This window comes from Mixta theicola (genome assembly GCF_002895925.1).
Lineage (GTDB): Bacteria > Pseudomonadota > Gammaproteobacteria > Enterobacterales > Enterobacteriaceae > Mixta > Mixta theicola.
On record NZ_NWUO01000002.1, the window covers coordinates 111,218 to 341,903 of the forward strand.

General features: G+C 54.1%; 204 protein-coding genes, 2 tRNA genes, 10 pseudogenes and 1 other annotated feature (2 of these 217 cut by a window edge). Of the genes and pseudogenes, 122 read left to right on the forward strand and 94 right to left on the reverse strand.

The annotated features are described in order from the left end of the window. A protein-coding gene (gene sppA, locus COO59_RS03110; RefSeq protein WP_103058390.1) for a signal peptide peptidase SppA crosses the window boundary here: on the reverse strand, positions 1-862 show its beginning. The gene continues 995 nt to the left of window position 1, outside the view; only the first 862 of its 1,857 coding nucleotides appear in the window; it begins with the start codon at positions 860-862; the stop codon falls past the left edge of the window. A 172-nt stretch (positions 863-1,034) separates the two neighbouring features. On the opposite strand from sppA, the gene COO59_RS03115 reads away from it, so the two are divergent. The 3 genes from COO59_RS03115 to COO59_RS03125 all read left to right on the forward strand — a co-directional run bounded on the left by COO59_RS03115 (position 1,035) and on the right by COO59_RS03125 (position 4,002). Then, complete coding sequence (locus COO59_RS03115; RefSeq protein WP_103058391.1) at positions 1,035-1,586, forward strand: NAD(P)H nitroreductase; 552 nt, start codon at positions 1,035-1,037, stop codon at positions 1,584-1,586. Positions 1,587-1,777: 191 nt separating this feature from the next. Continuing rightward, entirely contained in the window at positions 1,778-3,694 is a 1,917-nt protein-coding gene (locus tag COO59_RS03120; RefSeq protein WP_103058392.1) for a DNA topoisomerase III, read from the forward strand. Further along, on the forward strand, positions 3,694-4,002 hold the full coding sequence (locus COO59_RS03125) for a YnjH family protein (RefSeq protein WP_103058393.1): 309 nt from the start codon (positions 3,694-3,696) through the stop codon (positions 4,000-4,002). Before COO59_RS03120 ends, COO59_RS03125 begins: the two co-directional genes overlap by 1 nt. Positions 4,003-4,039: 37 nt before the next feature. Here the strand turns inward: COO59_RS03125 and xthA are convergent, their stop codons facing one another. The 5 genes from xthA to COO59_RS03150 form a co-directional block, all read right to left on the reverse strand. Continuing rightward, on the reverse strand, positions 4,040-4,843 hold the full coding sequence (gene xthA, locus COO59_RS03130; protein ID WP_103058394.1) for an exodeoxyribonuclease III: 804 nt from the start codon (positions 4,841-4,843) through the stop codon (positions 4,040-4,042). A 101-nt stretch (positions 4,844-4,944) separates the two neighbouring features. Further along, positions 4,945-5,029, reverse strand: a tRNA-Tyr gene (locus tag COO59_RS03135). 125 nt (positions 5,030-5,154) lie between these two features. Beyond that, positions 5,155-5,239, reverse strand: a tRNA-Tyr gene (locus tag COO59_RS03140). A gap of 149 nt (positions 5,240-5,388) precedes the next feature. Beyond that, positions 5,389-6,237 (reverse strand): formyltetrahydrofolate deformylase, encoded by an 849-nt coding sequence (gene purU / locus COO59_RS03145; RefSeq protein ID WP_103058395.1) that lies wholly within the window; start codon positions 6,235-6,237, stop codon positions 5,389-5,391. Positions 6,238-6,290: 53 nt separating this feature from the next. Next, entirely contained in the window at positions 6,291-6,749 is a 459-nt protein-coding gene (locus COO59_RS03150; RefSeq protein WP_103058396.1) for a YchJ family protein, read from the reverse strand. Between the two features lie 109 nt (positions 6,750-6,858). Here COO59_RS03150 and rssA point away from each other — a divergent pair, with 109 nt between their 5' ends. From rssA to COO59_RS03175, 5 genes are all read left to right on the forward strand, one after another. Beyond that, positions 6,859-7,758: a patatin-like phospholipase RssA gene (rssA, locus tag COO59_RS03155; RefSeq protein WP_103058397.1), complete on the forward strand. Its 900-nt coding sequence runs from the start codon at positions 6,859-6,861 to the stop codon at positions 7,756-7,758. A gap of 100 nt (positions 7,759-7,858) precedes the next feature. Continuing rightward, positions 7,859-8,872, forward strand: a complete 1,014-nt coding sequence (gene rssB, locus COO59_RS03160) for a two-component system response regulator RssB (protein ID WP_103058398.1) — start codon at positions 7,859-7,861, stop codon at positions 8,870-8,872. A 194-nt stretch (positions 8,873-9,066) separates the two neighbouring features. Next, positions 9,067-9,975, forward strand: a complete 909-nt coding sequence (gene galU, locus COO59_RS03165; protein ID WP_103058399.1) for a UTP--glucose-1-phosphate uridylyltransferase GalU — start codon at positions 9,067-9,069, stop codon at positions 9,973-9,975. A 24-nt stretch (positions 9,976-9,999) separates the two neighbouring features. Further along, positions 10,000-11,340 (forward strand): UDP-glucose dehydrogenase family protein, encoded by a 1,341-nt coding sequence (locus tag COO59_RS03170; protein WP_103058400.1) that lies wholly within the window; start codon positions 10,000-10,002, stop codon positions 11,338-11,340. Between the two features lie 14 nt (positions 11,341-11,354). Continuing rightward, positions 11,355-12,359 (forward strand): NAD-dependent epimerase, encoded by a 1,005-nt coding sequence (locus COO59_RS03175; RefSeq protein ID WP_103058401.1) that lies wholly within the window; start codon positions 11,355-11,357, stop codon positions 12,357-12,359. A 132-nt stretch (positions 12,360-12,491) separates the two neighbouring features. On the opposite strand, the gene hns is transcribed toward COO59_RS03175, so the two are convergent. Next, a complete protein-coding gene (gene hns, locus COO59_RS03180; protein ID WP_085071573.1) occupies positions 12,492-12,899 on the reverse strand; it encodes a histone-like nucleoid-structuring protein H-NS in 408 nt (135 codons plus the stop codon). A 512-nt stretch (positions 12,900-13,411) separates the two neighbouring features. On the opposite strand from hns, the gene tdk reads away from it, so the two are divergent. Beyond that, a complete protein-coding gene (tdk, locus tag COO59_RS03185) occupies positions 13,412-14,017 on the forward strand; it encodes a thymidine kinase (RefSeq protein ID WP_103058402.1) in 606 nt (201 codons plus the stop codon). 158 nt (positions 14,018-14,175) lie between these two features. Here the strand turns inward: tdk and adhE are convergent, their stop codons facing one another. Continuing rightward, on the reverse strand, positions 14,176-16,863 hold the full coding sequence (gene adhE, locus COO59_RS03190) for a bifunctional acetaldehyde-CoA/alcohol dehydrogenase (RefSeq protein ID WP_103058403.1): 2,688 nt from the start codon (positions 16,861-16,863) through the stop codon (positions 14,176-14,178). A gap of 475 nt (positions 16,864-17,338) precedes the next feature. Between adhE and COO59_RS03195 the strand changes: the two genes are divergently transcribed. From COO59_RS03195 to oppF, 7 genes are all read left to right on the forward strand, one after another. Beyond that, positions 17,339-17,986: a YchE family NAAT transporter gene (locus tag COO59_RS03195; protein WP_103058404.1), complete on the forward strand. Its 648-nt coding sequence runs from the start codon at positions 17,339-17,341 to the stop codon at positions 17,984-17,986. Positions 17,987-18,649: 663 nt separating this feature from the next. Beyond that, complete coding sequence (locus tag COO59_RS03200) at positions 18,650-20,236, forward strand: ABC transporter substrate-binding protein (protein WP_103058697.1); 1,587 nt, start codon at positions 18,650-18,652, stop codon at positions 20,234-20,236. 166 nt (positions 20,237-20,402) lie between these two features. Further along, positions 20,403-22,040, forward strand: a complete 1,638-nt coding sequence (oppA, locus tag COO59_RS03205; RefSeq protein WP_103058405.1) for an oligopeptide ABC transporter substrate-binding protein OppA — start codon at positions 20,403-20,405, stop codon at positions 22,038-22,040. An 88-nt stretch (positions 22,041-22,128) separates the two neighbouring features. Beyond that, positions 22,129-23,049 carry an oligopeptide ABC transporter permease OppB gene (gene oppB / locus COO59_RS03210; protein ID WP_103058406.1) on the forward strand — a complete coding sequence of 307 codons (921 nt, stop codon included), beginning with the start codon at positions 22,129-22,131 and terminating at the stop codon, positions 23,047-23,049. Between the two features lie 14 nt (positions 23,050-23,063). Continuing rightward, on the forward strand, positions 23,064-23,972 hold the full coding sequence (oppC, locus tag COO59_RS03215; RefSeq protein ID WP_103058407.1) for an oligopeptide ABC transporter permease OppC: 909 nt from the start codon (positions 23,064-23,066) through the stop codon (positions 23,970-23,972). 11 nt (positions 23,973-23,983) lie between these two features. Continuing rightward, positions 23,984-24,997, forward strand: a complete 1,014-nt coding sequence (oppD, locus tag COO59_RS03220) for an ABC transporter ATP-binding protein (protein WP_103058408.1) — start codon at positions 23,984-23,986, stop codon at positions 24,995-24,997. Continuing rightward, positions 24,994-25,995, forward strand: a complete 1,002-nt coding sequence (gene oppF, locus COO59_RS03225; protein WP_103058409.1) for a murein tripeptide/oligopeptide ABC transporter ATP binding protein OppF — start codon at positions 24,994-24,996, stop codon at positions 25,993-25,995. The genes oppD and oppF overlap by 4 nt, the downstream gene beginning before the upstream one ends. A 58-nt stretch (positions 25,996-26,053) precedes the next feature. Here oppF and COO59_RS03230 read toward each other — a convergent pair whose 3' ends face one another. Both COO59_RS03230 and cls read right to left on the reverse strand, forming a co-directional pair. Further along, positions 26,054-26,377, reverse strand: a complete 324-nt coding sequence (locus COO59_RS03230; protein ID WP_103058410.1) for an HI1450 family dsDNA-mimic protein — start codon at positions 26,375-26,377, stop codon at positions 26,054-26,056. Between the two features lie 46 nt (positions 26,378-26,423). Then, on the reverse strand, positions 26,424-27,884 hold the full coding sequence (gene cls, locus COO59_RS03235) for a cardiolipin synthase (protein ID WP_103058411.1): 1,461 nt from the start codon (positions 27,882-27,884) through the stop codon (positions 26,424-26,426). A gap of 155 nt (positions 27,885-28,039) precedes the next feature. On the opposite strand from cls, the gene COO59_RS20770 reads away from it, so the two are divergent. Then, positions 28,040-28,213, forward strand: a complete 174-nt coding sequence (locus COO59_RS20770) for a YciY family protein (RefSeq protein WP_133158584.1) — start codon at positions 28,040-28,042, stop codon at positions 28,211-28,213. 97 nt (positions 28,214-28,310) lie between these two features. On the opposite strand, the gene COO59_RS03240 is transcribed toward COO59_RS20770, so the two are convergent. Together COO59_RS03240 and COO59_RS03245 are read right to left on the reverse strand one after the other, a co-directional pair. Then, entirely contained in the window at positions 28,311-28,637 is a 327-nt protein-coding gene (locus COO59_RS03240; protein ID WP_103058412.1) for a four-helix bundle copper-binding protein, read from the reverse strand. A gap of 252 nt (positions 28,638-28,889) precedes the next feature. Continuing rightward, positions 28,890-29,186, reverse strand: coding sequence for a YciI family protein (locus COO59_RS03245; RefSeq protein ID WP_103058413.1), 297 nt, complete (start codon positions 29,184-29,186; stop codon positions 28,890-28,892). 207 nt (positions 29,187-29,393) lie between these two features. Here COO59_RS03245 and tonB point away from each other — a divergent pair, with 207 nt between their 5' ends. Continuing rightward, the gene (gene tonB / locus COO59_RS03250; RefSeq protein WP_103058414.1) at positions 29,394-30,140 is read left to right on the forward strand and encodes a TonB system transport protein TonB; all 747 of its coding nucleotides are present in this window, start codon (positions 29,394-29,396) and stop codon (positions 30,138-30,140) included. A 116-nt stretch (positions 30,141-30,256) separates the two neighbouring features. Here tonB and yciA read toward each other — a convergent pair whose 3' ends face one another. The 4 genes from yciA to COO59_RS03270 form a co-directional block, all read right to left on the reverse strand. Next, on the reverse strand, positions 30,257-30,685 hold the full coding sequence (gene yciA, locus COO59_RS03255) for an acyl-CoA thioester hydrolase YciA (protein ID WP_103058415.1): 429 nt from the start codon (positions 30,683-30,685) through the stop codon (positions 30,257-30,259). A 60-nt stretch (positions 30,686-30,745) separates the two neighbouring features. Next, positions 30,746-31,282 carry a septation protein A gene (locus COO59_RS03260; protein WP_103058698.1) on the reverse strand — a complete coding sequence of 179 codons (537 nt, stop codon included), beginning with the start codon at positions 31,280-31,282 and terminating at the stop codon, positions 30,746-30,748. Between the two features lie 62 nt (positions 31,283-31,344). Next, complete coding sequence (locus tag COO59_RS03265) at positions 31,345-32,082, reverse strand: YciC family protein (RefSeq protein WP_103058416.1); 738 nt, start codon at positions 32,080-32,082, stop codon at positions 31,345-31,347. A 25-nt stretch (positions 32,083-32,107) separates the two neighbouring features. Beyond that, positions 32,108-32,527, reverse strand: a complete 420-nt coding sequence (locus COO59_RS03270; RefSeq protein WP_103058417.1) for a YkgJ family cysteine cluster protein — start codon at positions 32,525-32,527, stop codon at positions 32,108-32,110. 244 nt (positions 32,528-32,771) lie between these two features. Here COO59_RS03270 and COO59_RS20775 point away from each other — a divergent pair, with 244 nt between their 5' ends. After that, positions 32,772-33,056, forward strand: a complete 285-nt coding sequence (locus COO59_RS20775; RefSeq protein WP_133158585.1) for a hypothetical protein — start codon at positions 32,772-32,774, stop codon at positions 33,054-33,056. A gap of 140 nt (positions 33,057-33,196) precedes the next feature. Here the strand turns inward: COO59_RS20775 and COO59_RS03275 are convergent, their stop codons facing one another. Genes COO59_RS03275 through COO59_RS21600 form a run of 3 tightly spaced genes read right to left on the reverse strand, consistent with a single transcriptional unit; the run spans position 33,197 to position 33,906 of the window. Further along, entirely contained in the window at positions 33,197-33,511 is a 315-nt protein-coding gene (locus COO59_RS03275; protein ID WP_103058418.1) for a hypothetical protein, read from the reverse strand. Beyond that, entirely contained in the window at positions 33,512-33,631 is a 120-nt protein-coding gene (locus tag COO59_RS21595; RefSeq protein ID WP_409371619.1) for a hypothetical protein, read from the reverse strand. It lies immediately after the preceding gene. Then, positions 33,628-33,906 carry an RNase A-like domain-containing protein gene (locus COO59_RS21600; RefSeq protein WP_409371615.1) on the reverse strand — a complete coding sequence of 93 codons (279 nt, stop codon included), beginning with the start codon at positions 33,904-33,906 and terminating at the stop codon, positions 33,628-33,630. The genes COO59_RS21595 and COO59_RS21600 overlap by 4 nt, the downstream gene beginning before the upstream one ends. A gap of 357 nt (positions 33,907-34,263) precedes the next feature. Here COO59_RS21600 and COO59_RS03280 point away from each other — a divergent pair, with 357 nt between their 5' ends. Further along, positions 34,264-35,142, forward strand: a complete 879-nt coding sequence (locus tag COO59_RS03280) for an MBL fold metallo-hydrolase (protein ID WP_103058419.1) — start codon at positions 34,264-34,266, stop codon at positions 35,140-35,142. A gap of 171 nt (positions 35,143-35,313) precedes the next feature. On the opposite strand, the gene COO59_RS03285 is transcribed toward COO59_RS03280, so the two are convergent. Together COO59_RS03285 and COO59_RS03290 are read right to left on the reverse strand one after the other, a co-directional pair. Further along, the gene (locus COO59_RS03285) at positions 35,314-37,272 is read right to left on the reverse strand and encodes a glycoside hydrolase family 127 protein (protein ID WP_103058420.1); all 1,959 of its coding nucleotides are present in this window, start codon (positions 37,270-37,272) and stop codon (positions 35,314-35,316) included. A gap of 10 nt (positions 37,273-37,282) precedes the next feature. Then, entirely contained in the window at positions 37,283-38,683 is a 1,401-nt protein-coding gene (locus tag COO59_RS03290; protein WP_103058421.1) for an MFS transporter, read from the reverse strand. A 224-nt stretch (positions 38,684-38,907) separates the two neighbouring features. Between COO59_RS03290 and COO59_RS03295 the strand changes: the two genes are divergently transcribed. After that, on the forward strand, positions 38,908-39,726 hold the full coding sequence (locus COO59_RS03295; RefSeq protein WP_103058422.1) for a helix-turn-helix domain-containing protein: 819 nt from the start codon (positions 38,908-38,910) through the stop codon (positions 39,724-39,726). Between the two features lie 201 nt (positions 39,727-39,927). On the opposite strand, the gene trpA is transcribed toward COO59_RS03295, so the two are convergent. The 6 genes from trpA to COO59_RS03325 are packed head-to-tail and all read right to left on the reverse strand — an operon-like array spanning position 39,928 to position 46,482. Continuing rightward, positions 39,928-40,731, reverse strand: a complete 804-nt coding sequence (trpA, locus tag COO59_RS03300; RefSeq protein WP_103058423.1) for a tryptophan synthase subunit alpha — start codon at positions 40,729-40,731, stop codon at positions 39,928-39,930. Next, positions 40,731-41,921 (reverse strand): tryptophan synthase subunit beta, encoded by a 1,191-nt coding sequence (gene trpB, locus COO59_RS03305; protein WP_103058424.1) that lies wholly within the window; start codon positions 41,919-41,921, stop codon positions 40,731-40,733. Before trpB ends, trpA begins: the two co-directional genes overlap by 1 nt. A 45-nt stretch (positions 41,922-41,966) precedes the next feature. Then, positions 41,967-43,325 carry a bifunctional indole-3-glycerol-phosphate synthase TrpC/phosphoribosylanthranilate isomerase TrpF gene (trpCF, locus tag COO59_RS03310; RefSeq protein ID WP_103058425.1) on the reverse strand — a complete coding sequence of 453 codons (1,359 nt, stop codon included), beginning with the start codon at positions 43,323-43,325 and terminating at the stop codon, positions 41,967-41,969. Between the two features lie 2 nt (positions 43,326-43,327). Continuing rightward, positions 43,328-44,326: an anthranilate phosphoribosyltransferase gene (trpD, locus tag COO59_RS03315; RefSeq protein ID WP_103058426.1), complete on the reverse strand. Its 999-nt coding sequence runs from the start codon at positions 44,324-44,326 to the stop codon at positions 43,328-43,330. A gap of 15 nt (positions 44,327-44,341) precedes the next feature. After that, positions 44,342-44,920, reverse strand: a complete 579-nt coding sequence (locus COO59_RS03320) for a glutamine amidotransferase-related protein (protein WP_103058427.1) — start codon at positions 44,918-44,920, stop codon at positions 44,342-44,344. Next, a complete protein-coding gene (locus COO59_RS03325) occupies positions 44,920-46,482 on the reverse strand; it encodes an anthranilate synthase component 1 (RefSeq protein WP_103058699.1) in 1,563 nt (520 codons plus the stop codon). Before COO59_RS03325 ends, COO59_RS03320 begins: the two co-directional genes overlap by 1 nt. Before the next feature lie 22 nt (positions 46,483-46,504). Next, positions 46,505-46,601, reverse strand: a sequence feature (Trp leader region). Between the two features lie 148 nt (positions 46,602-46,749). Between COO59_RS03325 and rnm the strand changes: the two genes are divergently transcribed. From rnm to rluB, 3 genes are all read left to right on the forward strand, one after another. Continuing rightward, positions 46,750-47,634 carry an RNase RNM gene (gene rnm, locus COO59_RS03330; protein WP_276308252.1) on the forward strand — a complete coding sequence of 295 codons (885 nt, stop codon included), beginning with the start codon at positions 46,750-46,752 and terminating at the stop codon, positions 47,632-47,634. 13 nt (positions 47,635-47,647) lie between these two features. Continuing rightward, positions 47,648-48,268 carry an L-threonylcarbamoyladenylate synthase gene (locus COO59_RS03335; RefSeq protein WP_103058429.1) on the forward strand — a complete coding sequence of 207 codons (621 nt, stop codon included), beginning with the start codon at positions 47,648-47,650 and terminating at the stop codon, positions 48,266-48,268. 205 nt (positions 48,269-48,473) lie between these two features. Next, complete coding sequence (gene rluB / locus COO59_RS03340) at positions 48,474-49,358, forward strand: 23S rRNA pseudouridine(2605) synthase RluB (RefSeq protein WP_103058430.1); 885 nt, start codon at positions 48,474-48,476, stop codon at positions 49,356-49,358. Positions 49,359-49,412: 54 nt separating this feature from the next. Here rluB and cobO read toward each other — a convergent pair whose 3' ends face one another. Next, on the reverse strand, positions 49,413-50,006 hold the full coding sequence (cobO, locus tag COO59_RS03345) for a cob(I)yrinic acid a,c-diamide adenosyltransferase (RefSeq protein ID WP_103058431.1): 594 nt from the start codon (positions 50,004-50,006) through the stop codon (positions 49,413-49,415). Then, entirely contained in the window at positions 50,006-50,767 is a 762-nt protein-coding gene (locus tag COO59_RS03350; protein WP_103058432.1) for a YciK family oxidoreductase, read from the reverse strand. The genes cobO and COO59_RS03350 overlap by 1 nt, the downstream gene beginning before the upstream one ends. A gap of 192 nt (positions 50,768-50,959) precedes the next feature. Here COO59_RS03350 and sohB point away from each other — a divergent pair, with 192 nt between their 5' ends. Beyond that, on the forward strand, positions 50,960-52,009 hold the full coding sequence (gene sohB, locus COO59_RS03355) for a protease SohB (RefSeq protein ID WP_103058433.1): 1,050 nt from the start codon (positions 50,960-50,962) through the stop codon (positions 52,007-52,009). 27 nt (positions 52,010-52,036) lie between these two features. On the opposite strand, the gene COO59_RS03360 is transcribed toward sohB, so the two are convergent. Next, positions 52,037-52,288, reverse strand: a complete 252-nt coding sequence (locus COO59_RS03360; RefSeq protein ID WP_103058434.1) for a DUF2498 family protein — start codon at positions 52,286-52,288, stop codon at positions 52,037-52,039. A 406-nt stretch (positions 52,289-52,694) separates the two neighbouring features. Here COO59_RS03360 and topA point away from each other — a divergent pair, with 406 nt between their 5' ends. The 5 genes from topA to acnA all read left to right on the forward strand — a co-directional run bounded on the left by topA (position 52,695) and on the right by acnA (position 60,513). Next, positions 52,695-55,283 (forward strand): type I DNA topoisomerase, encoded by a 2,589-nt coding sequence (topA, locus tag COO59_RS03365; protein ID WP_103058435.1) that lies wholly within the window; start codon positions 52,695-52,697, stop codon positions 55,281-55,283. Positions 55,284-55,558: 275 nt separating this feature from the next. Further along, positions 55,559-56,533, forward strand: a complete 975-nt coding sequence (gene cysB, locus COO59_RS03370) for an HTH-type transcriptional regulator CysB (RefSeq protein WP_103058436.1) — start codon at positions 55,559-55,561, stop codon at positions 56,531-56,533. Between the two features lie 504 nt (positions 56,534-57,037). Continuing rightward, a complete protein-coding gene (locus COO59_RS03375; protein ID WP_322791059.1) occupies positions 57,038-57,193 on the forward strand; it encodes a YmiA family putative membrane protein in 156 nt (51 codons plus the stop codon). Positions 57,194-57,195: 2 nt separating this feature from the next. Further along, positions 57,196-57,357, forward strand: a complete 162-nt coding sequence (locus COO59_RS20860) for a hypothetical protein (RefSeq protein ID WP_165786480.1) — start codon at positions 57,196-57,198, stop codon at positions 57,355-57,357. Between the two features lie 480 nt (positions 57,358-57,837). Continuing rightward, positions 57,838-60,513, forward strand: a complete 2,676-nt coding sequence (gene acnA / locus COO59_RS03380) for an aconitate hydratase AcnA (protein WP_103058438.1) — start codon at positions 57,838-57,840, stop codon at positions 60,511-60,513. A gap of 62 nt (positions 60,514-60,575) precedes the next feature. Here acnA and ribA read toward each other — a convergent pair whose 3' ends face one another. Next, entirely contained in the window at positions 60,576-61,169 is a 594-nt protein-coding gene (gene ribA / locus COO59_RS03385; RefSeq protein WP_103058439.1) for a GTP cyclohydrolase II, read from the reverse strand. Positions 61,170-61,409: 240 nt separating this feature from the next. Here ribA and pgpB point away from each other — a divergent pair, with 240 nt between their 5' ends. From pgpB to yciH, 5 genes and pseudogenes are all read left to right on the forward strand, one after another. Continuing rightward, positions 61,410-62,180 (forward strand): phosphatidylglycerophosphatase B, encoded by a 771-nt coding sequence (gene pgpB / locus COO59_RS03390; protein WP_103058440.1) that lies wholly within the window; start codon positions 61,410-61,412, stop codon positions 62,178-62,180. A gap of 143 nt (positions 62,181-62,323) precedes the next feature. After that, positions 62,324-62,629, forward strand: coding sequence for a LapA family protein (locus COO59_RS03395; protein WP_103058441.1), 306 nt, complete (start codon positions 62,324-62,326; stop codon positions 62,627-62,629). Positions 62,630-62,635: 6 nt separating this feature from the next. Beyond that, positions 62,636-63,804, forward strand: a pseudogene (gene lapB, locus COO59_RS03400) (lipopolysaccharide assembly protein LapB). Between the two features lie 234 nt (positions 63,805-64,038). Further along, entirely contained in the window at positions 64,039-64,761 is a 723-nt protein-coding gene (pyrF, locus tag COO59_RS03405) for an orotidine-5'-phosphate decarboxylase (RefSeq protein WP_103058442.1), read from the forward strand. Beyond that, positions 64,758-65,081, forward strand: a complete 324-nt coding sequence (yciH, locus tag COO59_RS03410; protein ID WP_103058443.1) for a stress response translation initiation inhibitor YciH — start codon at positions 64,758-64,760, stop codon at positions 65,079-65,081. Before pyrF ends, yciH begins: the two co-directional genes overlap by 4 nt. 80 nt (positions 65,082-65,161) lie before the next feature. Here yciH and osmB read toward each other — a convergent pair whose 3' ends face one another. Then, positions 65,162-65,377: an osmotically-inducible lipoprotein OsmB gene (gene osmB / locus COO59_RS03415; RefSeq protein WP_103058444.1), complete on the reverse strand. Its 216-nt coding sequence runs from the start codon at positions 65,375-65,377 to the stop codon at positions 65,162-65,164. 396 nt (positions 65,378-65,773) lie between these two features. Here osmB and araD point away from each other — a divergent pair, with 396 nt between their 5' ends. The 4 genes and pseudogenes from araD (at position 65,774) to COO59_RS03430 (ending at position 68,178) form a co-directional block, all read left to right on the forward strand. After that, positions 65,774-66,475 carry an L-ribulose-5-phosphate 4-epimerase gene (gene araD / locus COO59_RS03420; RefSeq protein WP_103058445.1) on the forward strand — a complete coding sequence of 234 codons (702 nt, stop codon included), beginning with the start codon at positions 65,774-65,776 and terminating at the stop codon, positions 66,473-66,475. Positions 66,476-66,643: 168 nt separating this feature from the next. Next, positions 66,644-66,991: pseudogene (locus COO59_RS03425) on the forward strand (2-keto-3-deoxygluconate permease); the annotation flags it as partial. Then, positions 66,986-67,171 (forward strand): 2-keto-3-deoxygluconate permease, encoded by a 186-nt coding sequence (locus COO59_RS21720; RefSeq protein ID WP_457920507.1) that lies wholly within the window; start codon positions 66,986-66,988, stop codon positions 67,169-67,171. The pseudogene COO59_RS03425 and the gene COO59_RS21720, both read left to right, overlap by 6 nt. Positions 67,172-67,311: 140 nt before the next feature. Then, a complete protein-coding gene (locus COO59_RS03430) occupies positions 67,312-68,178 on the forward strand; it encodes a crotonase/enoyl-CoA hydratase family protein (RefSeq protein ID WP_103058447.1) in 867 nt (288 codons plus the stop codon). A gap of 9 nt (positions 68,179-68,187) precedes the next feature. Here the strand turns inward: COO59_RS03430 and pdeR are convergent, their stop codons facing one another. The 5 genes and pseudogenes from pdeR to COO59_RS03455 all read right to left on the reverse strand — a co-directional run bounded on the left by pdeR (position 68,188) and on the right by COO59_RS03455 (position 77,311). Beyond that, a complete protein-coding gene (pdeR, locus tag COO59_RS03435; RefSeq protein ID WP_103058448.1) occupies positions 68,188-70,173 on the reverse strand; it encodes a cyclic di-GMP phosphodiesterase in 1,986 nt (661 codons plus the stop codon). A 223-nt stretch (positions 70,174-70,396) separates the two neighbouring features. After that, entirely contained in the window at positions 70,397-70,690 is a 294-nt protein-coding gene (locus COO59_RS03440; protein ID WP_103058449.1) for a YbdD/YjiX family protein, read from the reverse strand. Further along, the gene (locus COO59_RS03445) at positions 70,683-72,749 is read right to left on the reverse strand and encodes a carbon starvation CstA family protein (protein WP_103058450.1); all 2,067 of its coding nucleotides are present in this window, start codon (positions 72,747-72,749) and stop codon (positions 70,683-70,685) included. The genes COO59_RS03440 and COO59_RS03445 overlap by 8 nt, the downstream gene beginning before the upstream one ends. Before the next feature lie 200 nt (positions 72,750-72,949). Continuing rightward, positions 72,950-74,880, reverse strand: a pseudogene (locus COO59_RS03450) (exoribonuclease II). A 124-nt stretch (positions 74,881-75,004) separates the two neighbouring features. After that, on the reverse strand, positions 75,005-77,311 hold the full coding sequence (locus COO59_RS03455) for an FdhF/YdeP family oxidoreductase (RefSeq protein WP_103058451.1): 2,307 nt from the start codon (positions 77,309-77,311) through the stop codon (positions 75,005-75,007). A gap of 245 nt (positions 77,312-77,556) precedes the next feature. On the opposite strand from COO59_RS03455, the gene COO59_RS03460 reads away from it, so the two are divergent. The 5 genes from COO59_RS03460 (at position 77,557) to COO59_RS03480 (ending at position 83,364) form a co-directional block, all read left to right on the forward strand. Continuing rightward, positions 77,557-79,149 (forward strand): PTS transporter subunit EIIC, encoded by a 1,593-nt coding sequence (locus COO59_RS03460; protein WP_103058452.1) that lies wholly within the window; start codon positions 77,557-77,559, stop codon positions 79,147-79,149. A gap of 406 nt (positions 79,150-79,555) precedes the next feature. Next, positions 79,556-79,765, forward strand: coding sequence for a hypothetical protein (locus COO59_RS03465; protein ID WP_103058453.1), 210 nt, complete (start codon positions 79,556-79,558; stop codon positions 79,763-79,765). A 295-nt stretch (positions 79,766-80,060) separates the two neighbouring features. Next, the gene (locus tag COO59_RS03470) at positions 80,061-81,026 is read left to right on the forward strand and encodes a chemotaxis protein (protein ID WP_103058454.1); all 966 of its coding nucleotides are present in this window, start codon (positions 80,061-80,063) and stop codon (positions 81,024-81,026) included. A gap of 169 nt (positions 81,027-81,195) precedes the next feature. Next, positions 81,196-82,245, forward strand: coding sequence for an LD-carboxypeptidase (locus COO59_RS03475; RefSeq protein WP_103058455.1), 1,050 nt, complete (start codon positions 81,196-81,198; stop codon positions 82,243-82,245). Positions 82,246-82,464: 219 nt separating this feature from the next. Further along, positions 82,465-83,364 (forward strand): LysR family transcriptional regulator, encoded by a 900-nt coding sequence (locus COO59_RS03480; protein WP_103058456.1) that lies wholly within the window; start codon positions 82,465-82,467, stop codon positions 83,362-83,364. Here COO59_RS03480 and COO59_RS03485 read toward each other — a convergent pair. The 8 genes and pseudogenes from COO59_RS03485 to pspF all read right to left on the reverse strand — a co-directional run bounded on the left by COO59_RS03485 (position 83,361) and on the right by pspF (position 92,360). After that, entirely contained in the window at positions 83,361-84,497 is a 1,137-nt protein-coding gene (locus COO59_RS03485; RefSeq protein WP_103058457.1) for a CMD domain-containing protein, read from the reverse strand. The two genes, COO59_RS03480 and COO59_RS03485, sit on opposite strands and share 4 nt — an antisense overlap. A 203-nt stretch (positions 84,498-84,700) precedes the next feature. After that, positions 84,701-85,489, reverse strand: a complete 789-nt coding sequence (fabI, locus tag COO59_RS03490; protein WP_103058458.1) for an enoyl-ACP reductase FabI — start codon at positions 85,487-85,489, stop codon at positions 84,701-84,703. A 159-nt stretch (positions 85,490-85,648) separates the two neighbouring features. Next, the gene (gene sapF, locus COO59_RS03495) at positions 85,649-86,461 is read right to left on the reverse strand and encodes a putrescine export ABC transporter ATP-binding protein SapF (RefSeq protein ID WP_103058459.1); all 813 of its coding nucleotides are present in this window, start codon (positions 86,459-86,461) and stop codon (positions 85,649-85,651) included. Then, the gene (gene sapD / locus COO59_RS03500; protein ID WP_103058460.1) at positions 86,461-87,453 is read right to left on the reverse strand and encodes a putrescine export ABC transporter ATP-binding protein SapD; all 993 of its coding nucleotides are present in this window, start codon (positions 87,451-87,453) and stop codon (positions 86,461-86,463) included. Before sapD ends, sapF begins: the two co-directional genes overlap by 1 nt. After that, complete coding sequence (sapC, locus tag COO59_RS03505) at positions 87,453-88,343, reverse strand: putrescine export ABC transporter permease SapC (RefSeq protein WP_103058461.1); 891 nt, start codon at positions 88,341-88,343, stop codon at positions 87,453-87,455. The genes sapD and sapC overlap by 1 nt, the downstream gene beginning before the upstream one ends. Then, positions 88,330-89,295, reverse strand: coding sequence for a putrescine export ABC transporter permease SapB (sapB, locus tag COO59_RS03510; RefSeq protein ID WP_103058462.1), 966 nt, complete (start codon positions 89,293-89,295; stop codon positions 88,330-88,332). Before sapB ends, sapC begins: the two co-directional genes overlap by 14 nt. After that, the gene (sapA, locus tag COO59_RS03515) at positions 89,292-90,920 is read right to left on the reverse strand and encodes an ABC transporter substrate-binding protein SapA (protein WP_103058463.1); all 1,629 of its coding nucleotides are present in this window, start codon (positions 90,918-90,920) and stop codon (positions 89,292-89,294) included. The genes sapB and sapA overlap by 4 nt, the downstream gene beginning before the upstream one ends. 439 nt (positions 90,921-91,359) lie before the next feature. Next, a pseudogene (pspF, locus tag COO59_RS03525) lies at positions 91,360-92,360 on the reverse strand (phage shock protein operon transcriptional activator). A 163-nt stretch (positions 92,361-92,523) separates the two neighbouring features. Between pspF and pspA the strand changes: the two are divergent. The 7 genes from pspA (at position 92,524) to tyrR (ending at position 98,543) form a co-directional block, all read left to right on the forward strand. Then, the gene (gene pspA / locus COO59_RS03530; protein ID WP_103058465.1) at positions 92,524-93,189 is read left to right on the forward strand and encodes a phage shock protein PspA; all 666 of its coding nucleotides are present in this window, start codon (positions 92,524-92,526) and stop codon (positions 93,187-93,189) included. Between the two features lie 92 nt (positions 93,190-93,281). After that, complete coding sequence (gene pspB / locus COO59_RS03535) at positions 93,282-93,506, forward strand: envelope stress response membrane protein PspB (RefSeq protein WP_103058466.1); 225 nt, start codon at positions 93,282-93,284, stop codon at positions 93,504-93,506. Continuing rightward, positions 93,503-93,865: an envelope stress response membrane protein PspC gene (gene pspC, locus COO59_RS03540; RefSeq protein WP_103058467.1), complete on the forward strand. Its 363-nt coding sequence runs from the start codon at positions 93,503-93,505 to the stop codon at positions 93,863-93,865. The genes pspB and pspC overlap by 4 nt, the downstream gene beginning before the upstream one ends. A 55-nt stretch (positions 93,866-93,920) precedes the next feature. After that, entirely contained in the window at positions 93,921-94,136 is a 216-nt protein-coding gene (pspD, locus tag COO59_RS03545; protein ID WP_103058468.1) for a phage shock protein PspD, read from the forward strand. Positions 94,137-94,269: 133 nt separating this feature from the next. Next, the gene (locus COO59_RS03550; RefSeq protein ID WP_103058469.1) at positions 94,270-95,667 is read left to right on the forward strand and encodes a YcjX family GTP-binding protein; all 1,398 of its coding nucleotides are present in this window, start codon (positions 94,270-94,272) and stop codon (positions 95,665-95,667) included. After that, positions 95,664-96,695: a YcjF family protein gene (locus COO59_RS03555; protein WP_103058470.1), complete on the forward strand. Its 1,032-nt coding sequence runs from the start codon at positions 95,664-95,666 to the stop codon at positions 96,693-96,695. Before COO59_RS03550 ends, COO59_RS03555 begins: the two co-directional genes overlap by 4 nt. A gap of 282 nt (positions 96,696-96,977) precedes the next feature. After that, a complete protein-coding gene (gene tyrR, locus COO59_RS03560) occupies positions 96,978-98,543 on the forward strand; it encodes a transcriptional regulator TyrR (protein WP_103058471.1) in 1,566 nt (521 codons plus the stop codon). Between the two features lie 100 nt (positions 98,544-98,643). Here tyrR and COO59_RS03565 read toward each other — a convergent pair whose 3' ends face one another. The 3 genes and pseudogenes from COO59_RS03565 to tpx all read right to left on the reverse strand — a co-directional run bounded on the left by COO59_RS03565 (position 98,644) and on the right by tpx (position 100,314). Further along, a complete protein-coding gene (locus COO59_RS03565) occupies positions 98,644-99,099 on the reverse strand; it encodes a DUF943 family protein (RefSeq protein WP_165786481.1) in 456 nt (151 codons plus the stop codon). Then, positions 99,086-99,583: pseudogene (locus tag COO59_RS03570) on the reverse strand (YPO3983 family protein); the annotation flags it as partial. The gene COO59_RS03565 and the pseudogene COO59_RS03570, both read right to left, overlap by 14 nt. Before the next feature lie 227 nt (positions 99,584-99,810). After that, positions 99,811-100,314: a thiol peroxidase gene (tpx, locus tag COO59_RS03575; protein WP_103058474.1), complete on the reverse strand. Its 504-nt coding sequence runs from the start codon at positions 100,312-100,314 to the stop codon at positions 99,811-99,813. A gap of 174 nt (positions 100,315-100,488) precedes the next feature. Between tpx and ycjG the strand changes: the two genes are divergently transcribed. Next, entirely contained in the window at positions 100,489-101,466 is a 978-nt protein-coding gene (gene ycjG / locus COO59_RS03580; RefSeq protein ID WP_103058475.1) for an L-Ala-D/L-Glu epimerase, read from the forward strand. Positions 101,467-101,497: 31 nt separating this feature from the next. On the opposite strand, the gene mpaA is transcribed toward ycjG, so the two are convergent. Then, positions 101,498-102,205, reverse strand: coding sequence for a murein tripeptide amidase MpaA (gene mpaA, locus COO59_RS03585; RefSeq protein WP_103058476.1), 708 nt, complete (start codon positions 102,203-102,205; stop codon positions 101,498-101,500). A 155-nt stretch (positions 102,206-102,360) separates the two neighbouring features. Between mpaA and COO59_RS03590 the strand changes: the two genes are divergently transcribed. The 3 genes from COO59_RS03590 to ynaL all read left to right on the forward strand — a co-directional run bounded on the left by COO59_RS03590 (position 102,361) and on the right by ynaL (position 105,570). Beyond that, a complete protein-coding gene (locus tag COO59_RS03590) occupies positions 102,361-103,977 on the forward strand; it encodes a peptide ABC transporter substrate-binding protein (protein ID WP_103058477.1) in 1,617 nt (538 codons plus the stop codon). A 181-nt stretch (positions 103,978-104,158) separates the two neighbouring features. Continuing rightward, positions 104,159-105,142: a zinc transporter ZntB gene (zntB, locus tag COO59_RS03595; RefSeq protein WP_103058700.1), complete on the forward strand. Its 984-nt coding sequence runs from the start codon at positions 104,159-104,161 to the stop codon at positions 105,140-105,142. A gap of 272 nt (positions 105,143-105,414) precedes the next feature. Next, positions 105,415-105,570, forward strand: a complete 156-nt coding sequence (gene ynaL, locus COO59_RS20865) for a proline-rich small protein YnaL (RefSeq protein ID WP_165786475.1) — start codon at positions 105,415-105,417, stop codon at positions 105,568-105,570. A gap of 53 nt (positions 105,571-105,623) precedes the next feature. Here ynaL and ttcA read toward each other — a convergent pair whose 3' ends face one another. Then, entirely contained in the window at positions 105,624-106,559 is a 936-nt protein-coding gene (gene ttcA / locus COO59_RS03600) for a tRNA 2-thiocytidine(32) synthetase TtcA (protein WP_103058478.1), read from the reverse strand. Between the two features lie 405 nt (positions 106,560-106,964). Between ttcA and COO59_RS03610 the strand changes: the two genes are divergently transcribed. Further along, positions 106,965-107,237 carry a putative hemolysin gene (locus tag COO59_RS03610; protein WP_103058480.1) on the forward strand — a complete coding sequence of 91 codons (273 nt, stop codon included), beginning with the start codon at positions 106,965-106,967 and terminating at the stop codon, positions 107,235-107,237. Between the two features lie 33 nt (positions 107,238-107,270). On the opposite strand, the gene COO59_RS03615 is transcribed toward COO59_RS03610, so the two are convergent. Continuing rightward, positions 107,271-108,266, reverse strand: a complete 996-nt coding sequence (locus tag COO59_RS03615; RefSeq protein ID WP_103058481.1) for a 2-hydroxyacid dehydrogenase — start codon at positions 108,264-108,266, stop codon at positions 107,271-107,273. 187 nt (positions 108,267-108,453) lie between these two features. Between COO59_RS03615 and COO59_RS03620 the strand changes: the two genes are divergently transcribed. From COO59_RS03620 to COO59_RS03630, 3 genes are read left to right on the forward strand one after another with little or no spacing between them, the layout of a single operon-like run. Further along, positions 108,454-111,081, forward strand: coding sequence for a YdbH family protein (locus COO59_RS03620; RefSeq protein ID WP_103058701.1), 2,628 nt, complete (start codon positions 108,454-108,456; stop codon positions 111,079-111,081). Further along, entirely contained in the window at positions 111,071-111,256 is a 186-nt protein-coding gene (locus COO59_RS03625; protein WP_103058482.1) for a YnbE family lipoprotein, read from the forward strand. Before COO59_RS03620 ends, COO59_RS03625 begins: the two co-directional genes overlap by 11 nt. Before the next feature lie 11 nt (positions 111,257-111,267). Beyond that, positions 111,268-111,591 (forward strand): YdbL family probable chaperone protein, encoded by a 324-nt coding sequence (locus COO59_RS03630; protein WP_103058483.1) that lies wholly within the window; start codon positions 111,268-111,270, stop codon positions 111,589-111,591. Between the two features lie 79 nt (positions 111,592-111,670). On the opposite strand, the gene COO59_RS03635 is transcribed toward COO59_RS03630, so the two are convergent. Then, on the reverse strand, positions 111,671-112,270 hold the full coding sequence (locus COO59_RS03635) for an FMN-dependent NADH-azoreductase (RefSeq protein ID WP_103058484.1): 600 nt from the start codon (positions 112,268-112,270) through the stop codon (positions 111,671-111,673). A gap of 253 nt (positions 112,271-112,523) precedes the next feature. Here COO59_RS03635 and hrpA point away from each other — a divergent pair, with 253 nt between their 5' ends. Continuing rightward, positions 112,524-116,426, forward strand: coding sequence for an ATP-dependent RNA helicase HrpA (gene hrpA / locus COO59_RS03640; protein WP_103058485.1), 3,903 nt, complete (start codon positions 112,524-112,526; stop codon positions 116,424-116,426). An 18-nt stretch (positions 116,427-116,444) separates the two neighbouring features. On the opposite strand, the gene COO59_RS03645 is transcribed toward hrpA, so the two are convergent. The 7 genes from COO59_RS03645 to rstA all read right to left on the reverse strand — a co-directional run bounded on the left by COO59_RS03645 (position 116,445) and on the right by rstA (position 122,573). Continuing rightward, positions 116,445-117,260, reverse strand: a complete 816-nt coding sequence (locus COO59_RS03645) for a trypsin-like serine peptidase (protein WP_103058486.1) — start codon at positions 117,258-117,260, stop codon at positions 116,445-116,447. Positions 117,261-117,381: 121 nt separating this feature from the next. Beyond that, the gene (ydgU, locus tag COO59_RS21725) at positions 117,382-117,462 is read right to left on the reverse strand and encodes a small membrane protein YdgU (RefSeq protein WP_457920508.1); all 81 of its coding nucleotides are present in this window, start codon (positions 117,460-117,462) and stop codon (positions 117,382-117,384) included. Positions 117,463-117,615: 153 nt separating this feature from the next. Next, the gene (gene asr / locus COO59_RS03650; RefSeq protein ID WP_103058487.1) at positions 117,616-118,017 is read right to left on the reverse strand and encodes an acid resistance repetitive basic protein Asr; all 402 of its coding nucleotides are present in this window, start codon (positions 118,015-118,017) and stop codon (positions 117,616-117,618) included. Positions 118,018-118,485: 468 nt separating this feature from the next. Further along, positions 118,486-118,650 (reverse strand): hypothetical protein, encoded by a 165-nt coding sequence (locus COO59_RS20875; protein ID WP_165786482.1) that lies wholly within the window; start codon positions 118,648-118,650, stop codon positions 118,486-118,488. Positions 118,651-119,037: 387 nt separating this feature from the next. After that, positions 119,038-120,528: a carboxypeptidase M32 gene (locus COO59_RS03655; RefSeq protein WP_103058488.1), complete on the reverse strand. Its 1,491-nt coding sequence runs from the start codon at positions 120,526-120,528 to the stop codon at positions 119,038-119,040. An 18-nt stretch (positions 120,529-120,546) separates the two neighbouring features. Continuing rightward, a complete protein-coding gene (gene rstB, locus COO59_RS03660) occupies positions 120,547-121,851 on the reverse strand; it encodes a two-component system sensor histidine kinase RstB (protein WP_103058489.1) in 1,305 nt (434 codons plus the stop codon). Continuing rightward, positions 121,851-122,573, reverse strand: a complete 723-nt coding sequence (gene rstA / locus COO59_RS03665; RefSeq protein WP_103058490.1) for a two-component system response regulator RstA — start codon at positions 122,571-122,573, stop codon at positions 121,851-121,853. The genes rstB and rstA overlap by 1 nt, the downstream gene beginning before the upstream one ends. A gap of 178 nt (positions 122,574-122,751) precedes the next feature. On the opposite strand from rstA, the gene COO59_RS03670 reads away from it, so the two are divergent. After that, positions 122,752-123,165, forward strand: a complete 414-nt coding sequence (locus COO59_RS03670) for a hypothetical protein (protein ID WP_103058491.1) — start codon at positions 122,752-122,754, stop codon at positions 123,163-123,165. Here COO59_RS03670 and COO59_RS03675 read toward each other — a convergent pair whose 3' ends face one another. Together COO59_RS03675 and ydgH are read right to left on the reverse strand one after the other, a co-directional pair. Continuing rightward, positions 123,166-124,557, reverse strand: coding sequence for a basic amino acid/polyamine antiporter (locus COO59_RS03675; RefSeq protein WP_103058492.1), 1,392 nt, complete (start codon positions 124,555-124,557; stop codon positions 123,166-123,168). It lies immediately after the preceding gene. A 211-nt stretch (positions 124,558-124,768) separates the two neighbouring features. Next, a complete protein-coding gene (gene ydgH / locus COO59_RS03680; RefSeq protein ID WP_103058493.1) occupies positions 124,769-125,722 on the reverse strand; it encodes a DUF1471 family protein YdgH in 954 nt (317 codons plus the stop codon). A 512-nt stretch (positions 125,723-126,234) separates the two neighbouring features. On the opposite strand from ydgH, the gene pntA reads away from it, so the two are divergent. Together pntA and pntB are read left to right on the forward strand one after the other, a co-directional pair. Beyond that, positions 126,235-127,764, forward strand: coding sequence for a Re/Si-specific NAD(P)(+) transhydrogenase subunit alpha (gene pntA / locus COO59_RS03685; protein WP_103058494.1), 1,530 nt, complete (start codon positions 126,235-126,237; stop codon positions 127,762-127,764). 11 nt (positions 127,765-127,775) lie between these two features. Further along, positions 127,776-129,167 (forward strand): Re/Si-specific NAD(P)(+) transhydrogenase subunit beta, encoded by a 1,392-nt coding sequence (pntB, locus tag COO59_RS03690; RefSeq protein ID WP_103058495.1) that lies wholly within the window; start codon positions 127,776-127,778, stop codon positions 129,165-129,167. 68 nt (positions 129,168-129,235) lie between these two features. Here the strand turns inward: pntB and uspE are convergent, their stop codons facing one another. Together uspE and COO59_RS03700 are read right to left on the reverse strand one after the other, a co-directional pair. Then, positions 129,236-130,186, reverse strand: coding sequence for a universal stress protein UspE (gene uspE, locus COO59_RS03695; protein ID WP_103058496.1), 951 nt, complete (start codon positions 130,184-130,186; stop codon positions 129,236-129,238). A gap of 118 nt (positions 130,187-130,304) precedes the next feature. Continuing rightward, positions 130,305-131,057: an FNR family transcription factor gene (locus COO59_RS03700; protein WP_038626046.1), complete on the reverse strand. Its 753-nt coding sequence runs from the start codon at positions 131,055-131,057 to the stop codon at positions 130,305-130,307. 397 nt (positions 131,058-131,454) lie between these two features. On the opposite strand from COO59_RS03700, the gene smrA reads away from it, so the two are divergent. Then, positions 131,455-132,018 carry a DNA endonuclease SmrA gene (smrA, locus tag COO59_RS03705; RefSeq protein ID WP_103058498.1) on the forward strand — a complete coding sequence of 188 codons (564 nt, stop codon included), beginning with the start codon at positions 131,455-131,457 and terminating at the stop codon, positions 132,016-132,018. A 63-nt stretch (positions 132,019-132,081) separates the two neighbouring features. Here the strand turns inward: smrA and COO59_RS03710 are convergent, their stop codons facing one another. Beyond that, positions 132,082-133,005 (reverse strand): LysR substrate-binding domain-containing protein, encoded by a 924-nt coding sequence (locus COO59_RS03710; protein WP_103058499.1) that lies wholly within the window; start codon positions 133,003-133,005, stop codon positions 132,082-132,084. Positions 133,006-133,327: 322 nt separating this feature from the next. On the opposite strand from COO59_RS03710, the gene COO59_RS03715 reads away from it, so the two are divergent. The 3 genes from COO59_RS03715 to COO59_RS03725 all read left to right on the forward strand — a co-directional run bounded on the left by COO59_RS03715 (position 133,328) and on the right by COO59_RS03725 (position 137,925). Then, positions 133,328-134,638 carry an MFS transporter gene (locus tag COO59_RS03715; RefSeq protein ID WP_103058500.1) on the forward strand — a complete coding sequence of 437 codons (1,311 nt, stop codon included), beginning with the start codon at positions 133,328-133,330 and terminating at the stop codon, positions 134,636-134,638. A gap of 143 nt (positions 134,639-134,781) precedes the next feature. Next, positions 134,782-136,119 (forward strand): 2-oxoadipate dioxygenase/decarboxylase HglS, encoded by a 1,338-nt coding sequence (hglS, locus tag COO59_RS03720; protein WP_103058501.1) that lies wholly within the window; start codon positions 134,782-134,784, stop codon positions 136,117-136,119. A gap of 288 nt (positions 136,120-136,407) precedes the next feature. Beyond that, on the forward strand, positions 136,408-137,925 hold the full coding sequence (locus COO59_RS03725) for a carboxylesterase/lipase family protein (protein ID WP_103058502.1): 1,518 nt from the start codon (positions 136,408-136,410) through the stop codon (positions 137,923-137,925). A 15-nt stretch (positions 137,926-137,940) separates the two neighbouring features. Here COO59_RS03725 and COO59_RS03730 read toward each other — a convergent pair whose 3' ends face one another. Next, a complete protein-coding gene (locus COO59_RS03730) occupies positions 137,941-138,792 on the reverse strand; it encodes a LysR substrate-binding domain-containing protein (protein WP_103058503.1) in 852 nt (283 codons plus the stop codon). 124 nt (positions 138,793-138,916) lie between these two features. Here COO59_RS03730 and COO59_RS03735 point away from each other — a divergent pair, with 124 nt between their 5' ends. The 6 genes from COO59_RS03735 (at position 138,917) to COO59_RS03760 (ending at position 145,147) form a co-directional block, all read left to right on the forward strand. Beyond that, on the forward strand, positions 138,917-140,086 hold the full coding sequence (locus COO59_RS03735; RefSeq protein ID WP_103058702.1) for a methionine aminotransferase: 1,170 nt from the start codon (positions 138,917-138,919) through the stop codon (positions 140,084-140,086). Between the two features lie 18 nt (positions 140,087-140,104). Beyond that, on the forward strand, positions 140,105-140,887 hold the full coding sequence (locus COO59_RS03740) for a transporter substrate-binding domain-containing protein (protein WP_103058504.1): 783 nt from the start codon (positions 140,105-140,107) through the stop codon (positions 140,885-140,887). Between the two features lie 261 nt (positions 140,888-141,148). Beyond that, positions 141,149-141,469, forward strand: a complete 321-nt coding sequence (locus COO59_RS03745; RefSeq protein WP_103058505.1) for a PTS sugar transporter subunit IIB — start codon at positions 141,149-141,151, stop codon at positions 141,467-141,469. Beyond that, entirely contained in the window at positions 141,469-142,797 is a 1,329-nt protein-coding gene (locus COO59_RS03750) for a PTS sugar transporter subunit IIC (RefSeq protein WP_103058506.1), read from the forward strand. The genes COO59_RS03745 and COO59_RS03750 overlap by 1 nt, the downstream gene beginning before the upstream one ends. Before the next feature lie 11 nt (positions 142,798-142,808). After that, positions 142,809-144,203, forward strand: a complete 1,395-nt coding sequence (locus COO59_RS03755) for a glycoside hydrolase family 1 protein (protein ID WP_103058507.1) — start codon at positions 142,809-142,811, stop codon at positions 144,201-144,203. Between the two features lie 20 nt (positions 144,204-144,223). After that, entirely contained in the window at positions 144,224-145,147 is a 924-nt protein-coding gene (locus tag COO59_RS03760) for a LacI family DNA-binding transcriptional regulator (protein ID WP_103058508.1), read from the forward strand. A gap of 115 nt (positions 145,148-145,262) precedes the next feature. Here the strand turns inward: COO59_RS03760 and aldA are convergent, their stop codons facing one another. Beyond that, positions 145,263-146,699: an aldehyde dehydrogenase gene (aldA, locus tag COO59_RS03765; RefSeq protein ID WP_103058509.1), complete on the reverse strand. Its 1,437-nt coding sequence runs from the start codon at positions 146,697-146,699 to the stop codon at positions 145,263-145,265. A gap of 397 nt (positions 146,700-147,096) precedes the next feature. Between aldA and rhaT the strand changes: the two genes are divergently transcribed. After that, positions 147,097-148,131 (forward strand): L-rhamnose/proton symporter RhaT, encoded by a 1,035-nt coding sequence (rhaT, locus tag COO59_RS03770; protein WP_103058510.1) that lies wholly within the window; start codon positions 147,097-147,099, stop codon positions 148,129-148,131. Between the two features lie 128 nt (positions 148,132-148,259). Here rhaT and rhaR read toward each other — a convergent pair whose 3' ends face one another. After that, positions 148,260-149,129, reverse strand: a complete 870-nt coding sequence (gene rhaR, locus COO59_RS03775) for an HTH-type transcriptional activator RhaR (protein WP_103058511.1) — start codon at positions 149,127-149,129, stop codon at positions 148,260-148,262. A gap of 12 nt (positions 149,130-149,141) precedes the next feature. Then, entirely contained in the window at positions 149,142-149,966 is an 825-nt protein-coding gene (gene rhaS, locus COO59_RS03780) for an HTH-type transcriptional activator RhaS (RefSeq protein ID WP_103058512.1), read from the reverse strand. Positions 149,967-150,263: 297 nt separating this feature from the next. Here rhaS and rhaB point away from each other — a divergent pair, with 297 nt between their 5' ends. From rhaB to rhaM, 4 genes and pseudogenes are all read left to right on the forward strand, one after another. Continuing rightward, entirely contained in the window at positions 150,264-151,736 is a 1,473-nt protein-coding gene (rhaB, locus tag COO59_RS03785; RefSeq protein ID WP_103058703.1) for a rhamnulokinase, read from the forward strand. After that, positions 151,733-152,989 carry an L-rhamnose isomerase gene (locus COO59_RS03790; protein ID WP_103058513.1) on the forward strand — a complete coding sequence of 419 codons (1,257 nt, stop codon included), beginning with the start codon at positions 151,733-151,735 and terminating at the stop codon, positions 152,987-152,989. Before rhaB ends, COO59_RS03790 begins: the two co-directional genes overlap by 4 nt. Positions 152,990-153,000: 11 nt before the next feature. Continuing rightward, a pseudogene (gene rhaD / locus COO59_RS03795) lies at positions 153,001-153,842 on the forward strand (rhamnulose-1-phosphate aldolase). Beyond that, on the forward strand, positions 153,832-154,146 hold the full coding sequence (rhaM, locus tag COO59_RS03800; protein WP_103058514.1) for an L-rhamnose mutarotase: 315 nt from the start codon (positions 153,832-153,834) through the stop codon (positions 154,144-154,146). The pseudogene rhaD and the gene rhaM overlap by 11 nt, the downstream one beginning before the upstream one ends. A 79-nt stretch (positions 154,147-154,225) precedes the next feature. Here the strand turns inward: rhaM and COO59_RS03805 are convergent, their stop codons facing one another. Together COO59_RS03805 and COO59_RS03810 are read right to left on the reverse strand one after the other, a co-directional pair. Then, the gene (locus tag COO59_RS03805) at positions 154,226-155,407 is read right to left on the reverse strand and encodes a sugar transporter (RefSeq protein WP_103058515.1); all 1,182 of its coding nucleotides are present in this window, start codon (positions 155,405-155,407) and stop codon (positions 154,226-154,228) included. A 242-nt stretch (positions 155,408-155,649) separates the two neighbouring features. Then, the gene (locus COO59_RS03810) at positions 155,650-155,907 is read right to left on the reverse strand and encodes a hypothetical protein (RefSeq protein ID WP_103058516.1); all 258 of its coding nucleotides are present in this window, start codon (positions 155,905-155,907) and stop codon (positions 155,650-155,652) included. Positions 155,908-156,645: 738 nt separating this feature from the next. On the opposite strand from COO59_RS03810, the pseudogene COO59_RS03815 reads away from it, so the two are divergent. Both COO59_RS03815 and COO59_RS03820 read left to right on the forward strand, forming a co-directional pair. Continuing rightward, a pseudogene (locus COO59_RS03815) lies at positions 156,646-156,732 on the forward strand (serine hydrolase); the annotation flags it as partial. 365 nt (positions 156,733-157,097) lie between these two features. Next, positions 157,098-157,583 (forward strand): RrF2 family transcriptional regulator, encoded by a 486-nt coding sequence (locus tag COO59_RS03820; RefSeq protein WP_103058517.1) that lies wholly within the window; start codon positions 157,098-157,100, stop codon positions 157,581-157,583. A gap of 639 nt (positions 157,584-158,222) precedes the next feature. Here the strand turns inward: COO59_RS03820 and COO59_RS03825 are convergent. Continuing rightward, the gene (locus COO59_RS03825; protein WP_103058518.1) at positions 158,223-158,465 is read right to left on the reverse strand and encodes a hypothetical protein; all 243 of its coding nucleotides are present in this window, start codon (positions 158,463-158,465) and stop codon (positions 158,223-158,225) included. Between the two features lie 247 nt (positions 158,466-158,712). On the opposite strand from COO59_RS03825, the gene COO59_RS03830 reads away from it, so the two are divergent. The 3 genes from COO59_RS03830 to COO59_RS03840 all read left to right on the forward strand — a co-directional run bounded on the left by COO59_RS03830 (position 158,713) and on the right by COO59_RS03840 (position 160,921). Continuing rightward, positions 158,713-159,066, forward strand: a complete 354-nt coding sequence (locus COO59_RS03830) for a helix-turn-helix domain-containing protein (RefSeq protein ID WP_103058519.1) — start codon at positions 158,713-158,715, stop codon at positions 159,064-159,066. 136 nt (positions 159,067-159,202) lie between these two features. After that, complete coding sequence (locus COO59_RS03835) at positions 159,203-160,531, forward strand: glycoside hydrolase family 28 protein (protein WP_103058520.1); 1,329 nt, start codon at positions 159,203-159,205, stop codon at positions 160,529-160,531. 90 nt (positions 160,532-160,621) lie between these two features. Next, positions 160,622-160,921 carry a barstar family protein gene (locus tag COO59_RS03840; RefSeq protein ID WP_103058521.1) on the forward strand — a complete coding sequence of 100 codons (300 nt, stop codon included), beginning with the start codon at positions 160,622-160,624 and terminating at the stop codon, positions 160,919-160,921. Positions 160,922-160,953: 32 nt separating this feature from the next. Here the strand turns inward: COO59_RS03840 and COO59_RS03845 are convergent, their stop codons facing one another. The 4 genes from COO59_RS03845 to COO59_RS20880 all read right to left on the reverse strand — a co-directional run bounded on the left by COO59_RS03845 (position 160,954) and on the right by COO59_RS20880 (position 168,076). Continuing rightward, positions 160,954-163,362, reverse strand: coding sequence for a virulence factor SrfC family protein (locus COO59_RS03845; RefSeq protein WP_103058522.1), 2,409 nt, complete (start codon positions 163,360-163,362; stop codon positions 160,954-160,956). Next, a complete protein-coding gene (locus tag COO59_RS03850) occupies positions 163,359-166,334 on the reverse strand; it encodes a virulence factor SrfB (protein WP_103058523.1) in 2,976 nt (991 codons plus the stop codon). Before COO59_RS03850 ends, COO59_RS03845 begins: the two co-directional genes overlap by 4 nt. A 2-nt stretch (positions 166,335-166,336) precedes the next feature. Continuing rightward, positions 166,337-167,725, reverse strand: coding sequence for an SrfA family protein (locus COO59_RS03855; RefSeq protein ID WP_103058524.1), 1,389 nt, complete (start codon positions 167,723-167,725; stop codon positions 166,337-166,339). A 180-nt stretch (positions 167,726-167,905) separates the two neighbouring features. Further along, positions 167,906-168,076 (reverse strand): hypothetical protein, encoded by a 171-nt coding sequence (locus COO59_RS20880; protein WP_165786483.1) that lies wholly within the window; start codon positions 168,074-168,076, stop codon positions 167,906-167,908. Between the two features lie 320 nt (positions 168,077-168,396). Here COO59_RS20880 and COO59_RS03860 point away from each other — a divergent pair, with 320 nt between their 5' ends. Then, entirely contained in the window at positions 168,397-168,579 is a 183-nt protein-coding gene (locus tag COO59_RS03860; RefSeq protein WP_038626107.1) for a con-10 family general stress protein, read from the forward strand. Positions 168,580-168,876: 297 nt separating this feature from the next. Here COO59_RS03860 and pqqU read toward each other — a convergent pair whose 3' ends face one another. Further along, on the reverse strand, positions 168,877-171,009 hold the full coding sequence (pqqU, locus tag COO59_RS03865) for a TonB-dependent receptor PqqU (RefSeq protein WP_103058525.1): 2,133 nt from the start codon (positions 171,007-171,009) through the stop codon (positions 168,877-168,879). A 231-nt stretch (positions 171,010-171,240) separates the two neighbouring features. On the opposite strand from pqqU, the gene COO59_RS03870 reads away from it, so the two are divergent. Continuing rightward, the gene (locus COO59_RS03870; protein ID WP_103058526.1) at positions 171,241-172,110 is read left to right on the forward strand and encodes an NAD(P)-dependent oxidoreductase; all 870 of its coding nucleotides are present in this window, start codon (positions 171,241-171,243) and stop codon (positions 172,108-172,110) included. Positions 172,111-172,154: 44 nt separating this feature from the next. Here COO59_RS03870 and COO59_RS03875 read toward each other — a convergent pair whose 3' ends face one another. Further along, complete coding sequence (locus tag COO59_RS03875) at positions 172,155-172,502, reverse strand: hypothetical protein (RefSeq protein WP_103058527.1); 348 nt, start codon at positions 172,500-172,502, stop codon at positions 172,155-172,157. 298 nt (positions 172,503-172,800) lie between these two features. Here COO59_RS03875 and COO59_RS03880 point away from each other — a divergent pair, with 298 nt between their 5' ends. The 4 genes from COO59_RS03880 to COO59_RS03895 all read left to right on the forward strand — a co-directional run bounded on the left by COO59_RS03880 (position 172,801) and on the right by COO59_RS03895 (position 174,808). Continuing rightward, on the forward strand, positions 172,801-173,019 hold the full coding sequence (locus COO59_RS03880; protein ID WP_103058528.1) for a hypothetical protein: 219 nt from the start codon (positions 172,801-172,803) through the stop codon (positions 173,017-173,019). Between the two features lie 84 nt (positions 173,020-173,103). Then, on the forward strand, positions 173,104-173,934 hold the full coding sequence (locus COO59_RS03885) for an arylamine N-acetyltransferase family protein (RefSeq protein ID WP_103058529.1): 831 nt from the start codon (positions 173,104-173,106) through the stop codon (positions 173,932-173,934). 57 nt (positions 173,935-173,991) lie between these two features. Continuing rightward, on the forward strand, positions 173,992-174,381 hold the full coding sequence (locus COO59_RS03890; protein WP_240614072.1) for a hypothetical protein: 390 nt from the start codon (positions 173,992-173,994) through the stop codon (positions 174,379-174,381). Further along, a complete protein-coding gene (locus COO59_RS03895; RefSeq protein WP_103058530.1) occupies positions 174,374-174,808 on the forward strand; it encodes a thiol-disulfide oxidoreductase DCC family protein in 435 nt (144 codons plus the stop codon). The genes COO59_RS03890 and COO59_RS03895 overlap by 8 nt, the downstream gene beginning before the upstream one ends. A 233-nt stretch (positions 174,809-175,041) precedes the next feature. On the opposite strand, the gene ahpF is transcribed toward COO59_RS03895, so the two are convergent. Together ahpF and ahpC are read right to left on the reverse strand one after the other, a co-directional pair. After that, a complete protein-coding gene (gene ahpF / locus COO59_RS03900; RefSeq protein WP_103058531.1) occupies positions 175,042-176,610 on the reverse strand; it encodes an alkyl hydroperoxide reductase subunit F in 1,569 nt (522 codons plus the stop codon). A gap of 68 nt (positions 176,611-176,678) precedes the next feature. Then, entirely contained in the window at positions 176,679-177,242 is a 564-nt protein-coding gene (gene ahpC, locus COO59_RS03905; RefSeq protein ID WP_103058532.1) for an alkyl hydroperoxide reductase subunit C, read from the reverse strand. Between the two features lie 489 nt (positions 177,243-177,731). Between ahpC and COO59_RS03910 the strand changes: the two genes are divergently transcribed. The 9 genes from COO59_RS03910 to COO59_RS03950 all read left to right on the forward strand — a co-directional run bounded on the left by COO59_RS03910 (position 177,732) and on the right by COO59_RS03950 (position 191,172). Beyond that, positions 177,732-179,402 (forward strand): methyl-accepting chemotaxis protein, encoded by a 1,671-nt coding sequence (locus tag COO59_RS03910; RefSeq protein ID WP_103058704.1) that lies wholly within the window; start codon positions 177,732-177,734, stop codon positions 179,400-179,402. A gap of 217 nt (positions 179,403-179,619) precedes the next feature. Further along, positions 179,620-180,084 (forward strand): hypothetical protein, encoded by a 465-nt coding sequence (locus COO59_RS03915; protein WP_240614073.1) that lies wholly within the window; start codon positions 179,620-179,622, stop codon positions 180,082-180,084. A 352-nt stretch (positions 180,085-180,436) separates the two neighbouring features. Further along, positions 180,437-181,396 (forward strand): Rpn family recombination-promoting nuclease/putative transposase, encoded by a 960-nt coding sequence (locus COO59_RS03920; RefSeq protein WP_103058533.1) that lies wholly within the window; start codon positions 180,437-180,439, stop codon positions 181,394-181,396. Between the two features lie 635 nt (positions 181,397-182,031). Beyond that, positions 182,032-183,414: a NarK family nitrate/nitrite MFS transporter gene (locus COO59_RS03925; protein WP_103058534.1), complete on the forward strand. Its 1,383-nt coding sequence runs from the start codon at positions 182,032-182,034 to the stop codon at positions 183,412-183,414. A gap of 84 nt (positions 183,415-183,498) precedes the next feature. Further along, complete coding sequence (locus COO59_RS03930) at positions 183,499-187,239, forward strand: nitrate reductase subunit alpha (protein WP_103058535.1); 3,741 nt, start codon at positions 183,499-183,501, stop codon at positions 187,237-187,239. Next, positions 187,236-188,768, forward strand: a complete 1,533-nt coding sequence (narH, locus tag COO59_RS03935) for a nitrate reductase subunit beta (protein WP_103058536.1) — start codon at positions 187,236-187,238, stop codon at positions 188,766-188,768. Before COO59_RS03930 ends, narH begins: the two co-directional genes overlap by 4 nt. Then, positions 188,768-189,463 (forward strand): nitrate reductase molybdenum cofactor assembly chaperone, encoded by a 696-nt coding sequence (gene narJ, locus COO59_RS03940; protein WP_103058537.1) that lies wholly within the window; start codon positions 188,768-188,770, stop codon positions 189,461-189,463. Before narH ends, narJ begins: the two co-directional genes overlap by 1 nt. After that, entirely contained in the window at positions 189,460-190,140 is a 681-nt protein-coding gene (gene narI / locus COO59_RS03945) for a respiratory nitrate reductase subunit gamma (RefSeq protein ID WP_240614081.1), read from the forward strand. Before narJ ends, narI begins: the two co-directional genes overlap by 4 nt. 291 nt (positions 190,141-190,431) lie before the next feature. Next, on the forward strand, positions 190,432-191,172 hold the full coding sequence (locus COO59_RS03950) for a nitroreductase family protein (protein WP_103058539.1): 741 nt from the start codon (positions 190,432-190,434) through the stop codon (positions 191,170-191,172). Between the two features lie 108 nt (positions 191,173-191,280). Here the strand turns inward: COO59_RS03950 and tyrP are convergent, their stop codons facing one another. Then, positions 191,281-192,432 (reverse strand): tyrosine transporter TyrP, encoded by a 1,152-nt coding sequence (gene tyrP, locus COO59_RS03955; RefSeq protein ID WP_409371617.1) that lies wholly within the window; start codon positions 192,430-192,432, stop codon positions 191,281-191,283. Between the two features lie 407 nt (positions 192,433-192,839). Here tyrP and COO59_RS03960 point away from each other — a divergent pair, with 407 nt between their 5' ends. Beyond that, a complete protein-coding gene (locus COO59_RS03960) occupies positions 192,840-193,862 on the forward strand; it encodes an LLM class flavin-dependent oxidoreductase (protein WP_103058541.1) in 1,023 nt (340 codons plus the stop codon). Between the two features lie 78 nt (positions 193,863-193,940). On the opposite strand, the gene COO59_RS03965 is transcribed toward COO59_RS03960, so the two are convergent. After that, positions 193,941-196,352, reverse strand: coding sequence for a membrane-bound PQQ-dependent dehydrogenase, glucose/quinate/shikimate family (locus COO59_RS03965; protein ID WP_103058542.1), 2,412 nt, complete (start codon positions 196,350-196,352; stop codon positions 193,941-193,943). 225 nt (positions 196,353-196,577) lie between these two features. Between COO59_RS03965 and COO59_RS21605 the strand changes: the two are divergent. From COO59_RS21605 to COO59_RS03990, 6 genes and pseudogenes are all read left to right on the forward strand, one after another. Next, positions 196,578-196,764, forward strand: a pseudogene (locus COO59_RS21605) (STM2901 family protein); the annotation flags it as partial. Beyond that, positions 196,758-197,054 (forward strand): DUF1493 family protein, encoded by a 297-nt coding sequence (locus tag COO59_RS03970; protein WP_103058543.1) that lies wholly within the window; start codon positions 196,758-196,760, stop codon positions 197,052-197,054. The pseudogene COO59_RS21605 and the gene COO59_RS03970, both read left to right, overlap by 7 nt. Positions 197,055-197,732: 678 nt before the next feature. Further along, positions 197,733-198,065, forward strand: a complete 333-nt coding sequence (locus COO59_RS03975; protein WP_103058544.1) for a type II toxin-antitoxin system RelE/ParE family toxin — start codon at positions 197,733-197,735, stop codon at positions 198,063-198,065. Positions 198,066-198,077: 12 nt separating this feature from the next. Next, the gene (locus tag COO59_RS03980; RefSeq protein ID WP_103058545.1) at positions 198,078-198,404 is read left to right on the forward strand and encodes an addiction module antidote protein; all 327 of its coding nucleotides are present in this window, start codon (positions 198,078-198,080) and stop codon (positions 198,402-198,404) included. Between the two features lie 591 nt (positions 198,405-198,995). After that, positions 198,996-199,829 carry a helix-turn-helix domain-containing protein gene (locus tag COO59_RS03985; protein ID WP_103058546.1) on the forward strand — a complete coding sequence of 278 codons (834 nt, stop codon included), beginning with the start codon at positions 198,996-198,998 and terminating at the stop codon, positions 199,827-199,829. Positions 199,830-199,999: 170 nt separating this feature from the next. After that, the gene (locus COO59_RS03990; protein WP_103058547.1) at positions 200,000-201,385 is read left to right on the forward strand and encodes an APC family permease; all 1,386 of its coding nucleotides are present in this window, start codon (positions 200,000-200,002) and stop codon (positions 201,383-201,385) included. Positions 201,386-201,519: 134 nt separating this feature from the next. On the opposite strand, the gene COO59_RS03995 is transcribed toward COO59_RS03990, so the two are convergent. The 5 genes and pseudogenes from COO59_RS03995 to hpaR form a co-directional block, all read right to left on the reverse strand. Next, positions 201,520-203,007: an aldehyde dehydrogenase family protein gene (locus COO59_RS03995; protein ID WP_103058548.1), complete on the reverse strand. Its 1,488-nt coding sequence runs from the start codon at positions 203,005-203,007 to the stop codon at positions 201,520-201,522. 126 nt (positions 203,008-203,133) lie between these two features. Beyond that, on the reverse strand, positions 203,134-203,502 hold the full coding sequence (locus tag COO59_RS04000) for a cupin domain-containing protein (protein WP_103058549.1): 369 nt from the start codon (positions 203,500-203,502) through the stop codon (positions 203,134-203,136). Between the two features lie 41 nt (positions 203,503-203,543). Next, positions 203,544-204,845 carry an NAD(P)/FAD-dependent oxidoreductase gene (locus COO59_RS04005; protein ID WP_103058550.1) on the reverse strand — a complete coding sequence of 434 codons (1,302 nt, stop codon included), beginning with the start codon at positions 204,843-204,845 and terminating at the stop codon, positions 203,544-203,546. A 172-nt stretch (positions 204,846-205,017) separates the two neighbouring features. Then, positions 205,018-205,362, reverse strand: a pseudogene (locus COO59_RS04010) (Tn3 family transposase); the annotation flags it as partial. Between the two features lie 264 nt (positions 205,363-205,626). Next, on the reverse strand, positions 205,627-206,094 hold the full coding sequence (gene hpaR / locus COO59_RS04015; RefSeq protein WP_103058551.1) for a homoprotocatechuate degradation operon regulator HpaR: 468 nt from the start codon (positions 206,092-206,094) through the stop codon (positions 205,627-205,629). 337 nt (positions 206,095-206,431) lie between these two features. Between hpaR and COO59_RS04020 the strand changes: the two genes are divergently transcribed. The 11 genes from COO59_RS04020 (at position 206,432) to hpaC (ending at position 218,487) form a co-directional block, all read left to right on the forward strand. Then, positions 206,432-207,715 carry a fumarylacetoacetate hydrolase family protein gene (locus COO59_RS04020; protein ID WP_103058552.1) on the forward strand — a complete coding sequence of 428 codons (1,284 nt, stop codon included), beginning with the start codon at positions 206,432-206,434 and terminating at the stop codon, positions 207,713-207,715. Continuing rightward, positions 207,712-209,166: a 5-carboxymethyl-2-hydroxymuconate semialdehyde dehydrogenase gene (gene hpaE, locus COO59_RS04025; protein WP_103058553.1), complete on the forward strand. Its 1,455-nt coding sequence runs from the start codon at positions 207,712-207,714 to the stop codon at positions 209,164-209,166. The genes COO59_RS04020 and hpaE overlap by 4 nt, the downstream gene beginning before the upstream one ends. Before the next feature lie 73 nt (positions 209,167-209,239). Beyond that, a complete protein-coding gene (gene hpaD, locus COO59_RS04030; RefSeq protein WP_103058554.1) occupies positions 209,240-210,313 on the forward strand; it encodes a 3,4-dihydroxyphenylacetate 2,3-dioxygenase in 1,074 nt (357 codons plus the stop codon). Between the two features lie 115 nt (positions 210,314-210,428). Then, on the forward strand, positions 210,429-210,809 hold the full coding sequence (locus COO59_RS04035; RefSeq protein ID WP_103058555.1) for a 5-carboxymethyl-2-hydroxymuconate Delta-isomerase: 381 nt from the start codon (positions 210,429-210,431) through the stop codon (positions 210,807-210,809). 9 nt (positions 210,810-210,818) lie between these two features. Continuing rightward, a complete protein-coding gene (locus tag COO59_RS04040; RefSeq protein ID WP_103058556.1) occupies positions 210,819-212,285 on the forward strand; it encodes an NAD-dependent succinate-semialdehyde dehydrogenase in 1,467 nt (488 codons plus the stop codon). A 2-nt stretch (positions 212,286-212,287) separates the two neighbouring features. Continuing rightward, positions 212,288-213,091, forward strand: coding sequence for a 2-oxo-hept-4-ene-1,7-dioate hydratase (hpaH, locus tag COO59_RS04045; protein ID WP_103058557.1), 804 nt, complete (start codon positions 212,288-212,290; stop codon positions 213,089-213,091). Between the two features lie 10 nt (positions 213,092-213,101). Beyond that, a complete protein-coding gene (gene hpaI, locus COO59_RS04050; protein ID WP_103058558.1) occupies positions 213,102-213,902 on the forward strand; it encodes a 4-hydroxy-2-oxoheptanedioate aldolase in 801 nt (266 codons plus the stop codon). Positions 213,903-213,921: 19 nt separating this feature from the next. Then, the gene (gene hpaX, locus COO59_RS04055) at positions 213,922-215,280 is read left to right on the forward strand and encodes a 4-hydroxyphenylacetate permease (protein ID WP_103058559.1); all 1,359 of its coding nucleotides are present in this window, start codon (positions 213,922-213,924) and stop codon (positions 215,278-215,280) included. Between the two features lie 9 nt (positions 215,281-215,289). Continuing rightward, a complete protein-coding gene (gene hpaA, locus COO59_RS04060; protein WP_103058560.1) occupies positions 215,290-216,174 on the forward strand; it encodes a 4-hydroxyphenylacetate catabolism regulatory protein HpaA in 885 nt (294 codons plus the stop codon). Between the two features lie 219 nt (positions 216,175-216,393). Next, positions 216,394-217,956 carry a 4-hydroxyphenylacetate 3-monooxygenase, oxygenase component gene (gene hpaB / locus COO59_RS04065; protein WP_103058561.1) on the forward strand — a complete coding sequence of 521 codons (1,563 nt, stop codon included), beginning with the start codon at positions 216,394-216,396 and terminating at the stop codon, positions 217,954-217,956. Positions 217,957-217,968: 12 nt separating this feature from the next. Next, positions 217,969-218,487 carry a 4-hydroxyphenylacetate 3-monooxygenase, reductase component gene (hpaC, locus tag COO59_RS04070; RefSeq protein WP_103058562.1) on the forward strand — a complete coding sequence of 173 codons (519 nt, stop codon included), beginning with the start codon at positions 217,969-217,971 and terminating at the stop codon, positions 218,485-218,487. A 122-nt stretch (positions 218,488-218,609) separates the two neighbouring features. On the opposite strand, the gene COO59_RS04075 is transcribed toward hpaC, so the two are convergent. The 4 genes from COO59_RS04075 to COO59_RS04090 are packed head-to-tail and all read right to left on the reverse strand — an operon-like array spanning position 218,610 to position 221,886. Then, positions 218,610-219,278: a methionine ABC transporter permease gene (locus COO59_RS04075; protein ID WP_103058563.1), complete on the reverse strand. Its 669-nt coding sequence runs from the start codon at positions 219,276-219,278 to the stop codon at positions 218,610-218,612. Beyond that, positions 219,266-220,054 carry a methionine ABC transporter ATP-binding protein gene (locus tag COO59_RS04080; protein WP_103058564.1) on the reverse strand — a complete coding sequence of 263 codons (789 nt, stop codon included), beginning with the start codon at positions 220,052-220,054 and terminating at the stop codon, positions 219,266-219,268. Before COO59_RS04080 ends, COO59_RS04075 begins: the two co-directional genes overlap by 13 nt. Next, positions 220,047-220,850: a MetQ/NlpA family ABC transporter substrate-binding protein gene (locus COO59_RS04085; protein WP_103058706.1), complete on the reverse strand. Its 804-nt coding sequence runs from the start codon at positions 220,848-220,850 to the stop codon at positions 220,047-220,049. The genes COO59_RS04080 and COO59_RS04085 overlap by 8 nt, the downstream gene beginning before the upstream one ends. A 19-nt stretch (positions 220,851-220,869) precedes the next feature. Beyond that, a complete protein-coding gene (locus COO59_RS04090; protein WP_103058565.1) occupies positions 220,870-221,886 on the reverse strand; it encodes an isopenicillin N synthase family dioxygenase in 1,017 nt (338 codons plus the stop codon). Positions 221,887-222,283: 397 nt separating this feature from the next. Between COO59_RS04090 and COO59_RS04095 the strand changes: the two genes are divergently transcribed. Further along, the gene (locus tag COO59_RS04095) at positions 222,284-223,312 is read left to right on the forward strand and encodes a tyrosine-type recombinase/integrase (RefSeq protein WP_103058566.1); all 1,029 of its coding nucleotides are present in this window, start codon (positions 222,284-222,286) and stop codon (positions 223,310-223,312) included. A 126-nt stretch (positions 223,313-223,438) separates the two neighbouring features. Beyond that, positions 223,439-224,239: a MetQ/NlpA family ABC transporter substrate-binding protein gene (locus COO59_RS04100; protein ID WP_103058567.1), complete on the forward strand. Its 801-nt coding sequence runs from the start codon at positions 223,439-223,441 to the stop codon at positions 224,237-224,239. A gap of 99 nt (positions 224,240-224,338) precedes the next feature. Here COO59_RS04100 and arsC read toward each other — a convergent pair whose 3' ends face one another. From arsC to COO59_RS04115, 3 genes are read right to left on the reverse strand one after another with little or no spacing between them, the layout of a single operon-like run. Next, complete coding sequence (arsC, locus tag COO59_RS04105; protein WP_103058568.1) at positions 224,339-224,776, reverse strand: glutaredoxin-dependent arsenate reductase; 438 nt, start codon at positions 224,774-224,776, stop codon at positions 224,339-224,341. Positions 224,777-224,788: 12 nt separating this feature from the next. Beyond that, a complete protein-coding gene (locus tag COO59_RS04110) occupies positions 224,789-226,078 on the reverse strand; it encodes an arsenic transporter (RefSeq protein WP_103058569.1) in 1,290 nt (429 codons plus the stop codon). A 46-nt stretch (positions 226,079-226,124) separates the two neighbouring features. Further along, on the reverse strand, positions 226,125-226,445 hold the full coding sequence (locus tag COO59_RS04115) for a transcriptional regulator (RefSeq protein WP_103058707.1): 321 nt from the start codon (positions 226,443-226,445) through the stop codon (positions 226,125-226,127). 273 nt (positions 226,446-226,718) lie between these two features. Here COO59_RS04115 and COO59_RS21140 point away from each other — a divergent pair. From COO59_RS21140 to hpxO, 4 genes and pseudogenes are all read left to right on the forward strand, one after another. Beyond that, a pseudogene (locus tag COO59_RS21140) lies at positions 226,719-226,874 on the forward strand (MFS transporter); the annotation flags it as partial. Positions 226,875-226,944: 70 nt separating this feature from the next. After that, positions 226,945-227,982: a nickel/cobalt transporter gene (locus COO59_RS04130; RefSeq protein WP_103058570.1), complete on the forward strand. Its 1,038-nt coding sequence runs from the start codon at positions 226,945-226,947 to the stop codon at positions 227,980-227,982. A gap of 89 nt (positions 227,983-228,071) precedes the next feature. Continuing rightward, positions 228,072-229,139 carry an SDR family oxidoreductase gene (locus COO59_RS04135; RefSeq protein ID WP_103058571.1) on the forward strand — a complete coding sequence of 356 codons (1,068 nt, stop codon included), beginning with the start codon at positions 228,072-228,074 and terminating at the stop codon, positions 229,137-229,139. A gap of 223 nt (positions 229,140-229,362) precedes the next feature. Continuing rightward, positions 229,363-230,520 carry an FAD-dependent urate hydroxylase HpxO gene (gene hpxO / locus COO59_RS04140; RefSeq protein ID WP_103058572.1) on the forward strand — a complete coding sequence of 386 codons (1,158 nt, stop codon included), beginning with the start codon at positions 229,363-229,365 and terminating at the stop codon, positions 230,518-230,520. Between the two features lie 141 nt (positions 230,521-230,661). On the opposite strand, the gene dcp is transcribed toward hpxO, so the two are convergent. Next, positions 230,662-230,686: the final stretch of a peptidyl-dipeptidase Dcp gene (gene dcp / locus COO59_RS04145; protein ID WP_103058573.1), read on the reverse strand. The gene runs 2,129 nt beyond the window's last position; 25 of the gene's 2,154 nt are visible here — the last part of the coding sequence; the start codon falls outside the window, past its right edge — the gene reads right to left on this strand; the stop codon is at positions 230,662-230,664.

Consider the following 230,686-nt stretch of genomic DNA (forward strand, 5'->3'; position numbering starts at 1 on the left):
GGGTCGCCAGCTGATCCACCAGTTTATTCTCTTTCGCATACAGCGCCGTATCACCGCCGGTTTTTTGCAAGCCGCTCAGCAGCCCCTGCGCGCCTGGGAAAAGCTGCTGTACGCTAATCTGACGGTTGGCGGCCACGGTATTCAGGTAGTTTTGCCACAGTTCGCCTACCCAACGGCTGTCGGCTTCACGGGCCGCCGGCGACATATCATCGCGCAGGAAAGGTTCGACCGCAGATTTATAGGTGCCGACGCGGAAAACGTGTGAATTCACCTTCAGCTTGTCGAGCAGGCTTTTGTAATAAAGCGTATTGGTCGCGAATCCGTGTAGATCGACCGTGCCCTGCGGTGCGAGGTAAATTTTATTGGCGTAGCTGGCAAGATAGTATTGCGCCTGGCTATAGCTGTCGCCGCGGGCATAAATCGGCTTGCCGCTGTCGCGGAACTCACGCAGCGCTTTGCCGATATACTGCAGGGAAGGCTGGTCGGCCCCGGCAAAATTACGCAGGTCCAGCACGATACCGGTGATCTTCTCATCCTCTTTGGCCTGACGGATCGCCGCAACCACGTCAAAAAGCGAATTCTCTTTCAGACGATCGCTGCTGGCGCCCAACAGCTGACGGCCAATTTTGCTGAGCTTATTACTGACCGAAGGCTTATCAACCACCACGCCGGAAAGATCGACTTTCAGCGCGCCACGCGGTACTTCCGCCGGTGCGCTGGCGCTTTTAATCTGTAGCCAGATCCCTATGCCAACCAGCAGCAAAAAGATAAGAAATAAGTTGAGGATGCATTCACGAACAAAGTTCAGCACCCGCCATGTCCATTTAAAAAAGCCGGTTATGATTCGCCACAACGTGCGCATGTTTTCTCCCTAATCACCAGACAGAGCGCAGAAAAACAGCTTTTCTGCCAAAATTTCATCCACATCCTAAAGAGCCTCCGGGTAAATGTCAGCAGGAAATCGTACGTGGCTGTAACAAAACGTCAGTCTGTGCTAGTTTGCAGTGAATGCTAATCATTAGGTGGAGGCATCCATGGATGCACTGGATTTACTGGTTAATCGTCGTTCCGCATCGCGTTTAGCCGCGCCTGCGCCGCAGGGTGAAGCGCTGGATAATATTATACGCGCCGGTATGCGCGCGCCGGATCACGGTACGTTACAGCCCTGGCGCTTTCATATTATCGAAAAGCAGGGCCTTGAGCGTTTTAGCGCGCTGCTGGAGCAGGCTGCGCGTGATGGTGAGATGGATGATAAAGCCATTGAAAAGGCGAAGCAGTCTCCGTTTCGTGCGCCGATGATTATTACCGTGGTTGCGCACTGCGTTGAGCATCATAAAGTGCCGCGCCGGGAACAGCTGTTATCGGCGGGCTGTGCGGTAATGGCGATGCAGATGGCCGCCGCCGCGCAGGGTTTTAACGGTATCTGGCGCAGCGGAGCCTGGACGGAGAACGACGCGGTAAGAGCGGCGTTTAACTGCCGCGAGCAGGATGCGATTGTAGGCTTTCTCTATCTCGGCACGCCGCAGCTAAAATCTGCAACCACAGTTTTACCTCCTGATACCGCTCCCTTTGTCAGTTATTTCTGACAGACCGCGCGCCTTTATTTTGGCAGGATAGGTTGATTATCCTGCTTTTTATCCGCTCCGCTGCAGGGATGGCTTATCACGCCAGAGCGAACGCGCTAACATAGACGGCCGCTCTCTGTCAGCGCGAGCGGCCTGATGCTGGCTAAAGCCGGCGTTCTACTATCTTGTCTTAAGAGAGCTTTGCCCCATTAATGCGCCTGTTTATTGCTGAAAAGCCAAGCCTGGCCCGCGCCATTGCCGATGTGCTGCCGAAGCCGCATCGTCGTGGTGATGGTTATATCGCCTGTGGAAACGATCAGATGGTTACCTGGTGCGTGGGGCACCTGTTAGAACAGGCCCAGCCCGACAGCTATGACAGCCGCTATGCGCGCTGGTCATTGGCTGACCTGCCTATCGTGCCGGAGAAATGGCGTCTGCAGCCGCGTCCTTCCGTGGCGAAACAGCTAAACGTAATTAAAAAACTGCTGGAACAGGCTGATGAAGTGATCCACGCCGGCGACCCCGATCGCGAAGGGCAGCTGCTGGTGGATGAAGTGCTGGATTATCTGGCGCTGCCCGCCGCCAAACGAGAGAACGTTCAGCGCTGCCTGATTAACGATCTCAATCCCCAGGCCGTAGAGCGCGCCATTAACCGTCTCCGGCAAAATAAAGAGTTTATTCCGCTGTGCGTATCGGCGCTGGCGCGCGCGCGCGCTGACTGGCTATACGGCATCAATATGACCCGCGCCTGGACCCTGCTGGGCCGAAATGCGGGTTACGATGGCGTCCTGTCGGTAGGGCGCGTACAGACGCCGGTATTGGGGCTGGTTGTGCGGCGCGATGAAGATATCGAGAACTTTATACCGAAAGATTATTTTGAGGTAAAAGCGCATATCGTCACGCCAAAAGAAGAGCGATTTGTGGCGCTCTGGCAGCCCAGCGATGCCTGCGAACCCTGGCAGGATGAAGAGGGAAGGCTGCTGTATCGTCCGTTGGCGGAACATGTGCTGGCGCGCATCGGCGGCCAGCCCGCGCGGGTGACCGGCTATCAGGATAAGCGGGAAAACGATACCGCGCCGCTGCCGTTCTCACTCTCCAGCCTGCAGATTGAAGCGGCCAGACGTTTCGGCCTGAGCGCCCAGACGGTGCTGGATACCTGTCAGCGTCTGTACGAAACCCATAAGCTGATTACCTATCCGCGCTCCGACAGCCGTTATCTGCCGGATGAGCATTTCGCTGGACGCCATGCGGTATTAAACGCGATTAGCGTCCATCAGCCGGAGATGAAAACCCCGGCTGATTTTGATACCAACCGTAAAAATCGCTGCTGGGATGATAAAAAGGTGGATGCTCACCATGCCATCATTCCAACTGCTCGCAGCAGCGCCATACGTCTGACCGATAATGAAGCCAGTATTTACGGACTGATTGCACGTCAGTATCTGATGCAGTTTTGCCCGGATGCGGTTTACCGTAAATGCGTCATTGAGCTGGATATAGCTGGCGGCAAGTTTATCGCCAAAGCGCGTTTTCTCGCCGAGGCGGGCTGGCGTGCGCTGCTGGGCAGTAAAGAGCGGGATGAAGAGAATGACGGTACGCCGCTGCCGGTAGTGGCGAAGGGCGACGAGCTGCTGTGTGAAAAAGGGGAAATCGCGGCAAAACAAACGCAGCCGCCGCGTCCGTTTACCGATGCAACGCTGTTATCCGCCATGACCGGCATTGCCCGCTTTGTGCAGGATAAAGATTTAAAGAAAATCCTGCGTGCGACCGATGGTTTAGGAACGGAAGCGACACGGGCCGGCATTATTGAGCTGCTGTTCCGGCGCGCATTCCTGATCAAGAAGGGCCGTTATATTCACGCGACCGAAGCGGGCAGGGCGTTAATCCACTCTCTGCCGGAAATGGCCGCGCGTCCCGATATGACGGCTCAGTGGGAATCGACGCTGACGAAAATCAGTGAAAAAGCCTGTCGCTATCAGGATTTTATGCAGCCGCTGGTCGCGACGCTGCATGACCTGATTGCGCTGGCGCGTCAGCAAAGCTCGGCGCGCGCCTTTCGGGGCGTAGCGGCACCCGCCGGGAACCATAAACGTCGTACGAAAAAGGCGAAGGCAAAGGAGACTGAATAATGAAGCTGGTATGGGGAGTCATGCTGGCGTTGCTGTTAAGCACGGCAGCGCAGGCACAACGGCATGATTATAACAGCGGCAATAATCAGAGCGGTATGAACAGCGATGTGGTGGTCGATATGCCGCCGGAAGTCTGGACGCAGGGACAAAACCGCTCGCAGAATCCGCCCTGTTTGCGTTGCTGTATCTATGAAAATCGTAGCTATACCGAGGGCGCGGTGGTTAAGGCGGAAGGGGTGCTGCTTCAGTGCGTACGCGATGAAAAATCGCTGGGCACGAATAACCTGATCTGGCGTATCGTGAAATAAAAACGGGCGTTGCGATAATCGTCGCAACGCCTGCTGTTTAAAGCCTGAACTCAGCCCAAATCGGAGCGTGATCGGACGGCTTTTCCATACCACGGATCTGGTAGTCAATGCCGGTATCGATACAGCGCTCTGCCAGCGTTCGCGTGGCCAGCAGCAGATCGATACGCAGACCACGATTATCATCAAAACCTTTCGAGCGGTAATCAAACCAGGAAAAGCGATCGGCGCAGTCAGGGTTAGCGGCGCGCCAGGTATCGACCAGCCCCCAGTTAAGCAAACGATCCATCCATTCCCGCTCTTCCGGCAGGAAAGAACATTTACCGGTACGTAGCCAGCGCTTGCGGCTATCTTCACCGATACCAATATCCAGATCGCTGCTGCTGATATTCATATCGCCCATAATTAAAACGCGATCGTCCGCCGTCAGGCGGGTTTCCAGATAGCTTTGCAGATCGCGGTAAAATTTTTCCTTCGCCGGGAATTTTGTCGGATGGTCGCGGCTTTCGCCCTGCGGGAAGTAGCCGTTAATCACGGTAATATTTCCGGACGGCGCGGGGATTTGCGCGATAATCAGACGGCGCTGCGCCTCTTCATCATCAGGAAAACCACGCTGAACCATAAGCGGCATCTCACGCGTCAACAGGGCTACGCCGTAATGGCTTTTCTGTCCATGATAAAAGACGTGATAACCCAGCTTGCTGACATCTTCCAGCGGAAACATATCATCATGAACCTTGGTTTCCTGCAGACCGATGACGTCAGGATTATGCTGCTGAATAAGGGCTTCAAGCTGATGAGGGCGAGCACGTAGCCCATTGATATTAAATGAGATGAATTTCATATTGCCGTAACTGCGCTGTAAAAAGATGGCAGGATGTTAACAGAGATATATTGATGATGACAGCGTGCAAATGGGTTTTAAAAAGGAGAGACAGGTAAGGATGGTGGTGGGAGAAGGATTCGAACCTTCGAAGTCTGTGACGGCAGATTTACAGTCTGCTCCCTTTGGCCGCTCGGGAATCCCACCAGATAAAACAGGTCAATGATAATTGTCGCTTTCGGCATTCAGTCACGCACGGTGACGCCAGACTTGTTCATAAAACTTACCGGCAATGCCGGTTGGCTTTACGCCTCTGCTATAAAACAGAAGAGTGGTGGTGGGAGAAGGATTCGAACCTTCGAAGTCTGTGACGGCAGATTTACAGTCTGCTCCCTTTGGCCGCTCGGGAATCCCACCACGGGTCAGGACAATATTGCCTGAAAGCGGGGCGCATCATAACAAATGAAACGATGCTGTAAAGCGCCCCAGGAAAAAAAGCGGTTCGTTCGCCGTTTTTTTACCCACGCCGCCGGTTTGTTGAACAACCGGCGCCGTCAAAGCTTAACCTACAGAATAATCGTGCGATTGCCATAAACAAAAACGCGTTGTCCCAGCACTTTATACAGCGCCCGACTTAACACATTTTTTTCTACGTCGCGTCCCGCACGCATCATCTCTTCCGCCGTGTAGCTGTGATCAACGTTAATCACGTCCTGCATGATGATCGGGCCTTCATCCAGGTTGTCATTTACGTAGTGCGCGGTAGCGCCGATAATTTTCACCCCGCGTTCATACGCCTGGTGATAAGGACGCGCGCCAATAAATGCCGGCAGGAACGAGTGATGAATATTAATAATCTGATTCGGGTAACGTTGCACAAAGGCTGGCGTCAGTACGCGCATATATTTTGCCAGCACCACATAATCAGGTTGATAGCAATCGATCTGCTCCGCCATCTTATTATCATGCTCTTCACGCGTCAGGCCTTCGTGACTAACAAGAACGAAAGGTATATCGAAACGCTCAACCAGCGAACGCAGCGTATCGTGATTGCCAATAACCGCGGCAATTTCCATATCCAGCCCGCCGAAAGCGCTTTTCATCAGTAAGTCGCCAAGGCAGTGCGCCTCTTTGGTCACCAAAATGACCACGCGACGTCGTCCGGCGCATTGCAGCTCACGTACCGAACCCTGTGGGAGCGCGCTATCAAGATCCGCCAACAGCGTCGTATCGTTAAAAATCCCTTCCAGTTCGGTGCGCATAAAAAAGCGCCCGGTGCGATGATCGACAAACTCATTGTTTTGCACGATGTTGAGCTCGTGCTTGTAGCAAATATTAGTGATCTTAGCGATAAGGCCCTTGGCGTCAGGGCAAATAGTTCGTAGTACTTTACGTTGTAAATTCTGCGCTTGCATGAGTTATCAATCCTGTCGAAGCGGGATAGCAGTGAATCTGAACGGCACCAGCATTACTGGCCGCAACACTTTTTGTATTTTTTTTCGGAGCCACAGGGACAGCGGTCATTACGACCCACCTGTGGTGCGGTTCCGTCAATATAGTACCAGCGTTGATCCTCGCGGACAAAGCGCGAGCGTTCATAAACGGCCCCTGAACGATCGTTTTCGCTATAACGCGCAAAAAATGTCACATAAGCTTCATTAACATGGGTGCCAGCCTCGCAGGCGACAATTCTCAGACCTTGCCAGACGGTCTGAGAAAAACTTTCAGATAATGCCTGGCGCAGTTGGGGAGAGCGGTGCGTACTGTGCCAGCTCGCCAGTAAATAATCGACGTCATGCCGGGAGTACGCCGTATAGCGCGAGCGCATCAGGGCTTCCGGGCTGGGAGGGATTTGCTCGCCACTTAGATAGCGGCCGCAACATAGGCTATACTGCAATCCGCTGCAGCATGGGCAATTTTCAGACACGTAGACTCCAGGTTTTGCAACAACAGGGCGAAAGACGTTATTTTACGTTATGTTATCTGACCCTGGCGCTTAACGCCATTCAGTGAAAAGGGGTTAAAACAGGAATGCAATGAGACAGGTAAAGTTAGGACTGGCGTTAGGTTCAGGCGCTGCCAAAGGATGGGCGCATATCGGCGTGATTGATGCATTGTTGCGCGCGGGGATCCGTATTGATGTTATTGCCGGCTGCTCTGTTGGCGCGTTGGTTGGCGCCGCCTGTGCGACCGACCGTTTGCCGCTGTTGGAAAAGTGGGTAAGATCGTTTGGCTACTGGGATGTGATTCGGTTGATGGATTTTTCATGGCAGCGGGGTGGTTTACTGCGAGGCAATCGCGTATTTAACCACATTCGTCATTTAATGCCTGATGAGTCTATCGAACAGTGTCATATTCGTTTTGGCGCGGTAGCCACTAACCTGAGCACCGGACGAGAGCTGTGGTTAACCGAAGGCGATTTGCATCAGGCAGTACGCGCCTCCTGCAGTATGCCGGGCCTGCTGCCGCCGGTCAGGCATAACGGCTATTGGCTGGTGGATGGCGCGGTGATGAATCCCGTACCGGTATCCCTTACCAGAGCGCTGGGGGCGGATATTATTATCGCCGTGGATTTACAGCACGATGCGCATCTTATGCAGCAGGATCTGTTCTCTGCCACACCCACGCAAAACATGCTGGAGGAATCCATAACCTGGCGCAGCAGACTGCGTCAACGTTTGGCACAACATTTAACACAGCGTCGTACCTCTCTTTCGCCTGGCGCGCTGGAGATTATGACAACCTCAATTCAGGTACTTGAAAATCGCCTGAAGCGTCACCGCATGGCGGGGGACCCGCCGGATGTATTAATACAGCCTTATTGTCCCCAGATCAGTACGCTTGATTTTCATCGTGCAGAGGAAGCGATTGCAGCCGGAAGAGCTGCGGTTGAGAAAAAAATGGATGAATTATTACCGTTAGTACGAAGCCGGTAATGAAAATGGGTCAATCACACATGTTACTTCAGGCAATTCTGACAGGCACAAGTGCGTTTTTTGAACCACTATTGAGTTATCTGGCTTATGGGGGAAAACAATGGAAAAACCATTAAACGGAAAACAGATCCTGATCGTGGAGGATGAAGTTGTTTTCCGCTCCCTGCTGGAAAATTTCTTATATTCGCTTGGCGCTACACTCCTGGTCGCCAGCGATGGTCTTGATGCTATCGAAACGTTGCGCTTCCATCAGCCCGACTTGCTGATTTGCGATTTAGAAATGCCCCGTATGAATGGCATCAAGTTAGTGGAACATTTACGCACCCACGGCAATCAAGTTCCCATTTTGGTCATTTCTGCTACCGAGCAGATGTCCGATATTGCACATGTCCTGCGTCTTGGCGTACAGGATGTGCTGCTCAAACCGATCAAAGATATGGAGCGCCTGCGCGAGGCGGTCTATGAGTGTCTTTATCCCTCAATGTTTACTTCCCAGGTTGAAGAAGAAGAACAGCTGTTTCAGGACTGGGATGCGCTGGTCAGCGATCCGAATGCGGCCGCCAAGCTGCTCAAGCAGCTACAGCCGCCGGTGCAGCAGGTTATCGCCAACTGCCGGATGAACTATCGCCAGCTTACTATGGCGGAACAGCCTGGGCTGGTCCTGGACATCGCTGCTTTATCCGATAAAGATCTGGCGTTTTACTGCCTGGACGTCACGCGCGCCGGGGATAATGGCGTGCTGGCTGCGCTACTGTTACGCGCGTTATTCAACGGGCTGTTGCAGGAGCAGCTTTCCGGGCAAAAACAGCGCTTACCTGAATTAAGCAGCGTGCTTAAACAGGTTAATTTGTTATTGCGTCAGGCAAATCTTAAAGGGCAGTTTCCATTATTAGTCGGGTATTATCATCAAACGTATAAAAACCTGATTTTGGTTTCGGCCGGCTTAAACGCAACGCTGAACATTAGCGGACAAGAAATACAACTTAGAAACGGTGTGCCTTTAGGCACGATGGGGAGTACATATCTCAACCAAATTAACCAGCAGGGCGATGCCTGGCAATGTCAGGTATGGGGGAATGGAGGACGGCTGCGGCTGATGCTGTCGCCTGAATAATAAGCGAATGCTTTTTATTTTTGCGCTGCACCGACAGTGGTTAGTATAAGTTTTACCCTTGGGTAATAATCTTAATTTCGCCAGAAAGAAGTTATCCAGGATAAATCCGGCGCTCCTGAACTGATATACTCGTTTCGTTTTTTAAATCGACATATCAAGTATTAACTTGAACGGCCTATAAGAGAGGTATCTTAATGTCTGCCTATAAGTCAAAAGTAAAAAAAGCGGTAATCCCTGTTGCCGGTTTAGGGACGCGCATGCTGCCCGCAACCAAAGCCATTCCGAAGGAAATGTTGCCGCTGGTTGATAAGCCGTTAATTCAGTATGTCGTTAACGAATGTATCGCTGCCGGGATTAATGAGATTGTGCTGGTTACACACTCCTCAAAAAACTCGATTGAAAACCATTTTGATACCAGTTTTGAACTAGAGGCGATGCTGGAGAAACGCGTTAAGCGTCAGCTGCTGGATGAAATTCAGTCTATTTGTCCGCCGCACGTCACCATTATGCAGGTGCGTCAGGGCATCGCAAAAGGCCTGGGCCACGCGGTAATGTGCGCGCATCCGCTGATTGGCGATGAGCCGGTTGCGGTTATTCTGCCCGACGTCATTATCGATGAGTATGAATCTAACCCGACCAAAGATAACCTTGCAGACATGCTGAACCGTTTCGACGAAAGCGGCCGTAGCCAGATTATGGTTGAGCCGGTAGCGGACGTTACCGCTTACGGCGTGGTCGATTGCCAGGGTGCTGAACTGCAGCCGGGTGACAGCGCGCCGATGGTTGGCGTAGTAGAAAAACCGAAGGCGGACGAAGCGCCGTCCAATCTGGCCGTCGTCGGTCGTTATGTTCTTTCCGCCGATATTTGGCCGCTGCTGGCGAAAACCCCTCCGGGCGCAGGCGGTGAAGTTCAGCTGACCGATTCCATTGCCATGCTGATGGAAAAAGAAACGGTTGAAGCTTATCACCTGAAAGGCGTCAGCCATGACTGCGGCAACAAGCTGGGTTATATGCAGGCTTTCGTTGAGTATGGCCTGCGTCATCCGTCACTGGGCAGCGATTTTAAACAGTGGCTGAACGATACAGTTGAAAATAAAAAGTAATTCACACAGCAACAGGATAACGCAATGAAAGTCACCGTATTTGGTATCGGCTATGTGGGTCTGGTTCAGGCTGCGGTATTGGCCGAAGTCGGACATGACGTTCTTTGTATTGATGTCGACGCAAACAAAGTCGAAAATCTGAAGAAAGGGATCATTCCCATTTATGAGCCAGGCCTGACGCCGCTGGTTAAGCAAAACTATGAAGCGGGTCGGCTGAACTTTACTACCAATGCCGAAGAGGGCGTTAAGCATGGCGTAATGCAGTTTATCGCCGTGGGAACGCCGCCGGACGAGGATGGCTCTGCCGATCTGAAATATGTTACTGCGGTAGCGCGCACCATTGCTCAACATATGGATGAGCATAAAGTGGTGCTGGATAAATCTACCGTACCGGTTGGAACGGCCGATCGCGTTCGTAGCGTAATGCAGGAAACCCTGAGCGCACGTGGGCTGGATCTGACCTTTGATGTGGTCTCTAACCCAGAGTTCCTGAAGGAAGGGGCGGCGGTAAGCGACTGTATGCGTCCTGAGCGTATCGTAGTCGGAACGGATAACGAGGAAGTCGTTGAGCTGCTGCGCGAGCTGTATGAGCCGTTTAACCGCAATCACGATCGTCTGATCCTGATGGATATTCGTAGCGCTGAGTTGACCAAGTATGCGGCAAACTGCATGCTGGCGACCAAAATCAGCTTTATGAATGAAATATCGAACCTGGCGGAGCGCCTGGGCGCGGATATTGAGAAAGTGCGTCAGGGTATTGGTTCAGATCCCCGTATTGGCTATCACTTTATTTATCCCGGCTGCGGCTACGGCGGTTCCTGCTTCCCGAAAGATGTGCAGGCGCTGATCCGTACGGCGGAAACCATTGGCTATAAGCCACGTCTGCTGCAGGCGGTGGAAGCGGTCAATGACGATCAGAAAATGAAGCTGCCTGGCTTTATCAAACGCCATTTCGGTGAAGATCTTAAGGGGAAAACCTTTGCGCTGTGGGGGCTGTCATTTAAACCCAACACCGACGATATGCGTGAAGCTTCCAGCCGCGTGCTGATGGAAACGCTGTGGGCTGCAGGCGCAACGGTACAGGCTTTTGACCCGGAAGCGATGGATGAAGCTCAGCGCATCTATGGTCACCGTGCGGATCTGAAGCTGATGGGGACAAAAGAAGCTGCTCTGCAAGGTGCGGACGCGCTGGTTATTTGTACCGAATGGCAAAACTTCCGCGCGCCGGACTTCGATGTTATTAAAAATGCCTTAAAACAACCCGTGATTTTTGATGGTCGTAACCTGTATGATCCAGAAAGAATTAGCAAACGCGGTTTTGTTTATTATGCAATTGGCCGCGGAGCGTCTATTCAAATTGCATAATTAATGAGGTAAATATGAACTATCTGGTTACCGGCGCGGCAGGGTTTATTGGTTTTCACGTTACCCAACGCCTTCTGTCGGCCGGTCACCAGGTTGTCGGGCTCGACAACCTGAACGATTATTATGATGTAAACCTTAAACGTGCCCGCCTTAATCAAATCACTTCTTCTGATTTTACTTTTGTCGAAGGCGATTTATCCGATCGAGATGCAATAGCTTCACTGTTTGCACAGCAGCGTTTCCAGCGTGTTATTCATCTGGGCGCGCAGGCAGGGGTTCGTTATTCTATTGATAATCCGCACGCTTATGCAGATGCCAATCTGACGGGGCACCTTAATATTCTCGAAGGCTGTCGTCATCATAAAATTGAGCATTTGCTGTACGCTTCTTCCAGCTCTGTTTACGGCCTGAACCGTAAAATGCCATTTTCTACCGACGATAGCGTAGACCATCCGGTTTCGCTTTATGCGGCGACGAAAAAAGCGAATGAGCTGATGTCTCATACCTATTCGCATCTGTATGGCATCCCGACTACCGGTCTGCGCTTCTTTACCGTCTACGGACCGTGGGGACGCCCGGATATGGCCCTGTTTAAATTCACCCAAGCTATTATCGCGGGTGAAAGTATTGACGTTTATAACAATGGCGAAATGCGCAGAGACTTTACTTATATCGATGATATAACCGAGTCAATTTTTCGCCTGCAGGATGTGATACCGCAAAAGGATCCTGACTGGACGGTTGAGACGGGTTCGCCTGCCACCAGTTCTGCGCCTTACCGCGTCTATAATATTGGAAATAGCCAGCCGGTTACCTTAATGGCTTATATAGAGGCGCTGGAAAAAGCGTTGGGAACAGAAGCGCAGAAAAATATGCTGCCGATGCAGCCGGGCGATGTGCTGGAAACCAGCGCGGATACCCAGGCGCTGTTCGACGTGATCGGATTTAAACCGCAAACGGGCGTAGAAGAGGGCATCAAACGCTTTGTCGAGTGGTATCGGGCTTTTTATAAAGTCTGATGAGAGTGAATAAAAAAAGGAAGCCGGTGGCTTCCTTTTTTTTGGGTGTGGCCTGGCGTGACAAATACGACAAAAAGACCAATAAAAAACCCCATAATGAAATGGGGTTAAGAGAAGCACCCTGAACAGGAATTACAGCAGAAAATCATCCAGCTGCTTGCCTTCCTCTTCAATGGCTTTCTTGATTACCGCAGGAGTACGGCCCTGGCCAGTCCAGGTTTTGCTTTCGCCATTTTCATCAACGTATTTATATTTAGCCGGACGCGCAGCGCGCTTGGCTTTGCCGCTTGTTTTAGTTGCTGCCATAGTTTGCAGCAGTTCATTTGGGTCAATGCCATCGGCAATCAGCATTTCACGGTACTGTTGAAGTTTACGCGTGCGCTCTTCAATTTCAGCCTGCGCCTGACTTTCTTCTTCGCGGCGCTCATTAACAACGACTTCCAGCTTTTCCAGCATTTCTTCCAGAGTTTCCAGAGTACATTCTCTGGCCTGGGCGCGCAGTGTACGGATGTTGTTCAGAATTTTAAGTGCTTCGCTCATTGTCCTAATCTCAAAATATATTGGGTGGGAGAAATGTTCTGCCTGATAATAATAGAGGTGGAAAATAGGAACTGCAATAGTTAATTTTGTAAGAAATTCACAAAGTCTTATTAAAGTGAGATTTGCATAACGCAATTGACGGAAAGTTATAGTTGTCTCAGGCGAAAATAAGCAAGACGCATTAAAGTCTATACTTAAACAGCCTTAGGCTTACAGGGGATTATCTGTTCAGCTTAGCGCTTAAAATCATCGCATAACCTAAAGAGAAAGCTTCATTACGCTTAAAGCGCTAAGGTTCGGAGCGGGTAAAAAAGGGCCATAATAAGAACCTGGATTGAGGTTTTATCATTTAATGCCACGGTTCAACTTTATGCGTCAGCGGCAGATAAGGTTAAACAAGCGCCGCGGTTAAAGAAGATAAACATATTGCAGGTTATCCCGCCGGGGCTGCTGACGCTATGATACAATCGTCCCCGTTTTTTTGTTTAACCCTTTTGGCGGAGTTCAGCCCTATGGCTCAGCTTTATTTCTATTACTCGGCGATGAATGCCGGGAAAACCACCGCATTGTTGCAGTCTTCTTATAATTATCAGGAAAGGGGCATGCGGACTTTGGTCTGGACGGCAGAGATAGACGATCGCTTTGGCAGCGGTAAAGTAAGTTCACGCATCGGCCTTTCGTCACCGGCTAAATTGTTTAACAATCAGACTTTACTGATGCATGAAATTACTGAAGAACATGAAAAAAAGCCGGTGCACTGCATACTTGTTGATGAATGCCAATTTCTTACGCGTGATCAGGTTCGAGAACTTTCTGATGTAGTCGATTATCTGGATATACCCGTATTGTGTTATGGCTTGCGTACTGATTTCCGTGGTGAATTATTTAGCGGAAGCCAGTATTTATTAGCCTGGGCCGATAAGCTCATCGAATTAAAAACCATTTGCCATTGCGGCCGCAAGGCGGGCATGGTGCTGCGTCTGGATAGCGAAGGTAAACCTTATGCCGAAGGCGAGCAGGTAGTTATCGGCGGTAATGAGCGCTATGTGTCCGTGTGCCGTAAGCATTATAAGGAGACGCTTGCTAAAGGCTTTTTACAGCCCAATGAGCGCTGTTAACAGGGGATGACAGCGCGCGTGCAACTAAACGCGGCACGGCGGCTTACAGACCGATTTAGGTAGGGAGTGAAAAGGCATATTTCAGACAGGGCTGGAGAATTTCTGTTTACCGCAGAGATAAAAAAACCCGCCGCAGCGGGTTTTTTGTTGTCTGGCAATCAGACTTTTTTGGCTTTTTTCTCTACTTTAGCGGCTTTGACCGGCTGAGCGTCGAGCGCTTCAGAGACGGACTCAAAGGGTTCTGCATATTCGCGGCCGTAGAACGTATCAAGCATGATCTGTTTCAGTTCAGCAATCAGCGGATAACGTGGGTTAGCGCCGGTACACTGATCATCAAATGCATCATCAGCTAGCTTATCGACTTTCGCCAGGAAGTCAGCTTCCTGAACGCCCGCCTCGCGGATAGATTTCGGAATGCCCAGCTGCGCTTTCATATCTTCCAGCCACGCCAGCAGTTTTTCAATTTTCTGCGCGGTGCGGTCGCCAGCAGCGCTCAGACCGAGGTGGTCGGCGATTTCTGCATAACGGCGGCGAGCCTGCGGGCGATCGTACTGGCTGAACGCTGTCTGTTTGGTCGGATTGTCATTGGCGTTGTAGCGAATAACATTCGAGATCAGCAGGGCATTAGCCAGACCGTGCGGAATATGGAACTCTGAACCCAGTTTGTGAGCCATAGAGTGACATACGCCGAGGAAAGCATTCGCGAAAGCGATACCGGCAATGGTTGCGGCGTTATGAACGCGTTCACGCGCCACCGGATTTTTTGCGCCGTCGCGATAGCTGTCTGCCAGATTAGCTTTCAACAGCTTAAGCGCCTGCAGCGCCTGGCCATCTGAGTATTCATTGGCCAGCACGGAGACATAGGCTTCCAGCGCATGGGTTACCGCATCGAGACCACCGAAAGCGGCCAGCGATTTCGGCATATTCATGACGAGGTTAGCATCCACGATAGCCATATCCGGCGTCAGCGCATAATCAGCCAGCGGATATTTTTGGCCGGTAGCGTCATCGGTAACGACCGCAAACGGCGTTACTTCAGAACCGGTACCTGAGGTGGTGGTCACCGCAATCAGTTTCGCCTTCACGCCCATTTTCGGGAATTTATAGATACGTTTACGAATATCCATAAAGCGCAGAGCCAGCTCTTCGAAATGGGTTTCAGGATGTTCGTACATTACCCACATGATTTTGGCCGCATCCATCGGAGAACCGCCGCCAAGGGCAATAATGACATCCGGTTTGAAGGAGTGCATCTGTTCTGCCCCTTTGCGAACGATGCTCAGCGTAGGATCGGCTTCTACTTCAAAGAAAATCTCGGTTTCGACGCCGTGTGATTTCAGTACAGAAGTAATCTGATCGGCATAACCGTTATTGAACAGGAAGCGGTCAGTAACAATAAAGGCGCGTTTTGCCCCGTCGGTAGCCACCTCTTCCAGCGCAATAGGCAGGGAACCGCGGCGGAAATAAATAGATTTAGGAAGTTTGTGCCACAACATATTCTCAGCTCGCTTGGCCACGGTTTTCTTATTGATAAGATGTTTAGGACCGACGTTTTCAGAAATAGAGTTGCCGCCCCATGAACCGCAGCCCAGCGTCAGAGAAGGCGCCAGTTTAAAGTTATACAGGTCGCCAATGCCGCCCTGTGAAGCCGGAGTATTAATCAGGATGCGCGCGGTTTTCATTTTGTCGCCAAAGTAATTTACGCGCTCATGCTGATTATCCTGATCGGTATAAAGGCAAGAGGTATGACCGATACCGCCCATAGCGACCAGTTTCTCGGCTTTAGCGACTGCCTGCTCGAAATTTTCCGCGCGATACATCGCCAGCGTTGGCGAAAGTTTTTCATGGGCGAAAGGTTCAGATTCGTCCACCAGTTTTACTTCGCCAACCAAGATTTTGGTGCTTGCCGGTACGTTGATGCCTGCCATTTCGGCAATTTTCACTGCCGGCTGACCAACGATTGCAGCATTAAGCCCGCCGTTTTTCAGGATGATATCCTGCACCGCTTTCAGCTCTGCTCCCTGCAGCATGTAACCGCCGTGGCTGGCGAAACGCGCACGTACCGCATCATAAACCGCATCCACAACGATAACGGACTGCTCTGAAGCACAAATTACGCCATTATCGAAGGTTTTTGACATCAGAATAGAAGCAACGGCGCGCTTAATATCAGCGGTTTCGTCAATGACCACCGGGGTATTGCCCGCGCCAACGCCGATAGCGGGTTTACCAGAACTGTATGCTGCTTTCACCATGCCCGGTCCGCCGGTCGCCAGGATCAGGTTAATGTCCGGATGATGCATCAGTTGATTAGACAGTTCGACGGAAGGCTGATCGATCCAGCCGATAATATCTTTCGGCGCACCGGCGGCGATGGCAGCTTGCAACACAATATCCGCTGCTTTATTGGTTGCGTCTTTAGCGCGCGGATGCGGAGAGAAGATAATACCGTTACGGGTTTTAAGGCTGATCAGTGCCTTAAAGATAGCGGTTGAGGTTGGGTTAGTGGTAGGAACGATACCGCAAATCAGGCCGGTGGGTTCAGCGATAGTAATGGTGCCGAAAGTTTCGTCGGTTGCCAGAATGCCGCAGGTTTTTTCATCTTTATAGGCGTTGTAAATATATTCTGAAGCGAAGTGGTTTTTAATCACTTTATCTTCCACAATACCCATTCCAGATTCTGCTACCGCCATTTTTGCCAGCGGAATACGCGCGTCGGCAGCAGCCAGCGCGGCGGCGCGGAAAATTTTATCAACCTGCTCTTGAGTGAAATTGGCGTATTCGCGCTGTGCTTGTTTTACACGTTCAACAAGTGCGTTAAGTTCAGCGACATTGGTAACGGCCATAATGCTCTCCTGATGGAAGTTAAACTCTATTAGTAAACAAGCCTGGTTGGCAATGCGGCATTACGCTTTACGGAACGTGCAAATAACGCGTTTTGCGCTTTACTTACTCCATGCAGTTTACTGAAAGAGTTTCTATGGCGAAGGCGCTGATAAGCTACAGCGCGACTCGTTATCAATTCCTTTTGATGGGGGTCAGCTTACCTGGATCGAGGTAGATGCTTGTTGATTTAGATCAATATTCCTTAAAGCTGACACCTTTCAGCTTGTTTATTTTTTGACCGCAATCATGTTTTAGCTAATCTACTGTAACAGCGAAAGATTTTCGCATCACAGACTAAACAATTTGTTAACAATAGTTTTTGCGCCTGTTTTCAAACGCAAGTTAAGCTTTTTGTTCTGGTGTTATCCGCTGGAAAGCGGGTGATATTTACTTTAAATTAGGGCGGTTTTCATTGGCGCATTTGCGGAGTAGTTTGTGAATACCCTTGCACTGGATCTGTCTGGCTATATTAAATTTTTTGTTGGCCTGTTTGCGCTGGTGAACCCCATCGGCATTATTCCTGTTTTTATCAGCATGACCAGCTATCAGCCGGCGGCTGAAAGGAACAGAACGAACCTGACGGCGAACCTTGCCGTGGCGATCATCCTCTGGACCTCGCTGTTTCTGGGCGATGCCATTCTGCATATATTTGGCATCTCCATCGATTCTTTCCGTATCGCGGGCGGCATCCTGGTGGTGACCATCGCGATGTCGATGATTAGCGGCAAGCTGGGCGAAGATAAGCAGAATAAACAGGAAAAATCAGAAACGGCGGTGCGCGAAAGTATCGGCGTCGTGCCGCTGGCATTGCCCTTAATGGCCGGTCCGGGCGCTATCAGCTCGACCATCGTCTGGAGCACGCGCTATCACAGCTGGATAAACCTGTTGGCCTTTAGCGTCGCCATTGCGCTATTTGCCTTTTGCTGTTGGCTGCTGTTTCGCGCCGCTCCGGTTATGGTGCGGGTGCTGGGACAAACCGGCATTAACGTCATCACGCGTATCATGGGGTTATTACTGATGGCGCTGGGCATCGAATTTATTGTCACCGGTCTCAAAGCGAGCTTCCCTGGTCTGCTGAGTTAATCTCTCCACACCGATGTATTCGTTACATCGGTTATTACCTTTCATTCTTCTTCGCCGCGCGACTTAATTTTCTTGTCGAATCACTTTTTTGCCCTGATCTGGTGCATTTGCGCAGATTCTTGCACGGTTACGGTGCCTCTATTCATGTCGCTTAATGATGCCTGACAATTATTAGTTTATCTGCTGATTTTTCATCGTCTTTCCTTTTTTCGTACAAAAATGTGATTATTTTCACATCAGGTTGCTGCGTTATTTTTTTCTTTTAAAAGGCTTTTATCAGGCGTTTCGCTCAGGGTATAGATGATCACACTATGTGAAGCATTTGTTATGATTTTTTGCTTGTTTTCCAGGCGATTACCTTATTTAGCGGCGGTCTATGGCAAGCCATAAGATATTTTATTATTTAATATCAAAAAGATATATCATAATTCATCGGTAAAAATAACGCTTCCGTGTTATGAGCGATCATGATAAAAGAGAAATAGATAACATTTTTACTATTTGTTTTTGGCGCAAGAAAAATTCATCTGTTAACTTCCGGTTAAAGATTTTTCTGTCCCCAGCAAAGTGAGAACGGATTTTGCTTTACAGCCTGTGGGTTACTCTTTAAGAGCAAAAGGGTTTATGAATTCAGCAATCCATCAACGTTATGGCAAAGCCGCAATGACCGTTTTCCTGGCTTTGCTTTGTAATGCCCAGGCCGCCAGCGTGCCGCCCACAGTACAGTTAGCTCAGGATCAAACTATTACCATTAATAACGGTACTGAAGTCGCCTCGCTGGATCCGCATAAAACGGAAGGGGTGCCGGAAAGCGATGTGATTACCAATTTGCTGGAAGGGCTGATTTCAACTGATAACCTCGGCCATCTGGTGCCTGGTGTTGCGCAGCAGTGGCAGCAGCACAATAACGTCTGGACATTTACCCTGCGCCCGAATGCCCGCTGGAGCAATGGCGACCCGGTAACGGCAGCGGATTTTGTTTACAGCTGGCAACGGCTGGTGGATCCGAAAACGGCTTCGCCCTACGCCAGTTTTCTGCAGTATGCGCATATCCTCAACATCGATGAGATTATTACAGGCAAGAAACCGCCCTCAGCGTTGGGAGTGAAAGCGCTGGATGACCACCATCTGCAGGTTACGCTGAGTCAGCCGGTACCTTACTTTACGACGATGCTGGAGCATACCGCGCTGAAGCCGGTTCATCGTCAGAGCATCGAGCAGTGGGGAGACAAATGGACGCGCCCGGAACATTACGTCGGCAACGGCGCTTATACGCTGAACAGCTGGGTGGTTAATGAAAAAATTACGCTGCAGCGAAATCCGCAATATTGGGATAATGCGCATACGGTAATTGAAACGGCCACCTTTTTGCCGATAAGCTCGGAAACCAGCGATGTCAACCGCTATCGTAGCGGCGGAATTGATATTACCAACAGCGCTATTCCTCCCGAACTGTTTCCGATGTTAAAAAAAGCGTTGGGCGCGCAGGTTCATGTCAGTCCTTATCTTTGCACCTTTTATTATGAATTGAATAACCAGCGTCCGCCGTTTAACGATGCGCGCGTGCGTGCGGCGGTTAAATTAACGCTGGATCGCCAAATCATTGCTGAAAAAATCATGGGGCAAGGGCAAATTCCCGCCTTTGGCTTCACGCCGCCTTATATTAACGGTGCCAGGTTTACCGCGCCGGCCTGGTTTAATCAGACGCAGGCTGAACGCAACGCCACAGCAAAACAGCTGTTGGCAGCGGCGGGCTACAGTGCGCAAAAGCCGCTGTCGTTTACTTTGTTGTATAACACCTCCGATCAAAATAAAAAGCAGGCCATCGCCGCCGCGTCGATGTGGAAAAAAAACCTCGGCGCTAACGTCACGCTGCAGAATCAGGAATGGAAGACCATGCTGAATACGCGGCATGAAGGGAATTACGATGTGGCGCGCGCTACCTGGTGTTCTGACTATAACGAACCTTCGACGTTTCTTAATATGCTGCTGAGCGACTCTTCAACCAATACCGGTTTTTATCGCAGCCCGGCGTTTGATGCGTTGATGGCGAAGTCGCTCGTGGCCGACGATGCGCAGCGCGCCGGATTATATCAACAGGCGGAAGCGCAGCTGGATAACGATTCGGCTCTGGTGCCGGTCTATTACCGCGTCAGCGTGCGGCTGGTTAAACCCTGGGTTGGCGGCTACACCGGCAAAGATCCGCAGGATCGACAGAACATTAAGTATTACTACATAACCAAACATTAATTCGCTGCCCGATAGATCGGTGACGGGCGGTAGATGATGGCAGCCCCAAGAAACAGGGAGCAAACCCTGTCCGACTTCAGGTTCCGAGGTTCGCGACAGGTAACCCGTACAGCGGGGGAAAGCCGCAGGTTCACGCCTCGGCAATTATAAAAAAACTGGAGTAAACATGACCAACATCACAAAAAAAAGCCTGGCGGCGCTTGGCGTTATGGCGGCGCTGGGCGCTTTAGCAAACAGCGCGCTGGCGGCCAATGTTCCGGCTGGCGTTCAGCTGGCGGAAAAACAGGAGCTAATCAGAGGCAACGGCGCCGAGCTGCAGTCGCTCGATCCTCATAAAGTGGAAGGGGTGCCGGAAGCCTATGTGAGCCGCGATCTGTATGAAGGGCTGGCGATTACCGACGCCGATGGCAAAATTCAGCCGGGCGTGGCGGAAAGCTGGGAGAGTAAAGAGGGCGGTAAAGTCTGGATCTTCCATCTGCGTAAAAATGTGAAATGGTCAAACGGCGAGCCGTTAACCGCGAACGATTTTGTCTACAGCTGGCGTCGTCTGGCCGATCCTAAAACCGCATCGCCCTATGCCAGCTACCTGCAGTACGGCCACCTGCTAAACGTGGATGATATTATCGCGGGTAAAAAGTCGCCGGACACGCTTGGGATTAAAGCCATTGATGACCAGACGCTGGAAGTCACGCTGAGCGAAGCGGTGCCTTATTTTTCTAAGCTGATTATTCATCATTCTATGTCGCCAGTTTATAAGCCCGTCATTGAAAAATTTGGCGATAAGTGGACGCAGCCGGAAAACTTTGTCGGCAACGGCGCATTTAAAGTGAAAGAGTGGGTGATTAACGAACGCCTGGTTTTAGAGCGCAACCCGCAATACTGGGATAACGCCCATACCGTGCTGAATAAAGTCACCTTCCTGCCTATCTCTTCAGAAGTAACGGATACTAACCGCTATCGCAGCGGCGGCAGCGATATGACCTATAACTATTTGCCGATTGAGCTGTATCAGAAACTGAAAAAAGAGATCCCGCAGGAAATTCATGCCGATCCTTATCTCTGCACCTACTACTACGAAATTAATAACCAGAAGCCACCGTTTAACGATCCGCGCGTGCGTACCGCGCTGAAGCTGGGTATCGATCGCGACATTATCGTGAATAAGGTAAAAGCGCAGGGCGAAGATCCCGCCTGGAGCTATACGCCGCCGTTCACCGACGGTATTACCATGACCAAACCGGAGTGGATGAACTGGACCCAGCAGAAACGCAATGAAGAAGCGAAAAAACTGCTGGCCGAAGCGGGCTACACGGCGGATAAGCCGCTCTCATTCAGTCTGCTGTATAACACCTCCGATCTGCATAAAAAGCTGGCGATCGCCGCCGCTTCTATCTGGAAGAAAAATCTGGGTGTCGATGTGAAGCTGCAGAACCAGGAGTGGAAAACCTTCCTTGATACGCGTCACCAGGGCAACTTTGATGTCGCACGCGCCGGCTGGTGTGCCGACTACAACGAACCCACCAGCTTCCTGAATACCATGCTCTCTAACAGCAGCAACAATACCGCGCACTATAAGAGCCCGGAGTTCGATAAGCTGTTGGCGCAGGCGTTAAGCGCGAAAGATGAGGCGACGCGAGGCCAGCTCTATGGCGAAGCGGAGAAGGTGCTGGATAAAGATTCCGCTATCGTGCCGATCTACTACTACAAAAACCTGCGTCTGGTGAAACCTTACGTCGGCGGCTATACCGGCAAAGATCCGCTGGATAATTCGCACGATAAAGATCTGTATATCATCAAACATTAATGCAGGCTTCCGGGTGGCCTCAGGCCGCCCATGTTGAGCAATATGGCTTCAGCTATCCGGCTGAAGCCAGATTCATCAGGTACGAGCAATGTTAAAGTTCATCCTGCGTCGCTGCCTTGAAGCAATTCCGACGCTATTTATTCTGGTCACTATCTCTTTCTTTATGATGCGCCTGGCGCCCGGTAGTCCTTTTACCGGCGAACGCACCTTAACGCCGGAAGTGATGGCGAATATCGAAGCGAAATATCATTTAAACGATCCGATGTGGAAGCAGTATGCCGACTATTTAAAGCAGCTGGCGCACGGTGATTTTGGCCCCTCGTTTAAATATAAGGATTATACCGTTAATGATTTAGTGGCTGGTTCGTTCCCGGTTTCCGCTAAGCTCGGCGCGGCCGCCTTTATTTTTGCCGTGCTGCTGGGCGTAACGGCAGGCGTCATCGCCGCATTAAATCAAAACAGTAAATGGGATTACGTTGTTATGAGCGTAGCGATGACCGGCGTGGTGATACCGAGCTTTGTTGTCGCGCCGCTGCTGGTCTTAGTATTTTCCATTACGCTGAAATGGTTGCCCGGCGGCGGCTGGAACGGGGGCGAACTTAAATTTATGATCTTGCCGATGGTGGCGCTTTCATTGGCCTATATCGCCAGTATTGCGCGTATTACGCGTGGTTCGATGATTGAAGTTATGCATTCCAATTTTATCCGTACCGCCCGTGCGAAAGGGCTGTCGACGCGGCGTATTGTATTACGCCACGCCTTAAAGCCTGCGCTGCTGCCGGTGCTTTCTTATCTTGGCCCCGCCTTTGTTGGCATTATTACCGGCTCGATGGTTATCGAAACTATTTACGGGTTACCGGGAATTGGTCAGCTGTTTGTTAATGGCGCGCTTAACCGTGATTACTCACTGGTACTGAGCCTGACTATTTTAGTCGGCACGCTGACTATTGTGTTTAACGCCATCGTTGACGTGCTGTATGCCGTTATCGATCCGAAAATTCGTTATTAATACCGGGGCTCGCCATGATTTTGAGTAAGAAAAATAGCGAATCTCTTGATACGTTCAGTGAAAAACTGGAAGTGGAAGGGCGCAGTTTGTGGCAGGACGCGCGTCGTCGTTTTATACATAACCGTGCGGCGTTGCTCAGCCTGTTTATTTTACTGCTGATCGCGCTGTTTGTGATTATCGCGCCCTGGGTTTCCCCCTTTGCCTATGATGATACCGACTGGGCAATGATGTCCGCCGCGCCGGATATGGTGTCAGGTCATTATTTTGGCACCGACTCCTCCGGGCGCGATCTGTTAGTGCGCGTGGCGATTGGCGGGCGCATCTCGCTGATGGTCGGCATTGCGGCCGCGCTGGTGGCGGTGGTGGTCGGCACCCTGTATGGCACGCTGGCAGGCTATCTGGGCGGAAAAACAGATTCCGTCATGATGCGCCTGCTGGAAATCCTCAATTCCTTTCCGTTTATGTTTTTTGTGATCCTGCTGGTGACCTTTTTTGGTCAAAACATCCTGCTGATCTTTGTCGCCATCGGCATGGTTTCCTGGCTCGATATGGCGCGTATTGTGCGCGGGCAGACGTTAAGCCTGAAGCGTAAGGAATATATTGAGGCAGCTCAGGTTGGCGGCGTCTCTACCATCCAGATTGTTCTGCGCCATATCGTGCCTAACGTGCTGGGGGTGGTGGTGGTTTACGCCTCACTGCTGGTGCCGGGCATGATCCTGTTTGAATCTTTCCTCAGCTTCCTTGGACTTGGAACCCAGGAACCGCTCAGCAGCTGGGGCGCCTTGCTTAGCGACGGCGCCAACTCGATGGAGGTATCGCCCTGGCTGTTGCTTTTTCCGGCTGGTTTTTTGGTGATTACCCTGTTTTGTTTCAACTTTATCGGCGATGGCCTGCGTGATGCCCTCGACCCGAAAGATCGGTAAGGAATTTCCCGATGAGTACGATTGACGTTCAGCCAGCGATGGCGAAAAGCGCGGGAAGCGACTTACTGCTCGACGTAAAGGATTTACGCGTAACCTTTTCCACGCCGGATGGCGAGGTGACGGCGGTTAATGACCTGAACTTCAGCCTGCGGGCGGGAGAAACATTAGGCATTGTCGGTGAGTCCGGCTCCGGTAAATCGCAAACCGCTTTTGCCCTGATGGGCCTTTTGGCCAGCAACGGGCGCATTGAAGGCTCTGCGCGCTTTAACGGACGCGAAATCCTTAATCTGCCGGAGAAGCAGCTTAATGCGCTGCGGGCGGAACAGGTGGCGATGATTTTCCAGGATCCGATGACTTCGCTGAATCCCTATCTGCGCGTGGGCGATCAGCTGATGGAGGTGCTGCAGCTGCATAAAGGCATGAGCAAAGCGCAGGCGTTTGAAGAGTCGGTGCGGATGCTGGATGCGGTGAAAATGCCGGAAGCGCGTAAGCGCATGAAAATGTATCCGCATGAATTTTCAGGCGGCATGCGCCAGCGCGTGATGATTGCGATGGCGCTGCTCTGTCGGCCCAAACTGCTGATCGCCGATGAGCCAACCACCGCGCTTGACGTGACGGTACAGGCGCAAATCATGACGCTGTTAAACGAGCTGAAGCGCGAGTTTAACACCGCCATTATTATGATTACGCACGATCTGGGCGTAGTGGCGGGCATCTGTAATAAAGTGCTGGTGATGTATGCCGGACGCACGATGGAATACGGCAACGCGCGCGACGTCTTTTATCATCCGGCGCATCCTTACGCGCTGGGGCTGCTGAATGCGGTGCCGCGGCTGGATACGGAAGGGGAATCACTGCTGACCATACCGGGCAATCCGCCTAACCTGCTGCGCCTGCCGAAAGGCTGTCCGTTTCAGCCTCGCTGCCCTTATGCCATGGAAATCTGCGCCAGCGCGCCGCCGCTGGAAGCCTTTGGTGAGGGACGCCTGCGCGCCTGCTTTAAGCCGGTGGAGGAGTTAGTATGAACGCCGTAGCTGAGAAAAAAGTTCTGCTCGAAATCGCCGATCTTAAGGTTCATTTCGATATTAAAGATGGCAAGCAGTGGTTCTGGCAGCCGTCAAAAACGTTAAAGGCGGTAGATGGCGTTAGCCTGCGTCTGTATGAAGGCGAGACGCTGGGCGTGGTTGGCGAATCCGGCTGCGGCAAATCAACGCTGGCGCGCGCGATTATCGGCCTGGTAAAGGCGACCGATGGCCGCGTTGCCTGGCTGGGCCGCGATCTGCTTGGCCAAAGCGAAGAAGAATGGCGCAAGGCGCGCAGCGATATTCAGATGATTTTCCAGGATCCGCTGGCCTCGCTTAACCCACGCATGAATATCGGCGACATTATTGCCGAGCCGCTGCGCACTTATCATCCCGGCATGCCGCGTCAGGAGATAAAAGATCGCGTGAAGGCGATGATGATGAAAGTTGGGCTGCTGCCGAACCTGATTAACCGCTATCCACACGAGTTTTCCGGCGGTCAGTGTCAGCGTATCGGTATTGCACGCGCGCTGATCCTGGAGCCGAAACTGATCATTTGTGATGAGCCGGTATCGGCGCTGGACGTCTCTATTCAGGCGCAGGTGGTAAATCTGCTGCAGCAGCTGCAGCGTGAAATGGGACTTTCGCTGATTTTTATCGCCCACGATCTGGCGGTGGTGAAACATATTTCCGATCGCGTGCTGGTGATGTATCTGGGACATGCGGTAGAGCTGGGAACCTACAGCGAGGTATATAACAATCCGCAGCATCCTTATACCCGAGCGCTGATGTCAGCCGTACCGATCCCCGATCCGGACAGGGAGAAAAATAAGAGTATCCAGCTGCTGGAAGGCGAGCTGCCTTCGCCGATTAATCCACCGTCGGGCTGCGTATTCCGTACCCGCTGCCCGATTGCCGGGCCAGAATGCGCGCAAACCCGTCCACTGCTGGAGGGCAGTTTCCGTCATGCGGTCTCCTGCCTGAAGGTCGATCCGCTGTAACGTTCCGTCATAAAAAAAGGCTGCCTGACGCAGCCTTTTTTCGCGAAAGAGCGGGGAATTATTCACGCCACAAAATATGGCACAGCTTATGATCTTTTTCACGGCACAGCAGAACGCGGGCAAATACGTCGGTTACCGGTTCACCTTCCGCTTCGCCGAGGCCAATCACCACTTCTGCGAAAAAGTCGGGATTAAGATCGAAATCGACATGCTCGCGCCAGTCTTCGGAGGGATCAAACAGCTCCGCGCCGCCGCGTTCTTCAAACTGTAAATTAAACAGGATAATATCGGCCGGATCGAGGTTATCGCCCGCCAGCTCCAGAAAAATATCGTAAGCCTGTTCCAGCGTTTCATCTTCAGTAAGACGGTTATTTAAGTCCATGATTGATCCCGTATGCCCGCAGGCGTAATAGCATTTTCCGCACGTTTTACAGCAACGGACTAAAGAAGTAAAACAGTCGTTCAACGATCCGCTGCCACCAGGGACGATGCGCCCAGCGTTTGGCATCCACCAGCCGGGAACGGGCGATATAATCATCCTGTACGTGCGCCAAATCGCTGCCAAAACCGTCGTCGTCAATCACCAGCGTTATTTCAAAATTAAGCCACAGGCTGCGCATATCGAGGTTAACGGTGCCAATCAGGCTAAGCTGCCCATCCACCAGCACGCTTTTGGTATGCAACAGGCCGCCTTCGAACTGATAAATTTTTACGCCTGCTTCCAACAGCTCGGTAAAGAAAGCGCGACTGGCCCAGCCTACCAGCAGTGAGTCATTATGGCGCGGTACAATAATGCTGACGTCAACGCCGCGCAGCGCCGCCGTACAGATAGCATGTAGCAAATCGTCGCTGGGAACAAAGTAGGGCGTAGTCATAATGAGCTGCTCACGGGCAGAATAAACCGCCGTCAGCAGCGCCTGATGGATCATATCCTCCGGGAAGCCGGGACCAGAGGCAATGACCTGAATAATATGTCCGCTCTCCTGCTCGAAGGGCATCACGTTAGTATCCGGCGGCGGCGGCAAAATGCGTTTGCCCGTTTCGATTTCCCAGTCGCAGGAGTAGATGATCCCCATAGTGGTCGCCACCGGCCCCTCCATCCGCGCCATTAAATCGATCCACTGGCCCACGCCGGCATCCTGTTTAAAGTAGCGCGGATCGACCAGATTCATGCTGCCGGTATAGGCAATATAGTTATCGATCAGCACCACTTTACGGTGCTGGCGTAAATCCATACGGCGCAGGAAAACACGCAGCAGGCTGACCTGCAGCGCCTCGACAACGTCAATACCGGCATTGCGCATCATCGCTGGCCACTGGCTGCGGAAAAAGGTGACGCTGCCGGCTGAATCCAGCATTAGCCGACAGTGAACGCCGCGCCGCGCCGCCGCCATCAGAGATTCCGCCACGTCGTCCGCCATGCCGCCCGGATGCCAGATATAAAACACTATCTCAATATTATGGCGAGCCAGCTGAATATCCCGGATCAGGGCTTTCATCGTATCGTCAGTACTGGTCAGCAGCTGTAGCTGGTTGCCTTTTACGCCGGCAATGCCCTGGCGATTTTCACACAGCTGAAACAGCGAGCGCGCCACATCGCTGTGTTCGGTCGCGAAAATGGAATGACAGCTTTTTAAATCGTTGAGCCAGCGGGCGGTGGAAGGCCACATGGTGCGTGCGCGCTCTGCCCGCCGTTTACCCAGGTAGAGTTCGCCAAAAGAAAGATAAGCGATAATACCGACCAGCGGCAGAATATAGATAATCAGTAGCCAGGCCATCGCGGAGGTTACCGCGCGGCGTTTCATCAGGATACGCAGCGTTACGCTGGCAATCAGTAACCAGTATCCGAAAAACAATAGCCAGCTAATCAGAGTATAGAACGTGGTCATAAAGTGGAAATCCGGTTCGCGCTTTGATGCAGGAAGTGTACGTGGAGATAGCTACCGGCGAAACCTTTTGTCGTTAATCGGCAACAGAGAAGGATGTTGCCAGTGGGTGAAAAGGTCTATAATGCGCCGCGTTGTTTGGCAATCGGACAAAGGTTATGAAGCGAAGCAGGAATGAAGTTGCTCGCTGGCGTATGTTGCGTCAGGCCCAGCGTAAAAAGGCTCGCTGGCTGGAAGGGCAGTCACGGCGTTATCGACGTATCCACGCCATCCGCCATCAGCTGGCGCAGCAGCAGCGCCGTTCAGTGCTGTTTATCAACTATTTCTGGTAAGAAAAAAGGGAGCGTTCTGGCTCCCTTAATGTTCATCAGAGCCTTTCAGCCCTCACTCATTTACCCGCCGAAGCGGATTTGTTTATCTGTCGATTTATCAGGCTGCCATTTTCCGGCACTCTTCAGCACATCTGTGACAGGCTTTTGAACAATCCTGACAGTGATCGTGCTGGTGCTTGCCACATTCATCGCCACATTGCTGGCAAATTTCTGCACAAACTGCACACAGCTTTTTGGCTGATTCGCTATTCAGGGCCATGAACTGAGCCGCAAGCCGGCATATATTGGCGCACTGTATATCCAGGCGTATGCAGTCGCGCATCATTTCAAGATTCTCTTCCTGAAGACACGAGGCCGCGCAGTTATCACAGGCTGCCGCGCAAAGATAGCAGGCTTCGATACAGTTGCGATATTGTTCAATCATCATTTCTTCCTTAGTTTAAAAGCGTCTTTTAAGCCTGGAAGATTTTGACAATTATTCAACCGGTGCCGGGAAAGTTCTGGATTGCACATTATTGTATAAGGCGTTCAACGACGAGCGGTCGGCGTGCTGGAAACACGAAGAATACGGCTGCTGCAGAAAAAATAAGCGATGCGTATCAGAGGTTTAATAAAAAATCCCGGCAACATGCCGATCGCCGGGATTATAAGAAGATAAAAAAGAAATATTTTACGCTTAAAATACCCGCTTAAACGGCTTAACCGCGACCTGTTTATACACGCCTGCGGCGATATAAGGGTCATCCTCAGCCCAGGACTGCGCGGCTTCCAGCGACGGAAACTCAGCAATAACCGTCGAGCCGGTAAAACCCGCCGCACCCGGTTCGTTACTGTCAACGGCAGGCATTGGGCCCGCCACAATTAAACGACCTTCATCCCGCAGCAGCTGCAGACGAGCAAGGTGGGCCGGGCGAACGGCGCTACGCTTTTCCAGCGAATCGGCATTGTCTTCCGCATAAATGACATATAGCACGGTAGTTACTCCTGTAGGGATGGGTCAGTTTGGCAGTTACGTTAAGTTATCGTAAAGTTTTGTGCAAATGAAAAGATAATGCCTTGTTGACCTGCAGCAATGAACGCAGGTTTTATGCTTTTTTCTGTCTCCGGCGGTGGGGGAGTTGTTGAAACTGATTGCTATTTGCATCTAAAATTGCAGCCTCACTTGACCAGGCAAATAGTTATGACAACGCTGACGACTCCTTTACCGCGCCGCTTATCACTATCCATGTTGCTTTCAGTGGCGCTGCACGGCAGCGTGATTGCCGCTTTGTTGTATGCTTCGTTTAACCGGAACGTTGAAGCGCCTAAAATGTCGCAGCCCATTAGCGTCTCGCTGGTGGCACCGGAAGTTCAGCCGGAGGCACAGCCTACGCCGGAGCCTGCTCCAGCGCCAGAACCTGAACCACAGCCGGAACCGGAGCCGCAGCCTGCGCCTGAGCCACCGAAGCCGGAACCGGTGCCGATCCCCAAGCCAGTGCCGAAACCCAAACCTAAGCCGAAACCGGTTAAAAAAGAGGTGGTGAAGCCGCGCAAAGAGATCAAACCGCAGACGGAACCGCGTCAGGCATCGCCTTTCCAGGAGAATAGCGCCAGCACCACGGCGGCTAAACCCTCTACGGCTCCGAAAACGTCGCCAGCGCCGTCACGAACCGTTTCTGACGGGCCACGTGCGCTAAGCGTCGGTAAGCCCGGTTATCCCGCCCGTGCTTTTGCTCTGCGTATCGAAGGGCGCGTACGCGTGCAGTATGACGTAGACAGCAGCGGACGCGTTGATAACATCCGTATTCTGTCAGCGCAGCCGCGTAATATGTTTGAACGTGATGTGAAGCAGGCCATGAGAAAATGGCGCTATGAGAGCGGTAAGCCAGGCAACAACCTGACGATGACCATCGTGTTTCGCATCAACGGCGGCACCAGCATCGAATAGTGCGGTTATCACCGTGGCGATCAAGGTTATGGCAACGCTTTACCGCCAGAACGCTATTGGCATCAACGTGCCACGCTTGCGCGGCACGCCTGTCTTAAGCTGCAGACGCTGTCCTTTTATCCGGCGCTGGCCTGCGCCTGGTAATGACTTTTTCCCGCCGGTAACGGACGAGATTTTCCCTCTTCATCCACCGCGACATAGATAAATATTGCCTCAGTCGTACAGTAGAACTGTCCCAGCGGTTCAGAAGAAACTTTTTTTATCCATACTTCAATGTTAATGGTCATCGAACTGCTGCCGGTACGGATACAGCGGGCATAGCAGCTGACGACGTCTCCCACCGCAACCGGCTTAAGAAACGTCATCCCATCGACGCGTACCGTCACGACGCGTCCTTCGGCCATCTCTTTGGCCAGAATAGCGCCGCCAATATCCATCTGCGACATTAGCCAGCCGCCGAAAATATCACCGTTAGCGTTGGTATCTGCCGGCATCGCCAGCGTACGTAGCACCATTTCGCCTTGCGGCTTGCGATTATTATCCATTGCTCAGTTCTTTAGTTATCACAATAAAAACCCGGCGCAATTTGGCCGGGCGGAACAGAATTATTTTTGCTGCTGCGGCATCAGGCGGTAAATATAAACGCCGCTCAGCAAGGTAAACAGTAGCGTCAGGCCCGTCAGCCCGAATACTTTAAAATTAACCCAAAATGCCTGCGGCAGCCAAAAGGCAACGTAGATATTTGCCAGACCGCATGCCAGGAAGAACAGCGCCCAGGCAATATTCAGTTTACGCCATGCATGTCGCGGCAGTTCCAGCTCTTTTCCCAACATGCTCTGGATTAATGGTTTTTCCATAAAAAACTGGCTGAACAATAGCGCCAAAGCGAACAGCGTATAAATAACCGTGACCTTCCATTTAATAAACTCATCGTTATGGAAAACCAGCGTCAGGGTGCCAAATACCGCCACCAGCACAAAGGTGAAGATGGTCATCTTTTCCAGTTTTCGGTAGAGGATCCAGCCGGCAACCAGCGCCAGGCCGGTGGCGGCAATTAGCGCGCCGGAGGCCACATAAATATCGTACAGCTTGTAGAAAATGAAAAAGACCACCAGCGGAAGAAAGTCGAGTAGTTGCTTCATAATGAATTCCAGATCGTGCCCGGCAGCAAAGCATAACGGCATACAAAGTATGCCGTCAGGCCTTAACGCAGCAGCATATAAAGACGGAACAGATAAATAACCAATATCGCCGAAACCAGGTTGCTCAATGCATTAAGCAAGACGGAGGCGACATTGGCCGGCAAGACGGTAAAGGAAGAGGCCAGCAGCAGTAAGGCCATTTTGGCCAGCAGCCAGACAATGACCGCTGGTGCAATCAGACGGATATGTGACCAGGCGAGACGAGAGCTGGCGCGCATAGCGGCAAAAATACCGGTTTTCTCGATAGCCATAACGATCGGCGCCAGAGAAAGCAGGATACCCAGAATAACGCCGGGAATAACCAGTACCATAAAGCCAAGCTGCACCACCAGCGTAATCAGAAAGGTCAACAGCAGCAAACGCGGCAGCAGAGGAGCGGAGGCGCCAATCGCACGCAGCGCGCTGGTTCGTTGACCTGCCGACACCAGTGGAATCAAACAGAGCATAGCGCCGAGCAGCAGCGTATTGCCTACCAGAGAGGCGAACGTGCCGGCTGCAGAAGCGCGTAACAGAACCTGCTGCTGTTCCGGCGACAGGTTTTGGATCACCTCGATTAACGAACTGGCGCCGCCATTATCACCTTCGCTCAGTATCGAGAGCTGATCGGAACCTGGCGTCAACACATGGCCGATTATCACCGTAATTAATGATGTCAGTAATGCTATCAGCACAATGGTGACCAGCTGATGGCGCAAAAAATTTCCCGTGTCACGGTATAGCGAGCCCGCCGTGATGGACATGTACACTCCTTTGGTAATTACCGGTTTACAGATCCGGCGATTGTACATGGTCTGGCATGGGACTGGCATCCAGACTTACATAACTTTCAGTAAGCGGCGGAATTGACGAAGAAAACAGCGGCGGCAGACCATATTTCGCTCGGGCGCGGTCGCAGGCCTCATTCCAGACGCCGTTTTCACCAGACATAGCAAATTCACGACAGGGCGTCGGGCGGTTTTCGTAGATGCTGCAGGAGACGCACTGGCCAATCTCACCTTGTAAAGCCACACAGCGCGGCGCGCGGGCGTTGGTGCCACGCATATTGCGCTTCAGCAAATTAAGCGGCTCGGTAAGATCGGCGGGAACGCGTCCACCGGCATCATCAGCCTCAGCCCAGTAAAAGGAAACGCGGAAATGGGCGCAGCAGGCACCACAGGAAACACAGGGGTTAAAATTATCGCTCATTTGATCGCCCGCCCCTCCAGGGCATCGAACCAAAATCACACTGGAAGATCAGCAAAATAATTCTTCGGATAATTTCCTGCAACGGAAATTTCACAGGTGTTACGTCTTTGTTTTTTAATCTAAATAAAGGTTGGCATTTTTAAGAAGGCTGGAACGGTTATTCTACTGATTTTTCAGCTTTTTTTGTAAAAACCTTTCCGATATTTTTTTCTGAATTATGAATGGGCAGGGGCCATCCCTTTTAATGACCCAGGAAGCGGTTAAGAAACGGGCCGCATTAGCGTTGGTTTCCGGTTATTGCCGCCCATCAGGCGGGCGGCTTTTATATGCGTGCGGGTACGGACGCGGGTTTTCAGCAAAAAAGATGCGGCCTGTAGTGGCCACGCTTAAAACAGCCTGGCTTCGCGTGATTACAGATATAACGCGCCAGTCCAAGAAACCGCTCGTAAGCTGGACGTATCAAAAATCAGCGGTTATTGGCTGGAAACAGAGCGCAGAACCGGGGCACAGTAAAGGCGAGGCGCTCTGATTTCTGGCGGAGCGTTGTCCATGTTTCTTGTGAGCGGCTGCCTGATAATGTCGTATCACGAAGTTTTTTATGGCCGCAACCAGTTACAGCGCAGCCTAAATATATCGCTACCTGCCATAGCAGGGGGACTGATTGTAGCGCTACTGCTGCGCCAGCTCTTTCAGATACGAGGATAGCCAGGTGAGGAAAACGGTTAGCGTTGGTGGAAAACGTAATGAGAATCCGGGTAAGCTGAATAGCGCGTCAAATGCTACTGATGCTGAAGCGTTTTCAGGATGCTCTTTTAGAAATTTGTCTATATCCGCGATAATATAATCAAGATATTCATCCCGTCCCACTGAATTTATATACGTTGAAACCATTTCAGGGTAGGAAAAGCCAAAAGAATCTGAGGAAGTCGGTCCCCATATGATGTCGAAAAACTCCCTCATTGATGGATAATTTTCATTACTCATTTACGCCTCCGGGTATGCAGTCAGAATAAAATAAGGTTTTCCGCCATTGTACTGACGAATCAGTACAATTTTAATGCGGTTAGCGTTATGTACGATTGTTGATCCTGGCTTAACGGCTATTCCGACATTACATTAGCGGAATAAACAATCGTGAGGGCACGGGTCCTGGGACCTAATGACGCCTCTGACCAATGTTTGATCGCCAATCGATTGTTTTTTAACGCAGCCGTTATTACCGTTTCGGCAATGTCAAGAGAATAAAATGACCCTGCGGGGCCGGGGTTTAATGTCCCTGAACGGATGCTTTTCTCAATGCGCTGAAACAATTCTTTCGAGGTTTTCCCCACATGCTTTGCGATAGTGTCCACCTCTTGGGAGCCCCTTAATCGCCTCATGCTCAATCAGCCGGATACCACCCATACGCACCCGTGCGATCCGAGCAGCGCCGACGGCCATTGTCGGGGCAAAGGGCACCGCAACCTCAACGGTCAGCCCGATTTTCCATGCGGTAGCTGAAATCGGAACGGAATGTACAAAAAATACGCACCTTTATCCTCGTGCGCGTTTGGACGATCGGGAAAACCTGCTGTTCGTTATACGGCTTATTTTTGCGCGTTTTGGGTAAAATCAGCCTGTTTTTACTCGAACATCTAAGCGAGAATAGCTGGAATGATTTTTAGCGTAAGGAAAACGGGAGCATGCGGAGCTGACAGCCCGTATACGCTATTTTTGCTTACCGGCGACTGATAATTATGCTCTTAACCCGTTATGAGGTAATTCCATTGGACCCAACATTTTTTATCTCCCGTCGAATCGGCGATTTTCTGATTACAGCTGTGAGTGACGGAAATATGGCAGCCAGTATCGATTTATTGTCGGGAATTAGCACATCTGCAGCAGAGGCAATTCAGCATAATGCCGGAATTGAAGAACCCGGTAATATTCATATCAACTGTTACCTGATACGCGGCCGGGAACGCACCATTCTGGTAGATGCCGGAACCGGAGGCCTGAACAATGCAGGAGGGATGCTCAGGAAAAATCTGCATGAAACCGGCGTTTCTCCTGATGACGTCGATATTATTTTACTGACGCACTGTCACCCGGACCATATCGGTGGCCTGTTGGATGCAGATGGGCTCCCGGTGTATAAAAATGCTGAACTTTATCTGCATCCTCTTGAGGCCAAATACTGGCTGGATGATGAGAGACTAAATGAAGCCAGCGAAAGGGGGCAGCGTAATTTTTTATTGGCCCGCCGAACCTTTGAAGCATATGCACAAAATCTACGTCTTCTCGCCGGGAAAGAGATCGTTAGTGGTATTAGCCCGGTATGGCTGCCAGGTCATACGCCGGGTCATACCGGGTTTCGCATCAATTCGGGGGAAAGCGCCCTGCTAATATGGGGAGATATTGTCCATTTTCCACATATACAGTCAGCGCATCCGACGGCTTCCATTGTATTTGATTATGATCCTGGTTTGGCTGAGGATACCCGACAGAAAATCCTGGCACAGGCCGCCAGAGAAAAGCTTCTTATTGCCGGTATGCACCTTGGAATCCAGGGATTTGCTTACGTTCACTCTTCTGAGGAAGGTTATAATATTCAGTATATTGAAGGGGAGAGCTGAGCCTGAGGCTGAGAAGCGTTTTGTAGCGGGCATTGATAAATTTACAGCACTTGCAACATGCGATGACCCGCTGATAGCTAAATACTGAAAACTATCAGCGCGGTGCATGCAGAGCCCGGCGTGCATCATCAGTATGCAGTCAGGCAGCGCTTTCCGCGCTGCCTGCTGGTATTAGCGGGCTTCATCCACCCAGATACGCATTTCCCCTTCACCACGGTTTGCCCAGCTGAACCAGGGAATAAAAGTCAACCGCTTTGGCTGACGGACAACCGGGGCGCTGTCGTAATGCCACAGCGGTTTTTGCTCAGGCGTCTCCATGCTGCGTCGATAACCTTCCGCCTGGATCAGAACCTTATGCGCGAAGATGCCTGTGCCTGCGATGGTGGTGAATGTGCTGGCCACCGGCAGCGTCAGGTTATGCAGCGATTTGCCGTTATCCGCCTCCTCAAGGCAATAAACCAGCGGTCCGCGCTGGAGGGCCACTTTCCCGGCCTGCTGACGAACTAACGGATTGCCATACAGGCGGCGTACCGGCATCGGCAGGGTTAAAATTAGCGAGTCGCCTTCATGCCAGCTGCGTTTCAGATAGAAATAACCTTTATCGATACTGCCCGACACCGCTTCGCCGTTCAGCATCACCTGCGGATCATCGCACCAGTCAGGCAAACGCAGGGCGAGGGTATGTTCCACCGGTACGGGCGAGGTAATGTCAATTTTGACCTGTTCCTGCCACGGAAAATTACCGCTGATGCGTAGCTGCAATTGCTGTTCACCGACCGGAATCGCGGCGCTATTCCCGACATACAGATTAATGAACAGCGCGTCGGGGCGGACGGTGTAGATGTAATGTCCTAACGATGTCAGTAACCGCGCGATGTTCGGCGGGCAGCAGGCACAGCCGAACCAGCGCTGACGTACCGGTTTGACATGATCATAAATATGGTTGAATTTTAGCGATTCAGGATGGACTTCCAGTGGATTCACATAGAAGAAGTGTTTGCCATCCAGCGCCATGCCGCCCAGCACCGTGTTATAGAGCGCGCGTTCCATCACATCGGCATATTGACTGTCAGCCTCCATCTCCAGCATACGGCGCGCAAACATCATCAGACCAATCGAGGCGCAGCTTTCCGCATACACCGTGTCATTGGGCAGATCGTAATCGCTGCTGAATGCCTCGCCGCTACTCTGAGAGCCAATGCCGCCGGTGATATAAAGCTGACGCTGCGCCATGTTCTGCCACAGCCGCAGGCAATCCTGGCGTTTGCTTTCGTCGTTGCTCAGACGCGCCAGGTGCGCCATGCCGGTCATCAGATAGACGAAACGTACCGCATGGCCGATGGCGGTTTGCTGCGCGGCAAGCGGCTGATGTGCCTGGCTGTAAGCCTTATCTTTGATCATCCATGCCGGGCCAGCGCTATTCCAGTAAGACGTTCCGTGGCGTTTTTCATATTCGATGTCGTAAAAATGAGGTTGCGTGCCACGGGCTTCGATAAAGTACTTTACCAGCGTCAGGTAGCGTGGCTGCTGCGTCACTTCATACAGCCGCATTAACGCCAGTTCGATCTCCGGATGGCCCGGATAGCCGTGCAGCTGGCCTTCAGAAGGGCCAAAAACCGTATCGATATGGTCTGCCAGTTTGCATACCACATCTAATAGCTGACGTTTGCCGGTGCCCTGGAAGTAAGCCACACCCGCCTCAATTAAATGCCCGGCGCAGTAAAGCTCATGGCATTCCGCCAGGTTGGTCCAGCGTTCTTCGGGTGCTTTGACGGTGAAATAAGTGTTGAGGTAACCATCTTCATGCTGGGCGGCCGCAACCAGTGCAATCACCTCATCGGCGGTTTTTTCCAGTTCGGCATTGGGCTGCTGACATAATGACCAGGCGACGGCCTCCAGCCATTTCGCCACGTCGCTATCCTGAAATACCATGCCGTAAAACTCGCCTTCTTCCTGACCGGCCGCAATGCGGAAGTTGCTGATGGCATGGCTGGGTTCAGCCTCAGGGATGCGGTCATTCAGGGCTTCCCATTGATAGGGGATCACCACATCACGCACCAGTTGCTGATATTGCCCAAGAAAGGGATCGCTGATTTTCAGGTTATGCAGATCGGGTTCCATAATGGACATCATATTCTCCTCAGGACTGAACTTGACGCTGACGCAGGTCAGTCGCAATGCTCGCCATCATTGGGTTATTGAGTTTGCAGTAGCGAAGTGACACGGCCAGCAGCAGATGAAAAAGGGCAGGCAACAGGCTTTCCATGGCGCTGATCCCCTGTAATGAAGCCGCCGTCTGATGAGCGGTGCCGGGCTGATAGGCGACGAAAATAAACACCAGGCTGATGATGCCTGCGCTGGAGGCCCATGCCAGTTTGATAAAAAACAGGTTAAAGGCGAAGTTCATCCCGGATGAGCGCACCCCCGTCTTCCACTCGCCATAGTCATCGGCAAACGCCATCAGCGAGAAATGCAGCGGTAGGGTAAAACCGAGAATCACGCCATTGGTCAGGATCACCACCAGCCACAGAACCTGCCAGGTCGGGCCGCTGGGTAAAAACCACATCGCCACGGCCAACGCGGCCAGCACGATATTGGTGTGGAAGTATAATTTGACCGCGTCAAAACGGCGCGAAAGCAGATTTACCACTACTGCGCCGAGTATTGAGGCGAAAGTCACCATGGTAAAAAACAACGACATATAAACCGTGCTGCCGTGGAGAACGTAGGTGATGAAGTACATGTAGCCTCCACCACGGATATTGAAGACGTTGATCAGCAGAAAAGACATTACCAGCATCAACAGCAGCTGATCGTTGTTACGCAATCCAGCCAGATGCTCGCGCAGGGTAAATTTTCCCATCAAGGCGAGCGGCACACGTTCACGTACCCAGAAAAAGCAGCACAGGAACATGGCGACAGCGAGGGCGCAGAGCACGCCCACGCCCAGCTGATAGCCCCGCGCGGTATCGCCCTGGCCCAGGGTCGCTACCAGCCACGGCAGCCCAACCGAAACCAAAAAACCCGCACCCCCGCAGAGTACAAATCGCCATGACTGGCATGACATGACTTCGTGGTGCCGGGTGGTCATGGTGTTGATCAACGCGCAGTAGGGAACGTTGATGGCGGTATAGCTCACGGAAAGCAGCAGGTAGGTGCCAAACGCCCAGGCAATTTTAATCCCCAGCGTGGCTTGCGGAACGGTGAAGGTGAGTACACCAATGATGCCGATCGGCAATGCCACCCATAGCTGCCAGGGGCGAAATCGTCCCCAGCGGCTTTGAGTGCGGTCGGCAATCACTCCCATTATCGGATCGGAGACGGCGTCGAATACGCGCAGCGCGATAAATAACGTGCCCACTATCGCCGGAGTGAGGCCAAATACATCGGTATAAAAGAACGTCAGAAAATTCATGATCAGACAGGTAATAACCGTCCCGCCCGCATCACCCAGACCATAACCTATTTTTTCGCGTATTGATAAACGATCGTCCATTGCACGCTGAGCAATTTCTGTTTGGTGAATCGGTGTGGAGGTCATTGATTAACTCCTCATAAATCTGAATTTTTTATAATGTTTTGTAGAGTACATCTTTAATTCTGCCGCAAAACCTGGCCGCAACAAGAGGAGGGAAAGGTATAAAAAGGTAACGATTCCGACTATATGATTAAAGTGTGATGTTGATCTGGAAGAGGGATAAAAATATATGATAATCAAGAGGTAATATAAACAAAAAGCCTTATATGCGCGGGGAGTACATATAAATGCTCGAATTATCCATAGCGCTTCCGATCAGAGTTCAGAACGGCGGCCTGTTCATTTCCCGGGGCTGCGGGAGGCATAAGGAGCGTACCCTGAATTCATGGGAAATAATCTTTGTGGAAAAAGGGACGCTAAGCATCCAGGAAGAGGAGAGCGTATTTGAGGTGAACGCAGGGGAAAGTTTGTTGTTATGGCCTTTTCGTCGGCATGTCGGCATGCGGGATTTTCCTGCCGACCTGCGTTTTTACTGGCTGCATTTTGAGCTGCAGGATAATGTGTCCGCCAGTGAATGGGTAAAGCATCTCTCGTTGCCACAACACAGCAAATCCAACGATCCTCAGTACATTATTTCCCTGTTCCGGCAGTTTCTGAACGAGCAGGAACGGCTACAACGCAGCCCGGCGCTGGAAATTATTCTGTTGCTGATTTTGCAACAAATAGCATCCAGTGCATTGCCGGAAAGTGACAGAGAGAGTTCGGGCGTGGCGCTGGCGTATAAAGCGCAGCATCTGATCCATACGCAGTTTCATCTGCCATTATCAACCTCATCGCTGGCGAGAGAGCTTAACTGCAACGCGGATTATCTGGGAAGGATTTACCGCAGCGCATTCCATTTAACGGTGACTGAAGCCATCCACCGTCAGCGCATTCGGGCAGCAGAGAAAATGCTAGTTAACGAATCGCTGTCGCTGAAGGAGGTGGCTGAACGCTGTGGATTCAATGATGTGGGCTATTTTCGCCAGATATTTCGTAAACATACCTCAATCACACCCGTAGCCTGGAAACGACGTTATTGTAAGGAACATATCAATTCCGATTGAGGTTGTGGTTAAAATCATCAGGTTAGCCATCTCATCAAGCTTCCGCTGCGCCGGTTGCCTGTGCGGATAAAGGTCCAGAAATCGCTCTTGCGGAGCTGGCGAGGCAGATTTCTGGTTTTGTTAAGGCCGCCGCTCCCATCGGTTCCGGGCAGGGAAAAGGCGAGGAAAGGCGCCTTACCGAAGGCAAGGCGCCGGGAGGAATTAGCGAGTGGCCGCTTTAAGCCCGCTGATAAAACGTTTCAGCTCTGCGAGCATTACTTCCGGTTCGGCGTGATGTTTCTCGATGATTTTTACAATGGCCGAGCCGGAGATAGCGCCGTCCGCACCGGCCGCAATCGCTTCTTTTACCTGTGAGGGTTCTGAAATGCCGAAGCCCTGCAGCGTAGGCGCGGCATGATACTCACGCAGCTTATCGATCAAATGTTTTAACGGCAGGCTGGCGCGGTTTTCCGCTCCGGTGACGCCGGCACGCGACAGCAGATAAATATAACCACGACCATAAGAGGCGACCGCGCGTAGCAAATCGTCATCAGCATTGGGCGGACAGATAAATATCGGCGCGATATTGTGGCGCATCGCCGCCTGACGGAAAGGGCCTGACTCTTCCACCGGCACGTCGGCAACCAGCACTGAATCGACGCCAGCCTGCTCGCAGCGAGCATAAAACTCATCGACGCCGTTGGTAAACACCAGGTTAGCGTACATCAGCAGCCCAATCGGTAAATCAGGGTATTTCTGGCGAATGGTTGTCAGCATCTCAAAGCATTGCGCCGGCGTCGTTCCGGCGGCAAAGGCGCGCAGCGTGGCGTTCTGAATGGTTGGTCCATCCGCCAGCGGATCGGAAAAGGGAATGCCTAATTCGAGCGCGTCTGCTCCGGCGGCCACCAGCGTATCGATAATCTGCAGGGAAAGTTCCGGTGAGGGATCGCCCAGCGTGACAAAAGGAACAAAAGCGCCTTCTTTACTGGCCTGCAAACGCTTAAACAGTTGTTCGTAACGTTCCATTAGATCTCTCCCTGCGCTTTCAAAATATCGTGAACGGTAAAAATATCTTTGTCGCCGCGTCCGGAAAGATTGACCACCAGCAGCTGTTCTTTTTCTGGATCTTGCTGAATCATCTTCAGGGCGTACGCCAGCGCATGCGCCGATTCCAGCGCCGGGATAATACCTTCCGCCCGGCACAGCTGTTTAAACGCCGCCAGCGCTTCGTTATCGGTAATAGAAACATAGTCAGCGCGGCCAGTGCTGTTCAGATGCGCATGCTGCGGCCCAACCGACGGAAAATCCAGCCCGGCGGAAATGGAATAGGATTCTTCAATTTGCCCGTCCGCGGTCTGCATCATCGGCGCCTTCATACCGAAATAGATCCCAACCCGCCCATGCTTCAGCGGTGCGCCGTGCTCGCCGGTTTCAATACCGTGTCCTGCGGGCTCTACGCCAATCAGTCCTACCTCTTTTTCATCAATAAAGTCGGCGAACATACCGATAGCGTTTGAGCCGCCGCCCACGCAGGCAATCACCGCATCCGGCAGACGCCCTTCGGCCTGCAGGATCTGCGCTTTGGTCTCTTCGCCGATCATGCGCTGAAACTCACGCACAATGGTGGGATAAGGATGCGGACCCGCAGCGGTGCCGAGCATATAGTGCGCGGTCTCATAGCTGCCGGACCAGTCGCGCAGCGCCTCATTACAGGCATCCTTCAGCGTAGCGGAGCCACTGTGTACCGGGATCACCTCAGCGCCCATCAGACGCATACGGAAAACGTTGGGCGACTGACGCTCCACATCTTTCGCGCCCATATAAATGCGGCATTTCAGGCCAAGCAGGGCGCTGGCGAGAGCAGAGGCGACGCCGTGCTGACCGGCACCGGTTTCGGCGATGATTTCCTTTTTGCCCATGCGTTTCGCCAGCAGCGCCTGACCCAGCACCTGATTGGTTTTATGCGCGCCGCCATGTAGCAGATCTTCGCGCTTCAGGTAGAGACGGGTTTTGCTGCCTTTGGTCAGATTCTGGCAAAGCGTCAGTGCGGTAGGACGACCAGCGTAATTTTTCAGCAGATCGTTAAACTGCGCCTGAAACTCGGCGTCGCGCTGGGCGCTAACAAAGGCTTCTTCCAGCTGGCGCAGCGCAGGCATCAGAATCTGTGGAACATACATGCCGCCAAATTCGCCAAAGTAGGGGTTCAGTAATGTCATGTGCGTTATTTTCCTTATCGACGCCCGCGGTGCGGACGTTTGCTGTCAGTAGGCGCGCAGCGTTTGAAATACTGCGGCGATCTTTTCGGCATCCTTGATGCCCGGCGCGCTTTCGACGCCGGAGTTAAAATCAAGCCCGGCGCAGCCCAGCTGAGCGGCGGATACGCAATTATCCGCGCCCAGACCGCCCGCCAGCAGCACGTTATTTAACTGCTGGCCGGTGAGCAATGACCAGTCGAAGCGCTGGCCGCTGCCACCGGCACCGTTATCAAAAACATAGCGATCGACATGGGACAGATTGCGCGCCGGAAGGTGATTACTTACGCTGTGGGCCTTCCAGATAGCGATTTCTGGCGGCAGTTCGGTGCGCAGCGCATCGATGTAAGCCTGGTCTTCATCGCCGTGCAGCTGAACGGCGCTAAGCGACAAAGCGCGGCCTGCCGTGACAACGTCACTGATTGCCGCATTGCGAAACACGCCGACATAGCGTAAAGAGGCCGCCGCGATAATCTGCCGGGCCTGAGCGATATCAATTTTGCGCGGTGAGCCAGCAGCGAAAATCAATCCGCCATAAATAGCGCCCGCCTGCCAGGCGGCATAAGCATCTTCAGGCCGGGTCAGGCCACAAACTTTGTTGTCGCCAAACAGCACGCGCCGTACCGCCTGATGAAGATCGGCGGCGCCCATCAGAGCGGAGCCGATCAGAAAACCATTGGCAAAACGGCTTAGCTCACGTACCTGCGCATAACTGCTAATGCCGGATTCACTGATAACCGTTACGCCGTGGCTGAGCCGCGGCGCCAGCTGGCGGGTACGATCCAGATCGACAGACAGGTCGCGCAGGTCGCGGTTATTAATGCCCACCACTTTGGCACCCAGCGCCAGAGCGCGATCCAGCTCCGCTTCGTTACTGACTTCGGTCAGAATCCCCATCTCCAGGCTGTGCGCGACCGCTGCCAGCTGGCGATACTGCTCATCATCCAGCACGGAAAGCATCAGCAATACCGCATCGGCCTGATAAAAGCGCGCCAGGTAGATCTGCCAGGGATCGATAATAAAATCTTTGCACAACACCGGCTGGGTAACCGCCGCGCTGACCAGCGGCAGATAATCGAAGCTGCCCTGAAAATAGTGCTCGTCGGTTAGCACCGAAACCGCCGAGGCGTAATCTTTATAAACGTTGGCAATCGCCACCGGATCGAAATCCGCGCGGATAACCCCTCTGGAGGGTGACGCTTTTTTGCATTCAAGAATAAAAGCGGTGCGCGCGCCCTGTAGCGCATGATAAAAACTGCGGGTCGACGGCACCAGCTGCTGCTGAAAAGAAGCCAGCGGCTGCGTTTTTTTACGGTTTTCCACCCACCGGGCTTTATCCCGGATGATGTCATTCAGTACGGTTTGCATCTCTAGCCTCTTGCTGCCAGCGCGATAACGCGCTCATAAGCCTGACCGCTCGCTATCGCTTTCAGTGCCCGCTGGGCATTATCACGTAAATCTTCATTGCCGAAAATTTTCAACAGCATAGCAACGTTAACCGCCACGGCGTGCTGGTGCGCCTGCTCGCCTTTACCCTGGAGCAATTGCGTCAGAATATCACGGTTTTCTTCCGGCGATCCGCCCGCCAGCGACTCTTTAGTATGGTATGGCAGACCGAAATCGTCTGGCGTCAGCTGATAGCTGGTAATATCGCCGTCGCGCAGTTCCGCTACCTGCGTGGCGCTGTGGATGGCCACTTCATCCATGCCGCCGCCGTGGACGACCGCCGCACGCTGATAGCCCAGCACGCGCAGCGTTTCAGCAATCGGCAATACCAGCTCGGGGCTGTAAACGCCAATCACCGCCAGCGGCGGACGCGCCGGATTAATCAGCGGCCCCAGCACGTTAAACAGCGTCCGGGTTTTTAACTGCTGGCGTACCGGCATCGCGTGGCGAAAACCGGTGTGATACTGCGGAGCGAACAGGAAGCAGACGTTAAGGTCGTCCAGCGCCTGACGCGCCTGTTCAGCGGGCAAATCGAGGCTGATACCGAAGGCGGCCAGCAGATCGGAAGAGCCGGACTTGCTGGAAACGCTGCGGTTACCGTGTTTCGCCACCTTCAGACCGCAGGTGGCAGCGACAAAAGCGCTGGCGGTAGAAATATTAATGCTGTTGCTGCCGTCGCCGCCAGTGCCGACAATATCGGCAAAGGCGTAGTCAGGACGCGGAAAGGGACGCGCGTCTGCCAGCAGGGCCGAAGCGGCACCGGCAATCTCCTCCGGACGTTCACCGCGTACTTTCATGGCAATCAGCGCCGCCGCCAGCTGCGTTGGCTCCAGTTGACCAGTAATGATAGCGCTAAACAGCTGGTGGCTTTCTGTCCGGGTCAGGGTCTGCGCCTGATACAGTTTCTCCAGAATATGTTGCATCCTTTTCTCCTTTGCTTATGCCAGCGCCCAGGCCAGAGTTTGTTCCAGCAGGCGCGCGCCCTGCGTGGTCAGAATTGATTCCGGATGAAACTGAAAGCCGCATACCCGGTCGGCATCGTGGCGCACGGCCATCACCATGTCGTTAAAGGTGGCGTTGATCGCCAGTTCGTCAGGCGTATTGCTGCCCACCAGCGAGTGATAGCGCGCTACCGGCAGCGGATTACTCAGCCCGGCAAACATCGCCTGATTATCGTGGGTAACAGCGGATGCTTTGCCGTGCAGAATTTCTCCGGCCTGGCCCACGTGGCCGCCGTAAGCTTCGATAATCGCCTGATGTCCGAGACAGATGCCGATAATCGGCAGACGACCGCGCAGGCGCTGCAGCAGTTCCGGCATACAGCCCGCCCTGGCTGGCGCGCCAGGACCAGGCGACAACATCAGTACCGGGTTTTCCATCTGTTGCAGGCGCTCAATCAACGTATCGGCCGGAACGGTATTGCGATAAATCACCACGCGGTGACCAAAGGTGCGCAGCTGATCGACCAGGTTGTAGGTAAAGGAGTCGATATTATCGAGCAGCAGAATGTCAGCCATTAGAACGTCTCCTGGCAATGATGGGCAGTGGCGATGGCGCGCAGAACCGCGCGCGCTTTGTTGCGGCTCTCATCCGCTTCGGCCTGCGGCTGTGAATCCAGCACCACGCCAGCACCCGCCTGAACGGTGGCGACGCCATCTTCCACATAAGCAGAACGGATAACAATGCAGGTATCAAGGTCGCCGCTGGCGGTGAAGTAGCCGACGGCACCGCCGTAAACGCCGCGCCGCGTACCTTCAGCGCCGGCAATCAGCTGCATGGCGCGAACTTTCGGCGCGCCGCTCAGGGTACCCATATTCATACAGGCGCGGTAAGCGTGCAGCACATCCAGATCCTGACGCAGCGTGCCCACCACGCGCGAAACCAAATGCATAATAAAGGTATAGCGATCGACCTTGGTCAGATCGGCAACGTAGCGGCTGCCAGGCTCGCAGATGCGCGCCAGGTCGTTGCGCGCCAAATCGACCAGCATCAGATGTTCCGCCAGCTCTTTATGGTCGGTACGCATTTCCAGCTCAATGCGGCTGTCTGCATCGCGATCCAGCGAGCCATCGGCATGACGACCGCGCGGACGCGAACCGGCAATCGGGTAGATTTCAATCTGGCGCGAGGCGGCGTCATATTTCAGCGAGCTTTCGGGTGAGGCACCGAATAGCGTGAAGTCGCGATCCTGCATAAAAAACATATAGGGGCTGGGATTGTTGTTTTTCAGCGTCTCGTAAGCCGCCAGCGGCGACGGGCAGGGCAGAGAAAAACGGCGTGACGGCACGACCTGGAAAATTTCGCCGATACGAATGGCCTGCTGCATGTTGCGTACGACGTCGCAATACTCTTCATCGCTCTGGTTACAGCTCAGGGTCATTTGTTCTACGCGCTGTACCGGCAGCGGCTGGGCAGGCTGCAGCATCTGTTCATGCAATTGATGAATGCGGCGCTGTAAGCGCTGAAATTCATCGGTAGAAGGAACAAACAGGCTGGCCTGCAGCCGGGCGCTCTGATGCTGATGATCGAGCACCAGCAGCGTCTCGGCCAGATAGAAGCAGTAATCCGGACAGCGCTGCTCGTTACGTAAGGCAGGCAGCGGCTCGAAGCCCGCCACTAAATCGTAGGCGAACAGGCCGCCCAGCAGCATCGACTCACGTTCATCCTGCGGCGCATCAACCAGCTGTACAATCAGGCGCAGCGCATCAAAAACCGACAGTGATTTCAGTCGTGAATCTTCATCCTGGGTTCCGCCAGTCTGAGGAAACAGCAGCTCGCGTCCATCGGGACGGTGCTGATTGTTCACCTCAGCGGGCAGCGCGGCATCCAGCAGCGGCAGCAGCTGACGGCCGTTTTCCGATAGCGCCTGCACGGTCACGCTGTTATCCAGGGCGGTGATGCGCAGCGCGCTGTCAACAATCAGCAGGCTTTTCAGGTTACGCTTGCTGTCAATATCCGCAGATTCCAGCAGCAGCGTAGCCGGACGAGCGCCGCACAGCTGATGAAAAACCGCCGCAGGATCTTCACGGTAGGGGGCCGAGCCGGTAATCAGTTTCAATCCAGGTTTCGTATTCGACATAATCGGTTCTCTAAAATCACTCAAAAAAAAGCCCGCATCGGCGGGCTCAGGTATCAGCATGTGATCAATACAGATGCGTGACATCGTCGCCCTTCAGCAGAAGCGCGCCACCAGCCCATCATCGATTTATGCTTAAACATCATCATGGATACCCCTGCGTGAACTTGTGTACTAGTTAACGGGTTCAGGGGCGGATTGTCAATACTTTTTTATATCGCGGTTAATCCGTTATGATGCGCCGACGTTTTATGTTTTTCAGGAGTTATTTTGACCGCAACAACGCCGATAAGTGCCTTTCCCATTTACGATCTGCACAGCCATACCCGCGCGTCGGATGGCCTGTTAACCCCTCAGGAACTGGTGCTGCGCGCCGTTGCAATGCGCGTTGGCGTACTGGCGATTACCGATCACGATAGCGTGGCCGGTTTAGCCGCCGCCAGAGAAGCGATTAACAAACAAGCCCTGCCGCTGCATTTGATTGATGGCGTAGAGGCATCCACGCTGTGGGAGAATCATGAAATTCATATTGTGGGATTAGGCATCGATCCTGCGCATCCGGTTCTTACCGAATTTCTCGCCGGGCAAACGGAATGCCGCCTGGCGCGTGCCAGGCTGATGGCTGAGCGGCTGGAAAAGGCGCAGATCCCTGGCGCGCTGGAAGGCGCGCTGGCGTTGGCCGGGGACGGGGCGATCACCCGTGGTCATTTCGCCCGCTGGCTAATCGCCCAGGGTAAAGCCGACAATATGACCCAGGTATTCAAACATTATCTGGCGCGCGGCAAAACCGGCTACGTGCCGCCACAATGGTGTACAATTAAACAAGCCGTTGATGCTATTCATCATTCCGGCGGTTATGCGGTATTGGCGCATCCGGGACGTTACGGTTTATCGGCCAAATGGCTGAAACGCCTGATTGCCCATTTCGCCGAAATGGGGGGCGACGCGATGGAAGTGGCGCAGTGCCAGCAACCGCCAAACGAACGCAGCCAACTGGGACGCTACGCACAGGAATATCAGCTGGCGGCGTCGCAGGGCTCCGATTTTCATCAACCCTGTCCGTGGATTGAGCTGGGTAAAAAGCTGTGGCTGCCGGGCGGCGTGGAAGCCGTATGGTCCCGCTTTCCCACATTAATGCCCGCCGCGGAAAGGTGATAAGAGGTTAGCTATGAGTCAGATGTTTCATATTCATCCCGATAATCCCCAGCCACGCCTGATTAGCCAGGCGGTTGATGCGCTGAATAAAGGCGGTGTGATTGTTTATCCGACCGATTCTGGCTATGCGCTGGGCTGTCGGCTGGAAGATAAGAACGCGATGGAGCGTATCTGCCGTATTCGTCAGCTTGACGGCAGCCATAATTTTACGCTGGTTTGCCGCGATCTTTCTGAGCTGTCGACCTACGCGCATGTGGATAACAGCGCGTTTCGGCTGATTAAAAATAATACGCCGGGCAGCTATACCTTTATCCTGAAAGGGACCAAAGAGGTGCCGCGTCGTCTGATGAATGACAAGCGTAAAACCATTGGCCTGCGCGTACCTTCCAATCCGGTCGCGCTGGCGCTGCTGGAAGCGCTGAATGAGCCAATGATGTCTACCTCGCTGATGCTGCCCGGCAATGACTTTACCGAATCCGACCCGGAAGAAATTGCAGACCGTATCGGCAAGCTGGTGGATCTGATTATTGACGGCGGCACGCTGGGACAGCAGCCGACCACGGTTGTTGACTTAACCAGCGATACGCCAGAAGTGATTCGTGAAGGCGTCGGCGACACCCGACCTTTCCGCTAAAAGCTGACCGGCGTTAAGCGCCGGAAAACCCCGGCGCAGGAAACTCAGGCAAGTCAGTAAACTTCATGTATACTGTGCGGCCACATTGCACCGGGTCGCCGTAAAAACGGCGGGCTCAGGGCAATCCCTCCTTTCAGGTCATGGCTCGCCACGCCGTGACAGAAGCAATAAACGACGCCTGTGAAGGCGACAGTGAGGCAGCTCAATGAGCGAAAAGTTACAAAAAGTATTGGCGCGGGCCGGGCATGGCTCTCGTCGTGAAATAGAAACAATGATCTCCGCCGGACGTATTAGCGTGGATGGCAAACTGGCGACGTTAGGCGATCGTATTGAACCCAACGCCACGGTAAAAATCCGTATCGATGGTCATGTCGTCTCCATCAGTGAATCCAGTCAGCAGGTTTGTCGCGTACTGGCTTATTACAAGCCGGAAGGTGAGCTCTGTACCCGCAACGATCCGGAAGGTCGTCCGACGGTGTTTGATCGTCTGCCGCGTCTGCGCGGCGCGCGCTGGATCGCCGTAGGGCGTCTGGATGTGAATACCTGCGGTCTGCTGCTGTTTACCACCGATGGTGAACTGGCGAACCGTTTGATGCACCCCAGCCGCGAAGTGGAACGTGAATATGCCGTACGCGTGTTCGGGCAGGTTGATGATGCGAAAATTCGTCAGCTGAGCCTCGGCGTGCAACTGGAAGATGGCCCGGCCGCCTTCCGCACCATTAAGTTCACCGGCGGTGAAGGGATTAACCAATGGTATAACGTGACCCTGACCGAAGGGCGCAACCGTGAAGTCCGTCGCCTGTGGGAAGCCGTGGGCGTTCAGGTAAGCCGTCTGATTCGCGTACGTTACGGCGACATCAATTTACCGAAGGGGCTGCCGCGTGGCGGCTGGACCGAGCTGGATCTGGCGCCGGTTAACTATCTGCGTGAGCTGGTAGAACTGCCGCCGGAAAGCATCAGCAAAGTGCCGGTAGAAAAAGATCGCCGTCGTACTAAAGCGAACCAAATCCGTCGGGCCGTGAAACGCCATACGCAGGTGAGCGGCAATCGTCGTCCGGCCAAGCGTGGCGAAAGTCCTAAACGCGGTTAATCATCAGGGCGGTACGCGCATCAAAAGGCATCCCTCGGGATGCCTTTTCTTTTTCTACCAGTCAATTCCCTGCTGTGCCTGAATACCCGCATCAAAAGCGTGCTTAACCGGCCGCATTTCGCTTACCGTATCCGCCAGTTCCAGAATATCGCGATGGCAGCCGCGCCCGGTAATAACCACGCTTTGATGAGCGGGGCGCTGGCGTAGCGCAGCGATAACCTCTGCCAGCGGCAGATAACCGAAGCTGAGCATATAGGTTATTTCATCCAGGATAACCAGATCGAGCGTTGGATCCTGCAGCATACGCCGCGCATGTTGCCAGACGGCAAGGCAGGCCTCGGTATCCGCCGCGCGATCCTGGGTTTCCCAGGTAAAACCGGTCGCCATAACCTGGAACTCAACGCCGTGCGGTTCCAGCAGGTTACGCTCGCCGTTCGGCCACTCGCCTTTAATAAACTGAATCACGCCGACCTTTTTCTGATGCCCCACGGCCCGTGTCGCGGTGCCAAAGGCGGCGGTGGTTTTTCCTTTGCCGTTGCCGGTAAACACCAGCAAAATGCCACGCGTTTCGCTGGCGGCGACGATGCGGGCGTCAACCTGTTCTTTCAGGCGCTGTTGCCGCTGCTGGTGACGATCGTCCGCGGCCATTATTCTGCCGGCCCCGGCTTGCGTCCCGGCTGCGCATCAAAGCTGATACCGGTTTTGCGGCGGCTGTCATCGCCCATCAGATAAAGATAGATAGGCATAATTTCCGCTGGCGTTTTCAGCTTGCCCGCATCTTCTTCAGGAAAAGCGCTGGCGCGCATTTTGGTGCGGGTTCCGCCTGGATTGATGCAGTTAACCCGCAGATTACGATTTTTATACTCTTCAGCCAGCACCTGCATCATGCCTTCAGTGGCAAACTTTGATACGGCGTAAGCGCCCCAGCCGAAGCGGCCGACACGGCCTACGCTGGAACTGGTAAAAACCAGCGATCCCGCGTCTGAGTTCAGCAGCAGCGGCAGCAGCGCCTGGGTCAGGAAAAAGATGGCATCGACATTCACGCGCATCACCTGCTGCCATACCTCAGGCGAGAGATCGGCAAGCGGTACGATTTCACCCAGCAGACCGGCATTATGCAGCACGCCATCCAGACGCGGAACCTGCTGCGCCAGTTCACTGGCGAACTGATGACAGCTTTCCGGCGTCGCCGCAGCCAGATCGAGAATACGCACCAGCGGCGTCGCTTTGCCCAGCGCGCGGATTTCATCATCGACGCGCTGGAGCTTTTCCGCATTGCGACCCAGCAAAATAACCTGCGCGCCATAGCGAGCGTAGGTTAGCGCAGCTTCACGGCCAATACCGTCGCTGGCGCCGGTGACAAGAATAATTCGATGATTAAGCAGATCGCTTTTCGGTTGATAATGCAAAACGTCTTCCTCGGCGAGTAAGGGTTCAGCGCGGGGCTGAGAAGATCTAAGGGGGAGTTATGCCTGAAAAATATCTTCAGTTCAATGTCACAGCGCCCATTTCCCCGCGGCGAGCCGCTTTACAGGCGACGAGGTAGGCCGACTCGGCTACACTACCAGGTTTCAGAAAGGACATTAACAAAGGCGGATCGAATGGATTTACTGTTCTTCTATGCACTATTTTTAGCGAAAGTCGTCACCGTGGTGGTCGCTGTTGCGGCGATTGCCCTGATTCTGATTAACGTTACGCAACGCAAGCGCGGACAAAGCGGGCAGCTGCAGGTCACGCAGCTTAACGAGCGCTATCGTGAAATGAAACAAGCCATGCAGCTGGCGTTACTGCCGCCGCAGGAGCAAAAGCTGCGCCATAAGGCGGATAAGAAAAAGCAGAAACAGGAAGCGAAAGCCGCTAAGCAGCGGGCGAAACAGGGCCTTCCCGGCGTGGAGAAAAAGCCTGTGCTGTACGTTTTAGACTTCAGGGGCAGCATGGATGCCGGTGAGGTCACGTCGCTGCGGGAAGAAATTTCCGCGGTGATGGCGGTGGCGCATGAGCAGGATGAGGTTCTGCTGCGGCTGGAAAGTCCGGGCGGCGTGGTGCATGGCTACGGACTGGCGGCCTCGCAGCTGCAGCGTCTGCGGGAAAAGAATATTCGTTTAACGGTGGCGGTGGATAAAGTCGCCGCCAGCGGCGGCTATATGATGGCCTGCGTAGCCGATCAAATTATCGCCGCGCCTTTTGCCATTATTGGATCGATCGGCGTGGTAGCGCAGGTACCTAATTTCAATCGTCTGTTGAAGCGCAACAATATCGATGTGGAGCTGCACACTGCCGGTGAATATAAGCGTACGCTGACGCTGTTCGGCGAAAATACCGAGCAGGGACGTAATAAGTTTCGCGAAGATCTCAATGAAACGCATCTGCTGTTTAAACAGTTTGTTCAGCAAATGCGTCCGGTATTAGATATAGATCGGGTGGCGACCGGTGAGCACTGGTACGGTAGCCAGGCGCTGGAAAAACAGCTGATTGATGGGTTAGGAACCAGCGACGATATTATTATTGCCCGCATGGAACATTTCAGCGTCGTCAGCGTGCGTTACATGCGCCGTAAAAAGTTGATGGATCGCTTTACGCAAAGCGCCGCCGACAGCGCTGCTCGCCAGCTGTTGAAGCTGTGGCAGCGTGGCGACAAACCGCTGCTGTAAACCATTACCGCCCGGCGGGTCCGGGCGTTAATCGGCCAGATGATATTTCTCTGAGAGCGTCACCGTCAGCGCTTTAAATACGTTAAATACCGCCGTGCTTTTGGCCGTAGGCAGCCCGTTTTCATCGAGGAAATAGTTGCCGCGAAAAATCAGCAGCTGACCATTTTGTTCCACCTCGCTGGCGCTGATACCGGCAAAATAATCGTCATGCTCGTGGATGAGCGCGTTGGCTTTTTCAAGTATTTCCTCGCGAGAAAGCGCGATCGTTTTTGTGTTCATTATTTAATCCCATTTTGACAGATTATAATTCTCTTCTATATTACTGGTCTGTTGCCGCTAACCGCAAATTAAGTGCGGTTATTCGTACGGCGGAAAAAAGCGTCAAAGGTGGCGTAAAACCAGACGAGATGCTAATTAAGTTGCGTATCCGTTTTTATCAGGTACAGTGTGGGCGTTTCAGTGTCCGGGCGTAAAAATGGCTTTACGCAGGTAGCAAGAAGCGTCGGATTCCGGCTAAAAGCGCCTGCTAATCAGTAGCATAAACTGTCATGTATTGGATTGCCTGCTTTAAATCAGGCCAGGTTGAATTCTTTCTGATCCGCTGCAATATAGGTTGACACGCTGACTGGCAACGCTGGAAAACGCCATCATTACATTCGGACGTATTCATCAGGTAAAGGTAAATATGGGTAAAGCTCTCGTAATAGTCGAGTCCCCGGCAAAGGCCAAAACGATTAATAAATATCTCGGTAAAGACTACGTGGTTAAGTCCAGCGTGGGTCATATACGTGATTTGCCGACCAGTGGCTCGACGGTGAAAAAGAGCGCTGACGCTAAGCCAGCCAAAAAAGCGAAGAAAGATGAAAAAACGGCGCTGGTTAACCGTATGGGCGTCGATCCGTGGCACGGCTGGAAAGCTGACTATCAAATTTTGCCCGGTAAAGAGAAAGTCGTTGCCGAACTGAAAACGCTGGCGCAGGAAGCCGATCATATCTATCTCGCAACCGACCTTGACCGCGAAGGGGAAGCCATCGCCTGGCACCTGCGGGAAATCATCGGCGGCGACGATAAGCGCTTCAGCCGCGTAGTCTTTAACGAAATTACCAAAAATGCGATTCGCCAGGCCTTTGAAAAACCTGGCGAACTTAATATTGAGCGGGTTAACGCTCAGCAGGCCCGCCGCTTTATGGATCGCGTGGTGGGTTATATGGTTTCCCCGCTGCTGTGGAAAAAGATTGCCCGTGGGCTTTCCGCTGGACGCGTGCAGTCGGTTGCGGTGCGGCTGGTGGTGGAGCGCGAGCGTGAAATTAAAGCTTTCGTGCCGGAAGAGTATTGGGAACTGAGCGCCGATCTTACCACGCCGAAGGGCAGCGATTTACCGATGCAGGTAACGCATCGGGGTGAGAAGCCGTTCCGACCGGTTAATAAAGAACAGACGCAGGCGGCGGTTAGCCTGCTGGAAAACGCACGTTTTCGCGTAGAAGATCGTGAAGACCGGCCGACCAGCAGCAAGCCGGGCGCGCCTTTTATCACCTCTACGCTGCAGCAGGCGGCCAGTACCCGTCTCGGCTTTGGCGTTAAAAGAACCATGGCGCTGGCGCAGCGTTTGTACGAAGCGGGCCATATTACCTATATGCGTACCGATTCTACCAACCTGAGCCAGGATGCCGTAGCGATGGCGCGTGGCTATATTGAGTCTAATTTTGGCGATAAGTATCTGCCGAAAACGGCCAACGCCTACGCCAGCAAAGAGAATTCACAGGAGGCGCACGAAGCGATACGTCCATCCGATGTGACGATCCAGGCCGAACAGCTGAAAGATATGGAAGCGGATGCCCAGAAGCTTTATCAGCTTATCTGGCGCCAGTTCGTGGCCTGCCAGATGGTGCCGGCACAGTATGATTCCACCACGCTGACGGTAGCGGCCGACGATTTCAAACTGAAAGCGAAAGGTCGCATCCTGCGCTTTGACGGCTGGACTAAAGTGATGCCTGCGCTGCGTAAAGGCGATGAAGATCGTATTCTGCCAGCCATTGAGATCGGCGATGAACTGAGCCTGCAGCAGCTAAATCCGAGCCAGCACTTTACCAAGCCACCGGCGCGCTTCAGCGAGGCTTCGCTGGTGCGTGAGCTGGAAAAACGCGGGATTGGTCGTCCGTCCACCTACGCGTCGATTATTTCTACCATTCAGGATCGTGGCTATGTCCGCGTGGAAAGCCGCCGCTTTTATGCGGAAAAAATGGGTGAAATCGTAACGGACAGACTGGAAGAGAACTTCCGTGATTTGATGAGCTACGATTTTACCGCGCATATGGAAGATAACCTCGACCAGGTTGCCAATGACCAGGCCGAGTGGAAAGCGGTACTGGATAATTTCTTTGCCGATTTCAGCAAGCAGCTGGATCAGGCGGAAAAAGATCCGGAAGAGGGCGGCATGCAGCCGAACCCGATGGTGCTGACTACTATCGACTGCCCTACCTGTGGCCGTAAAATGGGCATTCGCACCGCCAGCACCGGCGTTTTCCTTGGTTGCTCCGGCTATGCCTTACCGCCGAAAGAGCGTTGTAAGCAAACCATTAACCTGATTCCGGAAAATGAAGTTCTGAATATTCTGGAAGGGGATGATGCGGAAACTAATGCGCTGCGCGCGCGTCGTCGCTGTCAGAAATGCGGTACGGCCATGGACAGCTACCTGATCGATAATCATCGTAAGCTGCACGTGTGTGGTAACAACCCCAGCTGCGACGGCTACGAGATTGAACAGGGCGAATTCCGCATTAAAGGCTATGACGGACCGATTGTTGAGTGCGAAAAATGCGGTTCCGAAATGCACCTGAAAATGGGACGCTTTGGCAAATACATGGCCTGTACTAACGACGATTGCAAAAACACCCGCAAAATTTTACGTAATGGTGAAGTTGCGCCGCCGAAGGAAGATCCGGTGCCTTTACCGGAGCTGCCCTGCGAGAAATCAGACGCTTATTTTGTCCTGCGTGACGGTGCGGCAGGCGTCTTCCTGGCAGCCAATACTTTCCCGAAATCACGTGAAACCCGTGCGCCGCTGGTGGAGGAGCTGCAACGCTTCCGCGATCGGTTACCGGAAAAGCTGCGTTATCTTGCTGATGCGCCAGCCACCGACGATCAAGGAAATAAAACGCTGGTGCGTTTTAGTCGTAAAACCAAACAGCAGTACGTCAGCTCCGAAAAAGAGGGCAAAGCCACCGGCTGGTCAGCTTTTTATGTTGATGGCGAATGGCGCGTGACGGAAAAATAAGCCTCTTTTTTTCTACTGTTGCTCAGCGCTTATGGGAATAAAACGCTAAACGCCAGGAAAATTTGTGCTATCGCCTTAAGGCCAGTCTCTGACTGGCCTTTTTCTGGCTCGCTTATAGCTAAAAGCTATACATCAGTCATAAAAATGTTATAGTTGTTATAGCATTAATTCTGAAATCTCCTATCGCTATAACTCGCCCGACAAGCGCCTTTTCCTGAGAGTTTTCCCGGGTCGCGCGCGGGTTTAGTGCGTGACTTTATCCGGGATGAATACCTATGAAATTGCAACAGCTGCGTTACATCGTGGAAGTGGTTAATCATAATCTGAATGTCTCATCAACCGCGGAAGGGCTTTATACTTCGCAGCCAGGCATCAGTAAGCAGGTGCGGATGCTGGAGGATGAGCTGGGCATTCAGATTTTTGCCCGCAGCGGTAAACATCTGACTCAGGTTACGCCTGCTGGCGAGGAAATTATCCGCATTGCGCGCGAAGTCCTTTCAAAAGTCGATGCCATTAAATCGGTAGCCGGTGAGCATACCTGGCCGGATAAGGGCTCACTGTACGTCGCCACTACCCATACGCAGGCACGCTATGCGCTTCCCGGCGTGATTAAAGGGTTTATTGAGCGTTATCCGCGCGTCTCGCTGCATATGCATCAGGGATCGCCGACACAAATTGCCGAAGCGGTATCAAAAGGAAACGCTGACTTTGCTATCGCCACCGAGGCGCTGCATCTGTATGACGATCTTATTATGCTGCCTTGCTACCACTGGAACCGCGCTATTGTCGTTACGCCCGATCATCCGCTGGCGGGAAAAAACGATGTGACCATCGAAGAGCTGGCGGAATATCCGCTGGTAACCTACACCTTTGGCTTTACCGGCCGTTCAGAACTGGATACGGCGTTTAACCGTGCAGGCTTAACGCCGCGTATCGTCTTTACCGCTACCGATGCCGATGTGATTAAAACCTATGTCCGGCTTGGGCTGGGCGTCGGCGTTATTGCCAGTATGGCGGTTGACCCGGTTGCCGATCCCGATCTGGTGCGTATTGAAGCGGCTGAAATTTTCACTAACAGCACGACAAAAATCGGTTTCCGCCGTAGCACTTTTTTACGTAGCTATATGTATGATTTTATTCAACGTTTTGCGCCACACCTGACGCGTGACGTGGTGGATACGGCGGTTGCGTTACGCTCAAATGAAGATATAGAAGCGATGTTTAAAGATATTCGCCTGCCGTTTAAATAAGATAACCCTAAAAATAGAAGGGAAATAAGGCCGCTGCAAGCGGCCTTTTGCCTTTAATACCAGCCAATTGCACAAATTTTGGAATCTTTAGGATCATTTTTCTGTAAATGAAACATTCATCACATGTTTTTTAATTGTTATTAATTAAATGAGAAACAGTACACATTTTTATACGGGGAATTTTGCGCACCGCCAGGACAATTCTCATACTCAAGTTAAACCGAACCCGTAACGGCAGCCAGTAAGGGATTCAGAAAATTTTTATCAGGAATTAACTGGATCGGTTAGTTATTTTCTAAAGCATATTTGACTTAAGGAGAGATTAAAAAATGGCAAGGAAGTTAAGGTTTGCTAATATGAAATTTAACGAACGATAAATTACTCTAATCGTTTAGCTCAACAAAAATAGCTGGATTTTTGGTCTTAAAATGTTTAGGATTTCTCCTAAAAGCTGATTGAAGTTAACAATCGTTTTACTGAGAGTGATTATCAAAAACTATGGCTATGAGAATTTCAATACAACCTGGCGTACAGGGCAATGCCACCAAGGTGGCAAAAAGTGGCAGCAGCACCCGTCGTAAAGCCTGGTTGGCAGTATTTGCCGCGTGTGGCCTGTTCTGGACAGTTGTTGCCTTAATGGTTTGGCAAATCTGGAGTTAATTATGTGGGAACAAGCATTGCCGCTTAAAACGCAGCCGGTCCGCAAATTAAAAACGGCCAGTTGCAAACCCAAAGTACAGGATAAGGTTACGATTCCGGAAGCGTGGAATCTTAATGATGCGCAACGCAGCTTTATTGAATTAATGCTCGATAATAATAAATAAAACATAATTATTCGCATTTATCTTATAACCTGAAATAAGTATTCATTTTTTCCTTTCTGTTGATCGGCAAACCGATCGGGGCACCGCACTTTGCCCGATAAAATTAACCAATTACAGCATTCGGTAGAATCTATTGCTGTCGTTAAATAGATTCGTTGTTCAGCGACTTATTGGTCGGAAATCAACCTGAGAGGGTGCCTGATGAATATTAATCTGTTTCCATTGTTTAGCGCTTCCGCCTATTCTTTATTAGTTTGGATAGCAGCAGCCTGGTTATTAATGCAATAAGAACCTTCTCTCACTCTCTTTCCTTCTTAGCGCCCCGTCTGTTTTCAGCGGGGCGTTTTGCTTTCTGCGCCTTGCTCCCTTTCAATGTGTCTATTTGTGTTGTTATCAAAACGTTAATCATAGTTTGTACTATGTTTAACACAGACCTTGTTAATCATCAGGTTATTAAGCGCATTATAAAAAGGAGGAGCTATGTCGTTATCCCTGCGAGATAAAAGTCAGGACACGCTGGACGTAGATGGGCAACGCTACCATTTTTATAGTCTTCCACGTGCCGCTCAGCAGTTGGGCGATCTCTCCCGTTTACCTAAATCCCTGAAGGTGCTACTGGAAAACCTGCTGCGCTGGCAGGATGAGAGTTCCGTTACGGCTGAGGATATTCAGGCGCTTGCCGACTGGCAAAAAAATGCCCATGCCGATCGTGAAATTGCTTATCGTCCCGCACGCGTGCTGATGCAGGATTTTACCGGCGTGCCGGCAGTGGTCGATTTAGCGGCCATGCGCGAAGCGGTAAAACGCCTGGGTGGCGATGTGGCGAAAGTGAATCCGCTTTCGCCGGTCGATCTGGTTATCGATCATTCCGTTACCGTTGACCACTTCGGGGATGATAATGCTTTTGAAGAAAACGTCCGGCTGGAAATGGAGCGTAACCATGAACGTTACGTCTTCCTGCGCTGGGGACAAAAGGCTTTCGATAAATTCCGCGTCGTGCCGCCCGGCACCGGGATTTGTCATCAGGTAAACCTGGAGTATTTAGGCAAGGCCGTCTGGCATGAAGAGCAGGAGGGCAGGCGTATTGCTTATCCGGATACGTTAGTCGGCACCGATTCCCATACCACCATGATTAACGGTCTTGGCGTGCTGGGGTGGGGCGTTGGCGGCATTGAAGCGGAAGCGGCGATGTTGGGGCAGCCGGTATCCATGCTGATTCCGGACGTGGTGGGTTTTAAGCTGACAGGAAAACTGCGCGCGGGTATCACCGCGACTGACCTGGTGCTGACCGTTACGCAAATGCTGCGTAAGCACGGGGTTGTCGGTAAGTTCGTTGAATTTTATGGCGACGGGCTGGATGATTTGCCGCTGGCGGATCGCGCCACCATTGCGAATATGGCGCCGGAGTATGGCGCAACCTGCGGTTTCTTTCCTGTCGATCACGTTACCATCGGCTATATGAAACTGACCGGCAGAAGCAGCGAACAGGCTGCGCTGGTGGAAGCCTATGCCAAAGCGCAGGGATTATGGCGCAATCCGGGCGAGGAGCCGATCTTTACCAGTACGTTAGTGCTGGATATGAATGAGGTTGAAGCCAGCCTTGCCGGTCCGAAACGTCCGCAGGATCGTGTCTCGCTGGGCGACGTGCCGCAGGCCTTTCAGCAAAGTAACGAGCTGGAAGTGAACCATGCGCAAAAAGAACATCGTGCGGTAACCTATCGCGACGGTGAGCAGGAACGTCAGTTAACCGACGGCGCGGTCGCTATCGCCGCGATTACCTCCTGTACCAACACCTCTAACCCAAGCGTGCTGATGGCCGCCGGCCTGCTGGCGAAAAAAGCGGTCACGCTCGGCCTGCAGCGCAAGCCCTGGGTCAAAGCTTCACTGGCGCCCGGCTCAAAAGTGGTATCCGATTATCTGGCTACCGCACGTCTTACGCCTTATCTCGATAAGCTGGGCTTTAACCTGGCGGGCTACGGCTGCACCACCTGTATCGGTAATTCAGGTCCGTTGCCGGAGAATATTGAGCGCGCGATTAAAGAGGGCGATCTGACGGTGGGGGCCGTACTGTCAGGCAACCGTAACTTTGAAGGTCGTATACATCCGCTGATCAAAACTAACTGGCTCGCTTCACCGCCGCTGGTTGTCGCCTATGCGCTGGCGGGCAATATGAATATCAACCTGCAAAACGAGCCTCTCGGAGAAGATAAAACCGGCAAGCCGGTTTATTTACGTGATATCTGGCCAACGCCTGATGAAATCACCGCCGCGGTACAGCAGGTCTCCAGTGATATGTTCCATAAGGAGTACGCCGAAGTCTTTGACGGAACGCCAGAATGGCAGCAGATTAAAGTCAGTGAGGCGGCCACCTACGACTGGGATGAAGGCTCAACCTATATTCGTCTGTCGCCTTTCTTTGACGATATGGAAAAAACGCCGCAACCGGTGAAAGATATTAAAGGCGCGCGCATTCTGGCGATGCTGGGCGACTCGGTGACAACCGATCATATTTCCCCGGCCGGCAGCATCAAAGCGGAAAGCCCCGCTGGCCGCTATTTGCTTAATCGTGGCGTAGAGCGCGGCGATTTTAACTCCTACGGTTCACGCCGCGGCAACCATGAGGTCATGATGCGCGGTACGTTCGCCAATATTCGTATTCGCAACGAAATGGTGCCGGGGGTCGAAGGCGGTTTTACCCGCGTGGTGCCGAACGGGGAGCCGATGTCGATTTATGACGCCGCGATGATTTATCAGCAGCAGGGCGTGCCGCTGGCGGTGATAGCCGGCAAGGAATATGGCTCCGGCTCCAGCCGTGACTGGGCAGCGAAAGGGCCGCGTCTGCTTGGCGTTCGGGTGGTTATCTGTGAATCCTTTGAGCGCATCCACCGTTCCAACCTGATTGGCATGGGTATTTTACCGCTGGAGTTCCCGCAGGGCGTTACGCGCAAGACGTTAAACCTGAGCGGCGATGAGCTGATTGATATTGAAAATCTGACCGATTTGCAGCCTGGCGGCACGGTAAAAGTAACGATTACGCGCCCGGACGGCGGCAGAGAAGTGCTGGAGACGCGCTGCCGTATCGATACCGGTAATGAACTCACCTATTATCAGAACGACGGCATCTTGCATTATGTCATTCGTAATATGCTGAACTGAATACGCGCCGGGCATTCAGGGGGATGCTAAGGTCTACTATCCCTGAATGCCCGGCGTTTTCATCAGGATTTAGGCAGCAGATGCCCCATTTTTTCCGCTTTAGTATCCAGATAGTGCGCATTCTTGGGATTACGACCCACGATCAGCGGTACGCGCTCAACGATATTAATCCCGGCCTCGCTCAGAATCTCTACCTTGCGCGGATTGTTGGTCAGCAACCGCACTTCATTGACGCCCAGTAGCTTAAACATATCGGCGCAGAGGGTAAAATCGCGCTCGTCTGCGGCAAATCCCAGATGGTGATTCGCCTCAACGGTATCGTAGCCTTTATCCTGCAGCGCGTAGGCGCGGATCTTATTCAGCAGGCCAATGTTACGGCCTTCCTGGCGATGATAAAGCAGAACGCCGCGACCTTCTTCGGCAATGGCGTTCAGCGCCGCTTCCAGCTGGAAGCCGCAATCGCAACGCAGGCTAAACAGCGCATCGCCGGTCAGGCATTCAGAATGCACGCGCGCCAGCACCGCCTCACTGTTATTAATATCACCAAATACCAGCGCCACGTGGTCGTGGCCGGTAGCCAATTCTTCGAATCCCACCATGAGGAAATCGCCCCAGGGCGTGGGCAGTTTAGCTTCTGCCACCCGTTTAAGCTGCATGTGACTCTCCAGAACCATCTTAGGTTGCGCTATCATCAAGGTAGCGCCTGTTGGCCAACTTGACCGAAATCATGACGTCTATTTTGCCATAACCCGTCTGCGTACGGGTAATACGTCACGGCGATTAATGCGATAACGCACGATTATCCACGGAATTATGGTTATGTGCTTAATTTATAAACTAATATTAGATGCTGTTCGCGTAAATGCTTACAGGCTTATTAATGACAAGGAAGCAACATGCTGGAAATAGCGAAACGCACCGCCTTCGGCGCTCTGTTGCTGTCGGTTATGCCGTTATTACTGTGGCTTTCCGGCTGGCAATGGCAACCAGGCGCCAGCGGTTTGGGGTTACGTTTGCTGTTCTGGATGACGGAGACCGTGACGCGCCCGTGGGGAATTCTGACCAGCGCCATACTGTGCGCCTGGTTTTTATGGTGCCTGCGCTTTCGTTTAAAACCTGCGCTGTTTCTGTTGGTGGTGATGATTGCCGCTATTCTGGCCGGGCAATACACGAAATCCGTTATTAAAGCGCGGGTGCAAGAGCCGCGTCCCTATGTGCTGTGGCTGGAAAAAAACCACGGCATTCCCGGCGATAAGTTTTATCAGCTGGATCGTCAGGCGCGCGGCCAGATGGTGGAGCGACTGGTGGCGGATGATAGCCATATCCCGCCGTGGCTGAAACGTCACTGGGCGTTTGAAACGGGCTTTGCCTTTCCGTCAGGACATACCCTATTTGCCGCCAGCTGGGCGCTGCTGGGCGTGGGCCTGCTGTGGCCGCGTCGCCATCGTAAAACCGTGGCGATCCTGATGATTTGGGCCGTTGCGGTTATGGGAAGCCGGGTGCTGTTAGGAATGCACTGGCCGCGTGATCTGCTGGTGGCCACGTGGATTAGCTGGCTGCTGGTGACGCTGGCTTGCTGGCTGGCGCAGCGCCTTTGTGGTCCGCTGACGATCCCGCCCGATGAGCATCAGGAAATCGCCCAGCGCGAGCAGGATAAAGAATCATGATTGCAAAGCTGCTTTTTGGCCCCATAACCTAAGCGAGAAAACAAATTTTTGCTGAGATAGCGACTTTATCCGGCATCTCAGCAAGCATCCTTATAACATTTTTGGCATAATCCTTTGGCTTACACCGAATTACAGGACGAAATGTGAAATATTTACTGATCTTTTTACTGGTTCTGGTGATATTCATTATCTCCGTTACGCTTGGCGCTCATAATGACCAGGTTGTCTCGTTTAATTTTCTGATTGCGCAGGGCGAATACCGAATTTCCACCTTACTGGCTTCGCTATTTGGCGCAGGGTTTGTGCTGGGCTGGGCAATCTGTGGTCTTTTCTGGCTGCGCGTCCGCGTATCACTGGCTAACGCGCAGCGTAAACTCAAGCGTCTGCAGCAGCAAACTGTTCAGACCGAAAGCGTGGCTTCGCCACAACCGACCGTCGTCAAGGAATAACTCCCGATGTTGGAACTGCTGTTTCTGTTACTGCCCGTGGCCGCTGCCTATGGCTGGTACATGGGGCGCAGAAGTGCGCAGCAGGATAAGCAGCAGGAGGCTAATCGTCTGTCACGAGACTATGTGACCGGCGTAAACTTTCTGCTTTCAAACCAGCAGGATAAAGCGGTCGATCTGTTCCTGGATATGTTGAAAGAGGACAGCGGCACGGTGGAAGCGCACCTGACGCTGGGTAATCTGTTCCGCTCGCGCGGCGAAGTGGATCGCGCGATACGCATTCATCAATCCCTGATGGAAAGCGCCTCCCTGAGCTATGAACAGCGTCTGCTGGCAGTGCAGCAGCTGGGCCGCGATTATATGGCGGCGGGGCTATACGATCGGGCTGAAGAGATGTTCGGTCAGCTGACTGACGAAACCGATTTTCGCCTTAGCGCGCTCCAGCAGCTGCTGGTTATTTACCAGGCCACCAGCGACTGGCAGAAAGCGATAGACGTTGCTGAACGGCTGATTAAGCTGGGCAAAAGCCATCATCAGATGGAAATTGCGCACTTTTACTGCGAGCTGGCTTTGCTGGCGATGGGCAGTGACGATCTTGACCGTGCGCTTAATCTGCTAAAAAAAGGGGAGGCTGCCGATCGCCAGAGCGCGCGCGTTTCCATCATGATGGGACGTATTTTTAGGCGAAAGGCGATTACGCCCGAGCCGCGGGTCACCTGCAGCGCGTTATTGAACAGGATAAAGAGCTGGTCAGCGAAACGCTGGATATGCTGGAAAACTGTTATCAACAGCTGGAACAGCCGCTCGTCTGGGCTGATTATCTGCGCCGCTGTGTAGAAGAGAACACCGGCGCGCTGGCGGAGCTTTACCTGGCGGATATTCTGGAACGCGAGCAGGGCGCAGACGTCGCGCAGGTTTATATTAACCGTCAGCTGCAGCGACATCCTACCATGCGCGTTTTTCATCGCCTGATGGATTTCCACCTGCACGAGGCGGAAGATGGCCGCGCCAAAGAGAGCCTGATGGTGCTGCGTGATATGGTGGGCGAGCAGATTCGTACCAAACCGCGCTATCGCTGCCAGAAATGCGGCTTTACGGCGCATGCGCTTTACTGGCATTGTCCATCCTGCCGCGCCTGGTCAACCGTTAAGCCTATACGCGGGCTGGATGGCCAATAAGCAATAATATGCTGCGGTAACCGGTTTATTACTGGATTACGCCTCCGCTATTAGTTACAACATACTAATAATTCATCACAAGAAAATCGCCTTTACCGCGAGGACAATTCGCCTGGCAGGCCAACTATGGCCGTCCATGCTACAGGTTAAGGCTGTTTTCCATCGCCCGTGGCAGGTAGAATGCTTGCCGTTTTCTCCTGCGCCATGCGGTGCCTCATTGTTGAAGGAATAGAGATGTCTCAACCTCAAAATCGACTTGATTCGCCTGTTCTGGTCGCGCTTGATTACGCTGACCGTAACCGGGCGCTGGCCTTTGTGGATGGTATCGATCCGGCCAGTTGCCGATTAAAAGTAGGCAAAGAAATGTTCACGCTTTTCGGGCCTCAGCTGGTCCGCGATCTGCATCAGCGTGGTTTTGAGGTATTCCTCGATCTGAAATTCCATGATATTCCGAATACCGCGGCGCACGCGGTTGCCGCCGCCGCCGATTTGGGAGTCTGGATGGTTAACGTACACGCCAGCGGTGGGGCGCGTATGATGAATGCCGCACGTGAAGCGTTAACCTCTTTCGGTAAAGATGCGCCGCTGCTGATCGCGGTAACGGTGTTGACCAGTATGGAAGCAACCGATCTGCACGATCTGGGAATTACGGCGACGCCGGCTGAACATGCAGCGCGCCTGGCGCGTCTGACACAGCAGTGCGGGCTGGACGGCGTGGTGTGTTCCGCACATGAAGCGTCAGCGTTTAAGCAGCAGTTTGGCGGCGGCTTTAAGCTGGTTACGCCAGGGATTCGTCCCGCCGGCAGCGAGGCGGGCGACCAGCGTCGTATTATGACGCCGCTACAGGCGCAGCAGGCGGGCGTTGACTATATGGTAATCGGACGCCCGATCACCCAATCTGCCGATCCGGCAGCCACGCTACAGGCTATTCTGGCATCACTGCGGGAGGAAGTATGAGTAAAGACAATCCGCTGGTTTACTCCACTGACAGCGGCCGCATTACTCAGCCGGAAAGCGAAGCCCCGCGCCCTAAAGGCGACGGCATTGTCCGCATCCAACGTCAAACCAGCGGACGCAAGGGTAAAGGCGTTTGTATCATTACCGGCCTGGATCTGGACGACGGGGAGCTTAACAAGCTGGCGGCGGAGCTAAAGAAAAAGTGCGGCTGCGGCGGAGCGGCGAAAGAGGGGCTTATCGAGATTCAGGGCGACAAACGCGATGAATTAAAAAGCCTGCTGGAAGCGAAGGGGTTGAAGGTCAAACTGGCCGGAGGCTGAAAAAACAAGGCCGTTCATTGAACGGCCTTATCATATGGGTAGATGCGCTGCGTAGCCTTGAATTATAGTTATGTTAAAGCTTAGTCAATCTGATGACCAATGATCCCGCCGACGGCAGCGCCGCCGATAGTGCCCAGACCGCTGCCGTTGGTCAGCACGGAGCCGCCAATAGCACCAGCGCCAGCGCCAATTGCCGTGTTACGGTCGCGTTTAGACCAGTTGCTGCAGCCGGTTAAAGACAGGGCAACGACAACGGCCAGCACGGTAGCGGAAATGCGTTTTGCATTGTTAGTCATAATTACTTCTCCTTAATTGTTGCTCACAGAGGAAACCCTTCAAGTATAGTCGGGTTACTCTGCGTCTCAGGTTCGCTGACCGTTTATTTTGGCGCGGAACATCTCCCTGTTTAGCCGTTGATGCGGCAGAACGCGGTTGATTTCCGATCGTCTGTTTACGTCAGGAACAGCAATTGTTGTTACTAAAACTAAGGGTGCTAATTATCACCCACGGTTCAATTGCCTTGATTAATTATAGGCACTACCAAAAGTTACAACAGGTTAAAAACTCCTAATTAGCTGCACAAAAATCTCTTGTCAGCCAGATCGTGCCATCTAATCAGCCAGCGCTTCCATACCTTTACTCCACCAGCCCCATAACAATAGTGTATTTACAGAAGGGTGGATGGAAATATTATGCTGGAAGAACTCAAAGAGCAGGTGCTTGAAGCCAATCTGGCGCTGCCTGAACACAATCTGGTGACGTTTACCTGGGGCAACGTCAGCGCTATCGATCGTGAACGCGGTTTGCTGGTTATCAAGCCCTCCGGCGTCAGCTATGAAGCCATGAAACGCGACGATATGGTGGTAGTCGCGCTGGAAAACGGAGAGGTGGTGGAAGGCGATAAGCGTCCTTCATCCGATACCGATACTCATCGGGCACTTTATCTGGCATGGCCGGACGTTGGCGGCATTGTGCATACCCATTCGCGACACGCGACCATCTGGGCGCAGGCCGGACGTGATATTCCCGCCTGGGGAACCACGCACGCCGATGATTTTTATGGCCCGATCCCCTGTACCCGCATGATGACCGATGAAGAAATTGCCGAGCGCTATGAATGGGAAACCGGTCAGGTGATTATCGAAACGCTGCGTCAGAGGGATATTGCACCGTTAGCGGTTCCGGCCGCGCTGGTACATTCACATGGGCCTTTCGCCTGGGGCAAAAGCGCTAAAGATGCGGTCCATAGCGCAGTGGTGCTGGAAGAGGTGGCCTATATGGCGCTGTTTAGCCAACAAATCACGCCAGCATTGCCGGCAATGCAGCAGACATTGCTGGATAAACACTGGCTGCGTAAGCATGGCGCTAACGCTTACTATGGGCAAAAAAGTTGATGCTTCGCGCAAAAGAAAAAGATCAGTTCTTTAATATTGAAACACCATTTTAAAATACAGGAGAAGATCACTTTTCCCGATCGATAATCACGCTATGTTGCTGACCGTTGCCCAGACGGGCGTTGCAGGATCGTTCCAACATCTTGCTCAACAAGGGTGGAAGACAACATGCAAATCAAACGTGCTATCGATAAAATTCCGGGTGGAATGATGCTGGTACCCCTGTTTTCAGGGGCGCTTTGCCATACTTTTTCTCCTGGGGCGGGTAAGTACTTTGCATCTTTTACCAACGGATTGATGAGCGGAACCGTGCCTGTTCTGGCCGTCTGGTTCTTTTGTATGGGCGCATCGATAAAATTAAGCGCCACCGGCACCGTGCTGCGTAAATCGGGCACGCTGGTGGTGACGAAGATTGCCGTGGCCTGGGTTGTAGCCGCGATTGCCTCCCGAGTGATGCCGGAAAACGGCTTTGAAGTAGGTATGCTGGCCGGGTTGTCAACGCTGGCGCTGGTGGCGACGCCGGTATTGATTGCAGAGATGGTGCCGCAGTTTAAGGCGGTAGCGCCAGCCGCTACGGCGCTGGTCGCCACCGCAGTTATCGTGACGTCGCTGTTAGTGCCAATGATTACTGCGGTTTATTCGAAGCAGGTGAAACGGCATCGCGCGGCAGCCGGTCAACGCGCAGCGATTAAATAATCGCGCTCAAAAATTCACCCGCCGCTAAGGCGGGATTTTTTTTATTTTTTACTTAAAAATCAGTCGCTCATTCAGTGTTGTCTCACTCTGCATTAGGCTGGTGTTGCGTTTAACGCATCAACTATACCGAGGATGAGATTATGTCATTAATGAACCAACCTACCTGCCGACTGTTTACTGAATCTGGACAGACCACTCAACTGGATGCCTGGTATGAAGAAGAGCGGCGCACGATGTGGATGATGCTGCGTGCGGAACCTCGGCCCTCCTTCAATCACGCGCTTATCGAAGAGATCATGAACCTGCGCTATGCCGCTCAGCGCTCCGGTTTACCCATCGATTTTTGGGTTACGGGATCGCTGGTTCCGGCGATGTTTAACGCGGGCGGTGATTTAAATTTCTTTGTGGAGTGCATAAAAAATGGCCGGCGCGAGGCGCTTCGCGCTTATGCTCGTGCCTGCGTTGACTGCATTCATGCGGCAGCGCGCGGTTTTGATGTCGGCGCGGTGACCATTGCTATGGTCGAGGGGAGCGCGCTGGGTGGCGGTTTCGAAGCGGCATTGGCCCATCACTTTTTGCTGGCGCAAGATAACGCCCGCATGGGCTTCCCGGAAATTGCCTTTAACCTGTTTCCCGGCATGGGCGGCTATTCACTGGTGGCGCGTCGCGCCGGCATGAAGCTGGCCGAGGAGCTGATTTGTGAAGGAGAAAGTCATACCGCGGAGTGGTTTGAAACGCGCGGGCTGGTCGATCGGCTGTTCCAGCAGGGCGAGGGGTATCGGGCCACGCGTACCTTTATCGATACGCTGCGGCCCAAGCTCAACGGCGTAAAGGCGATGCTGAAAGCCCGTCAGCGCGTGCTTCAGCTCACCCGCGGCGAGCTGATGGATATTACGGAAGACTGGGTGGATTACGCTTTTACCATTGAGGAAAAGGATCTGGCGTATATGGAGCGCCTGGTCCAGCTGCAAAACCGTCTCAGTTCGCAGCTGCGTAAAGTAAGCTAACGGGATTAATCAAGTCTTGGCAAGACGCTGAGCAAGCCAATGCTCCAGTTTATCTGCGGGCATTGGCTTCGCGTAATAGTAGCCCTGGCGTTCATCCACCTCGTTCTCCAGCAGAAACTGTTCTTCCTGTTGATTTTCAATCCCTTCAGCGATCACGCGCAGGTTCAGCGCCTTAGCCACCGCGACGATCGCCCGTACCAGCGATTGGGCAATTGGCTGTTCGTGTACATTGCGCACAAAGCTTTGATCCAGCTTAATGGCATCAATCGGCACGCGTGCCAGCTGCGACAGCGATGAGTAACCGGTGCCAAAATCATCCAGATGCACCTCCGCGCCCAGTTCACGGAACTGATGCATTATGGCCAGCGTCTGCTGTTCATTTTCAATCAGACAGCTTTCAGTCAGCTCAATATCAATCGGGCTGGAGTTCATGCCGTTAAGCTGCAGCGCCTGCTTCAGGTCGTTATAGATGCTTTGGTCGATCAGCTGACGCGCGGAGACGTTGACCGCCACGCGGAGATAGATCCCCTGACGACGCCAGGTCACAATCTGCTGTAGCACCGTGAGCATTACCCAGCGGCCAAGCGGCACAATCAGGCCAGACTCCTCGGCATAGGAAATAAACTCATTGGGCGGGATCAGGCCGCGCTCCGGTGAAAGCCAGCGCACCAGCGCCTCGGCGCCCGTCACCACGTCGCCCGCAACGATTTTGGGCTGATAGTGAACGATCAGCTGTTGTTGTTCCAGCGCCTTACGCAGATTGGTATCCAGCCAAACATATTCAAAGACGCGCTGATTCATTTCTGCGGAAAAAACGCAGGCCTGGCCGCGCCCGCACTCTTTGGCGTGATACATCGCCGTATCGGCATTGCGTATCAGGCTATCGCGATCCTCGCCATGCTGCGGCGCCAGGGCAATGCCCAGCGAACAGCCGGTATAAACTTCGATCAGGCCGATACGGAACGGCTGACGCAGGCGAGACAGAATGCGTAGCGCCATCGCTTCCAGCGCAGTTTGAGACGTGTTTTCCGCCAGCACGATAAACTCATCGCCGCCGAGGCGGCCCAGCGTTTGCTGTGGCTCAAGGCAGGTAAGCACCGCCAGCGATACCGCCTGTAACAGCTGATCGCCAAACATATGGCCGTAAGCGTCGTTGATCTTCTTAAAATTATCCAGATCCAGATAAACCACGCCGATCTGCTGCCCATTGCGTTTTTCCAGCACTTCGCTGATACGCTGATGAATGGCGTTACGGTTAGGCAGGCCGGTAACGGTATCGGTATTCGCCAGGATACGCAGGCGCTCCTGCGCCCGGCGTTCTTCAGTAATATCGGTGCCGGAACAGATTAGGAATATTTCGTTTTTACCGCTGCCGCTGTGGACGAATTTATTGCGAAACAGAAACAGGCGCTGGCCCTTACGCGTTTTAATCCAGCGCTCCACTTCATAAGAGCTGCCGTCCCGGAAAAAGCCGGTAATATTGCGGCGTGAGGCCACTGCTTCCTGGCGGGTCATAAAAAGCTGAAAGACGTTACGGCCGATGACTTCTTGCTCTTTTAACCCGGTGTACTCTTCACTGAGGCGGTTAAAGCGCTGGATATTGCCGTTCTGATCGAGGATCACAATTACCGAGTTGGCTTCTGAAACCACCTGCTCAGCGAAAGAAAGACCCTGGGTTAAATCGCGCGCCACGGAGGAGGTGTCGCCCCACGCCGACGCGGTGCCGGCCCATTCTCCCTGATTGACTTTGCGCCCGACAAAATGCATTGGCAATTCTTCGCCACGCAGATTTATCACCAGGTTTATGCTGGAGGTTACCACCGTCATCGCACGCAGCAGCTGCGCCTGGGAAGCAGTGAGCGGGACGGCCAGGTTCGTTTCCGCCAGTTCTTCCCGGGAAAGTTTTAGGGCATCACTGTCGGAGGTAAGCTGCCAGTAAGGGCTGCGGGTGCCAAACAACGTAAAGAGCAATGTTTGACCCTGATCTTCAAGCATACAAACCATCCTGTTAAGCAGATCGCGCGACTATCACAAGTTTAGTAATACTTCATGACTGAATACATAAGCATTATGCATTCTGAAGGCTATTTTTTTCCGTAAAAAATTAACATTTTTCGCTGGCAGGACGTTAAACAGGCGCCAGCTTATGCGGCGCCTGCAGCTTTGCTCTGCGTGTTGATACTATCAGCCAAAGGGAAAAGGTGACAGTAGCTGTTTGTTAGCAGGGGCATTTTCCCATTTTTCCGCCTTTTGCCGGGAAGCGCGCTTCAAGGCAATAGCGATGAAATTCCTTTTCCGTCATTGGCACGGCGGCAGGATGCTGCTGCCGCATATGATGCAGATAATTTTGATAATCCTGCACGCCGACCATCAGGCGAAAACTTTGCACCAGCCGCTGCCAGATCAGACGCCAGCCCGGCGGCGGCGGGGCGCTACATGTTGTCAGCGGACGGCAGCGTTGAATTTTCGCTATCTGACGTCGCGTGGGGACAGGGCGAAGCAACTCAGACATGACGCACCTCCTTACGCAGCACCGGATCTGTTTCCTGGGTCGTCGGGCGCTCGCTTTTAAGCGCACGGCGAATCACGAAAAAGGCGGCGATCAGCATCGTCACCGCGACCAGCATAAAGAAAGCGCACAGGGCGGCGTTAATTTGATTGCTCAGCACAATGGTTTGCATATCCGCCACGCTTTTCGCCGGGGCGATAACAGTGCCGTTATCAATCGCCGTGCTGAATTTCTTCGCCTGCGCCAGAAAGCCGATGGCGGGTTTTTCATGGAAAATTTTCTGCCAGCCTGCCGTCATCGAGGTAATAAATAGCCAGACGGTTGGCAGAATCGTTACCCAGGCATAGCGCTGCTTTTTCATTTTAAACAGCACCACGGTGCCGAGAATCAGCGCCATTGAAGCCAGCATCTGATTGCCGATGCCAAACAGTGGCCACAGCGTGTTAATGCCGCCTAACGGATCGACTACGCCCTGATAAACAAAAAAGCCCCAGCCTGCAACGGCTACGGTGGTTCCGGCCATATTGCCCAGCCAGGAGCGATTATTAGCCAGGCTGGGGATCAGCGTACCCGCCAGATCCTGCACCATAAAGCGACAGGCGCGCGTTCCGGCATCTACCGCCGTAAGGATAAACAGCGCTTCGAACAGAATGGCGAAGTGATACCAGAACGCCATCATTGCGCGGCTGTTAAAGATCTCGGAAATGATGTGCGCCATCCCGACGGCAAAAGTTGGCGCGCCGCCGGCCCGCGACAGCACCGAGGTTTCGCCCACGTCACGGGCAATGGTGGTAAGCATTTCCGGCGTCACCACAAAGCCCCAGCCGTTAATCACCTGCGCTGCGTTCTCCACCGTCGTGCCGATCAGCGCTGCCGGAGAGTTCATAGCGAAGTAAACGCCAGGCTCAATAACCGAGGCGCATATCAGCGCCATGATCGCCACGAATGATTCCATCAGCATCGCGCCGTAGCCGATAAAGCGGATATGACTTTCCCGCTCGACCAGCTTCGGCGTGGTGCCGCTGGAAACCAGCGCATGAAAGCCGGAAATCGCGCCACAGGCGATAGTAATAAACAGGAAAGGAAACAGCGCGCCGGAAAAAACCGGGCCGCTGCCGTCAATAAAGCGCGACACGGCAGGCATCTTCATTTCTGGCATGGCGAACAGAATTCCCACGGCCAGGCCGACGATGACGCCGATTTTCAAAAAGGTCGAGAGGTAGTCACGCGGAGCCAGCAGTAGCCATACCGGCAGCACCGAGGCGATAAAACCATATCCCACCAGCACCCAGGTCAGCGTCGTGCCTTTCAGCGTAAAGAACGGGCCCCAGTAAGGGTGCTGTGCAACATCGCCCCCGTAAATAATCGCTGCCATCATCAGCACAAAACCGATAAGCGAAACTTCAGCAATTTTCCCCGGACGCAGAAAGCGCATCCAGATCCCCATCAGCAGGGCGATAGGGATGGTCGCAGCGATGGTAAACAGGCCCCACGGGCTGTTGGCCAGCGCTTTTACCACCACCAGCGCCAGCGCCGACAGGATAATAATCATCACTCCCAGCGCGCCGAGCATGGTAATCACGCCAGCAAACGCGCCCAGTTCCTGACGCGCCATCTCGCCCAGCGAACGGCCATCGCGCCGCGTAGAGATAAACAGCACCAGGAAATCCTGCACCGCGCCCGCCAGCATGACGCCGACCAGGATCCAGATGGTGCCGGGCAGAAAGCCCATTTGTGCGGCCAGGATCGGGCCAACCAACGGGCCGGCGCCGGCGATAGCGGCAAAATGGTGACCGAACAGCACCCATTTATTGGTAGGCACATAGTCGAGACCGTCGTTATAGCGTTCGGCAGGCGTTATGCGGCTATCGTTAAGTTCAAAGATATTCCGGGCGATAAACAGGCTGTAAAAGCGATAGGCAATGCTATAGCAGGCGACTGCCGCAACCACCAGCCAGACGGCATTAACCGGCTCGCCGCGGTTAATCGCCAGCATGGCGAAGGCAAACGCGCCAATCAACGCCACGGCTAACCAGATTAAACCGGTCTTGACGTTTTTCATGACAAACTCCTTGCTGAATCCACAGGAAAGAAAAAAGGAAGCAAGGTAAAAATAATTTAAACTTTTGTTAGAGAAAGGAAAATTTAAGAAAAGTGTGAGGAAGCAGGCGTTTTAGTTGTGAAATGCGATGGTGAGAACGGTTAATTTCAGAGGCAGTTAAAAAAACGAGGCGGCATCAGGCCGCCCCGTTAAGTACATTATCAGGCCGCCGGGCGCGCCACGATATTGCGCGTTTCCATACGGACCTCAGCGATAGTCACCTCAATCACATCGGTAACGCGGTAAACCACTTCGCCCTTAATCTGTACAGTGCCGTTTTCCTGGCTGCACACCAGTTCATCACGCACCGCATGGATAAAGGGAGCCGGGATAAAGGCAACGGCGCCGTTATCCAGCAGGCGTACGCGCATACCGCCACGGGAAACATCGATGATTTCCGCGCTGAAGCGGGTATCGGCGCCAGCCGCTTTGTTCAGGAAGCGGGCATACAGCCAGTCGCCCACGTCGCGCTCCGCCATGCGGTTCAAACGACGACGCTCGCCCATCTTCAGCGTAACCTCATCATTCGGACGCGAGGCGCTTTCGCCACGAATAATCGCTTTCAGCAGACGATGGTTAACCATATCGCCATACTTACGAATCGGGGAAGTCCAGGTGGCATAAGCCTCAAGGCCAAGACCAAAGTGCGGGCCTGGCTCGGTGCTGATTTCAGCAAAGGACTGGAAGCGACGAATACGGCTATCGAGGAACTGGGTCGGCTGCGCATCCAGTTCGCGTCGCAGCTGGATAAAGCCTTCCAGCGTCGCCATAGCGGCTGCATCAGCGGTCACGCCGTGATTAGCCAGTACGGCGGCTGCCTGCTCGGCATTGGCGGCGTCAAAGCCCAGGTGCACGTTATAGATGCCGAAACCGAGCTTATCGCGCAGTACCATCGCCGCACAGATGTTCGCGGCGATCATCGCCTCTTCAACGATGCGGTTAGCGATACGGCGCGGCTCAGCGATAATATCCAGCACTTCGCCTTTCTCGCCCAGCAGGAAGCGGTAATCCGGGCGGTCTTTAAATACCAGCGCGTTTTGCTGACGCCATTCCACGCGGGAAAGGCAAAGACGATGCAGCAAACGGATTTGCTGTGCTACCTCTTCAGCGGCAGGCTGCCACTCGCCCTTGTTTTCCAGCCAGTCGGAGACTTCGTCATAGACCAGCTTGGCTTTAGATTCGATCCAGGCGGCAAAGAACTGTATGTCAGACAGCGCGCCGTTCTGGCTTACGGTGACACGGCAGGCCAGCGCCGGACGACGCTCATTCGGGCGCAGCGAGCAGACATTATCGGACAGCTCGCGCGGCAGCATCGGGATATTGAAGCCCGGCAGATAGTTAGTAAAAGCACGACTGGCGGCGATGGCGTCCAGCTTGCTGTCTGCGGGCACATAGGCGGTTGGGTCGGCGATGGCGATCGTCAGGCGTAGCGCATTATCCGCCAGCTCTTCGACATACAGCGCATCGTCCATATCTTCGGTGCTGGCGCTGTCGATAGTGACAAAATTCAGCGCGGTTAAATCTTCACGCTCCAGCTTTTCATCCTGCATATCGCTGAAGGTTTCCGCTGGCGCTTCACGCTCAAGGTTATGGCGTGACAGTGTCACCCACCACGCGCCAGATGATCGTCGCCGGTGGTGATAAATTCGGTCAGTTCAGCATAAAAACTGCGGTCGCCTTTCAGCGGATGGCGGCGCATTTCCGCCACGGCCCAGTCACCGGCCTGAAAATCATGTTGCAGGCTGCGTACCGGACGGCAGGGAATGACATCTTTAATCAGCGGATGATCGGGAACGATGAAGAGGCGGTCATCTTTTTTCTGGATCCGGCCAACAAAGCGCGTCAGGAACGGCTCAACCAGGGTTTCCGGTTCGGCAATTTCACGATCTTTATCGGTTTGCACCGCAGCGATAACGCGGTCGCCCGCCATCACTTTTTTCATCTGCGGCGGCGGAATAAAGTAGCTTTTCTGCGCGTCTACTTCTAAGAAACCGAAACCTTTCTCGGTGCCTTTTACCACCCCTTCCACACGCGGCGTCTGGGCGTGGAGCTTCTCTTTAAGCTGCGCAAGCAGCGGGTTATCCTGGAACATAGTTGAATTCAGTTTCGTGGCCTAAGAGCGGCAGACAGTTTTACGCGATTCGCTGGCGCCCGGCAAGGTGTAATAAACGTAAAAAGCCGGAAAGATCCGGCTTTTTACACAGGCTTACAGGCTATCAGGCAATACGCTGCGTGACCACTTCAGCTGATAAAGAAATTTTCACCGGCACCGATTTGGAGGTCGGCGTGCCGCTGCCGTCGCCAAAGCTGGAGAGGGGGACCAGCGGGTTGGTTTCCGGATAATAGGCGGCAAGGTTTCCGCGTGGAATGTTGTAAGGCACCAGCTTAAAGCCGCTGACCCGACGGGTAATACCGTCGTTCCACAGGGTTTCGATATCCACGTTTTGCCCGGCGTCATAGCCCAGCTCGCTCATATCTTCCGGGTTAATAAACAGCACTTCACGCTGACCATAAACGCCGCGATAGCGGTCATCAAGGCCGTAAATCGTGGTGTTGTACTGATCGTGCGAGCGCAGCGTCTGCAGCGTAAACGGCACTTCTACCTCGCCCAGCGATGGGAACAGCGAGGTGGGTAAGGCCGCCGCGCTGAAGTGCGCTTTACCGCCAGGCGTATTAAAGCGCAGCTCGGCCGCGGCGTTGCCTAAATAGAAACCGCCAGGCTGTTCGCATTTCTTATTAAAGTCGGCGAAGCCAGGAATGGTCGCGGCAATATGATCGCGGATTTTGTTGTAATCCGCCGCCAGCGCCAGCCAGTCAACTTTAAAGCTGCTGAGAACCGCATTCGCGATGCCCGCCACGATGGCGGTTTCAGAACGCTGCGTATTGGCCAGCGGTTTACCCACGCCTTCAGAGGCGTGCACCATGCTGAATGAATCTTCCACGGTAATAAACTGCGAGCCGGTGGCCTGCATATCCTGCTCGGTGCGGCCCAGCGTCGGCAGAATCAGGCTTTCCTGACCCGGCACCAGATGGCTGCGATTCAGCTTGGTGCTGATATGTACGGTCAGGCCACAGCGCTGCATCGCTTCTTCCGTACGCGGACTGTCCGGTGCGGCGGCGGCAAGGTTGCCGCCCAGCGCGATCAGCACTTTAATCTCATCGCGCAGCATCGCTTCCAGCGCTTCTACGGTGTTATGACCCGGCGCACGCGGCGGTTCAAAGTCAAAGTGCTTCGCCATCGCATCAAGGAAAGCCTGAGAAGGTTTCTCATCAATGCCCATAGTGCGGTTGCCCTGCACGTTGCTGTGCCCGCGAACCGGACAAAGACCGGCGCCTTTCTTGCCCAGCTGGCCAAACAGCAGCTGCAGGTTCACGATTTCACGCACCGTATCCACGGAGTGCTTATGCTGGGTGATACCCATCGCCCAGGTACAGATAATGCGGTCGGCGCTCTGGTAGATGGCTGCCGCTTCACGCAGCTGCTGTTCGCTCAGGCCGGACTGCTGTTCAATCTGTTCCCAGCTGGTGGCGTCTACCGCCGCCAGGTAATCTTCCACGCCCTGCGTAGCCGCATTGATAAAGGTTTCGTCAAACAGGCCTTTTTTACCGGCTGCGATACGGGCGCGGTGGGTTTCCGCCAGCGCTTTGACCATGCCGCGTACAGCGGCCATATCGCCGCCCAGATTCGGCTGATAATAGGTGGAGCTAATGGCGCCCGCTTTTGAAGTCATCACTTCCAGCGGTTTCTGCGGGTCGGCAAAACGCTCCAGACCGCGCTCGCGCAGGGTATTAAAGGTGACGATTTTCGCACCGCGATCGGCGGCATGGCGCAGGCTGTGCAGCATACGCGGATGGTTGGTGCCCGGATTCTGACCAAATACAAAAATGGCATCCGCATGATCGAAATCATCCAGACGAATGGTGCCTTTACCAACGCCGATGCTGCGCTTCAGGCCGCTGCCGCTCGCTTCGTGACACATATTGGAGCAATCAGGAAAGTTATTGGTGCCAACCATACGGCCAAACAGCTGATAAAGCCATGAGGCTTCATTGCTGGCGCGGCCGGAGGTGTAAAGCTCCATCTGGTCGGGATTATCCATCGCGTGAATATGCTGAGCAATCAGCGAAAACGCGTCATCCCAGCTGACAGGCTCATAGCGATCGGTCTGGCGGTTATAGCGCAGCGGCTCGGTCAGACGCCCCTGATATTCCAGAAAGTAATCGCTCTGCTGGTAAAGCGTGCTGATGCTGTGGGTAGCAAAAAACTCAGCGTCGATAAAGCGGCGGGTCGCTTCCCATGTCACTGCTTTGGCGCCGTTTTCACAGAAGCTGAAGGTGCTTTTGTTATCGTCGCCCCATGCGCAACCTGGGCAGTCAAAGCCTTTGGCTTTGTTCATGCGCAACAGGTTGCGCATATTTTTCAGTGCTTGTTTGCTGTCCATAACGAAACGGGTGGTGGCTTCAAGTGAGCCCCAGCCGCCCGCTGCGGCCTGGTATGGCTTAATTTGCGATTTGAATTTCATGATTCGTGCAGGCTTATGGTGTTTATGAATTGTTAAGCATTTATTGCTTCTTTTACCGGGAAGTCTGCTTCGGGTTAAATATTTTGTCTAATTGATTGACTTAATGGTGTGATAGTTTTCCTTTATCGTGCAGCGGAAAAGTGTGAGTTTGCTCAAGTTTTGTCCGCCGTTTGTGCCTGGCGGTGCGGTGCTTATCGTCTGACTGACTAATACTGAAATTTTCTGACCTGCAACAGAGGCGGTTTATGAAAGATTTCGTCAGTAAGGTTCATGCGTTCGGCAAAGCATTGATGATGCCTATTTCAGTAATAGCCGCAGCCGGCATTTTTCTTGGCCTCGCCGCTGCAATGCAAAATCCGGCTATTACCGGCGATGCCTTCGCCAATATGCACACGCCTCAGCTGATTATTAGCTTTATTCGTAAAGTAGCTGGTGCGCTGTTTGCCAACCTGCCGGTATTTTTTGCCGTCGCCAGCGCTATCGGCCTGGCAAAAGCGGAAAAGCCGACGGCAGCCTTCGCGGCGGTGATCGGGTTTATCGCTATGCATGTGGGGATCAGCGCCACGCTGGCGGCCAAAGGGTTGACGGCGCAGACGACTACGCCGGAAGCGCTGCAGCAGGCAGGGATGAATCAAACCACGGCCATGATGACCTCGGCGGAATATATCCAAATGCTGGGCATATTCACGCTCAACATGAGCGTGTTGGGCGGCGTGATTGCCGGTTTGCTGACGGCCATGCTGCATAATCGTTTTTATACCCAGCAGCTGCCGACGGCGATAAGCTTCTTTGGCGGACGACGCTTCGTACCGATAGTGACGGTAGTGGTGCTGCCGCTGGTGGGCGTGCTGCTGGCGCTAATCTGGCCGACAATTGGCGCGGGCATCGCCTGGGTTGGCGAATTGATTGGTAAGAGCGGCCAGTACGGCGCATTTTTACTGGGCACCTGCGAACGCCTGCTGATCCCAACCGGTCTGCATCATATCCTCAACGAAACCGTACGCTTTACGCCGATTGGCGGTGTCGCCACCGTGGATAATCAAACCATTGTCGGCGCGTTGAACATCTTCAATACTTCGCTAACCCATCCAGGCACTATCCCTGACGAGACCGTGCGCGGGGCAACGCGCTTCCTGGCGCAGGGTAAGATACCGGTGATGATGTTTGGGCTGCCGGCGGCGGCGCTGGCTATTTACCATACCGCGCGCCCGGAGCATAAACAGCGCGTTAAGGCGCTGGTGCTGGCCGGGGCGCTGACCTCTTTTACCACCGGCATTACCGAGCCGCTGGAGTTTTGTTTTATCTTTGTTTCGCCGGTGTTGTATATCATGCATGCGCTGTTTACCGGGCTCTCATTTATGCTGATGTCGATGCTGCACCTGATGATTGGCAACGTGCAGGGGGGCGCTATCGATCTGGTGGTATTCGGCATTCTTGGCGGTGAAAAAACCCGCTGGTGGTGGACGCTGGTGCTGGGCGTGATTTATGCGCCGCTTTACTATTACGGTTTCAGATGGGTGATCAACCGGATGAATGTGGAAACGCCGGGACGTGAATCGGAAGAACAGGAAGCGCCAGCGCAGGCGGTCAGCGCCGACGATCGTATCAAAACCATCATCAGCGGCCTGGGCGGTGAAGGGAATATCGAAGAGGTGGACTGCTGTTTTACCCGTCTGCGCGTACGGGTAAAAGATATGAAAGAGGTGGTGGATCAAACCCTGATGACTACCGGTGCCAATGGGGTCAACCGTGTCAGCGATCATGACGTGCAGGTGATTTATGGCCCGCAGGTAGAAAAAATCGCTAATGAAGTCAAAACCGCATTGGGCGTAGCCTGATCGCGTCGTTTTAACCAGCTTTGTTCGCGTGACCTGTACTTTAGGGGAGTAGATTCATAAATTAATTTTACAAATAATGATAACGTCTACCTGAGAACGGTTCGTCCAGTTTTAGTTAAAACTACTCAAATGCTGCCTGCAGCCCAAAATATGCGTCCGTAAGCGGATAGACAGCATAGCAATACGGTCACACCAGGGAACCACCATACTGAAAGGTTTACGAACTTCAGTAATTATATAAATAAAATTAAACGTAATCGAAAGGCTGCCTGCGGGTGGCCTTTTATTTTTTCCTTGCTAAAAAAGGGGCGTTCAGGTAGCCAGGAGCGCTTATCCGCTGCAACAAGGCAGCGGGCTGCATCCTCGCCTATACTGGATGAATGTATCAGCGTTAATGGAGGAACCTATGTCAGAACGCCCCGATCATAACAAGCCTTACCCGGACGAACATGAACATCATGGCTTACCTGAAGATGCTCCTCATATGCCTAATCCTTTTGAGGGTGATGATTTTGGCGCCAACGGCGCGCCGGATGAGAAAGGTGAGATCCCGCGTAAACGCGATGACAGCACTGATGATAAAGAAAATCCTTACGATACCAACGGCAAACATTAAGCTTGCCTGAGCGACTGAACTCACCCCTGACGGCGCGATCGTCAGGGTTTTATTTTTTCTTTTTCGCCCCAAAAACCTCAATGATGTTTCCCGCCGGCTCGCTGCTTTAAACGGTCAAACCGTTAGTAACGCCACAGAAAAGCGATTCCCTCTGTATTTTTATTTTTAACTGCCGATAACTTATTAGAGCAAACGCATAAGCGTTAATGTTGCCGGGCAAAATGGCTTCCCGCGACGCCCAATAGATACCGCATTGTGAGCTTACGCCAGCCACAATAATAACGCAGAGGTAAAGATGGATAACTTCCAGAAAGATATTGATGAGAGAGCGAATCTCGCCTTATCTAACAAGTTTGAATTGTTATTATTCCGGCTGGGGTCTTCTCTTGAAGGCGAAAAGGCTGAGCTGTTTGGTATTAACGTTTTTAAGCTGCGCGAAATCGTTCCCATGCCCACCATTACCAAAGCGGCGGGCATGCAATCTCCCTTGCTGGGCATGGCTAACATCCGTGAGCAAATCATTCCCGTTATCGATTTGGCTGCCGTTGCAGGCTGTAAACCGGCGACCGGGCTTAATCTGCTGCTGGTAACGGAATATGCGCGTAGTACCCAGGCCTTTGCCGTCGAGTCGGTTGATAATATCGTGCGTCTCGACTGGAGCCAGGTGCACACCGCCGAATCCGGCGTCAGTAGCCGTAATATTACCAGCATCGCCTGTCTGGATGACGATGGGCAGAGCAACAGCCTGGCTATGGTGCTGGATGTAGAACAGATTCTGTATGATATCGTGCCTTCAGTGCGCGATGCCGCGCCGAAAGAGATCAAGGAACGCACCTTTAAATTTAAGCCTGGGGCAGTGGTTATCGTGGCGGAAGATTCAAAAGTAGCGCGTACCATGCTGGAACATGGGCTGCAAACTATGGGCATTCCGGCGATTATGCATACGACAGGCCTGGAAGCGTGGGAAAAAATAAAGGTTATTGCGCGTGAAGCACAGGCGGCAGGGCAGCACATTAGTGAACGTATTGCTATGGTGCTGACCGATCTGGAAATGCCGGAAATGGATGGCTTTACCCTGACGCGTAATATCAAACGCGACGAAATCCTGAAAAAGATCCCGGTGGTTATTCACTCTTCGCTCTCCGGCAGCGCCAACGAGGAACACGTGCGTAAAGTCGGGGCCGATGGCTATGTCGCTAAATTTGAAATCAACGAGCTTTCCGAGGCGATCCAGGCCGCGCTGGAAAAAGTCGCTGGCTAATATAACGCTGCCGGGTATTTACCCGGTAGCGCTCGTTCTTTTGTGACAGCGTCACTTTCACCAGCCAGAACGGGCGTACTAAATGCTGAAGCCGCAGCCTTTATTAATGGCGCACGGAGGCCATTTTTCAAAATAATGGGTTACTACAACTCTGCATTAGAAGGATCTAATGAGTTACTCTTTTATTATTTTATTAATGTTATCCACTCTTATTGCGGACTCATCATCATTAATCACCCTGGCAGAAGATACGCTAAGCGAGCATGTGGAAGCCAGGGATGATACCGCCGCTAAAACGAAAATCTATCTCATATCAAGCTCGTCACAATATGATGAAAGCGTAATCTCTAAGATTAGGCAGGTTTTTACTCAGCAAGGCTACCTGATTGACACCACCTATCTGAACCAGAAGCCAACGCCCTTAGGCTATGTCAATACCGATGAAAATCGGGCGCAAACGCTTATTCAGGCCCTGACTGATGATAATGTAAAGTATCTGTGGTTTGTCAGGGGCGGTTCTGGCGCTCTCAATCTTTACCCGTGGCTATATGCCAGCCAGCATCAGATTTCAGCCTCTTCGCCCAAAATACTTATTGGATTCAGCGATGTTACCGCCATTCACCACTATATTAACAACGATATACAGTGGCCCAGCGTTCACGGCGTTCTGGCTTCTCATAATCAGGAAATGCATGAGTTGAACAGATTGGAAAAGGTGGGCGTTTACAATAGCATACAGCAGGTTTTTCAGGCGATTCAGGAAGGCGTGACCTACACGGCTATCGAACCCATGAATCGTCCCGCCTTTGAGGGCGCACAGGGGATTTTAAACGGCGGCAATATGACACTGGTTCAGTCTTTATTTTCTACCCGCTATGAAACTGATTATTCTGACAAGGTGGTGATACTGGAAGACGTTGACGTGACCAGTAGGCAGCTAGACAGAACCCTGCATCAATTTGAATATAGTAAGACTTTTCTGCCAAAAGCCGTTATTTTCGGTCAGTTTTATCGCATCAACGCGACACTGAATGAAAAAGAGCTTTACCGGGATGTCATTCAGGCATTTGCAGAGCGGGTGGATTACCCGGTTTATTACTATCCCGCGTTCGGACATGGCATGACCAATCAGCCGTTTATGCTCGCTCAGCAGATCAATATCGAATGTGGTGACGATTACTTATATTGTAGTCTGACGCAACCGCCTTTAAGTTTTTGATTTGACATGCAATATATCTGTGAGGGCTTTACGACCCGTTAAGATAAGGTGAGCTATGCGGCTGTGTTAAAATTTTATTTCCTCAATCAAGCCTGATTATTCCTGCCTGCTTTTGCGATGAGCAGGCCCGTAGTCGGGTAAAATCATAACGTGTCACTTTTTTCATCAAAAACCAGGCTAAGTAAATTCCTTTTCTGCCACTTACTGGAATTAAAATAAATGGATATCAAGCAGCTCATTTATCTGTGCAACCTGGAGCGTGAGCGCCATTTTGGGCGCGCGGCGGAGGCCAGCTTTGTTAGTCAGCCGACGCTGTCGATGCGTCTGAAAAATCTGGAGCGTGAGCTGGGTTTGTCGTTGATCAACCGCAGCAATAACTTTGATGGCTTTACCGCAGAAGGTGAAAGGGTGCTGGCCTGGGCGCGTGAAATCGTTTCCGTTTATCAGGGACTGAAACTGGAAGTGGAATCGCTCAAGCATGGCGTAAACGGCACGTTGCGCATCGGCGTGGTGCCCCAGTGCAGCGTTTCGCTGCCGCTGCTGCTGAAAATGGTCAGCGATCGCTATCCACAGCTCGATTATCGCGTAGCGGTGCTGAGCGCCGATCAGCTGCTTGAAGCACTGAACAGTCATACTGTGGATGTAGGTTTCGGTTTTTTTGAACTGGCAACGCTGCGTGAACTGCATTTCCAGGCCGAGTCGCTAACGGATAACGGCGTAGAGCTGGTCTATCATCCGGCGCATTTTCTCCAGCTGGACAGCTACGACAGTCTGCGGCTGGAAGATATCGCCGCTTTACCGCTTTGCCTGGCAGAGCCTACGCGCTATTTTCGGCGCTACCTGGATGCCAGCTTTCGCGAGGCTGGATTAACCCAGCGCGTGATTATGGAAAGCACCTCGATTTTTCAGCTACTGCAGGGCGTGCAGGTGGGGCTGGGCTGTCTGATTGCACCGGTGGGACATCTGTTGCCCGATATGAATCCAGATTTACACAGCCGTCCGCTGGCCATTGCGCCGATGGCGCGTCATGCCGCCGTGGTTATTGCCGAGCCTGGGCGCGCCACACCGCTGTCGCAGCACTTTTTTGATGAAGTGCGACGCATTCTTAGTATGGGCTAATGCTCGATTAGCGCCTGCAGCAGCCGGTTATTCCAGTCTGCCAGCGCTACCCGCTGGATCAGGCTAAACAGCTGCTGATGCGTAATTCCCTGCGCCAGCAGCGGCTGAAGATGCGCGGCGCTAAGGCGATCCGGTGCGCGCGTCAGCTGAGCGGCAAACTGAATCACCGCATGATTTAACGGTTCGCGGCGGCTGGCCGTCAGCGCATCATCGATCCCGCTATGCAGCTCAGCTACAAAACGGCCGTGATAGCGTTTAAAGCATAAAGGGCTGCCGTTAATACGTGCGGCTACCGCCTGCGCCAGCGTTTCTTCAGCGGTTGCTAAGGGCTGTAAGCTTTGCAGGTTGCTCCAGGCGTGCAGAGCATGCGCATCATAGGCCAACAGCCAAACGATGCTGATGAATTCAGGCAGCGCCTGCGCCGCCTCAATCGCCGCCAGCTGCTGCTCGCTGGCGTAGCGACGCTCCAGCGGCGGCAGGCGAAAACGGTATTCTGCTGCCGTTGAAAAACAGTGCGCTGAGGCATCAATACTTTCATTCAGGCCGGGCAGCCAGCGTACCGGCAATCCGAGCAGCGCCTGTAATCCCGCTACGACGCGCGCCTGATAGCTAACGAACCCGATAATTTGGCTAAGGCTGATAATATCCGGCGTGGTCAAACCCACTTCATCCAGCCGCCGCAGCGCAGCGGCATCAATCACCGCTGGCTGGCTGGCCAGTTGACGAGCATACTGCGTCAGCTGGGTCAGGCGGTTATTGCTTTCTCGCGATGAGTCGGGGCCGGGCAATGGATTGAGCCGCGCCGCATAGTGGTTGCACAAGCGCTGGATACCCGTAACCTGAGCCACCGTCAGCGCGATCGCCAGCCGGTCATACAGCGTCAGCGTATGGGTGAGCGTCGGCGTCACGCTGTCCGGGAACAGCAGCGGGCTGAGCGCTTGTCCCGCCCGCAGTACCGGACGAAAAGTATGAAACAGCGGCGTCAGGATCGATTCATTTTGCTGAAGTCCCAGCAGGAAACGATCCTCAATATCTGCGGCTTCAGGATAAAGCGGGGGCGTTTGTTCAGCGCGCGCGCTGGCCTGAGTTTCATGATACCAGTGGCTGTTGCCGGAATAACGGCGTGGTTCCATGATCATTCCTTTCACAAGTTAGCCAACCCAACGGCATAAAATGCCGTAAAACCGGGTCGGAACGGCATGGCTATCCTGCAACAAGGGCTGCGCAGCAGCAAAGAATGTTCGGTGATAACAAATAGCGGAAAGCTATAACGTTAACCAGGGGAAAGTTTATAACGGAGAGAAAAGGGCGAGACGAATGCCTCGCCCAAAAAATCTTATTTCAGTTCCAGTTCGTTCATGGCAGCGATGCTGAAGCCGCCGTCAACGTGAACCACTTCACCGGTAATGCCACCCGCGAGATCGGAACACAGGAAGGCGGCGGAGTTGCCCACATCTTCAATGGTCACGGTACGGCGAATCGGCGTAACCGCTTCGCAGTGAGCCAGCATTTTACGGAAATCTTTAATACCGGACGCGGCCAGCGTACGAATCGGGCCTGCGGAAACGGCGTTAACGCGCACGCCTTCCGGACCCATCGCGTTAGCCATATAGCGTACGTTTGCTTCCAGAGAGGCTTTCGCCAGGCCCATAACGTTATAGTTCGGGATAGCGCGCTCGGCGCCCAGGTAAGAAAGCGTCAGCAGTGCTGAATTCGGGTTCAGCATCGCACGACACTCTTTAGCCATCGCTACAAAGCTGTAGGCGCTGATGTCGTGGGCGATTTTGAAACCTTCACGGGTAACGGCGTTCACATAGTCGCCATCCAGCTGATCGCCAGGGGCGAAGCCGATAGAGTGAACGAAACCGTCAAATTTAGGCCAGGTTTTTGCCAGTTCAGTAAACAGCGCTTTGATGCTCTCATCTTCAGCAACGTCACAGGGCAGAACGATTTCGGAGCCGAGATCTTTAGCGAACTCTTCAACGCGGCCTTTCAGTTTATCGTTCTGATAGGTGAAAGCCAGCTCTGCGCCCTGTTTGTGCATCGCCTGTGCAATACCGTAGGCGATAGAGAGTTTACTGGCAACGCCAGTAATCAGAATGCGCTTACCGGAAAGAAAACCCATAGCTGTAATCCTTATGGTCATTGTTGTTGGCGGCTGCTTAGCTCAAAAAATGCGCAACCGCGTTAATCGACCCGGCGATTCTAGCACGAGTCTGTCGATAGCGTTAATCCGACCTGTCAGTTGGCGAAAAGCGCCGCAGCTGATGGGGCGCGCCGTTATTTAAACCGGCGGATCGCGCCGCCAGGCGTCCGCCGTCAGCGCCTCGCCAAAGTGGCTGGCAATCATACGGCGGGTTAAATCATGCAGTGGCGCGGCCAGCACGTCGGCGGTGCCGCCGCGTTCGACCACTTCGCCCTGATGCATCACCAGCACCTGATCGCTGATATGTTTCATCATGCCAATATGCTGGGTAACGAAAATATAGGAAAGCCCATGCTTTTCCTGCAGCTCCAGCATCAGATTAACCAGCTGAGAGCGCATCGACATATCCAGTGAAGCCATCGCCTCATCGGCGATAATGACCTTCGGCTGCAGGATCAGCGCACGCGCCAGACCGACGCGCTGTTTCTGTCCCGGCGCCAGCATGTGCGGATAGTAAGCGGCATGATCGGGCAGCAGGCCCACCTGGCGCAGCGTGGCGTTAATGCGTTTTTGCCGGGCCGGTGCATCAAAATCGCTGTTCAGGCGCAGCGGAAAATCAAGAATATGACCAATGCGCTGCCGGGGGTTAAGCGCGGTAGAAGGGTCCTGAAAAATCATGCGGATCAGCCGGCTGCGAAAGCCATAATCGCCGTAGCGCAGCGGGCGATCGTTAATCACCATCTCGCCGGCGCTGGGCTCGACCATGCCGCTCAGCATTTTCGCCAGCGTCGATTTTCCTGAGCCGTTTTCACCGATAATCGCCAGCGTTTGCCGCTCGCGCAGGGTAAAGCTGACGTCTCTGACCGCCTCAACGTGCTGACGACGAAACAGACCGGTGCGATAGCGGTAGGTTTTGCTGAGGTTACGCACTTCCAGCAGGGTTTCGACCATCAGGATTTCTCCATATTCAGCGGAAAGTGGCAGGCGAACAGATGGTTTTTTGCTCCTGCCAGGCGCGGCGTTTCGATGCATTTTTTCTGCGCATACGGGCAGCGCGGACCGAGCCGACAGCCGATGGGCAGATGCTCCAGCGACGGAATCGCGCCCGGCAGGGTATTCAGCCGACTTTTATGCGGCAATGCGCTGCCGAAATCGGGCATTGCGCGGATCAGTGCCTGCGTGTAAGGGTGGTGCGGCGTGGTAATGAGATCCTGGCTGGCGGCGGTTTCTACCGTTTGCCCACAGTAAAGAACATTAATACGATTAGCCCACTGGCTCATGGTGCGCAAATCGTGGCTGATCAGCAAAATCGTGGTGTTGTTGTTCTGGTTAAAGCGGCTGAGCAGGCGGAAAATTTGCGCCTGGGTGGTCGGCTCCATGGCGTTGGTCGGCTCATCGGCGATCAGCAGGCGTGGCTGGTTCGCCAGCGCAATCGCAATCATCACCTTCTGGCATTCCCCTTCGGTTAACTCATAGGGATAGCTGCGCATAATATCTTTATGATCTTTAATGCCGACGCGATGCAGCAGTTCAATAGCGCGTGCGTGACGCCAGTGAAAGCGCTGATACCAGCGGCCTTTCCAGGTCCAGCCGGGGATCGCCTGCATCAGCTGACGGCCCACCCTGGCGGAAGGATCGAGACAGGACTGAGGCTCCTGAAAAATCATCGAGACGTTATGGCCGACGATGCGGCGACGCTCGCGCGGCGAAAGGCGCAGCAGGTCAATATCATCAAAGCGCATACGATCGGCGCTGATGCGCCAGTTATCTTTGGTGACGCCGCAAATTGCCTTGGCGATCAGGCTTTTGCCGGAGCCGGATTCCCCCACCAGCCCGCGAATTTCTCCTTCGTTCAGCGTCAAATTGACGCGATCGACCGCCTTAACCGGCCCGTCGGCGGTCATAAATTCAATGGTCAGGTTACGAATATCAAGTAACGGCATTATTCCACTCCCGCCACGATGGCGCGGCGAATCCCGTCGCCCAATAGATTGATAATTAATACGCTCAGCATAATCGCGGCGCCGGGCAGCATCACCGTCCAGGGCGCAACGTAGATCAGCTCCAGCGCGTCGCCCAGCATCGCCCCCCATTCAGGCGAGGGCAGCTGTGCACCGAGATCGAGAAAGCCGAGCGCCGCAATATCCAGAATAGCCATGGAGAGCGCGCGGGTGAACTCACTCACCAGCAGCGGCAGGATATTGGGCAGAATGGCATGCCAGAGGATATTCTTGTTGCTGGCCCCGTCCAGACGCGCGGCCACGATATAATCTTTTTCCAGTTCATCATGCACGGCGGTATAAATAGCCCGCACCAGACGCGGTAATAGCGCCAGCCAGACCGCCAGCAGCACGTGTCCCAGACCCGGCCCGATAAAGGCGACCACCACAATCGCCAGCAGCAGTGAAGGGATCGACAGCAGCGTATCCAGAATGTGATTCATCACCGCTGAACGCAACCCGTGCGTTATTCCCGCCAGTACGCCCAGCACCACCGCGCAGAACGCCGCCGCCAGCGTCACCAGCAGCGCTGAGCCAACGGTCGGCGCCGCGCCGCTCAGTAAACGGCTCAGCACATCACGGCCTAAATCATCGGTGCCGAGGAAAAACGAGACATCGCCATAGCGTGACCAGGAGGGCGGCAGCAGCTGATAACCGAGAAACTGCTGGTCAAGGCCGTATGGCGCCAGCCAGTGGCCAAACAGGCAGAGCAACAGCAGAAAGGCAAAGCCGTAAAAGCCCACCATCGCGCTGGTGTCGTGATAGAAAAGCCGCCACGTATAGCGAAACGGGCTGGGAAGGCGCTTCTCGGCGTAAATATTATCGGAGGGCATACCATTCCTTATGCTTCAGCGGGGTCGTCATTGCGCCCAGAATATCGGATAACACATTCACAAGGATCACCAGGCTACCGACCACCATTACACCGGCGGAAATAGCGGCATAATCCTGTTGGCGAATGGCATTAATCAGCCAGCGACCCAGGCCGGGCCAGCTAAAAACCACTTCGGTAATCATCGCCAGCGTCAGCATGGTGGCAAACTGTAAGCCCAGACGCGGGATCACCGGCGGCAGCGCATTATGCAGCACATGGCGCCGGATAATCGTAAAGCGTGACAGCCCGCGAGTGGCGGCCGCTTTGATATAGTTGGCGCCAATAACCTCGCTGGTACTGTTGCGTAGCAGGCGTACCACTTCCGTGGTGGGCGCAATCGCCAGCGTCGTTACCGGCAGCACCATATGCAGTACCACATTGATCAGCATTTCCCTGCGCCAGGGAGAGTCGCTAATAAACGCATCAATCAGCGCGAAGCCGGTAACCGATTTCATTTGATACAGCAGATCGATACGGCCGCTAACCGGCAGCCAGCCGAGATTCAGCGAAAAAAACAGCGTCAGCAGCAGCGCCAGCCAAAATACCGGCATCGAAAAACCGAGCAGGGAAAAAGCGCTTATCACCCGATCCTGCCACTTATTACGCATCACGCCGGCAATAATGCCCAGCGGGATGCCCAGCAGCAGCGCCACGCTAAAGGCCAGCAGGCACAGCTCCAGCGTGGCGGGGAACACCTCACGCAGCTGCAAATTGATTGACTGGCCGTTAATGCTGGAAACGCCAAAATCGAGCTGTAAAACGCCGGTAAACCAGAACCACCACGCATCCAGCAGGGATGCGCCCTGCAGCGGCGCGTGCGGCGTAAAATAGCTCAGGCTGAAGGCCACCAGCGTCAGCATAAACAGCGTCACCAGCAGCAGCACCAGGCGGCGCAGCGTATAGATAATCACGGTTTTGACTCCTCGCCGTTATCGCGGTGGACACCCGCAAAAGAGGCATTGCCAAACGGGCTCAGCACCAGTCCTTGTATATCGTGTCGGTAGGCCTGGAGACGCAGAGAAGAGGCGAGCGGCAACACCGGCAGTTCGCGCGCCAGCACCTGCTGGGCCCGATCGTAATGTTCAATGCGCGACGCCAGCTGCTGCGAGAGCAGCGCCTGCTGTAGCTCGCCATCAAATTCAGTATTGCACCAGTGCGCATAATTAGTCTGAGAATTAATTGCCGCGCAGCTGAGCAGCGGCCGGAAAAAGCTGTCCGGGTCGTTACTGTCGGTCGCCCAGCCAGCCAGCGTTAAATCGTGATTCATCTGCATCAGCCGCGCCTCCTGAAAACGTCCCTCAACCGCCATGATAGTCACGCTGACGCCAATCTGCGCCAGATCGGCCTGAATCAGTTCGGCGGTTTTCAGCGGGCTGGGATTCCAGGACTGCGAAGCGGAAGGCACCCATAGCGTCAGCTCCAGGTTCTCCACCCCCAGCTTCTTCAGCATTTCCCGCGCCTTATCCGGATTGTATTCCGTAACCCTGGCCTCGCTATCATAGGCCCAGGAGGCGCGCGGCAACACTGACGCCGCCGTTTCTGCCGTACCGTAATAGATCGATTCCATCAGGCGTTCGTTATTGATCGCCAGCGCCAGCGCCTGACGTACCTCAACGCGGTCGAGCGGCGGTTTGCCGGTATTAAACGCCAGATAGGCGATATTCATTCCCGGACGCAGCGTAAGCCGCAGACGCGGATCGTCACGCAGAATGGTGAGCTGACTGGCGGCAGGATAGGCCAGCACGTCACATTCGCCGGTAAGCAGTTTCGACAGCCTGCCGGTGCCGCCCACGCCCATATCAATCACCACCTGCGGCATACGCGGCAGGCCTTTCCAGTAATGCGGGTTGCGCTCCAGCCGCACATACTGCCCGGCTCGATATTCATTCAGCATAAAAGGACCGGTGCCGACCGGCTGGCGATCCATCTCTTCCTGACGATCGCGAGCCGTCAGCTGCTGCGCATATTCTGCCGATAATACCGGCGCGTAGTGGGTAGCCAGATGCCATAAAAAGGAGGCGTCCGGGCTTTTCAGGCGGATCTCAACCGTATCGTTATCGATTTTTTTAACGCTTTTCACCGCGTCGGCATATTGCAGACTATCGAAATAGGGATATTCGCCGCCGTTGATGTTGTGCCACGGATGATGACGATCGAAAATGCGCGCAAAGCTGAACACCACGTCATCGGCGTTCATGGTGCGGCCAGGCGTAAACCAGGCGGTTTTTTGGAAGGAAACATGGTGGCGTAAATGAAAGCGGTAAGTGGCGCCGTTATCCAGGGTTTCCCAGCGCTCGGCCAGCTCTGGTATCAGACGATAAGTATAGGGATCGACATCCAGCAGGCGGTCATACAGCTGTGCGGAAAGCGTATCAACCACCAGGCCGCTGCTGGCCAGCTGTGGATTAAAGGTATTCATAACGCCGCTAACGCAGTAGACGAAACCGCTGTTACGAATATCTTCCGGCGTCGCGGCGTGGCTGGCCGCACTGAGCAGCAGCAGCCCTGACAACAGCCTGGATAATAATTTCAACATAGGAAGTTAACATTCAATGGGTGACAGGCTGAGTGTATCTCACTCTGCAAGTTGTCCCAAAGTTTGGCGGGGCGGTCGCTGTTTTTTCCGCCACTCTGCGCCCGTCACGGCGAATTAAGCCCGGTTTTTGTGTGGTAATGAGAAAAATTCTCAACAAATGGCTTTACAAATGATATTGAGAATGATTACTATTCATCTGCGCTTCAGCGGTGGCTCTACCGAAGAAGAGCACGACATTGCTCACATTGCTTCCAGTATTACTTGCCCGCGAATGCGGGCTTTTTTTTGTCCGTTTGCCAGAAAATTACCGATTCGGATGGCTTTTTCCGATTTTTTTTACGGCTGCCTCCAGGCTCAGCGGTGTTAACTATCAAGAAAAAAATTAAATCAGTTTTACCGCTGGCAGGCCTGGGGATGATGGGAAGCGCGCCGGCGCCGATCAATCCGGACGCGGCGTCATTGCATGTTTTTTCACCATGGCGCGCCACTGATGATAGGTCACGCCTAACAGTTCTGCCGCGCGGCGCTGACTGAATTTTGCCTGCTGCAAACTTTTTTCCATCAGCGCTTTTTCCTGCTGCAGCTGCCACTGCCTGAGATCGAGCGGAAGAGAAGGGAGAGAGGCTGCATCCGGCGCTTTCTCTTCAGCCTGCTGCTGGACAGGCCGCCGCGGTGCAAAGGGATTAATAACGATCTCATCCAGTTCTTCATCGACAGTGGCATGACGGTAGACGGAGCGCTCCACAACATTTTTCAGTTCACGAATATTGCCCGGCCAGTGATAGTCGAGCAACGTCTTTTGTGCGTCGTGGGTAAAGCCGGGAACAGCGGCAGTCCCAGCTCGCGACACATCTGAATGGCAAAGTGATCGGCCAGCAGCAGAATATCGCTGCGGCGCTCGCGCAGCGGTGGCAGCTGCACCACATCAAATGCCAGCCGATCCAGCAGGTCGGCACGAAACAGGCCCTGCTGCGCCAGTTCAGGCAGGTTAGCGTGCGTCGCGCAAACCAGCCGCACATTCACCTGCAGCGACTGATTACCGCCCACGCGCTCCAGCTGACCATATTCAATGACCCGCAGCAGCTTTTCCTGCACCAGCATCGGCGCCGTCGCCAACTCATCCAGAAACAACGTGCCGCCGTCGGCGCGCTCAAAACGTCCTAAATGCCGCTGCCGCGCGCCGGTAAAGGCGCCCGCTTCATGGCCGAACAGTTCGGAATCAAGCAGATTTTCATTCAGCGCCGCGCAGTTAAGCGAAATAAACGGGCCCTGCCAGCGTTCGGAAAGATAGTGCAGGCGGCTGGCAATCAGCTCTTTACCGGTGCCGCGTTCGCCGGTCACCAGCACCGGTTTATTCAGCGGCGCCAGGCGCGAAACCTGCTCCAGCATTTCCAGGAAGTTATTGGCTTCTCCCAACAAATTCTCATTCGCTTCGCTCATGGTTATTTTCGCCAAAAAGTAGTTTTAATAACTAATATAGAAATAACTGACCGCCCGGTCAAAATTAAAAAGGATGATAAATCAAATTATTACAAGTTGGCACGGAACTTGATAAGTAAAATACCACAGCGTCATTAAGCGCTAAAAACTGGAGGAGTAAATTATGGGTATTTTTTCTCGTTTCGCTGACATCGTAAACGCCAACATCAACACGCTGCTGGATAAAGCGGAAGATCCACAAAAAATGGTGCGCCTGATGATTCAGGAGATGGAAGATACGCTGGTTGAGGTACGTTCCACTTCCGCACGCGGCCTGGCTGAACGTAAACAGCTGCTGCGTCGTATTGAACAGGCGCAAACCCAGCAGAACGAATGGCAGGAAAAAGCCGAGCTGGCGCTGCGCAGAGACAAAGACGATCTGGCTCGTTCCGCGCTGATTGAAAAACAGAAGCTCACTGACCTGGTGGCCTCGCTGCAGCAGGAAGTTACCCAGATTGATGAAACCCTGGCGCGGATGAAAGGTGAAATCGCCGAGCTGGAGAAAAAGCTGGGTGAAACCCGTGCGCGCCAGCAGGCGCTGACGCTGCGTCATCAGGCGGCTTCTTCCTCTCGCGACGTTCGCCGTCAGCTGGACAGCGGCAAGCTGGACGATGCGATGGCGCGCTTTGAATCCTTTGAGCGTCGTATTGATCATATGGAAGCGGAGGCGGAAAGCCATCGCTTTGGCAAAAGTAAAACGCTGGATCAGCAGTTTGCCGAGCTGAAAGCGGACGACGAAATCGGTGAACAGCTGGCGGCGCTGAAAGCGAAAATGAACCGTAGCGAATAACGGTGGGCGGTCACGCCCTGTTGATTACGGGGCGCTGGCTTTACTGTTTTAGCCGTTTTTGCCCGCATGGGCGATACCTTCAAGGAGAGAGAATGAGCTCACTATTTCTGGCCATACCCCTGACTATTTTTGTGCTGTTTGTTGCACCGGTCTGGCTGTGGCTGCATTACAGCAATCGTCAGAGCGGCGCCAGCCTTTCCGCCGGCGATATGCAGCGCATGCAGCAGCTGACGCAGGATGCGCACCGTATGCGTGAACGCATTCAGACGCTGGAGGAGATCCTCGACGCAGAACATCCGGAGTGGAGACAGCCATGAAAACAAGCCGATTCAGTGGAAAAAAACTGTGGCGTATTCCGCAGCAGGGAAAAGTCAAAGGCGTCTGTGCCGGGATCGCCCACTATCTGGATATTCCGGTCACCCTGATCAGGGTGATAGTGGTGCTATCGATGGTGTTTGGTCTGTTTATGTTTACGCTGATTGCGTACATCGTTCTCAGCTACGTGCTGGAGCCGATGCCGCCGCATGCCGATGAACATGCGGCGCCGCTGCGGGCGGATGAGCTGCTCGACGCGCTAAGCAATGAGATGACGCAGAACGAATATAAGCTGCGCCAGCTTGAGCGCTATGTCACCTCAGAAACGTTTAGCGTACGCAGCCGTTTTCGTCAGCTTTAATGCCGGGCTGCGTCGGCCACTGTCCGGCCAGCCGGTTAACAATATAAGGGGACGTATGTCGAATTTTCGTCAGCGCGCTATTCGCGCCACGCCAGTGCTGAAACGCGCCGGCAAACAGCTTCTGATTCATGGCCTGATGCTGGCTCCCGTCGGCATCAGCGGCTGGGCGGTAAAAGCCGTAGCGCGCAGACCGCTACGTTTGCTGATCGCCTTTGCGCTGGAGCCGCTGCTGAAAAAGGCTGCCAGCCGTCTCGCCTCTCGCCTGCGCTGATCCGACGCGCGCTACATTTCCAGGCGTACATCGCATTATCCGTTCTTTTTACTAATGCATTACACTGATGGTCAACCTGCCGGGATGCCTGACGCTATTCCGGCTTATTCTTGATGCAGCAGGGACGAGCCTGATGAAACGAATTCAAAACGAACTGGCGGCATGGGTAAATCGCGGGGTTGATCGTCATTTACGGCTGGCGGTAACCGGCCTGAGCCGCAGCGGGAAGACGGCGTTTATTACCTCCCTGGTTAATCAGCTGCTGAATACGCACGGCGGCGCACGCCTGCCGCTGTTTTCCGTGGTGCGTGAAGATCGCCTGCTGGGCGTGAAGCGCGTGCCGCAGCGTGATATGGGCATTCAGCGCTTTACCTACGATGAAGGGCTGGCACAGCTGTACGCCAGTCCGCCCGCCTGGCCGACGCCCACGCGTGGCGTCAGCGAGATGCAGCTGGCGCTGCGTTTCCGATCGCAGGATTCTCTGCTGCGTCACTTCAGGCAAACGGCCACGCTCTATCTGGAAATCGTTGACTATCCCGGCGAGTGGCTGCTCGATTTGCCGATGCTGGCGCAGGACTATTTAAGCTGGTCGCGTCAAATGAACGCTTTGCTGCAGGGCGATCGGGCGGAGTGGGCGGCCGAGTGGAAGCGGCTGTGCGCTAAGCTCGATCCGCTGGCTCCGGCGGATGAAAATCAACTGGCGGCTATCGCCGCCGCCTGGACTGCTTATCTGCTGCGCTGCAAGCAAGAGGGGCTGCATTTTATTCAGCCGGGCCGCTTTGTACTGCCGGGAGAGATGGCTGGCGCGCCCGCGCTGCAGTTTTTTCCCTGGCCGCAGCTGACCGATGCTGATGAGGCGCGTCTTGCGCAGGCGGATAAAGGCAGCAACTTTGCCATGCTGCGCGCCCGTTATGACTACTACTGTCAGCATGTGGTGAAAGGCTTTTATAAAAATCATTTCCTGCGCTTTGATCGGCAGATCGTACTGGTGGACTGTCTGCAGCCGCTAAACAGCGGGCCGCAGGCGTTTAACGATATGCGCCTGGCGCTAACGCAGCTGATGCAAAGCTTTCATTACGGCCAGCGCACGCTGTTTCGCCGTCTCTTCTCTCCGGTTATCGACAAGCTGCTGTTCGCGGCCACCAAAGCGGACCATATCACCGCCGATCAGCATGCGAGGCTGGTTTCGCTGCTGCAACAGCTGGTACAGGGCGCCTGGCAAAATGCGGCTTTCGAAGGAATTAATATGGACTGCATTGGCCTCGCCTCGGTACAGGCGACGCAAAGCGGCATCATAGATCATCAGGGCGAAAAAATTCCCGCGCTGCGCGGAGATCGTCTGAGCGACGGCGCGCCGCTGACGGTATTTCCAGGAGAGGTGCCGTCACGTCTGCCGGGACACGCCTTCTGGCAGGAGCAGGGTTTTCATTTTGAACAGTTCCGGCCGCAGCAGCTTAACGTTGATCGGCCGCTGCCGCATATCCGCATGGATGCTGCGCTGGAATTTTTACTGGGAGATAAACTGCGATGAGTCAACCGCCGTTAAAATCGCGCATCGATTTTGCGCAGCCGCTGGAAAACGAGAAGGAAAGCGTTCTGAAACCCGCACAGCATTTTGACGCTGCGGATAAGGTACGTTTTACCGCCCAACAGGAAAACGATCCGCTGCTGGAAGAACAGAACGGCGAGCAGATGCTCGAAGCCGCCTTGCGGCCTAAGCGCAGCATCTGGCGACGCATCGCTATGGTCGGTGTGGCTCTGTTTGTGGTCAGCACGGTCGCGCAGGGCGTGCAGTGGATGCTGGATGCCTGGCACAGTCAGGCCTGGTTTTCGCTGGGGGCGGGCGCGGCCGGGCTGCTAATCGTACTGGCGGGCGTTGGCGCGCTGGTGTCGGAATGGCGGCATCTTTACCAGCTGCGTCAGCGCGCCGAAGAGCGTGAAGTTGGCCGCGAGCTGTTACACAGTCATGGTATGGGACGCGGGCGCGCATTCTGCGAAAAGCTGGCGCAGCAGGCCGGGCTGGATCAGGCGCATCCCGCGCTTCAGCGCTGGCAGGCGTCGCTGCATGAAACGCACAACGACCGGGAAGTGGTTGCGCTGTATGCTCAGCTGGTGCAGCCGGTACTCGATCGCCAGGCGCGTGCAGAGATCGGACGTAACGCCGCGGAGGCGACATTAATGATTGCCGTCAGCCCGCTGGCGCTGGTAGATATGGCGTTTATCGCCTGGCGCAACCTGCGTATGATTAACCGTATCGCGGCGGTTTATGGTATCCGGCTCGGCTATTTTAGCCGTATTCGCCTGTTTCGCCTGGTGCTGCTGAATATCGCTTTTGCCGGTGCCTCCGAGCTGGTGCGCGAAGTCGGCATGGACTGGCTGTCGCAGGATCTGGCCGCCAGGCTTTCCGCGCGCGCCGCGCAGGGAATTGGCGCTGGATTGCTGACGGCCCGGCTGGGGATTAAGGCTATGGAGCTGTGCCGTCCGCTGCCGTGGATCGACGATCGTCCAAAGCTTGGCGACTTTCGCCGTGAGCTGCTTAACCAGTTTAAAAAGCCCTGACGCCGGGAACAAAGAGGCGTGATAAAACTGCTGCTGCGGCCTCAGCGGCATAAAACCAGATAAATCCCCCGTTTTACATGGCACTGTTCTGCTGGATGCGGCGGATTTGTTATAAACCTCTAAAAAATGGTGGAAGCGCATGATTATCGCTAATACTTCCGCTACACTCCTTTTCGCCGCTGTCGGTCTCTGTCAACTTATCCTGACAGAGAGCTTCTGGCTCATCGCAAGTTGGCGTATTATTTAATAATTCGCTGTTACCAAACTCAATAAGGCCACCCAATGCGTTTGGAAGTCTTTTGTCAGGACCGAATTGGTCTCGCCCGTGAACTGCTCGATCTGCTGGTAGAACGCAGCATTGATTTACGGGGTATCGAAATTGCGCCCATTGGCCGCATTTACCTTAATTTTTCCGCTATCGCCTTTGAGCAGTTCAGCCAGCTGATGGCGGAGATTCGCCGCATCCCTGGGGTGACGGACGTACGCACCATTTCCTATATGCCATCCGAGCGCGAGCATCGGGCGCTGAGCGCGTTGCTAACCGCCATGCCGGAGCCGGTCTTTTCCATTGATATGAAAGGGAAGGTTGAGCTGGCAAACCCGGCGGCGCAAAGTCTGTTCGATCTGGATGAGCATAAAATACGCAACCACACTATCACCTCGCTGGTCTCCGGCTTCAACTTTACCCGCTGGCTGGAAAGCGAGCGGATAGAGGCCCAGACGCAGCGCGTAGTGATCCAGGGCCGTGACTTTCTGCTGGAAGCGCGTCCGGTGTATACCGCTGAGGAAGAGGGCGCTACGCTGCCGGTCGGTGCCATGGTAATGCTGAAATCGACCGCGCGAATGGGCCGCCAGCTGCAAAACCTGGCGGTTAACGATGACCGCGAATTCCAGCATATCGTCGCGGTTAGTCCGAAAATGCGTCAGGTTATTGAACAGGCGCGCAAGCTGGCGATGCTTGATGCGCCGCTGCTGATTGTGGGCGATACCGGGACCGGTAAAGATATGCTGGCGCGCGCCTGCCATCTGCGCAGCGCGCGCGGTAAAAAGCCCTTTCTGGCGCTGAACTGCGCCTCGCTGCCGGACGACGTGGCAGAAAGCGAGCTTTTTGGCCATGCGCCGGGCGCTTACCCTAATGCGCTGGAAGGCAAAAAAGGCTTCTTTGAACAGGCAAACGGCGGCTCGGTGCTGCTGGATGAAATTGGCGAAATGTCGCCGCGTATGCAGACTAAACTGCTGCGCTTCCTGAACGATGGCACTTTCCGCCGCGTCGGGGAAGAGCATGAGGTGCATGTTGACGTGCGGGTGATCTGCGCCACGCAGCGCAACCTCACCGAGCTGGTGCAGCGTGGCGAGTTTCGTGAAGATCTTTTCTATCGCCTGAACGTACTGACGCTGAATCTGCCGCCGCTGCGCGATCGACCGCAGGATATTTTGCCGTTAACCGAGCTGTTTGTGGCGCGCTTTGCTGATGAGCAGGGCGTGGCGCGTCCGCGCCTTTCGCCACAGCTAAACGCTTTTCTGACGCGCTATAACTGGCCGGGCAATGTGCGTCAGCTAAAAAACGCGCTTTATCGCGCGCTGGCGCAGCTGGAAGGATATGAACTGCGTCCGCAGGACATCATGCTGCCGGAGTTTACCGAACAGCTGGCGCTGGACGAGCAGGCGATGGAAGGCTCGCTGGATGACATTACCAGCCGTTTCGAACGTTCGGTGCTGACGCGTCTTTATCTCTCCTATCCCAGCACGCGCAAGCTGGCCAAACGGTTGGGCGTTTCCCATACCGCTATTGCCAATAAGCTGCGCGAGTATGGGCTGAGTCAGAAAAAGGGCGAGCCGGAAAGCTAAACAGGGCGCCGTCAGGCTGGTCACGGGCGCGTCTGGCGCCCGCTGGCTATGGCGGCAGGAGATGAGGATAGTTGTTATGCAAACAACAGGCGTAAGGGATTTATTCGACTTTATCGATTTTCCCATTATTTCTTAATATATATTTCCCCTTGTTTACTCTAAAAAACGCCTGATTGCCTTGGCTGCTGCCAACGGTTAACACGGCCTTCTTATCGATGCAGCGCAGCTCGCTTTTAATTTCATCAAAGCAGAGCCGTTCATCAATTTTATCTTTTTTATAGCCTTCGCCAAACAGAAAAAAGGTAACCCAAAAAGAACCATCCTTATCAGGATTGGGGACGTTATATTTCTCTTTTAACATCGCGCGATTTTCCAGCCACCAGTTGATTTTTCCTTTATGAGTAAAAGGGAAGTTTTTAACTAAAACATCGCTGTAACCGTTTTTATTATGAGCGGCAACGATCTCGACCGGTCGGAAGACGAGCCAGAGCAGGTAAATCAGCAGCGCGGCACCGGCCAGCAACAGAACAGCGCGCTTTTTATTATTTACTCTCATTACGCTCTCCGGTAATTTCAATATCGGCATCCATATTAGTCATAAAGGGCTTAAAGCCAAAGCGATGATAGCGCTGCAGCACAAACCAGATGCGGAACAGTCGAAAATTGCTAAACAGAATATTATGTATGTCCTCAGAGTCCAGGCCGAAGTGATCCTGAATTTTATAATGTACCCGCGCACGGTAGCGATCGCTCTCAATATGTAAGGATTTTAGCGTAATATGAGTCGCCCAGGTATTGTGAATGGTGATGCCCATCCCGTTAAAGTTGTCCTGCAATCTGTCAAACTTAGGTAGGCGTCCTTCCTTGATGGCATCTTTTAATTTGTACTTAAGTTTTGATGGATAATAACCGTTTTCCCAATCGATATTTTCAATTAGGGCATACTGTATTTTTTTAAGAGTGCTTTTTTCAGATATATCATCCTTTTTTCTTTGAAACAGAATGCAGGAAAAACTTAATGCGGCCATTGTGATTCCATCCTTTTTTATCATCCATGCTGTGCGTCACCCTGGAATAATAGGGTGTCAACGCCGCCATTGTAAATATAGATTTTCGCCAGTGAGCGTGTGTTTTTTAAAGATTAGAATAAACGGTAACGCGATACGTTAATTAAAAAGGTCAGCAAGGTGCGGGAAGATTTATAGAAAGGAAATGTCGGCATTATTAAAATATCGCCCCGCGTGGGGGCGATAACATTATCTTTGGCTTATTTCAGCGCCGCCAGCGCCGCATCGTAATCCGGCTCAGTGGTAATTTCATTGACCAGCTGGCTATAGATCACCGTATCGTTTTCATCCAGCACCACAACCGCACGCGCCGTCAGGCCCTGCAGCGGACCATCAGCAATCGCTACGCCGTAATCATCTTTAAAGCTGCCGCCACGCAGGGTAGAGAGCGTCACTACGTTCGACAGGCCGTCGGAGCCGCAGAAGCGCGACTGCGCAAAAGGCAGATCGGCAGAAATACACAGTATTACGGTATTTTCCATTTCGCCCGCCAGCTGATTAAACTTACGCACCGATGCGGCACAAACGCCGGTATCGATGCTGGGGAAAATGTTCAGCACTTTGCGTTTGCCGGCATACTCAGAAAGGGAAACGTCAGCCAGATTTTTGGCAACCAGCGTAAAGGATTGCGCTTTTTCGCCAGCCTGCGGCAGCTGACCTGCTACGCTAACCGGATTACCCTGAAAATGAACGGTCTGAGACATGATTTATCCTTTTACTTTTGTTTAACAAGATTCACAGTGTAAAGGAACGAGCAAAGGTGAGACAGTGAAATTATTCAGTAAATAAAGCCGGTTAACGCTTGCGTCGGCAAGGGCTTTGCCGCCACGCCTGGCGCAGCGGCGCTGTTATCCTCTTCTTACTAACGAGAGAAAAATATGAGGTCGGTTAAAGTTTATCCCGAAGCCTGGCCGCTTAATAAGCCGTTTGTTATTTCACGCGGCAGCCGTGAGAAGGCTGGCGTAGTGGTGGTGGAGCTGGAGGAAGATGGCATCAAAGGCGTGGGTGAATGTACGCCCTATCCACGCTATGGCGAAAGCGAGGCGTCGGTGCTGGCGCAAATTAGCTTGCTGTTGCCGCAGCTGGAGCTGGGCATGACGCGCGAAGCGCTGCAGGAGGCGCTTCCGGCGGGCGCGGCGCGCAACGCGATTGACTCCGCTCTGTGGGATCTCGCCTGTCGTCAGCAACAGCAGACGCTGTGTCAGCAGCTTAATGTCGTGCTGCCCGGCCGGGTGAGCATGGCGCAAACCGTTACGCTGGATACGCCGGAATCGATGGCAAGCAGCGCGCTGGCGCTGTGGGAAAACGGGGCCAGACTGCTAAAAATCAAGCTGGACGCTCATCTGATTACCGAGCGGCTGATGGCGATCCGCAGCGCGGTACCGCGTGCGCGGCTGATTGTGGATGCTAATGAATCCTGGCATAGCGAAGGGCTGGCGGCGCGCTGTCAGCTGTTGGCCGACCTCGGCGTTGAAATGCTGGAGCAACCGTTACCGGCCGGTGAGGATGAGGCGCTGGCGAATTTTATTCATCCTCTGCCGGTCTGCGCCGATGAAAGCTGCCATACGCGCAATAGCCTGCCGGCGCTGCGTCAGCGTTATGAAATGATCAATATCAAACTGGATAAAACCGGCGGTCTGACCGAAGCGCTGGCGCTGGCCAGCGCGGCGGAAGAGGCGGGATTCACGCTAATGCTGGGCTGTATGCTTTGCACTTCACGTGCCATCAGCGCCGCGCTGCCGCTGGTGCCACGCGCAAGACTTATCGATCTGGACGGCCCGACCTGGCTGGCCGTGGACGTGGAGCCGGGCCTGCGGTTTAGCAGCGGTGAAATCGACCTTACCGCAACGGACTAACGCCTGTTCTCCATGCCGTCGAGCTACCGTTTCAGGGCTGCCAGTGAAGCAGGCCGGTTAAGGCTGGCAGATAACGTTCCGTCGCCTCATCGGCGGAAACCGGCGGCAGCTCGACGGTAATACAGGGCAGCCCAATATCCGCGCACCAGCTGCCAAACGATCCAGGCGTGCTATAGCCGACGCTGGAGACCAACGGCAGGCCCATCTGTTCGGCCAGCCAGACGCCGAGCTGGCTATGCTGCGGATCCTCAATACAGGCCAGAGGCTCATGCAGGGAAACAACCCAGGCGGGACGCAGCGTATGAATCAGCTGGCACAGCGCTGCCGTTTCCGGCTCTGAGGCCGCCCGCGCGCCGGTAGAAAGCCGCACGTCACGCTGTTCGGCGATGCTGTTCCAGCGATACACCGTATCGCCAGCCTGCCAGTTTGCCGCCGGAAAGTTACGGTTAAGATCGACGCCGTTGGCATTGGCGCGTAAGCCCAGCTGACAGCCGTCGGGATTAACCGCCAGTACCAGATGATGCCGCCGCTGTTGCGCGGACAGCGTGCGCAGCGCGCAGGAAAGGGTCACCACGGCGGCGCCTTCATCGCCGTGGGTGCCGGCCAGAATCAGCCCGCTGTCGCGCTCCGCCAGCGGTGCCGGGAACCACAGCAGCGGCGCGCCCAGCGCCGACGTGCCGTAACGCGTCATTTCCGCCGTCAGCGCGCCGCGTTGTGAACGCGGCTGTTGCATTGTCATCATTCGCTCCTGTGAAAAAGATCGCAGAACCGGCGGCACGGCAAGCGCAATAAGCAAAACAGCTGGTTCAGGATCAAATATTTGCGTTAGAGTGCCGGTTAGCATAAAGCCACCAACACGTTTTGCCAAACCGGCAGCTTTAAGGGTAGGACAAGATGAAATCATTCCGCATTGCGCTGGGCACCTTTTTAACCGCCACGCTGTTAACCGCGGCGCAGGCAGCGCAGGTGCCGCCCGGCACCCGGCTGGCAGAACGTCAGGACATTGTGCGTCATATTAAAGATGAACCGGCGTCGCTCGATCCGCTTAAAGCCGTTGGGCTACCGGAAATACAGGTGATGCGCGATCTGTTTGAAGGGCTAACCAACCAGGATGCGCAGGGCAAAATTGTGCCGGGCGTGGCGAAAAGCTGGCAGAGCAGCGATAACCAAAGCTGGATATTTACGCTGCGACAGGATGCGCGCTGGTCAGACGGCGAGCCGGTAACGGCACAGGATTTTGTCTATAGCTGGCGGCGGCTGGTAGACAGTAAAAATGCCTCGCCTTTCGCCTGGTTTGCCGGGCTGGCGGCTATTCACAACGCTGAGGCGATTACGCAGGGTAAACTGCCGCCGGAAAGCCTCGGCGTAACCGCGCTGGATAACTACCATCTTAAGGTGACGCTCGATCGGCCCGTCGCCTGGTTTCCCAGCCTGACGGCGCATGTCAGTCTTTATCCGGTGCCGCAAAAAGTTATTGAGAAATGGGGCAATGCGTGGACCAGGCCGGGTAACCTGGTCGGCAACGGCGCGTATCAGCTACAAAAGCGCGTGGTAAATGAAAAAATCGTACTGGTGCGTAATCATCATTACTGGGATGACGCCCATTCGGTGCTGAACCAGGTAACCTTCGTGCCGATTAATGAAGAGTCCAGCGCGACTAAACGCTATCGCGCCGGGGATATTGATATTACTGAATCTTTCCCGAAAAACCTCTACGGAATGCTAAAGAAAACCATCCCGGATGAGGTTTATACGCCCGATCAGCTGGGAACCTACTATTATGCGTTTAATACGCAGCGCGGGCCCACTGCCGATGCGCGCGTGCGCAGGGCGCTTTCCTGGAGCATCGATCGCCGCATCATTGCCGAGAAAGTGCTGGGCACCGGCGAAAAGCCTGCCTGGCATTTTACCCCGGAGGTGGTTACCGGCTTTAACCCGAAACCTTCCATGTTGCAGCAGCATTCCCAGGCGGAGCTGAATGCGCAGGCGAAAGCGCTGCTGGCGGCGGCTGGCTATGGCCCGAACCGACCGCTGCGGCTGACGCTGTTGTATAACACTTCGGAAAACCATCAAAAGATCGCTATCGCCGTGGCATCAATGTGGAAGAAAAATCTCGGCGTAGAGGTGAAGCTGCAAAATCAGGAGTGGAAAACCTACATTGACAGCCGCAACAGCGGCAATTTCGACGTTATCCGCGCCTCGTGGATCGGGGATTATAATGAGCCCTCCACCTTCCTTAGCCTGCTTACTTCCAGCCACAGCGGTAACATCGCTAAGTTTCATAATGCGGATTACGATGCCGTGCTGGCGAAGGCGAGCCGTGAAAACAGCGAGCAGGCGCGTAACGAAGATTACAATCGCGCGGAACAAATCCTTGATGAGCAGGCGCCAATCGCACCGATTTATCAATATACCAACGGGCGCTTAATCAAGCCCTGGGTAAAAGGCTATCCCATTAACAACCCTGAAGACGTGGCCTACAGCCGCCAGCTTTATATCCTCCAGCACTAAAGTCCCAAACGGTCATAGCGTTGTTGATTACGCGCTATGACCGTCTCGCCGCTCGCTTATCCTCGTCGCGCAGGCCGTGACGCTATTAATTTTGCCACAAACCCGCCGCGACGGAAGATTGATTCTGCCTGGCGTCAGGCTAGACTGTATCGTTTGAATTCAGCTGATTATGAGGCATGACGTGAACGTCATTGAAGGAAAAGCGCTACAGGTTTCAGATGCGATTATCGCCTGTCAGCTTGACGGGCAGGGCGGCCTGATCCCGATTGAAGATAAAGATGTGATTCATTGCGAGCGCCCCTGCTGGCTTCATCTGAACTATACCCATCGGGGAAGCGCCGAGTGGCTCTCCTCAACGCCGTTAATCCCGGATGCGGTACGCGATGCGCTGGCCGGAGACAGCATGCGTCCGCGTGTCAACCGGCTGGGCGATGGCTTTATGATTACGCTACGCAGCGTTAACCGCAACAGCGACTCGCGGCCCGAACAGCTGGTTGCCATTCGGGTTTTTATTAACGATAAGCTGATTGTTTCCACGCGGCGGCGCAAGGTTAACGCTATTGATGAAGTGTTGTCCGAGCTGCAAAATGGCAACGGTCCGGTAGATGGCGGCAGCTGGCTGGTGGAGCTTTGCGATGTGCTGACCGATCACACCAGCGAATTTATCGAAGATCTGCAGGATAAAATTATCGAACTGGAAGATGCGTTAATGGATCAGCGCGTACCGGCACGTGGCGAACTGGCGCTGCTGCGCAAGCAGCTGATTGTGATGCGTCGTTATATGACGCCGCAGCGTGATGTTTATGCGCGGCTGGCCAGCGAAAAGCTGGGCTGGATGGATGACAGCGAACGTCGTCGCATGCAGGAGATCTCCGATCGTCTCGGACGCGGCCTGGACGATTTAGCCGCCAGCGTGGCGCGTACTGCGGTACTGGCGGATGAGATTGCCTCGGTAATGCAGGAGGCGATGAACCGGCGGACCTATACCATGTCGCTGCTGGCGATGATTTTTCTGCCCACCACCTTTCTTACCGGTTTGTTCGGCGTCAATCTCGGCGGTATCCCGGGCGCCGAAAGCCACTATGGCTTTGCGATTTTCTGTCTGATGTTAGTGTTGCTGGTGGTAGGTGTTTCCCTGTGGTTACACAAACGTAAGTGGCTATAGCGAAAGAGATCGGGCAAACGGAAAAGGGGAAAAAAGCTGATCAACGTCAATAAACCGTGGGCAGGGCTGGGGCAAACTCTTTCTCGCAGGTGAATGCAACGTCAAGCGATGGGCGTTGCGCTCCATATTGTCTTACTTCCTTTTTTTGAATTACTGCATAGCACAATTGATTCGTACGACGCCGGCCTGAAAGCCGGCTTTTTTTTGCCGCTTCGCCATTCATGCCTAATTTCTTCTAAGCTTAGCTAACCGAGCAAACTGAGGAAGAGACTATGTCGACTTTGAAGATGGCCAATCAGATTTCCGCTTCCGACCCGATACCGACCGATCCGATCCCTGTTCCTGAACCTATCCCACAGCCGCAGCCTATCCCTGACCCGACGCCGGATCCTGAGCCGATTATCGATCCGCCGCCGCATATGAAATAGTTAATCAACAGCCTGGCTCCATACCGGCTGTTCCCGTTATGGAGCCAGGGTACTTATTTTAATTCCAGAATATCAAGGCGCTGTCCGCCAGGCGCGTCATCTTCTTCATCCGGCTGCCAGCCAGCCGGCTGTAGCGGCAGCGACTCACGATCAAAGGCCAGATCGCCGCCGTCCACCACTTCGCTGCCGTGTTGAATCGATTTAAAATCAAACAGCGCCGCATCGGCCAGATGCGAGGGAACCACGTTTCGCATCGCGCTGAACATGGTTTCAATTCGACCCGGATAGCGTTTATCCCAGTCGCGCAGCATATCCGCAATGACCTGACGCTGCAGATTAGGCTGGGAGCCGCACAGGTTGCACGGAATAATCGGATACTGGCGGGCGATAGCAAAGCGCTCAATATCCTTCTCACGGCAGTAGGCCAGCGGACGGATCACGATATGCTTACCGTCATCGCTCATCAGCTTCGGCGGCATGCCTTTCATTTTCCCGCCGTAAAACATATTTAAAAACAGCGTTTGCAGAATATCGTCGCGGTGATGCCCCAGCGCGATTTTGGTACAGCCCAGCTCAGTGGCGGTACGGTAAAGAATGCCGCGGCGCAGGCGCGAACAGAGCGAGCAGGTCGTTTTCCCTTCGGGAATTTTATCTTTAACGATGCCGTAGGTGTTTTCTTCGACGATTTTATATTCGACGCCAATCGATTCCAGATACTGCGGCAGCACATGTTCCGGGAAGCCGGGCTGTTTCTGATCGAGGTTAACCGCAATCAGCGAGAAATTAACCGGCGCGCTCTGCTGCAGGTTGCGCAAGATTTCCAGCATGGTGTAACTGTCTTTACCGCCAGACAGGCAAACCATAATGCGATCGCCTTCTTCAATCATATTGAAATCAGCGATCGCTTCGCCCACGTTACGGCGCAGGCGCTTTTGCAGTTTGTTCAGGTTGTACTGTTCTTTCTTATTAACTGATTGATTTTCTTGCATCGTTTTGTTTCTCAGCACCAAAAAGGCCCTGGCAGAGCAACGTTTTGGCGATAAATGACGGGTTGGCCGCGGCGAAAAATGCCGGTACGCAAAAGTATGCCGCGTATGGTACGGATTACGCCGCCGAATTCCAGCACGTTTTACCGCTGCGCACCATTCTTCTGCCTGCTGTAAACCGCGCTGGCGGATCTCTTCTGTTCTGCCAGCGGACGCAAACCGTTTGCCGGACACGGCAGGGATCGCCCCGGTAAGATTAATTTAGTCAATTTTTTAAGCGAAACGAGAGTATTCCTGGTGACTTTCTAACAGAAAAATAACGTAAAAAGATGTTTCGTATCTCGACGCACAGATAAACGTCGCTTATGCTGGCAAAGCCTTGACCCAACCACTCCCGGAGCCCGACGAATGAAAGCAGCCATCTTTCTGCTTGCCGGCGCAGCGCTGCTGCTTAGCGCATGCAGCAGCAGCGACAATGAACCGCCACAACAGGCCACCGCCGCTCACGTTCAGCCCAGAGTCAGCATGTCTTCTCTGGCGGAAAGCAACTGCGCCAACGCGGGCGGCACCCTGGCGTTTTCACGTCAGCTGGACGGCAGCAGCACGGGAATGTGTCAGCTAGCTAACGGTCGTCGCTGTAGTGAAAGCGCGCTGGAAAGCGGAAGCTGCGCGCGCTTTTAAACCGCTGGCGCGCGCAGGGCGCACCAGGCTGATTTACTGAACGCTGACCTCATTCGGGCAGGCTTCGCCTTTTGCCAGCTGTTGCAGGTTAGAAAGCGTGGTTTCTGAAATGGCGGTCAGCGCCTCAGCGGTCAGAAACGCCTGATGTCCGGTAAACAGGACGTTATGACAGGCGGAGAGGCGCCGAAATATATCGTCCTGAATCACATCATTGGATTTATCTTCGAAGAACAGATCGCGTTCATTTTCATATACGTCCATGCCGAGCGAGCCGATTTTCTGCTGTTTCAGCGCGTCGATCGCCGCCTGCGAATCAATAAGCCCGCCACGGCTGGTGTTAATAATCATCACGCCATCTTTCATCTGGCCGAACGCGGCGGCATCCAACAGATGATGGTTATCCGCCGTTAGCGGGCAGTGCAGGGTAATCACATCTGACTCTCTGAACAGCGTTTTAATATCGACATATTCCGCGCCCAGATCCAGCGCCTGGGGGTTCGGGTAAGGATCGCACGCCAGCAGCCGCATACCAAAACCTTTCAGAATACGCAGCGTAGCGATACCGATTTTGCCGGTGCCCACCACGCCAGCGGTACGCTCATGCATATTAAAACCGATTAATCCCTCCAGGGAGAAGTTCGCATCGCGGGTGCGCTGGTAGGCGCGATGGATATGCCGGTTAAGCGTCATCATCATTCCTACCGCATGTTCTGCCACCGCCTCCGGTGAGTAGGCCGGCACGCGCACGACTTTCATGCCCAGCTCTGCCGCCGCCGCTAAATCGACATTATTAAAACCCGCGCAGCGTAACGCGATAACTTTTACTCCCTGGCCGCTAAGGATTTCCAGCACCGGACGGCTGGCGTCATCATTAACGAAAATACAGACGGCTTCACAATTGACGGCGTTAATCGCAGTACGCTCGGTCAGCAGAAAGTCAAAATATTCAATATCAAAACCAAAGCGATGATTAACATTATCAAGGTATTTTTTGTCGTACTGTTTGGTGCTATAGACCGCAAGTTTCATTGTCGCCTCCTTATTATTGTCTCTTCTTTCATTCTAGTCCGGCAACCCTGCGGCGTAACCTTTAATCTGTCGCCTGCGCGTCCGGCGTGGCGCGTAAACAGAAAAGCGTAGCGAAACCTTCACCCTCTCTAATGAACATGCCATCATAGCCGTCAGGATTTTTCTACAGAACAGGATGGTTATGGCAATGCGTCGGCGCTTAACTTTCGCTCTGGCCTCGCTGCTGACGCTGGTTCTGCTGGTGCTGACGCTATTGAGCAGCGTAACGCACTGGCTGCCGCGCCTGGCGGGGGTTTGGCTACCTGTGGGGACGCGTATTGCGCTGGACGCATCGCCGCGCTGGCAGCAGGGCGCGCTGCGTTTTCCGGCGGTGCGCTATCTGGTCGCCGACTGCCAGCTGGCCGGGCTACAGCAGCTCTCCTTAGGTTATCAGCACCAGCGCTGGCAGGCACACGCGCAGCGGCTGACGCTGGATACGGCCTGTCTGAGCCGCCTGCCCGCCGCTAATAACTCAGCCAGCGCGCCACGTTCGCTGGCGCAGTGGCAGGCACTGCTACCGTCCGCCGATGTTGTTATCGATCGGCTGATCGTCAACCCTTACCAGAGCTGGGCCGGCGCGCTGCGGCTGACGCTGGATCCTGACGCGCAGCGGCTCAACTATCAGGGCGATAACCTGCGCCTGCAGGCCGATTTACAGGGACAGCGCCTCGCGCTGCGGCAGCTGACGCTGCAGACGCCAACGCTTAGCGAACCGGTCAGCCTGCACGGCTCGCTGACGCTGACGGAATTTGCCAATGGCGTGCCGGAAAGCGGTGAGCTTGGCGGGGACTTCACCCTGGCGCAGGTGCCGCATCCGCTGCGTTTTACGCTGGCGTGGCAACAGCAGCAGGGCCGATTGGTGCTGCAAACGCCGCAGGATGCCGAGCCGCTGGTGGATTTACCCTGGCAGGTTACGCCGCAGCAGATCCGTATTGATGGCGGACGCTGGCGCTGGCCGTGGGCGGCGCAACCTCTGGCGGGCGGCGTCGCGCTGGCGTTCTCCCACTGGCAACAGGGGCTGGATGCGACCGAACTCAGCGGGCGGCTGAATATGCTGACGCAGGGCCGCGGCGGTAAAGGCAACATCGTACTGACGCTGGGGCCGGGGCGTTTATCCCTGACTGACAGCCAGTTACCGCTGCGCCTCACAGGGGAAAGCAAGCTGGCGGCGCTGCAGTTTTATGCCTCGTTACCCGGCACGCTGAAGGGCTCGCTGCTTAATCCCCGATTGCATATCGCGCCGGGCGCGCTGCTGCGTATGCGCGGACGCCTGCTTTCCACGCTGGAAGTTGACGAGGCGCGCTGGCCGCTGGCAGGCGTCAGCCTCTCGGCGTCCGGCATTAATGGTCGCTTGCAGGCGATTCTTAGCGCTCACGATACGCAGAAAGGACGTTTTACGCTGCATCTGGATGGCCGCGCCGATGAGTTTTGGCCGGATCGCGGGCGTTGGGCATGGCGCTACTGGGGCAACGGTTATCTGGCGCCGCTGGATGCCAAATGGGATGTACAAGGCACCGGTAACTGGCAGGATAGCGCGCTCACGCTGGCGACGCTTTCTACCGGTTTTGATCGGCTACGCTACGGCATGACGACGGTAAATCAGCCCCGGCTGCGGCTGGCGCAGCCGCTGGTCTGGCAGCGCGAGGCTGAGCAGGCCGCCTTTCACGGCGAATTAACGCTGGATGCCGGGGCGACCCGCTTCGACAGCGGCGGTTATCTGCCGCCGTCGCGCCTGCAGTTGGCGCTGAAAGGCAGCGATCCAGCGCATTTCCTGTTAAACGGTAGCCTGCAGGCGCAATCGATCGGCCCTGTGCGGGTGAATGGCCGCTGGGATGGCGAGCGGCTGCGCGGTCAGGCGTGGTGGCCGCAGCAGTCGCTGACGGTTTTCCAGCCGCTGCTCAGCCCCGATCTGAAAATGAAAATTACCGCCGGCACGCTGCGGGCGCAGGTGGCGTTTTCCGCCGCCGAGCAGCAGGGCTTTACCGTCGGCGGGCACTGGGTGGTGCAAAACGGCGCGCTATGGATGCCGGACAACAGCATCGAAGGGGTTGATTTCTCGCTGCCGTTTCGCCTGCACGCAAGCCGCTGGTCGCTGGGCACGCACGGTCCCGTTTCGCTGCGGATTAAAAGTATTAATAACCAGTTCCTGATCCATGATGTCACCGCACAGTTGCAGGGCAGCTGGCCGTGGCAGGAGAGCGAACCGCTCACGCTGAGCAATGTCAGCCTGGCGCTGCTGGGCGGTACGCTGAGCCTGCAGCAGCTGCGTCTGCCGCAGCGTCAGCCAGCCGTTATTCGGCTGCGCGCTATTAGCCTGAGCGAACTGATCACCGCGCTTAAGCCAAAGCAGTTCGCCATGTCCGGGCGAATCAATGGCGAACTGCCGCTGTGGCTGGATAATTCGCCCTGGCTGGTTAAGGATGGCTGGATCGCTAACAGCGGCAGCCTGACGCTACGGCTGGATAAACAGATGGCCGACGCCATCACCCAGAATAATATTGCCGCCGGGGCCGCGCTGGACTGGCTGCGTTATATGGAAATCTCCCGCAGTTGGGCCACGCTTAACCTCAATGCCATTGGCGATCTCACCATGCAGGCGGAGGTTAACGGCACCGGTCGTTTCAGCCAGCGCGAGCGGCGAGTGAACCTGAACTATCGCCATCAGGAGAATCTGTTTCAGCTGTGGCGTAGCCTGCGGTTTGGCGATAATTTGCAATCCTGGGTAGAGCAAAACGCGGCTCTGCCTTCATCGAAGGACTCAAAACATGAGAATTAATCGGATGCTGCTGCTGGCCTGCTGTTTGGGCTTAAGCGGCTGCGTACCGCGTATTGAAATCGCTGCGCCAAAAGAACCGATCACCATCAATATGAATGTGAAAATCGAGCATGAAATCCATATTAAGGTTGATAAAGATGTGGAAGCGCTGCTGAAAGATCAGAATCTCTTTTGAGGGGCGGCATAATGAAAGGCTGGGTCAATCTCTGTCTGCTGTGCCTATTGGCTGCACCACAGGCGCAGGCGCTGACGCTGGATGAGGCGCGCCAGCAGGGGCGCGTCGGCGAAACCCTGAGCGGCTATCTGGCACCGCGTCAGCAGGATGCAGAGACGCAGGCGTTAATCGCGCACATTAATCAGCAACGGGAACAGCGCTATCGGGACGTTGCGCAGCGTAATAATCTGCCGACCGCTGACGTTGCGCGAATTGCAGGAGCAAAGCTGGTGCAGCGCGCCGCCGTCGGGGAATATGTGCAGGGAGTCAACGGCAGGTGGATAAGAAAGCAGTAACCTGGCGGCTGGCGCTCAATTTAAAACGCGTACGTGTTCAGTTGCGTGCTGGCCGCGGCGACAGCGGCCAGCACAGGCATCAGGCGGTTGCCAGTTGCTGCAGGGTTTCTTTCGCTTCAGCGGTGGCTTTCGTTGCCACTTCCGGGCCGTAGGCGATACCTTCAGCGAAAACGAATTTCACGTCGGTAATGCCGATAAAGCCGAGGAACAACTGCACGTAAGGCGTCAGCAGGTCAGAAGGGGTATCTTTATGGATGCCGCCACGGCTGGAGATGATCACCGCACGTTTCCCTTTAACCAGACCTTCCGGGCCCGCTTCGGTATAGCGGAAGGTGACGCCGGCACGGGCGATCAGATCGAAATAGTTTTTCAGCTGAGTAGGGATATTGAAATTGTACATCGGCGCCGCAATAACAATCACGTCGTGTGCGTTCAGCTCAGCAATCAGCTCATCAGACAGCGCCAGCGCTTCCTGCTGACGCGGCGTCAGTTCAGCATCGGCAGGACGCAGCGCGCCGACCAGCTCCCCATCCAGCACCGGAATCGGGTTCGCAGCCAAATCGCGTACCGTTACCCGATCGCCTTTCGCACTTGCCTGGGCGGCATAAAAATCGGCCAGCTGGCTCGACTGAGAATAACCGGCAAGAATACTGGATTTTAAAACTAATACTTTGCTCATGATTTTTTCCTGTCTGCTAATACGGAAGTCTGTCCGCTCAATGGTTTACACTGTAGGGAGTTTACCGCAACAGTGAAAGCGCAATATTTCGAGTCCAATATTCAAAATTCCTGAACAAGCGTAGAGGCGATCCTCGTCAACACGCGGCCTGTGTTAACATACGCCGCAAGAAATGAATGTCATGTCGGCCTGTGCCGACCACGCGGCGGCCATAACAGCAATCAGAAGCCGCTGTGTTAATAAGGTAATTAATATGTCTGTCGAATCAAACGCATCCCCGCTGGCCCCTTTCTGGGCGCGGCTGGATAACATGACGCTGCGGGACCGCCAGCGTCTGCAGCGCCGCCTGCACGGCGCTAAAAAGATAAAAAGCCCAACGGCCCGGCAGAATATCGCCGGGGAGCTGGAGAAAGAGTTTGCGCAGGCCGAGCAGCGTTTGCAGCAGCGGCAGGCGGCAACGCCGACTATTCGCTTTCCGGAGAATCTGCCGGTTAGCCAGAAACAGCAGGAAATTGCCGACGCCATCCGCGATCATCAGGTGGTTATCGTAGCGGGGGAAACCGGCTCCGGTAAAACCACTCAGCTGCCGAAAATTTGCCTGACGCTGGGGCGCGGCGTAAAAGGGCTGATTGGCCATACTCAGCCGCGTCGTCTGGCGGCGCGCACGGTAGCCAACCGTATTGCCGATGAGCTGGAAACCTCGCTCGGCGGCTGCGTAGGCTATAAGGTGCGCTTTAACGATCAGGTTAGCGATACGACGCAGATCAAACTGATGACGGACGGTATTCTGCTGGCGGAAATTCAGCAGGATCGGCTGTTAATGCAGTACGACACCATCATTATCGATGAAGCGCACGAGCGTAGCCTGAATATCGATTTTCTGCTCGGCTACCTGCGTGAGCTGCTGCCGCGCCGGCCCGATTTAAAAGTTATTATCACCTCGGCGACCATCGATCCGCAGCGCTTTTCGCGCCATTTCAATCATGCGCCGGTAGTGGAAGTCTCCGGCCGTACGTATCCGGTTGAGGTGCGCTATCGGCCGGTAGTTAACGATGTGGATGACAGCGATCGCGATCAGCTACAGGCGATTTTTGATGCGGTCGATGAGCTGGGGCAGGAAAGCAGCGGCGATATTCTGATTTTTATGAGCGGCGAACGCGAGATCCGCGATACTGCCGATGCGTTAAGCAAACGCGACCTGCCGCATACGGAAATCTTGCCGCTTTACGCGCGCCTGTCGAACGCCGAGCAAAACCGGGTCTTTCAGTCACACAGCGGACGCCGCATCGTGCTGGCGACAAACGTAGCGGAAACGTCGCTAACGGTGCCCGGAATTAAATATGTTATCGATCCCGGCACGGCGCGCATCAGCCGCTACAGCTACCGCACGAAAGTGCAGCGTCTGCCGATCGAGCCGGTATCGCAGGCGTCGGCCAACCAGCGTAAAGGGCGCTGCGGCCGTGTTTCCGAAGGGATCTGTATTCGTCTCTATTCCGAGGAGGATTTCTTAAGCCGCCCGGAATTTACCGATCCGGAAATTCTGCGCACCAACCTGGCTTCGGTCATTTTGCAAATGACCGCGCTCGGACTGGGCGATATTAGCGCCTTTCCGTTTGTTGAAGCGCCGGACAAGCGCAACATTCAGGATGGCGTGCGCCTGCTGGAAGAGCTGGGCGCTATCACCGAAGAGGAAAATGGCCGCTATCGTCTGACGCCGTCGGGTCGCCAGCTGGCGCAGCTGCCGGTCGATCCGCGACTGGCGCGCATGGTGCTGGAGGCTCAGAAGTATGGCTGCGTGCGTGAAGTAATGATTATCGTCGCGGCGCTCTCTATTCAGGATCCGCGTGAGCGTCCGGTAGAAAAGCAGCAGGCCGCCGATGAGAAACATCGCCGCTTCGCCGATAAAGAATCTGACTTTATCGCCTTCGTTAATCTGTGGAACTATTTACAGGAGCAGCAGAAAGCGCTGTCCGGCAACGCCTTCCGTCGCCAATGTAAAACCGATTATCTGAACTATCTGCGCGTGCGTGAATGGCAGGATATTTATACCCAGCTGCGTCAGGTGGTGCGTGAACTGGGCATGCCGGTGAACAGCGAACCGGCGCCTTACCGTGAAATTCATACCGCGCTGCTTACCGGTTTGCTGTCGCATATCGGCCTGAAGGATGTGGAAAAGCAGGAATTCAGCGGCGCGCGTAACGCCCGCTTCGCTATTTTCCCCGGCTCGGCGCTGTTTAAAAAACCGCCCAAATGGACCATGGTGGCGGAGCTGGTGGAAACCAGCCGCCTCTGGGGACGCATCGCCGCACGTATCGATCCCGAATGGATCGAGCCGCTTGCCCAGCATCTGCTGAAGCGCAGCTATAGCGAGCCGCACTGGGAGAAAGCGCAGGGCGCGGTAATGGCGATGGAAAAGGTGACGTTGTACGGCTTGCCGATTGTTAACGCGCGCAAGGTTAACTACGGCAAAATCGATCCGCAGCTGTCGCGCGAGCTGTTTATTCGTCATGCGCTGGTGGAGGGTGACTGGCAAACGCGCCACGCCTTCTTTAAGGCCAACCAGAAGCTGCGCAGCGAAGTGGAAGATCTGGAGCATAAATCGCGTCGTCGCGACATTCTGGTGGACGATGAAACGCTGTTTGCCTTTTACGACAGCCGCGTGGGGCATGAAGTGGTTTCCGCCCGTCATTTCGACAGCTGGTGGAAAACGGTTAGTCAGCAAACGCCCGATCTGCTCAGCTTCGATAAAGAGATGCTGATTAAACAGGGCGCGGATAAAGTCAGCAAGCTGGATTATCCCAACTTCTGGCAGCAGGGTAATCTTAAGCTGCGTCTTAGCTATCAGTTTGAGCCTGGCGCGGATGCCGATGGCGTGACCGTGCATATTCCGCTGCCGCTGTTAAACCAGATAGAAGAAGCCGGTTTTGAATGGCAAATTCCTGGCCTGCGCCGCGAGCTGATCGTGGCGCTGATTAAATCATTGCCGAAACCGGTTCGGCGTAACTTCGTGCCTGCGCCAAATTATGCCGAAGCATTTTTAGGCCGCGTCACCAGCACCGACATGCCGCTGCTGGACGCGCTGGAACGCGAGTTCCGTCGTATGACCGGTGTCACTATCGACCGTGAGGCCTGGCAGTGGGATCAGGTGCCCGATCACCTGAAAATCACCTTCCGCGTGCTGGACGAGCATAACCGCAAGCTGAAAGAGGGCAAAGATCTGGCGGCCCTGAAGGCAGCGCTGAAAGGCAAAGTGCAGGAAACGCTATCGAAAGTGGCCGACGACGGGCTGGAGCAGAGCGGCCTGCATATCTGGAGCTTTGGCGATCTGCCCAGTCAGTTTGAGCAGCAGCGCGGCAGCTACAGCGTGAAGGCCTGGCCTGCGCTGTTGGATGAAAAAGATAGCGTGGCGATCCGCCTGTTTGACAGCCAGCACGAGCAGCAGAAAATGATGTGGCGCGGTCAGCGTCGCCTGCTGCTGTTGAATATTCCGTCGCCGATAAAATATCTGCATGAAAAACTGCCTAACAAAGCCAAGCTGGGACTCTATTTTAATCCCTATGGCAAGGTGCTGGAGCTGATCGATGACTGTATTACCTGCGGTATTGATAAGCTGATGGCGGAAAATGGCGGACCGGTCTGGAAAGAAGATGCGTATCAACAGCTGCATGAGAAGGTGCGTGCCGGGCTGAATGATACGGTGGTGGAAATCGCTAAACTGGTCGAGCAAATCCTGACGGCGGTATTTAATATCAACAAACGGCTTAAAGGGCGCGTGGATATGACCATGGCGCTGGGGCTGGCAGATATTAAAGCGCAGATGAGCGGCCTGGTTTACCGTGGTTTCGTGACCCGGAACGGCTGGAAACGCTTGCCCGATACGCTGCGTTATCTGCAGGCGATTGAACGGCGGCTGGAGAAACTGCCGGTTGATCCGCACAGCGACCGGGCGCGTATGCTGAAAGTGGAGCAGGTGCAGCAGGCCTGGCAGAGCTGGCTGAATAAGCTGCCGCCTGCCCGCCGCGATGATGAAGATGTGCAGGAGATCCGCTGGATGATCGAAGAGCTACGCGTGAGCTATTTCGCCCAGCAGCTTGGCACGCCTTATCCCATTTCTGATAAGCGCATCCTGCAAACCATGGAGCAGATTGCCGCCTGATAAATGCTGGCCGCTGCGTTACTCGGCGGCCAGCGCTTCCAGATCGTCATGAAAAGCGGTAACGGCAATCGCCCGGTTATCGGCGCGATAGCGGTCCGCAGCTGCCGGGGCCGAGCTTTGTACCGCAATCAGCCGCCAGCCTTCGGCGGTTTGCAGCAGTAAAGGCGAGCCGCTGTCGCCGGGCAGGGTATCGCACTGATGCGACAGCACTGAACGCTGCGCCCAGCCGGTGATTAAGCAGTCGCTGTGTGACCAGAGCGCATCAAGATGATCCTCCGGGTAGCCCGCCTGCGTGACTTTACGGCCGGTGGTTTTTAATGCGGCGGTCAGATCGCTGCGCGAGCCGCTAAACAGCGGCACCGGCGTAATGCCGGAAGGCGGGTTGCGCAGCACGATCAGACCGTAGTCATAGGGAGCCGCCGCCGCCGGAACAATCCAGCCATCGCCATCCGCCTTGAGTTTCTTACCCAGGCTGGCGTCCACACGTCCTTCAATATCATGGATCTCATACCGCCAACCGTTATCGCTGGCAATAAAGCGCAGCGCTACCGGCTTATCAAGCTGGCCCGGCGGCGTAACCAGGCAGTGCCCGGCGGTAAGCGCCAGATGCGTTGAAATAAGCGTTGCGCTACAGAGATTACCGCTTGCGGTTTCCAGCTGCCCAATGGCTTCCCAGGGCACGCTGGTAGCATGATCGACGGGCTTACGATCGTCGTGACCAAAGAACAGCATCTTTAGCTCTTCAGGGCCAGGGCCATCATCGCTGTCATCATCCGCATGAGAAAAGCAGGAAAAACAGAGTAAACCCACTACTAACACAGCCGTTATGCGCATATCTCTCTCAAAAAAGGGGAGAATTATAAGAATATAAAGGGTTAACACGCGTCATGCGTAACTATAGACGGTGAGCAGCAAAAAAGGGAGTTTAATTCGGAATATCAGTGTGCTACGCGCATTAAACGTAGAAGCAGGCCGCAATGGCACCGCAGAGAATCATTACGAAGAGAATAATTTCGAAACGATAGCGACGTACCATTCCTGCTACTCCGGGAAAAACACCCGGCAGTCCGGGTGTTTGAGATGGATAACTAAGCGCCTGCGCTACCCGCGCTTTGGTTGGTCAGCGCTTTGAAACACCCGGCACGCCGGGCGTTATCAGGCGGTTATCGTCAGGAGCGCGCTCCTGCCATTATTTTGCTGCCGGCTTAGCGGCGTGTTTGTGGTGCTTTTTCGCCGCCTGAGCTTTCTGCGCTACCGGCTTAGCAGCGTGTTTGTGGTGCTTCTTCGCTGCCTGAGCTTTCTGCGCTACCGGCCTGGTCGCTTTCTTGTGGTGCTTTTTCGCCGCCTGGGCTTTCTGATCTGCCGGTTTAGCGGCTTTTTTATGATGTTTTTTTGCTGCCTGCGCTTTCTGCGCCGCGGCTTTTTTATGTTTGTGATGTACAGCTTTGTGGGTGGTTTTAGCCGGAGCAGCCGTGGCAGCGGCAGCGGCAGCAGCAGCCGGGGCAGCCGGAGCGGCGGCGGTATCCGCTGCGAAAGCCACGGAAGAGATACCCATAGCAGCGGCTACAACCAGAGCAAATAATTTTTTCATTGCAAAATCCTCTATTTCTTTATCATTAGCCCACTGCGGGGCCGGTGAAAAGACTATAGAGAAACGCGTGCGGGCTTTCCGTGAGTGATTGGTATCGGCGTGTAACCGAATGTACAGAGCAGAAGTTGACGGATGCGAAGCGTCAGAAAAATAAAACAGGGTATTGACGCATAACGACATATGAGTTTGACACCGGATGAAAAGTGAATTTCTCGGAGAGCAGTGGTAGATATAAACCAGAAGCGTGTAGCGTTTTTGATGAAAATGTTAATAAAAAATAAACCGGGTTTACTGTAATAAGAGAAAAAGCAGGCGTTAATTACAATACGCCTGCTTTTTGTTTTAGGTTGTATTTTTTTATTGTTCGGACAATGAAAAAATAACCGATTGTTGGTGGGGCTTCTTTAATTAACTTTCTAAAACATTCAAAAGAAGAAGTGATTTTTTAGGTTAATTGACAACAGGCTATTATGGATGTACGCCGGGGTCACATACATTAATGCAGACGCCATTGTCATTACAAATGATAGCGCAGCCTTTGGTAGCATTCGTTTCAAAGGCTGAGGCAGAAGCTGATAATAGCCCGCCGGAAAGCAGCAAAGAGCTTAACGCGATTTTTAATGTTTTAGTCATAATAAATATCCTTAATTAAATGATTTTCGTGTTTTCTCATTAGGTGGCGAACCATTTATAAGCTATATAAGTTAAGGTTTGTTATAAATATTGAAAAGTTATGTCATTATGAATAATTATTAATGCAGTTGCTTAAATAAAGAATATTTAAGCCGTTATTAGCGGCGATTGATGAAGGTTAATAACCTCCGACGATTTAAAACGGAATTAATCTCGTCGCCGACCGGCAAAAGCTAACGCTGACATAGTCCAAACTATCGCTGTCGATAATGACGTGACCGTCAATTGCCAGCGCGATGGATGGCAACATCGCCACGCTCAGGCGTGTCATCAAATGGGCAATGAAGAGAGCTGGCCTGCCGGGAAGCAGGCCAGCTAATCATTAAATTATTCAGAAGCGAGGTAGCGCTGTTCCAGATGACGACGGAAATGCAGCGGATTGAGATCTTCACCGCTGGCCTGAGTCATCAGCTGGGCGGTAGGGAAACGGCTGCCGTGCTGCCAGATATTCTGGAAAAGCCAGTTAAAAATCGGCTGCAGCTCGCCGGTCGCGATCTGCGACTCCAGCTGCGGCAGGGCGAGTCTCAGCGCCTGGAAAAGCTGTGCCGCATACATAGCGCCCAGCGTATAGGTGGGGAAATAGCCGAAGGCGCCGTCGGTCCAGTGAATATCCTGCATGCAGCCATCACGGTAGTTGCCTTTTGTATCCAGGCCAAGATAGCGCTGCATTTTTTCATCCCACAGCGCCGGAATATCGTCCACCTCAATATCACCGGCAATCAGGGCGCGTTCGATTTCATAGCGCAGGATCACGTGCAGCGGATAGCTGACCTCATCGGCGTCTACGCGAATAAAGCCGCGCTTTACGCGCTGGTTGAGCCGGACAAAATTAGCGGGCGTTAAGGCGGGCTGATCGCCCATCTGCGCGATAACCTGCGGCAGAATATGCTGCAGGAACGGCGCGCTGCGCGCCAGCTGCATTTCGAAGAGCAGGCTTTGCGACTCATGAACTGCGGTGGATCGCGCCAGCGCAACCGGCTGATTACGCCAGGTTTTCGGCAGATTTTGCTCGTAGCGGGCGTGTCCGGTTTCGTGGATCACGCCCATCATGGCGCTGACAAACTCATTTTCGTTGTAGCGCGTGGTAATGCGCACATCATCCGGCACGCCCCCGCAGAAGGGATGCGCGCTGACGTCCAGGCGACCGGCGTTAAAATCGAAACCGAGCAGCGTCATCAGTTGTAAACCCAGCTGACGCTGCGCCTCGACCAGAAAAGGGCCCACGGGCGTATCAACCGGTTCGGCGGCCTGTTTTTCCACTACGCGATCGAGCAGGTCCGGCAGCCACTGAATGAGATCGCCAAATGTCGCGTCGAGCTGGGCGCTGGTCATCCCTGGCTCATAAAGATCGAGCAGGGCGTCATAGCGCGAACAGCCTGCCGCCTGAGCGCGGATTTCCGCCTCCTCGCGGCTGAGGCTTACCACCTGTTTCAGGTTGGCGGCGAAACCCTGCCAGTCATTAGCCGGACGCTGTTGTCGCCAGGCATGCTCGCAGCGCGATCCCGCGAGCGATTTCGCCTCCACCAGCGAAGCGGGCAGTAGCGCCGCCTGTTGCCAGGCGCGTTGCATCTCCAGCAGATTGGCCTGCTCCACATCATTCAGCGATTCCTGTTGCGCCGCCTCCAGCCACGTTTTAACCCGGCTATCGGTTAGCAGCTGATGCTGTAAAACGCTCAGCTCAGCCAGCGCTTCACCGCGCGCCTGACTACCGGCGGGCGGCATCATGGTTTGCATATCCCAGCCGGCGATGGCGGAAAGATGACCAAAGCGCGCCAGGCGCTGAAAGGTTTGGGTCAGCTGTTGATAAGCGGATGTCACGTAGATCTCCTTGCTCAGTTAAGAACGGTTCGCCGTACCTCGCAAGGGTAAATCAACCGGCCAGCAAAAGCGAACGCTGGCGCCGCCCAAAGGGCTGCTGTCGATCGTCACATGTCCGCCGAGCGCCAGCGCCACGGACTGGACAATCGCCAAACCAAGGCCGCAGCCGCCGGTTGCGCGATCGCGGCTGGGATCGAGCCGGACAAAAGGCTCAAGAACACGCTGACGCTCCTCCGCTGGAATACCCGGACCATCATCTTCCACCTGCAAACAGGCCTGGCTGCCGTCGAACCACAGGCCAACCCGCAGCCGCTGTCGGGCATAGCGCAGCGCGTTATTTACCAGGTTATCCAGCACGCGCTCCATCAGCCGCGTATCGGAAACGCCAAAGTTTTCGCGCTGCGGCAGATCCAGCGCGATGTCATATTCAGGATGAACCGAACGAATATCAGCAATACGCTCGCCGAGCCAGTTGGCGAGATCGACCGGCTGCAGAAAAAGCTCCACCTGCGGACGATCGAGACGCGCGTAGGTTAATAACTCCTCGATCAATGATTCCAGCTGTTCGATGTCGCGGTTCAGCGCGGCGGATTCTGCGGCGCTGAGGTTATCGCTCATCTCCAGCCGGTAGCGCAGCCGGACCAGCGGCGTTCGCAGCTCGTGCGCAATGTTATCAATCAGCTGCTTTTTGCTGGCGACCAGCGTATTGATATTGTCCGCCATCTGATTAAAGGCCACGCCCAGGCGCACTAGGCTGGAGGCGTTATCAAAATGAATACGTTCATCCAGGTGCCCCTGACCGAAGCGCTGAGCCGCCGACTCCAGCTTCAGCATATCTTTCCAGTAGGGACGCATCCAGATAAACACCGGCAGCGCCAGCGACATGCCGATAAAGGCCAGCAGCGCAATATCCAGCAGCCGCATCTCATGCAGGAAAAACAGATAGGGAATCGGCCCAACCGCCAGCACATAATGGCTGCGGGGAATATGCTGTAAAAAAGTATATTCATCGTCCAGCGCGACAATTTCTCCGGCGCGCAGGCGACGCATACTGCCGGCATCAAGCTGATATTTATTTATCGGCTCGATATGCAGCTTAAAGGAGAGGTTAAGGTCGAGATTATTGATGGTTTTATTCCAGTCGCGCGGCGGAATTTCCCGTAGTTCGCTACGCATCAGATAGAGCGAACTTTTCATTAAGTCGTCCATCGACTGCCGTCCGGCGCGTTCGGCGGTAAACTTGTAGACCAGCCCCACCAGCATGGTCATCACCAGAAAGCAGACAAACAGCAGTAGGTAAAACTGGATAAAAAGTTTTCTCATTACGCGTGCGTATCCCAGGCGTGCGGCGCAAACAGATACCCTTTGTTGCGGATGGTTTTGATGCGATAAGGTTCGGTTGCGCTGTCGTGCAGCTTTTTACGCAGGCGCGAAATTGCCACGTCGATACTGCGATCCATACCGTCATAGCTAACGCCGCGCAGGGTTTTCAGCAATGCGTCACGGTTAAGAATTTGTCCGGCGTGGATGGCCAGCTCCCAGAGCAGATCGTAATCGGCGGTGGAAAGGGCGATAATCTCATCGCCCAGCGTGACCTGGCGATTAAGGGGATCAATCGTTAACGAGCCGAAGCGCAGCGCTTTTTGGCCGTTAACCACCGGGGCTATCTCATCATGCTGCGCCACGCTCGCCTGGCGTAAATGCAGGCGCAGGCGCGCCAGCAGCACCGCCGGCGGCGTGGTTTTCAGGATATAATCATTCGCGCCCATTTCCAGCGACAGAATATGATTCATATCGCTGTCCAGCGAGGTTAGCAGGACAATCGGGCCGGGCCAGCTGGCACGCAGGTCGCGGCACAATGTCATGCCGTCTTTGCCGGGCAGCATAATATCCAGCATCACCAGGTCGGGCTGTTCGCGGGCGATAATCTCTTCAGCGCGATCGCCACGGCTTTCAACAATCACTTCCAGGCCGTGGCGGCTCAGCCAGGCTGCGATCAGTTCACCGACCTCTGGATCGTCTTCAACGAAAACTATTTTATTCATGATGCGGAAATTCAGGCTGCAGATTTAAACAGCATAACCTTTTCAATTAATAACAACCATCAACGTCAGTTAAATGACGCAAGATGTATATTACAAGCTGGATAAACTATGCCATTATATCCGCAGGGTTGTTAAGGTAGGTTGTAACCCTTTTTTTCTGGCCAGGGGGAGAGTGAGGGTGTCAGATAAACAGCTGGCGTCTGCGGGCATGAGTGACCGCATCTGCTTCAATTATACCGATTTTCTTGCTGCATCCTGTAAAAAGCGCTGGAGCTTTGTCGATGCGATTTATGGCGTAATGCCGATCTTTGGTATGGTGACGCGCAATCCAGCGGATTCGCAGCGGCCGCCTTCAGAGCGGCTGAAAGAATTAGCCCTGCAAATCATTTCGACCCAGGTAAGCGATGAAATTAATATCGCCCGGCTGATCACATTAGCCGAACAGCAGCATATCGTGCAGTTTGATATTTTATTGCCTTACCCGCTCTCCAGCGATCAGCTTGAGGCTATTCATCACGAATATCGCAAGCCATTGTCGCTGTCGCAGCAGGAGGAGCGGCTGACTGTTCAGTTTCCAGCCGCCCCATATTAATCACCTTATCAGCATCCAGGTTGCCGGAAAGGCGCCAATGACCAGCAGAGCGATGGCGACACGTTCGACAACGCTCAGCGCATTGAATGCCCGACCGCCACGGCGGGCAAACAGAAACAGCAGCATTCCCGGCGCATAGAGTATTACCGACAGCAGCAGATGCAGCGGGCCGGACGCGTAAAGCAGCCACAGGCCGTAGATGCAGGCGCCCAGCGCCACCGCCGTCATCCAGGCTTCACCTTTATTCCATACCAGCTTCAGCAAATAAGCGCCGACCAGGAAATAGGGCACCAGCACCATTTCCGAAGCGATCGTCAGCAGCGTGTTGTAATCCGAATTGGTTAACCAGATCAAAATCAGGCAAACCTGCACGCTGCCGTTGGTCAGCCACAGCGAGGCGGAAGGCGCATTATGGCGATTTTGCCTGCTCAGGCTGCGCGGGAACGCGCCCTGTTGCGCAGCGATAAAGGGCACTTCGGCCGCCATAATCGTCCAGCTCAAATAGGCGCCGCATACTGATACCACCAGCCCCAGCGCGATAACCGCATTGCCCCATGAGCCAATCAGTTTGGTCATCAACCCGGCCATGGACGGATTACGCATCTCCGCCAGCTCGGCGCGCGGCACAATGCCCAGCGAAAGCAGGGTAACCAGCAGATAAACGGTAAGGGCCGCCAGCACCGCCAGCAGCGTCGCTTTGCCGACGTCGCGCTTATTGCGCGCGCGCGCTGAAACTACCACCGCGCCTTCCACGCCGATAAACACCCACAGCGTAATCAGCATGGTTTGCTTCACCTGTCCCCATACCGGCTGCCCCAGCTCAACGCCGGTAAAATCGAAGTGGAAACGATCATAATTAAAGGCCGCTATCGCCAGCACCACGAACAGACCGAGCGGCACCAGCTTGCCCAGCGTGGCGATCATATTAATGCTGGCGGCCGTCTGTACGCCGCGTAAAACCAGCCAGTGAACCAGCCACAGCAGCAGCGACGCGCCGAGCATCGCCTGCCAGGTGTTACCGTCGCCAAAAATCACCTGTCCTGGGGAATCGGTAAAAAAGCTCAGCGCAGAGAAAACGATAACCAGGTAGGAAACGTTGGCGATAACGGCGCACAGCCAGTAACCCCAGGCGGAGCTGAAGCCAACCAGCTCGCCGAATCCGTCACGGGCATAGGTAAAGATACCTCCGTCCAGCTCCGGTCTGAGGCGCGTCAGCAGCAGCAGCGCCAGCGAAAGAAACAGAATACCCGCGCCGGTAATAGCCCAACCGATAAGAAGCGCGGCGGGGCTGGCCACGGCCGCCATATTTTGCGGCAGGCTAAAAACCCCTGCGCCCAGCATAGAGCTGAGTACCAGCGCGGTCAGCGCGCTAAGGCCTAATTTTTTGTCCAAAAAACCGTCCTGAAACAGAATAAATAACCAGGGAACCGCGTAGCGGTTGACTATTAATCAGGCAGAAAGAGATGGAATCCCTCTTTTCCGCTGAAATAAGGCAGGGATTTTACGGAGAGCGGAGGCGACGTGCAATGCGTGTCTATGCAAAAAGCGCTACAGATTATTCAGAATATGACGGAGCGGCAGAGATGCCGCTCCGGGAAGGGAATTATTTAAACAGATCGGCGGTGACGGTCAGGTTGCCGCCGCTCTGATTTTGCCACTGACGCGTCACGTGATAGAACTTCGCGCCTTTATCCGCGGCGCGCTTGGCGACAGCCTCGGAGATCTCCGTTGGCGTACCAAAGTGGCCGGTAAAGGTGACGGTATCAAACGGCTGCATCTGCGCCGCGGTAATCGCGTTCACTTCCTGAATCTGTTTGCCATCCGGCAGACGCACGGTGTAACGCTCGCCGGAGGAACTCTGGGTTTCGAAGAAACGGCCTACTTTACTGCTTGGCGTTTCTGAAGAGGCGACGCCTGGCAGCTCTACCTGTTTCGCGGCGGCGCCGCCAGCGGCCAGCGCGGCTTTACCGGCTTCAGAGTTACGTGGAATGGCATTGGGGCTCTGCACCTGGCGTTTTGGCGCATCGGCTTTATAGACATAAGCGGTAATGTACTGGTTGCCGCCGCTGTTGGCGTCAATCTGACGCACAATAAAGAAAGAGGCCGCGCCTTTTTCTTTGGCCGCTTTAGCAATCGCTTCATTTACCTCAGGCTGGCTACGATAAAAGCCGCTAACGGAGACGGTATCAAAAGGTTCCAGCGTGTAAGCTTCCGCCTTGGGCAGCTCTTTTACGCCGTTAAAATAGCGATAGCCTGATTTTTTTTCCGCAGCAGGCGCATCGGCGTGATAAAGATCGGCGGTAACGCGCCAGTTGCCGCTGTTGCCGGTCGCGTCGTTAATCCCCTGAATATAAAAAGCTGATGCGCCCATGCTATCTGCACGTCTGGAGACCGCATCGCTGGCCTCACCAATAGAATTAAAACGACCGCTAATATTAATACGTTCGAATGGTTTTAACGCGGCCGCTTTTTCCGGTGACAGCTCCTGCGCCGCCTGGGCGGCCAGCGTCATTGATGACAGCAGAGCAGTCAACAGAAGGGTGTTCTTCAGCTTCATAAAAATAATCCTTCGCCTTACGCAAAAATTGAGTACGAAAACGTGCTGGACTCTTGATGTGTAACAGATTAGCTGTGGATTATTGCATGTAATAATGGCCGCTGTCTCAGTCAATTTATGCCATTCAGGCGTACAGGTTTAATCATAAAAAAGTGCCCCAGGAATGAGCGGTATTTGGACGAGTTTAATTCGCAGTTATCGTTTTAAGCGGTTAATGATACAACTGTTTTAGTTAATTACTTGTTAAATAAGAATAATGTGGCGGTTTATCTGCTTTTTTATTGCCTTTCTTTCAGCAGAATATGGCTGGCTAAGCGCTATTAATACGGGAAAAATATTGTCTGAGCGAATCGAAAAGGGATTTTTGCGTAAAAACTTTCAGCGCAGTCTGTAGCGGGTAGATTACGCGACATATATTCAGTAGGTTATAAACACTTTGATACAAGTCTGGGACGCACAACGGCGCTGCCGTTGCGTTTCAACATCTTCACTAACCGATGAAAGGGAAAACTATGTTAATTGGAGTACCCAAAGAACGGTTGCCGAATGAAGCCCGTGTGGCTGCAACGCCGAAAACGGTGGAGCAGTTGCTGAAGCTGGGTTTTAGCGTGGCAATTGAACAGCAGGCGGGCATCGCGGCCAGCTTTGCAGATAGCGCTTATCAGCAGGCAGGTGCGACGCTGGTCGATCGCCAGCAGGCTTTGCAGGCCGATATTGTGCTGAAAGTTAACGCGCCTGATGAAGAAGAGATCGCGCTGCTGCGCGAAGGCAGCACGCTGATAAGCTTTATCTGGCCCGCACAGAATCCGCAGCTGATGGAAAAGCTGGCCGCGCGCAATATTAACGTGATGGCGATGGATGCGGTGCCGCGAATTTCCCGTGCGCAGTCGCTGGATGCGCTGAGCTCGATGGCCAATATCGCCGGTTACCGCGCAGTGGTGGAAGCGGCGCATGAGTTTGGGCGCTTTTTTACCGGCCAGATCACCGCCGCAGGTAAGGTTCCTCCGGCCAAAGTTATGGTCATCGGCGCTGGCGTAGCGGGGCTGGCCGCAATCGGCGCTGCCCGTAGCCTGGGCGCTATTGTGCGTGCTTTTGATACCCGTCCTGAGGTCAAAGAGCAGGTCAAAAGCATGGGCGCCGAGTTCCTTGAGCTTGATTTTAAAGAGGAGGCGGGCAGCGGCGACGGCTATGCCAAAGTGATGTCGGAGGCCTTTATTGAGGCTGAAATGGCGCTTTTCGCCGCCCAGGCTAAAGAGGTGGATATTATTATCACCACGGCGCTTATTCCCGGCAAACCCGCACCGCGCCTGATTACCCGCGATATGGTTGCCGCCATGAAGCCCGGCAGCGTCGTGGTGGATCTGGCGGCGCAAACCGGCGGCAACTGTGAACTCACCGTCGCGGATACGGTAACCACCACCGGGAACGGCGTAAAAATCATTGGCTATACCGATTTGCCCAGCCGTTTGCCCACCCAATCTTCTCAGCTCTACAGTACTAACCTGGTCAATCTGTTAAAGCTGTTGTGCAAAGAGAAAAATGGCGAAATCGACATTAACTTTGACGATGTGGTGATCCGTGGCGTGACGACGGTTCGCGCCGGCGAGGTGACCTGGCCTGCGCCGCCGATTCAGGTTTCGGCCGCGCCCAAAGCCGCGCAGCCCGCCGCCGCGCCGCAGGCGGCGCCGACATCCTCCGCCTCGCCGTGGCGTAAGTATCTGCTGCTGGCGCTGGCGATTGTGCTGTTCGCCTGCCTCGCTAACGTGGCCCCGGCGGCCTTCCTTTCTCACTTTACCGTTTTTGCGCTCTCCTGCGTGGTGGGTTACTACGTCGTGTGGAATGTCAGCCATTCGCTGCACACGCCGCTGATGTCGGTGACCAACGCCATTTCCGGGATCATCGTGGTGGGCGCGCTGTTGCAGATTGGACATGGCGGCTGGGTAACCTTCCTGGCCTTTATTGCCGTGTTGATTGCCAGCATTAATATCTTTGGCGGTTTTACCGTAACTCAGCGCATGCTGAAAATGTTTCGTAAGAACTAAGGGGTAACAACATGTCTGGCGGATTAGTTACTGCAGCATATATTGTTGCCGCAATCCTTTTTATCTGTAGCCTGGCGGGGCTTTCAAAGCATGAAACCTCGAAGCAGGGCAATATTTTTGGCATGGCCGGGATGGGCATCGCGCTCTTCGCCACCGTTTTCGGCCCGGATACCGGCAATATCGCCTGGATTTTGCTGGCGATGGTCATCGGCGGCGCAATCGGTATTCATCTGGCGAAAAAAGTCGAAATGACCGAAATGCCGGAGCTGGTGGCGATCCTGCACAGCTTCGTTGGCCTGGCGGCGGTACTGGTGGGATTAAACAGCTATATCGATCACGGCCCCGGCCTTGAGCCGGTAATGGAAAATATTCATCTGACGGAAATTTTCCTCGGCATCTTTATCGGCGCGGTCACTTTTACCGGTTCACTGGTGGCGTTCGGCAAGCTGCGGGGAAAAATCTCATCGCGTCCGCTGATGCTGCCGCATCGCCATAAGCTTAACCTGCTGGCGCTGGTGGTCTCCTTCCTTCTGCTATGGACGTTTGTTCGCACCGACAGCGTTGGGCTGCAAATTTGTGCGCTGTTAATCATGATGGTGATTGCGCTGGCCTTTGGCTGGCATCTGGTGGCCTCGATCGGCGGCGCGGATATGCCGGTGGTGGTTTCGATGCTGAACTCCTATTCCGGCTGGGCGGCAGCGGCGGCAGGCTTTATGCTGAGCAACGATTTGCTGATCGTCACCGGCGCGCTGGTGGGATCGTCGGGGGCCATTCTCTCTTACATTATGTGTAAGGCGATGAACCGTTCGTTTATCAGCGTGATTGCTGGCGGCTTCGGCACGGACAGCAGTTCGGCGTCAGGTGAGGGCGAAGAAAGCGGCGAGTATCGTGAAATTAACGCGCAGGATACGGCTGAACTGTTGAAAAGCTCCTCAACGGTTATCATCACGCCGGGCTACGGCATGGCGGTGGCGCAGGCGCAGTATCCGGTAGCGGAAATTACGGAAAAACTGCGCGCGCGCGGCATTAACGTGCGGTTTGGTATTCATCCTGTGGCTGGCCGTCTGCCGGGTCATATGAACGTACTGCTGGCTGAAGCAAAGGTGCCGTATGATGTGGTGCTGGAGATGGATGAAATTAACGATGACTTCGCTAATACCGATACGGTGTTGGTTATCGGCGCGAACGATACCGTTAACCCCGCAGCGCAGGAAGATCCCCGCAGCCCGATTGCGGGTATGCCGGTACTGGAAGTCTGGAAAGCGCAAAACGTCGTGGTGTTCAAACGCTCGATGAACACCGGCTATGCGGGCGTGCAAAATCCGCTGTTCTTTAAAGAGAATACGCAGATGCTGTTTGGCGATGCCAAAGCCAGCGTAGAGGCGATTCTTAAAGCGCTGTAAGGTCATAAAAAAGCCGCCGTCGGCATAACGCTAACGGCGGCTTTCAATTGCGGAGTTAACCGCGCGTTTTAATCGTCCTCATCATCATCCAGCTCAATCGACGACGTAAAGTTGTCCGGCTTAATCACCAGCAGATCGCAACGTAAATGGTCGATAACCTGTTCAGCGGTATTGCCCAGGAAAGCGGCCGACAGCCCGGTACGGCCGATAGTGCCTAAAACCACTACGCCCGCGTTCAGGTGATCCGCCAGGTCCGGGATCACTTCCTCCGGCAGACCTTTAGCGACGTGGGTGAACTTTTCATCAATAGAGAATTTTTGCCGCAGCGCTTTCATCGCCACCAGATGCTGACCACGGATAGCATCGTTATAGATGCTGGGATCGAAATCGGGCAGCTCAATGGCGATATTAATCGGCGTAACCGGATAGGCGCCGACCAGATGCACCTCAGTATGGTTTACCATTGCGGCCAGCTCGGTCGTTTCACGGATCAGCTTTTGATTAAGGCCGTCATGGTGAGGTTCTTCACTGGCAAGGTTAACGGCCACCACCGCTTTACCCTGTTCCGGCCAGGGCTGATCTTTCACCATCCAGACCGGGCAGGGACATTTACGTAACAGATGCCAGTCGGTAGGGGTAAAAATGACCGACTCCAGCCGATCGTGCTGGTGGGCCATTTTTAAAACTAAATCATGTTGACCAGCGAGGACTTCCTGAATAATCGCTTCAAAGGGACGGTTATGCCACACGACTTTGATTTCGATATTCACGCCCGCTTCCAGATAAGCATGCGCCTGTTCGCGAATCCATTCCGTTCGCTGGCTAATCACCCCCTGGCGCATAGTGGTGCGTTCATCGGGTGAAAGAAGGGTAGTCATCTCGTAGGAAAAATCATAAATGGGCAAAAATGCCTTAATTTTCCCGCCGATACGCTGGTTGAGATAGACGGCCCGACGTAATGCAGGCTGATCGTCCTGTTCAGGATCTATCGCCACCAGAACATTTTGATACTTAACCATAATGGCTTCTCCAGTCACCAGAGCGTGTCAGCTAAAGATAGCCCATTAACAGGTCAGGAAAAAGAAGAAAAACCCTGGCCGGATCAATAAAATAATAATTAGTGATCCGGCAAACTTATCAGGCAGCGCCGCGGCTTTGACCGGCCAGTTCGGCCAGCATGGGATGGTTTTCGATAGTAATATATTTGCCTTTCACCGCCAGCATCCCGCTTTTCTGGAAACGTCCCAGCAGGCGGCTGATGGTTTCCACCGTCAGGCCCAGATAGTTACCAATATCGCCACGCGTCATGGTCAGGCGGAACTCGCGCTGCGAGAAGCCGCGCTGGCCGAAACGACGCGCCAGATTCCAGATAAAGGCCGCCAGACGCTCTTCGGCATTTTTCTTTGACAGCAGCAGGATCATATCCTGGTCGCCTTTGATCTCGCCGCTCATCAGACGCATCATCTGCTGACGCAGGGCGGGCATTTTGCCGGAAAGATCGTCCAGCGTTTCGAACGGGATTTCACACACCATTGAGGTTTCCAGCGCCTGAGCAAAACTGGGATGATGCCCGGAGCCGATAGCGTCGAAGCCGACCAGGTCGCCCGCCAGATGAAAGCCGGTGATTTGCTCATCGCCCTGTTCGGTAATGGTATAGCTTTTGATGGTTCCGGAACGAATAGCATATAACGAACGCAGTTCATCACCGGCCTTAAACAGCGCCTGACCTTTCTGAATCGGCTTTTTACGCTCGATAATATTGTCCAGCTGGTCCAGCTCGTGCTCATTCAGGGTGAAGGGAATACAAAGTTGACTAATACTGCAGTCCTGGCAATGAATTGCGCATCCACCAGACTGGATGCGACGAATGCTGCGTTTTTCCGGGATCATCATACATCCTCGACAATAATTGACTGAGGTCAATTTTAACATCCTTCTTAAGCGAAATGGAATGCATCAGCGCACTTTTAACCGCATAAAAATCAGGGTTGTTATCGATTAATAACATCAATGTAACGGGCGGGGTAAAATTTGTACGCCTTTTTGTTAACCGATGACGGGAAAGTACTTTTTATAATGTTGCCGCGCAGAAACTTATTTTTAACACTTAACTAACCTGACAAAAAATAGCCCGCCAGCCGTTCAATAAATGAACAAAAATAACCGCCATGCTGAACGGCAGTATTGGCTTTTGGCAACGTCCCGCTAATCGGTTAAACTTGCCGGGACGCACGGTCATCTTCTTCTTCGTATACTGCCACGATACACCAGGCGTGAGGTAAGCCCCATGAACCTTGACGATAAAGATCTGTTTCGTGACGCTATGGAAGGCGTCGCTCCGCTGAAAGATTGCGCTAATATTCACTGGCTAAAAGCGCCGACGCCAAAAGCGCCGCGCCAGCCCGTTAATGAGGAAATGGAGAACTTCCTTACCCGCGGTTACCTCGATATTGTTCCGCTCAGCGTGCCGCTGGAATATAAAGCCGAAGGCATTCAGCAGGGCGTACTTGATAAGCTGCGTCTGGGAAAATATAAGCTGGATGCCAGCCTGAACCTGCTGCGTCAGCCAGTGGAGGCATGCCGTCAGGCGGTATTTGCCTTTATGATGGAAGCGCGCAAGGATAATCTGCGCAACCTGCTGATTGTGCATGGGAAAGGCAGGGAAGATGAATCGCATGCCAATATCGTGCGCAGCTATCTGGCACGCTGGCTGCAGCAGTTTGACGATGTGCAGGCGTTCTGTATCGCTCAGCCACAGCACGGCGGCAGCGGCGCTATTTACGTAGGCATGCGTAAAACGGAACAGGCACGGCTGGATAACCGTGAACGGCACGCAAAACGCAGCCGTTAACCTCTGCGGCTGGCCTTGACCAGCCGTTGATTTCTGCCCCTGACCTCAGCCATCCAGCATTTATTATCCAGAATGACATTTACGGATCGTCGCCAGCAGGATCTCTGCGCTAAGGCACAGCGGATTGCCGGAGCGGGTAATAATGCCTACCGGCTCACCGGGCCCGTGCGAAGCCACGGGCAACGCCGCCAGCGAACTGTGTGAAAGATCTTCTTTTACCGCCCCCGACGGGACAAACCAGACATAGTCATAACGCAGCGCAAGCTGTCGCGCCAGTGAGGTGGAAGAGGTTTCCACGCAGCTGGCCGGCAGTTTGCAACCCTGTTCATCCATCATTGCCTGGGCAATGCGGCGCGGCGCGGTCCCTTCCGGTGAAATCACCACTGGCCACTGAAGCGCGCGGGAAAGCGTGACATTGTCACTTAAAAGCGGATGTTCCGGCCTGACCACCAGCCGTAAAGATTCCAGGAATAGCAGTTCATAAGCCAGCCCGGCCATCATACCGGCATCCGCCATGCGGCCAATGCCAATATCAAACTCACCGGCTTTCAGCCCGGCCAGCAGTACGTTATTGTGCAGCGTGGCTACCTGCACCGTTGCCTGCGGCTGTTGTTGATGAAAACGATCGAGGATCTGTGGCAGCATGCCCATCGCCGCCGTCGTAAGCGCGCCCAGCCGGATCACCACCGGCCTGTCGCTAACCGGACTGGCAAAAGACTGACCGGCATGGTTAAGCGCATCAAGCACCTTGATGGCGTGCGTTAAAAACTGTTCGCCGATAGTCGTCAGCTGCGCTCCCAGCCGCCCGCGCTCAAACAGGCGCACGCCGGTCAGCTCTTCCAGTTCGTTAAGTGTTTTAGAAAGTGCGGGTTGGCTCAGGCTGAGCGTTTCCGCCGCGCGGCCCAGCGTACCTTGCTGTGCGACCGCGACGAACGTATGTAGATGACGCAGACGAATGCGCTGATTAAAAAGATAGTTTTTGTCCATGCAGAAAGAGTAGAGAGGCTGACAGAATTAACGCAAGCAGCAGGCTGTAATTTTGTTAACTTTATTGCAAATTAAATTTAACATTATCGCGCTTTGTCCAGGAAATAGCCGGTATTCACCGCGGCGAAGGTAATCCTTTACCTGCGCGCCATAATTTTTTCGTATGGTTAACCGCAGCGGCGGCAGTCAGAAAAAACGCTGGGCTGATAAATTTTCAGGCAGCCGTAAAGTCATAGCGGCAGGGCATAGCGTTTCGCTATGATAAGGCGTTTTTATCTCCACCGGGCGCTTTAACCGTTAACAAGCCACAGGGAGTCAACTTCTGGACAGCATAAAGGCCATTGACGTTCGCCAGCGTATTAATCAGCACGGGTTAAGTGCATTTCAACGACGGATTATTGCCCTCGGTTTTATTATCGTGGCGCTGGATGGTATGGACATCGCGGTAATGGGTTTTATTGCGCCCGCCTTGCGCAGCGCCTGGCAAATATCCAGCCACCAGCTTGGCATGGCGATCGGTGCCGCATTGGTTGGGCTGGCGCTGGGTGCGATGTTTGCCGGTCCGCTGGCCGATCGTTACGGACGGCGCTGGATCATTATCAGCAGCGTGTTCTTTTTTGGTCTCTGGACGCTGGCGACGGCGATGGCGCAAAACATTGAGCAGATGATGCTGTTCCGTCTGCTGACCGGGCTGGGGCTGGGTGCCGCGATGCCTAATGTGGGAACGCTGGTATCTGAGTATGCGCCTGAACGACAGCGTGCATTCCTGATCACCGTGGTGTTCTGCGGTTTCACCTTCGGCGCTGCCAGCGGCGGTTTCGCCGCTTCCTGGCTGATCCCGACGTTCGGCTGGCATGCGGTGCTGCTGCTGGGTGGCATTTTACCGTTGCTGCTGCTGCCGCTGTTACTGCGCTACCTGCCCGAATCGGTGCGCTTTCTGCTGGCGCAGCGGGCGCCGGACTGGCGTATCCGCGCTATTGTGGAAAAGATGTGGCCGGGCAGCACCACGCCATATAGCACGTTCCTTTATCCCGCTCTGGTGCCGGGCGTGGGCGGTATCCGCACCGTGCTTTCCGGTCAATACCGTTTCGGCAGCCTGATGCTGTGGGGCGGCTACTTTATGGGCCTGTTTCTGGTCTATCTGATTGGCAGCTGGATGCCCGCGCTAATTGGCGATTTGGGTTTGAGCGTGACCGCCGCCGCGCTGATTACCGCCATGTATCAGGCGGGCGGCACGCTGGGATCGCTGTTCGCCGGCTGGTTAATGGATCGGGTTAATGCCAACCTGGCGCTGGCGGTCATCTATTTTGGCGGCGCGCTGGCGGCTATTTTGCTTGGCTGCGCACCGGCCCAGCCGCTGCTGATGGCCCTTATCGCTTTCTGCTGCGGCTTCTGTTTCAACGGCGCCAATACCGGGATGAATGCGCTGGCCGCCAGCTACTATCCTACCCCGGCACGCGCCACCGGCTCCAGCTGGATGCACGGCATCGGCCGCATCGGTGCCATTCTTAGCGCCTTCGCCGGAGCGGAAATGCTGGCGCTGGGCTGGCAGTTTAGCCAGATATTTATGTTGCTGGCTTTGCCTGCGGTGCTTACCACGCTGATGCTACTGGCAAAACAGCGATGGGGCTAATGCGGCTTAGCGCTTGTAAAGGCGGCGTGACAGCCAGTGCCGCGCCGCTTTCACTAACTTGATCACAAATTTAACACCTTTTTTCCGCCCGCTTTTTGCTTGCTCTACAGTGGCAGCAGAGAGACGCAAAAAAAGGCGGAGTTATGCAAAAGTTTGTTAGCGCGGATGCGCTGCGGGAACGTTTTTCTCAGGCGATGTCCGTCATGTATCAGCAGGAGGTGCCGCAGTACGGCACTTTATTAACGCTGGTGGCGGAGGTCAATCAGCAGATACTGGCACAGGACAGGGCTTTAGCCGAGCGGCTTACGGCGGCGGATGATCTGTCGCGTTTGAGCGTGGAGCGTCACGGCGCCATTCGGGTCGGCAGCGCGCAGGAGCTGAATACGCTGCGTCAGCTGTTTGCCATTATGGGCATGTATCCGGTGGGCTATTACGATCTTGCGCCGGCGGGCGTGCCGGTTCATTCAACGGCCTTTCGTCCGGTGGAAGGTGACGCGCTGCGCCGCAATCCGTTTCGGCTGTTCACCTCTTTGCTGCGGCTGGAGCTGATTGAAGATGCTGCGCTACGGCAAAAGGCGCAGTCGATACTCGCAGCCCGTCAGATTTTTACGCCGCGCTGCCTGGCGCTAATCGAGCAGCACCAACAGCAGGGTGGTTTTGATGAGCAGACCGCCGCTGAGTTTGTGCGCGAGGCGCTGGAAACCTTTCGCTGGCACCGACAAACCACTGTCGATCGCACCACGTATCACGCGCTGCATCAGCAGCACCGCTTAATTGCCGACGTGGTCTGTTTTCCCGGCTGTCATATCAATCACCTTACGCCGCGCACGCTGGATATCGATCGGGTTCAGGCATTGATGCCTGAGCGTGGGATCGTGCCGAAGGCGATAATTGAAGGGCCGCCGCGCCGTCAGGTGCCGATTTTACTGCGCCAGACCAGTTTTAAAGCGCTGGAGGAGCCGGTTATCTTTTGTGATGGCGGCGAGGGCAGCCACACGGCGCGCTTTGGCGAAATCGAACAGCGCGGCGTTGCGCTCACGCCAGCGGGGCGTCAGCGTTATGATAGCCTGCTGGCGCAGGCGGGCAGCGGCGCCAGCAACCAGCAGCATCAGCAGCATCTGGCCGACGTTTTCCGCGACTTCCCCGATAACGAACGGGAATTACGCCAGCAGCAGCTCGCCTGGTTTGAGTATCGGCTAACGGAAAAGGGCAGGCAGCAAGGTTTCCCGCCCCATGCTGATAAAGAAGCGCTGATTGACCAGGGACTACTGGTAGCCGATCCGCAGGTTTACGAAGATTTCCTGCCCGTCAGCGCCGCCGGTATTTTCCAGTCCAATCTTGGCGGGCAGGCGCAGGAGACCTTCTCAGCGGCTGCCAGCCGGGCCAGTTTCGAGGAGGCGTTGGGTAGCGCCGTAACCGATGAGATGACGCTGTATGCGGCGCGGCAGACGGCAAGCCTGCAGCGCTGCGGATTGACGTAAATATTTAATCTTTCGCGCTGGCGGGAGCGTTAACGGCCAGCGCGAAAGAAGTCACGCTGCTTAACATTTCTGCGCCTTCAGCCAGACTTTGAGGCTGGATGCGTCCTTCAGCACCTCTTGTTTTTATCTCTTCTGCCTGCTCATCCGCGCCGCTAAAACCCTCTGTTTATCCGAAATGCTATACATTGGGCGGATATCGCCTCGGCTTAATCTGCAAAATCGCCGTCAGCATAGACAATAAAACTGCGTCTGCGAATAATAAGCCCGAGCTTCACGTTGGAAAAAATAATGAAGAATGAATCTTTAAGAATACACACGGCAGAAGGTGCATTACGCGGCACAATTGATGAAGGCATTTTTATTTTTAAAGGCATTCCTTATGCGGCTCCGCCGGTAGGTCCGCTGCGCTGGCGCGCGCCCAAACCCGCCACTCCGTGGAAAGAGGTGCGTGACGCCACGCAATGGGGCAACGCCAGCTGGCAGCAGCGGGCATATTGCGTGCTGGCCGGCGGCGGCGATCCCGGCGACCTTAGCGAAGATTGCCTTTATCTCAATGTCTGGTCGCCGGAAATCCAGCCGTCGAGCCCGCTGCCGGTGATGGTCTGGATCCACGGCGGCGGGTTTACTATCGGCGCTGGCAGCCTGGCGCCCTATAACGGTAAGCCGCTGGCGGCGCGCGGCGTGGTCGTGGTGACGCTTAATTATCGCCTTGGCCATCTGGGATTTTTTGCCCATCCGGCGCTGGACGCCGAATTTCCGCCCGGCGAAGCGGTCAATAATTTCGCGCTGCTCGATCAGATCGCCGCGCTGCAGTGGGTGCAGCGCAATATCGCCGCGTTTGGCGGCGACCGACGCAACGTGACGATCTTTGGCGAATCATCCGGCGGGCGCAGCGTACTGTCGCTGTTTGCCTCGCCGCTGGCGGCAGGGCTGTTTCATAAAGGTATCGTACAGAGCGCTTACAGTTTGCCGGATAAAAAGCGTGATGAGGCGCTGACCAACGGCGTTGCGGTGGCGCATCATCTGGGGCTGGAAAACGCCAGCGCGGAAGATCTGCGTGCGTTGCCCGCCGATAGCTTTTGGTCGCTGCCGCCGCATTTGGGCAACGGTCCGGTAGCGATCGCTGGCGACCGGGTACTGCCGAAACCGGTGGTAGAAGTATTTGCCGCCGCTCGCCAGCACCGTTATCCCCTGATGATCGGTTACAACAGCGATGAAGCCAGCGTGCTGGAATATTTTGGCATCGATTCGACCAGCACCATTACCCGTTTACGTCAGCGTCGTCCGCTGTTGCTGAAGCTGATCAAATCGCTCTATGACGAACATGACGATCGCCGTCTGGGACGCAAAGTCGCGCGTGATATGGCCTTTGGCACCATTACCTGGCTGGCGGTGCAGGCGCAGCACCGCCGCGGGGTGCCGGGCTGGCGCTATTATTTTGATTACGTTTCGGAAAACGCGCGCGACCTCTGCCGCTACGGCAGCTGGCACGGCAACGAAATCCCTTACGTAATGGAAACGATGAATGCGGAAAATCCGCAAATGGCGGATCGCCCCTTTACCGAGGGCGATCGTCAGTTTGCCCGTCGAATCAGCGAATACTGGCTGCGCTTTGCGCATGACGCTACGGAATTTTCGCATCAGCTGACGGGAGAAACCACCTGGCCTGCCTGGCATCCTGGCGAAGATGTCACGCTGCGCTTTGGCGTCAAAGGCGAAGCGGCCATTATTCTGCAGCACCGTTTTATGCGCGTACGTCTGCGCCTGTTGCGTTTGCTGATGCGTGCGATGGTAAAACTGCAGTAGGGCGCGCCTTATCTGTCAGTCGGGCTGACAAAGCCACGCCACCAGCGTTGCAAGATGCGGTGACGTGGCTTTTTCTTCCCGGCTGATTAAGCTGTAGGCCGCGCCGGTTTTAACCGCAGAGGCAAAAGGGGCGATCAGCCGCTGTGCCGCCAGATCGCTTTTCACCAGCGTAATATCCGCAACGGTAACGCCAAATCCCTGAATCGCCGCGCCGATCGCCAAATCCATGGTGGCGAAATGCTGATTACGCCGCATTGGCAGCTCAACCTCCTGCGCCTGTAGCCATAGCTGCCAGTCGCGCTCGTCATTAGTGGGATGCAAAAAGGTAAAGCTGGCGAGACTGGCTACGTCCAGCGGCCTGTTGACCAGCAGGTTTTCGGCCATCACCGGCGTCAGCCGTTCCTCAAATAGCAGATGGCTACCCACCGGCGCGATGCCGTACACAATGGCCGCATCGAAATTTTCCAGCTGGTAGTTATGCGCCAGGGTAGTCGTCAGCTTAACGTGCAGACCGGGATGCTGCTGTTCCAGCTGTACCAGCTTCGGCAGCAGCCAGCGCATTGCACAGCTTGGCGCGCGCAGGCGCAGGGCATTATCGGGCTGCCGGGCCTGCTCGGTCGCGCTCAGCATTAGCTCATAGCCCTGTTTTAACTGCGGCAGCATCGCCGCGCCGCGCGTGGTCAAATGCAGGCCGCGCGCGTGACGATCGAACAGGGTAAAGCCCAGCCATTTTTCCAGCGCGGCGATTTTACGGCTTACCGCACCCTGCGTCAGACAGAGCTCATCGGCGGCGCGGGTCAAATTAAGGTGGCGCGTGGTAACCAGAAAAGCATGAACGGCGTTCAGCGGCAGCGGTTGATGAACCATAGGATGATCCTGAGCTATGAATTTTACGCATAGCTATTATGACAACAATTCGCTTGCCGTCAAAAGATGACTCGGTTTGAATGGATATATAATTATTATGTATATTTATTCACTGGGGGATGAGATGACTTTATCTTCAACGGTAACGCATCGCTCAAAACTACCGGACGTCGGCACCACTATCTTTAGCGTTATTGGACAGCTTTCCGCGCAGCATGACGCAATTAATCTGGCGCAGGGCGCACCCAATTTCCCCTGTGATGAGGCGCTGATCGCCAGCGTCAATCAGGCGATGCGCGCAGATCTTAATCAATATGCGCCAATGACCGGCCATCCCGCGTTAAAAGAGGCGCTGGCGGAGAAAGTTCGGACGCTGTACGGCCAGGCCTATGACGTCGCCAGCGAGGTTCTGATTACCGCCAGCGCCAGCGAAGGTCTGTATGCGGCGATTTCCGGGCTGGTTCATGCCGGCGACGAGGTGATCTTTTTCGAGCCGGCCTTTGACAGCTATGCGCCGGTAGTCCGCTTGCAGGGCGCAACGCCGATTGCGTTAAAGCTGAAGGTGCCGCAGTTTGTCATCGACTGGGATGAGGTGCGCGCGGCTATTACTCCGCGTACCCGGATGATCATTATCAACACGCCGCATAACCCGTCAGGGCAGGTGCTGAGTGCCGAAGATCTGGCGCAGCTTGCTGCGCTGACGCAAAACAGCGACATTATCGTGCTCTCCGATGAGGTATATGAGCATATTCTGTTCGACGGGCGCCGCCATCATAGTATGGCCACCCATCCTGAACTGGCGCAGCGCAGCGTTATCGTCTCATCGTTCGGCAAAACCTTTCATGTTACCGGCTGGCGCGTCGGCTATTGCCTGGCGCCCGCCGAGTTGATGAATGAAGTGGTGAAGGTCCATCAGTTTTTGATGTATGCCGCGGACACGCCAATGCAGGTTGCTTTCGCCGACTGGCTGCGCGAGCCTTCCCACTATCGCTCGCTGGCGGGGTTCTATCAGCAGAAGCGCGATCTGCTGGCGTCACTGCTGCAGGAGTCGCCGTTCGAGCTGCTGCCGACCGCCGGTTCATTTTTTATGCTGGCAAGCTATCGACATTTCAGCGACGAAAGCGACAGCGAAATGGTGAAACGACTGATTATCGAGCATGGCGTCGCCACCATTCCGCTGTCTGCGTTTTATACCGACGGAACGGATAACCGATTGATTCGGCTCTCTTTCGCCAAAGACGAGGCGACGTTACAGGCGGGCGCGCAGGCGCTGTGTCTGTTAAAAGCGCGCTAATCACTGCGAGGAAAAACCATGAAAAAACTGACTATTCTTTGGCTGGCGTTAGGCCTGTTTACGGCGACGCAGGCAGCGGCGCAGGGTTCGCTGCGCTACGGTGTGGAATCCCAATATCCGCCGTTCGAGAGCCGCAACGCGCAGGGCGAGTTGGAAGGTTTCGATATTGAACTGGGCAAGGCGATTTGCCAGGCGGGACATTTTTCCTGCAGCTGGGTGGAGAGCAGCTTCGATGCGCTGATCCCAGGGCTGACAGCGAAAAAGTTCGACGCGATCAATTCGGCGATGAATATCACCGAGGCGCGGATGAAAAGCATCGCCTTTACCCAGCCGATATACCGTATTCCCAGCATGCTGGTGGGCAAGGCGGATGCCGGGCTGCAGCCTGACGCCGCCGGGCTGAAGGGCAAAAATATTGGCGTGCTGCAGGGCTCGATTCAGGAAACCTACGCTAAGCGGCACTGGGAGCCGAACGGCGTAACCGTGACCTCCTATCAGGATCAAAATCAGGTTTATAACGATATGCTGGCCGGGCGCCTGGACGGTACGCTGGTGATGTCGGCCGCCGGGCAGTCTGGCTTCCTGAATAAGCCGCAGGGCAAGGGCTACGCTTTTATCGGCAAGGCGGTGGAGGATGACAAAATCCTCGGCTCCGGCATCGGCTTTGGTCTGCGTAAGGATGATGCTCAGCTGAAAAGCGAGCTGGATGCGGCGATCGGCAAAGTCCAGCAGGACGGCACGCTGCAAAAACTGGCGGCGAAATATTTTCCTGGCATCGACATTAGCGTCAGCAAACCTTAGCAGCCCGGTTGAAAACCGCAGGCGGCAATCGTCCGAACCCGGCCAAAGGGTGCCGGCATCTCTTTTACCCGCTCGCTTTCAAACCGTAATCCGTGGGCGGCTCAGGCCGCCTTATTGATTAATATTCGTGAACAAAATCACAGCCCGCCTTTTTTCCTGACGCAATTCATGAACTCGCTCGCAAATTAATATTCCCGCAATGGAAACCGGTTTCCATTTTGTTTCCTATAGGCAGGTCGAAACCGTGAGAAGGTGAAGGTCATGTATAAAATTATGCTTTGCTGTTCCGCCGGAATGTCCACCAGCATGCTGGTGAAGAAAATGCAGGATGAAGCCGCGAGCCGCGGGCTGGAAGCGGAAATCGCCGCCTTCAGCGCCACCGAGTTTGATGAACGCTTTGCCCATTACGACGTGGTGCTGCTGGGGCCGCAGGTAAAATATATGCAGGAAAGCCTGGCGGCGAAAACTGCCGGCGCGGGCATTCCGGTTGTCACCATCAATATGATGGATTACGGCACCATGCGCGGCGATAAAGTGCTGGACTATGCGCTACAGCTGATTGAGCAGAAAGGGGTGGCATGATGGCGTCACTTTACCAGAGCTTAATTAATATTATTGAGCGTAAGATTACGCCGCTGGCCGGTGCCGTAGGCCAGCAGCGCCATGTTATCGCTATCCGTGACGGCTTTGTCTCGGCGCTGCCGTTTATGATTATCGGCTCGTTTATGCTGGTGTTTATTTTTCCGCCCTTTGCCGCCGACAGCCAGTGGAGCCTGGCGCGCGGCTGGCTCGATTTCTCCCTGCGCCATCGTGACCAGCTGATGCTGCCGTACTATCTCAGCATGGGCGTGATGACCTTTTTTATCTCGGTTGGCATCGGCGCCAGCCTGGGACGTCACTATAAGCTCGATCCGGTGATGACCGGTCTGCTGGCCTTTATGGGTTTTTTATTGGTGGCCGCGCCTTATCAGGACGGTAAAATTTCCACCGATTATTTCTCCGGCCAGGGCATTTTTACCGCCATCCTCACCGCTATCTATACCAGCGAAATTTATGCGCTGCTGAAGCGGAAAAATATCACCATTCGCCTGCCGAAAGAGGTGCCCACCGGCGTGGCGCGCTCGTTTGAAATTTTAATCCCGGTTATTGTCATTGTCGCCACGCTGCATCCGCTTAATTTGCTGGTCGCCTCCTGGACCGGCATGATTATTCCGCAGGCGATTATGCATCTGCTGCAGCCGCTGGTTTCCGCTTCGGATACCCTGCCGGCGGTGCTGCTTTCGGTGCTGATTTGTCAGATCCTGTGGTTTGCCGGTATTCACGGCGCGCTGATCGTCACCGGCATTATGAACCCGTTCTGGCTTACCAACCTGGCCGCCAACCAGGCGGCGCTGGAGGCGGGGCAGGTTCTGCCGCATACCTATCTGATGGGCTTCTGGGATTTCTATTTATTGATTGGCGGCGTCGGCTCCACGCTGCCGCTGGCGTTCCTGCTGCTGCGAAGCCGGGCGGCGCACCTGCGCACCATTGGCAAAATGGGCATCGTGCCGAGCTTTTTTAACATCAACGAACCGATTCTGTTCGGCATGCCGATTATTATGAACCCGCTGTTTTTCCTGCCGTTTATTCTGGTGCCGATGATTAATGCCGTTTTCGCCTGGACCGCCACCAAACTGGGCTGGGTCGCGCAGGTGGTCTCGATGGCACCCTGGACCACGCCAGCGCCGATTGGCGCGTCGTGGGCGGCAAACTGGGCGTTTAGTCCGGTCATTATGTGTCTGTTCTGTATGGCGCTTTCCGCCCTGATGTACCTGCCGTTCGTCAAGGCGTGGGAACGCAGCCTGTTACAGCAGGAAGCGCAGGCGAAACAAAGCTCAACGCTGCCCGGCGCCGGATTGCAAACCCCCTAAGGAGCAACATCATGCACTATCAGTTTCCCGCAGATTTTTGGTGGGGCAGCGCCAGCAGCGCCCCCCAGACCGAAGGCGAAAGCCTGAACTTTGGCAAAAGTGAAACGATCTGGGATCGCTGGTTTGCCGAATCGCCGACCCGTTTTCATGGTCAGGTTGGGCCGGCCAGGACCTCTACTTTTTATCAGCACTGGCGTGAAGATATTGCGCTGCTGAAACAGCTGCGGCACAACACGTTCCGCACCTCGATTGCCTGGTCGCGCTTAATCCCGGACGGGCGCGGCGCGGTTAACCCAGAGGCGGTACGCTTTTATAATCAGATCATTGATGAAATGCTAAGCCAGGGCATTACGCCGTTTATTAACCTGTTCCATTTTGATATGCCGATGGCGATGCAGCAGGCGGGCGGCTGGGAAAACCGCGAGGTGGTTGAGGCTTACGCGGAATATGCGCAAACCTGCTTCCGTTTGTTCGGCGACCGGGTAAAACACTGGTTTACCTTTAATGAGCCGATCGTGCCGGTGGAGGGCGGCTACCTGTATGATTTCCATTACCCTAACGTGGTGGACTTTCGTCGGGCGGCGACCGTGGCTTATCACACTATGCTGGCGCATGCGCGTGCGGTGCAGCTGTTCCGCGCGGGGCAATATCCGGGCGAAATCGGCATCATCCTTAACCTGACGCCGTCATATCCGCGCTCCGCGCATCCGGCGGACCAACAGGCTGCGCATAGTGCCGATCTGCTCTTTAACCGCAGCTTTCTCGATCCGGCGCTGCTGGGTCACTATCCGGCGGAGCTGGTCGCGCTGCTGGCGGAACATCAGCAGCTGCCCGCCTGCCAGCCCGGCGATCAAGCGTTGCTGGCGGAAGGGCGCGTCGATTTACTGGGCATCAACTACTATCAGCCGCGCCGGGTAAAATGCCGCGATTCGCGGGTGGATCCGCAAAGCCCGTTTATGCCGGAGTGGTTTTTTGAACACTATGCGATGCCGGGGCGCAAAATGAACCCGTATCGCGGTTGGGAAATCTATGAAAAGGGCATCTATGACATTCTCAGCAACCTGCGCCAGCATTACGGCAATCCACGCTGTTTTATCTCTGAAAACGGTATGGGCGTTGAGGATGAACCGCGCTTTGAACAGGACGGCCAGATTCAGGATGACTATCGCATCGAATTTGTGCGCGAGCATTTAATCTGGCTGCATCGGGCGCTGCAGGAGGGCTCGCACTGTCTGGGGTATCATATGTGGACCTTTATCGATAATTGGTCATGGTGCAATGCCTATAAAAACCGCTATGGTTTTGTGCAGCTTGATCTTGACAGCCAGCAGCGCCGCGTGAAAAAAAGCGGTGAGTGGTTTGCGCGCGTGGCCAGCGAGCATGGTTTTACGCAAAATAGCGATTGAACGGAGAGATAAGCACCCCTATGGCGAGTATTAATGATGTTTCGCGCCTGGCTAAAGTATCAAAAGCGACCGTTTCCCGGGTGCTTAGCGGCAGTCGCGGCGTTAAGGAAGAGAGCCGCGACGCCGTGCTGCGCGCCGTTGAGAAGCTGAACTATAAACCGAACGTCATTGCTCAGTCTTTGAGCTATCAGAAAACCCACTGTATCGGCGTCATCTGCGCCACCGAACATGTGCAGCAGGCCACCGGCTATCTGCAGGCGCTGGAAAAAGCGCTGAGCCAGGACGGTAAACATCTGCTGCTGCGCTTTGCCAACAGCGCGCCTGCGGTGGCACAGGCGATGGAGGAGCTGGGGGCCGGACGCTGCGATGCGGTCGTGGTGGTGGGTGCGCGCTTTGCGCTGCCGGAAGAGGCGAAACAGGCGGTGCTAATCGATTGTCTCGACGGCGGCGAAGGGCCACAGCTGGCGATTGATTACCAGTTCGCCAGCCTGACCGCCTGTCATTACCTTTTCAGCCAGCAGCGGCGTAAAATCGTGCTGTTTAACTTCAGTCACGGCGAGGCGGCGGAGCAGGTGCTGGCGGGCTATTGCGATGCGCTGGAAAGCGTGGCGCTGCCCTATAACCGTCAGCTTATCTGCGGGCAGGAAGAGTCGGTTAGCGTCGCGCTGCAAACCTTAATCAATCGTCATACCGCTTTCGATGCATTACTGGTGACCGACTATATAAAAAGCCGCGAGGCGATGGCGCTGCTGCGCCGTTATCAGCGTCAGGTGCCACAGGAAGTGATGGTATTCAGCCTGGACGGCGCGGTGCCGGTGGTGGGCGCGCCGGAGATACCGCAAATGGCGTGGCCGCTGGATATGCTGGCTCAGCGGGCGCTGCAGCTGATCAGCGGGGAACAGTCCTGCTTCCCTCCGCTGCGCGGCAGCCTGATTGCGCCCTGAAAAGCGATTTACACATTTCGTGACAACGTCACTTTTTACCTGCTGCCCGGCCTGGCGTTCCGGGCGACGGTAAGAGAAAACAAGCGGCATCGCCTCGCCGCTTGCTTTATCAGGCTTAACTAAACTGCAAATAGGCCACGTGGGTTTGCAGATACTCTTCCAGGCCGTGACGTCCGTCCGCGCCGCCAATTCCTGACTTACGCCAGCCCGCATGGAAACCCTGCATCGCCTCAAAATTTTCCCGGTTGATATAGGTTTCGCCAAATTTTAACTGGCGCAGGGCGGTCATCGCGGTATTAAGGTTTTGCGTATAAAGCGAGGAGGTCAGGCCATATTCGCTGTCGTTAGCCAGCGCAATCGCCTCGTCCAGCGTGCGGAAAGTGGCAACCGGCAATACCGGGCCAAAGATCTCTTCCTGCATAATCGTCATATCCTGTTTAACAGCGCTCAGAATAGTGGGCTGAAAGAAGTAGCCGGTCTCACCGGCCCGTTTGCCGCCGGTGATGAGCTGAGCGCCCTGTTGTAGCGCATGCGCCACTTTTTCTTCCACGCGCTGCAGGGCGGCGGCATTGATCAGCGGCCCCATATCAACGTCACGCCGTTCAGCCGGATTACCCCAGGTTATTGCGCTGAACGCCGCCGTCAGGCGCGTCATAAAGGCGTCATAGATGCCTTCCTGCACGTAAACACGCTCTGCGCAGTTACACACCTGACCGGAATTGATGATGCGCGAGCTGACAATCGCTTTCACCGCCAGGTCAAGATCGGCATCGTCCATCACAATCGCGGGCGCTTTGCCGCCCAGCTCAAGCGACACCTTAGTGACGTTCTGCGCCGCCGCCGTCATGGTCTGGATACCGGCATTGACGCTGCCGGTCAGGCTGACCATTCCCACTTTCGGATTGGCGGCCAGCTCCTGACCGACCACCGGACCATAGCCGAAAACAATATTAAACACGCCTTTAGGCAGGCCCACCTGCTGCACGATTTCTGCAAAAATCACCGCGTTGAGCGGGGTAACTTCGCTTGGCTTCAGCACAATCGTGTTGCCGGTGATCAGCGCCGGCGCCGCTTTACGCGCGATCAGAAAGAAAGGAAAGTTCCACGGCAAAATGCCGGTGGTGACGCCAATCGCCTTTTTAAAAACGAAAATATTTTCGTTAGGGCGATCGCTCTGCACAATTTCGCCCTCATAACGGCGCGCCCACTCCGCCATATAGTCGAGATAGTCGGCGGTGAACAGCACTTCGGTTTGCGCCAGACCCTGGGTTTTGCCGCCTTCGGCAACGATCGTCGCGGTCAGCTCCGGCTCGCGCTGGCGTATTGCGGCGGCTATTTTATGCAGCCAGACGCCGCGCTCTACCGCTGGCAGCGCTTCCCATTGCGGCTGCGCGGCTTCAGCCGCATCGATAGCGCGCTGCGCATCTTCGCGGCTGCCTTCCGGCACCTGCGCAATCACGGCTTCCGTTGCCGGGTTGATCACATCAATCCATGCGCCCTGATGAGACTGAAATTCGCCGTCGATATACATTTGTTTTTGAATGGTTGCCATGCGTCAGCTCTCCGTTATCAATTCTGCTTCTTCTGGTTAATAAAAAGATATGCAATTGTTGAATGTTGCCACCTTGACCTGAGCGCAGGGATTTAACCTTCCGCTGAATGCCATCCCATTTTATGAACTGGCAAAAATACACGGGTTGACCTGACGTCGCTGGCATAACCTGAAATTAATCTTGCGCAGCAATGATTTAGCGCCTAATGCGCCGGCAAGGGCGCGGCAGGGACATTGTAGTGAATTTGTGATCGTCATCGCGGGCACCTGCTGTTTTTTGCCACTACGGTTCGCAGGCGGGCAGTCAGCGAAAGGCTGGTGGGGAAATGAACTCTTTAGACTCGCGGTAACCGGGAGAGCCTTCTCCTGCTGGCCTCAACCTTACTAAGGAATAACGATGAACAACGCAATCCTTGCCGGCATTCTCTGGCATCTGGTCGGCGCTGCCAGCGCCGCCTGTTTTTATGCCCCTTTTAAACGGGTCAGACACTGGTCATGGGAAACAATGTGGTCAGTGGGCGGCGTGATGTCATGGTTGATTCTGCCATGGGCCGTTAGCGCGGTGCTGCTGCCTGATTTCTGGGGATACTTTCAACAGTTCAGTTTGTCGCAGCTGCTGCCGGTGTTTTTGTTTGGCGCAATGTGGGGGATAGGCAACATTAACTACGGGTTAACAATGCGCTATCTTGGCATGTCGATGGGTATTGGTATCGCCATCGGGATTACGCTGGTGGTGGGTACGCTGATGACGCCACTCCTGCAGGGGCGTTTTATGGTGCTGTTCAGCTCCGCTGGCGGACGTATGACGCTGCTGGGCGTGCTGATTGCGCTGGTCGGCGTGATCATCGTTTCCCGCGCCGGTTTCCTGAAAGAACGTGCGCTGGGCATCAGTGCGGAAGAGTTCAACCTGAAAAAGGGCCTGGTGCTGGCGGTGCTGTGCGGTATTTTTTCCGCCGGGATGTCATTTGCTATGGATGCGGCAAAACCAATGCACGAGGCTGCCGCTGCCGCCGGGATTAATCCGCTCTACGTGGCGCTGCCGAGCTATGTGGTGATCATGGGCGGTGGGGCGCTGGTGAATCTGGCATATTGCTTTGTGCGGCTGGCGGTGAAGCCGTCGCTGTCGATCAAAGCCGATTTCTCACTGGCGAAGCCGCTGCTGGGCGCGAATATCGCCTTTGCTATGCTCGGCGGCCTGATGTGGTATCTGCAGTTCTTTTTCTATGCCTGGGGCCACGCCAATATTCCGGCGCAGTATGACTTTGTCAGCTGGATGCTGCACATGAGCCTGTATGTGCTGTGCGGCGGCATTGTCGGGTTGCTGATGAAAGAGTGGCATGCGGTAGGCCGTCGTCCGGTCAGGGTGCTGTCCGTGGGTTGTCTGGTAATTATTCTGGCGGCGAACGTGGTCGGTATGGGAATGGCCGGTTAACCGGCGGGCGGCCTGGCTGCAGTAGAACCAGGCCGCTCCCAGACTCAGGCCGTTGCAGCGTTCGGGTGGTTAAAGGGAAAGGGCCAGCGGTAAAGTTCGGGCCAGCGGTTAAACAGACCAGGGCCGGGCTATTTTTGCTGTTCCGGCAGCAGCTGTAGTTTGCCGGGACGTTCAAAGCGCTGGCGCCAGGCGCTGGGGGTAAAGCCGGTTTCGCGCGTAAAGACGGCGGAAAAGTAGTTGCTGTCATCAAAGCCGCAGCGGGCCGCCACTTCACCAATCAGTAAGGCCGTATTGCGCAGCAGATATTTAGCCTGGCACAGCTGCAGCTGGCGCAGGTAATGGCCAATAGTCATACCGGTTTGCTGACGAAACAGCTGCTTCAGGGCGCGCTCGCTTAGCCGGTTATGCTGGCAAAAGGCGGCAAGATCGAAGGAACGGGCGGTGCTGGCCTGAATGGCGGACATCAGCAGATCGAGCTGTTCGCCTTCCGGCAGCTCGCCGGCGCGCTCGGCCACGTAGCGATGACGCCGCAGGATAAGCGCCAGCTGCAGAAACAGCGCCTCCGCCAGCTGCATGGAGAGCATATCGGTTTTACGGCTTTCCTGCTCCAGCTGCAAAATCACGCCGCGCGCCAGCGCCATGCCGCGCGTGGTTAATCGCCAGTGGGCGCGATAGTCCGCGTCATCCAGCGGCAACAGCTGGCTCCAGTCCAGCCCCAGCCGAAAGCGCTCCGGGCAATAAAGTATATTATCCAGCACCAGGTCGTTTACTGATTCATAGCTGTGGCAGTCGCTGTGCTGGATATAAAACAGATCGCCGCAGGTCACCAGCCAGGGGCGATCGTTAAGCACATGCAGACCGTTACCGCGCCAGACGATAACGATCTCGCTGAATTCATGGCGATGGGGCGGAAAAGAGGGCTGCGGCGCACGGTCGGCTACCGCCACCGGCATCGCTTCAGAGGGAAAATAGTCCGCCTTCGCCAGGATTAACCCCATGCTGTTCTCCTGTTACCACATCTGCTGCCGCTCGGCGCGCGGCGCGCAGCCAAATTCACGACGAAACAGCGTCGAAAAGTGATTACTGTCGCCAAAGCCGCACTGAAACGCAATATCCGTAATCCGCATTTCGCTGTGGCGCAGCAGGTGACGCGCCTGTAAAAGGCGCAGCCGGTTAAGATAGCGCTGCGGCGTGCTGCCGGTTTGCTGTTTAAGCTGGCGGTGCAGGGTACGCAGCGAAAGCGAAAAGCGATCGGCCAGCGCATCCCAGTCAATATCTTCGCTGTAGTGTTCGTTAAGCCAGTCAAGCAGGCGCAGCAGGCGGGCTTCCTGCGCATCGCTCTCCTGTTCCCGGCAGCCCTGGCGCAGCAGAACCAGCAGCTGCATAAAGGTTAGCTCCTGTTGCACGCGCTGCTCCATCGCATCGCTGCCGTCAGGCTCCTGCAACTGCGCCACCAGCGTTTTCGCCTGCGCCATTACCCGATTACTGATGCGCCAGTGGGAAGGGTAACGGCCATCGCACTCCTGCGGCAGTAAATCCTGCAGCCCGGTAAGGAAGCGAAACGCCTGCGGGCCACGCCACAGCACATTAGTCAGGAATAAATTTTCCGTCTGCTCATACAGATGCCGATCGTGATCGCGTACAAAACAAACGCAGCCGCCGCACAACGACTGTGGCTGGCCGTTAAAAATATGAATGCCCGCACCCTGTTCCACCAGGACGATTTCATGAAAATCATGGTGATGCTCAGGAAAAACGCCCTGCGGCGCACGAGGTTCAATCGCTACCGGCAGATCGCCATTCGGAAAAAAATCGGCGCTATGTAATACGGTCATGATGCGTCCTTATTTACCTCTGTGTGACCGATACTAACCAGCAGGCGCTTAACTTACCTTGAATTTTGCACCGCAAAACAGGGTTAACCGGTTAATTTTTCCAGAAACAGCTGGAAAACTTCAGAATTGCGGCAAGGGTCACACCGTGTTACGGCAACAGGGAAAAATGGATTTGTGAGCTGCTTCACGTCCTTCTTTACGCCCCTGCCAGCCGGATAAAAGATTGGCACTCTCAGCAAGGTGCAGAATTCACAGCTTTTTACACTGGTGAGCATGTTTCATCAGGAAGCGAATCTTATGACGCACCGCAATTTTGTTGCCATCGATCTCGGCGCCTCCAGCGGCCGTATTATGCTGGCGCGCTACCAGCCGGAGACGCAGGCGCTAACGCTGGAGCAGGTTAGCCGCTTTGCTAATCAACGTTGTCAGATTGACGGATATGACTGCTGGGATATTGACGCGCTGGAGCAGGCGATTCGTGATGGTCTGGAGCAGCTGCTGGAGAGCGGCGTTGTGCCGGACAGTATCGGCATCGATACCTGGGGCGTAGATATGATCATGCTCGACCAGGCGGGCAAACGCGTCGGCCTGCCGGTTTCCTATCGCGATAAGCGCACTCACGGCATGATGGCGCAGGCGCAGCGCGAGCTGGGCCGCGATCTTATCTGGCAGCACACCGGCATTCAGTTCCTGCCGTTTAATACCCTTTATCAGCTGCGCGCCTTCAGCCAGGCGCATCCTGACCAGCGGGATCGCGTTGCGCATGCCCTGATGATCCCGGATTATCTGCAGTACCGTTTGACCGGTCAGCTGAACTGGGAATACACCAACGCCAGCACCACGCAGCTGCTTAACCTGGCTACCGGCGAGTGGGACAGCGCGCTGCTGAACTGGGCAGGCGCGCGCGCCGAGTGGTTTGGCAGGCCGCGGTTACCCGGCACGCCGGTGGGAGAATGGCAGAGCCGCAGCGGATTACGTATTCCGGTCGTGGCCGTCGCCACGCACGATACCGCCAGCGCAGTGTTGGCGACGCCGTTAACCGGCAACGACGAGGCGTATCTTTGCTCAGGCACCTGGTCGCTGTTGGGCTTTGAAAGCCGGACGCCGTTTAATAACGGCGCTGCGCTGGAGACCAATATCACCAATGAAGGCGGCGCGGAAGGGCGCTATCGCGTACTGAAAAATATTATGGGGCTGTGGCTGCTGCAGCGCGTCTGCGATGAACTGCAAATCGCTGACCTTTGCGCGTTGATTGATGAGGCCGCACATTATCCCGCCTGCCTGTCAATTATCGACGCCAACGATGCGCGTTTTATCAATCCGGCCAGCATGGTGCGGGAAATTCAGGATGCCTGCGTAGAGCAGGCGATGCCGGTACCGCACAGTCCGGTTGCGCTGGCACGCTGTATTTTCGATAGCCTGGCGCTGCTTTATCGTCAGGTGAGCGAAGAGCTGGCCGCGCTACGCGGCGCGGCCTTTAAGCGCCTGCATATTGTGGGCGGCGGCAGTCAGAACCCGCTGCTGAATCAGCTGTGCGCCAACGCCTGCCAGTTGCCGATTAGCATCGGTCCGATTGAAGCCTCGACGCTGGGCAACATTGGCAGCCAGCTTATCGCCCACGGCGAAATGGCGGATGTAAACGCCTTCCGTCGCTGCGTCGCGCAAAATTTTCCTTCTCATCTTATTCAACCTAACTCAGACAGCGCGCTAACCGACGGCTGGTCGCGTTTTCAGGCGCTGAAACAACCGCGTAAGGAACTATGCTTATGACCAGGCTTACAGAACAGGCTTTTGAACTGGCGAAACAGCGATATGCTGATAACGGCGTCGATGTCGAGGCCGCAATGAATCAGCTGGATACCATCCCGGTATCCATGCATTGCTGGCAAGGGGACGACGTGCGCGGTTTCGAAAACCCACAGGGCGCGCTGACCGGCGGTATTCAGGCCACCGGTAACTATCCGGGCCGCGCGCGTAACGCGCTTGAGCTGCGGGCGGATGTCGATGTTGCGCTGGGGCTTATCCCTGGACCGAAGCGTTTTAATCTGCATGCCATTTATCTGGAAAGCGATGGACCGGTGGATCGTAATGAGATCGAACCGCAACACTTCGCCAACTGGGTCACCTGGGCTAAAGAGCGTCAGCTGGGGCTCGATTTTAACCCGACCTGTTTTTCTCATCCGCTGAGCGCCGACGGCTTTACGCTATCGCACGAGGATGATCATATCCGTCAGTTCTGGATCGATCACTGCAAAGCGAGCCGTAAGGTTTCCGCCTGGTTCGGCGAGCAGCTGGGTACGCCGTCGGTCATGAATATCTGGGTGCCGGACGGCATGAAAGACCTGACCGTCGATCGTCTGGCGCCGCGCCAGCGGCTGATGCAGGCGCTGGATGAGGTGCTGGCCGAGAAGCTTGATCCGGCGCATCATATCGATGCCGTTGAAAGCAAGCTGTTCGGCATCGGCGCGGAAAGCTACACGGTAGGCTCCAACGAATTCTACCTGGGCTACGCCACCAGCCGTCAGACTGCCCTGACGCTGGACGCGGGCCATTTCCATCCCACCGAAATGATCTCCGACAAAATCTCCACCGTGATGCTGTATGTACCGCGCCTGCTGCTGCACGTCAGCCGCCCGGTTCGCTGGGACAGCGACCATGTCGTGCTGCTGGATGATGAAACCCAGGCGATAGCGCATGAGATCGTGCGGCAGAAGCTGTTCGATAAAGTCCATATCGGCCTTGATTTCTTCGATGCCTCGATTAACCGGATCGCTGCCTGGGTTATCGGTACGCGTAACGCCAAAAAAGCGCTGCTGCGCGCGCTGCTGGAGCCAACCGATAAGCTGCGCGCCATTGAATCTGCCGGCGACTACACCACGCGTCTGGCATTGCTGGAAGAGCAAAAATCGCTGCCGTGGCAGGCGGTATGGGAAAGCTACTGCCTGCGTCACGATGTGCCGGCGGATGCTGGCTGGCTGCGCAACGTGCGCGATTATGAAGAACAGATCCTCAGTCAACGGTAAGGATGTCACTTATGCAATCGATTCTTTCTTCCTGGTTTGTCCAGGGAATGGTAAAGGCCACCAGCGACATGTGGCTAAAAGGCTGGGATGAGCGCAACGGCGGCAATGTGACTATGCGCCTGCTGCCGGAAGAGGTCGCCGCGTTCGAACAGGATTTTGTCGCTGAGCCGCGCTGCATCGAACTGAGCCGTCGGCGCCGGGGCTGGCTAATGACTGGTTTATCGTTACCGGTTCCGGCAAGTTCTTCCGCAATGTTCAGCTCGATCCCGCTGACTGTCTGGCGCTGCTGCAGGTGGATGATAAAGGCCTCTCCTATAAAATTCACTGGGGACTGGTGAACGGCGGCGTGCCAACCTCTGAGCTGGCCTCGCATTTCCAGTCGCACAGCGTACGCAAACAGCTGACCAACGGCGCCGATCGGGTAATTATGCACTGCCACGCCACTAACTTTATGGCGTTGAGCTATGTGGTGGAGCTGGACTCGGCGCGTTTCACCCGCCTGCTGTGGGAAGGCAGCACCGAATGCCTGGTGGTTTTCCCTGATGGCGTAGGCATTGTGCCCTGGATGGTGCCCGGCACCGATGAAATTGGCGATGCCACCGCCGGACAGATGCAGTCGCACAGCCTGGTGATGTGGCCTTTCCACGGTATTTTCGGCGCGGGACCGACGCTGGATGAAACCTTTGGCCTGATCGACACCGCCGAGAAATCGTCGGAAGTGCTGGTGAAGGTGATTTCTATGGGCGGGCTGCGCCAGAGCATTACCACAGAGCAGCTGGTGGCGCTGGGTAAACGGTTTAACGTTAATCCGTGGCAGGCAGCGCTGGATACGGGACCGGCCAATGTTGCGTAAAGCCTTTGTGATGCAGGTGTATCCACACTGCCATGAAGCCTATCAGCAGCGCCACTCACCTGTCTGGCCTGAGCTGGAGCAGACGTTAAAGGCGCACGGGGCGCATCATTACAGCATTTTTCTGGATGAGCAGCGCAACCTGCTGTTTGCTTACGTGGAGATCGAATCGGAAGAGCGCTGGGAAGCGGTAGCGCAGACTGAGATATGTCAACGCTGGTGGGCATCAATGCGCGAGCTTATGCCCGCTAATGCGGATAACAGTCCGGTGAGCCAGCCGCTGAAGCCGGTATTTTACCTGGAGTAGCGGGCAGGTTAAGGCTTGCCAGCACGGCGGTAAACGCGACCAGTAAAAAAGGGGCCTGATGGCCCCTTATTTTTTTAGGTTAACCGTTGCTACGCAGCTGCGGATAGCGCCGGAAAATAAAGATGCACCAGAACAGCGCCAGCAGGCCAATGATTGCGCCGACATTGCCGACATCCGCCATTTTAGAATGCAGGCTGACCTGATTACCCAACAGCGCACCCGCGCCAATCCCGATATTGTAGATGCCGGAAAAAAGCGACATCGCCACGTCGGTGGCGTCCGGAGCCAGCGACAGCACGCGTACCTGCATCGCCAGGCCAATCGTCATCATGCCCATGCCCCAGATAACACACAGTACTGAGACCGCAACCGGATGAACCGCCGCGAACAGTAGCAGCCCCATGCACAGCGTAATCAGCCCGATAGCGCTAAGCAGCAGAGCGGAAGGGAATTTGTTCCCCAGCGCGCTAAAGATAATGCTGCCCACGATGCCGGCCGTGCCAAAAATCAACAGCAGGAAAGTGGTAAAGTTTTCGCCCTGCGAGGCAATTACCTGCATAAACGGCTCAATATAGCTGTAGGCGGTATAGTGCGCGGTCACTACCAGCGTAACCAGCAGATACATGCCGACCAGCGCCGGACGTCTGAACAGCATCGGTACGCTGCCAAGCGAGCCGGTATGCTCACTCGGCAGTTTCGGCAGCAGCTTAATCAGCATCAGCATTAAAACCAGCGCCGATGCGCCGATCATGCCGAAGGTAATACGCCAGCCAAGATACTGGCCGATGATCCGCCCAATCGGTACGCCCAAAACCATCGCCAGCGCGGTCCCGGTAGCCAGCATGCTGAGCGCCTGAGTTTTCTTACCGGCAGGGGCGACGCGAATCGCCAGCGAGGCGGTAATCGACCAGAAAATAGCGTGGGCCAGCGCAATGCCGATACGTGACAGCACCAGCACCCAAAAATTCCAGGCCAGCAGTGACAGAATATGACTCAGGGTGAACAGCAGGAAAATCACCGTCAGCAACAGACGACGCTCTACGTTGCGCGTCGCCAGCATCAGCGGCAACGACATCAAAGCCACCACCCAGGCATAAATGGTCAGCATAACGCCCACTTCCGGCGTGCTCATGGAAAACGACGCGGCAATATCAGAAAGCAGGCCCACCGGTACAAACTCGGTGGTATTGAATATAAAAGCTGCGACGGCCAGCAGTACAACGCGTAGCCAGGCCGTTTTACGGGAAACAGGTGTTTGCATAGGAATAAATGGATGCCAGACGTGTTAACAGAATCGATGATTTCATCACCAAAAGGTGATTTACATCACATTTAATGACTATTGTGGTCGATTTATAGCAAGAGTGAAACAGTGCGATAAAAAAATTATCTTCACAGAGGCTTGCCCGCTCCAACAGGGAGCGGCTGCATGGCATCCGACTCTGACGGCTAAGGAAGACTAAGCGACGCCAAAGCCTAAAATAAGCTGTGCAGTCTGAAATATCAGCACGAAGGCATTATTGTAGTAACAGACTGATTTTTGATGATTTTTTCTTTATTTTTCCGCTGCGGGCAGCAGGTTTTACATCCTTCGGCATAGGCATAATATTTTCTCGCCTGCTTAATGGCATCAAGCGGTGCATAGAAAGTGCCTAAGAAAAAACGATCGTTCAGGGACGGAAGCGAAGGGCAATGGGCAGTATGAACCCGATAAACACCCGCCGATCCTGCCTTAGTATTAACGTAATAATATTTACCCATGATCAATATCCTGTTGGCGTAATGTTTTGCAACATAGTTGTTTAATATAAGGTGTTTTTGCAAAAAGCCAAATAAAAATAAAATGAGCGGCATCATAGGGCAAAAACTAATAATGAAAGCAATTATTTTTATTAATTAATTTCTTTATTAAACATCAGGTTATGTTCGTTTTCGCGCGAAGTTTCCCACAGGCGGGCAGGGCGCGGTAAAAAATGAGACGCTTATTTCTACGCTAAGAAAATTACTATCAAATTACTTGACTAATCAATGGTAATATTTTTCAATATTTATGATTTATTGCGGCAGGTTAAAGTTTCTGCAGGTATTATCTGCTCGGTGATAATAAAAGGCGGATCAATCCGGTCTTATTGTTAGTTATAAAGAGTATTCCACAGCACTACCGCATGGAGCACCCGCCCTGGCGCGCCAGGCTGATCCTCCTGTCTGTCGCCGTAGCATTCTTTTTGCCCGTGACAGACTGAGCCGGCAACGACGTGGCGACTTTCTCGCATACCGGAGCGTACAAATGAAGGGCGACGAGGCCAGCTTAAAAGGCAGTAAGTTTGGCCGAAAGCGTACAGTCTAAAGCAACCGGATCGAGGCAATACCCTCAAACAACTAAATTAGAATAGCGCGCCCTAACTTGTTTATTATGCTTCGATAACATCACAAAATAAAACCCAATGAAGAGCCTTAATATGCAACATTTTCGTCTGCTCCTTATCTCCTTGTTCGCTGCATCTTGCCGGTGGGATGACCGTGGCCGAATTATGCCGTGCCGCCATAACGATGAGCGATAACACTGCGGCCAATTTACTTTTAAGCTGTCCTTAACCATCCATTCTTCAATCAAAGAGAAAAAGGATCCACGCAGGGATCCTTTTTATGCCCAAATTAAGCAAAATCTCTTAGCGTGAATTTTCGTTCCAGGGAGCGTCAGGCCCCTAACATTGCGGATGCCGCAGCGGGCAGCGATGCAGACAGCATCGTAACGGTAGGGCAGAAGGGCGCAGCCCATCGGCCTGGCCGTCTCTTTTCGATGATGAAAAGCGGCGGGGAATTGTGATTATGTGCCTTGCGTCTGCGGCTGGCTTCATAAAAGCAACCATATTTGTTATATTATTTCGTATTGATTCTTCACAGCCGCGGTGCCAAAAAGAACAAGATTCACCGCAACTCAGGATGATGAAATGTTAGATTACCGCTTCCCGACAGCTTTGCAGATGGTTTTGAGCGTAGCGATGGCGGAGCAGTCAGGCAAACGTTCCACCAGCGCCATTTTGGCGTATGGGCTGGAAGCCAACCCAAGCTTCATTCGTAAGCTGATGGTGCCGCTGACGCGCGATGGCATTATCGTTTCCACCTTAGGCCGTACCGGTTCGATTTACCTTGGCCGTCCCGCCGATCAAATCACGCTGCGTGATATTTATGTATCGGTGATTGAGGATAAGAAAATCTGGGCATCGCGTCCTGAAGTTCCCGCGCGTTGCGTGGTTAGCGCCAACGCCTGCTGGTATTTCAAAGCCATTGCTCAGGAGGCGGAGGAAGCATCGCTTAAGGTGCTGGCAAAGCGTACCGTAGCCGACGCGCTGGAAGAGCTAAAAACCAGGGATACCAGCGGCTGCGAGGCCGTTCCTGAGCCTGAACCTGAAACCTTATGTAAAAAGAGCCGCTAAATGCGGCTTTTTTTATCGCCAACCTTTAACCGGCGAGCCGCATCGTTTTTTTCACTTAATTAGTTACAACATACTAAAAATATTCCAATACAATACTTCAGCACCGAGCAAACAATCAGTTTTGCAGCCAAAAGGCGGGCTCGCCTTAATCATCCGCAGGCTCTTCCGTGAGGCGGTTATAAAAATGGCTGATAACAAACCATATAAAAAAGAGGAGGGCTAGCCATTTAATCATTGTCTTTATCCTTAAAGTTACTGTTTGCCATCATAACGACTGCTTAAAATAATAATCAATCATTTATAGCGTGATTGAAGAAATGGGCGCTTATTAAGCGATAGATTGCTACGCATTCTTCAGGATTTATCACTAATTTCTCTTAAAATTCTATTATTTTCAAGTAGATGCATTAGGTTTGATAACGAAACTGCATCGCCAGAACGGTGGGTGAAAAGATGCCAGATTTTTTAATTAATTTAATATCCGCCACCCTGCGTAACTTCCATTTATTTAATCAATGGCAACATCTGTATTAAATATGTAAAACCGGGGTAAGCCAGATTTATTTAAACTTGTATAATGCTGCCGGGTAAGCAGAAATATATCTCCCGCCGGCAATCTGTAATATTGTTCTATTGAACTCAGCAAGTATCGCTTCGATGCCACAGCACACTCCACTCTTTATCAATGCGCTGGCTAATCTCATCGATGCCGCTGGCTCCTACCTGCTCGCCAGCAAAAGCGCGCAAAATGCTGCTCAGCTCGATTTCTAACTCTCCCTGCTCGGTGATGCGCCCGTTAAGCTGACCAGAGACCATCGCCTTTTTCAACTGAGCCGCTGATTTGCGCGTCATTTTCTCTACTTCAGCCATAGTGAACCACATTCTTTGTCTCCTGCCAGATCGTGCCTGTTAATGTTATCGGCAAAAGCGTCATAAGTTTAAGCTAAGAATAAAATATATTTATTTTCAATAGGTTATTTCGGGTTCGATCGCGGTGACTAAACGACCAGATCGCCAGAATCAATTTAATGTATCAATATAGTTTGCAATTTCTCGTAAATTCAGTCACCGTTAAAGTGTAACTGCAACTGATACTGATACTGTTAGCCCTGGCGATGGGAGAGAGAAGATGAGAAGTGACGCGTTTATTCACGATCTGATTGACTGGATTGATCACAACATTGAAGGCCGACTGGATTTGGATACCGTTTCCGAGCGCGCAGGCTATTCAAAATGGCACCTGCAGCGCATGTTCAAAGAGCATACCGGCTATCCGCTGGGCGAGTATATTCGTTCGCAGAAGTTGAAAAAGTCAGCCGATCGCCTTACCCGCAGCAATGAGCCGATCCTTAACGTAGCGATATCTTTAGGTTTTGATTCTCAGCAATCATTTAACCGCAGTTTTAAACGTCAGTTTGGCCAGGCTCCTGGCGCATGGCGTCGCAGCGTGGTTCAGCAGCACGGTAAAACATTACAAAGCTGAGCGATCGCCAGGGCCGGGTTCTCCGGCCCGCGTTGTGAAACATCTCACATTTCCCTGTTATTCAGTCAATACTGAAATGGCGTTTCAATATAATCTGTGTTGGGATTAACGCATCGTTTTTTTCGGAAACGCACCGATGCTTATTTCAATGGATGACTATCATCCCGCAGCCGACGGTCAAACCGCCGATACCGCCCATTTTCAACGTGCCATTGATGATATTGCCGCTAAAGGCGGAGGCATACTCTATGTTCCTCCCGGCCCGTACCTGATCGGCTCCGTGATACTACCCGCTAACTTCACGCTGCATCTTGCCGCCGGCGCAACCTTAATCGCCAGCAGTCGGGCGGAAGATTATTCAGCGCAGGCGCAAAGCCAGGCGGAACGCTCCACGCGGGCGCTGCTTTACGCTTACGGCCAAAAAAACATCACCATTGAAGGAAAAGGGCGCATTGATGGCAATGCCAGCGCCTGGTTTGCTGCTGAAGCGGATGCGATGGGCTACCGCTTGCCGCTGGCGCAACGGCCGCGAATGCTGGTGCTGGAAGCCTGTCGTCAGGTCACGCTACGGGATTTTACGATCGAACAGGCACCGATGTGGACCATTCATCTGGTGAGCTGTGAACAGGTCAGGATTAGTCGCCTCTGCGTTGATAACGATCTGACGATGGCGAATACCGATGCGCTGGATATTGACAGCTGCCGCTATGTTCATATCAGCGACAGCTATTTTAGCGCGGCGGATGATGGTATCTGCATCAAAACGACCCGCAAACCAGCGCCGCTAAGCGGCCCATCGGCGCACATTACCATTACCGGCACCATGCTGCGTTCCAACAGCTGCGCGCTAAAAATCGGTACGGAAAGCTGGGATGATATTGAAGATGTGGTGGTGACCGGCTGCACCATCATCGATTCAAACCGCGGCATCGGTCTGCTTAGCCGCGACGGCGGACGCTTTCGCCGACTCTCTTTCAGCCATATCACCTTTAATTGCATCTATGCGCCACCGGTTCACTGGGGAAAAGCCGATCCGGTATTTATCTCGGTTCGCCCGCGCCATCCCGATGTAACGCCTGGTGAAATCGCCTGGGTTCAGTTCAGCCATCTTACCGGCACCGCTCAGGGTGCGATTAACCTGCACAGTGAAATCCCCGGCGCACTGCATCATATCAGCTTCGATCATCTGTTAATCGACCAGCTTCCCAGCGAGCATCCGGAGCAGGGCTGGTACGATATTCGGCCGCCCTGTAATCCGGCGAACCCGACAGGCATGGGGCTGGATAATGCGTATGCTATGAATCCGCTCACGGAGCGGCCCTGGGGCGTGGAAGCCTGGCCCGGCGGAATGCCGGGGCTGTTTGCTCAGGGCGTCACGGCGCTGTCGCTCAGTCAGTTACAGATTAATCGTCCTGAACCGTTACCGGCGGGCTGGAATCCGCAGCTTATCGTTGAGCTGCCTTAGCGTAAAAGAGAGTGATTTCGCTCTGACGGCAGGCACTTTATTTCTGCGATGGGCTAATCTATCTGACAACCGACCATTACCGCAATTTCAATGCGTGGAGCCATCTGTGCTGGAAATGCATTTCGATTTTTAGCTATTCGCAGCTGCGAAGATTTTTACCGCTGTTTTATTGAACAGAGCGGTATCGCCGGGGAATCAGGCGCTAACCTTGATACGCTGTGGGATATGCTAACGGGCGAATTACGGCTACCGGCGCGCGCGTGGCTTTACCATTTGCCGTCTGTGCCACAGCGCGGCGACCTGGCGGCGATTATCGAGTTGCTGGAAGAGGCTGTGCGGGAATTGCAGGGTGAGTTCATTGTGCAGCGGGTTCAGGTTTGTGGAGGATAAAAACTGCAGGGCAGAGTCGCCCTGCAGAGTCTTTAAGCGCGGATGAGTTTCAGCGCCTGCTTTAACGGCAGTCGCGCGCTATCGGCGATTTCGCTGCCGCCCGCATAGCCGTTGTTTTCCACAATCAGCGTATTCAGGCCAACCAGCCAGTCATAAATATAAAACGCGGTAGTGTTAGCTGGCGCAGCGGAAAGGCGCGTCAGGCGCTGCGTGCTGCCAAAGGTCACGGTGGGCGTTTGCGGCTGGGCAAAAATTTTCTGGCCGCGATTCACGCGGCTGTCAGGGCGTTCAGCCACGTCGCGCTTCAGGAAACCGAGCCAGGCGACAAAGTCACCCAGCACCGTCAGCGCTCGTGAAACCTGCCGATCCACTTTGCCTTCGCGCGGCGCATTAGCCGCCTCATGTTCAGTCAGCGTGCGTAACAGGCTGGCAGCAATATCCAGACGGAAGCTGGCGGTGATCAGTTCTTCTATCAGCATCTGCAGCGTACTTTTGCTAACGCCCAACAACGAGAGCAGGCCGTCATTATCCGGCAGGCTGCGCAGATGATAAATCCAGTAGCGCTGCACGTTATGCGCAAACAGGCTGTCGCTATCCAGCAGCGGCTCTTCGCTTTCACCGGTCAGCGCCGGTTCAGGCTGATTGCTGAACAGATCAAATTCAAAGCCGATACCAAAATGGCTGCCCGGTAAATTGGGCGCGGCTGGTGTGGCGTGCGCTCCGGCGGCGGCCTGCTGCTGCGGCAACAGATAGAGCGCCCGCAGCTGTTCACGTGAGGGCTGTAGCCGCTCCAGCAGTTCGCCATGCAGGCCGGTACGGGTTTGCAGCGCTTTTAACAGCTTATCGGCAATCTGCTGCTTCTGCTGCACATCGTCAACCGGCTGCGCCCAGTTAGCCAACAGGCGATCGCCCAGCTCGCGGCTCAGGCGCTGCTGTTGTTCCTGCAGACGCAGCCGTTTATTTTCCGGTTTTATCTCGTCCTGCAGCCAGTTCGCCATGCGTTCAATGCCGCCCGCATCCTGCGCCAGCATCGATCCCCAGTCGCTGCCGGGGGTGCCGGTTTGCCGCTGAACCGCCTCGTCGATATTCGCAGCCTGTAAATACCGGCCATCGAAACGGGTTACCGCCCAGACCAGCACTGGCTTTTGCCCGCTTTGCTGTTCGCCGTCGCCGCGGCGCATGGTTTTTAACCACTGCGTCAACAGGCGTCCGACCACGCTGGCGTCCTGGCGCTGACTGGCGGCTGTGCATACCAGCAACATATCCAACCCGTGACGTTCACCATAAAACTCAAGAAACAGCGCGCGTCTGGCCTGCATCAGACGTGCCGTCTGCGGATCGCGCTGGGCGGCCTGCGCCTGCTCCTGGCGCGCATCCTCATCCAGTGCGACGCCGTAGCCGGGAATATCCACCACTTCAACCTGATCGAATAGCGCCTGGCGCGGCGGGGTGGATAACGGGATCAGCACCTCCAGCGTCAGCAGCTGCAGCTCCGTTAGCGCCAGCGTTACCGGGCTGGCGGGACGTCCAGCCAGCCAGGGCACCACTTCCGCGCGGCGCGCGGCGTGATTTGGTGCGGTGGCGGTACTGAACAACAGTTCGGCAGGCAACAGCGATTCGTCAACTAACAGCGAAAGCGGTGCCAGTACGTATGGCGCATGCTGTAACGCGTGCAGGGTATGCGCCAGCTGACGCCATAGCGCGGTCAGAGCCTCATCGTCATTCCACAGCAGCGCAAACAGCTGGGCGCGATCGTCCACGTTCAGCAGCGGCGCCAGTTCACAGGCCTGCGGCCAAAAATGCCGGTTCAACAGCGCAGCGCGACCCGCATCCTGACGGCGGCAGAAATCCCACAGCGCGACCAGCTCATCGCCGGTGAATCCTTTAACCGGCTGCGGCTGGCGCAGGCGCTGAAGATGTTCAATTCGCGCCTCCAGCTGTTTCGCTTCAGGCTCGCCCTTCGGCTGCTGGAAAGCGGCCATCAGCACCATGCGCGTCATTTCCGCTTCGCTCAACAGCGTTAAGGTCAACGGCCTGCTGGCATCTTCTGGTTCGCGGCAATGGCTGAAGCGCGTCGCCAGGCCATAGTCCTGGTTGCCGGGATTAATGTGCGTCAGATAGTTAAGGTTTTTTCCGCCAAAGGTCGCGGTTAACTTTCCCTGCACATCGCCCACCAGCGCCTGCAGCAGCGAGGCCTTTCCCGCCTGTGAAAGCCCATAAAAACCGAGCGTATTTTCGTCAGGCTGCGTCTTTTGCATCTGGCGCAGCTGATATTTACCCCGACGCAGAGAGAGCTTCAGGCCGTCTGATTCCATATCAAGGCGCGGCGACTGCACGCGCTGAGCATCGATCCATGAAAGGGCGAGGTCGATGCCTTCGTTCATCTCCGCTAACCGCTGGCTGAACGGAGAAGCCTGCTGTTTCAGCGTAAAGGCTGTCATTTCTTAAATACGCTCCCGCTGTCGATCCAGTATTGGGCATTAGCATTGCCGCTGGCGGACAATGTATTCAGTTTAAGGCTAAGCTGTGAAAGCGGTACGCGCGTACCGTCATCGAGCCGGGCATCGGCCAGCACAAAACGCTCCGGCGATCCCGACTGCGCGCCAGGCTCGACCGCCAGCTTCACGCGCAGCACGCTGTCGCCAGCCACTTTACGCGCCAGCTGCGCATCGTTGATGGTCAGGCTGTAAAGCGGCGACGCCAGCCAACGGTCATTATCCAGCTGCCGGAAGCCCAGGCAGACATTGCCGCGGATCTGGAAACTGCTCTTACGATCGGGCGTCCAGCCAGGATCGTCCAGATCGATTTCACTGTAGCAGACGTTTTCACTGGTCAACGCATGGTTATCATCCAGCATGCCGAGATAGCGAATCGTGGAGTAGGGCTGGAAATCGCCAGCCTTAAACCAGAAGCTCGACAGGCGTAAATCGAGGGCCAGCAGGCAGAGCATCGCGCCCACCGCCGCAGTTGATTTCGGATTATCAATCCGGCCCATTTTGTTAAACGGATACCAGTCGCTGGTATGATAGCCTTCCAGCGACAGTATGCGGCTGCCCGGCAGCGGCTGCAGATGACGGAACAGCGCCTGCACGCCGGGGAAACGCGCTGGACGGCCGGTCAGCAGCAGCACATCGCAGCTGTAAAGGGAGATCACTTCCGCCATGGAGCGCAGCGCGGGCACAATCGCCATCCGGTGCGACAGAAATTCGCCGTGCAGTTTGCTGAGGCTAACCACCATCGGCACCTGCAAAATATCAAAAGCCAGCTGACCGCCAAGCGCCCGCTGAACTTCGCCGTTAATATAATCAAGCACCGCCGCGCCGGGACGCTGCGTGAGCAGTTCGCCATACAACGCCTCGATTTCAGCGCTGGTATCCAGCGGATCGTAGCTTTCATAGCGCTCAAGAACCGCCTGCGCCAGCGGAATAAACAGCTGGAGCGTTGCCTGCTGACGCAGCGTGGAAAAGCCATCCATGCGCCCGTTATAGCCGAACAGCTTATCGAGCAAAATATCGGGATTGGCCAGTCCGGCCTGCTTCAGAGAAGCATGCAGCGCAGGCAGCACGTAAAGCTGGATCACATCCAGCAGAATATCGTCTCCGGCTACCTTAAAGCCTTCACGGAACAGCAGGCGCGGGTTGATTTTTACGTTGTTGCCCTGGCCATCGTCCAGCGCGTAATGGGTAATCGCCAGGTCAGTGGTGCCGCCGCCAATATCAATCGAAGCGATACGCAGGGTTTTACCGGCAGGCTCATGGGCGTCGCGCAGACGATCGGGACGCGCCATGCTGGCGAAAAAGGCTTCTGCGCGACCGGCAAAATTTACCTGGGTTTCATTAAACAGATAAACCATCTGACCGCAGGTCGCTTCATCCCACTCCATCTGCACGTCCGGCACCGGGCGGCTACTGAGCGCTTTATCGCTGACGCTGTCAAATGGCGCATCGGCGGGATGCCAGCCCATCGCTTTCCATACCAGGCCGATGGCGTCCTGCATACGACTGCGGAAAATTTCCCGCTCTGGTTTCGGCATCGCCGAGGGCAGCGTAAGAATGATATGACGCAGCTGGCGCGGCGCATAGCTGTGCGGCATTTTCTGGCGCTGAGCCGCGCTGTTCATCTGCATCATCGCCTGCGCCAGCAGTTCGCTGAGCATAAAGGTCATCAGGGAGCTGCGGCTGTAGTGCGCTGAAAATACCGGCAGCCGCGCATCTTCCTCGATTTGCCACAGCGGCTCGCCTTCATCATTAATCAAGGTCATCAGGGGTTCTGCGATCGCCTGCGGCTCGGCGGTCGCGCGATCGGCGCGGTTAAAGCGCCAGCCAGCGGCGTAGCGTGCTTCATCCCACAAATAGCGGCGAGGGCTGGAAATGCCGGTGGCGCCTTCGGTTCCGGCACGCTGCAGCGCCATACGACTCGCTTCGCGTCCCACGCGGGTTAATGAGGGCCAGACAAACGCCTCTTCACGGCCGCTCTCTACGGAAAAATTCTTTTTGCCGAAATGCGCTTCCGCGAACTCAACCCGGCTGTCGAACATTTCGTTATAGACCCGGTGCGGCTGCGAAAGGTCGCGCAGCTGCAGTTCGTAAGTCTGCTTCAGGCCGTTGACTTCGTCCGGGTGATCTTCCACCAGAATGCCGCAGGTATGGGAGTTGCCGACGTCAAGGATCAGATCGACATTCACTACCGGCTCCTGCAGCGTTGCGGTCAGTATGCGAATATCGGTCAGCGCCAGCTGGGTACCCAGCAGCTCAAGCAGGTTAAGGTAGTGCGCCTGATATTCAAACTCGCGCAGCGCCATTTTAATATCGCTGTCGTGGCGCGATTCCAGTTCACCGGCGCGCTGGGTAAAAACCTCACGCAGCCAGCCGTCAACCCAGGTCAGATCGAGAAATTCGCCCAGCTCATAGTTTTGCCAGGCAAGCGCAAAGCCAACGCCGTTATTGGCGTCGGAAGGAGTCAGCGCCAGCAGCGCCTGATCGCTGTCGTCGGGTGCCGTTTGGGTATCAAATGCCAGGATTACGCGATGGGTATGGCCTTCGGCATCGGGCTTATCGAGTGCGGCTATCTGCATCCGCGCCCAGTTTTCCGGGCCGCCGATAAACTGACGCGGCGGCGCGCAGCGCAGAACAGGTACCGGCAGCCAAACCCCGTTAAGCAGGTTCAGCGATTGCTCCTGGGTGGTGCTACATTCCGGCCTCACCACTTCCGGCGCGGCGCCATCTTCCAGCGGCAGCAAAAATCGACCGCTGGCCACGTCATGCGTAATGCGCAGCAGCGGGCCGTTTGCCGTCTGGCGTACAAATTTGCGCGGCTGGCTGTCATTGACAGTAATCGCAAAATCAAGAAACTGAATACCGCTTTCGGCAATCAGGGTAATTTTCTGTTTAAAATCCGTAATGGGCGCCAGCATTCTTATTTACTCTCACGCTTGATCGTCATTGGATATGCGGCATCGCTGCCAAACTGCGCTTCACACACGGCGGCGCCATTCCCTTGTTTACATACCAGCTGCGGCATTTTATAACGCGTACCGTTCGCACAACGGGCAGTATAGCGGCTGTTAATAACCAGATTACCTGAACTCATCAGCCCGGCCGTGGTTTCAGCCTTACAGCGCGTGCCGTCTCCCTGAACGAGGGTGGCGGTGCCTTTACCGTTGTGGAACTGATAGCGCAGGCTGGGCGCCTTGAAGCCAGGCATATTGCTGAGCTGCAGCGAGACGTGCCAGTTGCCGTCAAGGAATTTGGTCGATCCGTGCCGTATGGCATCGGACGGCATAACCAGCGCATCTTTCGCTACGGGCGCTGTGGCGGCGGGAACCGGCGCGGGCTCGGTTGCCGCAGGCGCTTCCGGTGCCGGCTGTTCAACAGCCACCGCCGCGTTGCTCAGCGGCAGCGTTTTATGCAGCGCGAGGGCCTGCGTCTGGGTTGCGGCCGGGATCACCACCCGAGGTTTGATCTCCGGCAGCTTCTCCGCCGGTTTAACCGGCGCGCTGGCGATGGGAGCGGGCTCAGGCTGACGTGGCCAGAAGCTGAACGCCAGCGCGGCGGCGACGGCCAGCCCCAGCGGCGCGGCGACCCACAGCAAACGACGCGAACCTTTAGCCGGTGTCGTTGCCTGCTGCGGCCCGGCGTCAGGTTCTTCGTTTTCGTGCAGTTCATTGATCGCCTGATAAGCGCTAACGGACGCGGCGGGAGCCACCGGCTGCGGCACGGGCGTCGGTTCAGGCTCAGGCTTCGACGGCACCGGCAAGATCTCCGTGACCGGAGCGCTAAGCAACGGCGCATCGGAAAGCGGCTCCGGCTCCGGTTCTGGCTGAAGCGAACTGCGCAGACAGTCAAGGGCATCGCTGCGTGCACGCTTATCCAGCTCGATAAAGCCCCAAAAGGTCAGTACCGGGCGGCCGTTAACCAGATAAATATATTGACGATCGGGAAACTGAAAGGCTTTGCTCAGCAGGGCGCCGAACAGTTTCAGCGCCGGTTTGTCAGCGCTGAGCGCGCGCTGACTCATGGCGGTCAGCGTTTGTTGATAGCTTTCCAGCTCGGCCAGCGCCTGGCGACGCTCGCTTTCGCTGGCATTGAGCCAGGATTTTACCCGACCATTAAAAGGAGCATACCAGTCCAGACGGTCGCCGCGCTCATTGGCCTGCGGGATCGCCAGGCAATCGGCAAGTTTTTGCTGCTTGCGCAGACGCAGAGTCTCGCGCAGCTGAAGCGCAGAGAGATAAACCAACTGGCCGTTTTCACCTAAAGCAAGTACGGCATCCAAATTCCCGCTGCGTAAAAATGTTTTTGCCACCTGTAAGGGCCCTTATTTGACGCTGCCAGAGGCAGAAAATCGTGTGGTATCAGGTATTCGGATGAGTTTAGCTTTACATGAGGCAAATCAAACGCCGAAAAAGAGCGCGTATTTGATTGATATTCATCAGGCAAAGGCTTTCATCGCATAAATAACGACAGGTGGCTGTTAAGTAAGGCGTCAGGATGCATCGGCATTGCGGAAAAAACGCACATTTCGTCTAAGCCACAGCCGCGAGCGTATAAGGGTGCGCCCATCATCAAGCAGTAGGAAAACCGCATTACCGATAATCACCGGGATGAATTTTCTCTCGCGGCACACTTTGTCTGAGCGGAACCATTTAATCGACATGATCCACCCCTGTCCTTGAGTAACTATAGATGAATGTTAACAAGATTGAGTTTATCTAAAAAAATCAGGCTTGCATCTTAGTTTTTTTCTTTTTAGGAAAAATCCTAAATGGCTATTCTTATTATGTTTTTGCAGGATAATTATTTAATTAAAACAATCGCGGCATGATTACATTTATGCCGTAAAGGTGCTTTCAATACCGGTTAAAAATAGTTGCACTTCGTTAGTCAGCTTCTACATTTAATAACGTTGTTACGCTTGCTTATCTCCCATCGGGAGAGTGAGTTGACCACTTTAATGTTAAGAAAAGAGGAATTGTTATGACTCAGTATCGTGGTGGTGCAGGTAATTTCGCAAACGATCGGCAACGTGCATCCGAAGCTGGCAAAAAAGGCGGTCAGCGTAGCGGGGGCAATTTCAAGAACAACCCGCAGAAGGCCTCCGAGGCCGGGCGCAAAGGCGGCCAGAACAGCCACGGCGGAGGACGCAAGCCAGCAGAATAATTGTAACGGCAATTCCATTTTTTAACGCCTCTTCACTCCGGCATAATCTGCGTAAATTATGCCGGAGTGATTTATTTACGGACTTTCATTCATCTTATTAACTCCCTTACGCTTTATGGTTAATGCACCTGATTCAATAATCGTTTCCCTGATGAATATTCCGGGCGAAAATAATGGATGGCGGAATTTAATTGTTTATTGGTTCACCGACGATAAATGATTGCATCGCACAAGTCCATACCTGGACAAGCATTATCAAACCTGTACAATTATTTTCACCGCGGCTAAACGCCGACATTAATTAAACTCCCAGCTCAGAGAGGCGCCAACGCCATAATTGCGCCCTGGCGCCGGTTCGAAGTAGCGGCCATTGCCTTCATTCACGATCACCGAACCGACATAGCTGCGGTCAAACAGATTATCAACGCGGCCAAACAGGTCCAGCGCCCAGTTGCCGGAACGGAATTTGTAGCCGCCGTTCAGCGCGGTGACCGCATAAGCAGGGGCCTGCTCGCTGTTGCTGTCATTAGTCTGGATCTCGCTCATATAGCGCAGCTCGGCGCCGCCATACCAGCCAGTTTCCGGCGCATACTCCAGCGCCGCGAAGGCCATATTACGGGCAATGCCCGGCAGGCGGTTGCCGCGTATTACCTGATCGTCGCCGCTACCGCTGCTGTCACGATAGGTAGCCTCCAGCAATGTCCAGGACATGCGCAGCCGCCAGTCGAGGGCAAACTGCTGATCGAGCGCCAGCTCCAGGCCGCGCCGCCGCGTCTGCCCGGCATTTTTATAGCTGCTGCGTCCGCCTTCGTTGTTGGCGACGACAATTTCATTTTTGGTATCGGTCTGAAACAGCGCCGCACTGAACAGGCCGTTGCCAATACGGGCTTTACTGCCGATCTCCAGCGTATCGCTGGTCGAGGGCTGCAACAGGTTATTCAGGCCGCCCTGGTCATCGTTGCGATAGGAAAGTTCGTTAATGGTCGGCGTCTCAAAGCCGCGTCCGGCGGACGTATAGATATTCCAGGCATCGGTCAGCGCATATTTTAGCGCGGCGGCTGGAAGCCAGCGGTGATAGCGCGCTTCGCCGCTATCGTCGCCGTTGCCGACGGTAACGTAATCATCATTGTCATCAAAATTCACCGTGCTGAAGCGCACGCCCGCATCCAGCGTTAGCTTTGGCGTCAGCTGCCACGAGGTTTGCAGGTAGGGATCGAGGTTCCACATCAGGTTGCGCTCGTTGCGGCGCAAATTCCCTTTATAACCAAAGGCTGGCGTGCCGTTCTGCAGTACAAAGTTTTCATAACCTTTGCGGCGCTCGCTCATGGTTTCGTAATCAAGCCCGCCGGTCAGCGTCACGGGTATCGCGCTGAGCGCGCCGCGATGCGTCCAGCGCGCATCAATGCCCTGATAGTGACGGGATAAATCGATTACGCCGCCGGCATGCGTCGGTTTCAGCTGCGGCGCGAGTGGAATCGACTGATACTGCTCCGTTTCCCGCTCGCCCGCCCAGGCCATCAGGCTGAGGTCGTCGTTTTCGCTCATCTGACGTTCATAGCGTAGCGCAGCCTGCGTTTGCCTGGTGGTTTTACGCGTATTGTACTGTTCCGCGCGCGGCGACTGCTGCGGGTTGTCGTGCCATTCCGCGTTGGACAGACCACCAGCATCCTGCGCGTTAATATCCACGCTGTTAAACAGCAAAGTTAACGTGCTGACATCATTGATACGCACGCCCAGCCGCGCGTTGCCCAGATTCTTTTGCGCGCTGCTGTGATCGCGGTAGCCGTGGGTGCTGAAGCGCGTAGCCGAAACCGTATAGTTAACATCGCCCGCCTGGCTGCCGTCGCCGGTTGCGCCCTGCGCCTTCAGCCCGTAACGCCAGCTGCCGAAGCTGCCATAGTAGCTGCTGGCTTCAACGCTGGCGGGCTGGCTGCCTTGCTGCGTATCAATATTAATCACGCCGCCGGAGGCGTTGCCATACAGCGCGGAAAAGGGGCCGCGCAGCACTTCCACGCGATCGACCGAGTTAAGATCGATATTCGAGGTTTGTCCCTGACCGTCCGGCATGGTTGCCGGTATGCCATCTACATAAATACGCATTCCGCGCACGCCATAGGTAGAGCGCGCGCCAAAGCCGCGAATCGAAATCTGCAAATCCTGCGCATAGTTTTGACGGTTCTGGATTTGCACGCCGGGCAGGCCAGAGAGATTCTCCGACAGATTAACGCGCGGCGCGGCCAGACGCAGATCGTCACCGTTGACCACACTCACGGCGGCGGGCGTATCCAGTTCGGAAAGGCCGCCAGCGGCGGAAGCGCTGACAACCAGGGTTGTTTCATCGCTGGCTGCGGCGCAGGCGCAGCTAAAAGCCAGCAGGGCGGGCACCGCGATAAAGCGGACAGACGAGGAAGAAATGCAGATGATTTTCATAACGGCGTCCTGCAAGAGAGATAGCTAATCACGTTCCGTAACTTCTGCGCATAAGCCTGGCAGGCCTGACATATTTTGCAAAACATCGTGCATAAAATATCGGGCAGGCCGATGGCGCAGGTAACGCATATATACTGCAGAAAGCACCCGGTAATCTGGCTGATAAAAAACGAGACTATTATCGAGCCGTAAGCCAGAATTAACCGACTTTAATAAAGAAGGATTTACACCATGAATCAACGTCCCGCTGTAGCGGTATTGGGATTAGGCGCCATGGGGCATGCTTTCGCTGCTAACCTGGTAAAGAAACAGTTTCAGGTGGCGGGCTGGAACCGCACCCGCGCGCGCGGTGAGGATTTGGCGGCGGCTGGCATGCGACTGTGCGATGAGCCGCAGCAGGCGGCAGAACAGGCAGACGTGGTGCTGGCGATGCTGTCAGACGGCGCGACCACCGAAAGCGTCCTGCAGCAAATTATGCCGACGTTAAAGCCTGATGCCGTTTTCTGTCAGATGGGCACCATCGGCGTGGAAGCCACCGACAGGTTAATAGCCCAGCTGGCCGCGGCGCGCCCGGATGTGGTGTATATCGATGCGCCGGTTTCCGGCACCAAAGCGCCTGCGGAAAACGCGCAGATCCTGATACTGGCCAGCGGCGATCGTCAGCGGGCGGCCAGCCTGGAGCCGGTTTTTGCCGCCATCAGCAAGGGCGCGCGCTGGTTAGGCGAGGCGGGCGCCGGTTCGCGGATGAAACTGGTGGTCAACGCCTGGCTGATCGCCATGATGCAGGGGCTGGCGGAAAGCGCCAGCCTGGCGCAACAGTTCGGTTTTTCCACCGACGATCTCTGGTCAGTACTGGAAGGCGGGCCGTTAGCCGCGCCCTATGCAAAGGTAAAGCTGGATACCATCAAAGGGGGCGACTACACGCCACAGATGCAGCTTACCTGGGCGCTAAAAGATGCGCAGCTGGCGCTGAACGCGGCGGAGGATCAGTCGATGCCGGGGCTACAAAATATTGCGCAGCTCTGGCAACAGGCAGTGGAAGCGGGCTATGGCGAACAGGATCTGGCGGTGATTTATCGTTTTTTGACGGGTAAAGAGTAAAGCTGGCGAGAAAAAGCGGGCCGCGGCCCGCTCTGTTAACCGGCTTATTCCGCTTTCTGATATTGCTCCAGCGTCGCCTTTTTACAGGCGTCGGCGTTGTTGAGGTTATTCTTTTTCACCTCGTCAGGCAGCTTCATATAGGCATCCGCCACCTTTTCCGCTTCATCTTGATTAAACTCAGGCTTATTCACGGCAGAAGGCGCCGATCCGCGCGAAATCATATCTTTCAGCTTCTGCACATACTCTTCCTGTGATTCTCCTACCGCTCGCTGTTCGCCGGTTATCGTACACAGCCCTGCAATATAGGATTCCGCTTCGCTGCTTGCTTCAGTCGCTGCCTGCGCTACGCCGCAGCTTGCCATCAACAGAACTATCGCCAGTCGCTTTTTCATTACCCTTCCTTTTTACCTTGTTAAATCGTCACTTAAGCATAGCTGAGATACGCTTTTACGGGGCGGGATCGGCCAGAGGACGAGATAGTTTTCCGCTTTCGTATAGCCCTGTGCCTGGCTAATCCAGGCGATAAACTTCACCGGGCCGTGTACGGTTTTTTCAGCGCGCTTTGCCCAGCGCCGCTGCGCCTTGACAATCTTCTGCGTGAGATAAGTCTCAGAAATCGATTACAGGGATCCCCAAATTTTTTGAGAGTTCATAGTTAAGGGATGTTTTTAACCAAAGGGGGAAAAAAAATTGGCTTGGTTATCTGAAGAAATTGAGCATGACGCAGAATTTTTGGCGTTGGTAGGCCGGGCTGTCGTGGCATTAGCACAGGAAAGGCGGGCATTAAGTTACGATGCGCTTTGTTCGCGCCTGGGCGGTTTGGCCGACAGCGCGGATGACGATGAACTGGTAATCAGCTGTTGGCGGGCGCGTCAGCTGTTAAAAAACAGCGTGGGATTAATCAAATAAAATGAATGGATGCCTTCGCGCACCTGGCATCAACCCCGCGCCAGAAATCAGCTATAAGATAAGCATTATTTTCACCAGGAAGAAATTATGCCGTTTGATCTTCACGCTTATCTGGCGCGCATCGGTTTTACCGGTGCGACGCGCCCTTCATTAACGACGCTTTCGCAGCTGCATCAGGCGCATGTTTGTACAATACCGTTTGAAAATTTGGATGTGATCCTTGATCGCCCGATTCATCTTGAAACCGAAGCGATTCAGGAGAAGCTGGTCGTCGCACGGCGCGGCGGCTACTGCTATGAGCAGAACGCGCTGTTTCTGCTGGCGCTGCAGCAGATAGGCTTTGACGCACGCGGACTGGCCGCCAGAGTGGTGATCGCGCAGCCGCCATCGGTGCCGCCGCGTACGCATATGCTGCTGCTGGTGCAGCTGGACGAGACCTTCTGGATTGCCGACGTGGGTTTTGGCGGACCCACGCTAAGCGCGCCGATTCGCCTGCAGGCCGACCGGACGCAGACCACGCCGCACGGTGACTACCAGCTACAGTCGCTGGGCGAGGAGTGGTTATTGTGCCAGCGCCGCGACGGAGAATGGCAGCCGCTTTATCGTTTCGATCTGGTGACGCAGTATTCTTCCGATTATCTGATGGCCAACCATTTTGTCTCTACCTGGCCGCATTCGCACTTTCGTCATCATCTGCTGGCGGCGCGTTATCTGCCGGACGGCGGCCAGCTGTCGCTGGAAAACCGACGCTTTAGCCGCTATGGCGCGCAGCCGGAACGGCGCACGCTGGATGACCTGCGCGCGCTTTATCAGCTGTTGCAGGAAGAATTTCGCCTTGGGATGAAACATACGCTGTACGGCGTGAGCGAGGAGGAGTTTATCCAGGCGATGACGCGGCTGGACAGGGCGCAGTAAAACGACCTTGCTGAGCCTGGCTATACTTATCAACCTGAATGCCATACCGGAGGAGCTATGCCCGATAATCGTAACCAGGACTTAATGCCCTATAACCTTTTCTACTGCGACGGCACGATACTGGCGCAGAATATCGACGGCCATATTATTGAACTGGGCCAGGCGAACGTCCATGATGGGCTGATCGGGTATCATATTGATGGCAGCGATCTGCACGGCGAGAACTACAGCGCGCCGGAAGAATTACTGGAAGATCTGGGCGAGCAGCTCGATTTTCTGTTTCTGGACGGGCAGTTTACCAGCCTGCCGGACGTCAGCGAACGCTGGCAAGACCAGCTGGAAGATGCGCCGGTACAGCTGATTAGCCTGCATGAGCTGGTTAGCGGCACTGAAGATGAAGATCCGGTGCCGCTCGGCGTTGAGGATCCTGGCATCCGTAATGACTGATCGCGCCGCGCCGCCGCTGATTCAGCCCAACGAACAGGCGGTGCTTTATGACGGCACCTGCAAGCTGTGTAACGGCTGGGTTAATTTCCTGCTGCGCTACGATAAGTATCGTACCGTCAGGCTGGCCGCGGTACAGAGCGAGCAGGGGAAAGCGCTGCTGCGCTGGGCGGGGCTGTCAACGGAAAATATCAGTACCATCGTGCTGATTACGCACGGTCAGGTGTATCTGCGGGCGGAGGCGATATTTCGCGTTATGGCCGGGCTGCCCTGGCCGTGGCGAATACTGACGCTGCTGCGTTTTCTGCCTGCGGCACTGAGCAACCGCTGCTACGATCTTATCGCCCGCAACCGCTACCGGCTCTTTGGCCGCTACGATAATGTCCATCACCTCACCGCAGACCATCCACAGCGCTTTCTCGACCGCTGAACGGCGGGCAAAGCAAAAAAGTTTTATAGCTGGCCAACTGAGTTAATGAGACCCAATTTTATATAGATTTCCCCATCATTATAATTTTGATAATTATCGCCTATGAACTCGTAATGAAGGGAATCCGCCGCTTCAGAAAGTAGATCACCATCCGCAAAAGAAGCTACCGCTGAGCTGCGGGCAAAAAAAAGCGGCATCCGAGGATGCCGCTGCTGTATTTTACGGGTTAACCCTTAGCCGACCGGCTGAGTACGAATCAGGTAATCAAACGCGCTTAGGGAGGCTTTCGCGCCTTCGCCGCTGGCGATGATAATCTGCTTGTACGGGACGGTGGTACAGTCGCCGGCAGCAAACACGCCTTTCACGCTGGTTTCGCATTTCGCGTCGATCAGAATTTCGCCCATCTGATTGCGCTCAACCGTGCCGTCCAGCCAGTTGGTATTCGGCAGCAGGCCGATCTGCACGAAAATACCTGCCAGAGCCACTTCATGCACCGTCTCGTTTACCCGATCTTTATACGCCAGGCCGGTTACCTTGCTGCCGTCGCCTTTCACTTCCAACGTCTGCGCATTAAGGATAATGTCCACGTTCTCCAGGCTGCGTACTTTTTCCTGCAGCACGGCGTCCGCTTTCATCGCTGGCGCAAATTCCAGCAGGGTAACGTGCTCAACGATACCGGCCAGATCGATCGCCGCTTCAACGCCGGAGTTACCGCCGCCGACTACCGCTACGCGCTTGCCTTTATACAGCGGACCGTCACAGTGCGGGCAGTAGGCCACGCCGCGCGTGCGGTACTGCTCTTCGCCCGGAACGTTCATGCTACGCCAGCGTGCGCCGGTTGCGATGATCAGGCTGCGCGTTTTCAGCTCGGCACCGGTTGCGGTTTGGATGGTATGCAGGCCGCCTTCTAAGCTTGCCGGGATCAGCTTGCTGGCGCTCTGGCTGTCGATAACATCAACAGCATATTCGCTAACGTGCGCTTTCAGCGCGCCGGCCAGTTTAGATCCTTCGGTTTTCGGTACGGAGATATAGTTTTCAATATCGACCGTATCCAGCACCTGACCGCCAAAGCGCTCGCCCAGCAGGGCGGTGCGAATGCCTTTACGCGCCGAGTAAATCGCCGCCGCCGCGCCCGCCGGGCCGCTGCCGACAATCAGCACGTCGTAAGCGTCACGCTTATTCAGCTCTTCTGCCGCGCGTTTGTCGGCGTTAACGTCCACTTTGCTGACGATCTCCGCCAGGCTCAGGCGGCCCTGACCGAACTCTTTGCCGTTCAGGAATACCGCAGGAACGCCCATCACGTTGCGATCCTGAATCTCGTTCTGGAACACGCCGCCGTCAATCGCCGTGTGGCTGATGCGCGGGTTCAGAATCGCCATCAGGTTCAGCGCCTGCACCACGTCCGGGCAGTTATGGCAGGAGAGCGAGTAATAGGTTTCAAAATGCAGGTCATCATCCAGCTGGCGGATTTGATCCAACAGCGCCTGCGTCTCTTTTGACGGATGTCCGCCAGTCTGCAGCAGCGCCAGCACCAGCGAAGTAAATTCGTGACCCAGCGGCGAACCGGCAAAACGCGGGCCGGTAGTGCTGCCTGGGTTAGTAATCAGAAATGAAGGTTTACGCTCCGGCAGAGCATTGTCTTCACGGAACGTCACTTTTTCAGACAGCTCAGCAATTTCCGCCAGCAGTTCTTTGATTTCAGCGGATTTAGCGCTGTCGTCCAGCGTAGCGATCAACTCAACAGGCTTAGTTAATTTCTCAAGATAGGCCTTGAGTTGGTTTTTCATCGTAGTGTCGAGCATGAGGGTCTCCAGGCAAAAAATCGGGTGCCGCAGCACCCGATGAAAAAAACAAAGAGCGGCTGGTTAACTTAGATTTTGCCAACCAGGTCGAGAGAAGGAGCCAGAGTCGCTTCGCCTTCTTTCCATTTTGCAGGGCATACTTCGCCCGGATGGCTGGCAACGTACTGAGCCGCTTTCACTTTACGCAGCAGGTCAGATGCGTCACGGCCAATGCCTTCAGCAGTGATTTCTACTGCCTGGATGATGCCTTCCGGGTCAACGATGAAGGTACCACGGTCAGCCAGACCCTGATCTTCACGCATGATGTCGAAGTTACGGGTCAGAGCACCGGTCGGGTCGCCGATCATCGCATATTTAATTTTCGCGATGGTGTCAGAGCTGCTGTGCCATGCTTTGTGGGTGAAGTGGGTATCGGTAGAAACAGAGTAAATGTCTACGCCCAGTTTCTGGAATTCCGCGTGGTGGTCAGCAACGTCACCCAGTTCAGTCGGGCAAACGAAGGTGAAGTCAGCCGGGTAGAAGAAGAATACACTCCATTTACCTTCGACATCTTTCTCAGTCACTTCGATGAACTCACCGTTTTTGAACGCGCTGTTTTTGAACGGTTTGATTTTGGTATTAATGATAGACATTAGTTACTCCTTCATATTGGTTAGCGTGAAAGTTACCGAAAAACGTGATTGAGATCTAATGCGTATCCATTATTGAATCAATAAGTAAAACCTAACAACCGCTAAGCAATTACTTATTATGGATAAGTTTCGCACTCATCCGCACGTCCATCGGCGGCCCTTATCGCTGCAACAGGTTAGCGGCTCTGACAAATAGCCATTACGCTGCGTGTGATTCGTGCAGGGGGATGCCTTGCCTGGGTCAGCAGGATAACAACACTGCCTGACCGACGACATCATACGTTGTTCATGGCCTGACAATCCAGCCTGATGAAGACGCATGAATAAACCTTATTCAACGACCCGTCGCTCTGCTCAGAATAACCCTTAGCGCAGCCGGGATTACCGCTCAATTCACCTTTTTAACAGCCTGATAAATAAGCAATGAGACTAATGTTACCGGTAAACCTGCCGATAAGTGTGACGCTTATCACTTTATTTGAGGGAGCTATGTCCTTTTTCAGCCGTATTAAAACGTCCACCTTTCTGATCTGCTGCATCGCCCTGTTTGGCCTGTTGCAGTTAGTTTCCGGCGGGCTGTTTCTTAATTCACTCAGCAATGACAAGGAAAATTTCTTTACCGCCTCGGCGGCTAACGACAAGGTAACGGCACTGACCAATGCCTGGTATGCGCTGAACGCGACGCGTTCCGACGCCAATCGCATTGTAATTTGGATCCAACAAGAAGGCCCGGCAAGCGCGAAAGTTCCAGGGATGATCCAGCACGGACGCCAACAGCTGCAGGAGGCAGAGCAGTGGTATCAGGAATATCAGTCCGGCGCGCCGCTGAAAGGGCTCGATCCGGCGCTGACGACCCAGCTTAATGCCAGCTATAAAGCGTATTCCACGCTGTTGCAGCAGCTGATGGATACTGCTGAAACCCATAGTCTGGATGCGATGTTTGCGATTAACGCCGCGCCGAAACAGCAGGCGATGCTGGATGATTACGAGCACTGGCGCAGCGCGGTCAATCATCTGACCAGCCAGGCCGCAGATGACAGCAATCAACATTTCACGCAAATGATGGGGCTGCTGGCGGGCATTATGCTGCTGGTGCTGGCCTGCGTTGCGCTCAGCTGGCGCGTACTGCAGCGGGTGCTGCTGCAGCCGCTGGCCGCTGCGCTTAGCCATATTGATGCGATTGAACATGGCGATCTGACGCAGCCGGTCAAAGCGGATCCGCTGGCGCGTACTGAAATGGGAAGGCTGCATAATGGTCTGGCGCGTATGCAGCAGGCGCTGGTCAATACCGTCAGCAACGTGCGCAACGGCTCCGGTACCATTCTGACCGGCGTTAGCGAGATTGCCGCCGGTAATGCCGATCTTTCTTCGCGCACGGAACAGCAGGCGGCTTCGCTGGAACAGACGGCGGCCAGTATGGAACAGATCACCGCCACCGTAAGACAAAATGCGGACAATGCGCTGCAGGCGTCTAAGCTGGCGGTATCGGCATCGGATACCGCCGAGAAGGGCGGCGATATTGTCGATGGGGTGATTAAAACCATTTACGATCTGGAAGAGAGCGCGAAGAAAATTGCCGAAATTACCGGGGTTATCGAAAGCATTGCCTTTCAAACCAATATTCTGGCGCTAAATGCAGCGGTTGAGGCGGCACGCGCCGGGGAAAATGGTCGCGGCTTTGCGGTCGTGGCGGGAGAGGTGCGCAATCTGGCCCAGCGCAGCGCGGCAGCGGCTAAAGATATTAAAGGGCTGATTGAAGAATCCTCTTTACGCGTTGAGAAAGGTACCCGGCTTGCCGTCGCCGCTGAAGAATCGATGGAAGCCATCGTAGTCGGCGTTAAGCAGGTGCGCGATATTATGGATGAGATCTCTTCCGCTTCTGAAGAGCAAAGCCGCGGCATCAGCCAGGTGGGAATAGCAGTTGCCGAGCTGGATCGGGTTACGCAGCAGAATGCCTCCCTGGTGGAAGAATCTTCTTCGGCGGCCAGCCAGCTGGAAGATCAGGCTCGGCATTTGAACCAGACGGTAGCTACCTTCCGCCTTGCCGCTGGAGTGACGTTGTCACAACCAGTCGCCAGAAAGCCGGCGATCAACGCCGCGCGTGCAACGTCCGTACGCACCACTGAAAACCTGTCCACTGAGGGCTGGGAAGCCTTCTGAGACTGAAAGGTTAAATAATTAAAGCCGGCCCTTAACGTGGTCGGCTTTAATTAAACGCCCTATTAATAAAATTAAAAGCAGAGCAATTATATATATTATCAATAAAAACCTGCGCGCCGTTTTAGTGGCTAATGACGCTAATTTATATAAATATCATTGACGATTGGCATTAATTGATTATTATTTTTTCGCCCCGAAACAAAAAAGGAGTTTATCGGTGAAGAAATTAAATATTGCCTTTATGCTGGCTACTCTGGCGCTTATGCCGTTGGCCGGTCATGTTATTGCTCAGAATAAAGTGCCGGTACAAAGTTCGCCGCCTGCACGCCCGCAAGTAGCGGAGGACGTGAAGGCGTGGCAGGGCGAGGAGGGCGTTGAGGTCTGGATATTGCGCTATGGGCCGCGCGAGGAAAATAAAGCACTGGTGCAAATAACCAATATTGATCATCCCTGGAATCAACGCATCCAGATAATGGATGTGCAAAATGACGAAAAAAAGAAAACCTACTCGCTCATGGTTAACGGCAACCGCTTTGTCTCCTTGAAAATGTACGGCATGGGTTCAGGCGAGCTGTACCTTCCTAATGAAAAGCAGTCTTACCGCATTAACTATAGCCAGTCACTTTCATCCTATGGCAATGCGCAGCATTTCCTGACGGATTATCTTAACCAGAAAAAATAATAAGGCTGCTGTTTAAATGAGTAATAAAGGCAGGTATTCCCTCCGTCATGTGAGAAGAGAATGCCTGCTTTTTATGTGCCGAACCGCTCGCCCGCGCCGCTGATTAACGGGTTACCGGTTCATCCAGCGCCCTGTAAAATAGCTGCACAGAGGTTGGTAAAATCTGTAACGGACTGACGCGAATTGATTAATTATCTGCAAGGCAGCTAGCGGTTTTTGCCGATGGTATTGGCGGTGAGAAATTTGCTGCTATCAGAGCGGCTTTGCCTGCACCAGCGGGCCGCTGGTAACAAAGCTTCCACGGTACAATCCGCCAGATAAAATCACTGGTATCAAGGCAACGGAGCAGGGAATGACGGAAAGGAAAGCAAATAACAGGAAGAATCACACCCCGACGCCGCATGATCTGGCCTTCAAGCAGTTTCTGACCCATCCCGACACCGCCCGGGATTTTATGCAGCTGCATCTGCCAACGGAACTGCAGGCAGTCTGCGACCTAAGCACTCTTAAGCTGGAGTCTGGCAGTTTTGTAGAAGAAAGCCTGCGTCCGTACTTTAGTGATGTGCTCTACAGCCTGAAAACCATTTCCGGCGACGCCTGGGTACACGTTCTGATTGAGCATCAGTCCACCCCGGATAAGCACATGGCCTTCCGCCTCCTCCGCTACGCCGTGGCAGCTATGCAGCGTCACCTGGATGCCGGGCATAAAAAACTTCCGCTGGTTATCCCGGTGCTGTTTTATACCGGCAGGCAAAGCCCGTATCCATATACTGTCAGGTGGCTGGATGAGTTTGATGATCCGGTGCTGGCCGAAAAGCTCTACAGCAATGGCTTTCCTCTGGTTGACGTGACGGTCATTGCTGATGACGCTATCATGAATCACCGCAGCATGGCGGCGCTAACCTTACTACAGAAGCATATTCATCAGCGAGACCTGGCTGACCTGTTGGACAGGTTGGCTACTCTTTTGATGATGGAGCACATGACAGGACAACAGCTGGTTTCATTGATAAACTACCTCGTACAGACAGGCGAAACTTCAGACGCAGAGGCTTTTGTACGCGAACTGGCACAGCGGGTGCCGCAACACGAGGACGCACTGATGACCATTGCACAGCAGCTTGAACAAAAAGGCATTGAGAAGGGCATTGAGAAGGGCATTCAGCTTGGTCGCGAGGAAGGACGTTCCGAAGGCGAACGTGACGCTACGCTGAAAATCGCTCGTACTATGCTGCAGAACGGTATCGATCATAACACCATAATAAAAATAACGGGTCTTTCAGCAGACGAGCTGGCGCAGATCCATCATTGATTTTTATTCTCCTGAATCACCAGGCTATGCTCCCTGTCTGGCCAGCCGCTTATTTAGAATGCCACGGCAGGGATTTATCTTCTTCAATATTATTCAATATTCATTCCAATCTTCCTTTTTATTAATCATTCGATTTAAAAAATGACGATTAGCTATCGCATATAAAACCAAACCTCACATAAACCCGTATTAAAATAAATCCGCCTGGCCGTTGTTATTAACCTGTGGCCGCGGACAGTTATGGGCTGAAAATGTGACATCGTTCAATTAAACAGAATCGGCAGGTCGCGCTAATTTTATGGGACGTACGCATAGTGCAAGCCGGATCACATCACCGTGGCCGTACGTACAATCCCTTCATTTTTCAGGAAACTGGTCAGAGCAGACAATCTGGATAGTGTAAAAAGGCCGTCACGTTTTTATGCCAGAAAGGGCACCTGATTTTTTGGGCTGGTCAGGGTTATTTTTTATAATTTTATGTTTTTAAAGCGTTTATTTTACTTATGCGATTAATTGTTATCATAATTATAATTTCCGATTGATTATTGATCACTCTAAATAACCCGTCTACGCTTACGAGCAATTGTCGCTTTGCTTCAGTCCGCCTTCATTGATTCTGTCTATGGAAAGTGAATATGGCCACACATGAAAAATCGACGCATACCGCTCTGCGCGGCTGGGATGCTGAAAATCCACGCTATTGGGAAAAAACCGGGAAAAAAATTGCACAGCGTAATTTATGGACCTCCGTTTTTGCTTTGCTTTTAGCCTTCTGCGTCTGGATGTTATTCAGCGCCGTGGCGGTCAATCTTAATAAAGTCGGTTTTCATTTCACTACCGATCAGCTGTTTTTGCTTACCGCCTTGCCTTCACTTTCCGGCGCGATTCTGCGCGTGCCTTATTCTTTTGCGGTACCGCTGTTTGGTGGACGGCAATGGACGGCGATCAGTACCGCTATTCTGATTATACCCTGCGTCTGGCTGGGGTTTGCCGTACAGAATCCCGCCACGTCGTATAGCGTATTTATCGTGATTTCGCTGCTGTGCGGCTTTGCCGGAGCGAACTTCGCCTCCAGTATGGGAAACATCAGTTTCTTCTTTCCCCGAGCACGACAGGGCAGCGCGCTGGGCATTAATGGCGGCCTGGGTAATTTAGGCGTCAGCGTGATGCAGCTGTTAACGCCGATGGTGATCTCGCTACCCCTCTTCGCCTTTCTTGGGGTCCACGGCATAGAGCAGCCGGACGGCGGCCGTTTATGGCTGGCCAACGCCGCGTGGCTGTGGGTGCCGCTGTTGATTATCGCAGTGCTGGCCGCCTGGTTTTTTATGGATACGCTGGCGGGCGCCCAGGCTTCGCTACGCGAACAGCTCACGGTGCTGAAACGCGGCCATATGTGGCTGCTGAGCCTGCTTTATCTGGCGACGTTCGGCTCCTTTATCGGTTTTTCCGCCGGGTTTGGCATGCTGGCGAAAACCCAGTTTCCCGACGTGGATATTCTTAAGCTGGCCTTTTTCGGGCCGTTTTTAGGCGCGCTGGCGCGATCGGCAGGCGGTATCATTTCCGATAAGCTCGGCGGCATTCGCGTTACCCTGGTGAACTTTATCCTGATGGCGCTGTTTACGCTGCTGCTGTTTTTCACGCTGCCGGGATACGGCTCCGGCAGTTTTATCGCCTTTTACGCCGTCTTTATGGGGCTGTTCCTGACCGCGGGTTTAGGCAGCGGCTCAACCTTTCAGATGATCGCCGTTATTTTTCGCACCCTGACGCGTAAACGGGTGCTGGCTTCCGGCGGCACCGAAGCGCAGGCGCAGCACGTAGCGGCCACCGAAACCGCAGCGGCGCTGGGTTTTATCTCCGCCATCGGCGCAATTGGCGGCTTCTTTATTCCTAAAGCCTTCGGCACATCGCTGGCGATGACCGGCTCGCCGGTCGGGGCGATGAAACTCTTTCTGGTTTTCTACATTGTCTGCATTTTGGTGACCTGGCTGGTTTACGGTCGCCGCTTTTCTAAAGGCTAATCACGGCATCTCCTTCGACCTGTTTTTCAGGTTATGCAATCTGAGCCATGTAACCGCAGGGAAACTCTCTGCCAGGAGTGGGTAATGAGCAAGTTAGTGGACAAGTTTCGCTATTTCCGTCAGAAAAGCGACACCTTCTCGGATGGACACGGACAGTTGATGAACAGCAACCGCGACTGGGAAGATAGCTACCGCCAGCGCTGGCAGTACGACAAAATTGTACGATCGACCCACGGCGTAAACTGTACCGGCTCCTGTAGCTGGAAAATTTATGTTAAAAACGGGCTGGTCACCTGGGAAACGCAGCAGACCGACTATCCGCGCACCCGCCCCGACTTACCCAACCATGAACCGCGCGGCTGCCCACGCGGCGCCAGCTACTCCTGGTATATCTACAGCGCCAACCGGCTAAAATATCCGCTGGTGCGCAGACGGCTGGTCGAGCTGTGGCGTGAAGCGCTGGCGCAGCATGGCGATCCGGTGCTGGCGTGGAACGCTATCGTCACCGATCCGGAAAAAAGCCGCAGCTATAAACAGGCGCGCGGGCATGGCGGCTTTATTCGCTCCGACTGGAAAGAGCTGAATACGCTGATCGCCGCCGCTAATATCTGGACCATCAAACACTGCGGCCCCGATCGCGTCGCCGGTTTTTCGCCGATCCCGGCCATGTCGATGATCTCCTACGCTGCCGGAACCCGTTATCTTTCGCTGATCGGCGCCACCAGCCTGAGTTTTTATGACTGGTATTGCGATCTGCCGCCCGCCTCGCCGATGACCTGGGGCGAACAGACCGACGTGCCGGAATCCGCCGACTGGTATAACTCCAGCTATATCATTGCCTGGGGCTCAAACGTGCCGCAGACCCGTACGCCAGATGCTCATTTCTTTACCGAAGTGCGCTACAAAGGCACGAAAACGATTGCCATCAGTCCGGACTACTCGGAAGTCGCCAAGCTGTGCGACCAGTGGCTGTCACCGAAACAGGGTACCGACAGCGCGCTGGCGATGGCGATGGGCCATGTGATCCTGAAAGAGTTCCATCTGGAAAACCCCAGCGAATATTTTCTCAGCTATGCGCGGCGCTACAGCGATATGCCGATGCTGGTACTGCTGGAGCCGGACGAGAGCGGCTATTACACCTCAGGCCGTCTGCTACGCGCCGCCGATCTGACCGATGCGCTGGGCGAAAGCAATAATCCCGACTGGAAAACCGTCGCGCTGAGTGAAAGCGGCGATCTGGTGGTGCCTAACGGTTCGATTGGTTTCCGCTGGGGCGAAAAGGGCAAATGGAACCTTGAGCCGCAGGCGGCAGGCAGCGAGGTACAGCTGCGCCTCTCGCTGATTGACGATCGTGATGAGGTCGTGGCGGTGGCGTTTCCCTACTATGGCGGTAATGAAAGCCCCAACTTCCGCCACGTTAAGCAGGATCCGGTGCTGCTGCATCAGCTGCCGGTGAAGCACATTACGCTGGCGGACGGCAGCGCCGGTCGCGTGGTCACGGTGTACGATCTGATGCTGGCGAATTACGGTCTGGATCGCGGGCTGGACGATGCCAACTGCGCGCAAAGCTACGATGACATCAAAGCCTATACGCCCGCCTGGGCGGAGCAGATCAGCGGCGTGCCGCGCAAAAATCTGGAGCATATCGCGCGGGAATTTGCCGATACCGCCCACAAAACGCGCGGACGCTCGATGATCATCGTGGGAGCCGGTCTTAACCACTGGTATCACATGGATATGAACTACCGCGGCCTGATTAACATGCTGGTATTCTGCGGCTGCGTGGGGCAAACCGGCGGCGGCTGGGCGCACTATGTCGGCCAGGAAAAGCTGCGGCCGCAAACCGGCTGGATGCCGCTGGCGTTTGCGCTGGACTGGACGCGTCCGCCGCGTCAGATGAACAGCACCTCTTATTTTTACAGTCACGCCAGTCAGTGGCGCTTTGAGAAGCTGAGCATCGGCGAGCTGCTGTCGCCCATCGCCCAGAAACAAAAATTTACCGGCCAGCTGATCGATTTCAACATCCGCGCCGAGCGCATGGGCTGGCTGCCCTCGGCGCCGCAGCTGAATATCAACCCGCTGCGCATCGCCGGGCTGGCGAAAGAGGCGGGGCAGTCTCCGGTTGACTACACCGTTGACGCGCTGAAAAGCGGCAAGCTGCGCTTCGCCTGTGAACAGCCGGACGATGGCAATAACCATCCGCGCAATCTCTTCATCTGGCGTTCTAATCTGCTCGGCTCCTCCGGTAAAGGCCATGAGTACCTGTTGAAATATCTGCTCGGCACCGACAGCGGTATTCAGGGCGAAGAGTGCGTCGGCAAGGGCGATGCGATCCCGGAAGAGGTGGAATGGCAGACCAAAGCGCTGGAAGGCAAGCTGGATCTGCTGGTGACGCTCGATTTTCGTATGTCCACCACCTGCCTTTATTCTGACGTGGTGCTGCCGACCGCCTCCTGGTATGAAAAGGATGATATGAACACCACGGATATGCATCCGTTTATTCATCCGCTCTCTGCCGCCGTCGATCCGGTATGGGAGTCGCGCTCCGACTGGGAAATCTACAAAGATATTGCCAAAACCTTCTCCACGCTCTGCGTTGGCCACCTGGGCCAGGAGACTGACCTGGTGCTACAGCCGATTCAGCACGATTCGTCCGGCGAGCTGGCGCAGCCCTATGAAATCAAAGAATGGCATAAGGGCGAGTGCGATTTGATCCCCGGTAAAACGGCTCCTAACATCGTCACGGTTGAGCGCGACTATCCGGCGACCTGGGAGCGCTTTACCTCGGTAGGCCCGCTGCTGGAAACCATCGGTAACGGCGGCAAAGGCATTAACTGGCATACGGCGAATGAGGTCGAACTGCTGCGCAAGCTGAACTACGTCAAGGCGGATGGCCCGGCGAAAGGTCAGCCGATGATCAATAGCGCCATCGACGCGGCAGAAATGATCCTGACGCTGGCGCCGGAGACCAACGGTCAGGTCGCGGTAAAAGCCTGGGAAGCGCTGGGCGAAATCACCGGCCGCGAGCATACGCACCTGGCGCGGCGCAAAGAAGAGGAGAAAATCCGCTTCCGCGATATTCAGGCGCAGCCGCGCAAAATCATCTCCAGCCCCACCTGGTCCGGCCTGGAGGATGAGCATGTCTCTTATAACGCCAGCTACACCAACGTGCATGAGCTGATCCCGTGGCGCACGCTTTCCGGGCGTCAGCAGCTTTATCAGGATCATCCGTGGATGCGTGCCTTTGGTGAAAGTCTGGTTTCCTATCGTCCGCCTATCGACACGCGCAGCGTCACGCAGCTGCAGCATATTCCCCCGAACGGCTACCCGGAAAAGGCGCTGAACTTCCTGACGCCGCATCAGAAATGGGGAATTCACTCTACCTATAGCGAGAACCTGCTGATGCTGACTATGTCGCGCGGCGGGCCGATTATCTGGATGAGCGAGGAAGATGCGCGTGAGCTGCAAATTAAGGATAACGACTGGGTGGAGGTGTTTAATATCAACGGCGCGCTCACCTGTCGTGCGGTGGTCAGCCAGCGCGTGAAGCCCGGCTCCACCATGATGTACCACGCGCAGGAGCGCATCACCAATATTCCCGGCTCGGAAGTTACCGGCATCCGTGGCGGCTTTCATAACTCCGTAACCCGTATCTGCCCGAAACCGACCCATATGATCGGCGGCTATGCGCATCTGGCCTACAGCTTTAACTACTACGGGACCGTCGGCTCTAACCGCGACGAGTTCATTATGATCCGCAAAATGAAAAACATTAACTGGCTGGATGACGAAGGTCTGGACCAGGTGCAGGGGGAAGCGCAATGAAAATACGTTCACAGGTCGGGATGGTGATGAACCTCGACAAATGCATCGGCTGTCATACCTGCTCTATTACCTGCAAAAACGTCTGGACCGGGCGTGAAGGCATGGAATACGCCTGGTTTAATAACGTCGAAACTAAGCCGGGCATCGGCTATCCAAAAGCCTGGGAAGATCAGGATAAATGGAAGGGCGGCTGGATCCGTAAAATCAACGGTAAGCTGGAGCCACGGCTGGGCGGCAAAGCGGGCGTGATGGCAAAAATCTTCGCTAACCCGGAGGTGCCGGGTATTGATGATTATTACGAGCCGTTCAGCTTTGACTATCAGCATCTGCATAACGCGGCGGAAGGCAAACATCAGCCGACCGCCCGCCCGCGTTCGCTGATCAGCGGCAAGCGGATGAAAAAGGTGGAATGGGGGCCGAACTGGGAGGAGATCCTCGGCGGCGAATTCAGCATGCGTTCCCAGGACAGCAACTTTGTGGCGATGCAGAAGGAGATGTACGGCCAGTTTGAAAACACCTTTATGATGTATCTGCCGCGCCTGTGCGAACACTGCCTGAATCCGAGCTGCGTGGCGACCTGTCCCAGCGGCGCGATTTACAAGCGCGAAGAAGATGGCATCGTGCTGATCGATCAGGATAAGTGTCGCGGCTGGCGCTTATGCATCAGCGGCTGCCCGTACAAAAAAATCTATTTCAACTGGAAAAGCGGGAAATCGGAAAAGTGCATTTTCTGTTATCCGCGTATCGAATCCGGTATGCCTACCGTCTGTTCAGAAACCTGCGTCGGACGTATCCGCTATCTCGGCGTGGTGCTGTATGACGCTGACCGCATTGCCGAAGCCGCAAGCACCGAGCATGAAACCGATCTCTACGAGCGTCAGCTTGAGGTGTTTCTCGATCCTAATGACCCGGAAGTGATTGCCGAAGCGCTGGCGCAGGGCATCCCGGAGAACGTGATCGATGCGGCGCAAAAGTCGCCGGTCTGGAAGCTGGCGATGGACTGGAAACTGGCGCTGCCGCTGCATCCTGAATACCGCACGCTGCCAATGGTCTGGTACGTGCCGCCGCTGTCGCCGATTCAGTCGGTGGCCGACGCGGGCGCGCTGCCGATGGACGGCGCGCTGCCGGCGGTGGAAACCCTGCGTATCCCGGTGCAGTATCTGGCGAACCTGCTAAGCGCGGGCGATACCGCGCCGGTGTTGCGGGCGCTCAAAAGGATGATGGCGATGCGTCACTATAAGCGCGCGCAAACGGTGGACGGCGCCACCGATACCCGCGCTATCGAGCAGGTTGGCCTGAGCGTGGCGCAGGTTGAAGAGATGTATCGCTACCTGGCGATTGCCAACTATGAAGATCGCTTTGTGATCCCAACCAGCCATCGCGAACTGGCGGCGGACGCCTTCCCGGAGCGCAACGGCTGCGGCTTTACCTTTGGCGACGGCTGTCATGGCAGCGACAGCAAATTCAACCTGTTCAACAGCCGCCGCATCGACGCCATTAATATCACCCACCGGGCGGAGGGCGAATAATGCTGATGCTGAAAGTCATTGCGCTACTGCTGGAGTATCCCGATAAAGCGCTATGGGAGGACAGGGACGAGCTGAACGCGCTGGTGGCGCAGCAGGCTCCGCAACTGCAGCCGTTCGCCGGCAGCTGGCTTAGCGGCGAGCTGCTGGACAGACAGGCGGAGTGGTGTGAAACCTTCGATCGCGGCTGCGCTACTTCGCTGTTGCTGTTTGAGCATGTGCATGGCGAATCACGCGATCGCGGTCAGGCGATGGTCGATCTGCTGGCGCAGTATGAGCAGGCGGGCCTGTTCCTCGACTGTCGCGAGCTGCCGGACTATTTGCCGCTCTATCTGGAGTATCTCAGCCAGCAGCCGGAGTCGGCGGCGCGCCAGGGGCTGCAGGATGTGGCTCCGATCCTCGCGCTGATTGGCGGGCGGCTGCAGCAGCGGGCCAGCGCCTTTAGTCAGCTGTTCGATACGCTGCTGACGTGGGCGGGCAGCCCACTGCGCAGCAGCAGCGTGGCCGGGCAGGTGAGCAAGGAGCCGCGGGATGATACCCGGCAGGCGCTGGATGCCGTCTGGGAAGAGGCGCAGATTAAATTTATCGACGACCAGGCGCAGGCGTGTGACACCTCGCTGGAAAAAGCGCATCAGCAGCGTTTTCAACAGCAGCCCATCCCGCAGTATCTGGATTTGTCAGCCGGAGGACCGAAATAATGCACTATCTGAACATCTTCTTTTTCGATATTTATCCCTATCTGTGCGGGACGGTGTTTCTGATCGGCAGCTGGTTACGCTATGACTACGGCCAGTACACCTGGCGTGCCGGCTCCAGTCAGATTCTGGATAAAAAGAATTTCCGCCTGGCGTCTAACCTGTTCCATATCGGGATCATCGGCATTTTCTTTGGTCATCTGTTTGGTCTGTTGACGCCGCACTGGGTCTATGAGCCTTTTCTCGCTATCGCTACCAAGCAGAAGCTGGCGATGATCGCGGGCGGGGTATTTGGCCTGATGGCGCTGGTCGGCGGCCTGATGCTGTTGAAACGCCGCATGTTTAATCCGCGCGTACGCGCGACCTCAAGCCGTGCCGATATTGTGATTCTGGGGATTTTGATGACTCAGCTTATCCTTGGGCTGACCTCGATTCTGTTTTCCTTACGCCATGTGGACGGCATAGGGATGATGAAGCTGGTGGGGTGGGCGCAGTCGGTAGTGACTTTCCAGGGGAACGCCTCAACCTGGCTGGACGGCGTTGAGTGGATTTATCGCGTCCATCTGGTGCTGGGCATGACGATTTTTCTGGTGTTTCCCTTTACGCGTCTGGTTCACGTCTGGAGCGCGCCGTTTGAATACTTTACCCGTCGTTACCAGCTGGTTCGGGCTCGCCGCTAACGGCTAAAAAAAATCCGGCGCCGTGGCAATAAGCGGTGCCGGATGACGAAATGCGTCTACAGCAAAGGGTTACACAGGAACTCACTAATAAAGTTAGTAAAGATTGCCTGAAAAGCAATGTCCATAACGTTTGTATGGCTAATTTTTATCCAGTTATGGCTGGCCCTGCCTGTTCCCCGTTTTATCCGGCCTGGCTGCGCGCGCGCGGAGCTATGGCGGCGGCACAGAGTGCGAAGCCGCTAAAATCGCGCTCCACTACACTTCACCGGAATCTTAAACGAGGGAAAAATAATGAATCCGGTTATTGACACACTGATTAATCACCGCAGCGATCGCAGCTATCTGGATAAAGCGGTCCCGGATACCATTCTGGATAATATTCTCCTGGCTGCTTATCGTGCGCCGACCTCAATTCACTCCCAGCAGGTTTCAGCGATCGTCACGCGTGACAAAGCCACCAAAGCCAAAATCGCCGAGCTGGCGGGCGGTCAGCCGTGGATTGCCCAGGCGCCGGTGTTTATCACCTTTGTGCTGGATATGTATAAAACGCGCGAGGCGATGAAGCTGATTGATGAGCAGCATATCGCCCATGAAAGTATTGAAAGCGTCGTTTCCGGCAGTACCGACGTCGGGATTGCGCTGGCCTCGGCAATGGCCGCTGCGCATGCGCAGGGACTGGGGGTGGTGCCGATTGGCGGGATGAGAAGAAGCCCGGCTGAATTTATCGATCTGTTCGAACTGCCGCCGTTGACCTTCCCGCTGGTCGGTCTGGCGCTGGGCTATGTCGATCGTCCTGCCGATCTGAAACCGCGTCTGCCGATGTCCACCTTCCGCCATGAAGAGAAATATCAGACGGAGGGCCTGGTTGAGAAGATTGGTCAGTTCAACCGCGAGCTGGAGCAGCACTGGCAGGATATTAAGCGTGACGGCGGCGAGAACTGGAGCCAGACCGTGACGAATTACTATAAAAATATCTACTTCCCGCAGGTGCTGCCAGCGCTGTTACAGCAGGGCTTCGGCAAAGATAAATAACGCCGTCGGGCAAGAAACGGAGGCGCTGGCCTCCGTTACCGGTTGTATGGCATAAACGTACCCGACGCTTCCTGGCGCGTATACGGTGACTGCCGCTTGACGACGCCTTTATCCCACTTCTGGCAGCCTGCCCAGCGCAATCAATAGCTGAATGGCAATCACGCTGATGCCGCAGAGAAATACCAGCAGCAGTAAAGGAGTGCCGCCTGCCACTTTATAATCTGCCGCGCCGTGCTGCTGACGGCTACGCCATACCAGCAGCGAAGGAATAATCAGCGCCAGCACCGCCAGCGCAACGCCAGCATAGCCAAGCGCCAGTACGAAGCCCTGCGGATAGAAAAGGGCAAACAGCAACGGCGGCAGAAAGGTCATCAGCCCGCTTTGCACCCGCCCTGTAACGTTAGCGTTACGCTTACAGGCATCGGCCAGATAATCGAACAGACCCAGCGACACGCCTAAAAAGGAGGTCGCCAGCGCCAGATCGGCAAACAGATGCACCGCCAGCTCAACGTGCGGTGAGGCCACAATCTGACGAATCGCCTGTAGCAGTCCGTTTAGTCCGGCATGAGTGGCGAGCAGGGCGCTGAAGGCGTTTTGGTCGATAGCGCCGAGCGTCGCCAGCTGCCAGAAAATATAGGCCACCAGCGGGATGGCGCTGCCGGTGATAAACACCCAGCGCAGTTTGCGCAGATCGCCGTTCAGATAGCTGATAATACTGGGCACGCTGCCGTGAAAGCCAAAAGAGGTAAAGATAACCGGGATGGCGGCCAGCACCAGGCCTTGTTCCAGCGGCAGCGTCAGCAGATTGGTTTGATGGATATGCGGCGTCATCAGCCCCAGCATAACCACCAGCAAAACGATCTTGGCGCTAAATAATACGCGGTTAAACATATCCACCATATGCGTGCCGACGCAGACAATGCTGCCGGCAACCAGCGTAAACAGCAACACGCCGCTGCTGGCGGAGATCTCAGTAGAGAACCACTGGCTCAGGCTGACCGCCAACAGCTCGCCGGCGCCGCTAATATAGGCGGCGGTTAGCGCATACAGCAAAAACAGCATGCTAAAGCCGGTCAGCCACTGGCCCGGTCGTCCGAGATAACGGCGCGTTAGCGTGCCCAGCCCGGTATCCGCCGAAGCGTGTTGATAGACTTCGACCAGGAGCAGCGCGGTATAACACATTAAGGCCCACAGCCCGATCAGCAACAGCAGGGTCACGCCGGGCCCGATACCGGCAGCCGCCAACGGCATGGCCAGCATACCGGCTCCGATAGTGGTGCCGGCCACAATAAAAATACTGCCAAAAGTGCGGTTTTTCACGCTTTCCCCTGAATTTACGGTGGCGCTTTTGTCATAGTGCGCGCAGGGTAAGGCAATCTTTACAGTGCGTCAAATCTTCATTACAGATCCATTCCCCGTCGCCTGCCTGGCCGGTTTAGCGTGGTAAAAACCTCCATTCAGCCGCAGATCCCGCCGTGTAGAAAATTAATCATCTTTTTACAGAAAAACCTTAACGTGATTTTTCGCACGCTCCATTGGCTATCTCCCTATATGACGCTTACTTTTAAAAAACGGGTTATTTTCCTGGCGTATATTTTCAGCTATCGCAGCTAAAAATCCGGCCTTAATCGTGCCGGTTATCCTGCATCTTTGTAAAAGGCAACAGCATGAAAAAAATCGGATTCCTGTCATTTGGTCACTGGGGACCTTCGTTCCAGTCGGCAACGCGTACCGCCGCTGATGCCCTGCAGCAATCGATCGAACTGGCCGTGGCGGCTGAAGAACTGGGCGCGGACGGCGCTTATTTTCGGGTGCATCATTTTGCCCGCCAGCTCAGCGCGCCGTTTCCCTTACTGGCGGCGGTTGGTGCGCGCACCCGGCATATTGAAATCGGCACCGGCGTGATTGATATGCGCTATGAGAATCCGTTTTATATGGCGGAAGAAGCTGGCGTAGCCGATTTAATTAGCGGCGGGCGCTTGCAGCTGGGCATCAGCCGTGGCTCGCCGGAACAGGTCATTGAAGGCTGGCGTTATTTCGGCTATCAGCCGCAAGAAGGAGAAAGCGATGCGGATATGGGACGGCGGCATACCGAGGTCTTACTTGATGTACTGCGCGGCGAAGGATTTGCCAAACCGAATCCGCAGCCTATGTTCGCCAATCCGCCAGGCCTGTTACGGCCGGAACCTTTTTCGGAAGGCCTGCGCGATCGTATCTGGTGGGGATCGGGTTCCAACGCCACGGCGGTATGGGCGGCCAGGCTGGGAATGAATCTGCAAAGCTCAACGTTAAAAGATGATGAAACCGGCGAGGCGTTTCATATTCAGCAGGCGAAGCAGATTCGCGCCTGGCGTGCAGCCTGGCTGGAAGCGGGACACGCTCGCGCGCCAAGGGCTTCAGTAAGCCGTAGCATTTTTGCGTTAGTGAATGATAAAGATCGCGCTTACTTTGGCGCCAGCAGGCAGGAGGGCGATCAGGTCGGTTACCTTGATGAAAAAACGCGGGCGATTTTTGGCCGCAGCTACGCGGCAGAGCCAGAAAAGTTGATTGCGCAGCTAAAGCAGGATGAAGCTATCGCGGAGGCGGATACGTTGCTGCTGACCATTCCGAATCAGCTGGGCGTTGATTATTGCGTTCACGTACTGGAAACCATTTTAACCCAGGTCGCGCCTGAACTGGGCTGGCGCTGAGTTGACAAACGGGCTGCCGGTATTGCAAGACATGATAAGGCTAAGCGTCCGGCCTGAGGCAGGCCGGACGTAACGGCGTCAGCGATCGGCAGGTAAGGCATAAGCCATTAATGCATCGCCGGAACGCGTTCCGAGACCGCCATGACCGCCTGCGGCGATAACCACGTACTGTCGGCCATCTTTACCGAGATAGGTCATCGGCGTTGCCTGGCCGCCAGCGGGCAGACGGGTGCGCCATAGCTCATGCCCGCTCTTTTCATCGAAAGCGCGAAGATAGTCATCTGCGGTTGCGCCCATAAAAATCAGGCCGCTGCGCGTAATAATATTGCCACCGATCATAAATATGCCCGTCGGCAGCGGCGCATTGGTATGAGTACCAAAGATGTTCATATCTCGCGTGGTGCCAACCGGGCGCTCCCAGATGATTTTTCGGCTGGTGAGGTCGATGGCAAACACCTTACCCCAGGGCGGCGTGCTACACGGCGCGCCCAGCGCCGATAGCCAGGGTTTCACCACCGCCGCCCATGAGGTGCCATACTGCGGGCCGACCGCAAACTCTTTAGGTTTGGGATAGGGCTGACCGCTGCCCCAGCCGCGCCACGGCTTTATCAGTCCCTGATCCATCGCCTCCTGATTCGTCATCATCTGCATAGTAAACGGGATATAGCTGGTATTGGCTATCAGCACCTTGTGCGCAGGATCAACCGACGCGCCGTACCAGTCCAGCACCCCATCAAAGGCTGGATAGGCGATAGAAGTGCCTTTTGCTGGCGGCGTGAATTTTCCCTGATAACGGTAGCGGTGGAACTGAACGCGGCACCACAGCTGATCAAACGGCGTGGCGCCCCAGGCATCCGTTTCTTTCAGCGCGGGCGGCGAAAGATCGGGCATTCCGGTGGAAAAAGGCTGCGTAGCGGAAAGATGCTCGCCTGGCAGTGAAGGGGAGGTGGGAACCGCTTTTTCCGTCACCTGCGCCAGCGGTTTGCCGGTGCGTCTGTCCAGCAGGAACAGCTGCCCCATTTTGGTGGTTTGCACCAGCGCCGGCGTCAGGTTTCCCTGCGTATCCGGCAGGTCAATCAGCGTCGGCCCGATGGGCAGATCAAAGTCCCAGACGTCATGATGCACGGTCTGAAAATGCCACTTCTCCTCGCCTGTATGTATATCGAGCGCCACAAGCGCGCTGGAATATTGCTCATCAAACGGCCTGCGCTGGCCGCCATAATAATCGGGCGTGGCGTTCCCCAGCGGAATGTAGATCATTCCAAGCTTAGGATCTGCCGTGTAGGTTCCCCAGCCGTTCGGGGTGCCGCGCGTATAGGTTTCGCCCGCTTTCAGCGGCGCGTTTGCCGGATTCTTGCCCATATCCCAGGCCCATGCCAGTTGACCGCTTTGTTCATCGTAGGCGCGCACCACGCCTGAAGGCTCGCCTGCCGACTGGTTATCGTAAATCCAGCCGCCCAGCACGATACGTCCGTCCATCACCATCGGCTGTGAGGTGATAAAGTGAAAACCAGCCGGCACTTCTCCCATCCGATCGGTCAGGCTGACATAGCCAGCGTTACCGAAGTTTTTGCAGACTTTTCCCGTACGGGCGTTTATCGCCACCATACGTGCATCGGCCGTGGTGCTGATAATCTTTTCCGGGCATTCCGGATCGCTGGCAACGCTGCTGTAAGCGACGCCTCGGCAGGCCAGATACTCATTGGCGGACGTATCGGTGTGGGGATCGAATTTCCAAAGCTGTTTTCCGGTCGTGGCATCCAGCGCAATCACTTGCCGATGAGGAGTACAGATATAGAGGTTATCGCCCACCTTTACCGGCGTTACTTCAAAATTATATTCACGGCCAGCCTTATCTTCGCCCTTACGCATCACGTCGCCGGTATCGTAACGCCAGGCGGGTTTCAGCTGGCTGACGTTCGCCGGCGTAATCTGCGCAAGCGGCGAGTAGCGTTGGCCAGCCGGATTATTGCCGTAGTATCGCCAGTCATTACTGCCCGTTGTCGCGGCAGAGTCCGCTGTCTGCGGCGCAGGAAAGGGCGCATGGGTGACAAAACGCGCATCGGTGACACGCCAGCCGGTATAAAAAATGGCAGCGATAACGATGATATAAACCAGTCCGGAGGCTGTTGCCGCACGTTTTTCACGGCCTGTACTGAACAACGGTTTTACTATCCACGGCAGACTGAGCCAGACGCCGAGCAGGGCGAGCACGAACAGACGCGGCATTAGCTGCCATCCATCCAGTCCCACCTCGGATACCGCCCAGATAACAGAAGCGATAAATGTCAGCAGATAGAGCCATAGCCCTGAGGAGCGGCGCAATAAAATCAGGATGCCCGATGCCAGATAGCCTGTACCCGCTAACAGATACCAGGGCGTTCCGCCTTCCGCTGCGAGCCATCCTCCTAAGACCAGGAACAGCAAGCCGCACAGACTTACAATAATGCCGCTGACAAACGTCAGGACACCTTTTTTCTTATCAGACACGGCGACCTCAAGCGTAAAGGAAAGTAAATAAAGCCTAATAAAGAAACAATGCTTGTGATGCTCACCAGATAGTAAAGAATGTAACTTTATGTAATTACATAATGTATTTCTCAAAGACTACAGAAGGGCTGTCACGCTTTACGAGCGGCGTGGTGACTCGGGAAAAGCGACTAATATAAATGCTAAAATTAGCGCACTTCATTAACGGCGAAGGGGCAATCACACCTAAAATCTGTTATTGGTGGTTATCCATCTCATAAACTAAAAACCATAATGGTCAGAAAGATTAGCACCTTTACTGGCCGGGCTATACCTGGGCTGGGTTATTCTGGCGTCTGATGTTTCACAAATAACATATCGTACAGTCAGAGATTACAACCGTATTGCCAGAGGAAATAACAAAATATGGTAGATACTGTTGAAAAGCGTGTTTATGAACTTGTTAAGCCGTGGAATGGTCGTTCATGGCTGACGCTTAAAATGCCTCCTTTAAATGGCGACACATCACTAAACCAGACAATGAACATGGATGAAGAAGAAGCTCAGGATTTGCTTGATGAGATTTTTACTGAGTTTAATCTCAGGCATTCTGATCTCGATTTCAGTATCTATTTTCCTGCGAAAAATCGCAAAGATGCGAAACCTCTGACCATCAATATGCTTATCGAGTCAGCCAGAGCGGGCCGCTGGTTGTATAACTAATTCATGCCGGAGGGTTGTTTTTTACTCTCCGTCACCTTGGTGCGCATAATGTATATTATGTTAAATGATGACAAAGGGATACTAAGTTCATAAGCATTCACAGACCACCACCAAACATACACATAGCTTATGCGCACTATCCTATTTGGCAAACATTATGTCTTTAACAAATTTGCTTGCGGAGCTATTTCGCGACATCGTTTTTATCGAAGGTTTCCATTACCTTCAGGAGATCAGGCGCCAGCATGCTTTGCTGCCTGGCACCTGAAACAAAACCTTTGCCCTGTGGTGTTCACTTACCTCGCTTGAAACAGTTTTACCGGTAGTCCTCTAGTTTCTGGCGGACAGCGCTCAACCGTTCTCCTGTCGCTAAAACGGAGGATACCTGACAATAGAACTCATACCTGCGGCTGCTTTTTCGAACCAGACACTACCGCGCGCCTGCCTTAAGTTGGATGCGAACGTTCAACACATAACACTAACCAGAACATTCATACCGCCTGCGAAATGACAAAATACACCATCGATAGTTTTAGCATCCTTCAGCTCTACAAAGCTATGGCCGCTTTTGGATGCGTATGACGCAGAAACAGCCCCTGAATTTTCAAAATTAACGGTGGCAAATAGTAATCTATAGGTTACAATATGCCTATAAATTGTTAACTACGAACTACAATTATGGCTAAGGTTAAGCATTATAAAACAGCCAATGGCCGCGACCCTTTTGATGAATTTTTGCGTGGTGTAAAAGACCCTATCGCAAAGGCAAAGATTGCTACCCGTGTGGCAAGAATGGCCACAGGAAATTACGGGGATTACAAACCATGCAGGGAAAGCGTGTCAGAGCTAAGGATTGATCAAGGGCCGGGTTATCGCGTCTACTTCAGTGATGTGACCGATCCAACTGACGGAGCAGTGAGCCTGCTTTTACTGGGTGGTGATAAAAGAAAGCAGGATGCCGATATTGATCAGGCCGTTGAGTTTCTCAACGACTACAAAAGCAGGAAATGAGAGGTAAATTTTATGGCTAAATCAGTGCTTCATGATGATGCAATGGTACAACTCATTAAAGACGATCCGGCGTTTGCGCCGGTCTATCTTCACCAGGCACTCATCGAAATCGATGAAGATGGCGGCTATGAGGCGTTTATGCTTGCGCTACGCCACGTCATTGAAGCAACGGGCGGCATGACAGCTATTGCAGAACGTACAGGTATGTCACGTGAGTCGCTTTATAAGTCTCTTTCTCCTCGTGGTAACCCGTCTTTTAAGCGCATCGCGGCGGTTGCATCAGCAACTGGATATCCGATTTCGAAAATTGCATCTGTCGATTCACACGCAATCGCTTAATTCAAGTCAAAAAAACAAGCCCGGTATGTGCCGGGCTTGTTAATAGCAATATCTACACGTCTACTTATACTCTTCTTTTTCTCCCTGGAGATATTTTGCCGAGCCCACCTATATTAAAGCTCGAAAAGATACTATCGCCCTGCTCTCCTTTAGTTGAAACTCTATCAAGGTATGGCATCTTTTGTCTGAGAATATCCACGAAAACGTATCCGGGTGGTAGTGGTAAAGACTCGCCTCTAAAAACTCATCCCTGACAGACAGGGAGCTGACCATAAGCTCATTTTTTTGAGCTGGCTCCGCAAAGTTGGCTTCAGAACTGGACAGAAAGTTATTAACATGTTAATGATTTGTATATCATCAGGAGTGGAGATTGTTTTTTTATGCGGCTAAGGGTTGAAACTTTGTTAGCCAGAGGCTTGACCGGCCCGACATAAAATTCATCGGCTGGCTGCCAGGGAAATAAGTAACCCAGTAAATTATAAACCTTTAACGACAAAAATTTGGCGTCGATTTTATGCTGGCTAAATTTTTATAGCAACGTTGGCATCTCAATTGCATTAATGAATATGATTATTCTTAAAGAGAGCAAAAATGTTACCGACAGCCCAAAATAAACAGGTCTTTTCTTTACAGCCAGAGCAGCCGTGGTTTGTGCTAAGCGCATCACAAAAATATTCTTTAATGCGATCTGAAAACCAATCAGTTTCGCATTTTTATTCCTTCAAAGTTTCCCGCAATGCAATTAATACGTTAGCTATTCCTGATGGCTGCGTAGATATATTATTTGACTGTAACGACAGTAAGCCTGTTGCACGCGTTTGTGGTTCACCTCTGGAAGCCAGAGAAGTTGAGCTTATACCTGGACACGACTATTTTGGCGTGAGATTTAAACCTGGCGCCCTCCCCGCTTTTCTCAATCTGTCTGCTGAAGAGTTAACCGATAATGAGTATTCCTTCCTGGACGTTATTCCAGACGGTTACGAAGCTTTTGAGCGCATTGTCTCTTCTTCAGTTTTACCTCACCGAATTTATCTTTTTAATCAATACTTTAATCCTGATATAGTGCGTTCTCCTTGTCTGGTTTCTCAGTGGGCTATTGATGAGATAATACGAAGTCGCGGTTGTATCCGCATGGATAAGTTAGAAACTTTAACCGGTTATACCTGCCGCACCATTCAGCGACTTTTCCGCCAGGATACCGGTATGTCGCCTAAAGCCTTTAGCCGGATAATCCGTTTTCAATATGCTTTAAATACGATTAATAAAGTGAGTAATATCACGTTTTGTGAATTAGCATTAGATTTAGGATTCAGCGATCAGTCTCACTTTTTGAGAGAGTTTAAAAAACTAGTGAGTACGACGCCCCTGGAATATCAGCGCCGGATTACCATTGAATCTTATAACGATCGTATACGTTACCACTAAAAACAGGTCGCCCTAAAATGATGCAAAAGCTCCGGCCTGGTGCAAGAGACTCTGTTATAAATGTCCGATTTGTTCTATCTCTCCTTAGTCACTTGATAAAATATTGAGTCGTTTTCCTGCCTTTGAATTCAAAAATTCAAAGTATAAAATCGCTTATAAAGGTAATGACAATGAGTGACACTTCCGGACTAAGAAAAAATACCTTAGGTTTATTCTCATTAGTGTTTTTCGTAGTAGCAGCGGCTTCTCCGTTAACAGGCGTTGTGGGTGCATTACCTGTTGCTATATTTACCGGAAATGGCGGCGGCATTCCTGTTATATATATTCTGGCATGTCTGATTTTAATGGTTTTTTCCGTGGGGTATATCGCGATGAGCCGTTATGTCAGCAATTCTGGCGCTTTTTATACTTATATATCAAAGGGATTGGGCCCAAACTGGGGGGCTTCCGCCTCTGTGCTGGCGTTAATCGCCTATTTTTCAATTCAGACTGCGATTGTTTCAATGTTGGGCTTTTTTACTCAACTCTTTCTTGAACAGCATTTTGGGCTGAGCATAGCCTGGTGGATCCTCAGCATCTGCCTGGCGGCTCTCGCCTGGATTTTGGGTATCAAACGCGTTGAAATCGGCGGCAAAATATTGGGCGTGCTGATGCTTGCTGAAGTCATCATCGTACTGATCACCGATGTTGCAGTGCTGGTGCATAAAGCGGGTCCGCTGACGTTCAGCTCATTTGAGCCATCGGTTTTTTTGCATGGTAACCTGGGGATAGCGTTTGTCTTCGCCATTGCAGCCTTCATTGGTTTCGAATCAACGGCCATTTATGCGGAAGAATGCCGCGAGCCGCATAAAACCGTTCCCCGCGCCACGATTTGTGCTCTGTTAATCATTACCGCTTTTTTTTGCTTTACCAGCTGGTCACTGGTACAGGCCTATAGTTTTGAACGGTTAATTGAAATGGCCAGCCGGGATCCGGGTAATTTTGTGTTTGATATTACTCGCCAGAATGTCGGCCAATGGGCGGTCGATACGATGTCGGTATTACTCATCACCAGCCTGTTCGCTGCCACTCTGGCCTTTCATAACAACATATCGCGTTATCTTTTCAGTATCAGCAGGGATGGTTTGATCTGGAAAGCGTTAGCAAAAACGCACCCGATAAACGGGACGCCCAGCAACGCCAGCCATGCGCACAGCATAGTGCTTATCCTGTTACTGGCGGTTATGGGCAGCTTAAGCGTTGATCCTATGGTACACGTATTTGCATTTGGTTCTGCCATCGCCACCTTGTCTATTCTGGTACTGCAGGTAGGCGTTTCCGCTTCGGTTATCATGTTCTTTAAACGTTTAGCGCATGGAAACAGCACATGGCAGATTTTTTGGGCTCCGGTACTTTCCATGGCAGCAATGCTGATAACCATTGTCCTGGTTATCGATAATCTTCAGCTACTCAGCGGCAGCGACTCCGTCCTGGTGAAGCTTATTCCCTGGTTTATTGCGCTGTGTGCTGCGGGTGGCTATGTAGTCTCTCTGAGAAGGCAATTGCGGGTTTCCTGAGCAGCAGACGGGCGAATGCAGAAATTTAAACCACGATCGGCGGCCGGGAAAACCTCTCTTCCCGGCCGCTTCTTTTATTAAGTTGATTATAAAAAGGCGGGTCCCTTTAGCGGTGGCCAGCGCATCTGTTTATCTCAGTGTCGAATAATGATTGATTTCAGTTCCGTGTAATCATTGATGAAAGCTGAACCAAATTCACGGCCGATTCCTGACGCTTTTGCGCCGCCAAACGGAACGGCTGGATCGAGTAAAGTGTGCATGTTTACCCAGACGGTACCGGCTTCAATGCGCGGTACATAGTTCAACGCTCTGGATAAATCATTGGTCCACAGGCTTGCGGTCAGGCCATACGGCGTATCGTTAAACAATGAGATAAGCTCTTCTTCGTCATCATAAGCATAGAAAGTTGCGACAGGGCCAAAGGTTTCCTCATTGAGCAGCGGCGCCTTCGGATCATCTACGCGGATAACGGTCGGTTTAACAAAATATCCTGGGCCTTCAAGCGATTCGCCGCCAAACACGACGGTATTACCTTCACTGCGGGCCTGCGCAAAAAACTGGTTAATTTTGTCGAAATGCGCTTTGTTTGCCAGGGGACCAAACTGCGTTTCGTCATCCAGCGGATCGCCGATTTTTATCGAAGCCAACGCCTGTCCTAACTTATCCAGCGTTTCATCAATGCGGGAGCGGTGAATAAAGAAGCGTTCACCTGCTGCGCACACTTGTCCCTGATGCACAAAGCCCGCTTCCAGAATACCGGCAACGGCTTTATCCGCGTCCACATCCGGTAAAAAGCCAACCGAGTTTTTACCGCCAAGCTCAAGTGTGGCGCGCGTTAGCTTCGCTTCCATCGCGCTGCGCCCTACCGCAATGCCGGTCGGCACCGAGCCGGTAAAACTCACCTTAGAGGTCCCTTCATGGACAATTAACTGACGACCGGCATTACCGCCGCCGCTAACCACATTTAATGCGCCATCCGGTAGTCCCGCCTGTGTGGCTAACTCTGCAATGCGTAAAATCGTTAAGGGAGTGAACTGGCTGGCTTTGATGATGCTGGTGCAGCCGGTGGCCAGCGCAGAAGCAAATTTCCACACGGCGATCATAATCGAGAAATTCCACGGTACGATACCGACAACCACACCGACCGGCTCACGACGGGTAAAGGCGCTGTAGCGCTCACCGTTGAAGGAGGGTAATGACGGCGCGATGGTTTCACCGGTAATGCGCGTCGCTGCGCCTGCGTAGTAGCGCAGGAAATTTACCGCCTGATCCACTTCGAAGGCCCGTGAAATCTGTATGGTTTTACCTGACTGACTGGTTTCAATCTGCGCCAGCTCTTCCCGGTGTTTAAGCATCAAATCTGCGAGACGCAAAAGAACGTTGCCACGTTCAGCTGGCGTGGTATTTGCCCAGGCTCCACGAAACGCGGACTGGCTCGATGCCACAGCGGCGTCAATGTCCGTCTGTTGCGCATCTGCAATGCTGGCGATCGCTTTGCCGTTCGCCGGGTTAATAATCATGATGCGCTCACCCTGGCTTGCGGTTGGATGTCCATGAATAAAGTGGCCATGCTGACGGGCAAGGAATGCAGTAACTTCAGGTAGTAATGAAACGAGTGCCATTTTCGGGATCCTCGATGAGAAAAGCCAACGTCTGAAACCTCAGAACGCACTTTAAAGGTGAGCCTGCGTTCAGATAAAAATGCTGCGTATTGCGCAGCATTTTGGGTTGGACTGGAGCGGTTGCTGTCAGGCTACAGCGAGGTAATGTTTGGTATAGCCGTCTGAAACCACCTCCCACAAAGTGGAGGTGCCTTTGCTGACGAACCAGCTGTCGCCCGCTTTATAAACGGTTTTGATGCCGGTGGATTCATCCGTAATATGCACCTCGCCATCAATAAGCGTGGCCTGTTCGCTGAAGGGATAAACCAGACGATATTTACCTTTAGAGGTGCCGAAATAGGCCGCGCTGACAGGGTCGGTCGGCGCACCAAAAGTAGCTTTACCGTAAGCCTGCACGTCGCCGCCCGCAAAAATTTCGCCACCGATATTTTTCAGGCTGCCCCAGGCATCCAGATCGGCCAGGGTAATACCTTTTTGGATTGTGATGAAACTCATGATGATCTCCTTATATTTTGCACGGAATAATCTATTGAAACTTAGCGGCGCCCATGCCAGTAGCCGGAAGTCTGGTGTAAAATTTTGCCTAATGAACAGAGCTGCGCCCGATAGCGATCTTTACCCGGAATGCTGGCGCGGCTAATTGAACGCATCAGGTCATAACGTGGTGAGCCGCCCAAAATACCTTCTGCAAGTATTTTGCAAATAATCTGGCTGGGGGTAACGCCAAAGCCTGAGTATCCCTGAACGAAGAAGGCGTTTGGTTTGTCCTGAAGCGTGCCCAGTTGCGGAAACAAGTTTTTCGTTGATGCCATCGGCCCGCCCCATGCCATATCAATTTTGACATCATGAAGATAGGGAAATACCTCCAGCATTAATTGCCGATTCCATGCTTTAAGATCGTGTGGAATACGCTCAATTAATGCGGTGGAGGAACCGAACATCAGACGGTTTTCATTGGTAACGCGGTAATAGTTAATGACCGGACGAATATCGCTGTAAGCGCCGCGGATTGGGCTGATGCGTTGAATTATCTCATCGCTGAGAGGCTCGGTAATAGAGTTGTAGGCGTAAACGTTTATTGTGCTGCGGTGAAGTTCCGGTTCTATCTGGTTATTAAAACCATCTACCGCCCACACCAGCTTACTGGCACGCACCTTTCCCTTCGCCGTACGAACCTCAATTTTGTCGCCATAAATCACCGCCAGCGCTGGGCTGTATTCAAAGATACGTACGCCATAAATTTCCGATGCGGCTTTTGCTTCACCCAATAGCAGATTGAGGGAATGGACATGACCTCCTCCGGTATGAAGGAGGGCGGAATGATAAATATCCGAACCAATAATCTGTTGGACATCCTTGCCTTCAAGATATTGAATATCATAGGACGAACCCAGTGACCGAAACTCCTTTTCCCAATTCCGTAGCGTTTTAGCCTGACGCGCGTTATAGGCCATATAACCGTAGCCGCTACAGAAATCCGCATCGATATTATATTTTTGAATTCGATCGCGCATGATCTGCGGGCCGATATCGCTGAGGGCGAAAATAGCTTTTACGCCCTCTTCGCCAACGTCTTTTCTTATAGCATCCAGATCATGGCCAATTCCTGCCATAACCTGACCGCCGTTGCGGCTGGTGCCACCATAGCCAAGATAGCGCGCCTCCAGTACTACTGTATTGGTCACACCGTTTTCAGCTAACTCCAGCGCGGTATGAATACCTGAAAATCCACCGCCGATAATGACCACATCCGCTTCAATGTCTTGCTCAAGAGAAGAGCAACTCAGCGAGTATTTTTTTGTCGCCGTGTAATAAGTGGGTTGTTCATCAACATGCATTGCCTGTCCCGCCGTTCAATGTATAAACCTGTAGTGATCACTTGAGTCGTCACTCAACGTGCAGGGTTTATCTCATGCGGCAGATGTTAAGATCTTGTCAAAATGCGACAGCAAAGCCCGGCCAGATCGTTTTCTGGCCGGTTAAGGGGCTCTACGCCGGAACCGCCGAAATGTTGATGCTGTGCATGTCTCCGGTGATAGTCGTGGGTTTCGCCTTTGAGGTATTCCGGTACCAGATATTAAAGACATGATGGCCTTCATCGTCGTTTGTACCAATAAGGTAACCGTTTATCGGACTATGTTTGCACAGCAGCGTGTAAGCCACCCTGCCTTTACCGCGGCCGAAGTATTTACGCGAATGCCGGGCCTTCACTATCGGACGCTCAACGCCAAATTTCTGCCCATCAATGGCACCATAAAGGGTCTCCGGATCAAACGAATAGCGCGGAAAAACCGGTAGTTTCTCTATGGCATCGGTGATGCAGTCATGGGCAGTGAGCAGCGACGCCAGACGAAGTTACTATTCATGAATGCCTTAGCAGGAGGCAGGACTGCGGGGGTTTTAGCAGGGGTACGCGCGTTCACCGACCTATTGCGCAAGTTTCATCGGTCATTTTTTAATGCTTCAGCTGTGCGTGCCAATACCTGTTCAGATAATTCCTTACTTCGTAGTTATAGCCAGCATCGCATCCTGAAAACAGTGAGTTATAACCTTATCGAGCTGAACGACAATATGCAGGTCAGACATTTCAAAACGGCAAAACATCTTAGAAAGTCTGCTTCAGCCGGTCAAATTATGGGGCTCGATGGCTTCGGTGTCCGGGCCGTTAACGTTACGTTCCTGTAGCGCATTGAACTCCTGCAGCAATGACTTCAGCTGTTTCATTTTCTGCGGGCCGAACTGCTCTTCAATTTGTTGATAGCCAGCCTCAATTTCGCTACTGGCTTCCTGGTATAGCGCGGCGCCTTGCGGCGTTAAAGAAGCAAAAAGTTTACGCTGATCGTTCAGCGGCTTCAGACGAAATACCAGCCCATCTCTTTCGAGCCGGGTCAGGATACCGGTCAGACTGGGCCGCAAAATACATGCTTCCTTCGCCAGTGCCAGAAAATCCAACGAACGATGTTCAGCAAGAATACGGATGATGCGCCATTGCTGCTCGGTCAGATTATGGTGATTAAGGATAGGTCGAAAATAGCCCATGGCTGTTTCCCGCGCCTGTAAGAGAGCAATAGTAAGGGAATCATGCATAAAGGTTCCGCTTGTTTCTGATCGGATGGATTAACTACACAGTATATTTCCTGATGAGATGACTGCATAGCGTGAGAAATATTCTGCACTAAAAGATCACAATGTTAACACATTAATGATGTGATGACGATCACGAATCTGATAACAAAAAATTAACAAAATTAACATCAACTTAATTAAGTGCTTGTTTAAAAAGTATTTTTAAGAAAATTTAGCAGCTTTATCAACCACCAGCCGCTTTTTACCCTCTTGATCTTTATGCTCCCGATGATCTAATAATCATTTCATTAACATGTTAACGACATGGGTGATTTACTTTCGGGCATGAGGAAATACGATGAAGAAGTCGGTCTTTGCTGTGGCGCTCAACCACCGTTCTCAAACAGAACACTGGAATGAGGCTTTTCACCAGTCACCTTATAAAACCCCGCCAAAAACGCCGGTCTGGTTTATCAAGCCACGTAATACGCATCGGAAGATGGGCGACGTTATTTCACTGCCTGAACAGCAACAAACCTTCAGTGGCGGAACGCTTGCGGTAGTGATGGGTAAAGTTGCCCGCAAAATTAGAGCGGCTGATGCTGAGCAATATATCGCTGGCTATGCGCTGGCCAATGAGCTGAGCCTTGCGGAAGAGAGTTTTTATCGCCCGGCGATAAAGGCTAAATGTCGTGATGGTTTCTGCCCAATGGGGGAAATGGCCGGGCTTAAAGACGTCAGTGCGTTGGATATTGTTACTGAGGTCAATGGCGTGGTGAAACAGAGCTGGTCAACCTCAGAGCTACACCGCAATGCCGCGGAGCTTATCGCCGCGTTAAGCGATTTCGCTACTTTACAGGCAGGCGATGTCATTCTTCTCGGTACGCCACAGCAACGTATTCCAGTGAATGCGGGCGACAGCGTGACCATTAAAGCGCAGGGTTTACCCACGCTGACTAACTCATTCAGCGATGAAACGAACGTTAAAACGCAGCCGGACGGTCACCCCACGCTGTTTGCGCTGGGGCTAAACTACGCCGATCACGCGACTGAACTGGATTTCAACGCGCCGGAAGAACCGCTGGTGTTCATAAAAGCGCCCAACACCGTGACCGGAGATAACTGTGTCAGCGTTCGCCCTGACAACCTTGAGTACATGCACTACGAAGCTGAATTAGTGGTGGTCATCGGTAAAACTGCCCGCAATGTCAAGCGTGCCGAGGCGTTTGATTATGTCGCAGGCTATACGGTTTGCAATGATTATGCGGTACGTGACTATCTGGAAAATTATTACCGCCCCAACCTGCGCGTAAAAAGCCGCGACACCCTAACGCCGCTGCTCGCAAAGATTACCCCGCGAGAAGCCATTCCCGACGTGCAAAACCTGCAGCTAAAAACCTTTGTTAATGGCGAGCTTACCCAGTCCGGCAGCACCCGCGACATGGTTTTTAGCGTCGCGTTCCTGATCGAATATCTGAGCGAATTTATGACGCTGCAACCCGGCGACATGATCGCCACCGGCACGCCAAAAGGGCTGGCCGATGTTAAACCGGGCGATGAAGTGGTGGTGGAAGTGGAAGGCGTGGGGCGTTTAACCAACCGCATTGTCAGTGAAAAACAGTTTGAGGAGAACCTGAAATGAAAAAAATTAACCACTGGATTGACGGTAAGAACGTTGCCAGCAGTGACTATTTTACCACTGTGAACCCGGCCAATGGCGAGGTGCTGGCTGAAGTGGCTTCTGGCGGTGAGAAGGAAATACATCAGGCGGTGGCAGCGGCAAAGAAGGCTTTTCCGAAGTGGGCTAATACCCCCATGAAAGAACGTGCCCGTCTGATGCGACGTCTGGGGGAACTGATCGATGAAAACGTGCCTGAAATCGCTGAAATGGAAACCGCCGATACCGGTTTGCCGATCCACCAGACGAAGAACGTTCTGATACCGCGTGCTTCGCACAACTTTGAGTTCTTCGCTGAAATCTGTCAGCAAATGAACGGTCGCACCTATCCGGTGGACGACACCATGATGAACTATACGCTGATCCAGCCGGTTGGCGTCTGCGCACTGGTGTCGCCATGGAACGTACCTTTCATGACGGCGACCTGGAAAACCGCGCCCTGCCTTGCGCTGGGTAATACGGCCGTGCTGAAGATGTCTGAGCTTTCGCCCCTGTCCGCCGATCGCCTGGGTGAGCTGGCGCTGGAAGCCGGTATTCCTGCGGGCGTGCTTAACGTTGTGCAGGGATATGGCAGCAGCGCCGGTGATGCGCTGGTACGGCATGATGACGTGCGGGCGGTCTCCTTTACCGGCGGCACGGTGACCGGCCGCAAGATTATGCAAAATGCCGGTTTGAAAAAGTTCTCTATGGAACTGGGCGGTAAGTCTCCAGTGCTGGTGTTCGAAGACGCCGATATTGAGCGGGCGCTGGATGCTGCGCTATTCACCATCTTCTCGCTTAACGGCGAGCGTTGCACCGCCGGCTCCCGCATCTTCATTCAGGAAAGCATTTACCCTGAATTTGTGAAGCGATTCGCTGAACGCGCTAACCGCCTGCGCGTTGGCGATCCAACCGATCCGCATACGCAGGTAGGCGCACTGATCAGCCACCAGCACTGGGAAAAAGTATCAGGCTATATCCGTTTGGGCATTGAAGAAGGCGCCAGGCTGCTGGCAGGCGGCCCGGACAAGCCGGAAGGTCTGAGCCACGGCAACTTCCTGCGCCCTACTGTTCTTGCTGACGTGGATAACCGGATGCGCATTGCACAGGAAGAGATTTTTGGACCGGTCGCCTGTTTGCTGCCATTTAAAGATGAGGCTGAAGGTCTGCGTCTGGCAAACGATGTTGAGTACGGCCTGGCGTCTTATCTCTGGACTCAGGATGTCAGCAAGGTATTGCGCCTGTCGCGCAGCATTGAAGCGGGCATGGTGTTTGTTAATACCCAGAACGTACGCGATCTGCGGCAACCTTTCGGCGGTATTAAGGCTTCCGGCACAGGACGCGAAGGCGGCGAATACAGCTTCGAAGTTTTTGCTGAGATGAAGAACGTCTGTATCTCCTACGGTAATCACCCGATCCCGAAATGGGGCGTTTGATCCCCTATTACAACGACGGCCGTCGCGTGACGGTTGTCCTGAGCACTGTGTAAATACTGAAGAGACCAGAACAATGGCGATTAAAACTAAAACATCTGCTGTACCCGCTCCAGACGTTGTTCGTTGCGCTTACATGGAAATTCAGGTTACCAACCTGAAAGCCGCACGCGAATTTTACGTGGATATACTTGGCCTGACTGTTACCGAAGAGGATGAGCAGACCATCTATCTGCGCTCGCTGGAAGAATTTATTCATCATAACCTGGTGCTGCGTCAGGGTGACGTAGCCGCCGTTGCCGCCTTCTCATTCCGTGTCCGCAGCCCGGAAGAGGTTGATCGCGCTGAAGCGTATTTTAAAGAGCTGGGCTGCCGTACTGAACGCCGCGTAGGCGGCTTTGTTAAAGGGATTGGTGATTCGGTGCGCGTCGAAGACCCGCTCGGCTTCCCTTACGAGTTCTTCTATGACGTGCAGCATGTTGATCGCCTGGCCTGGCGTTATGATCTTTACACGCCGGGAGCCCTGGTGCGTCTTGATCACTTCAACCAGATCACCCCGGATGTGCCTAAAGCCGTTGATTACATTCAGGGGCTGGGCTTCCAGGTGACGGAAGATATTCGTGATGAAAATGGCGTGGTTTACGCTGCATGGACGCGCCGCAAGCAAACGGTACACGATACGGCGATGACAGGCGGAGCGGGCCCCCGGATGCACCATATCGCTTTCTCGACGCATGAGAAACACAACATTCTGGCCATTTGCGACAAGCTGGGCGCATTACGAAAATCTGACCTTATCGAGCGTGGTCCGGGCCGTCACGGCGTATCGAACGCTTTCTATCTCTACCTGCGCGATCCGGATGGGCATCGCATTGAGATCTACACCCAGGATTACTACACCGGCGATCCGGATAACCCAGTGGTGAGCTGGGACGTGCATGACAATCAGCGCCGCGACTGGTGGGGAAGCCCGGTGGTGCCTAGCTGGTATTCAGAAGGTTCGCCGGTACTCGACCTTGACGGCAAACCGCAGCCGATAGTTGAGCGCAGCGATCCCAGCGAAATGGTGGTCACCATCGGTGCCGATGGCTTCTCCTACACGCGTAAAGGTGATGTGGAAGAAGGCTTCAAACTGGGCAATACCCTGTAACGCTGCTGCTGCAGGTCTCCTCTGATCTGCAGCTTACTTCCAGTTGATTAATGGCTAATCCTGCAGGCTCAGGATCGGCTTAACGTTGCCCGCTTTCGGGTATCAGGAGGCTGTTATGCCCCACTTTATCGCGGAATGTACTGAAAACATTCGTCAGCAGGCTGAATTACCCGCGCTGTTTGCCCAGGTCAATGCACATCTGGCCAACAGCGGCATCTTCCCACTCGGCGGCATCCGCAGCCGCGCGCACTGGATCGACACCTGGCAGATGGCCGATGGCAAACACGATTACGCCTTTGTACACATGACGTTGAAAATTGGTCATGGCCGTGCGCTGGAGGAGCTACAGCCGGTGATGGCCGCACTCTTTGATCTCATTACGCACCACTTTGCAAAGCTGAGCAGCGAACATTATCTGGCGCTGTCGCTGGCGGTTGAAGAACTGCATCCGGTGCTGAATTTCAAAAAGAATAACGTTCACGCCCTGTTCCGTTGAGGTTTGTTCATGAAAGAAGAACTGCAATTATTGCGGCAGCAAGCTTTTATCAATGGTGAATGGACTGATGCGCTGAAAGGTAAACAGTTCAGTGTCCGTAATCCCGCGACGGGAGAAATCATCGCGCAGGTAGCCGATTTGGGCATAACCGAAACCAAACAGGCTATCGCCTTTGCCGGGCAGGCACTGGTCACATGGCGAGCAACGACCGCACATGAACGCAGTGCGATCCTCAAACGCTGGTTCAAGCTGATCATGTTATATCAGATGCCGCTCGCTCAGCTCCTGAGCCAGGAACAGGGCAAGCCGCTGAATGAATCGCTGGGCGAAATTGCCTATGGCGCGAGTTTTATTGAGTGGTTTGCGGAAGAAGGTAAGCGCACCTATGGCGAGACCATTCCTTCTCCGGCCCCTCATCGCCGCCTTGTAACCATAAAACAGCCTGTTGGCGTGGTGGCAGCGATCACGCCGTGGAATTTTCCCTGCGCAATGATTACGCGCAAGGTAGGCCCGGCACTTGCCGCCGGCTGTACCCTGGTGCTGAAGCCAGCAGCGGAAACGCCGCTTACGGCGCTGGCGCTGGCGGTGCTCGCACAGGAAGCTGGTTTGCCTGCCGGCGTGCTGAATATTATTACATCGACGGATGCTACAGGCGTGGGTGCGACCCTGACCGCCAGTGACACCGTGCGTAAATTATCCTTCACCGGTTCGACGCGGGTCGGTAAGTTACTGATGGCACAGAGTGCAGAGACGGTGAAAAAGCTGTCGCTGGAGCTGGGCGGCAATGCGCCGCTGATCGTCTTTAACGATGCGGATTTAGACAGCGCAGTTGAAGGGGCGCTGGCGGCTAAATTTCGCAACAGTGGACAGACCTGCGTCTGTGCTAACCGCATTCTGGTTCAGGACGGCATTTATGATGCTTTTGCTGAGCGCTTCTCCGCAGCCGTCGCCGCTCTGAAAGTGGGCCCCGCAACGGACCATGAATCACAGCAAGGGCCGCTTATCTCTTCTGCCGCCTGCCGCAAGGTTGAAGAACATATCGCTGATGCGCTCCGTCAGGGCGCATCGCTGCTAACCGGCGGCAAGCCGCATGCATTAGGCGGCCAGTTTTGGCAACCCACCGTCCTTATCAACGTGACGTCAACTATGCGCATTGCTCATGAAGAAACATTCGGGCCGGTAGCGCCGTTGTTCCGTTTTCATGATGAGCAGGAAGCGATTGAAATGGCAAATGATAGCGAAAGCGGCCTGGCTGCCTACTTCTGGACGCAAAACATTCAGCGAGCATGGCGCGTAGCCGAGGCGCTGGAAAGCGGCATGGTCGGCATTAATGAAGGATTGATTTCAAACGAAGTGGTGCCGTTCGGCGGAATTAAACAGTCCGGCCTGGGGCGTGAAGGCTCCCGTTACGGCATTGAAGACTATTTAGAAGTGAAATACCTCTGCTTCGGCGGGATTAATCAAACGGGAGTCTGAATATGTTAGACAGCCAAACCATTAAACGCCTGGCGCGCGAACTGCATCAGGCTGAAAAAAATCGCGAACAGACTCGTCAGCTTTCGTTGCGCCACAGCGAAATGACCATTGATGATGCCTACGCTATACAGCGCGAGTGGGTAGCAGAGAAGATAGCTGAAGGACGCGTTTTAAAAGGCCACAAGATTGGTCTGACGTCTAAAGCCATGCAGGCCAGCTCGCAAATTGATGAGCCCGATTATGGCGCCCTGCTGGATGATATGTTTTTTGCCGATGGCAGCGATATTCCGGTTGACCGCTTCATCGTACCACGCGTTGAAGTAGAGCTGGCCTTTGTGCTGGCGAAACCTTTACGTGGCCCCAATTGCACGCTGTTCGATGTTTACAACGCGACCGACTACGTTATTCCGGCGCTGGAGATCATTGATGCGCGCTGTCATGGCATCGATCCCGAAACGCAGCGCTCACGTAAGGTTTTTGACACCATCTCTGATAACGCGGCGAATGCTGGCGTGGTCATGGGCGGACGTCCCGTTAAGCCTGAGGCGCTCGATCTGCGTTGGATCTCAGCGCTGATGTACCGCAACGGCGTGATTGAGGAGTCCGGCGTCGCTGCCGCCGTGTTGAATCATCCCGCTAACGGTGTGGCGTGGCTGGCCAATAAGCTGGCTTCCCATGACGTTCAGCTGGAAGCCGGGCAAATCATTCTCGGCGGCTCTTTTACCCGCCCCGTGGCCGCACGCAAAGGCGATACCTTCCATGTCGACTATGGCGTGATGGGCGCCATCAGCTGTCGCTTTGTCTGAGGTTAACTACATGATTATTAATACTTTTAAACAGCTACTTAAAGATAAACAGCCCCAGATCGGCCTGTGGCTGGGATTAGCTAACAGCTACAGTGCGGAAGTGGTTGCCGGTGCCGGTTTCCACTGGCTGCTGATTGATGGCGAACATGCTCCCAACGATGTGCGTTCGGTATTAAGTCAGCTACAGGCCATCGCGCCTTACGGCAGCCACCCGGTAGTGCGCCCGCCCTGGAACGATGCGGTAATTATTAAGCAACTGCTTGATACCGGCGCGCAAACCTTACTGATACCGATGGTGCAAACCGCCGGGGACGCCAAAAAAGCCGTGGCTGCCTGCCGCTATCCGCCTCATGGCGTTCGCGGCGTGGGAAGCGCGCTTGCCCGCGCGTCGCGCTGGAATCGAGTGCCGAATTATTTGCTGGGCGCTGATGAAGAGATCTGCGTGCTGGTGCAAATCGAAACGCGTCAGGGCGTCGCCAACCTCGAAGAGATACTGGCCGTTGACGGCGTAGATGGCGTGTTTATTGGGCCCGCCGATCTTAGTGCAGATATGGGATTCCCCGGCAATCCTGCTCATCCTGTCGTCCAGAAAGTTATCGAGGAGAGTATTGAAAAAATCCTCATGGCCAATAAGGCGCCGGGCATATTGATGGCCAATGAGGCAGTGGCTCAACACTACCTTGAACGGGGAGCGCTATTTGTTGCGGTTGGCGTTGATACCACCTTACTTGCGCGTTCAGCAGAGGCGCTGGCGGCTCGCTTTATCGGTTCTTCAGAGCCAGGCGAGCAGATAAACAAAGCGGTTTATTAACTCCAGAGGGGAGAAAACCATGACAACGCTTACCCAACCGCAGCAGCAAAACAGCCTGTCTCAAACTGAACAGCGGGTGATCCAAAAACTGTTTCGACGGCTGATCGTCTTTTTATTCGTTTTGTTTGTTTTCTCCTTTCTTGACCGCATTAACATTGGCTTCTCCGGCCTGACGATGGGCAAAGATTTAGGCCTCACCTCGACCATGTTTGGGCTGGCAGCCACGCTGTTTTATGTCACTTATGTTCTGTGCGGCATACCCAGCAATATTATGCTGGGTATTGCAGGAGCCCGCCGCTGGATAGCCACTATTATGGTGCTGTGGGGTATCGCTTCAACCTGCACATTGTTTGCTACGGACGCCACCTCACTTTATCTGCTGCGTATGCTGGTGGGCATCGCTGAGGCCGGATTTTTGCCTGGCATCCTTCTTTATCTTACCTGGTGGTTTCCGGCCTATTACCGTGCCAGGGCTAATGCGCTGTTTATGGTTGCTATGCCGGTCACGATGATGATTGGTTCGTTATTATCGGGTTACATTCTGGCGCTCGACGGCGTGTGGAATTTAAAAGGCTGGCAGTGGCTGTTTTTACTGGAGGGATTACCGTCGGTAATTCTGGGCGTTGCCACGTGGTTTTTTCTGGATGACAAACCGGCTCAGGCGCGCTGGCTGGATGAAGATGAAAAGCAGGCCCTGCAAAACATGATGGATCGCGAACGCAATGCGGCTGACAAACCCACTGCGGTAAAAACCTCTGTCTGGCGTGAAGTCTTTACCCCGGTGGTGATGCTTTATACCCTGGCCTACTTTTGCCTGACCAATACCCTCAGCGCGATTAATATCTGGACCCCGCAGATTTTAAAAAGCTTCAATGAAGGCAGCAGCAATATTACGATTGGCCTGCTGGCCGCTATTCCACAGTTCTGCACTATTCTGGCGATGATCTGGTGGAGCCGACGCTCCGATCGGCTTAAAGAGCGTAAGCGACACACTATTCTGCCCTACTTTGCTGCTGCAGCCGGCTGGTTACTGGCATCTGCCAGCGCGCATCCTGTTATTCAGCTACTGGGTATTATCATTGCTTCCTCCGCAGCGTTCACCGCAATGGCTATTTTCTGGACCACGCCCGATCGGGTCATTAGTTTTGCCGCGCGGGCGGTGGCACTTGCTGTTATTAACGCCGTCGGAAACGTTGGCTCCGCAGTAAGCCCGTTATTGATCGGTATATTGCGCGATACAACGGGAAGTTTTAATGCGGGTTTGTGGTTTGTTGCCGCCCTGCTGGTAGTCGGCGCGCTGGTGCTGATGATGATACCGATGACGGGAGAGAAAACGCGTCAGACAGCCCTGTTTCAGCACACACGGAAAGTGCATTAAGGAGCCAGCATGACAGCCACTACGCATCCGACATTTCAAAATATTGATATTGGCAAAGAGTACGATGCGCGTTACGCCAGTGACGATGTACATTACGAAACCTTTTCAAAACTGGCTGATTTTTTTGGGCGCGATATGCGCCCGCACTGGCACGATCGCTACTTTCAGCTGCATTTTCTGATGAGCGGAAAAATTACCCTCCAGCTTGACGATCATTATTATGCGGTAAAAGCCCCGCTTTTTGTTTTGACGCCGCCTTCAGTGCCCCATACTTTTATTACTGATTCTGACAGTGACGGACATGTGTTAACTGTACGCCAGGAAATTATCTGGCCCTTAATTGAAAAATTATGGCCGGGCAGCGGCGAGGCGATTAATTTGCAGGGGATCTGTCTTTCCCTTGAATCCTGCCCGCAAACTCTGCATGCGCTAAATCATTACTGGCCAATTATCGCTGCGGAATTCAGCCAGCCGGCACCGGGGCGTGAGCTAACCTTAATTGCCCTGGCGCAGGCGGTATTTACCTTACTGCTGCGAGAAGCCCCACCAGACGATCTTTCCGCCTGCGGCGTACGTGGAGAAATGCAGGTATTTCAACAGTTCAATCATCTGATTGATAACAATTTCAGGCAGCATATGACCGTGCCGGATTATGCTCAACGACTTGGCATCAGTGAGTCGCGGCTGACTGAACTCTGCCGTCGCTTTGCCAATCAGTCGCCTAAACGGCTGATATTTGCACGTCTGTTGCGTGAGGCAAAACGCCAGCTTCTTTACAGCGCGCAAAGCGTAAACCAGATCTCATACGGACTGGGATATAAAGATCCGGCCTATTTTGCCCGTTTTTTCCATCGTATGGCGGGTTGTTCGCCAAGTCAGTTCCGCAGTCGTTAAATCACCGGGCGATATGTTCAGGCATATCGCCTTGCTAAACCTTTGATCGCGATCGCAATTCAGCCAAACTTCCTTTCTGCTGGTGAAAAGTACCAGCGTTCGCCTGAAAAGTCTCTTCCGGGCTCTGCCGTTAAGCGCTTAAATCAATTAACAGAAAACAAACATTTAAATAACAAAAGCGCTAATTGTATTTTTAGCCGCAACCCGTGAGGTAAAAAAATGAAACCTGAAGCCCATCGCGCCCAGACTACTCGCCCATTTACGGGTGAAGAATATTTAAAAAGCCTGCAGGATGGACGTGAAATCTATATTTACGGCGAACGCGTGAAAGACGTTACCACTCATCCCGCCTTTCGCAATGCCGCAGGTTCCATCTCAACGCTTTATGATGCCCTGCACGCACCTGAGTCACACGACAATCTTTGCTGGCAAACCGATACCGGTAATGGCGGCTATACCCACCGTACTTTTCGTTTTGCCCGCTCTGCTGAAGAGATCCGCCAGCAGCGAGATTCCATTGCTGACTGGTCACGCCTGACCTACGGCTGGATGGGGCGTACGCCCGATTATAAAGCCGCTTTTGGTTGTTCACTGGGTGCTAACCCGGAATTTTACGGTGAGTATGCCGATAACGCGCGCAACTGGTATCAGCGTATTCAGGAAGCGGGTTTGTACTTTAACCACGCCATTGTTAACCCACCAATCGACCGTCATAAACCGGCAGATGAAGTGAAAGATGTTTATGTGCAGGTTGAGAAAGAGACCGATGCCGGCATTATCGTCAGCGGTGCCAAAGTGGTGGCGACCAACTCGGCGCTGACGCATTACAATTTCATTGGCTTCGGTTCGGCGCAGGTTATGGGAGATGACCCCAGCTTTGCGCTGATGTTTGTAGCGCCGATGGATGCGGATGGCGTGAAGCTCATTTCACGTGCGTCTTATGAAATGGTGGCAGGCGCAACCGGCTCACCGTTCGATTATCCGCTCTCCAGCCGCTTCGATGAGAACGACGCTATTCTGGTGATGGATAAAGTGCTCATTCCCTGGGAAAACGTGCTTATTTACCGCGACTTTGACCGTTGTCGTCGCTGGAGCGTGGAAGCCGGATTTGCGCGTCTCTATCCCATGCAAGCCTGTGTTCGCCTGGCCGTTAAGCTCGATTTCGTCACTGCGTTATTGCAAAAAAGCCTTGAATGCAGCGGCGTGCTTGAATTCCGTGGCGTACAGGCTGCGCTGGGCGAAGTCGTTGCATGGCGTAACCTGTTTTGGTCGCTGAGCGACGCAATGTGTTCCGAAGCGCACGCCTGGAAAAATGGCGCCTGGCTGCCGGATATGCAGGCGATGCAGACCTACCGCGTCATGGCGCCGATGGCTTACAGCAAAATTAAAAACATCATTGAAAGCACTGTCACCAGCAGCCTGATTTATCTGCCGTCCAGCGTGCGTGACTTGAACAATCCAGAAATCGATCGCTATCTGGCGCAGTACGTACGCGGCTCAAATGGTATGGATCACGAACAGCGCATCAAAATCTTAAAGCTGATGTGGGATGCGATTGGCAGCGAGTTCGGCGGCCGTCACGAGCTGTATGAAATTAACTATGCGGGCAGTCAGGATGAAGTGCGGTTGCAGTGTCTGCGCCATGCACAGGGCTCCGGCAATATGAAAAGCATGATGGATATGGTGGATCGCTGTCTGGCAGATTATGACCGCAACGGCTGGACCGTGCCGCATCTGCATAACAACGGTGATATTAATCAGCTTGATCGCTTACTTAAATAGCGGGAGGTTTTTATGTCTCATGAAGAACAACATCGCTTACGTTTCCGTGACGCAATGGCCAGCCTGCCTGCGGCAGTTAATATCGTCACCACTCAGGGCAGCGCCGGACGCTGCGGAATTACGGCAACCGCAGTCTGCTCGGTCACCGACACGCCGCCAACCCTGTTGGTGTGTGTGAATCGTAAAAGTGCGATGAATCCGGTATTCGAACAGAACGGCAAAATGTGCGTCAACGTTCTCAATCATGAACAGGAAGAGATGGCGCGTCACTTTGCGGGTATGACCGCGCTGACTATGGATCAACGCTTCATCCTTGAAGGCTGGCGTGACGGTGTTTTGAAGCAGCCTGTTTTACAGCGTGCGTTAGCCAGTCTGGAAGGCGATATTCAGCAAATTCAGACTATCGGCACGCATCAGCTTTACCTGCTTGAAATCAGACACATCACGCTGGCGGAAGAAGGTAATGGCTTAATCTATTTCAAACGACAGTTTCATGCGACGCCGCATTCGGAACCGATCCCTACCGCATAAGGTCGCCCTGCGGGTGCAGTCACGTCGGGAGTAAAAAGTCAGGTTACCGTTACCTGACTTTTTATTTCATACGACCCAGAGCGAATGCCATCAGCGGTAAGAAATAATCATAACAGGCAAATTTAACGGCGATACGCCAACGAGCGCACCAGCCTGTCGCCGAGCTTTTGTATGATTTGTACCATCACCAGCAGCACCACGATGGTGGCCGCCATGATTTGATTGTCGAAGCGCTGATAGCCGTAGCGGATCGCCAGATCGCCCAGGCCGCCGCCGCCAACTACGCCCGCCATCGCGGAAAACCCGATTAGCATTACAATAGTCAGCGTGACGCCTGCCACCAGCGCAGGCAGCGCTTCCGGCAACAGCACGCGGCTGACGATGTGCCATAAATTACCTCCCATTGATACCACCGCTTCAATACGGCCGCGATCCACTTCGTCCAGGGCGTTTTCGACAATGCGCGCAAAAAATGGAAACGCGCCGAGCGTGATCGGCACAATCGCGGCCGTACTACCGAGAGTGGTGCCTATCAGCAAACGGGTAAAGGGGATCAGTGCAATGAGCAGCACGACAAAAGGCAAGGCGCGACCGGTATTGACCAGCACATTGAGCAGCAATGAAATAGCGCGGTTGGGTAAAATACCGCCTTTACGCGTCAGAAACAGCAGCACGCCGATCGGCAGGCCAAGCGCCACGGTAAACAGTGCGGCAAGCAGCACCATATACAGGGTTTCATAAGTGGCATTCAGCAGCAGCTCCTGAAAGCGATCCTGGCTTACGCTACGCATCGTCTTAACTCCTCAGGCTGATATTTGGCGATAAAGGCGCGATCGTTTTCGCCATCTTTCAACAGCATGTGGCGTAAGCGCCCTTCACTACGACGCATAATCTGGGCAATGCTGCCGCTCTCTACCAGCCTGCCATGCTCAAGCAGCGCCGCGCCGTGGCAAATACGTTTCACCACCGCCATTTCATGGGTAATCAGCACAATGGTGATATTAAGCTTTTGCTGTATATCAGCCAGCAAATCGAGAATGGAGCCGGTAGTTTCCGGATCCAATGCGCTGGTAGCTTCGTCGCACAGTAGATACCGCGGCTGCACGGCCAGCGCGCGGGCAATGCCGACACGCTGTTTCTGGCCGCCGGAAAGTTGTGATGGCCAGGCGCTACCGAACTTCTCCAGCCCCACCAGCTGCAGCAGGGAGGCCACGCGCTGACGGCGCTCCTTAGAGGAAACACCTGCAATTTCCAGCGGCAGGTCGATGTTGTCGTGAACATTACGCGAATGAAGCAAATTGAAATGCTGGAAAATCATTCCCATCTGTTGACGCTGGCGACGCAGCTGCGGCAAGCTCAGCTGAGAAATATCCTTGCCATCAATTTCGATTTCGCCGCTGGAAGGACTTTCAAGCCTATTCAGGCAGCGCAGTAAGGTACTTTTACCCGCGCCGCTGCGCCCAAGGATGCCGAAAATCGCTCCCTCTTCAATCGTTAACGTTACGTCGGCTAACGCCGGCGCTGCTGCACCGGCATAAGATTTGCTGAGATTCCTGAGTTTAATCATGTTTTTCGTCCGCAACCGGAATCACCGAGCCGTGGTAATTCTTACGAATAAAGTCAGTCACCTGCGGCGATGTCAGATCTTTCGCCAGCTGCACTATGCGCGGATCTTTTGCCAGTTCTGGCGTGGTGACCAGCAAATTGGCGTAAGGATTATGTTCTGCAGATTCCAGCCCTAACGCATCTTTCGCCGGGGTCAGACCCGCTTCCAGCGCGTAGTTGCCGTTGATGATCGCAGCATCAACGTCATCCAGCGAACGTGGCAGCTGAGGTGACTCAATCTCAATGATTTTGATCTGTTTTGGGTTGTCGCTGATATTTTTTGGCGTCACCAGCGTCGAACCCGCTGCGCCCTGCGCTTTTAGGCGAATCACTCCTTTATCCTGCAGCAGCCACAGCGCACGGCTCAGGTTTGTCGTATTATTGGGCACCGCAATGCTGGCCCCCTGCGGTAAGGCATCAAGACTTTTTACCTTGCGCGAGTAAATCCCAAGCGGTTCGATATGCACGTTGGCGGCAACCGCAAACGTTTTACCCAGCGCTTTCTCCTGGTCTTTCAGATAAGGCAGATGCTGGAAATAGTTGGCGTCCACATCGCCTGATGCCAGCAGTTCGTTGGCATTGACGCTGCCGCTGAGCTCGACAATATTCAGATCCAGTTTTGGATCGATTTTTTTCACATATGCCAGAATTTCAGCATGCGGCACCGGATCGGCAGCCACGCGCAAAGGTGCGGCCTGTAAGCTCTGTGCAATCAGCAGTGTCATCCCGGCGAGGGTAAAAACGCTTTTTTTGATCATCATTATTCTCTTATTGTTATCAGTTGGTGTGTTCCGGATAGAAACGTTGTGCAACTTCGGGGTGCGAGCGCAGCCGACCTTTAAGGTAGTTCCAGCCTACATCGCGCAATAAAGGATTGAGCGGATCGCTGGTTGGGCCTTGCGCCAGCTGAGCCAGCGCTTCCGGGAGCGGGTAAACCGGCACCACCATATCGAGCTGTGCGCCAAGGAAAAAGGCGATGGATAAACGCTCATTCGCCGCCTGCGGCGACACCACACGATGCACCGTAGCGCGCAGATAGCCATTAGTGGCCAGCTCCAGCAATTCGCCGATATTTACCACAAATGAACCCGGCAGCGGCGAGGCGGCAATCCAGTTGTCGGGCGTCACTTCCACCTTTAAACCGGGCCGATCGTCCTGTAACAGCAGCGTCAGGAAGCCGGAGTCTTTATGCGCGCCGACGCCCTGACGGGATTCGCTATCCGCGCGGCCGGGATAGCGGATCAGTTTGATATGTTCGTTGGGATAGTCGCCATACAGGTTATCAAAGGCGTGACGCGGCAAATGCAGCGCCTCGGCAAAGGCGCGCAGCAGCTCCAGCGCAACCTGCGTCATCTTTTGCTGCCAGTGGGTAATGACGATTTGCAACTCAGGTAAGGCGTCCGGCCATTGATTAGGGCCCTGCATCCGCTGCCAGGTGGGAGAATCTGCTGTGACGGGCAACGCTTCACGCTCGGCGCCAATATCAAACTGTTCGCGGAAATCAGGTTTGCTGCGGGTAATTTCAACGCCGGCCAGGTTGTAACCGCGAAAGTGCGGCGAGTTTGCCATTTTAACTTTCAGCTTTTCATCCTGCGGCAAGGCAAAAAAAGCGCGCGCAACGCGTTGTACGTTATCTGATAATTTGCGGTCAATGCCGTGATTAATCAGATAAAAAAAGCCTATGTCGCGCGCTGCCTGGCCCAGTTTTTCCAGAATTTCTTTTCGCTGTGGTTCTGTACCCGACAATAAAGCGAAATCGATGATCGGCAGCTCTGATGGACTTAATTTACTCATTATTTAAATTCCGTTTGCATGGAGTAGAACAACATTGCCACTTCGTTAGCCGCTTAACTACGAACTATTCTTGCTATCCATATGCAAACCGCAGGAATGAGTTTAATAAGATGAAGCCAGCAAAAATGATGATCCATGCAATGCTCTAACGATCCCGAACGCCCCGCTCTGGCAAACGCGCTGCGCCTTTCTTAGCGGGTAACTTTATATAATGGGACTTATATAAAGTCAGGACAGCACATTACCAGGCAGGTATCATGAACGTTGCCGTGAAACAGACGATGCCGTGTTCTTATTTTGGCGCTGCTACGTGAATTCTGCAGGGTAACTGCTCTGCTTTTTTCTCAGATTTCACGTAGCGCGATCAACGCTGAGATGGACATTTACTGAGCTAAAAATGACAAAAATTATCCAAAACGATGCGCAATTACCGGCCTTAATCGCCGATGATAATCTCGCCGAACAGCTGCGAGCGTTTGTGCAGGATCGGGAAGCCTTTTCGCCTAATACCTGGCGCCAGCTATTGAGCGTCATGCGCATTTGCCATCAGTGGGCCACGGAGCATGGCCGCTGCTTTTTGCCCATGTCGCCTGAAGATCTGCGGGATTACCTGACGTTTTTGCAGGCGAACGGTCGGGCATCCTCCACTATCGCCACACACGCGTCGCTGATTTCTATGCTCCATCGTAACGCCGGACTGCTGCCGCCAAATACCTCGCCTGCGGTATTCCGTACCATGAAGAAAATAAACCGCGTTGCCGTGGTATCAGGCGAACGGACCGGCCAGGCCGTCCCTTTCTGTTTATCAGATTTAAAGGCGCTTGACGCCCGCTGGCAAAACTCACCGCAACTGAAGGAAGTGCGTAATCTGGCGTTCCTGCATGTTGCGTACAGTACGCTGTTACGCGTCAGCGAGCTGGCCCGCCTGCGGACCGGCGATATTACTCGCGCCGAAGATGGCCGTATTATTCTGGATGTCGCCTGGACAAAAACCATTGTTCAAACCGGCGGACTGATCAAAGCGCTTAGCACCTTATCCTCACAGCGGCTGACCGAATGGATAAACCTTGCCGGTCTCGCTGCCGAGCCGGACGCTTTTCTGTTCTGTCCGGTACATCGCGCCAATAAAGCCCTGATGACCACCAGCCGCCCTTTAAGCACGCCGGCGCTGGAAGAGATTTTTATTCAGGCCTGGCGGGAAGCCGGTCAGAGTCAGCCGAAGAGTAATAAAAACCGTTATCGTGGCTGGAGCGGACATAGCGCCCGCGTTGGCGCCGCCCAGGATATGGCGAAACAGGGTTATGCCGTGGCGCAGATTATGCAGGAAGGCACCTGGAAGAAACCGGAAACGCTGATGCGTTATATTCGTAATGTCGATGCCCATACCGGAGCGATGATCGATCTGATGGAAAAGAAAACGGGTTAGCCGTGGTCATCACTCTGAAAGGGATAACAGAACGCCGCAATTTTCAGCTAACGCATCGTTTACGGATGTACAGACGTCTAGATGTGTATTATAGTGCTTTTCTTACACTTATAAGGGAACTACAGAATGAAAAAAACAGTGCTCATGGCCCTGCTTGCTGCATCCGTAACGCTGCTCAGCGCCTGTGATAAAGACAGCGATAATAAAATTAAAGTAGCGATTAATACCGGCCCCGATCAGCAATTATGGGAAACCGTTAAGCAGGTCGCTCATGATAAATATAAGCTGGATGTCGATGTGGTGGCCTTTAACGATTATGTCCAGCCAAACGAAGCGCTGTTTAACAAAGATGTCGATGCTAACGCCTTCCAGAGCCTGCCCTATCTGGAGATGCAGTCGAAAGAGCGTGGCTATCACTTTGCCGTGGTAACGAATACCTTTGTCTTCCCGATCGCCGGCTATTCACACAAGATCAAATCACTAAAAGAGCTGCCGGATGGCGCAACTATCACTATTTCCAATGAGACTACTACGCTGGGTCGCAGCCTGCTGCTGTTACAGGCGCAGGGATTGATTACCGTTAAGCCCGAAGCCGGTCTGCTGCCGACCACGTTGGATATTACCTCTAACCCGAAAAAAATTAAATTCGTTGAAGTGGATACGCCTCAGTTAGCCCGTACCCTTGACGATCCGCAGGTTTACGTTTCCATTATCAATAACAACTTCGCGGCGCTGGTTAATCTGTCAGCCTCTCGCGACGGTATGTTTATGGAAGGTAAAGCGTCTCCTTATGTGAATGCCATCGTGGCGCGTGAAGATAATAAAGACAGCCCAAATATTCAGAAGCTTAAAGAAGCCTTCCAGTCGCAGGAAGTGCTGAACAAAGCCAACGAACTCTATAAAGGCGATATTATTAAAGGCTGGTAATCCCGTCCGTTGCGGGTCGCGCAAGAGACTATTACGCGACCCGCTTCCGCCTCAGTCACTACGACATGTACATGAGCATCAACCGTGCCATCTTCTTCATTACCCGTGACGTGATTTGATCCGTTTGCCTGACTCATCAGTGACTTTTTCACCATCTTCTTTTGTAAAGGCTCCTTTCTGTGGCTCAGGCAGAATATCCAGCACAACCTCAGATGGACGGCACAGCCGTGTTCCCTGCGGGGTGACGACTATTGGGCGGTTGATCAAAATGGGATATTGGAGCATAAACCCAATTAACTGTTCGTCAGTTAACTGCTCATCGGCAAGGACAAGCTGCTCATAAGGCTCAACGTTCTTACGCAGCAATGCCCGCACGGTAATCTCCATATCTGCAATAAGTTTAACCAGCTCATCATGCGATGGTGGGGTATCGAGATAATAAATAATCGTCGGTTCATTGCCACTGTTGCGGATCATCTCCAGCGTGTTACGTGAAGTGCCGCAGGCCGGGTTGTGATAGATGGTAATGTTGCTCATATCGGTATCTCATTACAAAGTGACAGAGAGCCGCAATGCCAGCGCGGCCAGAGTGATAAACAGTACCGGCAGGGTCATGATAATGCCGGTGCGGAAGTAGTATCCCCAGGTGATCGTCATATTTTTCTGTGAAAGCACATGCAACCACAGGAGTGTCGCCAGGCTGCCAATAGGTGTGATTTTAGGGCCTAAATCGCAGCCAATGATGTTGGCAAAAATCATCGCCTCTTTAACAACGCCGGAAGCCGTGCTCCCGTCAATAGACAATGCGCCAACCAGCACAGTAGGCATATTGTTCATGATGGAGGACAGAAATGCCGTCAGAAAGCCGGTGCCAAAAGTTGCAGACCATAACCCCTTATCCGCCAGCACATTCAGTACTCCGGAAAGGTATTCCGTTAATCCGGCGTTGCGCAGACCGTAGACCACCAGGTACATTCCCAGCGAAAAGATGACGATCTGCCACGGGGCGCCCCGCAATACTTTCCCGGCGTTAATGACATGACCTTTTTTCGCCACCGCAAACAGGACAACCGCACCCGTTGCGGCGATCGCACTGACGGGAATGCCCAGCGGCTCAAGAACAAAGAAACCCACGAGCAGCAGCACAAGGACAATCCAGCCCGCCTTAAAAGTTGCCGGGTCCTTTATCGCGCTGGCAGGTAATTTTAGCAGTGCAACGTCATACGTCGCCGGAATATCCCTGCGAAAGAAGAGATGCAGCATACCCAGCGTGGTTGCAATGGCTGAAATATCGACGGGGATCATGACTGATGCATATTCAGTAAAGCCCAGCCTGAAGAAATCGGCAGAGACGATATTCACCAGATTAGACACGATAAGCGGCAGACTGGCGGTATCGGCAATAAACCCTGCTGCCATCACAAAGGCAAGCGTAGTACCCTTGCTGAACCCCAGCGCGAGCAACATGGCAATCACTATCGGGGTCAGGATCAGCGCGGCACCATCGTTAGCGAATAACGCAGCGACAGCTGCGCCAAGCAGCACAATCCAGGTGAACAACAAGCGCCCGCGCCCGTTGCCCCAGCGGGAAACATGCAGCGCAGCCCATTCGAAAAAACCCGATTCATCGAGCAGCAGGCTGATGATGATCACAGCGATAAACGTCGCCGTCGCGTTCCAGACGATATTCCAGACAACCGGAATATCACCAGGATGAATGACGCCGGAAATCAACGCCAGCATAGCGCCAATACTCGCGCTCCAGCCAATACTTAGCCCCCTGGGTTGCCAGATCACCAGGATCAACGTCAGTAAAAAAATAGTCCCTGCCAGTAACATTTCAGACTCCATTACATATGATTTTAAGAATGTGTATGTGTGTCACTTAACAGGACAACGACGTGGATTTTTCCAGCCATTCACGCACATCGTCACGCAGGCATAGCCAGGTCGTGGCGATAGTTTCAGCAGCCCAGGCAGGTATATGCGGGGACAGCCGATAGTGGATCCATTTCCCTTCACGGCGGTCAAGAACCAGTCCTGACTCGCGTAATATAGCCATATGTCGGGAAATTTTAGGCTGTGACTGCGAGGTGGCTCCGCAGATATCGCAGACGCACAGTTCCCCGGACTCCCTGAGAAGCATAATGATGGCCAGCCGGGTTTCATCCGACAGTATTTTGAAAAGCTGAACAGGCTGTAGCATTTTCTCCCCCAATGAACTCAGAATACACATATGATAAATCATATATGTTATTTTGAGAATCACCGATCCTTAAAGGAGGAACAAAATGGAACCATTCCCAATCAATCATCAGTGGCAAAAGCCTGGCAGGAGTTCAACGAGAACGGACGCGTTAGCGTGAGGTATGTTCCGTTTTCCAAACGGATCCCACCTTTATCGCACAGGCGCTTGTTGCGGCAATTTCTGCCTTCATTCTGCAGGGGATGACTTCCTGATGACAGCAGCGCCCCTTTCATCATTGACTTCCAGCGACCAGAAGAAAAGATGCAGGTACAGTCCCTGAATGATTTCGTGGTATTTGGCGTGATGATTGTTGGATCATTTGTTTCTGGCGCCCTGCTGAATCTCTATGGCTGGAATGCCATGTTATGGGGTTCACTTATTCTGGTGTATTACCGCCGCTTATGTACCCAGCATTGCCTGTATACTGAAGTCAGTTTTTTCTTAATCCGGATGCCTTATGCTTCGTCGTACCCTCTGCCTCCCTGGCAGGCAAAGTCTGGGCGTTATCGCCACCTTGTTAGCGCTGCTGGCGCTGTTTTGTTGGTGGAACTGGAATGATTTCTTAGCCTGGAGCCTGGCGACGCAGATTACCCTGCATCGTTATCTGGTGCTGCATCTGCTGCAAATCAATAACGGCCAGTACAGCGGCGGGCTGTGGCTGCTGTTCTTCACCTTTCTGTACGGCGTTTTGCATGCGGTTGGGCCCGGACACGGTAAATTTGTGGTCACCACCTGGCTTAGTACGCAGCAGCACTCTTCCCCCGCGCTGCGGGCGGTGCCGCTGATTGGCAGCCTGGTTCAGGGGCTAAGCGCCATTCTGTTTGTATTTATTCTGGCGGTTGGTTTTAACCTGATGGCCGGTGATTTAAGCCTGAGCCGTTGGGTTATGGAAAAGATCAGCGCGCTGCTGATCGCCGCCTTTGGGGGCTGGATGTTGCTTCGCGGGCTGCGTAGTTTTCCGCATACATTCGCCAAAAGAAAAGCGGTAACGTCACAACATACGTCCGCCGATGCTGTGCATTATGCCCCGCTCATGGCGCATACGCCGGTCGATGCCGTGAGTCCGCATTCCACATCTCATCATGATACGCACCAGCCATGCGGCTGCGGCCATCATCATATTCCGCTGGTTCAGCCTGCCAGCCGGAAAGAGCTGCTCGGCGTGATTATTGCCATTGGCTTGCGTCCCTGCAGCGGCGCGATTACCGTTTTATTATTCTCTAACGCGATTGGCATTGTGAAATGGGGCATGCTGGCCGTTATGACCATGGCGCTGGGCACCGGCCTTTCCCTGTTATTACTCGCCATCGCGGTAAGCCGTTTACGGGACACCGTTGCCGCCATCTGGCTACGTGAATCTCCTGCTGCAACCACCACTATTATTGCGCTGGTACGGATTGCGGGTGGCGTACTGCTGCTGTTTTTTGCCCTGATTCTGTTTCTCACGGTCGTGCCGGTCAGCCCGAACGGGGATTTTATTGCGGCGGGCTGCTAGCGGAGCGCCAAACGCAGCACTTTTGCTTTTACCGCAGTCAGGAGATTAATTCCGCACTATGCTTACCAGCATCTGTTACAGGAGGCGTAATGAGTAAAAAGGCATTAATCATTGGTATAAGCGGCGTCATTGGCAGCGCGCTGGCAGAGAAATTACAGGCGGATGGCTGGCAGGTTTATGGCCTGTCGCGAGGGCGCGCCCCTGTGCTGCAAGGCTGCCACTCGCTGATCGCCGATTTGTCGTCAGCGGAATCGGTTAACGCTGCGCTAAAAGATCTGCACTTTGACAGCCTGTTCTTCAGCGTCTGGTCTCGCCAGGCCAACGAGCAAGAGAATATCCGGGTGAATGGCGCAATGGTGCGCAACGTACTGGAAGCGATGGGCGAGCGCCTGAAAGGCAGCCATGTGGCGCTGGTCACCGGCCTGAAACATTACCTTGGCCCCTTTGACGCTTATGGTAAAGGCAGCGTGCCGATGACGCCGTTCCGGGAAGAACAGGGGCGCCAGCCGGTCGATAACTTTTATTATGCGCAGGAAGACGAACTGTTCGCCGCCGCAGAGAAGTATGGCTGCACCTGGAGCGTACATCGTCCGCATACCATTATCGGCTATGCGCTGGGCAATGCGATGAATATGGGCCAGACGCTGGCCGTCTACGCCACGCTGTGCAAAGAGACCGGAAAGCCGTTTATTTTTCCTGGTTCCGAAGCGCAGTGGAACGGCGTTACCGATATGACCGATGCGAGCCTGCTGGCTGAGCAGCTGGAATGGGCGGCAACCTCGCCGGCGGCGAAAAATGAAGATTTTAACGTGGTTAACGGCGACGTTTTCCGCTGGAAATGGATGTGGGAGCAAATCGCCGATTACTTTGGGATTAAGGCGGCACCGCTTCCTGACCATATACAGCCGCTGGAAGGCCGGATGCTGGATGCCGATCACGACTGGGAAAAAATTGCTGAAAAATATCAGCTGCGTGAGGCGGATGTTTCCCGTCTGGTCTCCTGGTGGCATACCGATGCCGATCTCGGTCGTCCAATGGAAGTATTTACCGACGTCAGCAAAAGCCGCAAAGCGGGCTTTACCGGCTATCGCTGCACGCGTGACGCCTTTTTTACGCTGTTCGATAAGCTAAAGGCTAACCGCATTATCCCGTCCTGATATAAATCAGGAGCATCTTCCCTCTCTGTCTGTAGGTTCAAGATACTGAGCGCGTGCCTGAAACGAAGGTTTCAGGCCGCAAAGATCTGCACCGGAAAGAGGCGCTATTAATGCCGCTTGCCCTGGCATTGCGCAGCCGCAGCGGGAAAACCGCCCTTTTCCTGCCCCTTCATAACTGGTACAAAAGTTGCAACCTCCTGTTATCAACAGCAAGGAGACGGCAATGAAAGCGATCGTAATCGGTGGCGGTATTGGTGGAATGTGTGCGGCACTGGCGCTGGAACAGATCGGTTATCAAACCGAGGTGTATGAAGCGGTAAAAACCATTCGTCCGGTGGGCGCGGCAATTTCCATCTGGCCAAACGGCGTAAAATGCCTGAACTTTCTCGGCCTGAAGGCGCCGCTGCAGGCGCTGGGCGGCAATATGGCGTTTATGGCCTATAACGATTTCCAGCATGGGCAAACCCTGACCCGCTTTTCTATGGCGCCGCTGGTGGAAAGCGTCGGCGAGCGGCCTTATCCGGTTGCGCGCGCCGATTTGCAGGCGATGCTGCTCAACCGCTATGGCGCGCAGCGCGTTAACTTCGGCAAGCGCGTCAGCTATATTGAACAGGACGCTACGGGCGTCACCGCATGGTTTGACGATGGCAGCGAAGCGCGCGGCGATTTTCTGATTGCCGCCGACGGCACCCACTCGGTGATCCGCGCCACGGTGACCGGCCAGAGCGCTGAGCGGCGCTATGCTGGCTACGTTAACTGGAATGGCCTGGTGAGCATTGATGAAACTATTGCGCCTGCCGATCAGTGGACCACCTTTGTCGGCGAAGGCAAACGGGTATCGCTGATGCCGGTCAGCGGCAACCGCTTTTACTTCTTCTTTGACGTGCCGCTGCCGCAGGGGCTGGCGGAGGACCGCAGCAGCATCAAAGCGGACTTAACCCGCTATTTCAGCGGCTGGGCCAGGCCTGTGCAGCAGCTGATCGCCGCGATTAATCCGCAAACCACCAACCGTATCGAAATACATGACATTGATCCCTTCCCGCAGCTGGTGAAAGGCCGCGTCGCGCTGCTGGGCGATGCCGGACACAGTACCACGCCGGATATTGGTCAGGGCGGCTGTGCCGCAATGGAGGATGCGGTGGTGCTGGCGCTGACGCTACAGGCGCATTCGCTGGGAATTGAGGATGCGCTGCGGCGCTATGAGGCGCGACGCGCGGATCGGGTGAAAGATCTGGTGCTGAAGGCGCGTAAGCGCTGCGATGTGACCCACGGCAAACAGCCTGAGGTGACGCGCGCCTGGTATGAAGAGCTGAAGCAGGAGAGCGGCGAACGGATCCTGAGTGGTATGCAGGAAACCATCGTGGGCGGCCCGCTGGCCTGAAAAAGCCGGGCGCTATGCCCGGCCTGCCGTCAGGAAAGTCCGGCAGGCGCCGGAAGCCATGTTTCGCATCGGAAACGCTCTTTTGTGCAGGTATAAAAAAAGGGCAGCGCTGCCCTTTTATCTTGATCGTGCGGCGGAAACTTAAGGTGCTTCCTTCAGGCCCCGG

Bases quoted from the DNA above. Each gene is read 5' to 3' on its own strand.
- COO59_RS03115 (WP_103058391.1), top strand. From the start codon at position 1,035: ATGGATGCACTGGATTTACTGGTTAATCGTCGTTCCGCATCGCGTTTA.
- COO59_RS03120 (WP_103058392.1), top strand. From the start codon at position 1,778: ATGCGCCTGTTTATTGCTGAAAAGCCAAGCCTGGCCCGCGCCATTGCC.
- COO59_RS03125 (WP_103058393.1), top strand. From the start codon at position 3,694: ATGAAGCTGGTATGGGGAGTCATGCTGGCGTTGCTGTTAAGCACGGCA.
- xthA (WP_103058394.1), bottom strand. From the start codon at position 4,843: ATGAAATTCATCTCATTTAATATCAATGGGCTACGTGCTCGCCCTCAT.
- purU (WP_103058395.1), bottom strand. From the start codon at position 6,237: ATGCAAGCGCAGAATTTACAACGTAAAGTACTACGAACTATTTGCCCT.
- rssA (WP_103058397.1), top strand. From the start codon at position 6,859: ATGAGACAGGTAAAGTTAGGACTGGCGTTAGGTTCAGGCGCTGCCAAA.
- rssB (WP_103058398.1), top strand. From the start codon at position 7,859: ATGGAAAAACCATTAAACGGAAAACAGATCCTGATCGTGGAGGATGAA.
- galU (WP_103058399.1), top strand. From the start codon at position 9,067: ATGTCTGCCTATAAGTCAAAAGTAAAAAAAGCGGTAATCCCTGTTGCC.
- COO59_RS03170 (WP_103058400.1), top strand. From the start codon at position 10,000: ATGAAAGTCACCGTATTTGGTATCGGCTATGTGGGTCTGGTTCAGGCT.
- COO59_RS03175 (WP_103058401.1), top strand. From the start codon at position 11,355: ATGAACTATCTGGTTACCGGCGCGGCAGGGTTTATTGGTTTTCACGTT.
- hns (WP_085071573.1), bottom strand. From the start codon at position 12,899: ATGAGCGAAGCACTTAAAATTCTGAACAACATCCGTACACTGCGCGCC.
- tdk (WP_103058402.1), top strand. From the start codon at position 13,412: ATGGCTCAGCTTTATTTCTATTACTCGGCGATGAATGCCGGGAAAACC.
- adhE (WP_103058403.1), bottom strand. From the start codon at position 16,863: ATGGCCGTTACCAATGTCGCTGAACTTAACGCACTTGTTGAACGTGTA.
- COO59_RS03200 (WP_103058697.1), top strand. From the start codon at position 18,650: ATGACCGTTTTCCTGGCTTTGCTTTGTAATGCCCAGGCCGCCAGCGTG.
- oppA (WP_103058405.1), top strand. From the start codon at position 20,403: ATGACCAACATCACAAAAAAAAGCCTGGCGGCGCTTGGCGTTATGGCG.
- oppB (WP_103058406.1), top strand. From the start codon at position 22,129: ATGTTAAAGTTCATCCTGCGTCGCTGCCTTGAAGCAATTCCGACGCTA.
- oppC (WP_103058407.1), top strand. From the start codon at position 23,064: ATGATTTTGAGTAAGAAAAATAGCGAATCTCTTGATACGTTCAGTGAA.
- oppD (WP_103058408.1), top strand. From the start codon at position 23,984: ATGAGTACGATTGACGTTCAGCCAGCGATGGCGAAAAGCGCGGGAAGC.
- oppF (WP_103058409.1), top strand. From the start codon at position 24,994: ATGAACGCCGTAGCTGAGAAAAAAGTTCTGCTCGAAATCGCCGATCTT.
- COO59_RS03230 (WP_103058410.1), bottom strand. From the start codon at position 26,377: ATGGACTTAAATAACCGTCTTACTGAAGATGAAACGCTGGAACAGGCT.
- cls (WP_103058411.1), bottom strand. From the start codon at position 27,884: ATGACCACGTTCTATACTCTGATTAGCTGGCTATTGTTTTTCGGATAC.
- COO59_RS20770 (WP_133158584.1), top strand. From the start codon at position 28,040: ATGAAGCGAAGCAGGAATGAAGTTGCTCGCTGGCGTATGTTGCGTCAG.
- COO59_RS03240 (WP_103058412.1), bottom strand. From the start codon at position 28,637: ATGATTGAACAATATCGCAACTGTATCGAAGCCTGCTATCTTTGCGCG.
- tonB (WP_103058414.1), top strand. From the start codon at position 29,394: ATGACAACGCTGACGACTCCTTTACCGCGCCGCTTATCACTATCCATG.
- yciA (WP_103058415.1), bottom strand. From the start codon at position 30,685: ATGGATAATAATCGCAAGCCGCAAGGCGAAATGGTGCTACGTACGCTG.
- COO59_RS03260 (WP_103058698.1), bottom strand. From the start codon at position 31,282: ATGAAGCAACTACTCGACTTTCTTCCGCTGGTGGTCTTTTTCATTTTC.
- COO59_RS03265 (WP_103058416.1), bottom strand. From the start codon at position 32,082: ATGTCCATCACGGCGGGCTCGCTATACCGTGACACGGGAAATTTTTTG.
- COO59_RS03270 (WP_103058417.1), bottom strand. From the start codon at position 32,527: ATGAGCGATAATTTTAACCCCTGTGTTTCCTGTGGTGCCTGCTGCGCC.
- COO59_RS20775 (WP_133158585.1), top strand. From the start codon at position 32,772: ATGACCCAGGAAGCGGTTAAGAAACGGGCCGCATTAGCGTTGGTTTCC.
- COO59_RS03275 (WP_103058418.1), bottom strand. From the start codon at position 33,511: ATGAGTAATGAAAATTATCCATCAATGAGGGAGTTTTTCGACATCATA.
- COO59_RS21600 (WP_409371615.1), bottom strand. From the start codon at position 33,906: ATGAGGCGATTAAGGGGCTCCCAAGAGGTGGACACTATCGCAAAGCAT.
- COO59_RS03280 (WP_103058419.1), top strand. From the start codon at position 34,264: ATGCTCTTAACCCGTTATGAGGTAATTCCATTGGACCCAACATTTTTT.
- COO59_RS03285 (WP_103058420.1), bottom strand. From the start codon at position 37,272: ATGTCCATTATGGAACCCGATCTGCATAACCTGAAAATCAGCGATCCC.
- COO59_RS03290 (WP_103058421.1), bottom strand. From the start codon at position 38,683: ATGACCTCCACACCGATTCACCAAACAGAAATTGCTCAGCGTGCAATG.
- COO59_RS03295 (WP_103058422.1), top strand. From the start codon at position 38,908: ATGCTCGAATTATCCATAGCGCTTCCGATCAGAGTTCAGAACGGCGGC.
- trpA (WP_103058423.1), bottom strand. From the start codon at position 40,731: ATGGAACGTTACGAACAACTGTTTAAGCGTTTGCAGGCCAGTAAAGAA.
- trpB (WP_103058424.1), bottom strand. From the start codon at position 41,921: ATGACATTACTGAACCCCTACTTTGGCGAATTTGGCGGCATGTATGTT.
- trpCF (WP_103058425.1), bottom strand. From the start codon at position 43,325: ATGCAAACCGTACTGAATGACATCATCCGGGATAAAGCCCGGTGGGTG.
- trpD (WP_103058426.1), bottom strand. From the start codon at position 44,326: ATGCAACATATTCTGGAGAAACTGTATCAGGCGCAGACCCTGACCCGG.
- COO59_RS03320 (WP_103058427.1), bottom strand. From the start codon at position 44,920: ATGGCTGACATTCTGCTGCTCGATAATATCGACTCCTTTACCTACAAC.
- COO59_RS03325 (WP_103058699.1), bottom strand. From the start codon at position 46,482: ATGTCGAATACGAAACCTGGATTGAAACTGATTACCGGCTCGGCCCCC.
- COO59_RS03335 (WP_103058429.1), top strand. From the start codon at position 47,648: ATGAGTCAGATGTTTCATATTCATCCCGATAATCCCCAGCCACGCCTG.
- rluB (WP_103058430.1), top strand. From the start codon at position 48,474: ATGAGCGAAAAGTTACAAAAAGTATTGGCGCGGGCCGGGCATGGCTCT.
- cobO (WP_103058431.1), bottom strand. From the start codon at position 50,006: ATGGCCGCGGACGATCGTCACCAGCAGCGGCAACAGCGCCTGAAAGAA.
- sohB (WP_103058433.1), top strand. From the start codon at position 50,960: ATGGATTTACTGTTCTTCTATGCACTATTTTTAGCGAAAGTCGTCACC.
- COO59_RS03360 (WP_103058434.1), bottom strand. From the start codon at position 52,288: ATGAACACAAAAACGATCGCGCTTTCTCGCGAGGAAATACTTGAAAAA.
- topA (WP_103058435.1), top strand. From the start codon at position 52,695: ATGGGTAAAGCTCTCGTAATAGTCGAGTCCCCGGCAAAGGCCAAAACG.
- cysB (WP_103058436.1), top strand. From the start codon at position 55,559: ATGAAATTGCAACAGCTGCGTTACATCGTGGAAGTGGTTAATCATAAT.
- COO59_RS03375 (WP_322791059.1), top strand. From the start codon at position 57,038: ATGAGAATTTCAATACAACCTGGCGTACAGGGCAATGCCACCAAGGTG.
- COO59_RS20860 (WP_165786480.1), top strand. From the start codon at position 57,196: ATGTGGGAACAAGCATTGCCGCTTAAAACGCAGCCGGTCCGCAAATTA.
- acnA (WP_103058438.1), top strand. From the start codon at position 57,838: ATGTCGTTATCCCTGCGAGATAAAAGTCAGGACACGCTGGACGTAGAT.
- ribA (WP_103058439.1), bottom strand. From the start codon at position 61,169: ATGCAGCTTAAACGGGTGGCAGAAGCTAAACTGCCCACGCCCTGGGGC.
- pgpB (WP_103058440.1), top strand. From the start codon at position 61,410: ATGCTGGAAATAGCGAAACGCACCGCCTTCGGCGCTCTGTTGCTGTCG.
- pyrF (WP_103058442.1), top strand. From the start codon at position 64,039: ATGTCTCAACCTCAAAATCGACTTGATTCGCCTGTTCTGGTCGCGCTT.
- yciH (WP_103058443.1), top strand. From the start codon at position 64,758: ATGAGTAAAGACAATCCGCTGGTTTACTCCACTGACAGCGGCCGCATT.
- osmB (WP_103058444.1), bottom strand. From the start codon at position 65,377: ATGACTAACAATGCAAAACGCATTTCCGCTACCGTGCTGGCCGTTGTC.
- araD (WP_103058445.1), top strand. From the start codon at position 65,774: ATGCTGGAAGAACTCAAAGAGCAGGTGCTTGAAGCCAATCTGGCGCTG.
- COO59_RS03430 (WP_103058447.1), top strand. From the start codon at position 67,312: ATGTCATTAATGAACCAACCTACCTGCCGACTGTTTACTGAATCTGGA.
- pdeR (WP_103058448.1), bottom strand. From the start codon at position 70,173: ATGCTTGAAGATCAGGGTCAAACATTGCTCTTTACGTTGTTTGGCACC.
- COO59_RS03440 (WP_103058449.1), bottom strand. From the start codon at position 70,690: ATGTCTGAGTTGCTTCGCCCTGTCCCCACGCGACGTCAGATAGCGAAA.
- COO59_RS03445 (WP_103058450.1), bottom strand. From the start codon at position 72,749: ATGAAAAACGTCAAGACCGGTTTAATCTGGTTAGCCGTGGCGTTGATT.
- COO59_RS03455 (WP_103058451.1), bottom strand. From the start codon at position 77,311: ATGAAATTCAAATCGCAAATTAAGCCATACCAGGCCGCAGCGGGCGGC.
- COO59_RS03460 (WP_103058452.1), top strand. From the start codon at position 77,557: ATGAAAGATTTCGTCAGTAAGGTTCATGCGTTCGGCAAAGCATTGATG.
- COO59_RS03465 (WP_103058453.1), top strand. From the start codon at position 79,556: ATGTCAGAACGCCCCGATCATAACAAGCCTTACCCGGACGAACATGAA.
- COO59_RS03470 (WP_103058454.1), top strand. From the start codon at position 80,061: ATGGATAACTTCCAGAAAGATATTGATGAGAGAGCGAATCTCGCCTTA.
- COO59_RS03475 (WP_103058455.1), top strand. From the start codon at position 81,196: ATGAGTTACTCTTTTATTATTTTATTAATGTTATCCACTCTTATTGCG.
- COO59_RS03480 (WP_103058456.1), top strand. From the start codon at position 82,465: ATGGATATCAAGCAGCTCATTTATCTGTGCAACCTGGAGCGTGAGCGC.
- COO59_RS03485 (WP_103058457.1), bottom strand. From the start codon at position 84,497: ATGGAACCACGCCGTTATTCCGGCAACAGCCACTGGTATCATGAAACT.
- fabI (WP_103058458.1), bottom strand. From the start codon at position 85,489: ATGGGTTTTCTTTCCGGTAAGCGCATTCTGATTACTGGCGTTGCCAGT.
- sapF (WP_103058459.1), bottom strand. From the start codon at position 86,461: ATGGTCGAAACCCTGCTGGAAGTGCGTAACCTCAGCAAAACCTACCGC.
- sapD (WP_103058460.1), bottom strand. From the start codon at position 87,453: ATGCCGTTACTTGATATTCGTAACCTGACCATTGAATTTATGACCGCC.
- sapC (WP_103058461.1), bottom strand. From the start codon at position 88,343: ATGCCCTCCGATAATATTTACGCCGAGAAGCGCCTTCCCAGCCCGTTT.
- sapA (WP_103058463.1), bottom strand. From the start codon at position 90,920: ATGTTGAAATTATTATCCAGGCTGTTGTCAGGGCTGCTGCTGCTCAGT.
- pspA (WP_103058465.1), top strand. From the start codon at position 92,524: ATGGGTATTTTTTCTCGTTTCGCTGACATCGTAAACGCCAACATCAAC.
- pspB (WP_103058466.1), top strand. From the start codon at position 93,282: ATGAGCTCACTATTTCTGGCCATACCCCTGACTATTTTTGTGCTGTTT.
- pspC (WP_103058467.1), top strand. From the start codon at position 93,503: ATGAAAACAAGCCGATTCAGTGGAAAAAAACTGTGGCGTATTCCGCAG.
- pspD (WP_103058468.1), top strand. From the start codon at position 93,921: ATGTCGAATTTTCGTCAGCGCGCTATTCGCGCCACGCCAGTGCTGAAA.
- COO59_RS03550 (WP_103058469.1), top strand. From the start codon at position 94,270: ATGAAACGAATTCAAAACGAACTGGCGGCATGGGTAAATCGCGGGGTT.
- COO59_RS03555 (WP_103058470.1), top strand. From the start codon at position 95,664: ATGAGTCAACCGCCGTTAAAATCGCGCATCGATTTTGCGCAGCCGCTG.
- tyrR (WP_103058471.1), top strand. From the start codon at position 96,978: ATGCGTTTGGAAGTCTTTTGTCAGGACCGAATTGGTCTCGCCCGTGAA.
- COO59_RS03565 (WP_165786481.1), bottom strand. From the start codon at position 99,099: ATGAGAGTAAATAATAAAAAGCGCGCTGTTCTGTTGCTGGCCGGTGCC.
- tpx (WP_103058474.1), bottom strand. From the start codon at position 100,314: ATGTCTCAGACCGTTCATTTTCAGGGTAATCCGGTTAGCGTAGCAGGT.
- ycjG (WP_103058475.1), top strand. From the start codon at position 100,489: ATGAGGTCGGTTAAAGTTTATCCCGAAGCCTGGCCGCTTAATAAGCCG.
- mpaA (WP_103058476.1), bottom strand. From the start codon at position 102,205: ATGACAATGCAACAGCCGCGTTCACAACGCGGCGCGCTGACGGCGGAA.
- COO59_RS03590 (WP_103058477.1), top strand. From the start codon at position 102,361: ATGAAATCATTCCGCATTGCGCTGGGCACCTTTTTAACCGCCACGCTG.
- ynaL (WP_165786475.1), top strand. From the start codon at position 105,415: ATGTCGACTTTGAAGATGGCCAATCAGATTTCCGCTTCCGACCCGATA.
- ttcA (WP_103058478.1), bottom strand. From the start codon at position 106,559: ATGCAAGAAAATCAATCAGTTAATAAGAAAGAACAGTACAACCTGAAC.
- COO59_RS03610 (WP_103058480.1), top strand. From the start codon at position 106,965: ATGAAAGCAGCCATCTTTCTGCTTGCCGGCGCAGCGCTGCTGCTTAGC.
- COO59_RS03615 (WP_103058481.1), bottom strand. From the start codon at position 108,266: ATGAAACTTGCGGTCTATAGCACCAAACAGTACGACAAAAAATACCTT.
- COO59_RS03620 (WP_103058701.1), top strand. From the start codon at position 108,454: ATGCGTCGGCGCTTAACTTTCGCTCTGGCCTCGCTGCTGACGCTGGTT.
- COO59_RS03625 (WP_103058482.1), top strand. From the start codon at position 111,071: ATGAGAATTAATCGGATGCTGCTGCTGGCCTGCTGTTTGGGCTTAAGC.
- COO59_RS03630 (WP_103058483.1), top strand. From the start codon at position 111,268: ATGAAAGGCTGGGTCAATCTCTGTCTGCTGTGCCTATTGGCTGCACCA.
- COO59_RS03635 (WP_103058484.1), bottom strand. From the start codon at position 112,270: ATGAGCAAAGTATTAGTTTTAAAATCCAGTATTCTTGCCGGTTATTCT.
- hrpA (WP_103058485.1), top strand. From the start codon at position 112,524: ATGTCTGTCGAATCAAACGCATCCCCGCTGGCCCCTTTCTGGGCGCGG.
- COO59_RS03645 (WP_103058486.1), bottom strand. From the start codon at position 117,260: ATGCGCATAACGGCTGTGTTAGTAGTGGGTTTACTCTGTTTTTCCTGC.
- ydgU (WP_457920508.1), bottom strand. From the start codon at position 117,462: ATGGTACGTCGCTATCGTTTCGAAATTATTCTCTTCGTAATGATTCTC.
- asr (WP_103058487.1), bottom strand. From the start codon at position 118,017: ATGAAAAAATTATTTGCTCTGGTTGTAGCCGCTGCTATGGGTATCTCT.
- COO59_RS20875 (WP_165786482.1), bottom strand. From the start codon at position 118,650: ATGACTAAAACATTAAAAATCGCGTTAAGCTCTTTGCTGCTTTCCGGC.
- rstB (WP_103058489.1), bottom strand. From the start codon at position 121,851: ATGAGAAAACTTTTTATCCAGTTTTACCTACTGCTGTTTGTCTGCTTT.
- rstA (WP_103058490.1), bottom strand. From the start codon at position 122,573: ATGAATAAAATAGTTTTCGTTGAAGACGATCCAGAGGTCGGTGAACTG.
- ydgH (WP_103058493.1), bottom strand. From the start codon at position 125,722: ATGAAGCTGAAGAACACCCTTCTGTTGACTGCTCTGCTGTCATCAATG.
- pntA (WP_103058494.1), top strand. From the start codon at position 126,235: ATGTTAATTGGAGTACCCAAAGAACGGTTGCCGAATGAAGCCCGTGTG.
- pntB (WP_103058495.1), top strand. From the start codon at position 127,776: ATGTCTGGCGGATTAGTTACTGCAGCATATATTGTTGCCGCAATCCTT.
- uspE (WP_103058496.1), bottom strand. From the start codon at position 130,186: ATGGTTAAGTATCAAAATGTTCTGGTGGCGATAGATCCTGAACAGGAC.
- COO59_RS03700 (WP_038626046.1), bottom strand. From the start codon at position 131,057: ATGATCCCGGAAAAACGCAGCATTCGTCGCATCCAGTCTGGTGGATGC.
- smrA (WP_103058498.1), top strand. From the start codon at position 131,455: ATGAACCTTGACGATAAAGATCTGTTTCGTGACGCTATGGAAGGCGTC.
- COO59_RS03710 (WP_103058499.1), bottom strand. From the start codon at position 133,005: ATGGACAAAAACTATCTTTTTAATCAGCGCATTCGTCTGCGTCATCTA.
- hglS (WP_103058501.1), top strand. From the start codon at position 134,782: ATGCAAAAGTTTGTTAGCGCGGATGCGCTGCGGGAACGTTTTTCTCAG.
- COO59_RS03725 (WP_103058502.1), top strand. From the start codon at position 136,408: ATGAAGAATGAATCTTTAAGAATACACACGGCAGAAGGTGCATTACGC.
- COO59_RS03730 (WP_103058503.1), bottom strand. From the start codon at position 138,792: ATGGTTCATCAACCGCTGCCGCTGAACGCCGTTCATGCTTTTCTGGTT.
- COO59_RS03735 (WP_103058702.1), top strand. From the start codon at position 138,917: ATGACTTTATCTTCAACGGTAACGCATCGCTCAAAACTACCGGACGTC.
- COO59_RS03740 (WP_103058504.1), top strand. From the start codon at position 140,105: ATGAAAAAACTGACTATTCTTTGGCTGGCGTTAGGCCTGTTTACGGCG.
- COO59_RS03745 (WP_103058505.1), top strand. From the start codon at position 141,149: ATGTATAAAATTATGCTTTGCTGTTCCGCCGGAATGTCCACCAGCATG.
- COO59_RS03750 (WP_103058506.1), top strand. From the start codon at position 141,469: ATGGCGTCACTTTACCAGAGCTTAATTAATATTATTGAGCGTAAGATT.
- COO59_RS03755 (WP_103058507.1), top strand. From the start codon at position 142,809: ATGCACTATCAGTTTCCCGCAGATTTTTGGTGGGGCAGCGCCAGCAGC.
- COO59_RS03760 (WP_103058508.1), top strand. From the start codon at position 144,224: ATGGCGAGTATTAATGATGTTTCGCGCCTGGCTAAAGTATCAAAAGCG.
- aldA (WP_103058509.1), bottom strand. From the start codon at position 146,699: ATGGCAACCATTCAAAAACAAATGTATATCGACGGCGAATTTCAGTCT.
- rhaT (WP_103058510.1), top strand. From the start codon at position 147,097: ATGAACAACGCAATCCTTGCCGGCATTCTCTGGCATCTGGTCGGCGCT.
- rhaR (WP_103058511.1), bottom strand. From the start codon at position 149,129: ATGGGGTTAATCCTGGCGAAGGCGGACTATTTTCCCTCTGAAGCGATG.
- rhaS (WP_103058512.1), bottom strand. From the start codon at position 149,966: ATGACCGTATTACATAGCGCCGATTTTTTTCCGAATGGCGATCTGCCG.
- rhaB (WP_103058703.1), top strand. From the start codon at position 150,264: ATGACGCACCGCAATTTTGTTGCCATCGATCTCGGCGCCTCCAGCGGC.
- COO59_RS03790 (WP_103058513.1), top strand. From the start codon at position 151,733: ATGACCAGGCTTACAGAACAGGCTTTTGAACTGGCGAAACAGCGATAT.
- rhaM (WP_103058514.1), top strand. From the start codon at position 153,832: ATGTTGCGTAAAGCCTTTGTGATGCAGGTGTATCCACACTGCCATGAA.
- COO59_RS03805 (WP_103058515.1), bottom strand. From the start codon at position 155,407: ATGCAAACACCTGTTTCCCGTAAAACGGCCTGGCTACGCGTTGTACTG.
- COO59_RS03810 (WP_103058516.1), bottom strand. From the start codon at position 155,907: ATGGGTAAATATTATTACGTTAATACTAAGGCAGGATCGGCGGGTGTT.
- COO59_RS03820 (WP_103058517.1), top strand. From the start codon at position 157,098: ATGTTAGATTACCGCTTCCCGACAGCTTTGCAGATGGTTTTGAGCGTA.
- COO59_RS03825 (WP_103058518.1), bottom strand. From the start codon at position 158,465: ATGTGGTTCACTATGGCTGAAGTAGAGAAAATGACGCGCAAATCAGCG.
- COO59_RS03830 (WP_103058519.1), top strand. From the start codon at position 158,713: ATGAGAAGTGACGCGTTTATTCACGATCTGATTGACTGGATTGATCAC.
- COO59_RS03835 (WP_103058520.1), top strand. From the start codon at position 159,203: ATGCTTATTTCAATGGATGACTATCATCCCGCAGCCGACGGTCAAACC.
- COO59_RS03840 (WP_103058521.1), top strand. From the start codon at position 160,622: ATGCGTGGAGCCATCTGTGCTGGAAATGCATTTCGATTTTTAGCTATT.
- COO59_RS03845 (WP_103058522.1), bottom strand. From the start codon at position 163,362: ATGACAGCCTTTACGCTGAAACAGCAGGCTTCTCCGTTCAGCCAGCGG.
- COO59_RS03850 (WP_103058523.1), bottom strand. From the start codon at position 166,334: ATGCTGGCGCCCATTACGGATTTTAAACAGAAAATTACCCTGATTGCC.
- COO59_RS20880 (WP_165786483.1), bottom strand. From the start codon at position 168,076: ATGTCGATTAAATGGTTCCGCTCAGACAAAGTGTGCCGCGAGAGAAAA.
- COO59_RS03860 (WP_038626107.1), top strand. From the start codon at position 168,397: ATGACTCAGTATCGTGGTGGTGCAGGTAATTTCGCAAACGATCGGCAA.
- pqqU (WP_103058525.1), bottom strand. From the start codon at position 171,009: ATGAAAATCATCTGCATTTCTTCCTCGTCTGTCCGCTTTATCGCGGTG.
- COO59_RS03870 (WP_103058526.1), top strand. From the start codon at position 171,241: ATGAATCAACGTCCCGCTGTAGCGGTATTGGGATTAGGCGCCATGGGG.
- COO59_RS03875 (WP_103058527.1), bottom strand. From the start codon at position 172,502: ATGAAAAAGCGACTGGCGATAGTTCTGTTGATGGCAAGCTGCGGCGTA.
- COO59_RS03890 (WP_240614072.1), top strand. From the start codon at position 173,992: ATGCCCGATAATCGTAACCAGGACTTAATGCCCTATAACCTTTTCTAC.
- COO59_RS03895 (WP_103058530.1), top strand. From the start codon at position 174,374: ATGACTGATCGCGCCGCGCCGCCGCTGATTCAGCCCAACGAACAGGCG.
- ahpF (WP_103058531.1), bottom strand. From the start codon at position 176,610: ATGCTCGACACTACGATGAAAAACCAACTCAAGGCCTATCTTGAGAAA.
- ahpC (WP_103058532.1), bottom strand. From the start codon at position 177,242: ATGTCTATCATTAATACCAAAATCAAACCGTTCAAAAACAGCGCGTTC.
- COO59_RS03910 (WP_103058704.1), top strand. From the start codon at position 177,732: ATGTCCTTTTTCAGCCGTATTAAAACGTCCACCTTTCTGATCTGCTGC.
- COO59_RS03920 (WP_103058533.1), top strand. From the start codon at position 180,437: ATGACGGAAAGGAAAGCAAATAACAGGAAGAATCACACCCCGACGCCG.
- COO59_RS03925 (WP_103058534.1), top strand. From the start codon at position 182,032: ATGGCCACACATGAAAAATCGACGCATACCGCTCTGCGCGGCTGGGAT.
- COO59_RS03930 (WP_103058535.1), top strand. From the start codon at position 183,499: ATGAGCAAGTTAGTGGACAAGTTTCGCTATTTCCGTCAGAAAAGCGAC.
- narH (WP_103058536.1), top strand. From the start codon at position 187,236: ATGAAAATACGTTCACAGGTCGGGATGGTGATGAACCTCGACAAATGC.
- narJ (WP_103058537.1), top strand. From the start codon at position 188,768: ATGCTGATGCTGAAAGTCATTGCGCTACTGCTGGAGTATCCCGATAAA.
- COO59_RS03950 (WP_103058539.1), top strand. From the start codon at position 190,432: ATGAATCCGGTTATTGACACACTGATTAATCACCGCAGCGATCGCAGC.
- tyrP (WP_409371617.1), bottom strand. From the start codon at position 192,432: ATGCTGGCCATGCCGTTGGCGGCTGCCGGTATCGGGCCCGGCGTGACC.
- COO59_RS03960 (WP_103058541.1), top strand. From the start codon at position 192,840: ATGAAAAAAATCGGATTCCTGTCATTTGGTCACTGGGGACCTTCGTTC.
- COO59_RS03970 (WP_103058543.1), top strand. From the start codon at position 196,758: ATGGTAGATACTGTTGAAAAGCGTGTTTATGAACTTGTTAAGCCGTGG.
- COO59_RS03975 (WP_103058544.1), top strand. From the start codon at position 197,733: ATGGCTAAGGTTAAGCATTATAAAACAGCCAATGGCCGCGACCCTTTT.
- COO59_RS03980 (WP_103058545.1), top strand. From the start codon at position 198,078: ATGGCTAAATCAGTGCTTCATGATGATGCAATGGTACAACTCATTAAA.
- COO59_RS03985 (WP_103058546.1), top strand. From the start codon at position 198,996: ATGTTACCGACAGCCCAAAATAAACAGGTCTTTTCTTTACAGCCAGAG.
- COO59_RS03990 (WP_103058547.1), top strand. From the start codon at position 200,000: ATGAGTGACACTTCCGGACTAAGAAAAAATACCTTAGGTTTATTCTCA.
- COO59_RS03995 (WP_103058548.1), bottom strand. From the start codon at position 203,007: ATGGCACTCGTTTCATTACTACCTGAAGTTACTGCATTCCTTGCCCGT.
- COO59_RS04000 (WP_103058549.1), bottom strand. From the start codon at position 203,502: ATGAGTTTCATCACAATCCAAAAAGGTATTACCCTGGCCGATCTGGAT.
- COO59_RS04005 (WP_103058550.1), bottom strand. From the start codon at position 204,845: ATGCATGTTGATGAACAACCCACTTATTACACGGCGACAAAAAAATAC.
- hpaR (WP_103058551.1), bottom strand. From the start codon at position 206,094: ATGCATGATTCCCTTACTATTGCTCTCTTACAGGCGCGGGAAACAGCC.
- COO59_RS04020 (WP_103058552.1), top strand. From the start codon at position 206,432: ATGAAGAAGTCGGTCTTTGCTGTGGCGCTCAACCACCGTTCTCAAACA.
- hpaE (WP_103058553.1), top strand. From the start codon at position 207,712: ATGAAAAAAATTAACCACTGGATTGACGGTAAGAACGTTGCCAGCAGT.
- hpaD (WP_103058554.1), top strand. From the start codon at position 209,240: ATGGCGATTAAAACTAAAACATCTGCTGTACCCGCTCCAGACGTTGTT.
- COO59_RS04035 (WP_103058555.1), top strand. From the start codon at position 210,429: ATGCCCCACTTTATCGCGGAATGTACTGAAAACATTCGTCAGCAGGCT.
- COO59_RS04040 (WP_103058556.1), top strand. From the start codon at position 210,819: ATGAAAGAAGAACTGCAATTATTGCGGCAGCAAGCTTTTATCAATGGT.
- hpaH (WP_103058557.1), top strand. From the start codon at position 212,288: ATGTTAGACAGCCAAACCATTAAACGCCTGGCGCGCGAACTGCATCAG.
- hpaI (WP_103058558.1), top strand. From the start codon at position 213,102: ATGATTATTAATACTTTTAAACAGCTACTTAAAGATAAACAGCCCCAG.
- hpaX (WP_103058559.1), top strand. From the start codon at position 213,922: ATGACAACGCTTACCCAACCGCAGCAGCAAAACAGCCTGTCTCAAACT.
- hpaA (WP_103058560.1), top strand. From the start codon at position 215,290: ATGACAGCCACTACGCATCCGACATTTCAAAATATTGATATTGGCAAA.
- hpaB (WP_103058561.1), top strand. From the start codon at position 216,394: ATGAAACCTGAAGCCCATCGCGCCCAGACTACTCGCCCATTTACGGGT.
- hpaC (WP_103058562.1), top strand. From the start codon at position 217,969: ATGTCTCATGAAGAACAACATCGCTTACGTTTCCGTGACGCAATGGCC.
- COO59_RS04075 (WP_103058563.1), bottom strand. From the start codon at position 219,278: ATGCGTAGCGTAAGCCAGGATCGCTTTCAGGAGCTGCTGCTGAATGCC.
- COO59_RS04080 (WP_103058564.1), bottom strand. From the start codon at position 220,054: ATGATTAAACTCAGGAATCTCAGCAAATCTTATGCCGGTGCAGCAGCG.
- COO59_RS04085 (WP_103058706.1), bottom strand. From the start codon at position 220,850: ATGATCAAAAAAAGCGTTTTTACCCTCGCCGGGATGACACTGCTGATT.
- COO59_RS04090 (WP_103058565.1), bottom strand. From the start codon at position 221,886: ATGAGTAAATTAAGTCCATCAGAGCTGCCGATCATCGATTTCGCTTTA.
- COO59_RS04095 (WP_103058566.1), top strand. From the start codon at position 222,284: ATGACAAAAATTATCCAAAACGATGCGCAATTACCGGCCTTAATCGCC.
- COO59_RS04100 (WP_103058567.1), top strand. From the start codon at position 223,439: ATGAAAAAAACAGTGCTCATGGCCCTGCTTGCTGCATCCGTAACGCTG.
- arsC (WP_103058568.1), bottom strand. From the start codon at position 224,776: ATGAGCAACATTACCATCTATCACAACCCGGCCTGCGGCACTTCACGT.
- COO59_RS04110 (WP_103058569.1), bottom strand. From the start codon at position 226,078: ATGTTACTGGCAGGGACTATTTTTTTACTGACGTTGATCCTGGTGATC.
- COO59_RS04115 (WP_103058707.1), bottom strand. From the start codon at position 226,445: ATGCTACAGCCTGTTCAGCTTTTCAAAATACTGTCGGATGAAACCCGG.
- COO59_RS04130 (WP_103058570.1), top strand. From the start codon at position 226,945: ATGCTTCGTCGTACCCTCTGCCTCCCTGGCAGGCAAAGTCTGGGCGTT.
- COO59_RS04135 (WP_103058571.1), top strand. From the start codon at position 228,072: ATGAGTAAAAAGGCATTAATCATTGGTATAAGCGGCGTCATTGGCAGC.
- hpxO (WP_103058572.1), top strand. From the start codon at position 229,363: ATGAAAGCGATCGTAATCGGTGGCGGTATTGGTGGAATGTGTGCGGCA.